196 protein-coding genes, 5 tRNA genes and 2 pseudogenes (1 of these 203 running past the window's edge) are annotated in these 230,686 nt (G+C 48.0%); 94 read left to right on the top strand and 109 right to left on the bottom strand.

The window, feature by feature from the left end; all coding sequences use genetic code 11:
• Positions 1 to 820, bottom strand: the 5' portion of a protein-coding gene (locus B5M13_RS11150; RefSeq protein ID WP_080055743.1) for a pectate lyase family protein. It extends 824 nt beyond the left edge of the window; only the first 820 of its 1,644 coding nucleotides appear in the window; it begins with the start codon at positions 818 to 820; its stop codon lies beyond the left edge, outside the window.
• A 360-nt stretch (positions 821 to 1,180) separates the two neighbouring features.
• Here B5M13_RS11150 and B5M13_RS11145 point away from each other — a divergent pair, with 360 nt between their 5' ends.
• Positions 1,181 to 2,329 (top strand): aldose epimerase family protein, encoded by a 1,149-nt coding sequence (locus B5M13_RS11145; protein WP_080055742.1) that lies wholly within the window; start codon positions 1,181 to 1,183, stop codon positions 2,327 to 2,329.
• A gap of 156 nt (positions 2,330 to 2,485) precedes the next feature.
• Here the strand turns inward: B5M13_RS11145 and mtgA are convergent, their stop codons facing one another.
• The 8 genes from mtgA to B5M13_RS34090 all read right to left on the bottom strand — a co-directional run bounded on the left by mtgA (position 2,486) and on the right by B5M13_RS34090 (position 8,066).
• On the bottom strand, positions 2,486 to 3,346 hold the full coding sequence (gene mtgA / locus B5M13_RS11140; protein ID WP_179950486.1) for a monofunctional biosynthetic peptidoglycan transglycosylase: 861 nt from the start codon (positions 3,344 to 3,346) through the stop codon (positions 2,486 to 2,488).
• Positions 3,347 to 3,459: 113 nt separating this feature from the next.
• Positions 3,460 to 4,596 carry a radical SAM family heme chaperone HemW gene (gene hemW, locus B5M13_RS11135; RefSeq protein WP_080055741.1) on the bottom strand — a complete coding sequence of 379 codons (1,137 nt, stop codon included), beginning with the start codon at positions 4,594 to 4,596 and terminating at the stop codon, positions 3,460 to 3,462.
• A 79-nt stretch (positions 4,597 to 4,675) separates the two neighbouring features.
• Entirely contained in the window at positions 4,676 to 5,128 is a 453-nt protein-coding gene (locus B5M13_RS11130) for a GNAT family N-acetyltransferase (protein ID WP_080055740.1), read from the bottom strand.
• 349 nt (positions 5,129 to 5,477) lie between these two features.
• Complete coding sequence (locus tag B5M13_RS11125; RefSeq protein WP_080055739.1) at positions 5,478 to 6,293, bottom strand: PhzF family phenazine biosynthesis protein; 816 nt, start codon at positions 6,291 to 6,293, stop codon at positions 5,478 to 5,480.
• Between the two features lie 35 nt (positions 6,294 to 6,328).
• Positions 6,329 to 6,994 (bottom strand): HAD-IA family hydrolase, encoded by a 666-nt coding sequence (locus B5M13_RS11120; RefSeq protein ID WP_245859943.1) that lies wholly within the window; start codon positions 6,992 to 6,994, stop codon positions 6,329 to 6,331.
• A gap of 123 nt (positions 6,995 to 7,117) precedes the next feature.
• Positions 7,118 to 7,405 (bottom strand): YciI family protein, encoded by a 288-nt coding sequence (locus tag B5M13_RS11115; RefSeq protein WP_080055737.1) that lies wholly within the window; start codon positions 7,403 to 7,405, stop codon positions 7,118 to 7,120.
• A gap of 97 nt (positions 7,406 to 7,502) precedes the next feature.
• Complete coding sequence (locus tag B5M13_RS11110; protein WP_245859941.1) at positions 7,503 to 7,829, bottom strand: HEPN domain-containing protein; 327 nt, start codon at positions 7,827 to 7,829, stop codon at positions 7,503 to 7,505.
• Between the two features lie 90 nt (positions 7,830 to 7,919).
• Positions 7,920 to 8,066, bottom strand: a complete 147-nt coding sequence (locus B5M13_RS34090; protein ID WP_245859940.1) for a nucleotidyltransferase domain-containing protein — start codon at positions 8,064 to 8,066, stop codon at positions 7,920 to 7,922.
• Between the two features lie 162 nt (positions 8,067 to 8,228).
• On the opposite strand from B5M13_RS34090, the gene B5M13_RS11100 reads away from it, so the two are divergent.
• Complete coding sequence (locus B5M13_RS11100) at positions 8,229 to 10,661, top strand: prolyl oligopeptidase family serine peptidase (RefSeq protein ID WP_080055736.1); 2,433 nt, start codon at positions 8,229 to 8,231, stop codon at positions 10,659 to 10,661.
• A gap of 82 nt (positions 10,662 to 10,743) precedes the next feature.
• On the opposite strand, the gene B5M13_RS11095 is transcribed toward B5M13_RS11100, so the two are convergent.
• Entirely contained in the window at positions 10,744 to 12,237 is a 1,494-nt protein-coding gene (locus B5M13_RS11095) for a serine hydrolase (RefSeq protein ID WP_080055735.1), read from the bottom strand.
• A 73-nt stretch (positions 12,238 to 12,310) separates the two neighbouring features.
• Positions 12,311 to 13,537 carry an ABC transporter permease gene (locus B5M13_RS11090; protein ID WP_080055734.1) on the bottom strand — a complete coding sequence of 409 codons (1,227 nt, stop codon included), beginning with the start codon at positions 13,535 to 13,537 and terminating at the stop codon, positions 12,311 to 12,313.
• A 160-nt stretch (positions 13,538 to 13,697) separates the two neighbouring features.
• Between B5M13_RS11090 and B5M13_RS11085 the strand changes: the two genes are divergently transcribed.
• The 3 genes from B5M13_RS11085 (at position 13,698) to B5M13_RS11075 (ending at position 18,356) form a co-directional block, all read left to right on the top strand.
• Complete coding sequence (locus B5M13_RS11085; RefSeq protein WP_080055733.1) at positions 13,698 to 15,905, top strand: ATP-binding protein; 2,208 nt, start codon at positions 13,698 to 13,700, stop codon at positions 15,903 to 15,905.
• Positions 15,906 to 16,099: 194 nt separating this feature from the next.
• Positions 16,100 to 17,632, top strand: coding sequence for a glutamine-hydrolyzing GMP synthase (guaA, locus tag B5M13_RS11080; protein ID WP_080055732.1), 1,533 nt, complete (start codon positions 16,100 to 16,102; stop codon positions 17,630 to 17,632).
• Between the two features lie 178 nt (positions 17,633 to 17,810).
• Complete coding sequence (locus B5M13_RS11075) at positions 17,811 to 18,356, top strand: DUF2911 domain-containing protein (RefSeq protein ID WP_080055731.1); 546 nt, start codon at positions 17,811 to 17,813, stop codon at positions 18,354 to 18,356.
• A gap of 82 nt (positions 18,357 to 18,438) precedes the next feature.
• Here the strand turns inward: B5M13_RS11075 and B5M13_RS11070 are convergent, their stop codons facing one another.
• From B5M13_RS11070 to B5M13_RS11055, 4 genes are all read right to left on the bottom strand, one after another.
• A complete protein-coding gene (locus tag B5M13_RS11070) occupies positions 18,439 to 18,801 on the bottom strand; it encodes a YtxH domain-containing protein (protein ID WP_080055730.1) in 363 nt (120 codons plus the stop codon).
• Between the two features lie 250 nt (positions 18,802 to 19,051).
• Positions 19,052 to 20,464 (bottom strand): phosphoglucosamine mutase, encoded by a 1,413-nt coding sequence (gene glmM, locus B5M13_RS11065; RefSeq protein ID WP_080055729.1) that lies wholly within the window; start codon positions 20,462 to 20,464, stop codon positions 19,052 to 19,054.
• A 175-nt stretch (positions 20,465 to 20,639) separates the two neighbouring features.
• Positions 20,640 to 21,470 carry a transglutaminase family protein gene (locus B5M13_RS11060; RefSeq protein ID WP_080055728.1) on the bottom strand — a complete coding sequence of 277 codons (831 nt, stop codon included), beginning with the start codon at positions 21,468 to 21,470 and terminating at the stop codon, positions 20,640 to 20,642.
• Positions 21,471 to 21,549: 79 nt separating this feature from the next.
• On the bottom strand, positions 21,550 to 22,290 hold the full coding sequence (locus tag B5M13_RS11055; protein ID WP_026262289.1) for a peptidase: 741 nt from the start codon (positions 22,288 to 22,290) through the stop codon (positions 21,550 to 21,552).
• Between the two features lie 336 nt (positions 22,291 to 22,626).
• On the opposite strand from B5M13_RS11055, the gene B5M13_RS11050 reads away from it, so the two are divergent.
• Positions 22,627 to 23,121 carry a hypothetical protein gene (locus tag B5M13_RS11050; protein ID WP_026262290.1) on the top strand — a complete coding sequence of 165 codons (495 nt, stop codon included), beginning with the start codon at positions 22,627 to 22,629 and terminating at the stop codon, positions 23,119 to 23,121.
• A 240-nt stretch (positions 23,122 to 23,361) separates the two neighbouring features.
• Positions 23,362 to 25,584, top strand: a complete 2,223-nt coding sequence (locus B5M13_RS11045) for a SprB repeat-containing protein (RefSeq protein ID WP_245859939.1) — start codon at positions 23,362 to 23,364, stop codon at positions 25,582 to 25,584.
• 65 nt (positions 25,585 to 25,649) lie between these two features.
• On the opposite strand, the gene B5M13_RS11040 is transcribed toward B5M13_RS11045, so the two are convergent.
• Positions 25,650 to 26,246 carry an NAD(P)H-dependent oxidoreductase gene (locus tag B5M13_RS11040; RefSeq protein WP_080055726.1) on the bottom strand — a complete coding sequence of 199 codons (597 nt, stop codon included), beginning with the start codon at positions 26,244 to 26,246 and terminating at the stop codon, positions 25,650 to 25,652.
• A gap of 137 nt (positions 26,247 to 26,383) precedes the next feature.
• On the opposite strand from B5M13_RS11040, the gene B5M13_RS11035 reads away from it, so the two are divergent.
• Entirely contained in the window at positions 26,384 to 26,695 is a 312-nt protein-coding gene (locus tag B5M13_RS11035; RefSeq protein ID WP_155297231.1) for a hypothetical protein, read from the top strand.
• 3 nt (positions 26,696 to 26,698) lie between these two features.
• Here the strand turns inward: B5M13_RS11035 and B5M13_RS11030 are convergent, their stop codons facing one another.
• Positions 26,699 to 27,817, bottom strand: a complete 1,119-nt coding sequence (locus B5M13_RS11030; RefSeq protein WP_080055724.1) for a trans-sulfuration enzyme family protein — start codon at positions 27,815 to 27,817, stop codon at positions 26,699 to 26,701.
• A 190-nt stretch (positions 27,818 to 28,007) separates the two neighbouring features.
• Between B5M13_RS11030 and B5M13_RS11025 the strand changes: the two genes are divergently transcribed.
• The 13 genes from B5M13_RS11025 to B5M13_RS10965 all read left to right on the top strand — a co-directional run bounded on the left by B5M13_RS11025 (position 28,008) and on the right by B5M13_RS10965 (position 42,881).
• Entirely contained in the window at positions 28,008 to 29,645 is a 1,638-nt protein-coding gene (locus tag B5M13_RS11025; protein ID WP_080055723.1) for a DUF1800 domain-containing protein, read from the top strand.
• 133 nt (positions 29,646 to 29,778) lie between these two features.
• A complete protein-coding gene (locus B5M13_RS11020) occupies positions 29,779 to 31,407 on the top strand; it encodes a DUF1800 domain-containing protein (RefSeq protein ID WP_080055722.1) in 1,629 nt (542 codons plus the stop codon).
• 67 nt (positions 31,408 to 31,474) lie between these two features.
• Complete coding sequence (locus B5M13_RS11015) at positions 31,475 to 32,983, top strand: DUF1501 domain-containing protein (RefSeq protein WP_080055721.1); 1,509 nt, start codon at positions 31,475 to 31,477, stop codon at positions 32,981 to 32,983.
• A 153-nt stretch (positions 32,984 to 33,136) separates the two neighbouring features.
• On the top strand, positions 33,137 to 33,976 hold the full coding sequence (locus B5M13_RS11010; protein WP_080055720.1) for a crotonase/enoyl-CoA hydratase family protein: 840 nt from the start codon (positions 33,137 to 33,139) through the stop codon (positions 33,974 to 33,976).
• A 92-nt stretch (positions 33,977 to 34,068) separates the two neighbouring features.
• Positions 34,069 to 34,956 (top strand): SDR family oxidoreductase, encoded by an 888-nt coding sequence (locus tag B5M13_RS11005; RefSeq protein WP_245859937.1) that lies wholly within the window; start codon positions 34,069 to 34,071, stop codon positions 34,954 to 34,956.
• Between the two features lie 119 nt (positions 34,957 to 35,075).
• A complete protein-coding gene (locus B5M13_RS11000; RefSeq protein WP_080055719.1) occupies positions 35,076 to 35,594 on the top strand; it encodes a DUF4494 domain-containing protein in 519 nt (172 codons plus the stop codon).
• 66 nt (positions 35,595 to 35,660) lie between these two features.
• Positions 35,661 to 36,494 (top strand): hypothetical protein, encoded by an 834-nt coding sequence (locus B5M13_RS10995; RefSeq protein ID WP_080055718.1) that lies wholly within the window; start codon positions 35,661 to 35,663, stop codon positions 36,492 to 36,494.
• A 114-nt stretch (positions 36,495 to 36,608) separates the two neighbouring features.
• A complete protein-coding gene (locus B5M13_RS10990) occupies positions 36,609 to 37,058 on the top strand; it encodes an HYC_CC_PP family protein (RefSeq protein ID WP_080055717.1) in 450 nt (149 codons plus the stop codon).
• A gap of 78 nt (positions 37,059 to 37,136) precedes the next feature.
• Entirely contained in the window at positions 37,137 to 39,497 is a 2,361-nt protein-coding gene (locus B5M13_RS10985) for a TonB-dependent receptor (RefSeq protein WP_080055716.1), read from the top strand.
• A 109-nt stretch (positions 39,498 to 39,606) separates the two neighbouring features.
• On the top strand, positions 39,607 to 40,173 hold the full coding sequence (locus B5M13_RS10980; protein WP_080055715.1) for an AraC family transcriptional regulator: 567 nt from the start codon (positions 39,607 to 39,609) through the stop codon (positions 40,171 to 40,173).
• 79 nt (positions 40,174 to 40,252) lie between these two features.
• Positions 40,253 to 41,386 (top strand): glycosyltransferase family 61 protein, encoded by a 1,134-nt coding sequence (locus tag B5M13_RS10975; protein WP_080055714.1) that lies wholly within the window; start codon positions 40,253 to 40,255, stop codon positions 41,384 to 41,386.
• 110 nt (positions 41,387 to 41,496) lie between these two features.
• A complete protein-coding gene (locus tag B5M13_RS10970) occupies positions 41,497 to 41,847 on the top strand; it encodes a four-helix bundle copper-binding protein (RefSeq protein ID WP_080055713.1) in 351 nt (116 codons plus the stop codon).
• 668 nt (positions 41,848 to 42,515) lie between these two features.
• Entirely contained in the window at positions 42,516 to 42,881 is a 366-nt protein-coding gene (locus tag B5M13_RS10965; protein WP_080055712.1) for a heavy-metal-associated domain-containing protein, read from the top strand.
• Between the two features lie 164 nt (positions 42,882 to 43,045).
• Here B5M13_RS10965 and B5M13_RS10960 read toward each other — a convergent pair whose 3' ends face one another.
• Positions 43,046 to 43,726: a response regulator transcription factor gene (locus B5M13_RS10960; RefSeq protein ID WP_080055711.1), complete on the bottom strand. Its 681-nt coding sequence runs from the start codon at positions 43,724 to 43,726 to the stop codon at positions 43,046 to 43,048.
• Between the two features lie 271 nt (positions 43,727 to 43,997).
• On the opposite strand from B5M13_RS10960, the gene B5M13_RS10955 reads away from it, so the two are divergent.
• The 5 genes from B5M13_RS10955 (at position 43,998) to B5M13_RS10935 (ending at position 50,733) form a co-directional block, all read left to right on the top strand.
• Positions 43,998 to 45,326 carry a TolC family protein gene (locus B5M13_RS10955; RefSeq protein ID WP_080055710.1) on the top strand — a complete coding sequence of 443 codons (1,329 nt, stop codon included), beginning with the start codon at positions 43,998 to 44,000 and terminating at the stop codon, positions 45,324 to 45,326.
• Between the two features lie 3 nt (positions 45,327 to 45,329).
• Positions 45,330 to 46,442 carry an efflux RND transporter periplasmic adaptor subunit gene (locus B5M13_RS10950; RefSeq protein ID WP_080055709.1) on the top strand — a complete coding sequence of 371 codons (1,113 nt, stop codon included), beginning with the start codon at positions 45,330 to 45,332 and terminating at the stop codon, positions 46,440 to 46,442.
• 113 nt (positions 46,443 to 46,555) lie between these two features.
• Complete coding sequence (locus B5M13_RS10945; protein WP_080055708.1) at positions 46,556 to 49,702, top strand: efflux RND transporter permease subunit; 3,147 nt, start codon at positions 46,556 to 46,558, stop codon at positions 49,700 to 49,702.
• Positions 49,703 to 49,738: 36 nt separating this feature from the next.
• A complete protein-coding gene (locus B5M13_RS10940; RefSeq protein WP_080055707.1) occupies positions 49,739 to 50,050 on the top strand; it encodes a hypothetical protein in 312 nt (103 codons plus the stop codon).
• Positions 50,047 to 50,733 carry a carboxylesterase family protein gene (locus B5M13_RS10935; RefSeq protein WP_080055706.1) on the top strand — a complete coding sequence of 229 codons (687 nt, stop codon included), beginning with the start codon at positions 50,047 to 50,049 and terminating at the stop codon, positions 50,731 to 50,733. The genes B5M13_RS10940 and B5M13_RS10935 overlap by 4 nt, the downstream gene beginning before the upstream one ends.
• 4 nt (positions 50,734 to 50,737) lie before the next feature.
• Here the strand turns inward: B5M13_RS10935 and B5M13_RS10930 are convergent, their stop codons facing one another.
• The gene (locus tag B5M13_RS10930) at positions 50,738 to 51,961 is read right to left on the bottom strand and encodes a sialidase family protein (RefSeq protein WP_245859935.1); all 1,224 of its coding nucleotides are present in this window, start codon (positions 51,959 to 51,961) and stop codon (positions 50,738 to 50,740) included.
• A gap of 185 nt (positions 51,962 to 52,146) precedes the next feature.
• On the opposite strand from B5M13_RS10930, the gene kynU reads away from it, so the two are divergent.
• Positions 52,147 to 53,415, top strand: a complete 1,269-nt coding sequence (gene kynU / locus B5M13_RS10925) for a kynureninase (RefSeq protein ID WP_080055705.1) — start codon at positions 52,147 to 52,149, stop codon at positions 53,413 to 53,415.
• Positions 53,416 to 53,503: 88 nt separating this feature from the next.
• Here kynU and queG read toward each other — a convergent pair whose 3' ends face one another.
• On the bottom strand, positions 53,504 to 54,439 hold the full coding sequence (gene queG, locus B5M13_RS10920; RefSeq protein WP_080055704.1) for a tRNA epoxyqueuosine(34) reductase QueG: 936 nt from the start codon (positions 54,437 to 54,439) through the stop codon (positions 53,504 to 53,506).
• Positions 54,440 to 54,674: 235 nt separating this feature from the next.
• Here queG and B5M13_RS10915 point away from each other — a divergent pair, with 235 nt between their 5' ends.
• Both B5M13_RS10915 and dnaJ read left to right on the top strand, forming a co-directional pair.
• Positions 54,675 to 55,265 (top strand): nucleotide exchange factor GrpE, encoded by a 591-nt coding sequence (locus B5M13_RS10915; RefSeq protein ID WP_080055703.1) that lies wholly within the window; start codon positions 54,675 to 54,677, stop codon positions 55,263 to 55,265.
• A 97-nt stretch (positions 55,266 to 55,362) separates the two neighbouring features.
• Positions 55,363 to 56,523 carry a molecular chaperone DnaJ gene (gene dnaJ / locus B5M13_RS10910; RefSeq protein WP_080055702.1) on the top strand — a complete coding sequence of 387 codons (1,161 nt, stop codon included), beginning with the start codon at positions 55,363 to 55,365 and terminating at the stop codon, positions 56,521 to 56,523.
• Between the two features lie 252 nt (positions 56,524 to 56,775).
• Here dnaJ and B5M13_RS10905 read toward each other — a convergent pair whose 3' ends face one another.
• A complete protein-coding gene (locus B5M13_RS10905; RefSeq protein WP_080055701.1) occupies positions 56,776 to 57,378 on the bottom strand; it encodes a hypothetical protein in 603 nt (200 codons plus the stop codon).
• Between the two features lie 293 nt (positions 57,379 to 57,671).
• Between B5M13_RS10905 and B5M13_RS33405 the strand changes: the two genes are divergently transcribed.
• Positions 57,672 to 57,848, top strand: a complete 177-nt coding sequence (locus tag B5M13_RS33405) for a hypothetical protein (protein WP_155297230.1) — start codon at positions 57,672 to 57,674, stop codon at positions 57,846 to 57,848.
• A 193-nt stretch (positions 57,849 to 58,041) separates the two neighbouring features.
• On the opposite strand, the gene B5M13_RS10900 is transcribed toward B5M13_RS33405, so the two are convergent.
• Entirely contained in the window at positions 58,042 to 58,653 is a 612-nt protein-coding gene (locus tag B5M13_RS10900; protein WP_080055700.1) for a hypothetical protein, read from the bottom strand.
• Between the two features lie 309 nt (positions 58,654 to 58,962).
• Between B5M13_RS10900 and B5M13_RS10895 the strand changes: the two are divergent.
• Positions 58,963 to 60,561 (top strand): annotated as a pseudogene (locus B5M13_RS10895) (Na+/H+ antiporter).
• A 20-nt stretch (positions 60,562 to 60,581) separates the two neighbouring features.
• Positions 60,582 to 61,679, top strand: a complete 1,098-nt coding sequence (locus B5M13_RS10890; RefSeq protein ID WP_080055699.1) for a winged helix DNA-binding domain-containing protein — start codon at positions 60,582 to 60,584, stop codon at positions 61,677 to 61,679.
• A 56-nt stretch (positions 61,680 to 61,735) separates the two neighbouring features.
• Here the strand turns inward: B5M13_RS10890 and B5M13_RS10885 are convergent, their stop codons facing one another.
• The 4 genes from B5M13_RS10885 to B5M13_RS10870 form a co-directional block, all read right to left on the bottom strand.
• A complete protein-coding gene (locus B5M13_RS10885) occupies positions 61,736 to 64,693 on the bottom strand; it encodes a DUF2723 domain-containing protein (protein ID WP_080055698.1) in 2,958 nt (985 codons plus the stop codon).
• 513 nt (positions 64,694 to 65,206) lie between these two features.
• A complete protein-coding gene (locus B5M13_RS10880) occupies positions 65,207 to 65,557 on the bottom strand; it encodes a hypothetical protein (protein WP_155297229.1) in 351 nt (116 codons plus the stop codon).
• A gap of 889 nt (positions 65,558 to 66,446) precedes the next feature.
• A complete protein-coding gene (locus B5M13_RS10875; RefSeq protein WP_080055696.1) occupies positions 66,447 to 67,325 on the bottom strand; it encodes a bifunctional 5,10-methylenetetrahydrofolate dehydrogenase/5,10-methenyltetrahydrofolate cyclohydrolase in 879 nt (292 codons plus the stop codon).
• Positions 67,326 to 67,481: 156 nt separating this feature from the next.
• The gene (locus B5M13_RS10870) at positions 67,482 to 68,315 is read right to left on the bottom strand and encodes an SdiA-regulated domain-containing protein (protein WP_080055695.1); all 834 of its coding nucleotides are present in this window, start codon (positions 68,313 to 68,315) and stop codon (positions 67,482 to 67,484) included.
• A 162-nt stretch (positions 68,316 to 68,477) separates the two neighbouring features.
• Here B5M13_RS10870 and B5M13_RS10865 point away from each other — a divergent pair, with 162 nt between their 5' ends.
• A complete protein-coding gene (locus B5M13_RS10865) occupies positions 68,478 to 69,239 on the top strand; it encodes a TssN family type VI secretion system protein (protein WP_080055694.1) in 762 nt (253 codons plus the stop codon).
• A 151-nt stretch (positions 69,240 to 69,390) separates the two neighbouring features.
• Positions 69,391 to 70,455 carry a DUF3500 domain-containing protein gene (locus B5M13_RS10860; protein ID WP_080055693.1) on the top strand — a complete coding sequence of 355 codons (1,065 nt, stop codon included), beginning with the start codon at positions 69,391 to 69,393 and terminating at the stop codon, positions 70,453 to 70,455.
• A 93-nt stretch (positions 70,456 to 70,548) separates the two neighbouring features.
• Here B5M13_RS10860 and B5M13_RS10855 read toward each other — a convergent pair whose 3' ends face one another.
• From B5M13_RS10855 to B5M13_RS10760, 21 genes are all read right to left on the bottom strand, one after another.
• On the bottom strand, positions 70,549 to 70,965 hold the full coding sequence (locus B5M13_RS10855) for a DUF3592 domain-containing protein (RefSeq protein WP_080055692.1): 417 nt from the start codon (positions 70,963 to 70,965) through the stop codon (positions 70,549 to 70,551).
• A 49-nt stretch (positions 70,966 to 71,014) separates the two neighbouring features.
• The gene (locus tag B5M13_RS10850) at positions 71,015 to 72,811 is read right to left on the bottom strand and encodes a type VI secretion system Vgr family protein (RefSeq protein ID WP_080055691.1); all 1,797 of its coding nucleotides are present in this window, start codon (positions 72,809 to 72,811) and stop codon (positions 71,015 to 71,017) included.
• A gap of 3 nt (positions 72,812 to 72,814) precedes the next feature.
• Entirely contained in the window at positions 72,815 to 73,321 is a 507-nt protein-coding gene (tssD, locus tag B5M13_RS10845) for a type VI secretion system tube protein TssD (protein ID WP_080055690.1), read from the bottom strand.
• Between the two features lie 16 nt (positions 73,322 to 73,337).
• Positions 73,338 to 73,712 carry a type VI secretion system tube protein TssD gene (gene tssD, locus B5M13_RS10840; protein ID WP_080055689.1) on the bottom strand — a complete coding sequence of 125 codons (375 nt, stop codon included), beginning with the start codon at positions 73,710 to 73,712 and terminating at the stop codon, positions 73,338 to 73,340.
• A 62-nt stretch (positions 73,713 to 73,774) separates the two neighbouring features.
• A complete protein-coding gene (gene tssD / locus B5M13_RS10835) occupies positions 73,775 to 74,320 on the bottom strand; it encodes a type VI secretion system tube protein TssD (RefSeq protein WP_080055688.1) in 546 nt (181 codons plus the stop codon).
• A 19-nt stretch (positions 74,321 to 74,339) separates the two neighbouring features.
• The gene (tssD, locus tag B5M13_RS10830) at positions 74,340 to 74,732 is read right to left on the bottom strand and encodes a type VI secretion system tube protein TssD (protein ID WP_080055687.1); all 393 of its coding nucleotides are present in this window, start codon (positions 74,730 to 74,732) and stop codon (positions 74,340 to 74,342) included.
• Positions 74,733 to 74,765: 33 nt separating this feature from the next.
• A complete protein-coding gene (locus B5M13_RS10825) occupies positions 74,766 to 76,127 on the bottom strand; it encodes a DUF5458 family protein (protein WP_080055686.1) in 1,362 nt (453 codons plus the stop codon).
• 103 nt (positions 76,128 to 76,230) lie between these two features.
• A complete protein-coding gene (locus B5M13_RS10820; protein WP_080055685.1) occupies positions 76,231 to 76,677 on the bottom strand; it encodes a hypothetical protein in 447 nt (148 codons plus the stop codon).
• Between the two features lie 49 nt (positions 76,678 to 76,726).
• Positions 76,727 to 77,029 (bottom strand): PAAR domain-containing protein, encoded by a 303-nt coding sequence (locus tag B5M13_RS10815; protein ID WP_080055684.1) that lies wholly within the window; start codon positions 77,027 to 77,029, stop codon positions 76,727 to 76,729.
• 3 nt (positions 77,030 to 77,032) lie between these two features.
• Positions 77,033 to 79,591 (bottom strand): ATP-dependent Clp protease ATP-binding subunit, encoded by a 2,559-nt coding sequence (locus B5M13_RS10810; protein ID WP_080055683.1) that lies wholly within the window; start codon positions 79,589 to 79,591, stop codon positions 77,033 to 77,035.
• 119 nt (positions 79,592 to 79,710) lie between these two features.
• On the bottom strand, positions 79,711 to 80,634 hold the full coding sequence (locus B5M13_RS10805) for a hypothetical protein (RefSeq protein ID WP_080055682.1): 924 nt from the start codon (positions 80,632 to 80,634) through the stop codon (positions 79,711 to 79,713).
• A 111-nt stretch (positions 80,635 to 80,745) separates the two neighbouring features.
• Entirely contained in the window at positions 80,746 to 81,903 is a 1,158-nt protein-coding gene (locus B5M13_RS10800; RefSeq protein WP_080055681.1) for a hypothetical protein, read from the bottom strand.
• Between the two features lie 99 nt (positions 81,904 to 82,002).
• Entirely contained in the window at positions 82,003 to 82,938 is a 936-nt protein-coding gene (locus tag B5M13_RS10795; RefSeq protein WP_080055680.1) for a hypothetical protein, read from the bottom strand.
• Positions 82,939 to 83,006: 68 nt separating this feature from the next.
• A complete protein-coding gene (locus B5M13_RS10790) occupies positions 83,007 to 84,869 on the bottom strand; it encodes a type VI secretion system baseplate subunit TssF (protein ID WP_080055679.1) in 1,863 nt (620 codons plus the stop codon).
• A gap of 96 nt (positions 84,870 to 84,965) precedes the next feature.
• Entirely contained in the window at positions 84,966 to 85,397 is a 432-nt protein-coding gene (locus B5M13_RS10785) for a GPW/gp25 family protein (protein WP_080055678.1), read from the bottom strand.
• Positions 85,398 to 85,409: 12 nt separating this feature from the next.
• Positions 85,410 to 85,796, bottom strand: coding sequence for a hypothetical protein (locus B5M13_RS34085; protein WP_245859933.1), 387 nt, complete (start codon positions 85,794 to 85,796; stop codon positions 85,410 to 85,412).
• Entirely contained in the window at positions 85,796 to 86,335 is a 540-nt protein-coding gene (locus tag B5M13_RS34080) for a hypothetical protein (RefSeq protein ID WP_245859931.1), read from the bottom strand. Before B5M13_RS34080 ends, B5M13_RS34085 begins: the two co-directional genes overlap by 1 nt.
• Before the next feature lie 450 nt (positions 86,336 to 86,785).
• A complete protein-coding gene (locus tag B5M13_RS10775) occupies positions 86,786 to 88,105 on the bottom strand; it encodes an MFS transporter (protein ID WP_080055677.1) in 1,320 nt (439 codons plus the stop codon).
• Positions 88,106 to 88,149: 44 nt separating this feature from the next.
• The gene (locus B5M13_RS10770) at positions 88,150 to 88,935 is read right to left on the bottom strand and encodes an SDR family NAD(P)-dependent oxidoreductase (protein WP_080055676.1); all 786 of its coding nucleotides are present in this window, start codon (positions 88,933 to 88,935) and stop codon (positions 88,150 to 88,152) included.
• 40 nt (positions 88,936 to 88,975) lie between these two features.
• Positions 88,976 to 90,034, bottom strand: a complete 1,059-nt coding sequence (locus tag B5M13_RS10765) for a sugar phosphate isomerase/epimerase family protein (protein WP_080055675.1) — start codon at positions 90,032 to 90,034, stop codon at positions 88,976 to 88,978.
• A gap of 95 nt (positions 90,035 to 90,129) precedes the next feature.
• Positions 90,130 to 92,691 (bottom strand): DUF7133 domain-containing protein, encoded by a 2,562-nt coding sequence (locus B5M13_RS10760; RefSeq protein WP_080055674.1) that lies wholly within the window; start codon positions 92,689 to 92,691, stop codon positions 90,130 to 90,132.
• A 179-nt stretch (positions 92,692 to 92,870) separates the two neighbouring features.
• Between B5M13_RS10760 and B5M13_RS10755 the strand changes: the two genes are divergently transcribed.
• Entirely contained in the window at positions 92,871 to 93,452 is a 582-nt protein-coding gene (locus B5M13_RS10755) for a Uma2 family endonuclease (protein ID WP_080055673.1), read from the top strand.
• A gap of 110 nt (positions 93,453 to 93,562) precedes the next feature.
• On the opposite strand, the gene B5M13_RS10750 is transcribed toward B5M13_RS10755, so the two are convergent.
• Positions 93,563 to 94,018, bottom strand: a complete 456-nt coding sequence (locus B5M13_RS10750) for a hypothetical protein (RefSeq protein ID WP_080055672.1) — start codon at positions 94,016 to 94,018, stop codon at positions 93,563 to 93,565.
• 313 nt (positions 94,019 to 94,331) lie between these two features.
• Positions 94,332 to 96,104, bottom strand: coding sequence for an ABC transporter ATP-binding protein (locus B5M13_RS10745; protein ID WP_080055671.1), 1,773 nt, complete (start codon positions 96,102 to 96,104; stop codon positions 94,332 to 94,334).
• A 163-nt stretch (positions 96,105 to 96,267) separates the two neighbouring features.
• On the opposite strand from B5M13_RS10745, the gene B5M13_RS10740 reads away from it, so the two are divergent.
• Complete coding sequence (locus B5M13_RS10740) at positions 96,268 to 96,795, top strand: hypothetical protein (RefSeq protein ID WP_170061118.1); 528 nt, start codon at positions 96,268 to 96,270, stop codon at positions 96,793 to 96,795.
• A gap of 13 nt (positions 96,796 to 96,808) precedes the next feature.
• On the opposite strand, the gene B5M13_RS10735 is transcribed toward B5M13_RS10740, so the two are convergent.
• The 4 genes from B5M13_RS10735 to pdxH all read right to left on the bottom strand — a co-directional run bounded on the left by B5M13_RS10735 (position 96,809) and on the right by pdxH (position 102,368).
• Positions 96,809 to 97,789 carry an ADP-ribosylglycohydrolase family protein gene (locus tag B5M13_RS10735; protein WP_080055669.1) on the bottom strand — a complete coding sequence of 327 codons (981 nt, stop codon included), beginning with the start codon at positions 97,787 to 97,789 and terminating at the stop codon, positions 96,809 to 96,811.
• A 140-nt stretch (positions 97,790 to 97,929) separates the two neighbouring features.
• Complete coding sequence (acs, locus tag B5M13_RS10730; RefSeq protein WP_080055668.1) at positions 97,930 to 99,825, bottom strand: acetate--CoA ligase; 1,896 nt, start codon at positions 99,823 to 99,825, stop codon at positions 97,930 to 97,932.
• Positions 99,826 to 100,024: 199 nt separating this feature from the next.
• The gene (locus B5M13_RS10725) at positions 100,025 to 101,587 is read right to left on the bottom strand and encodes an MFS transporter (protein WP_080055667.1); all 1,563 of its coding nucleotides are present in this window, start codon (positions 101,585 to 101,587) and stop codon (positions 100,025 to 100,027) included.
• A 139-nt stretch (positions 101,588 to 101,726) separates the two neighbouring features.
• The gene (gene pdxH / locus B5M13_RS10720) at positions 101,727 to 102,368 is read right to left on the bottom strand and encodes a pyridoxamine 5'-phosphate oxidase (RefSeq protein WP_080055666.1); all 642 of its coding nucleotides are present in this window, start codon (positions 102,366 to 102,368) and stop codon (positions 101,727 to 101,729) included.
• 94 nt (positions 102,369 to 102,462) lie between these two features.
• Here pdxH and B5M13_RS10715 point away from each other — a divergent pair, with 94 nt between their 5' ends.
• From B5M13_RS10715 to B5M13_RS33790, 6 genes are all read left to right on the top strand, one after another.
• Positions 102,463 to 104,748 carry a DUF349 domain-containing protein gene (locus B5M13_RS10715; protein ID WP_080055665.1) on the top strand — a complete coding sequence of 762 codons (2,286 nt, stop codon included), beginning with the start codon at positions 102,463 to 102,465 and terminating at the stop codon, positions 104,746 to 104,748.
• Positions 104,749 to 104,854: 106 nt separating this feature from the next.
• Positions 104,855 to 104,938: transfer RNA gene (locus B5M13_RS10710), tRNA-Thr, on the top strand.
• A 126-nt stretch (positions 104,939 to 105,064) separates the two neighbouring features.
• Positions 105,065 to 105,538, top strand: coding sequence for a winged helix-turn-helix domain-containing protein (locus B5M13_RS34075; RefSeq protein ID WP_245859354.1), 474 nt, complete (start codon positions 105,065 to 105,067; stop codon positions 105,536 to 105,538).
• Between the two features lie 19 nt (positions 105,539 to 105,557).
• On the top strand, positions 105,558 to 106,073 hold the full coding sequence (locus tag B5M13_RS34070; RefSeq protein WP_245860049.1) for an IS630 family transposase: 516 nt from the start codon (positions 105,558 to 105,560) through the stop codon (positions 106,071 to 106,073).
• 28 nt (positions 106,074 to 106,101) lie between these two features.
• Positions 106,102 to 106,881 carry an abortive infection system antitoxin AbiGi family protein gene (locus B5M13_RS10700; RefSeq protein WP_080055664.1) on the top strand — a complete coding sequence of 260 codons (780 nt, stop codon included), beginning with the start codon at positions 106,102 to 106,104 and terminating at the stop codon, positions 106,879 to 106,881.
• A 49-nt stretch (positions 106,882 to 106,930) separates the two neighbouring features.
• On the top strand, positions 106,931 to 107,218 hold the full coding sequence (locus B5M13_RS33790; protein ID WP_179950485.1) for a hypothetical protein: 288 nt from the start codon (positions 106,931 to 106,933) through the stop codon (positions 107,216 to 107,218).
• 97 nt (positions 107,219 to 107,315) lie between these two features.
• Here the strand turns inward: B5M13_RS33790 and B5M13_RS10695 are convergent, their stop codons facing one another.
• The 6 genes from B5M13_RS10695 to B5M13_RS10670 all read right to left on the bottom strand — a co-directional run bounded on the left by B5M13_RS10695 (position 107,316) and on the right by B5M13_RS10670 (position 111,075).
• Positions 107,316 to 107,774, bottom strand: coding sequence for a hypothetical protein (locus B5M13_RS10695; protein WP_080055663.1), 459 nt, complete (start codon positions 107,772 to 107,774; stop codon positions 107,316 to 107,318).
• 1 nt (position 107,775) lies between these two features.
• A complete protein-coding gene (locus B5M13_RS10690) occupies positions 107,776 to 108,309 on the bottom strand; it encodes a hypothetical protein (protein ID WP_080055662.1) in 534 nt (177 codons plus the stop codon).
• Positions 108,310 to 108,664: 355 nt separating this feature from the next.
• Positions 108,665 to 108,958 carry a helix-turn-helix domain-containing protein gene (locus B5M13_RS10685; RefSeq protein ID WP_080055661.1) on the bottom strand — a complete coding sequence of 98 codons (294 nt, stop codon included), beginning with the start codon at positions 108,956 to 108,958 and terminating at the stop codon, positions 108,665 to 108,667.
• Between the two features lie 13 nt (positions 108,959 to 108,971).
• Positions 108,972 to 109,283 carry a hypothetical protein gene (locus B5M13_RS10680; RefSeq protein ID WP_080055660.1) on the bottom strand — a complete coding sequence of 104 codons (312 nt, stop codon included), beginning with the start codon at positions 109,281 to 109,283 and terminating at the stop codon, positions 108,972 to 108,974.
• Between the two features lie 190 nt (positions 109,284 to 109,473).
• On the bottom strand, positions 109,474 to 109,848 hold the full coding sequence (locus B5M13_RS10675) for a hypothetical protein (protein WP_080055659.1): 375 nt from the start codon (positions 109,846 to 109,848) through the stop codon (positions 109,474 to 109,476).
• Positions 109,849 to 110,232: 384 nt separating this feature from the next.
• Positions 110,233 to 111,075: an IS982 family transposase gene (locus tag B5M13_RS10670; protein WP_080054324.1), complete on the bottom strand. Its 843-nt coding sequence runs from the start codon at positions 111,073 to 111,075 to the stop codon at positions 110,233 to 110,235.
• 616 nt (positions 111,076 to 111,691) lie between these two features.
• Between B5M13_RS10670 and B5M13_RS10665 the strand changes: the two genes are divergently transcribed.
• From B5M13_RS10665 to B5M13_RS10650, 4 genes are all read left to right on the top strand, one after another.
• Entirely contained in the window at positions 111,692 to 112,561 is an 870-nt protein-coding gene (locus B5M13_RS10665; protein WP_080055658.1) for a hypothetical protein, read from the top strand.
• A gap of 488 nt (positions 112,562 to 113,049) precedes the next feature.
• Positions 113,050 to 113,772, top strand: a complete 723-nt coding sequence (locus B5M13_RS10660) for a hypothetical protein (RefSeq protein ID WP_080055657.1) — start codon at positions 113,050 to 113,052, stop codon at positions 113,770 to 113,772.
• 1 nt (position 113,773) lies between these two features.
• A complete protein-coding gene (locus B5M13_RS10655; RefSeq protein WP_080055656.1) occupies positions 113,774 to 114,682 on the top strand; it encodes a hypothetical protein in 909 nt (302 codons plus the stop codon).
• Complete coding sequence (locus B5M13_RS10650) at positions 114,679 to 116,571, top strand: formylglycine-generating enzyme family protein (RefSeq protein ID WP_080055655.1); 1,893 nt, start codon at positions 114,679 to 114,681, stop codon at positions 116,569 to 116,571. The genes B5M13_RS10655 and B5M13_RS10650 overlap by 4 nt, the downstream gene beginning before the upstream one ends.
• A 325-nt stretch (positions 116,572 to 116,896) precedes the next feature.
• Here B5M13_RS10650 and B5M13_RS10645 read toward each other — a convergent pair whose 3' ends face one another.
• The 9 genes from B5M13_RS10645 to B5M13_RS10600 form a co-directional block, all read right to left on the bottom strand.
• Complete coding sequence (locus tag B5M13_RS10645) at positions 116,897 to 118,933, bottom strand: hypothetical protein (protein WP_080055654.1); 2,037 nt, start codon at positions 118,931 to 118,933, stop codon at positions 116,897 to 116,899.
• Between the two features lie 26 nt (positions 118,934 to 118,959).
• Positions 118,960 to 120,435, bottom strand: coding sequence for a terminase large subunit (locus tag B5M13_RS10640; RefSeq protein WP_080055653.1), 1,476 nt, complete (start codon positions 120,433 to 120,435; stop codon positions 118,960 to 118,962).
• The gene (locus tag B5M13_RS10635) at positions 120,416 to 120,919 is read right to left on the bottom strand and encodes a terminase (RefSeq protein WP_080055652.1); all 504 of its coding nucleotides are present in this window, start codon (positions 120,917 to 120,919) and stop codon (positions 120,416 to 120,418) included. The genes B5M13_RS10640 and B5M13_RS10635 overlap by 20 nt, the downstream gene beginning before the upstream one ends.
• A 27-nt stretch (positions 120,920 to 120,946) precedes the next feature.
• On the bottom strand, positions 120,947 to 121,675 hold the full coding sequence (locus tag B5M13_RS10630) for a hypothetical protein (RefSeq protein ID WP_080055651.1): 729 nt from the start codon (positions 121,673 to 121,675) through the stop codon (positions 120,947 to 120,949).
• Positions 121,676 to 122,153: 478 nt separating this feature from the next.
• A complete protein-coding gene (locus B5M13_RS10620) occupies positions 122,154 to 123,368 on the bottom strand; it encodes a DUF6371 domain-containing protein (protein ID WP_155297228.1) in 1,215 nt (404 codons plus the stop codon).
• A 137-nt stretch (positions 123,369 to 123,505) separates the two neighbouring features.
• The gene (locus B5M13_RS10615; RefSeq protein WP_080055648.1) at positions 123,506 to 124,735 is read right to left on the bottom strand and encodes an AAA family ATPase; all 1,230 of its coding nucleotides are present in this window, start codon (positions 124,733 to 124,735) and stop codon (positions 123,506 to 123,508) included.
• A 109-nt stretch (positions 124,736 to 124,844) separates the two neighbouring features.
• On the bottom strand, positions 124,845 to 125,120 hold the full coding sequence (locus B5M13_RS10610) for a helix-turn-helix domain-containing protein (protein WP_080055647.1): 276 nt from the start codon (positions 125,118 to 125,120) through the stop codon (positions 124,845 to 124,847).
• Between the two features lie 88 nt (positions 125,121 to 125,208).
• Positions 125,209 to 126,072, bottom strand: a complete 864-nt coding sequence (locus B5M13_RS10605) for a hypothetical protein (RefSeq protein WP_080055646.1) — start codon at positions 126,070 to 126,072, stop codon at positions 125,209 to 125,211.
• Between the two features lie 15 nt (positions 126,073 to 126,087).
• A complete protein-coding gene (locus B5M13_RS10600) occupies positions 126,088 to 127,485 on the bottom strand; it encodes a tyrosine-type recombinase/integrase (RefSeq protein WP_080055645.1) in 1,398 nt (465 codons plus the stop codon).
• Positions 127,486 to 127,867: 382 nt separating this feature from the next.
• Between B5M13_RS10600 and B5M13_RS10595 the strand changes: the two genes are divergently transcribed.
• The 17 genes and pseudogenes from B5M13_RS10595 to B5M13_RS10530 all read left to right on the top strand — a co-directional run bounded on the left by B5M13_RS10595 (position 127,868) and on the right by B5M13_RS10530 (position 147,091).
• Positions 127,868 to 128,230: an ISAon1 family transposase N-terminal region protein gene (locus B5M13_RS10595; protein WP_080055644.1), complete on the top strand. Its 363-nt coding sequence runs from the start codon at positions 127,868 to 127,870 to the stop codon at positions 128,228 to 128,230.
• 115 nt (positions 128,231 to 128,345) lie between these two features.
• Complete coding sequence (locus B5M13_RS34530) at positions 128,346 to 128,606, top strand: transposase (protein WP_245859929.1); 261 nt, start codon at positions 128,346 to 128,348, stop codon at positions 128,604 to 128,606.
• Positions 128,582 to 129,157: pseudogene (locus B5M13_RS34520) on the top strand (ISAon1 family transposase). Before B5M13_RS34530 ends, B5M13_RS34520 begins: the two are co-directional and overlap by 25 nt.
• Before the next feature lie 230 nt (positions 129,158 to 129,387).
• Complete coding sequence (locus tag B5M13_RS10585) at positions 129,388 to 133,338, top strand: hybrid sensor histidine kinase/response regulator transcription factor (RefSeq protein WP_080055643.1); 3,951 nt, start codon at positions 129,388 to 129,390, stop codon at positions 133,336 to 133,338.
• A gap of 291 nt (positions 133,339 to 133,629) precedes the next feature.
• Complete coding sequence (locus B5M13_RS10580) at positions 133,630 to 135,207, top strand: insecticidal delta-endotoxin Cry8Ea1 family protein (protein WP_080055642.1); 1,578 nt, start codon at positions 133,630 to 133,632, stop codon at positions 135,205 to 135,207.
• 249 nt (positions 135,208 to 135,456) lie between these two features.
• On the top strand, positions 135,457 to 135,828 hold the full coding sequence (locus B5M13_RS10575) for a bestrophin family protein (RefSeq protein WP_080055641.1): 372 nt from the start codon (positions 135,457 to 135,459) through the stop codon (positions 135,826 to 135,828).
• 151 nt (positions 135,829 to 135,979) lie between these two features.
• Positions 135,980 to 136,480, top strand: a complete 501-nt coding sequence (locus B5M13_RS10570) for a DUF2165 family protein (RefSeq protein WP_080055640.1) — start codon at positions 135,980 to 135,982, stop codon at positions 136,478 to 136,480.
• A gap of 776 nt (positions 136,481 to 137,256) precedes the next feature.
• Positions 137,257 to 137,445 (top strand): Sec-independent protein translocase subunit TatA/TatB, encoded by a 189-nt coding sequence (locus tag B5M13_RS10565; RefSeq protein ID WP_080055639.1) that lies wholly within the window; start codon positions 137,257 to 137,259, stop codon positions 137,443 to 137,445.
• Positions 137,446 to 138,006: 561 nt separating this feature from the next.
• Complete coding sequence (locus B5M13_RS10560) at positions 138,007 to 138,357, top strand: MliC family protein (RefSeq protein ID WP_080055638.1); 351 nt, start codon at positions 138,007 to 138,009, stop codon at positions 138,355 to 138,357.
• A 1,034-nt stretch (positions 138,358 to 139,391) separates the two neighbouring features.
• Positions 139,392 to 140,531 (top strand): insecticidal delta-endotoxin Cry8Ea1 family protein, encoded by a 1,140-nt coding sequence (locus B5M13_RS10555; protein ID WP_170061117.1) that lies wholly within the window; start codon positions 139,392 to 139,394, stop codon positions 140,529 to 140,531.
• Between the two features lie 489 nt (positions 140,532 to 141,020).
• Entirely contained in the window at positions 141,021 to 141,677 is a 657-nt protein-coding gene (locus B5M13_RS10550) for a hemerythrin domain-containing protein (protein WP_080055636.1), read from the top strand.
• 124 nt (positions 141,678 to 141,801) lie between these two features.
• Complete coding sequence (locus B5M13_RS10545; RefSeq protein ID WP_080055635.1) at positions 141,802 to 142,974, top strand: lipase family protein; 1,173 nt, start codon at positions 141,802 to 141,804, stop codon at positions 142,972 to 142,974.
• 281 nt (positions 142,975 to 143,255) lie between these two features.
• Positions 143,256 to 143,381: a hypothetical protein gene (locus B5M13_RS34410; protein WP_262508076.1), complete on the top strand. Its 126-nt coding sequence runs from the start codon at positions 143,256 to 143,258 to the stop codon at positions 143,379 to 143,381.
• 64 nt (positions 143,382 to 143,445) lie between these two features.
• Entirely contained in the window at positions 143,446 to 144,669 is a 1,224-nt protein-coding gene (locus B5M13_RS33395) for a DUF418 domain-containing protein (protein ID WP_155297227.1), read from the top strand.
• 66 nt (positions 144,670 to 144,735) lie between these two features.
• Entirely contained in the window at positions 144,736 to 145,209 is a 474-nt protein-coding gene (locus B5M13_RS10535; RefSeq protein ID WP_170061116.1) for an HXXEE domain-containing protein, read from the top strand.
• Positions 145,210 to 145,282: 73 nt separating this feature from the next.
• The gene (locus B5M13_RS34405) at positions 145,283 to 145,408 is read left to right on the top strand and encodes an alpha/beta fold hydrolase (protein ID WP_262508075.1); all 126 of its coding nucleotides are present in this window, start codon (positions 145,283 to 145,285) and stop codon (positions 145,406 to 145,408) included.
• Positions 145,409 to 145,609: 201 nt separating this feature from the next.
• The gene (locus B5M13_RS10530; RefSeq protein WP_080055632.1) at positions 145,610 to 147,091 is read left to right on the top strand and encodes a capsule assembly Wzi family protein; all 1,482 of its coding nucleotides are present in this window, start codon (positions 145,610 to 145,612) and stop codon (positions 147,089 to 147,091) included.
• Between the two features lie 498 nt (positions 147,092 to 147,589).
• Here the strand turns inward: B5M13_RS10530 and B5M13_RS10525 are convergent.
• Positions 147,590 to 147,673, bottom strand: a tRNA-Leu gene (locus tag B5M13_RS10525).
• 178 nt (positions 147,674 to 147,851) lie between these two features.
• Between B5M13_RS10525 and B5M13_RS10520 the strand changes: the two genes are divergently transcribed.
• Positions 147,852 to 150,560 carry an ATP-binding protein gene (locus tag B5M13_RS10520; RefSeq protein ID WP_080055631.1) on the top strand — a complete coding sequence of 903 codons (2,709 nt, stop codon included), beginning with the start codon at positions 147,852 to 147,854 and terminating at the stop codon, positions 150,558 to 150,560.
• Positions 150,561 to 150,590: 30 nt separating this feature from the next.
• On the opposite strand, the gene B5M13_RS10515 is transcribed toward B5M13_RS10520, so the two are convergent.
• Positions 150,591 to 151,829, bottom strand: a complete 1,239-nt coding sequence (locus B5M13_RS10515; protein ID WP_080055630.1) for an ABC transporter permease — start codon at positions 151,827 to 151,829, stop codon at positions 150,591 to 150,593.
• A 148-nt stretch (positions 151,830 to 151,977) separates the two neighbouring features.
• On the opposite strand from B5M13_RS10515, the gene B5M13_RS10510 reads away from it, so the two are divergent.
• The 3 genes from B5M13_RS10510 (at position 151,978) to B5M13_RS10500 (ending at position 154,546) form a co-directional block, all read left to right on the top strand.
• Entirely contained in the window at positions 151,978 to 153,240 is a 1,263-nt protein-coding gene (locus B5M13_RS10510; RefSeq protein WP_080055629.1) for an asparagine synthetase B, read from the top strand.
• 1 nt (position 153,241) lies between these two features.
• Complete coding sequence (locus B5M13_RS10505; RefSeq protein WP_080055628.1) at positions 153,242 to 153,700, top strand: hypothetical protein; 459 nt, start codon at positions 153,242 to 153,244, stop codon at positions 153,698 to 153,700.
• A gap of 69 nt (positions 153,701 to 153,769) precedes the next feature.
• A complete protein-coding gene (locus tag B5M13_RS10500) occupies positions 153,770 to 154,546 on the top strand; it encodes a prohibitin family protein (protein ID WP_080055627.1) in 777 nt (258 codons plus the stop codon).
• Between the two features lie 6 nt (positions 154,547 to 154,552).
• Here B5M13_RS10500 and B5M13_RS10495 read toward each other — a convergent pair whose 3' ends face one another.
• Entirely contained in the window at positions 154,553 to 155,611 is a 1,059-nt protein-coding gene (locus B5M13_RS10495) for a DNA/RNA non-specific endonuclease (protein WP_080055626.1), read from the bottom strand.
• Between the two features lie 125 nt (positions 155,612 to 155,736).
• Between B5M13_RS10495 and B5M13_RS10490 the strand changes: the two genes are divergently transcribed.
• Positions 155,737 to 156,993: a BaiN/RdsA family NAD(P)/FAD-dependent oxidoreductase gene (locus B5M13_RS10490; protein WP_080055625.1), complete on the top strand. Its 1,257-nt coding sequence runs from the start codon at positions 155,737 to 155,739 to the stop codon at positions 156,991 to 156,993.
• 20 nt (positions 156,994 to 157,013) lie between these two features.
• Here the strand turns inward: B5M13_RS10490 and B5M13_RS10485 are convergent, their stop codons facing one another.
• From B5M13_RS10485 to corA, 9 genes are all read right to left on the bottom strand, one after another.
• On the bottom strand, positions 157,014 to 157,946 hold the full coding sequence (locus B5M13_RS10485) for a bifunctional riboflavin kinase/FAD synthetase (RefSeq protein ID WP_080055624.1): 933 nt from the start codon (positions 157,944 to 157,946) through the stop codon (positions 157,014 to 157,016).
• A gap of 64 nt (positions 157,947 to 158,010) precedes the next feature.
• Positions 158,011 to 158,721, bottom strand: a complete 711-nt coding sequence (gene truB, locus B5M13_RS10480; protein WP_080059878.1) for a tRNA pseudouridine(55) synthase TruB — start codon at positions 158,719 to 158,721, stop codon at positions 158,011 to 158,013.
• Positions 158,722 to 158,809: 88 nt separating this feature from the next.
• Positions 158,810 to 159,655 (bottom strand): undecaprenyl-diphosphate phosphatase, encoded by an 846-nt coding sequence (locus B5M13_RS10475; protein WP_080055623.1) that lies wholly within the window; start codon positions 159,653 to 159,655, stop codon positions 158,810 to 158,812.
• A 119-nt stretch (positions 159,656 to 159,774) separates the two neighbouring features.
• Complete coding sequence (locus B5M13_RS10470) at positions 159,775 to 160,113, bottom strand: DUF3098 domain-containing protein (RefSeq protein ID WP_080055622.1); 339 nt, start codon at positions 160,111 to 160,113, stop codon at positions 159,775 to 159,777.
• A gap of 108 nt (positions 160,114 to 160,221) precedes the next feature.
• Complete coding sequence (locus tag B5M13_RS10465; protein ID WP_080055621.1) at positions 160,222 to 161,103, bottom strand: cell division protein FtsX; 882 nt, start codon at positions 161,101 to 161,103, stop codon at positions 160,222 to 160,224.
• Between the two features lie 110 nt (positions 161,104 to 161,213).
• Positions 161,214 to 161,987: a tRNA pseudouridine(38-40) synthase TruA gene (truA, locus tag B5M13_RS10460; RefSeq protein WP_080055620.1), complete on the bottom strand. Its 774-nt coding sequence runs from the start codon at positions 161,985 to 161,987 to the stop codon at positions 161,214 to 161,216.
• A gap of 96 nt (positions 161,988 to 162,083) precedes the next feature.
• Positions 162,084 to 163,451: a DUF6600 domain-containing protein gene (locus tag B5M13_RS10455; RefSeq protein WP_317046997.1), complete on the bottom strand. Its 1,368-nt coding sequence runs from the start codon at positions 163,449 to 163,451 to the stop codon at positions 162,084 to 162,086.
• A gap of 164 nt (positions 163,452 to 163,615) precedes the next feature.
• Positions 163,616 to 164,440, bottom strand: coding sequence for a mechanosensitive ion channel family protein (locus B5M13_RS10450; protein ID WP_080055618.1), 825 nt, complete (start codon positions 164,438 to 164,440; stop codon positions 163,616 to 163,618).
• A 115-nt stretch (positions 164,441 to 164,555) separates the two neighbouring features.
• Positions 164,556 to 165,506: a magnesium/cobalt transporter CorA gene (gene corA / locus B5M13_RS10445; RefSeq protein WP_080055617.1), complete on the bottom strand. Its 951-nt coding sequence runs from the start codon at positions 165,504 to 165,506 to the stop codon at positions 164,556 to 164,558.
• Positions 165,507 to 165,618: 112 nt separating this feature from the next.
• On the opposite strand from corA, the gene B5M13_RS10440 reads away from it, so the two are divergent.
• Positions 165,619 to 166,947 (top strand): chorismate-binding protein, encoded by a 1,329-nt coding sequence (locus B5M13_RS10440; RefSeq protein WP_080055616.1) that lies wholly within the window; start codon positions 165,619 to 165,621, stop codon positions 166,945 to 166,947.
• Positions 166,948 to 167,027: 80 nt separating this feature from the next.
• On the opposite strand, the gene B5M13_RS33700 is transcribed toward B5M13_RS10440, so the two are convergent.
• Both B5M13_RS33700 and B5M13_RS10435 read right to left on the bottom strand, forming a co-directional pair.
• Positions 167,028 to 167,192 carry a hypothetical protein gene (locus tag B5M13_RS33700; RefSeq protein WP_170061115.1) on the bottom strand — a complete coding sequence of 55 codons (165 nt, stop codon included), beginning with the start codon at positions 167,190 to 167,192 and terminating at the stop codon, positions 167,028 to 167,030.
• 68 nt (positions 167,193 to 167,260) lie between these two features.
• Complete coding sequence (locus B5M13_RS10435) at positions 167,261 to 167,503, bottom strand: adhesin (protein ID WP_080055615.1); 243 nt, start codon at positions 167,501 to 167,503, stop codon at positions 167,261 to 167,263.
• 179 nt (positions 167,504 to 167,682) lie between these two features.
• Here B5M13_RS10435 and B5M13_RS10430 point away from each other — a divergent pair, with 179 nt between their 5' ends.
• Complete coding sequence (locus tag B5M13_RS10430) at positions 167,683 to 168,744, top strand: glycoside hydrolase family 130 protein (RefSeq protein WP_080059877.1); 1,062 nt, start codon at positions 167,683 to 167,685, stop codon at positions 168,742 to 168,744.
• A gap of 96 nt (positions 168,745 to 168,840) precedes the next feature.
• Here B5M13_RS10430 and B5M13_RS10425 read toward each other — a convergent pair whose 3' ends face one another.
• Positions 168,841 to 169,923: a hypothetical protein gene (locus B5M13_RS10425; RefSeq protein ID WP_179950484.1), complete on the bottom strand. Its 1,083-nt coding sequence runs from the start codon at positions 169,921 to 169,923 to the stop codon at positions 168,841 to 168,843.
• 203 nt (positions 169,924 to 170,126) lie between these two features.
• Here B5M13_RS10425 and B5M13_RS10420 point away from each other — a divergent pair, with 203 nt between their 5' ends.
• Complete coding sequence (locus tag B5M13_RS10420) at positions 170,127 to 170,744, top strand: carboxypeptidase-like regulatory domain-containing protein (protein WP_245859923.1); 618 nt, start codon at positions 170,127 to 170,129, stop codon at positions 170,742 to 170,744.
• On the top strand, positions 170,711 to 171,070 hold the full coding sequence (locus B5M13_RS34050) for an OmpA family protein (protein ID WP_317047015.1): 360 nt from the start codon (positions 170,711 to 170,713) through the stop codon (positions 171,068 to 171,070). The genes B5M13_RS10420 and B5M13_RS34050 overlap by 34 nt, the downstream gene beginning before the upstream one ends.
• A gap of 71 nt (positions 171,071 to 171,141) precedes the next feature.
• Here the strand turns inward: B5M13_RS34050 and B5M13_RS10415 are convergent, their stop codons facing one another.
• From B5M13_RS10415 to B5M13_RS10350, 14 genes are all read right to left on the bottom strand, one after another.
• On the bottom strand, positions 171,142 to 171,999 hold the full coding sequence (locus tag B5M13_RS10415; RefSeq protein WP_080055614.1) for a DMT family transporter: 858 nt from the start codon (positions 171,997 to 171,999) through the stop codon (positions 171,142 to 171,144).
• Positions 172,000 to 172,068: 69 nt separating this feature from the next.
• Complete coding sequence (nadE, locus tag B5M13_RS10410; protein ID WP_080055613.1) at positions 172,069 to 174,153, bottom strand: NAD(+) synthase; 2,085 nt, start codon at positions 174,151 to 174,153, stop codon at positions 172,069 to 172,071.
• 207 nt (positions 174,154 to 174,360) lie between these two features.
• A complete protein-coding gene (locus B5M13_RS10405) occupies positions 174,361 to 175,647 on the bottom strand; it encodes a DUF5690 family protein (protein ID WP_080055612.1) in 1,287 nt (428 codons plus the stop codon).
• Between the two features lie 51 nt (positions 175,648 to 175,698).
• Entirely contained in the window at positions 175,699 to 176,067 is a 369-nt protein-coding gene (locus tag B5M13_RS10400; protein ID WP_080055611.1) for a nuclear transport factor 2 family protein, read from the bottom strand.
• A 108-nt stretch (positions 176,068 to 176,175) separates the two neighbouring features.
• Complete coding sequence (locus B5M13_RS10395) at positions 176,176 to 178,968, bottom strand: bifunctional YncE family protein/alkaline phosphatase family protein (protein ID WP_080055610.1); 2,793 nt, start codon at positions 178,966 to 178,968, stop codon at positions 176,176 to 176,178.
• A gap of 2 nt (positions 178,969 to 178,970) precedes the next feature.
• Entirely contained in the window at positions 178,971 to 179,519 is a 549-nt protein-coding gene (locus B5M13_RS10390; protein ID WP_080055609.1) for an HD domain-containing protein, read from the bottom strand.
• 3 nt (positions 179,520 to 179,522) lie between these two features.
• Entirely contained in the window at positions 179,523 to 180,443 is a 921-nt protein-coding gene (locus tag B5M13_RS10385; RefSeq protein WP_080055608.1) for a metallophosphoesterase family protein, read from the bottom strand.
• Between the two features lie 219 nt (positions 180,444 to 180,662).
• Positions 180,663 to 182,234, bottom strand: coding sequence for a SusD/RagB family nutrient-binding outer membrane lipoprotein (locus tag B5M13_RS10380; protein WP_080055607.1), 1,572 nt, complete (start codon positions 182,232 to 182,234; stop codon positions 180,663 to 180,665).
• Between the two features lie 101 nt (positions 182,235 to 182,335).
• Positions 182,336 to 185,641, bottom strand: coding sequence for a SusC/RagA family TonB-linked outer membrane protein (locus B5M13_RS10375; protein WP_245859921.1), 3,306 nt, complete (start codon positions 185,639 to 185,641; stop codon positions 182,336 to 182,338).
• A gap of 164 nt (positions 185,642 to 185,805) precedes the next feature.
• Positions 185,806 to 186,957 (bottom strand): TIGR03364 family FAD-dependent oxidoreductase, encoded by a 1,152-nt coding sequence (locus B5M13_RS10370; protein ID WP_080055606.1) that lies wholly within the window; start codon positions 186,955 to 186,957, stop codon positions 185,806 to 185,808.
• Between the two features lie 21 nt (positions 186,958 to 186,978).
• The gene (locus B5M13_RS10365) at positions 186,979 to 187,716 is read right to left on the bottom strand and encodes an HAD family hydrolase (protein ID WP_080055605.1); all 738 of its coding nucleotides are present in this window, start codon (positions 187,714 to 187,716) and stop codon (positions 186,979 to 186,981) included.
• Positions 187,717 to 187,869: 153 nt separating this feature from the next.
• On the bottom strand, positions 187,870 to 188,607 hold the full coding sequence (locus B5M13_RS10360) for a response regulator (protein ID WP_080055604.1): 738 nt from the start codon (positions 188,605 to 188,607) through the stop codon (positions 187,870 to 187,872).
• 13 nt (positions 188,608 to 188,620) lie between these two features.
• The gene (locus B5M13_RS10355; RefSeq protein WP_080055603.1) at positions 188,621 to 190,372 is read right to left on the bottom strand and encodes a histidine kinase dimerization/phosphoacceptor domain -containing protein; all 1,752 of its coding nucleotides are present in this window, start codon (positions 190,370 to 190,372) and stop codon (positions 188,621 to 188,623) included.
• A gap of 348 nt (positions 190,373 to 190,720) precedes the next feature.
• Complete coding sequence (locus B5M13_RS10350) at positions 190,721 to 192,199, bottom strand: nicotinate phosphoribosyltransferase (protein ID WP_080055602.1); 1,479 nt, start codon at positions 192,197 to 192,199, stop codon at positions 190,721 to 190,723.
• Positions 192,200 to 192,354: 155 nt separating this feature from the next.
• Between B5M13_RS10350 and rpoN the strand changes: the two genes are divergently transcribed.
• The 5 genes from rpoN (at position 192,355) to B5M13_RS10325 (ending at position 196,789) form a co-directional block, all read left to right on the top strand.
• On the top strand, positions 192,355 to 193,803 hold the full coding sequence (rpoN, locus tag B5M13_RS10345; RefSeq protein WP_080055601.1) for an RNA polymerase factor sigma-54: 1,449 nt from the start codon (positions 192,355 to 192,357) through the stop codon (positions 193,801 to 193,803).
• Positions 193,804 to 193,857: 54 nt separating this feature from the next.
• Positions 193,858 to 194,547: a hypothetical protein gene (locus tag B5M13_RS10340; protein WP_317046996.1), complete on the top strand. Its 690-nt coding sequence runs from the start codon at positions 193,858 to 193,860 to the stop codon at positions 194,545 to 194,547.
• Positions 194,548 to 194,647: 100 nt separating this feature from the next.
• Positions 194,648 to 195,445 carry an enoyl-CoA hydratase/isomerase family protein gene (locus B5M13_RS10335; RefSeq protein ID WP_080055600.1) on the top strand — a complete coding sequence of 266 codons (798 nt, stop codon included), beginning with the start codon at positions 194,648 to 194,650 and terminating at the stop codon, positions 195,443 to 195,445.
• A gap of 53 nt (positions 195,446 to 195,498) precedes the next feature.
• Positions 195,499 to 195,572, top strand: a tRNA-Arg gene (locus B5M13_RS10330).
• 293 nt (positions 195,573 to 195,865) lie between these two features.
• Positions 195,866 to 196,789, top strand: coding sequence for an RluA family pseudouridine synthase (locus B5M13_RS10325; RefSeq protein ID WP_080055599.1), 924 nt, complete (start codon positions 195,866 to 195,868; stop codon positions 196,787 to 196,789).
• A gap of 105 nt (positions 196,790 to 196,894) precedes the next feature.
• Here B5M13_RS10325 and B5M13_RS10320 read toward each other — a convergent pair whose 3' ends face one another.
• Positions 196,895 to 197,578 (bottom strand): glycosyltransferase family 2 protein, encoded by a 684-nt coding sequence (locus tag B5M13_RS10320; RefSeq protein WP_080055598.1) that lies wholly within the window; start codon positions 197,576 to 197,578, stop codon positions 196,895 to 196,897.
• 39 nt (positions 197,579 to 197,617) lie between these two features.
• Positions 197,618 to 199,078 (bottom strand): glycosyltransferase family 39 protein, encoded by a 1,461-nt coding sequence (locus tag B5M13_RS10315; protein ID WP_080055597.1) that lies wholly within the window; start codon positions 199,076 to 199,078, stop codon positions 197,618 to 197,620.
• Positions 199,079 to 199,483: 405 nt separating this feature from the next.
• Here B5M13_RS10315 and B5M13_RS10310 point away from each other — a divergent pair, with 405 nt between their 5' ends.
• The gene (locus B5M13_RS10310) at positions 199,484 to 202,312 is read left to right on the top strand and encodes a TonB-dependent receptor domain-containing protein (protein WP_080055596.1); all 2,829 of its coding nucleotides are present in this window, start codon (positions 199,484 to 199,486) and stop codon (positions 202,310 to 202,312) included.
• Positions 202,313 to 202,658: 346 nt separating this feature from the next.
• Positions 202,659 to 203,243 carry a TlpA family protein disulfide reductase gene (locus B5M13_RS10305; RefSeq protein WP_080055595.1) on the top strand — a complete coding sequence of 195 codons (585 nt, stop codon included), beginning with the start codon at positions 202,659 to 202,661 and terminating at the stop codon, positions 203,241 to 203,243.
• Between the two features lie 246 nt (positions 203,244 to 203,489).
• Here the strand turns inward: B5M13_RS10305 and B5M13_RS10300 are convergent, their stop codons facing one another.
• Positions 203,490 to 203,873 (bottom strand): hypothetical protein, encoded by a 384-nt coding sequence (locus B5M13_RS10300; protein ID WP_080055594.1) that lies wholly within the window; start codon positions 203,871 to 203,873, stop codon positions 203,490 to 203,492.
• A gap of 474 nt (positions 203,874 to 204,347) precedes the next feature.
• Between B5M13_RS10300 and B5M13_RS10290 the strand changes: the two genes are divergently transcribed.
• Together B5M13_RS10290 and B5M13_RS10285 are read left to right on the top strand one after the other, a co-directional pair.
• Entirely contained in the window at positions 204,348 to 205,058 is a 711-nt protein-coding gene (locus B5M13_RS10290) for a DUF4405 domain-containing protein (protein ID WP_080055592.1), read from the top strand.
• A gap of 288 nt (positions 205,059 to 205,346) precedes the next feature.
• Complete coding sequence (locus B5M13_RS10285; RefSeq protein ID WP_080055591.1) at positions 205,347 to 207,881, top strand: DUF5686 and carboxypeptidase-like regulatory domain-containing protein; 2,535 nt, start codon at positions 205,347 to 205,349, stop codon at positions 207,879 to 207,881.
• 165 nt (positions 207,882 to 208,046) lie between these two features.
• Here the strand turns inward: B5M13_RS10285 and pgmB are convergent, their stop codons facing one another.
• Positions 208,047 to 208,700 (bottom strand): beta-phosphoglucomutase, encoded by a 654-nt coding sequence (gene pgmB / locus B5M13_RS10280; protein WP_080055590.1) that lies wholly within the window; start codon positions 208,698 to 208,700, stop codon positions 208,047 to 208,049.
• Positions 208,701 to 208,841: 141 nt separating this feature from the next.
• On the opposite strand from pgmB, the gene creD reads away from it, so the two are divergent.
• Entirely contained in the window at positions 208,842 to 210,221 is a 1,380-nt protein-coding gene (gene creD / locus B5M13_RS10275) for a cell envelope integrity protein CreD (RefSeq protein WP_080059873.1), read from the top strand.
• A 67-nt stretch (positions 210,222 to 210,288) separates the two neighbouring features.
• Here the strand turns inward: creD and B5M13_RS10270 are convergent, their stop codons facing one another.
• From B5M13_RS10270 to B5M13_RS10260, 3 genes are all read right to left on the bottom strand, one after another.
• A complete protein-coding gene (locus B5M13_RS10270) occupies positions 210,289 to 210,699 on the bottom strand; it encodes a hypothetical protein (RefSeq protein WP_080055589.1) in 411 nt (136 codons plus the stop codon).
• Positions 210,700 to 210,812: 113 nt separating this feature from the next.
• Entirely contained in the window at positions 210,813 to 212,396 is a 1,584-nt protein-coding gene (locus B5M13_RS10265) for a sensor histidine kinase (protein WP_080055588.1), read from the bottom strand.
• An 89-nt stretch (positions 212,397 to 212,485) separates the two neighbouring features.
• Positions 212,486 to 214,360, bottom strand: coding sequence for a glycoside hydrolase family 13 protein (locus B5M13_RS10260; RefSeq protein WP_080055587.1), 1,875 nt, complete (start codon positions 214,358 to 214,360; stop codon positions 212,486 to 212,488).
• Between the two features lie 129 nt (positions 214,361 to 214,489).
• Here B5M13_RS10260 and B5M13_RS10255 point away from each other — a divergent pair, with 129 nt between their 5' ends.
• Positions 214,490 to 216,199 carry an alpha-amylase family glycosyl hydrolase gene (locus B5M13_RS10255; protein ID WP_170061114.1) on the top strand — a complete coding sequence of 570 codons (1,710 nt, stop codon included), beginning with the start codon at positions 214,490 to 214,492 and terminating at the stop codon, positions 216,197 to 216,199.
• Positions 216,200 to 216,257: 58 nt separating this feature from the next.
• Positions 216,258 to 217,145 (top strand): N-acetylmuramoyl-L-alanine amidase-like domain-containing protein, encoded by an 888-nt coding sequence (locus tag B5M13_RS10250; RefSeq protein WP_080055586.1) that lies wholly within the window; start codon positions 216,258 to 216,260, stop codon positions 217,143 to 217,145.
• 14 nt (positions 217,146 to 217,159) lie between these two features.
• Here the strand turns inward: B5M13_RS10250 and B5M13_RS10245 are convergent, their stop codons facing one another.
• The gene (locus B5M13_RS10245; protein ID WP_080055585.1) at positions 217,160 to 217,750 is read right to left on the bottom strand and encodes a hypothetical protein; all 591 of its coding nucleotides are present in this window, start codon (positions 217,748 to 217,750) and stop codon (positions 217,160 to 217,162) included.
• Between the two features lie 828 nt (positions 217,751 to 218,578).
• The gene (locus B5M13_RS10230; protein ID WP_080055582.1) at positions 218,579 to 218,923 is read right to left on the bottom strand and encodes a carboxymuconolactone decarboxylase family protein; all 345 of its coding nucleotides are present in this window, start codon (positions 218,921 to 218,923) and stop codon (positions 218,579 to 218,581) included.
• 234 nt (positions 218,924 to 219,157) lie between these two features.
• On the opposite strand from B5M13_RS10230, the gene deoC reads away from it, so the two are divergent.
• The 5 genes from deoC to B5M13_RS10205 all read left to right on the top strand — a co-directional run bounded on the left by deoC (position 219,158) and on the right by B5M13_RS10205 (position 223,325).
• Positions 219,158 to 219,925: a deoxyribose-phosphate aldolase gene (deoC, locus tag B5M13_RS10225; protein ID WP_080055581.1), complete on the top strand. Its 768-nt coding sequence runs from the start codon at positions 219,158 to 219,160 to the stop codon at positions 219,923 to 219,925.
• A gap of 80 nt (positions 219,926 to 220,005) precedes the next feature.
• Positions 220,006 to 220,920 (top strand): sugar phosphate isomerase/epimerase family protein, encoded by a 915-nt coding sequence (locus B5M13_RS10220; protein WP_080055580.1) that lies wholly within the window; start codon positions 220,006 to 220,008, stop codon positions 220,918 to 220,920.
• A gap of 105 nt (positions 220,921 to 221,025) precedes the next feature.
• Positions 221,026 to 221,691 (top strand): Uma2 family endonuclease, encoded by a 666-nt coding sequence (locus B5M13_RS10215; RefSeq protein ID WP_080055579.1) that lies wholly within the window; start codon positions 221,026 to 221,028, stop codon positions 221,689 to 221,691.
• Positions 221,675 to 222,259 carry a phosphatase PAP2 family protein gene (locus B5M13_RS10210; protein WP_080055578.1) on the top strand — a complete coding sequence of 195 codons (585 nt, stop codon included), beginning with the start codon at positions 221,675 to 221,677 and terminating at the stop codon, positions 222,257 to 222,259. The genes B5M13_RS10215 and B5M13_RS10210 overlap by 17 nt, the downstream gene beginning before the upstream one ends.
• A gap of 412 nt (positions 222,260 to 222,671) precedes the next feature.
• Positions 222,672 to 223,325 carry a ComEA family DNA-binding protein gene (locus B5M13_RS10205; protein WP_245859918.1) on the top strand — a complete coding sequence of 218 codons (654 nt, stop codon included), beginning with the start codon at positions 222,672 to 222,674 and terminating at the stop codon, positions 223,323 to 223,325.
• 272 nt (positions 223,326 to 223,597) lie between these two features.
• Here the strand turns inward: B5M13_RS10205 and rlmD are convergent, their stop codons facing one another.
• Entirely contained in the window at positions 223,598 to 225,043 is a 1,446-nt protein-coding gene (gene rlmD / locus B5M13_RS10200) for a 23S rRNA (uracil(1939)-C(5))-methyltransferase RlmD (protein ID WP_080055577.1), read from the bottom strand.
• Positions 225,044 to 225,112: 69 nt separating this feature from the next.
• Between rlmD and B5M13_RS10195 the strand changes: the two genes are divergently transcribed.
• Together B5M13_RS10195 and B5M13_RS10190 are read left to right on the top strand one after the other, a co-directional pair.
• A complete protein-coding gene (locus B5M13_RS10195) occupies positions 225,113 to 227,356 on the top strand; it encodes a T9SS type B sorting domain-containing protein (RefSeq protein WP_080055576.1) in 2,244 nt (747 codons plus the stop codon).
• Between the two features lie 77 nt (positions 227,357 to 227,433).
• On the top strand, positions 227,434 to 228,243 hold the full coding sequence (locus B5M13_RS10190) for an SDR family oxidoreductase (protein WP_080055575.1): 810 nt from the start codon (positions 227,434 to 227,436) through the stop codon (positions 228,241 to 228,243).
• A gap of 64 nt (positions 228,244 to 228,307) precedes the next feature.
• Here B5M13_RS10190 and B5M13_RS10185 read toward each other — a convergent pair whose 3' ends face one another.
• A complete protein-coding gene (locus B5M13_RS10185) occupies positions 228,308 to 229,051 on the bottom strand; it encodes a tetratricopeptide repeat protein (RefSeq protein WP_080055574.1) in 744 nt (247 codons plus the stop codon).
• A 56-nt stretch (positions 229,052 to 229,107) separates the two neighbouring features.
• On the opposite strand from B5M13_RS10185, the gene B5M13_RS10180 reads away from it, so the two are divergent.
• Positions 229,108 to 229,180: transfer RNA gene (locus B5M13_RS10180), tRNA-Lys, on the top strand.
• A gap of 87 nt (positions 229,181 to 229,267) precedes the next feature.
• Here B5M13_RS10180 and B5M13_RS10175 read toward each other — a convergent pair.
• The gene (locus tag B5M13_RS10175; RefSeq protein WP_080055573.1) at positions 229,268 to 229,681 is read right to left on the bottom strand and encodes a DUF3127 domain-containing protein; all 414 of its coding nucleotides are present in this window, start codon (positions 229,679 to 229,681) and stop codon (positions 229,268 to 229,270) included.
• A gap of 152 nt (positions 229,682 to 229,833) precedes the next feature.
• Here B5M13_RS10175 and B5M13_RS10170 point away from each other — a divergent pair.
• A tRNA-Leu gene (locus tag B5M13_RS10170) sits at positions 229,834 to 229,915 on the top strand.
• Positions 229,916 to 229,999: 84 nt separating this feature from the next.
• Positions 230,000 to 230,335 (top strand): hypothetical protein, encoded by a 336-nt coding sequence (locus tag B5M13_RS10165; protein WP_080055572.1) that lies wholly within the window; start codon positions 230,000 to 230,002, stop codon positions 230,333 to 230,335.
• The last annotated feature ends 351 nt before the right edge of the window (positions 230,336 to 230,686 follow it).

Below are 230,686 nucleotides of genomic sequence, written 5' to 3'. Positions count from 1 at the left end.
ACGTACAGTTTTCACCGCCCAGCGTGCTGCCAAAGGCGTGATTCCAGGTATCGAGCGCTTCCGAGAAAATGGAGTTCTGAATCGTGATGTTAACCGTCGGGAGTTTTTCTTCTACGGTTTTGCCGGTACTATCGTTGTACATGTGCCGGTACATCGACATGTTTTCGTCCAGCCCCCAGCTCGCCGATACGTGGTCGATCATGATGTTACCAATTGGGTTCCCGCCAATCGAATCGTCGCGACGGCCCACGTTGGTCTCGCCCCGACGGAACCGCATGTACCGAATCAGCACATCGTGCGTATTGATCCAAACCGACTCACCCGCCACGCAAACGCCATCGCCCGGTGCTGTCTGACCAGCAATCGTAATGTATGGCGCTCTGATAATCAGCGGGCTTTTGAGCTTGATAATACCGGCCACATTGAACACAATGGTACGAGCGCCACCCTGTTCGCAGGCTTCGCGCAGCGTACCGGGTCCACTATCGGCCAGACTCGTTACGACAATAACTTTACCACCCCGTCCCCCGAAAGTGTAAGCGCCCCCCCCTTCAGCACCCGGAAACGCCGGAATACTAGCCTGTGGTAAATCGACCGGACGGGCCGCCCAGGGGATATACGGTTTCCCTTCCTTCGCTTCCTTTTCGATGATTGGTTTCGCCTTTTCCCAGGCAATATTCGATTTTCGCCAGGTCTCTGTGAGCAATTCATCGCTTTCTTTCTGAACGTCCGCCGGAATGGTCGGATACTGAGCGAAAGCGGGTGTCTGACTCAACATCAGGGTAACAGCAAGGGAAACAGGGATAAGTAGCTTTTTCATTGGTGACTTTGTCAGTTAGTCTATCCTCCTCAAAAACAGAATTTTAAACAATCTGAACATTACCAGCGCCAGGCAAATAGTCATATTGCATATTAATCTCAAAATAAGGCTAAAAACGACCCCAATGTCTATATCATTTTTTCGGCAATGTATAGGATATTATCATCCCCCATTAAATTCACCTAAACTCCCTGCTTAAATGCTACAATTGTGTTGTCAGTATGTTCAACAAGTAACGTTTCCTGAACTTAAAAACTCCTATCCTGTATCCAACACTTTATCGGGTAAAACCAACGCTTTCCCGGCTTATTGGCGTAAGGCCAGTATCTTTACACCAACCTGCCTAAACCGCTCGTTCGAATGAAACGTATTATCTCATTTTTAGCTGGATCGCTTTTTTTAAGCAGCATGACGCCTGAATCGCCCAACGCCACCAACACCCTCCCGCCCAAAGCCAGTATTGAAAAAACTCTTTTTGGTACGTTCCCCGACGGGCGCGAAGCCGACCTGTTTACGCTCCGAAATGCCGCCGGGATGGTCGTAAAAATCACCAACTATGGCGGTTATATCGTTTCTATTGCTACGCCTGATAAATCGGGGAAACTGGATGATGTGACGCTGGGCGTACCGACCTTCGCCGATTATATAAAAGGAACCCCTAGTCTGGGACCTATCATTGGCCGATACGGCAACCGGATTGCGAATGGGAAATTTACGCTGGATGGACAGGAATATACGCTTGCCCAGAACAACAATGGCAACCACATTCATGGTGGTCCTACTGGTTTCGATAAGCGGCTCTGGCAAGCGACGCCTAAAGATGGGGCCGAACCTGCCGTTGTACTGGAATATACCGCAAAGGATGGTGAAGAAGGGTATCCGGGTAATCTGGCCGTTACGGTTACGTATACGCTTCAAAAGGACAATGGACTACGTATCGACTACAAAGCCACTACCGACAAACCCACGGTTTTTAACCCGACCAACCACACGTATTTCAACCTTAGTGGCATGAAACACGATGTAATGAATCATGTATTGATGGTAGCGGCCAATAAGGTGCTGGCGACCGACCCTAAACAGATTCCTACAGGCGAAATTTTACCCGTAGCCGGTACTCCGTTCGACTTTACAAAGCCAACTCCCCTGGGCGACCGGATCAATGACACCACCAACGTTCAGATCAAATATGGCAAAGGCTATGACCATTGCTGGGTATTCACCGATCAATCGAAGAAATTGAAGTTGGGCGCTACGCTATATGATCCAACTACCGGGCGATTTATGGAAACCTTTACGACCGAACCCGCCGTACAGGTGTATACTGCTAACAACCTGAACGGCAAACTGCAAAACAAAGATGGAGTGCCGCTCAGCCGTCGATTTGGGGTATGTCTGGAAACCCAGCATTTCCCTGATTCGCCTAACCATTCGAATTTCCCCAGTACCGTTCTGCGCCCAGGCGAAACGTTTAACAGCACAACCGTGTATCGATTTTCGGTAAAATGACCTCAAACGTCACGCTATTCCCTTTTCTAAAACCCCTATTTGAAGCTCGTGAGGGCCGGTCGTAAGAACCTGCCCTCACCCTACCTGAGCAAAACGCTGTAAGTTGACTAACGCAAAGAACTTCTTAGGTTTTAGAAAGGGGGATGGCTGAGAAAATTACAAATTCCGAATATACTTCTGCCCACCCAGGTAGCGCATCTGACGGGCAATCTGACGGGTTCTTCGCTGAACGTAATTAGAAGGGTGAGCAATCGAAAACTTACGCGGATTGGGTAATACGGCCGCTATCCGGGCGGCTTCATCACGCGAAAGCGATGCCGCTGAATGATGGTAAAAGCGTTCTGAAGCAGCTTCAACTCCAAATGTCATAGGTCCGGTTTCGGCCACATTCAGGTACACTTCCAGAATCCGCTTTTTACCCCAGATCAGCTCAATCAGCACCGTAAAATAGACTTCCAATCCTTTTCGGATATAGCTGCGGCCGTTCCAGAGAAATACATTTTTGGCGACCTGCTGCGAAATGGTACTGGCTCCCCGTGGACGTTTGCGGGTTTTATTTTCTTTAATCGCATCCTGGATTTCATCGAAATCGAAGCCCCAATGGGTCGGAAACGCCTGATCTTCCGACGATACAACCGCCAATGCCGCTTCTTTACTGATTTCGTCGTAGGAACGCCATTTTTTGTAAATATGACTACTATGCGTGGTACTATCTCCCTCCATCCAACGCGAAACCATCAGGGGGGTTACCACAACCGGCACGTATTTCAACGCAATAACATACCCCAGCGAACCAAAGAAAATCCAGAGGAACGCTTTCAGGCAAAACCAGTACACACGTTCCAGAAAAGGCCGTTCGCGGATAAACTGGCGGGTTTTTCCCAAACGGGACGAATCCTGCTGATTCGACCGGCGGAAACGGCGGGTTTCCGGTTGAGGATTGGGTTGATTGACTTTAGGGCGTGGTATTCGGGGACCACTATCACGGAATCTATTGACAGGTTGCTGAGGATTCATAGGTGTAGGCGCATTCCGCGAAAATACTAGTAAGGCTGGTGGAAACCCGTTCTTTTTAGCGAATAAAACCAAAATCCCCGAAAAAGCGAGGCCCTACGGCAGAGCACACTCCCCTACTCCACAAATAAAGTTGCAGCAACCCGATCGGCAAACAACTTGCCCGCCTGGGTCAGACGCAGCCAATCGCCCTCGCGTATAAGCCAGCCCGATGCGTACATGGCCGACAGCTCATCAGCCTGTTGACAGGTAAAATCCATTGCCAGTAATTTGTTCAATTCAGTTAGTGAGCAGCCCCACTGAGTCCGTAATCCAGTCAGCAGATAGTCGTTTACCTGATCGGCGATGGTTAGTTCTTCGCGTTCAGCAGGTACGCGTCCCTGTTGAATGACAGCGATATAACGTGCATTGTTGGCAATATTGTATTGCCGCGAAAAACCATTGTAGGAATGGGCACTGGGGCCGACACCCAAATAGGGTTTGCGCTGCCAGTAGGCGGTATTATGCCGGGCATATTGAACAGCACCTTTCTGATCGGCACGGGCAAAATTCGAGATTTCATAATGTTCGTAACCAGCCAGAATCAATGCCTGGGTCAACTCCTCAAACTGGTCGGCAGCCAGCGCTTCATCGGCCGGGGGTAGCTTTCCTTTTTGTTGCCAGCGCCCAAAAGCGGTATCAGGTTCAATGGTCAGGGCATAGGCCGAGAGGTGTGGTATGTTCAAAGCCAGCATCTTCTCCAGATCCTGTTGCCAGCACGACTCATGGCGGTTCGGGATTCCATAAATCAAATCGACGCTCAGATTTTCAAACCCCGCTTCCCGGGCCAGACCAACGCAATTTTCCGCTTCCGTAGCCGAATGGGCGCGGTTCATCCAGCGAAGTGTTTTCTCGTCAAATGTCTGAATACCAATACTCAACCGATTTACGTATCGACGAAGCATCGTTAGTTTTTCACGACTCAGATCGTCCGGGTTAGCCTCCAGTGTTATTTCCACGTTGGGTGCTATGACAAACTGATTATTGATCGTCTCAAAAAGCTGAGCCACTTCATTCTCCGTCAGGATTGAGGGTGTTCCGCCACCCAAATAAACTGTTTCCAGAACCGAGGTTGGCAAATATTCTTTCTGTAGGCGGATTTCCGTGCAAATGGCCTCAACCAAAGCTGGTTTCAGGCGCATGCTCGTACTAAAATGGAAGTCGCAGTAGTGGCAGGCCTGTTTACAAAACGGTATGTGCAAATAAAGGTGCATCTCTGCTTAGAGACAAGAAAACAGGAAGTTGGGTTCAAAACAGATGAGTACAATCAGAAAACGCCCCCCTCTCCTCCGTTTATAACTTTTTCTCCAGCACAATAGCCAGTCCACGTTTTCCCTGCGTGACGCCAATGATGTCGAAGCCAACGTGTATATTCAGACTAAGCATGGAACGCCACTGATTGTAGGTCTGCGTTCGGATGGTATGGTATTTCTGGGTTCGGCACCACTCGTGTTGTCGGCGCATCAGTTCTGACGCAATTCCGTGACCTCTGAAATCGGAATGAACCCCACCGAGCCAGCTATAATAATGGCCCTTCTTCCGTTCATAGCCCAGTTTACAACCAACAACCCGACCATCGGCCAGTGCCAGTTGCATTTGCAACCCTGTTCGGGATTGCTGATCAATGAGTTCAGCGAGTAGTTTGGAACGAGATCGATTAGAAAAAACAGCGATAAGCAGATCGATCAGTGAAGAAAGGAGAGGCTCCTGGGGAAGCTCAGAAACGGATGTATACTGTATTTCCATCCAGCGAAGATGGACAAAAGGCCCTATCGGGCAAAATAAGCCGGATCAATCCGGACACTTTTTACAGCGTTTGCCCTTCTTATATTTCTTGCAGCATTTTTTCAACACGCACTCATAGCCCACGAAAGGGTTGCTCTGAATCAGGGTCTTAGCATCGTTTGGAGCAAGGGTATAATCAGTAGTCAGCAAATCCGTACTCATGAATCGTTGTTGTTTTCTGCCACAAAGGTAAGCTTGTTTAGATTTATTACAAATTAAAATAATTGATTTCTTTTAAAAGAAATAGCCCGAAGGCGTTGATGCTTTCGGGCTATGACTTCGTGATTGATGAATTGAATAGCAAGCTACTTCAGTGATGAATTTCTCCGGTCATATACAACTGCACCTGCCCTGAAATATCGACCCGGATGGGGTTGGTTCCATCATCATTGAGTTTACACCGAATATAACCTCCTCGTTTTGACAACTGGCGGGCCGACAGTTCCGTTTTCCCTAACCGCTCGGCCCAGTACGGCATAAGCGTCGTATACGCAGAACCCGTTACCGGGTCTTCATCGATACCTGCCTGCGGACCGAAAAAGCGGGCTACAAAATCAATCCCTGAATCCGGATTGGCGGGTGCGGTCACAATGACTCCCCGCGCGGGTACGGTATTCATTTCCCGAAAATCAGGTTCCAGCGCTTCGATCTGGTCCTGCGATTTGTAAACCAGCATGTAATCGGTTTTACCCTTGTAAATTTCCAGGGGTCTTTCCTTTACACTACTGATCAAGGCAGGCGGTTGGAGGTTAGCTTTGTGAACTATATCAGCCGGAAAATCAAGCGTTAACCAGCCATCCTGGCTTCGGCACACTTTCAGCAAACCCGATCGGGACGTAAAAAATACCTGATCGCCCAGTTCAGTATTTTCCAGGAAAAACAGCACGTATCCTGTAGCGAGGGTAGCGTGCCCGCATAGGTCGACTTCGATAGTAGGCGTAAACCAGCGAATATGATACGTGTCTTTCTGATCGGTTTTTACATAAAATGCCGTTTCTGCCAGGTTGTTTTCTGCCGCGATTTGCTGTAGCCGTTCATCAGGAAGCCAATTGGTCAACGGTATAACTGCCGCCGGATTACCGGCAAACAATTGATCGGTAAACGCGTCAAGTTGATAAATACGCATGAGGGTTTAGGGATGTGCCAAGCACTATTAACACGTTAGGAATAGTTTTCTGTGGTTTGTAGGGTATCAAATAGGGTTGCCGAAAATTCCGTTAGTGAAGGTAGAATCACATCGGCTATAGCAAATTTCGGGTCATTCAATTCAAAGGCACCAGGCACTGCCACCGTTCGCATACCCGCACTGTGAGCCGATTTCAGTCCATTGCCTGAATCTTCAAATGCCAGACAGTCGGCAGGTAATACCCCCAGTTTCCGGGCCGTGCCCAAATATACATCAGGAGCCGGTTTATTACGCGCTTCCAATGTAGCCGAATGCCAGAGAGTGAGCGATTGGCGGATACCAAGCCGATCGACAACCACTTCAATCAAACTCATGGGCGACGCCGAAGCAATGGCCGTTGGCATGCCCTGCTGAGCGAAAAAATTCAGTGTTTCAACAGCCCCCGGCATCGGTTCTGCCATGTGCGCGATTCGCTCATGAACCCCTTCGGTAATGGCGTCGGCCAGTTCCTGAAACCCTCGCCCTATTGCTGTTGGGTCAGCCCACGGACGGCGGGCAAACCAGTAATGTACCACATCCAGAATGGGCAATCCCGTCGTCTGTTTGCACTCTTCGTCAGTCAGGTATAGCCCAACCGTGGCAAATACCTCACGTTCCATAGCTCGCCAGTGGGGTTCCGAATCCACCAGAAGGCCATCCATATCAAATATTGCTGCTTGTATCAAAATAGGTTGTAGGTCATTAAGTTGATGAATAATGCAAAACGAACAATGAATAATTGAACATCAATCGAAGAATTACATTATCCATTGTTCATTATTCATTTACACACTCGCCTGACGGAAGGGTTTTACATCGATGGTTTCCCAAACGCCCTGCACAATATACGGGTCATTTTGCAAGTAATCATCCAATCGGTCCTTCGATTCGAGATTTAGTAAAAGCATCGAACCAATCATTTTCCCATCGGGATCGAGCAGGGCACCGCCCAAAATAAACTCTCCTTTTTCTTTCAGTTGACGGACGTACTCAAAATGAGCCGGACGGGCGGCCATCCGCCGATCCAGCGCATCGGGGTCGGTATGGTCGTATGCGTGAACAACGTATTGCATAAGTATTATGAGTGTATTGACCAGCTAGGACTGGATTAAGCTAGTGGGTTTGCTGTAAAACAAGCGATCATTCATTCGTAGAAGGTCCGGGCATCATCTAACAGAGTTTTGCTTCTTCATCGCTTAGAAAAGCTTCCATATCGTAGTCTGCTGACTGACGGGCAGCGAAATTCCGTTCCAGAATTTTACCAGCGTCACGAGAAAAGCGACCAGTTTTTATGAATAGCTCATGAAATTTAACCCGTGCTCCCTCGTGTTTTTTTGTGGTGATGCCTTCTGTCAATAGTAAAGCGCAGACACAATAAAAGATTGCATAATATGCTCTATTTACCAGCGCTAAAACACGGCCATTCTGATGCAGAAACTGGGCATCGTCCAGAGTATCAGAAGCATGTTCTAAAAAGCGATCAATCTGTTCTTTCATACCAATACTCCTTCTCTTCGAGCATTTTGATAAACAGGCCTAAACGATTGTTGATACCGCTTAACGGAAGCGGGTAAAACCGATACTGCCTTACCGAAGAATAAAATCCATTGTAATATCACTTAATCGGAATAGCTCGGCATAGGTATTTACGTTTTCGTCGTTCAGTAGTACCATCAGGTCAATGTCCGACTCCTCGTCGTAATCTCCCCTGGCATACGAACCATACAGCACCACATCGTGCAGACGGTCGCCGTAAAGCGTCTGTAGGCTGGTTTTAACTCCCTCACGATGGGTTCGATGGCCGGATTAATGCGCGTTTTCACGCCGAAAAGTAAGCGATTCGCCCTTTTCTTCCTAATTTCAGGCTTTCCCTTCATCTGCTTACGCTATTTTTTCATGAAACACCTCTTTTACTGGCCACTCACACTTCTTACGGCATCGGTGCTTGCCCAATCAGCGCCCAAATCGTCGGGAACGCCGGAGCTTCCGCAACTCACCGTCGAAACGATTATGCAAGACCCTAAAAATTGGGTCGGCACGTCCCCTTCCAACCCATTCTGGTCCGAAGATTCACAGACGCTTTATTTTAACTGGAACCCCGAAAAAGCGAAAAGTGATTCGCTTTATAAGGTAACGTTCGTACCAACTGCTAAAGGCAAACCTCTGACGGCATCAAAACCTGTAAAGGTTAGCCCCGCCGAGCGTCGGGCATTGCCCACGCCACCTGTAGCCGCCTACAACCGGGCGTATACCCAACGGCTGTTCGAACGGCAGGGTGATTTGTATTTGCTCGACGTAAAAACGGGTGCTATCCGGCAACTGACGAATACGGTTGAGGTTGAAAATGATCCAAATTTTTCGGGCGATGAGCAACGGGTAGTCTTCCGGCGCAGTAACAACCTGTTCAGTATCGATCTGAAAACGGGCCAACTGGACCAGCTAACCGACTTCCGGCCCGGCTCGAAAAAGCCCGATCCCAAACCCTCCGATGAGGAGAAATTTCTGAAACAGGATGCGTTACGGCTTTCGACGGTGCTGACGGAACGAAAAGAGAAAAAGGACGAAGGCGAACGTATCAGCAAAGCCGACCGTCCCAAACGCCCGAAGGAAGTTTACCTGGAAGAACGGCAATTGCTCGGCCCACAACTTAGTCCTGATGGCCGGTTCATTACGTATCGACTGTCAAAAAGTGCGTCGAATGTTAAAACAGCCCAGGTCCCCAATTATGTTACCGAATCGGGCTATACCGAAGAAATTGCGGCTCGTACTAAAGTAGGGGTGCCAGCCGCTACGCAGGAGTTTTTTGTATACGATCGGGTAAAAGATACCGTGCGAACCGTTAGCCTGAAAGCTATTCCCGGAATTTATGACCAACCCGCCTATCTGAAAACGACGGCCAAAGCAAAAGCCGACACCAGCAAGAAAATGCGTCCAGTGACCATGACCAGTGTGCTTTGGTCGGACGATGGCAAACTGGCCGTGGTAACCGCCCGGTCGTTCGATAATAAAGATCGCTGGATTATGCGGCTCGACTTGGAAACCCAGAAACTCACCGTTCTGGATCGGCAGCACGACGATGCCTGGATTGGCGGGCCGGGTATTCAGGGCTTCGGCCCATCGGCTGGTAACATGAACTTTCTGGCCGACAATCAAACGATCTGGTTCCAGTCGGAAGCAGACGGCTATTCGCACATCTACACGGTTAATGTGCTGACGGGCGAGAAAAAACAACTGACATCGGGAAAGTTTGAAGTACAACAGGTGCAGTTATCGAGAGATAAAAAATACTTTTTCCTGCAAACCAACGAAGTCCATCCCGGCGAACAGCACTATTACCGGATGGCCGTTACGGGCGGTGAACGAGTAAAGCTCACCACTATGCCGGGAGCCAACGATGTAACCCTGGCCCCTAACGAAACACGGATGGCCATTCGCTACTCGTCGAGCAACCAGCCCTGGGAGCTTTACGTTACCGACATCAAGGCTGATGCGAAAAAGGGGGATATTGGGAAAGACGCGCTCAAACTGACCGACTCGCCTACCGCCGAATTCAAAAAATATCCCTGGCGCGAACCGGCTTTGGTAACCATTCCCGCCCGCGATGGCCAAACGATTTATGCCCGGCTATATAAACCGACAAAAGCAAGTGGAAAAGCGGTTGTGTTCGTTCATGGCGCAGGTTATTTACAGAATGCACACAAATGGTGGAGCCAGTACTTTCGCGAGTATATGTTCCATAACTTACTCACCGACAAGGGGTATACGGTACTGGACATTGACTATCGGGCCAGTGCTGGCTACGGTCGTGACTGGCGAACGGGCATCTATCGGCACATGGGTGGTAAGGATTTAGATGACCATGTCGATGCGGCCAAATGGCTGGTGCAGAACCATGGTGTAGATGCGAACCGGATTGGCATTTATGGCGGATCGTATGGTGGGTTTATTACGCTGATGGCGATGTTTACCACACCAGATGTATTCAAAGCCGGTGCCGCGCTTCGTCCTGTAACCGACTGGGCGGCCTACAACCACGGCTATACGGCTAACATCCTGAACGAGCCCCAGTTAGATTCGCTATCGTACCGTTTGTCGTCGCCCATCAACTTTGCTGAAGGGCTGAAAAATTATCTCCTCATCTGCCACGGTATGGTCGATGTAAACGTTCATTTTCAGGATACGGTCCGGCTCATTCAGCGACTAATCGAGCTTCGAAAAGAGAACTGGGAAGTAGCCGCCTATCCTGTCGAAGATCATGGGTTTGTGGAGCCTACCAGTTGGATGGACGAATACAAGCGTATTCTGAAATTGTTCGAAGAGCGATTATAGATTAAACACGGAGCCGCAGAGCGCACAGAGAATTTATATTTCCTCTGTGCGCTCTGCGGCTCCGTGTTTAATCTAATCTCTATTACTTCGCAATCCACTCCAGCATCTTTTTCCCGTTCTGATTATCAGGATTGAGAGTAACGGATTTCTGGTACATGCTGATGGCTTCTTCTTTTCTCCCGTTCTTCAATAACGCTTCGCCAAGACTATCGTAGGCATTCCAGCTATCAGGGTATTGTTTTACGATCAGTTTAAATACTGCCAATGCTTCCTTCGGTTTTCCCTGTCCATTCAGGAGTCGATATCCCCAATCGTTCAGATCAGTCTCGGTTGGTTGAAAACCCGGGTTTGTTCGTTTCAGCTCAGCAAAGATGGCTGATGCCTGATCGAAGCCCTGCTTCTCCAGTTGCATACGTAAAGCCGTAATCGGATCCGACAAAGGGATTGCCGGATTAAAGAAACCAGCCAGTTCATCCACAAACTCCTCGGGATACGAGCCTGCCAGATTCGTCAGAACAACTATGGCCAGTTCATCCTCGGGGTACACACACATAGCCGAACGACCTCCTCCTGTAATCAAAATAGCGTCATGTTTAGGGCGTGGCTTCACCGTCCAGCCAAGCGCCCACTGCGTAGGACTTCCGTTATTGTAAGAGCCTGGTGTCCAGAGCGTTTTTAAAGCTTCTTTTGTTTTCAGCAATTTGCCCTGTTGCAATGCTATAATCCAACGGGCCATATCTTCAGCCGTACTGTTCATACCCGAAGCCGTTCGGCGCATGGGCGGAAACTCGGCGTAATTGGTAATCAGCTTTTCTTCGCCCAGCGGTTTACCATCCAGACGGGTCACATACCGATACGATTGTACCATACCCGGAATCACATCGCGTGAATCGCCAAAGACCGTACCAGGCATGCCGACCACATCGAACTGACGTTCTTTGAATACCTGTGCAAAGGGTTTACCTCGAAATTTGTCGATGATTTTACCGAGCAGCAGATAATTGGTCTGATTGTAGCTGAACTGCGTTCCGGTTGGAAAATCCATCGGAAACGTCTGAATTTTAGCAAAAGCCGCTTCTTCGGTGCCAACGCCTTCCAGCCCGTATGTACCAGGATTGAGTAGTTGATTGATGTCGGGCAGCCCCGAAACGTGAGTCAATAACTGGCGGATCGTGACGGGCCGCCAGGCCTGAGGAAGGCTATCCAGATACCGGGATACCGGGGCCGAAAGGTCTATTTTCCCTTCTTCCACAAGTTGCATGATCGCCACGCCTGTAAACGCTTTGGTGCAGGAGTTGATCGGGAAAATACTCCGATTGGTAACGGGTACTCCATCCTGCACATTCGCCATACCGTACGACTTCGACAGGACAATCTTCCCCTGCTGAACCACCGTTACCTGTAACCCGGTAATCCGACGTTCACTTAGCTTTTTCCGAAGAAAGGCATCGACCTCACTGGGTGTTTGGTGAGTTCCTTCCTTCGCTGGCCTCTGTTGACCGAAGCCCAATGAATTTACCAATACAATAAAATAAGCTGCCAATACAGCCCAGGTCTGACCTCTTTGTACGCGCATAAACGTTCCGTTTCGCTGGAAACTTCAAGGAGCCGCGAAGGTTACAGCTGATAGGGAAAACCCGTAAACAGGCTTACTTTTTAAAGGCCAGCGCTTTTACCGGCTGAATCCGGTTAATGATGAATGTTGGAAACCAAAGCACCAGCGCAATTAGCAAAACGGCCCCTCCATTTAAGGCCAGAATAGTCGGCCAGTCCCACACAATGGGTACATAGTTCATAAAGTAATTTTTGGGATCGAGCGGAATCAGTTTGAAACGGTCCTGTATATAGCAAAGCCCCAACCCGACTACGTTGCCAATCAGTAGTCCCCAACTAACCATATTGAGCCCGACAAATACAAACATGCGCCGTATGAGCGGATTAGCGGCTCCCAGTGCTTTCAACAAACCAACCATAGGTGTTCGCTCCATCATCAGCACCAGCAACACCGAAATCATATTGAACGAAGCAATAAACGTAATCAGGCTCAGTAGGATAACCATATTTCGGTCGAGCAGAAGCATCCAGTCGAACAAGGGTCGATACTGATCCGTTACGCGCGTCAGGCGCATATCGGGCGACAGGGCCTGAAAAACGTTGGCGGCTGTCTGGTCGAGTCGGGCAAAATCATTGACAAAAATCTCGTAGCTTCCTACTGAATCAGGCCCCCAGCGATTCAGCCGTTGAATGAGTCGAATATCACCCAGGGCAATGGTTTTATCGACTTCTTCCAGCCCGGTGTCATAAATACCAACAACGGTCATCTTACGAGCCCGCGGGGCATTCCCCAGGAAATACAAAGGCACACTTTCGCCCACGTTTACCCCCAGTTGGTTTGCCATGTACTGACTCAGCAACAGTTGGGTCGATCCGGAACCTGTATCGGCTCCAACAACGGGGACTTTTCCGGCTACCAGCGATCCCTGAAACAGATTCCAGTCATAATCGCGGCCCACACCTTTCAGAATCACCCCACTCAGTTCCTCTTTGGTTTTGAGGATACCCGCCTTTAGCGCTACCGCCTGAATATGCCGAATGCCCGGAATTTTCGTACTGTCGTCGTACAGGTTGGAATGCAGAGGCAGGGCCGTTTCTTCATACGACATATTGTTGGTAAACTTGCTCACGCCCAGATGCGCCCCAAACAGAAAAATCTTCTGCTGAATCGTATGTTTAAACCCATAAAGGACCGCAAAGGCTACAATCAGAATGGCTAAACCCAGCGCAATACTGCCAATGCCGATTCGAGTAACCGTAGCCGAAAAACTGCCCTCTGGCGCGTGGCGAACCTTACGGGCTAAAAAAACAGGGACGTTCAAGTTGAGTGGTTCGTCGTTTGTCGATAATTGTCCATTGTAGGTCGTATAAAAAAGATGTTTTTAGCCGTGAATCCTACCGATAAACTGACTACTATTGACTAGCGACTGTTATTTTGTTCTACAACGTAAAAGTAAGAGTTTTACAGTGATTAACTGGCCAATGATTACAATCGATACGACACATCAGCCAATTTGGACAACGAATCGACTACGTACCCATATTCTATCTCTGCTGTTGGCGCTGTCTATGTTGAGGGCACTGACCACGTATGCTCAATCGGTAACCCGAATCGACAGCCTGCCCGCTGATGGATTGTCGCTAGTAAAGGGCTGGCGCTGGCATACCGGCGATAACCCGGCCTGGGCTAATCCCTCGTTCGATGATAGCCGATGGGATACCATCCGGCCAGGCCGTCCAATAACGCGTCTGGACAACGTCAAAAACCATCCCCTTGGCTGGCTGCGCTATACCTTCACGCTTAATACAGATACGCTGCCTGTTTCTCTGGCAGCTACGCTCAATCAGGCCGGGGCTTCGGACATTTATATAGACGGGTCACGATGGCAACAACTGGGACGAGTCGGGTCAACCTACCAGACTCAGCGATCTTATACGCCATCCGATCATGCGATCTACCTTCTGCCCCCCTTAGCTCCCGGTCGTCATGTACTGGCTATACGGCTTTCGCAGCAACTGCCCCCCTGGTATTCGCCTAAGTTCCTTTATTTTACCCTGCCTGTTTTCCAAATTACGTTGTTCGAAGCGCAGCACTTAGCCACGAGTCAGTTTAACCGACTGTATACCCAGGCGCTTGGCAATTACCTGCTGGTCGGTATCTTCTTCATGCTGGGGGTTATCCACTTTCTTTATTATTACTACCGCCGAAAGCGGGTCAATCTGGTATTCGGACTAACCATGCTTTCGGGGGCTTTCTGCATTACACTGGTCGAATTGCTGGGCCTCATCACCGATCCATCAATTGGCGAATGGCTTATCGTAAGCCAGGGATTACTCGTATCGCTCTTTATGCTGATGCTCCTGGTCACCTATTACGTCTACCTGGATCAGCCCTTACCCTGGTTTTTAGTCATAGAGGGTATTTTGCTGATTATCCCCCGGTGTATAATGTCCTTATCGTCATCCTGGCAAGTCGCCAGCATTATATCCATTCTGGCCATTACCGGGCTATTTGCCGATGGCATACGGGTCAGCATCAATGCCATTCGGGCCAAACAAATAAATGCCCGGTTCATGCTCAGTAGTATTCTTGTCATGCTGGTCATCCTGCTGCTGGGTGGCTTTATGAGCTGGTGGTTATCAATCCACTTCCCGGCTTATAATGCAATTTTGTCAGCCATGACGAATCTGCTTTTCTTCCTGACACTACCGATCACATTTGCTATCATACTAGCCCGTGAACATGCCCAGACGAACAAAACGCTGGAAGAACGACTGGTACAGGTGCAACAGCTATCTGCCGAAAAAGAAAATATTCTGACCCAGCAAAACGAAACCCTCGAACAACAGGTGACCCAGCGCACATCTGAACTGACGCAATCGCTGACCGAACTTCGCGAGACACAGCAACAGCTAATTCAACGCGAAAAAATGGCTAGCCTGGGCGAGCTTACAGCGGGTATAGCCCACGAAATACAAAACCCACTCAACTTCGTCAATAACTTTGCCGAGGTATCGGGCGAGTTACTGGTCGAACTTCGGGACGAACAACAAAAAGGGACGAACCGCGACCTAACACTCGAAGAAGAACTGCTGGACGATCTGACGGGTAATCTGCAAAAGATTCGGCAACACGGTAGTCGGGCAGCAAGTATTATCAAAGGCATGCTGGGTCATGCCCGCACCAGTACTGGTCAGCGGGAGCCAACCGACCTGAATACCCTCTGTAACGAATACCTTCGGTTGGCCTATCATGGCCTCCTGGCAACAGACAAGCAGTTTAACGCCCAACTGGAAACTCATTTCGACCCCAATCTGAAAGAGGTAACTGTAGTGCCTCAGGATATGGGGCGCGTACTACTCAATTTATTCAGCAATGCGTTCCATGCCGTTCGCGAAAAAGCGACTAAGGCTACTGGAGCATACCAGCCAATCGTCGTTGTACGTACGTATCAGGAAGATACTGGGATCAGAATCACAATTCATGACAATGGTACGGGCATCGCCGATCAGGTCCGGGCCAAAGTGTTCAATCCTTTTTTTACGACCAAGCCTACCGGGCAGGGAACCGGCTTAGGCTTATCACTCAGTTACGACATCGTCACCAAAGGGCATGCTGGCTCCCTAACCTTCGATACGGTCCCCGATCAGGGAACAACATTTACCATTTGGCTACCCATCAAACAGTAGCTGGCCGGTTAGTAGCTCCAAGGGCCGCAGAAGATCTAAACATCCTATTTCACGGTGTCGGTTATTAGTAACCGACACCACTGCCAAACCATAGTGCCGACACTACAGTATCTAAAGCCTTAATCGCTTTTTGTGGTGAAAATTGAGTTGGTCAAACGAAAAATGCTCTAACTTTGCATTTTAGAGACCAATTCATGGCCACCGAACAAATTCTGATTCTGGATTTTGGTTCGCAATACACCCAACTCATTGCCCGCCGGGTGCGCGAACTGAACGTTTACTGCGAAATCCATCCGTATAATCACATTCCCACAATCACGGCTGACGTCAAGGGCATTATTCTTTCAGGTAGTCCATCATCCGTTCGTGATACTGATGCCCCTGAAGTTCATCTGGCAGCTTTTCGGCATAAACTCCCCATTTTAGGGGTATGCTATGGCGCTCAGTTACTGGCGCACACCAGCGGGGGCGACGTACAGCCTTCTTCCATTCGTGAATACGGCCGGGCCAAACTTGGCACAGTCGATACCGAAAGTCCGCTTCTGAAAGGTATTGACCAGCATTCGCAGGTCTGGATGTCGCATGCCGACACCATTACCAGCGTTCCCGATAATTTCACAGTCATTGCCTCCACCGATACCGTTCGGGTAGCCGCTTTCCACATTGAGGGCGAGCCTACCTATGGGATTCAGTTCCATCCCGAAGTGACGCACTCACTCCAGGGTAAAACTCTGCTTCACAATTTCGTTGTCGACATTTGCGGCTGTGCGCAGAACTGGACATCCGAATCGTTTGTCGAAAGTACCGTAACCCAATTGAAGCAAAAACTAAAGAACGACAAAGTCGTGCTGGGCTTATCGGGCGGTGTCGACTCATCGGTTGCCGCCATGCTGATTCACCAGGCCATCGGCAGCAACCTCTATTGCATTTTTGTCGATAACGGTGTGCTGCGGAAAGACGAATTCGAATCGGTACTCGAATCGTACAAAACACTGGGGCTCAACGTTAAAGGCGTCGATGCCAAAGACCGATTCTATAGCGCATTAGCAGGTCTGACCGATCCCGAAGCCAAGCGGAAAGCCATCGGTAAAACCTTTATCGATGTATTCGACCATGAAGCGCACCTGATCGAAGGAGTTTCGTGGCTGGGGCAGGGCACTATTTACCCGGACGTGATCGAATCCGTATCCGTAAAAGGCCCTTCGGCTACTATCAAATCGCACCATAACGTGGGTGGTCTCCCCGATTTCATGAAGCTTAAAGTCGTAGAGCCACTGAATACCCTCTTCAAAGATGAAGTGCGGGCCGTCGGTCGTACACTCGGTCTTCCCGATTTCATCCTGGGACGCCACCCGTTCCCCGGCCCAGGGTTAGCGATTCGGATTCTGGGCGATATTACGCCCGAAAAAGTAGCGATTCTGCAACAGGTCGATGCCCTGTTTATTGACGGGCTGAAGCGCGAAGGACTTTATGATAAAGTATGGCAGGCGGGTGCTATGCTGCTGCCGGTTCAATCGGTTGGCGTTATGGGCGATGAGCGTACATATGAGCGTGTAGTTGCCTTACGGGCCGTAACCTCTGTGGACGGGATGACCGCCGACTGGGCACATCTGCCTTACGAATTCCTGGCTGATGTATCGAACGAAATCATTAACCGGGTAAAGGGGGTCAACCGCGTGGTGTATGACATTTCGTCGAAGCCACCTGCTACCATCGAATGGGAATAAATTGACCAACTACCAGGACACTACCAATAAATTAATGGCTTTTTGCGCCTTAACGTCCCTGCAGTTTACGATCAGGTTTAGAGTTAACAATTTTTACAAACGCCCGACTTAGTAATCGGGCGTTTTATTTTGGAAAAAATGCATACTTTCGCCCGCAATTCTAACCTTTTGTTTCTGTATGAAAACCTTACAAATGACTCGGATTCTGGCTCTCACGTTAGCTGGTGTATGTATGACTATGATCAGTTTCGCACAAGGCGACAAAGCCAGCCGCCCCAGTCCTCCCGCTACAGCTAGCGGTAAAATTGGTGGAGCCACCATCACCATCAACTACAGCAGTCCATCTGTAAAAGGTCGGAACGTATGGGACCCCGCTGGAACGCTGGCTCCTTACGGCAAAGTATGGCGGGCTGGTGCCAATGAAGCCACCATCTTTGAAACCGACAAAGACATCAAAGTAGAAGGTAAAACCTTACCGGCCGGTAAATACAGCCTGTTTGCTACACCTGGCGAAAAAGACTGGAAAATCATTTTCAATTCACAAACCGGCCAGTGGGGCATTAAGCGGGGTGGCGAAGCCAACCGTGACCCAGCCAACGACGTGCTGACCGTAGAGGTTAAACCCAAGAAAACGGCCATGACCGAAAAACTCGTGTATGAGGTCAACAGCAAAGGCGTAGACCTGAAATGGGATACCGTCGATGTTCCCATCTCGATTAAGTAGGTTTAATGTCGATCAACAAGCCGAAAGGTCCTGAACACATGTTCAGGACCTTTCGGCTTGTTGATCGACATTAGTTTGGCTATTAGTCGATCTTCAATGCTTCCTGAGCCCGATCGATTCCTTCTTCGGCTGAGTTGGCAGCATTATCAACAGTATTGTTATAAGCTCTTTTCGCCTGACCTAGCTTCTGATCAGCTTTGGCCTGTCCTTCCTCCTTGTATTTATCAAATATCTGTTCGGCCTCATTGGCATACTGATTGGCGGAATTGCTTGCTTTCCCAACCACTCGGTCGACCTGAGATTTTACCTGGTCAACACCGTCTTCCCATTGGCGTTGCAAATCGTCCATTCCCTGCGATAGTTTTTCGCGTGTTTCTTTCCCGCTACGGGGAGCTGTCAGATAACCAATGGCCAGACCAGCTAATACTCCTCTTAGAAAGCTCATAATCGTGTTTGTTTTCAGTTTTGATTTACGATTAAAGAATCTGTAAAAAAAAGTATGCCATTTCGCCTGAGCAATCGCTAACCAATTGTTTATCAGACACAAAATTCTATTTTTTGTTTATTAGTATCGACTGTATCTACAAGTTCTGAGTATTTTTTTCTACAGGATAGGGCAAACAAAGGGCCACTACACCTGTAGCAGCCCGGTAATGTAAAGTCTAGAAAATCTGTTTTACTGATGGGTCGGGCGGTTACCGCTTCTCAGCGATAACTTCCCGAATGTCGCTGATGATCTTCCCAGCCAGATAATCGGCCGTAGCCAGTGTATCCGATTCGGAGTAGATTCGGATAATAGGCTCGGTGTTGGATTTGCGCAGATGAACCCACTCTTTATTAAACTCGATTTTTACCCCATCGAGGGTATTAATCGGATTTCGGGCATATTTGGCCTGTATTCGATCAAGCACGGCATCGACGTTAATATCGGGGGTGAGCTCTATTTTATTTTTCGAGATGTAATAGTTGGGGTACGTCCGTCGAAGTATGGAAGCCAACTTACCCGACTTGGCCAGATGAGTCAGGAACAGCGCAATACCTACCAGTGCATCACGCCCATAATGGAGGTCAGGGTAAATAATTCCCCCATTACCTTCACCCCCAATCACAGCGTCGTTTTCCTTCATCATATCCACCACGTTCACCTCCCCAACGGCCGATGCAAAATGTTGCCCACTGTATTTCTGAGTTACATCCCGCAAAGCGACTGTACTCGACATATTCGACACGGTATTGCTCGATCGGGGGCTTCCAACTGGATTATTTTTCAGAACATAATCCGCAACAGCTACCAGCGTGTATTCTTCGCCAAAGGGAGAACCGTCTTCGCAAATCAGGGCCAGCCGATCAACGTCAGGATCGACAACAATGCCGAGATCCGCTTTGCCTTTCTGCATTTCTTTAATGATATCCCGAAGGTTCTCTGGTAATGGTTCAGGATTATGGGCAAAGTTTCCGGTCGGTTCGCAGTGCAGTTTAGTCACCTGTTCAACACCCAGTGCTTCCAGCAACATCGGCACGGCCAGACCACCCGTTGAGTTAACAGCATCTACCACTATACGGAAGTTTCGGGCGGCAATCGCTTCTTTATCAACCAGAGGCAGAGCCAGAATCTGGTCGATATGTTTCTGAAGCCAGGTCGAGTCGGCCCGGTATTGGCCTAACTTTCGCACCTCGGCAAAATCGAACGACTCAGCTTCGGCAATGGACAATACCTCGGCTCCATCCTGTGCTGAAATAAACTCACCCGCTTCATTGAGTAGTTTAAGGGCATTCCACTGGATTGGGTTATGGCTGGCGGTTAAGATAATGCCTCCGGAAGCCCCTTCGCCGGGAACAGCCAGTTCGACAGTAGGGGTTGTGGACAGGCCCAGATCAATCACGTTGAGGCCAAGCCCCTGCAACGTAGCTGCCACTAATTTAGAAATCATTTCGCCCGACAGTCGACCATCCCGGCCAATGACCACCGTCTGACGATCGGGGTTACGCTGTCGCAGCCATTGCCCAAAGGCGGCTGTAAATTTAACGACATCTAAAGGTGTCAGGCCTTCTCCACTCTGTCCTCCAATCGTTCCTCGAATGCCGGAAATAGACTTTATTAATGCCACGTGACGGGTTGGATAATTGTTTCGGTTAAATTGTAAAAATAGTTGATCGTTGTCAGTCGTTGGTTAATTACCATTACTTATTTAATGGTAAGTTGTCAATTTCCGGTATAGAGACGGGTTCAGTAGCGACCACGTGTCTGTATAAACGATAAACGAGCGAGCCTTCGTAGCTAGTTTAGATGAATGTCAATTCTGATCGTAAGGTAGAATTGGCCCGCCCCATAAACGTGCCACTGATTGGCGCTGCCAGCTCTGGTTTGGCCGTCGATGTCAGAAAAACATGCCGATTTACCACCAGCGTGCCTTCGGTAGGGTCGAAACCGCGCCAGCCTGCTCCGGGCAAATACACCTCTGCCCAGGCATGAAGCTGATGCTCCTGCTGAGGATTACCCAGCAAATAACCACTCACAAATCGGGAGGCAATCCCTAAGCTCCGGCAGGCCGCCATAAATAGGGTTGTATAATCGCGGCAGGAGCCTTTCCGTTGACGCAGCGTTTGCTCGGGGGGTAACGGAAGACCTTCCTCACGAACTTCATACGTAAATTTCCAGATAGCCTGGTTCAGTGCCATCAGAAACGCTGTTGTCTGCCAATCGGCCTGAGCCGCTAACTCTCTGGCCCAGCTTTCGACCTGCTCTGTTACACTCAGTTCGTCCAGGTACGGACGCAGCAGTTCGTCTTCTGCTTTAGGATACCGAAAAGGAACCTGCTGGGTATCAAAGGGAAACAAAACAAAATCGAACGAGTTGAATTCGTCAGATTCCAGTTCCATTTCAACAGTTACCCGCAAATGTGAAGTCAGATGACTGAAGTACACGACCTGCTGTACATTCCCTTCTACATCAACATTACGCACAATGCGTGCTGGTTCGGGATCAATCTGCAACGTGTACGATAGTAGCCGCTGATACGGGTACATACGCGGATACAGGTACAGCGTTTGTGGCCCTAAAGCGACAGGTGCATCGTATGTGTACTCAGATTCATGCCGAACGTGCAGACGCATGTGAAGATAGATATACTGTATGATATAGGTTGTTTGATTCTATCGGAGAACGTTTACCTCCTTTAGTATACTACCTGCCTCATACATTTTTTACGGCGCGAACTTTTTCAAAGATGGGGTCCATCCAGTAGGAAGGCAGTTTCCGAACGGAGTTGCTCAGCAGGGCACTCCATTGGTGCGATATTTCGTCCATATCTTCCTTATCGAGTCGGTATTCCGTCATATGGAAGCTGTTTTTTGGATAGATCACCACATCGAGTGGGTAATCAACATCGTTGGCGCTAACCCGCGTGGCATCGAAGGCCAAAAAACCAATTTTAAGCGCATCCTGCATACTGGATTCGTACGACAGGTTTCGGAATAACAAAGGCTTTCCGTAGCCCGAATTACCAATAATTTTAAACGGCGACCCCTGATCTACCTCTACCCAGTTCCCTTCGGGATAAAGTAAAAACAACTTGTGTTCCGTATCGTCTTCAAGTTGACCACCCACAATGGCGTTCAGATTGAAATTCAGCCCATTGGCAATAATCGACGCTTTATCCTCCTGGGCTACGCGCTTAACCTGCTCACCGAATGCGTTAACAGCTTTGTAGAGTTTATTGAATGATCGATCCTGTTCGGTAAGCACTTCACTAAAATAGGTAATGGCTTTATCACGGACAGACCGTAGTCCTGAAGTCATGATAAACAGGGAGTGATTCTCAACTTCATGAACGGAGATTTTTCGGTTCGAAGAGACCTCCGTACCCGAAGTCAATCGTCTGTCGGCAATGGCAACTAGGCCCGACGCCACCTTAACACCTAAGCAATACGTCATTCTATACAGTGGGAAAAGCAAATCGTAAACCCGACAAATATACAGGTTACCCCAATTTTTGTTCGATTTACCTGTTGGTTTTTCTTCAAAATTAAGGTAGGATGCCAACAGACACTGATGTTTGGCCATAATCGTTTGATGCGCTATGCTTTACATTTCCTAGAAGCTCAACTGTTACAGCTAAAATTCATGGAATCCGCCCAATACATATAGAGCAGAAAAGTTGACAACTATTGGCCGCTATACAGAGGGTTTTTAGGAAAAAAGGTTTGTTTTTGGGAAACGTTTGTGTTACTTTGGCAAGCGGAAGGTGATATTCCCTTTGCCCATTTTGCAATGAACTTTGACGACGAAGACGACGACGATAGCTTTCTGGACTGGGATGGCTTCGATGAGGATTATGACCCGGAAGAGGCTCGTGCCGAAATGGAAGCCGAAAACCGACGCATCAAGAATCTGCCTATTCTGCGGAAAGCCAACGAATTGATGGAACTTACACAGGCTATTGTGGAAACCATCAATAAGGAAGACGATGTGCTGATGATGCATGAACAGATGCTGGCCAATGCAATGATGCTGGCCCCTAAAATCGTTGGAGCAGAAGGGGGCGATTTGTACACCCTGCGCATGGAAAATGCCGTCATCATCAAAATGCATGCCCGCGAGCTTTTGGCGCAAACCTCCTACTGCAAAGCCGAAAAATTAGCCGCAACCGCTTATTTGAACCTACTTCGGGATGAAATCGAACAGTTTCGCATCCTGTTCGTAGAATGGGTAAACAGCTTCGATAAGGACAATGACGCCCCGGATGACTGGGGACTCTTTTACTAGCGCTCGTTTAGTGCCAGAAGTCTTATTCGAATAGCTTCGTCTTCACACTCTAATCGGTTTCGACTGGAAGCTTCCACAGAATAAATGCTTCTGATCCCATCTGAATACTTTACCCCATCGTATCGGTTTCGTGACTGAACAGACTATCTTTGTTTGTCAGGCTATGAATACCTAGTTATGATCGGTTCTATACATCCTTTTTCCTTGTTTCCAGCACGATCAGGCCAATCAATCCTATGTATGCTCATAGGACTTATTCTCTGGTTACCTGCCTGGGCCGATGATCTGACCACGGCAACTGCCCCAACGGATCTGGTTGTGACGGTAAGCGGAACAGTATCGGTTTGCGCTGGCACCAGCACAACCCTCACTGCATCAGGCTGCCCTACAGGGGGTACTGTCCGCTGGTCAACAACGCAAACGGGGGGGACTATCGTCGTTACTCCCCAACAGACAACTTCCTATACCGCCATTTGTCAGGTAGCGGGCTCAGGCAGTACCACCGCCATAACCACAACCACTGCCGTAGGTACCGTTCGGGTTTACCGCCCTATCGTCATTTCATTTGACTACCGCCCCCCTTCCTGCTACAATCTGCTGGACGGAGGTATAGTGATCAATGGCAGCGGTGGTGTTGGTCTATTGCAGTATCAACTTGGTGATTTTCCTTTCCAGACGTTCAATGCCTTTGGCCCCTTCAAAGCAGGTAGTTATCCGGTTGTGGTTAAGGATTCGGCAGGTTGTATGCTAAAAACGACTGCCGAGCTACCGCAGCCCCCTCCCATAACGGCAAACGTCATGGTCGTCAACGCCAAATGTGTGGGTAGTCGGGATGGTCAACTGGTAGCAGTAGCGGCAGGGGGCGTTGGCGATTATCGCTACGCACTTCAGGGAACTCCCCCGCAGGAAAGCAATGCCTTTTATGGACTTAAAGCTGACTCAACCTATACACTGATTGTATCGGATAAAAATAACTGTGTGTTATATAAACCGGTTTATATTGGCCAGCCTGCCCCTTTTTCCATCAAACTAACCCCCGTACCAACACGCTGCACGGGCTCGGTCGATGGAAGCATCAGCGTTTCGGCTACAGGTGGCTTGTCTCCTTATCAATATCAGCTTGGTAATGGAACGTTTCAAGCAGGCACCCAATTTACCGGGTTAGCGGCTACCAGCTATGAAATAACCGTGATGGATGCCAATGGCTGTAGAGGCAAGCAAAGTGTAGCTGTGCCACAACCGGCTCCCCTGGCTCTTAACGCAACAGCGAGACCTGTGCTCTGCTCAGGCCCCAATACCGGAGCCATCACCATCACACCGTCTGGAGGAACCGGAACCGTTCTTTATCAGGCTACCAGTAGTTCTACCCCTCAAAGTACCAGCGTCCTGAACGGGCTTACGGCGGGTACCTATACCGTGGTAGGTACCGATGCGAATGGCTGCACCGGTATCGTATCCGTAACGATTGGGAACATTACTCCTGTAAAAATACAGGCCACGCCCATACCGGCTACATGCTGTACATGTCCAACCGGGGCGATTAAACTGGCGGCTACCGGTGGCACAGGTACAGGGCTTCGTTTTCAGATACTTGGACAGGCCTTACAAATCAGTAGCCAGATTAATAACCTAACACCCAGCCCCTATCGGGTTCGGGTAGTCGATGATGGTGGATGTAGTGATACAACAACAGCGATTGTCACGGATGGAGGAGCGCTGACCTTATCGACGGGTACGGTTAAAAATGCAAGTTGCCCGGGTAGTCGAAATGGCGAAGCGACCGTGCAGGTGGCCGGGGGCACCAAACCATTTACCTATTTCTGGACAACGGAACGCCTGGACACATTAAAGCCCTATACAGCCACTCAGATCAATTTACTGGAGGGAACCTACACGGTCAGCGTTCGGGACAGCAACCGTTGCACAACGTCCACTTTATTTGTCACGATTAAAGCGCAGAATCCGACACCTGCCAAACCGATTATTAGTCAGATTTCTACTAGTAGTCTGGTTGTCAATCAAACGAGTGGCGTCCAATGGTATTTGCAAACCGGAACGAATTCGGCTACGGCTGTTTCAAATGCGACTAGTGCCACGCTGGTTCCCTACGCGAGTGGCTTATACACCGTGATTGTAACGGTCAATGGCTGTGCCTCTCCCCCTTCCGATGCCTTCAACTTTGTACTGACGGCTCTGGAAGAACCTAAGTCTACTTTAACGGTACGCATAGTGCCTAATCCTGTAGTCAATCTTCTGCGTCTGGAGATTGAGCAGTTGGAACGATCGGCTATACAGGTTCACCTGCTTGATGCAGCAGGGCGAGCGATTCGAATCTACCAGATACCAGCTTTCAGTGGTAAAAAACTGGTCGAATGGCCGATCGATGGTATCTCTGCGGGTACGTATATGCTAAAGGCAAGTACCGAATCACGCCAGTCGCTGATGCGGGTAGCCGTAGAGTGAAGTAGTCACAAAAAGCGGGAATCTAGCAAACGAGCCGCTGAGATTTTCTCAGCGGCTCGTCGTTTTTATTTCTCAATTAAACTGGGGCTCGTCCATCGCTGCGCTACATTCAGCGTATAGTCGACAAAAGACCTCACAGTTCGCTCATAAACTTCATGCCCGACAAAATGACCGTGCTCGTCCAGATTAATCGCCGTTTCGTGCGACTCGTACAACTTGGGCGATACAATCGAATAGCTGTTGGTAAAGCTGATAATTTTGTTCACTACTGTAGTCATATCGAGAGCAGGCTGTCGGCCTCCGCGTCCGTTCGAAACGCCCACCATTGCAAACACTTTATTATCGAATAAGTGCTTGAAGGCAGGGCCACCCAACTGGTGAATCGTGTTGGTTGCCTGTGGAGGAGCGGTCCAGTTATACTCAGGCATGGCAAAAATTACCAGGTCGGCAGTCTCCCAGTTACGGATGAGTTCTTCCTGAAACGGTGTCAGGCCATCTTTTTTGACAGCCCCCTGACCAACAAACGGTATATCGTACTCCTCAAAATCTATGATCGAAACCTCATGGTCGCCTTCTTCGGCCAACAGACGGCGAAGGTAGGTCACAAAGCGCAACGAATTGCTGTTCTTGCGCGACGAGGTGGCTATAAGCGCAATTTTCATTGTAGTAAGCTAATTCAATTCGCTTAGAGAACCCCGACGCTGTTGCTTTAGTTCGTACTCTTTTTTGTCGTATGTTGCAACCCTATTGGTACGAACGGAGTCTTTTCAATAGCTTATTAATCAAATTACTAGCTACCATGAGACTCGTCTGCATCCTCACCCTGTTCAGCATAACCTGTGCGATGGCTCAGGCACCAGCCACTCGAATCCGGAAAGATTCGCTGCCTTCTGTTTTCCCACCCGACCTTATGCCAAACGTGCAGCCGAATAATTCATTTTACCGGCATCCTATGGACCCCAAAACCGTTGTGCGAGCCACCCTGGATAATATGCCGATAAAAGTGCCCGACTCGTCTACATCCTACACAATCCAGCTTAAGAACCTGGACTCTAAAAAGCTGTATTACTGGAATCCAGGTACCCAACCCATTCCGAAAAAACGGCGGTAGTCATTAGTCCAGAGCCTGGGCCAAATCAGCCAGCAAATCGTCGGCATGTTCAAGACCAACTGATATACGCAACAGATTTTTCGGCGTTATCGAGTTTGGTCCTTCTGCCGTGGCCCGATGCTCGATCAGCGATTCAACGCCACCCAGGCTCGTAGCTCGTGTAAACAGCGTTAGCTTCCCAATAAAGCGAAGCGCTTCGTCGGCTCCCCCTTTTACCTGCACCGATAGCATGGCTCCAGGCCCTTTCATCTGTTGCTGAATAATTGACCGTTGTGGGTGGTTTTCCAGGCCGGGGTAATGTACGCTCTCAACCGCCAAATGATTGGTCAGGAACTCCGCAATGCGCTGCGCGGTATCACTTTGGGCACGTACTCGCACACCCAATGTTTTGATTCCCCGACTAACCAGCCAGCAATCGAACGGGGATGGAACAGCTCCCGATAATCCCTGTAACAACCGCACTCGTTGGGTAAATTCGGCCTCTTCCTTAAAAATCAGCGCTCCACCCAGCACATCGCTGTGTCCACTCAAATATTTTGTGGTGGAATGCATCACCACATCACAACCTAGCTCGATAGGCCGTTGCAGAACGGGTGTCGCCCACGTATTGTCGCATACGCAGATCGCTCCAGCGTCGTGAGCCAGTTGACTGATCGACCGTAAATCGGCAATATCGAGCATGGGATTGGAAGGCGTTTCGCACCAGAGTACGCGGGTATTCTCGTGGATCGACGCGCGTACGGCTTCCAGATCGCGCATATCTACCCGTGTATAGGTAAGCCCCCACGGATGAAACACCTGTTCGAGCAGAGCGGGAGTACCATAATACGCGTCGGTCGATAGCAACACATGGTCACCGGGGCTGAGCGCCTGAAATAAAGTCATTGTGGCTGCCTGACCCGATCCAAACGCCATCCCGACAGCCCCTCCTTCGAGCATTGCAAGGGTTTTTTCCAGAGCCTCCCGCGTCGGGTTGTTCGGGCGGGTATAGATGTAAGGACCCGGTAGCTCATTGGCTTCGTTTCGGGCATAGGTGGTCGACAAATGAATAGGAGGCACAACTACCCCAGTGATCGGGTCGGGCTGATGGGTAGCGCGGAGGGCAAGTGTATCGAAGTGCATAACCGAGAATTTTAAGGCAAACGGTCAACAGTAAACCAAATACAGTTGACTAAGCCTACCAAACCGTAAAAACGGCTCATTTTTTGTTATCGAAATTGCAGGATTCTGCTGGTTCTTTTGCCATCAGGGCTTAAATTGTTTACCCCTCCTAACCCACTATGCTAGCTTTTCACTGGAACAGACGGATTAAATGCCTTCTCTGGCGACCTACACCACTCCGCTTACGGCTAAAACAGCCGCGCATTTGCTCCGACGGGCAACCTTCGGACCAACCCAGACCGAGATTACCAGCTTTACCGGCCTGACTGCTACGCAGGCGGTTCAGTTGCTTATTGCCAATGCCAATTATTCGCCCACCCCGCCTGTTGACCTGGACGAAAATCAGCCAACAGCCGGGCAGACGTATCTGGATAAGCCGTTCAATCACAACCGAAATTTCGATTTTGGCCACTACCTGAGCTGTTGGTGGCTGGGCCTGATGGCCTCCCAAACAACCCCGCTCAGCCTGCTCGATAAGTTGACCCTGTTCTGGCAAAATCATTTCGTAACGACCCGATCAACTGTTGGCGATTATCGGTTTCTGAATCAGTATCTGCTGTTGCTGCGCAATAATGCACTGGGCAACTTTCGGAATCTGGTTATTCAGGTTACCAAAGATCCGGCCATGCTGCGCTACCTGAACGGGAATGAGAACATTGTAGGACACCCCAACGAGAATTATGCCCGGGAGCTTCAGGAGCTGTTTACCGTTGGCGTTTTTGATTTCGCCGGGAATAAGAACTATACCGAAGATGACGTAAAGGCAGCCGCTAAAGTGCTGACTGGCTGGGAGTATACGAACTACGAAGTTGACAATTCGACCAGTTTTACAACCATCTTTAATCTGGCCAACCACGATACTACGGACAAAACCTTTTCGGCTAGTTATAACAATACGGTGATTATAGGTCGATCAACGAACCCATCGCCTACCGTCACGGCAGGCGATGCCGAACTCAGCGATCTGGTTAATATGCTACTGAGCCACCCAGCGTCGGCCCGGTTCATTTGCCGGAAACTATATCGGTGGTACGTCAACCCCAACGTTACACAAGCGATTGAAGACGACATTATTATTCCGCTCGCGCAGCTTTTCGTCACCAATAATTTTGCCATTCAACCAGTTATCGAAAAACTGCTGACGAGTCAGGTATTTTTCGATACGGCAAACATCGGTGCACTGGTAAAGTCGCCGGTCGATCTGGCCGTGGGGGCCATGCGGTTCTTCAACCAGCCTGTGCCAGTATTGCCAACGCATTATGTCGGTTTTCGGAATTATACCGATTTTATGTTCTATCGCATGCAGGACATGCTCATGCCTTTGTTGGATCAACCCTCGGTGTTTGGCTATGAACCTTATTACGATACTGGCTACACCAAAATCTGGATCAACACCACTACCATTGGTTACCGCTATGAGTATACCGATGCCTATGTGTTAAGGTATCTTCAGATTGACCCCACGTATCTGATGGGGATTGATGTACTGGCTTGGGCTACGTCGCTCCAACCGAACTTTTCGGATGTCGCTGGAACCCCTGCCATTTCCTGTGCCGATGTGCAGACAGGCTTTTCTAAAAATCTGTTTGCCATTGACTTACAACAATCACAAAAAGACTTTCTGATCGATACAATTATGATGCAGGGCCTGCCGCGTACATCCTGGACATTCCAATGGAATGCGTACCGAACCAATACAAACGACGGAGGAGCCCGGTATGAGGTTCGCTCTCGCTTAGAGAACCTAATGAAATATATGCTTCGGATGGCCGAGTATCATATCTGTTAAAGCAGACCTCGTTTTAAACCGCTGATTTATTGTATATTTTTCAACAAATCAGTAAACTTGTTATTTATCAGACGATTAAAAACTAGTTCACAATCCGTTCAGATCGTCTTTAACCGTAACGTAATCGTAGTGAATGCCTTATCTGGAGCCGTATACCACCCTGCTTACGGCCAAGACGGCTGCCCATTTGCTTCGGCGGGCAACCTTCGGGCCCACCCAGACCGAAATCACCAGTTTCACGGGCTTAACGGCTACACAGGCAGTTCAGCAGCTTATCAGCAATGCTGACTACTCGCCACCGCCACCCGTTGACCTGGATAGTAACCAACCAACGGCCGGGCAAACGTACCTCGATAAACCGTTCAACGGCGACCGAAATTTTGATTTTGGCCATTATTTACGGTATTGGTGGTTGGGCCTGATGGCCTCCCAAACAACCCCACCGAGCCTGCTTGATAAACTAACCCTATTCTGGCAAAATCATTTTGTAACGACCCGCGAAGTCGTCGATGACTATCGCTTTGTCAATCAGTATATGCAGTTGTTGCGCAACAATGCTTTGGGAAATTTCCGTACGCTGGTCACTCAGATCAGTAAAGACCCGGCTATGCTGCGTTACCTGAACGGCAACGAAAATGAGGTCGGCAAGCCCAACGAGAATTATGCTCGTGAACTTCAGGAATTGTTTACAGTAGGCGCATTTGATTTTGTCGGAAATAAAAATTATACCGAAGACGATGTAAAAGCAGCAGCCCGGGTGCTCACAGGTTGGAAGTACACCAATTATTGGGTAGTTGGCTCGACCAGTTTCAGCAGTACTTTTTCACTGTCGAAACACGACAAAACCAACAAAACCTTTTCGGCACAGTATAACAATACCACCATTACAGGTCGATCGACAACAACGGCAGGTGACGATGAACTAGCCGACCTGGTGACTATGCTGCTGAATCACCCACAAACGTCACGGTTTATCTGTCGGAAACTGTATCGGTGGTACGTAAATCCTAACGTTACCCAGACAATCGAGGATAACGTCATTGTTCCACTAGCCCAGTTTTTTGCCAGTCCATCAAATAACTACGCCATTCAGCCGGTCATTGTCAAATTACTAACCAGCCAGATTTTTTTCGATGACACCAATCGCGGGTCTCTGGTAAAATCACCGGTCGATCTGGCCGTGGGGGCTATGCGGTTCTTCAATCAGCCTGTACCGGATATGACTACCGACTATGCTGCGTTTAAGGTGTACTGCGATTTCATGTTCTGGCGTATGCGTGACATGCAGATGGCGCTGATCGATCAGCCGTCCGTTTTTGGGTATGACGCCTACTATCAGACCGGTTATTCGAGAATCTGGATCAATACGACTACGCTGGCGCTTCGGAGCGATTATACCGATGCCTATATCTGGCGCTGGCTTCAGGTAAAACCAACCTATAAAATGGGCATCGACCTACTGGGCTGGGTCACATCGCTTCAACCCAACTTTTCGGATGTAGCCGGAACGCCTGCGATTTCATGCGTTGATGTTCAGGCTGCCTTTTCTAAAAATCTGTTTGCCCTCGATCTGTTTCCGTCGCAGACCAACTTTTTGATCGACACGATTATGATGCAAGGTATTCCGCGTTCGTCTTGGACAGTTGAGTGGAACAATTATCGCTCAAACCCAACGAACATGAACCGAAAAAATGCAGTGCTGTACCGATTACAGAATTTAATGAAATACATGCTCCGCATGGCTGAATATCAACTTTTTTAAAGAGTGAATGAGTGAACAAAACGCGTCAGCCACTCTTTCACTCATTCGCTCTTTCACTCTTTGACCAATGAAACGTAGAGACTTTTTGGCAGCAGCCTCCGCGAGCCTGGTGCCTGTAATGCTGGATGGATTTGGGCTGAAAGCCATGACGAGCCAATCCGCTCTGGTTCGATCCCTGTTGCAAACGGGAGCCCTGGCTACCGATCGGGTCCTGGTAATCGTGTATCTCAATGGCGGGAATGACGGCCTGAACACCGTAATTCCACGGGATCAATACTCGCTCTATACAGGATTACGAAGCAACATCGCCATTCCCGAAAACGCAGTCTTGGCGCTGGATGGCAATCCGGCAACTGGCCTCCATCCGGCCATGACCGGCATGCGCGATCTGTACAATACCGGTAAACTCTCAATCATTCACTCGGTTTCGTACCCCAACCCTGATCAGTCGCATTACCGGGCTACCGACATCTGGATGACCGCCGTCGATGCCAACGTTACATCGGATTCGGGCTGGGCGGGCCGTTATCTCGAAAATCGATTCCCTGGCTATCCAGTTGGCTATCCGAATCCGCAGATGGAAGACCCACTGGCGATTCAGATCGGCTATCTGACCTCAACAGCCCTATTGGGGAGTCAGCAATCCATGGGCATTGCTCTCAGTGACCCCGATAGTTTTTACCAGTTGGTCGGATCGGGGGGCACTACATCGCCGGGCGATGTGCCCTGTTGCGATGCAGGCGAACTGATTGCATTTATCCGGCAGCAACAGGTTCTGTCGGTTGGCTATGCGACCGAGATTAAGGCAGCTGCCGATGCGGGTCAGAACATGGCCACTTATCCCGATGCATCGGCCAAGAACTCACTGGCCGACCAGTTGAAAATCGTAGCCCGGTTGATCCACGGAGGACTGAAAACGAAAATCTATTTTGTCTCGCTCAGTGGGTTCGATACCCATTCAACCCAGGTCGATCCAACCAACGTGCTGATTGGAGCCCATGCCGACTTACTGGGCAAAGTATCGACGGCCATCAGTGCCTTTCAGCAGGATTTAAAGTTGCAGGGCACCGAAGACAAAGTGGTTGGCATGACGTTCTCCGAGTTTGGACGACGGGCCAACTCCAACAATTCGCGAGGCACCGATCACGGTGTTGCGGCTCCCATGTTCGTTTTCGGCAGTAATTTAAAGCACCGCACCTTTGGTCAGAACCCCGATCTTGCCAATCTGACGGGTCAGACTGGCAACAAAGATATCACGATGCAGATCGACTTCCGGCGGGTTTATACCGACATCCTCAACGACTGGTTTGGCACCGCTTCCACAACGACAAACTCATTACTTTTTCATCCTTTCCCCACCATATCGCTTTTCTCAGATACCGTCGAAACGGTGGCATCGGGCAACTGGCAGGACAAATCGATATGGACTGTTGGGCGCGTTCCGTTTGCCAACGAATATGTAAAAGTAAACGCCGGGCATACGGTCACCATCAGCCAAAATACGTCCGTCAAAAATATTCGTCTGGATGGTAAATTAGTGTACACTGGGTCTTATTCCGTTCAGGTTACCGGCTGAGAATTTGTTCGTCAACCCAAAGGGCTGTTGCGTTTCATGGTGCAATTCTGCTACCTTTACATCAATCGTATGCTTGCATACTAATTAGATTATTGCCTAATCCGTTCTTTTATTAGTACAGGAAAGAACGACTAGCCACTTAGCCTAAGCTCGATGGAACAAACCTATCAGTCACTATCCTTCGCACAGACCGATGGGGTGATGACCATTTCTTTACTTGGCCCTGGCAAAGGCAATGCGATGGGCCCTGAGTTTTGGGAAGAACTTCCCAGAGCCATGGACGAACTGAACCAAAAGCCCGACGTTCGCTGCCTGGTGTTTCGGGGAAGTGGTGATCATTTCAGCTATGGCCTCAATGTGATGCAAATGCTTCCGCGCCTTGGAACAATGACTACGGGCACCGTACTGGCCCACCAACGAGTCGACCTGATGGCGCAGATTCGGCAAATGCAGTCGGGGTTTCAAAAAATGCATGAGTCGCCCAAACCCGTTATTGCGGCTGTGCATGGCTGGTGTATAGGTGGAGGCTTAAATATGATCGCAGCGGCCGATATCCGGCTATGCTCTCGCGATGCTAAATTCAGCCTCCGGGAAGTGAAGCTGGCCATTACGCCCGATATTGGCGGTCTACAGTTTCTACCCCAGATCATCGGTCAGGGCTTTACCCGCGAAATGGCCTTTACCGGGGCCGACTACGACTCCGCCTTTGCCGAGCGGACTGGCCTGGTCAATCATGTTTACGATACGCCCGATCAGCTCTTCGAAGCCGCCGACAAACTAGCCCATCAAATAGCCGACAATCCGGCAACAGCCGTACAGGGAGCCAAACGAGTCTTGAACTACAGCCTCAACAAATCCATCGAAGACGGTTTGCAGTATGTGGCCGTCTGGAACTCCAGCCAACTCCAGTCAGCCGATTTTTCGGAAGCCATGCAAGCCACGCAGGAAAAACGTAAAGCCGAATTCAACAAGAAAATAGACAGAGGATACTAAATGAGTGAATGATTGAATTGTTGAATGATTGAATGGGGTTCCTTCGATTATTCAATTATTCAATCATTCAATCATTCAACAATTCAATCATTATGACAACAGGCATGCTGCGCGATGATGCGCTTAAGGGGAAAACGATTATTGTCACCGGGGGAGGAACGGGACTGGGTAAGTCTATCAGTCGCTATCTGCTTCAGCTTGGGGCAAACATCACCATTTGTAGCCGTCGCCAGTCGGTGATCGATGAAACGGCGAAGGAATTAATGGACGAGACTGGCGGGCAAGTTCTGGCAGTTCCCTGCGATGTTCGTAATACAGCCGACATTGAAGCCGTCCTCGCGCAAACGATTGAGAAGTTTGGTAAAGTTGATGGATTACTGAACAATTCGGCCGGTAATTTCATTAGTCCGACTGAGCGCCTGTCGTACAAAGCCTTCGATACCATTGTCGATATTGTGCTGCGCGGAACATATTATTTTACCCTGGCCGTGGGCAAATACTGGATTGAAAACAAGATTCCAGGAACGGTGCTGAACATCTCAACAACTTACGCAACAACAGGTTCGGGCTATGTCGTTCCTTCGGCGGTAGCCAAGGGTGGAGCGCTCATCATGACCAGATCGCTGGCCGCCGAATGGGGGAAATACGGTATTCGCCTAAACGCCATTGCCCCTGGTCCATTCCCGACCAAAGGTGCCTGGGATCGGCTTTTCCCGGAACCGTTGATGAAAATGATGGACCCTGTCAGCCGCATTCCCCTCAAACGCGTGGGCGAACATGGCGAACTGGCGAATCTGGCGGCCTACCTGTTGTCCGACTATTCGGGCTTTATCACCGGCGAGTGCATCACCATCGATGGAGGGGAAGTACTGGCAGCCGGGGAGTTCAATCACCTCGAAGCCGTCTCGTCGGAACAGTGGGATATGATCGAGCAATCCATCAAACAGGCCAATCGAGATAGTAAACGGGCGAAAGAGTGAGCTGAAGAAAAGGCGGCTGATACCAGAGAATTCACTCGTTCATTCTTTCACGCTTTCGCCATTTTTCGGCACTTTTGCGGCCTCAAAATCGTTATCCTTATAGATCAAAATCTTAAAAAATGCCTAACTGGTTTCTAGGAAAAATCCGCTATCAGCAGCCCATCGACGACTCGAACGTCGGAAGCCGAAACGAAGAATTTATCAAGCAAAAGACGGTTACCGAAGCCTATCTGGTCGATGCCGTTAGCTACACGGATGCCGAAACCCGGCTTTATCAGGAAATTGCGGCCAACACTCCTGAGTTTGATATTACCAATATCTCGCGCATGAAACTGGCCGATGTATTTCACCACGACGATGGTAGTGAAACCTGGTACAAAGTGAAAGCGATGTTCATCACCGACGACGAAAAAACGGGCAAACAGAAGAAAACACCGAGTGTGATGCTTGTCAATGCCGACACACCCAAACAGGCCTATGAACGGGTTGAACAAAGCCTGAAAACAGCGCTTGACCCATTCGAAATTACGGACGTAAACATTACCAAAATCCTGGAAATTTTCCCCTATAACGAAGAGGAAAAGCGTAACCTGCGTCCCTTAAGTGACTTCATGAGCCCTGAGCCAGAAACGGTTTAGAGCTATCGATTACAACCCCATATCGGCCAGTAGGGTCTTAGCAATAAAGAACGTTATACTATACTGATGAAACGACCTTTATTGCTAGTAACCTTATTGGCCGGTATTGTTTTTGGGTGCAAGGAAGACACCAATATTGCGGCTGTTACCAACGACGGCCTGAGCCTATATTGGGACCATGAAATCTTTGGTGAAGAGGGCCGCCGGTTTCGATTTGAATTTTCCAGCCAGAAAGCCCTCTCTGAACAATACCAGTTGGTTTTTCAAAAAGCAATTACAGCTAACATCATCACAGTCAGACTAGCCAGTACAACCAGTCAGGGGCCATGTCAGTCCTTTCCGGGAGCCAAACCAGGGTGTCTTTCTAAAGGTGGATTTTCTATTCCAGAAAAAGACCTTCCTCCCGGCACGTACACGATCAATCTGATTACGCCCTCCTTTACGGAAAGTGGTCGACTAACCATTACCTCCGAAAAAGCAGTACTGGACCTGGGAGCGAACAACCAATTTACGAGTTCAGTTGAACAGGTTTTTCCAATACCCCGTCAACTACTTTTTGGATCAATCGTTTACACGGGTTCCGATAAAACACAGGCTGCCAACGATCTCATCGCCTACTTATCGACCCTTGGCGTAACCCCGGCTACGGTACCGGACCATCCCTACCGACACCTCAGCAGTGAGGCTTCACATTTAGCTACCAAAAACTGGCCTGAAGATAATCACATGATATCGCTGCTCTATTCGATGAAGCGAAGTTTCCGGGACATCATTGGTGACCTGAAACGGTACGTCGATCAAACAGGCCAGCCTTTGTCCATCTATCTGTATTCCAGTTTGGGCGGAGAAGTCCGATTGGGTACGACAGATCCGCTTTTCATCTATGGAGCTGACCAATAGAATAGGCCTTTCAGGTATTATTTTATAGAATAAAGACTAAGAATTACAGAATTTCGACCGTTGACAGATAATCACTTGCCTTGAATAGCTTCTATTGTAGATATTTGTGTCACGATGAAACGCACTCTGTTCAAATGGTTCAACTTACTAATGGCCTGCATCGTGCTGCTGAGCAGTACGGGGTTTGGGCTGGTTGAACATTCGTGCCAGATGCGTGGCAAGAAAAAAACAATGGTGGTTGCCTTTAGTGAGGTAAAAGCCAAACAGGGTTGTTCAGCCGATCAGCAGTTGGTATCGACCGACGAACCGACTGTCAAAAAAATGGAATGCTGCCAGGACGATCAGCATTATGAAAATGTAGACATTTCGTCGTCGTTAAGCCAACTGGTTGCCAAGTTCGTTAAAACCCTCACCGAAACGATTTTTCACGGTGTAGCTACCGTTCTGGCCTGGCTTTTCAATTGGGTATTTGCGGGCAATTCGTCGTCGGTTTCGGCATTCCCCTCTCCTCCTTCTCTTTCCGGACGCGATATCCTCACGCTCGTTCGTTGCCTGCTTATTTGAGCTTGTTGATGCATGAACCATGGCTCGTGTCTTTTTGGCATTGGCCTGTTGTCCTGTTTTCAATAAATCAACGAACGCATGAAAGCCTTGTCCACCGGAATGATGCTGGTTATTAATGGGTTAATACTCTCTTATCAGACGGAGGCCCAGACCGTACCTTCCCAATCGTCAACTATAGATTCGTCAAAAACACTTCTTCTTCGGGGGCGCGTTAGTGAGCTCGTCAATAACAAAACCATACCGCTGGTAGGGGCTACTGCCGTATGGGCAGGCACCTCTTGGGGTACTGTGACCGATACCGATGGTCATTTCCAACTCCCAATTCATACCAATTCGAAGCAATTGGTTATCAGCTATGTCGGTTACCGTTCTGATACGCTTCTGATAACCAATCCAACGACTCATCTGAACGTAACCCTTCGCAGCGAACGTACCTTGCAGGAAGTAACGGTATCCGGCGCACCGGGTCAAATTGATCGCATCAATCCGATTCAGACGGAGTTTATCAACCAGCGGGCGCTGGCGAAAGCTGCCTGCTGCAATCTGTCGGAAAGTTTCGAAACCAACGCATCGGTAAGCGTGTCGTACAGTGATGCCGTTACCGGTGCGAAACAGATTCAGTTTCTGGGATTGGGTGGCCAGTATGTGCAAACCAATGTCGAAAATATTCCGAACATTCGGGGACTGGCAACCACCTTCGGGCTCAACTACATTCCGGGTACCTGGATTACGAGCATTGACGTGGGTAAAGGCGCCGGGTCGGTAGTCAATGGCTACGAGTCGATGAGCGGGCAAATGAACGTTGAACTTCAGAAACCTGACCGGAATGCCGGACCGGATAACCAGAAGCTTTTCCTCAACGGCTATGTCAATAGTTTTGGCCGGGTCGAAGGAAACATCAACTGGTCGAAACCGCTGGCCAACAAACGAAATAACTATAACGATCTCAGGCCAGGTCAAAAAGACCGGAGCATCTCTGACCCAAAATGGAGTATGGGCGTGCTGGGACACGTGAGCACGCTCCGTACTGAAATTGACCAGAACAAGGATGGTTTCCGCGATTTACCGCTCTACACCCAGGTCAACGTCATTAACCGTTATAAATACAACGGGGAAAAATATATGGCCCAGTTTGGGGTAAAGGCCCTTTACGAAGACCGCGATGGTGGACAGTTATCGTCAGTTGGCAATGCCCGTTATCGTTTTTTGAACACAACCAAACGGCTGGAATTATTCTCAAAAACGGCAAAGCTATACCTCGACAAGCCGTATAAAGGGTTAGGTCTTATTCTGAATGGGGTGCATCATGAGCAATCGGCCCGGTTTGGTTTCGCACCTTACGAGGGTCGCCAGCAAACGTTTTATGCCAACCTGATTTATCAGAGTATCATCGGAAATACCAACAATGCGTTCAAAGCGGGATTAAGCTACCTGCTCGATGATTATTCCGAACACTATAAAACCATTCAGACAGCCCGAACCGAGTCGGTGCCGGGGGCTTTTGTCGAGTACACGTATACGTATCCCGAAAAACTAACGCTGGTATTGGGCGGTCGACTCGACTTTCATAACCTGTTTGGCACCCAGCTTACACCACGCGCCCATCTGAAATATAATCCTAGCCAGCACATCACCCTGCGGGCATCGGCGGGTCGGGGATTTCGGGCGGCTAATCCATTTGCCGAAAATTTTGGGTATCTGGTTAGTTCACGGGCTGTGTATCTGAACCAGCCTTTACAGTTTGAATCGTCGTGGAATTATGGTATTAGTCTGACGAATGATTTTCAGGTGCTTGGCAAAAAAGCATCGCTGGTGCTGGATTACCACCGGACCGATTTCCAGAACCAGCTTATTGTCGACATTGAACACCCCGGAGAACTTTATTTTTACAACCTTGCCGAAGCCGGAGGCAAAGCCCGTTCGTTTGCCAACAGTTTTCAGGCCGAGTTGAATGTACAACCTGCCAGGCGGTTTGAGGTAAAAGCAGCCTACCGCCTGTTTGATGTGGAGCAAAGCATGGGTAGTCCTTTTGGTGAAGAGCGACTGTTACCCAAAATGATGATCAGCCGTGAGCGAGTTTTGCTCAATGCGGGGTATGCACTGCCGTTCGACAAATGGAAATTCGACGCTACGCTCCAATGGAACGGCCCACGTCGGATACCCTATCTGCGCGAAGGTTATGTTCATACCAGCTATCAGAATATGCCGGTCGATATGGCACCCAGCTTTTATAACCTCAATGCCCAGCTTAGCCGCGCTTTTCGCAGCGGCTGGGAAATCTACCTGGGTGGCGAAAACCTGACGGGCTTCCGGCAACTCAATCCGATTGTGGCTGCGAATGATCCTTTCGGGCCTCGTTTCGATGCAGGCTCGCAGGTGTGGGGGCCTATCACGGGCCGTATGGTGTACGCAGGTTTCCGTTTTAAACCTCAACCCTGACTGGGATTTATGTGTTTCGGCTGACCGACTTTGATGATTGCCTTCGGAGAAGGCTGGGAATACTAGCCATGATCGGTCAGTTAAATCCCATAAATCCAGGTTCTGAACTATGACACTAATCATCCGAAATATGGTGTGCGACCGTTGTAAGCGGGTTGTACGCGAAGAACTAGAAGCCCTGGGCGTGAGGGTGGGTCGGGTAGAGCTGGGAGAAGTTGACGTAGCAGAACTCCCTCCTACGCTTACCCTGAATACTGTCCGCCAGACGTTGCAGGCTAACGGCTTCGATCTGGTCGACGATAAAAAACAGTCGCTGGTGGAGCATATCAAGATTCTGCTGATCAACGAAATTCAGCACCTCAAAAACGAGCGGCTGGCCTCAGAGAATTATTCGACGTTTCTGGAACGCAAGATAGGCTATGAATACTCGTACCTGAGCGGCCTGTTTTCTACCAGCGAAGGACACACCCTCGAAAAGTACATCATTGCCCTCAAAATCGAGAAAGTTAAAGAATGGCTTCGCTATGACGAACTAACACTCAGTGAAATAGCCTGGCGACTAGGGTATAGCAGCGTTCAGCATCTTTCGAATCAATTCAGGCAGGTAACCGGGCAAACACCAGGCCAGTTTAGGAAAGCAACCCACGTAGAACGACGTAACCTGGATTCAATTTGAAAGTCAAAACAACAACAGAGGTATTCTGTGTTTTGCATCGCCCCTAGTAGTCATAGCCTCTGCGCCCAAACACACCGTTATGAAGAGCCGAGTTAAAGCCCTGATCAGCCAGTTGATTGAGCGGGTGCTACGCATACGTGGAATCCGGATTCTAACCAAGGAGCAAACCGAAGATTTTCTAAAGCCATATCGAATTGCCAATCATCCATCTGATCACATTCGTCTAACCGATGTTCCTAACGGGAGCAATCCAACGCAATTAATTTTCCATCAAGCTGATGCGATCACGGAATCAGCCCAGGTCTGGGATTACAACCAGCTCGACCAGAAAGTCAGGCTACTCCCATATGGAAGTGCTTTAATCAACCGTAACCTGCTCTGTACTAATTTTGGGAATCACCACCTGTTGGAAAATCTCCTTGGCTGGCGGAATCGGAAACCATATTCCGCCAAAACGGTCATCACTCCCTGGAGCCATTATCTGGACGGTATTGCGTATGGGGGCTATTACGATTTTGTGGTACTAGTAGCTGCTCAACTGTGCCGGATCAAAGACGCGCTGCCTGAGCCAGTATTTTCAGAAGCCATCGTTTCGTATCCCCTATTCAACACGCCGTATGAATGGGAATACCTAAGCCTGATCGGTGTCAGGAACAATCAGATTATCGACAGTAGCCACTTTGCAGTTGAAGCGGATCGGTTTATTAGCGGCAATAACGGCCACTGGTTTTACCCGAATGTAGCTGACATTTCAGCCCTAAAAAAACAGGTCGAAGCCCAGCTAAAACCTGTTCGAAACAAACGAAACCGCATTTACATCAGCCGTTCGGGCAGACGTCGGATTGTTAATGAGTCCGACCTGATTCGTATGCTCAAAGGCTATGGATTTGTCATTATTGACGACCAGCCCCGATCCGTAACCGAACAGGTAGATCTTTATAAGAACGCATCCTTTATTATAGGTCCTCATGGGGCTTCGTTCACCAATATTATCTGGTGCGAACCCGGTACCCATCTCTTTGAATTGTTTTCGCCCAGTTATGCCCCACCGCACTTCCAGTATCTGGCATCTGTACTTAAGATTAACTATTCAGCTTATTACCAGGGCACTTCAGGAGAAAACCAACATGCAGAGCTTGAAGGAAATATCAAGGTATCGGTCGATGAAGTAGAACGTTGCCTGAGCCAATTGCTCAATAGCGAATATGCCTGATCTGATAATTTCTGTACATCTTACCTGGAATTTTGTAAAAACTCTATCGATTGTCCGTAGTTATTTTGACAGACCAATGGTGGTCGACCAGCATATAACTCAACATGACTATGGAAATGATGCAACACGCTCACGAAGATACCTGTTTCGACTGCGCCCAAGCCTGCGAACGCTGTGCCACTGCCTGCCTGGAAATGGGCGACAAAGATGGGCGCGGCCACGATATGACCGCCTGCATTAAACTCTGCCGGGATTGTGCCGATATTTGTACGCTTTGCGGTCGACTGGATGCCCGTGGCTCTGATTTCTCACGCGATTTCATGGTACTCTGCGCTGAAGTATGCGACGCCTGTGCCGACGAGTGTGAAAAACATGCCAATCACGTTGCCCATTGCAAAGCCTGTGCTGAAGCCTGCCGCAAATGCGCCGAAGAGTGTCGGTCAATGTCGGCCAGTGCATAAACGCTATTTTCACCGCGAGGATGCCAAGGCGCAGCGCAGAAGCTAGGTTGCCCAGGTTCTTTCCTATACGTTCTCGCGGTGAATCTGATAGAATAGATCAATCATACAATCCTGACTTTCCAGTTACCTATACTGCAAAGGGGCACTCTCACTACGCACAACAGTTGCATTTGCAAATGGAGCATGTGATTCATAAGAAAGCAATGAACAAGTTTATTTCCTGGTTCTGACAGGCTTTCTCGTAGCGTACACGTTTCTGAAGGTATGGCTAACAAATCGAAAACTGCCTTGTATGGCCGATACGAAAATGTTGGAAAAATACCAGAGGAGTTAGGCAATATTGATCCAGGTTTCAGTGGCATACGTGTTCACACAGCACTGGTGATAAACAACTTAACGCTCTACTTGAACTAGCGAATAGCCCGGCAACTCAATTCCGATCTGGTTCTGGGTGCGCAGGTAACCGGCAGTGTACCCGACAAATGGCTTCGACCTTTATACGGTAAAACCAAATCTCCGGTGAAATTTACCTTCGTTTATCACCAGCCTGATGGCCATGCAGGGGATGATCAGGATGCGTCACCGACAAATGCACAGAATGTAAGCTATTTTTGGCACCAAAGCCGTTAAATTTTCGTTTTCAATTCACTATAAACCAATTAAATACCATGATTCGTAGCCTGTTTCTAGCCGCTCTGACCTCACTTCTGCTCGTAGGCAATTCCTTTGTTAGCTCGCCTACCCGCGACGATAAGGAGAAAGAAGTAAAAATTAAAACCTCTGCCATTTGCGGTATGTGCAAAGCCCGTATCGAACGAAATCTATCATTCGAGAAAGGCGTTAAAGAAGCGGATCTGGATGTTAAAACGAAAGTGGTTACGATCAAATACAATCCCGCCAAAACGGATGTTACCAAACTCAAATCGGTGATTAGCAAAACCGGTTACGATGCCGATGAAGTCGTAGCCGATCAAGCCGGGTATAACAAACTGCCAAGCTGCTGCAAAAAAGGTGGTGGTATGGATCATCAGTAACTGTAAGGTGGGCGGAAGTCCGCCATTCTCAGGTCTAGCGCGGGTTTCCACCCGTCAGTTTGTACCCAACTAAAAAGCTCGGAATGTCTGATTCCGAGCTTTTTAGTTGGGTACAAACTGACGGGTGTTGATTAAACCATGTTGGCTGGGCTTTTCAATCAGGATTATATATCTGGCTTTAATAAATAGCCCAGCCCTATGAAGGTGTGAATCAGTTTGTGATCGAACTCCCGATCAACCTTATTCCGCAAATAATTAATATATACTTCTACCTTATTGGAATTATGTCGTTCGGTCATATTCCAGGCTTTCTCCAGAATCTGTGTCTTCGTCACCACGCGCCCAGCATTTTCAATTAAATATTCCAGAAGCTGGAACTCGCGTACGGTTAGCCTAATTCGTTTATTACCCCGATAGGCCGCTTTTTCGGCAATATTCAATTCAAGATTATCAACGCGAAGAATCCTGGGCCCTGAGAAGCCACCTGTCCGTCGTCGGTATAAAGCAAAAATGCGGGCCTGAAGTTCGGAAGCATCTACCGACTTGATTACATAATCATCAGCCCCGGCATTAAGTCCTCTCACCTTAGTGGCCGTATCGTTTTGAGTAGACAGGAGCAATACAGGCGTAGAATCATTCTCCTGACGCAACCGTCTGACCAGTTCAATACCATCCATTCCAGCGGTCTGTGTATCGAGCAAAATCAGATCGAAGTGGGCATGTAACGCCTGCGCAAATCCGAGTAAGCCATTGCGGGCCTGTTGAATCGTATGCTGGTGATTGGGTAAGATCCGGGTCAGAAATTCAAGATAAGCAGGATCATCCTGGATGAGTAAAATAGTCATAAGTCATATAGCCTTACCGTACGTTTTAGGCCCGTACGCTTCTTGATTCGGCTACAAAAGACTCCGTTCGGCTTTAAATCGATTTTAAAAGGCTATTAAATCTTCTTTAAAAATTAAGTAGTATTACAACAGTTGCCTGGACAGTATCTTTTAAGTAAAGCCGTTCTTTTTTAATCAGATATTAATAAGCCCTTAAGCACTCCTTAACTGAGCCAGTGGTATTTGCAGCCAAAATCAGCCGGTTCCCTGGCTCTACTTTCCGTTTTATTCTATGCCGAGTCCTCGATCTATCCGCTTTTTCTACCATCTGGCCTTACTAGCCTGTATAAGTATATTTTCGCACACAAAGGCTCAGACACTGAGCACTCCACCAGCCACTGATACTACCCGGCAAAGCCTTCCACAACTGGAACAACAATTTCTGGAACGCAATTTTCAACTGCTTGCCCAGCGGTATCAGATCGATATGGCCGATGCCGCTATTACCCAGGCTGGCCTTCGCCCCAACCCAAACCTGTGGTTTCAGGGAAATCTGTATAATCCACAAACCCATAAAGTACTGCCATTCGGTCGACCTTCGCAGGCCGATATTGATGCCGGGGTTTTTAACAGCGGTTACTACGCGGTGCAGCTACAGCAGGTGATTTTATTGGCAGGTAAACGTAGCAAACTGGTTGCGCTGGCCGAGAGCAACAAAGCATTAACGAAGCTGGCTTTCCGTGATCTGATGCGGACACTTCATTACCAGTTGTATACCACCTATGCCAATCTGTATTATGATTTACAAACACTGCGGCTGTTCGACGATGAGGTAACAAGGCAACAGCGGCTGCTCGAATCGTATCGGATTGCCCTTCAGTCGGGTGGAGTAGCTCCTTATGAAGTGACTCGGCTGGAAGTTGCCATCCGGGATTTGCAAGCCAATATTGCTACCTATCGGACACAGATTGCTGACGAACAGGCCACTTTACGGATTCTGCTTCGGCAACCTGCCAATACGTTTATACTGCCAACGGAACTACCCGAACGAAAACTGACCCTACCTCCACTGGCCACAGCCCTGGACTCGGCACAAACCAACCGCCCCGACATTGGCCTTTCGCAGGAGCAGATCAACAATGCCCAGCGCAGCCTGGCGCTGGAAAAGGCCCGCCGAACCCCCGACCTCACTACCGGAGTCCTGTTTGAGAAATACGGAAACGCGTATGTTAATTTCCTAGGCTTTCAGGCATCGATGGACTTACCCCTTCTGAACCGCAATCAGGGTGCTATTCGGTCGGCCGAAACAACGTTGAAAGCAGTTTCCAGCGGCCTGGAGAACCAGCAGGTCGTAGTGCAGAGCGATGTACTAAATGCCTACGACAAGCTGAGTACGTATTATCAGCAGTTCACCACCCGCCCAGCCGGGTATCTGGAGCGAATTCAGAACATTTCTGTCGAAGCCACCAAAGCCTACAATGCCCGGACCATTGGTCTGCTGGATTATCTGGATAAAATCCGAACCTATCAACAGGCGCAACTCAACAACATTAATCTCCTGAATAATCTGTTCAATACGCAGCAATTGCTCAACTACACTACCAATACCCGGTTCTTTTAAGCTATGAAAACATTCATTCCAGTCGTGGCGCTTGGGCTGTTCGTCGCGGCCTGCAGTCATAAAAACAAAGAAGACGAAAAACTGCCTACCTCCAGTGCCGATTCATCCACTAGTTACCTGACCGATTCGGTTCGCCAAATGAGCCCGGAAGATGAACTGACGCTAAATGGTACGGTTACGTTTGATCAGGATAATGTGGTACGCGTATTCCCGCTGGTGAGTGGAAATGTCGAAAAAACAAATGCATCGCTGGGAGCCTATGTACAAAAAGGGCAGGATCTAGCCTTGATTCGCTCAGGTGATATTTCGACGTATACAAATAACTATCAGGCCGACAAGTCGGATCTGGAAGTTGCACAGCAGCAGTTGAAAAATGTGTCTGCCCAGTTCAAATCAGGCTTTGCCTCGGAAACCGATCTTCTAACGGCCAAAAACAATGTCAAAAAAGCAGAAGACGAGTTGAGCAAATCGGCCAACATTTTACGGGTCTATGGCGGAACGTCCGGGAACACTAACGGAGCCAGTCAGCCCTATTTCACCGTTAAATCCCCAATTGCCGGGTATATAGTCGAAAAGAACGTCAACACAGGCCAGGATTTACGATCCGATAACCAGAACCCGCTCTATACCATCTCCAGCCTTCAGCAGATCTGGGTACTGGCCAATGTGTATGAGCAGGATATTCCCGAAATAAAGCAGGGCCAACCCGTCGATATTCAGGTACTGGCGTATCCCGACAAAGTATTCAAAGGCGTTATCAGCAACGTGAGCAGCGTACTCGACGAGCAGGCGCGGGTACTGAAAGTCCGTATTGTTCTGCCCAATAAAGATGGGATGCTCAAACCCGACATGTTTGCCACGATCCACGTCCATCTACCCAATTCGAGTGGTGTAAACGGAGGAAAATCGCTGGCTGTTCCGCAAAAAGCCGTCGTCTTCGACCGAGATCATTATTACGTGATTGTACAGACCGGCAAAGACAAATATGAAGCTCGTGAAGTAACAGTGCTGAAAAATACCACCCGCTACGCGTTCATTGAAGGCGGCAACTTAAAACCGGGCGACATCGTCGTCACCGAAGGCAGCTTACTCCTCTACAACGATTTAACGGACTAAATCCAATGAGCGAAAGAGCGAAAGAGTGAAAGAGCGATTAGCTGGCGCATGCATATTTCACCAATCCGGCGACCGCTCTTTCGCTCTTTCACTCTTTTACTCTTTTACTCACCATGAACAAGTTCATTCGTAGTATCATCACGTTCGCGCTAACCAATCGGTTTGCTATCTTTTTTGGGATTGCCCTGATTATTGTAGGTGGCGTTGTTTCGTTTTTGAATACCCCCGTCGAGACGTTTCCCGACGTGACCAATACCAACGTCATTGTCATTACCCAATGGCCGGGGCGCTCGGCCGAAGAGGTGGAGCGCTTTGTCACACTGCCACTCGAAACCGAACTAAACTCGGTTCCCCGGAAGAGCACGCTTCGGTCAGTATCTCTATTCGGCCTGTCGGTTGTAACGATGATTTTCGAAGATGGCGTCGACAATTTTACGGCGCAGACCAACGTAGCCAACCGAATTGCCGATGTGGATTTGCCCGATGGCGTTTCGGCTGAGATCGAGCCGCCTTATGGACCAACCGGCGAAATTTATCGGTTCACACTGGAAAGCAAAACCAAAGACGTTACCGAACTCAAAACCATACAGGACTGGGTCATCGAACGGCAGATCAAAAGCGTACCAGGTATTGCCGATGTAGTGAGTTTTGGGGGCAAGGTTAAAACGATTGAGGTGAGCCTGAACCCTACCCTGCTGGCGAATTATGGGTTTACCGCCCTCGACGTGGATGATGCCATCAAATCCAGCAACATCAACGTAGGTGGCGATGTGATCAAACAGGGAAATCAGTCGCTGGTGGTTCGGGGCATTGGCTTGCTGACCAAACCCGAAGATGTGGCCGGCATTATTATCGACAACGTAAACGGCGTACCGATAAAAGTTCGGGATGTGGCCACGGTGAAAGAAGGTTTTCAGCCCCGACTGGGTATTGTGGGGCGGGATAAACAGGACGATGTGGTGGAGTGTATCGTTGTGATGCGCAAAGGCGAGAACCCCAACGATGTGATCCCAGCTCTGAAGGCAAAGATTGACGAGCTGAACACGAAAATTCTGCCGAAAGATGTCAGAATCAAGACCTTCTACGACCGCACTACGCTCAACAATTATACACTGCATACCGTCGGTGAAAATGTGCTGACGGGTATTTTCCTGGTAACGCTCATCCTGCTGATCTTCCTGGCCGACTGGCGAACAACACTCACCGTAGCCATTGTGATTCCGCTAGCCCTGCTGTTTGCGTTCATCTGCCTGCGAGCCCGTGGCATGACCGCTAACCTACTCAGTATCGGTGCCCTGGACTTTGGCATCATCATCGACGGGGCCGTCGTGATGGTTGAAGGGCTCTTTGTCATGCTGGCTCATAATGCCGAAAAAATGGGCATGATGAAATTTAATAAGCGAGCAAAACTGAGCTGGATCACCCAAAATGCAACGGAACTGGGCAAATCCATTTTCACGTCCAAAATCATCATCATTACGGCCCTGCTTCCCATTTTCACCTTCCAGAAAGTAGAAGGCAAGCTGTTTAGCCCATTAGCCTGGACCATTGGTTTTGCCCTGACCGGATCGCTGATTGTGAGTCTTACCCTGATTCCTCTACTCTGTAGCCTGTTGTTGAACAAGAACGTTCGCGAACGGCACAATCCTGTCGTAATGGGTCTAGAGAAAGCGTATGTTCCGGCCCTGAACTGGGCCATTCAAAAACCCGCAGCGATTATTTCGATTGCTATTGGCGCACTCGCTTTTTCGCTGTACCTGTTCCTGTTTCACATTGGCTCGGAGTTTTTGCCGCAGTTGAATGAAGGGTCGATTTATGTGCGGGCCAGCCTCCCCTATTCGGTTGCGCTGGACGAAAGCTATGCGTACACCCGTAAGTTCCGGGCCATTTTTGAGGAGTTTCCTGAGGTTCGGGGCGTCATTTCGCAAACAGGCCGCCCCAACGACGGCACCGATCCCACCGGATTTTTCAATAATGAATTTTTCGTTGATCTCTATCCGAAAGAAGAATGGAAACGGGACATTACCAAAGATGAACTTATCGCTCAGATGCAACAGAAACTGGCTCGCTTCCGAGGTATTTCGTTCAACTTCTCGCAGCCCATTTCCGACAACGTAGAAGAAGCGGTATCGGGTGTGAAAGGATCGATGGCGATCAAGATTATCGGCCAGGATTTAGATGTGCTTGATAAAGAAGCCACTAAAGTGTTCAACGTGATGAAGACCGTGCGGGGTGTCAGTGATTTGGGTGTATTTCGGAATCTAGGGCAGCCGGAGTTTCGCATTCTGCTCGATCCACAGAAACTGGCGTTGTACAACGTACCTACCGATGTGGCCCAGTCCGTCATTGAAACCGCTATCGGCGGCAAAACCGTGACCCAGTTCTATGAGGGCGAACGTCATTTCGACATAAAAGTGCGCTACGACGAACGATTTCGGTATTCGCCCGAACTGATCGAGAATTTGCTGGTACCAACCCGGTCGGGCAGTAAGATTCCCCTGAAAGAACTTGCCGATATTGGCACCCGGTCGGGTCCTGCTTTTGTCTATCGCGAAAACAACGCCCGGTTCATTGCCATCAAGTTTTCGGTGCGGGATCGTGATCTGGGAAGTACCATTGCCGAAGCGCAGAAGAAAGTGGGCCAGCAGGTAAAACTCCCTGAAGGTTTTCAGATGCGCTGGGCGGGCGAATTCGAGAACCAGACGCGGGCCGAGCGCCAGTTGGCCATTGTAGTGCCGATTAGTATCACCATCATTTTTCTAATCCTGCTATTCACCTTTGGTAGCGCGCTGGATGCGGCCCTGATTATTCTGAACGTACCCTTTGCCCTGATTGGCGGTATGCTCGCCCTTTGGCTGACGGGAATTAATTTCAGCATTTCGGCCGGGGTTGGTTTCATCTGTCTGTTTGGCGTATCGGTGCAGGATGGGGTTATTCTGATTAACCGCTTCAAGGAAAACTTACACAACAAACTGCCCATCAGTGAGGCCATTCGGGAGGGAGCCTTGACGCGGGTGCGCCCGGTGGTCATGACAGCCCTCATGGCGTCGCTCGGCCTGTTGCCAGCCGCCCTTTCGACCGGCATTGGCTCCGAAACGCAGAAACCACTAGCGACCGTTATGATAGGCGGACTGATTACCTGTACAATTTTATCGCTACTGATTCTACCGGTTACCTATGAGCTGATCCATAGCCGTCGTGCCCGGAAAGAACTGGCTCGCCATGAGTCGAAAAAGGTCCAAATACCTCATCACCCGTAAGAGCTACCCCACCTCGATTTCGTTATGGTTTATCCAATGCGCCTTATCAGACTGATCGGGTACGCCCTTGTTTGCGGTGTGGTCGCCTGCCGGGGAACAGAAACCCTGAACTCCACCAATCCGAACCAAACGGCATCAAATCCGCTGATAATCGGCGATTGGGGCGTTCAGGGGCAATTACATCAGCAAGCAGTAGCCGACCAGAACGTGGGTGTAAATGGCTTTGCAGATGCTAAAAAAGCACACCAAATCAACCATCTTTGTGGATTGGCGATTGATGTAGACGATGTTTGCGTTAGTGCCGACAGATTTATTCGTGTAGGCACTAACGCAAACATCGTCTTATGAAATTATTCCTGCTCTCTCTATGGTTTTGCCTGTCGGGTCTCTGTTTTCAAACGCAAAGTCTTGCCCAAACCAAATCCCGAGAACACTATAAGTACCTACTCTACGTACCGAAAACTTACGCCACCGATCAGGCAGCGTATCCGTTGGTGATTTATCTGCATGGTGGTTCACACCGGGGAGAGGACCCGGCCAAATTGAAAGCCTATGGCTTACCCTACCAGGTTGAAAAGGGTCAGGATTTTCCGTTCATCATTGCTTCGCCCCAATGCCCGGATGGTAAATTCTGGTCGACCGACAACTGGTTTGAGCCACTGTATGACGAACTAAAAGCGAAATACCGCATCGACCCTAAACGGGTGTACCTTACGGGTATCAGCATGGGAGGGTATGGAACCTGGCAAACCGCCGTAGCCTATCCCGACCGATTTGCGGCTATTGTCCCCTTTTGCGGTGGTTGCGACGACTCGACCCAGATTTGCCGTATCAAACAGGTTCCGGTCTGGACATTTCATGGTACAGCCGATGACATCATTCCTATCAACGAGACCGAACGTCTGGTAAAGCGGCTAGAGCAATGTGGCGGGCAGGTAAAGTTTACTCGATTAGAAGCCGAAGGGCATGGTATTCAGTATCTCTATGGCGACAAAACAATTTATGAGTGGCTGCTGAAACAGCACAAATAGCCGGTCATTTCAACACCGTAAAATCGATAGTCCCCTCCAGTAGCGGCTTCCACTCAGCAGGCGTACGGTATGTTCTGAAATTTTCGACTCGGTGGAAGGTCAGGAAGTTGGAATTATGTTGATTATCAGCCCCGCCCATGCCATCGTCAAAGGCCGTCCGTGATGCAACGATAATATCGTTCCCATCGAATTGCCAGTCCAGGTACTGAAAACCAGCCGTCTCAATATCAGGATGGTATAGGATAATGCCGTGAATGGTCCAGGTTTCCAGATCGGGCGACGACAGCATTACCTGCGCATTACGGGCTCTTTCCCGCTTATATGTCCGATGTTTGGGAAGTGCATAGTTTGTAAACGTAAAATACCGTTTAGTTTTCGGGTCGAACCGAATATTGAATTTTTTGCAGGCGCCGGGTAGCTTAATAAAGGTCACAGTACTGGAATCAGCCGTTTGTCCATCGTCGCTCGTGCGGTACATAGCTGCCTGATCGTCTTGCAGATTATTGACCCGCAGCAAATTCCAGATTTCGCCTTTGGGGTTCATCACTACGTTGCCCTCCAGCCAGGCATTACCCGGTCCCCAGGCCGATTTATTGTAGATTAGTCGGGGGGTAAATGTCCAGCTTTTCGGATCGAGCAGATCGGCATCTACGGGTGCAGAGGCCACGAAACTCTGAAAATTTCCCCAGCTCGTTACGGGCACGTTTCGCTCCATCCCTTTCCAGACACGGCCCTTAAACACCTGAACCGGCACCGACGCACAGTGATACCCATCCTCTTCTTTCAAAATCCCTTCGTCAACACGGCTCCAGTTCCGTCCGCCATCCATCGAGCGCCGAATCGACATCCTGCCGTATTCTCGGGTGGTGCCGAAAAGGTACAAGGCACCTTTGTTGATAAACAAGCTTGCCCACCATAGGCTGTCCAATTCAGCAATTTTTTGCCAGCTTTTACCCCGATCTTTCGACTCAAATACATGCGTATGCTGAGGAGTAGGCCCTTTGCCAAAAATATCGTGCGATGCGATGTAGTTTCCATTCGGTAAAATAATGAGGCTAGGCGAGCCAATAAAATTACGGGTCGATTTGGGCAAATGATCGATGACAACGCCCGGCACTTGCGAAAAATCCTGTGCCCAGGCGCTCATTACAATCCCTGTCCACAACAGCCAGATACCCACTAACTGCTTTGGCCAGGATAGTCGAAATACAACTCCTTGATCGTTCATGTTTACCTTACCTGGTCTCTGTTCATTCAATCTGGACTTACTTACTGCTTTACGCATCAAAAAGCTTCCTTTTGGAAAGAAATACCCGAATTAACGCTGACCCTATGTTCAGTTGATTGTAGATGGCGGTAAAACAACAGACGTGAGTTAGCGATTAATTAATTTCGCACGACATCTCCGACCTCATGAACTACGACAACTCGCTCACTTTTGCCCAACAACTCGATCAGAATGACCCACTGCGTCACTTCCGGGAGCGCTTTCATATACCACAACGGGATGGTAAGCCTTTGACTTATCTGTGCGGTAACTCATTAGGCCTACAGCCCAAAAGCGCCAGAGCCACCCTGAAACAGGAATTAACTACCTGGCAACATCTCGGTGTTGAAGGCTGGTTTGATAAACCGGAAAGTGGGGAACAGCCGTGGCTTGGCTACCATATAACCTGCAAAGAAGCACTGTCAGAAATAGTTGGTGCCGAGCCTTCAGAGGTTTGTCCCATGAACGCCCTGACCGTCAACTTACATCTGTTACTGGCATCCTTTTATCGCCCAGCCGGAAAGAAAATCAAAATCCTGACCATCAAAGGTGATTTTCCATCCGATCAATATGCCCTTGAAACACACATTAAGCACCGAGGGCTTTCGGTTGATGATGTTCTGGTTGAAATCGCTCCACACCCCGACGACAACCTCATCCATACGACCGATATTCAGAGAGCCATCATTGAACAGGCCGATTCGCTGGCCCTGATCTGGCTGAGTGGCCTGAATTATTATACAGGTCAGGTCTACAACATGGCAACTCTAGCCGAAACGGCCCAAAGACATTGTATCCCCATTGGGTTCGACTTGGCCCATGCCATTGGCAACATCTCGCTCCGTATGCACGACTGGGGTGTTGATTTTGCCACCTGGTGTTCTTACAAATACCTGAATGGAGGCCCCGGTGCGGTATCCGGCGTATTTATTCACCAGAAACACCACGAGCAGAACTTACCCCGACTGGCGGGTTGGTGGGGCTACCGGGAAGATCGACGGTTTGACATGACACCGGGTTTTCTGCCAGCGCCCGGTGCTGATGGCTGGCAGGTAAGTACGCCGAATATTCTGGCACTGGCGCTGCATCGGGCGGCTATTTCCATCACGGCAGAAGCAGGCATGACAGCCCTGCGGCAAAAAAGCGAACACCTGACAGGTTATCTCGAATATTTATTAACACCCTTCAACGACATCCTGATTCTTACCCCCGACGATCCGAATCAACGCGGCTGTCAGCTTTCTCTACTTGTCCGTAAACAGGGAAAAAGTCTATTCAACTATCTAACCGAGCAGGGCATTATCGGCGACTGGCGTGAACCCGATTGCATTCGGCTGGCCCCTACTCCTTTGTACAACACCTTCGAAGATGTCTGGCGGGTCGGGGCTGTATTGGCTCGCTTCTTCCAACAATAGCCCCGCCCAGGCGGTCCCGACGGATTGTTATGATTCTTATGATTTACACAGATCTTAATGAATCATAACAATCATAAAGATCTCTATTTTATTCACCTTGATTGAAGGCCATATTCCGTTTCAGCCCTTCTAGTTTTGTACGCTTCACAGCCGACCGGCGAAAGACTTCCCGGAACACGTCTTCCGTGATTTCTTCCCAATCGGACTTGGTGAAGGCGGCCAATTCAGGATGTAGCTCAAAGGCGGGGGTCTGGTGCGGCCGGGCAAATCGATTCCAGGGGCAGACATCCTGGCAGATGTCACAGCCGAAAATCCAGTTGTCAAATTTCCCGCGCACCTCTTCGGGGATGGCCTCTTTCAGTTCGATCGTAAAGTAGGAAATGCACTTGCTTCCGTCTACCACATAGGGTGCCACGATAGCATCCGTCGGGCAAGCATCAATGCAACGCGTGCAGGTACCGCAATAATCAGTAATAGGGCCGTCGGGCTCCAGTTCGAGGTCCAGAATCAGTTCACCAATAAAAAAGAACGAGCCAATCTCCCGATTAATCAGGTTCGTGTGCTTGCCAACCCAGCCTAACCCCGCACGTTTAGCCCAGGCCTTGTCCATCACTGGTGCCGAATCGACAAAAACACGGCCATTTACTGCACCGATTTCCTCATCAATAAAAGCTAGCAAGTCTTTCAGTTTGTCTTTAATAACGAAATGATAATCGGTACCATACGCATATTTCGACAGCTTGAAATCGTCGTCACCTTCGGGCAGGCGCTGTTCGGGATAATAGTTGAGCAGTACCGTGATGACTGACTTAGCCCCATCGACTAGTAATCGCGGGTCAAGTCGTTTATCGAAATGGTTGGCCATGTAATTCATCTGGCCATGCATCCCGTTTTTAAGCCAGGCTTCCAGCCGGGGCGCTTCATCTTCCAGAAAGTCTGCTTTAGACACTCCACAAAAGTCAAAGCCTACTTCGGCCGCTTTCGCTTTAATGCGTTGCGTATAGGCACGGGAGGGAGAATGCATTGAAATTGTTGTATGAAGACAGAAAATGGACTGTTGGCGCTTACACGGTAAAACGATATTCGACGCTTTTTAAATCCTGCGAACCGTCCAAAACTTGAAAATCCTGGCCTAAAATCCTGACAGATTATAAAATCCTGGTTCAGAAATTGTGTCAACTTGGCAGAAAACACCGTTTTGGCCGGGCTTTTGCACATCTTTGCATATGAATTTCTGGAAGCGAAATAGAAGCTCATCAATGGAAAATAAAGACATTTTGGACGAACAAGCGTCTATGGATACCCCACAGCCTGACAACCTGACAAACGAAGAAGCGGTAACGGTCAATGGTGGAGAAACTGAAGAACCCACACAGACGGCTCCAGCCGACGATTTTATTGCCGAAACCAACCGAATTGGCAGCGAATTAGCCGAACTGAAAGATAAATACCTGCGTTTATACGCTGATTTCGAGAACTTCCGCCGTCGTACAGCTAAAGAAAAACTCGATCTGATCGGTAACGCCAATGAAGGTGTATTGCAGGCGCTGATTCCTGTTGTCGATGATTTCGAACGGGCTTTGCAATCGATCGACAAAACCGACGATGTTGCTGCTGTCAAAGAAGGCGTCTCGTTGATTTATAACAAGTTATTCAAGACCCTTGAAAGCAAAGGCCTGAAACCGATGGTCTCAAAAGGCGAGCCATTCAATGCCGACCTGCACGAGTCCGTTACGCAATTTCCTGCCCCGAGCGAAGACCTTAAAGGTAAAGTGATCGACGAAATCGAAAAAGGATATTACCTGAATGACAAAGTCATCCGGTTCGCAAAAGTGATTGTAGGCAGTTAAAATCAATGATTGAATGACTGAATGATTGAATGATTGAATAGTTAATCTATACTCTATTCAATCATTCAATCATTCAGTCATTCAATCATTCAAAGATATGGCAACGAAGCGCGATTATTACGAAATTCTGGGCGTCGATAAGAACGTCTCATCGGAAGACCTTAAGAAGGCCTATCGGAAAATGGCTATCAAATATCATCCCGATAAAAATCCCGATGATCCCACCGCTGAAGAGAAATTTAAGGAAGCCGCCGAGGCCTACGATGTGCTGAACGACCCCCAGAAGCGGGCTCGTTATGACCAGTTCGGGCACGCGGGCATGGGCGGTGCGGCCGGTGGATATGGCGCTGGCGGGCCAACAATGGAAGATATTTTCAGTCAGTTTGGTGATGTTTTCGGCGATGACTCTCCGTTTGGCAGCTTTTTCCGTGGGGCCAACGGTGGAGGAGGCCGTCAACGCGTTCGTCGTGGTTCCGACCTTCGCATCAAACTAAAACTGAACCTGCAGGAAGTTGCCAATGGCGTTGAAAAGAAAATTAAGGTAAAACGGCATGTGACCTGTAACACTTGCGGAGGCAACGGCTCAAAAAACGGTACGGCGGTTCAAACCTGTTCGACCTGCCAGGGCACCGGTCAAATTCGCAAAGTGGTCAACACGATGCTGGGTCAGATGGTGTCGACCAGTACCTGCCCCACCTGTAATGGCGAAGGTAAAATTGTAACTGACCGCTGTGAAGTCTGTTTTGGCGAAGGGCGCGTGTTGCAGGAAGACGTTATCCCGATCAAAATTCCAGCGGGTGTTGCCGAAGGTATTCAGCTATCGGTGGGCGGCAAAGGTAACGTCCCGCCACGCGGTGGTGTTGCCGGCGATTTGCTGATCGTGATTGAGGAGGAAGAAGATGCAGACCTGAAACGCGATGGCAACAACGTTGTGTTCGACCTATATGTCAGCTTCATCGATGCAGCCATTGGTACCAGCGTGGAAGTGCCGACGATCGATGGCAAGGCACGCATTACCCTCGATCCGGGTACACAAAGTGGTAAAATTCTCCGCCTGAAAGGAAAGGGTATTAAAGAACTCAATGGCTATGGCCGGGGTGATGAGCTGGTTCATGTAAATGTCTGGACACCCAAGGCTCTTTCGTCAGAAGAACGGTCGATTCTGGAGAAGTTGCGCAACTCGCCCAATTTCCAGCCGAAACCCAACAAAAATGAAAAAGGCTTCTTCGATAAGATGAAAGACTTTTTTCATGGTTGATTATCGGCCAATCTGACACCCAACAAAGGATCAACCTAGCCCCGAAAGGGGCTTTTTTATTGCCTTTGTTACTCTACTCCATCACGATACGCGAGTAAGTTCTCAGTTGGCGCTTAACGCCAATTTCACACGAGATCGGCTCTTACGCAATGGGGGTGTATTTTCAGGAAACACGATTCCCATTTTCCAGAGCGCACAGGCTGGACTGGGGCTGAGTTATCTCTTTTAACACGATGTCAGCATTTAATGAGGTCACTTTACTATCGATACAGAAGGCAATCTAAACTGGGCGACATCGGTTGATAAGGCTGTTCGGTTTTGTTTTAGGGAAGCAACAAACAGACTGGTATCAGAGCCATAACTACGTTGACAAACACCGAATAAAAGAACCCCCTGCTGGCCCGAGGCACTCGTAAACGGTTTATACCGATACACATTTCGTTCAACAATCTGCAGCGATCGGCCGTCGGGAGCGGGTTGGCTCATGACAAAGTCGAGCAGGATCTCTCCTGTTGATGGATGTTTGCTGAGTTGGTATTTCACCAGGGGACTAGGGCCATTTTGTTGGTTAATTTCGGCTATTTTCGACGCTACCACCTGGTTGAGGTCAACATGGCCGGTCACAACATCCAGCATCAGCATTGTTTTGAATGCGTTCGGATTGTCTCCTTTGCCGATATATTCCTGCTTGTAGAAAGTCGGGTTTGGGTGCGAACTCCATGTCAAATGATAAGGAACCCCTTTAAACAGAATGGGGCCAGGCACCTGTAAGTAATTAGCAGGCTCCGGCTGCGCTTGTGCCGATGACGCCAGCATGATCAGGCTAACAGCCAGCAGAGAAAGATACGTGTTCATGTGTATGTCGTATAGCCGACCGTATGTATGGCCGTTTTAATGGCCTAAAAGTGGCAGTCTGGCTATTGGTGAACAAGCCAGAGTTTGTAACGAGTCTCAAAATGCCAACGATAGGCTGTTCGACGGCAATAACATGTAACTTGTTTCGTAAGGCTAAATTATCCTATTCAATTCCCTAAGACACCATTTAGTAAATTTACGATAAAACAGATAGGCACAAGAGTGACATCGACAAAACAGAATAGTCTAATTCAGTAACATATACAATTGGATACTAGAAGACCTATCAGCTTATGAATTACCATAATAAACCCACTATTCAGGAAGTAATTGATCAGGCTAAATACTATTTTGACCAGGGGATTAGCCAGTCTGAAGCCATCCGGCTAGCCATTGCCGCCAGCAAGCCCGGTTACTATGCCAAACCTACTTCGAAGCTAGTGTTAGGCTACGTAGCTCGACCCAATTAACAAGTAAGGTGTTCCGGATTTCTGTAAGCAGGCTCCTGACCTCATTCGGCAGGTAAATCAACACGGTGTGCAGTTCTTTACGCTGGGGTACTGTAGCATGCCTAGGTATTTGCCGCAGAAATCCCCTATCTTCTATTTATCCATCTTCTGGCATACCTGTCCAATCTTGCCATCCCAAAGGCAATCGTCAAAATTAGAAGTGCCAGATTAGTTGGGTTTGTAAACCAAAGCTGTAAGACGTATACTGAGAGAAGGTATAGAAAGCGTCACTGGCTGGTCGATAAAACGAGTAGCTGGCAGTGGGTTGAAGCAAGATCGATAAACCTGAATTAATTCGGTAATTTATTCCTATACCGACTACCCCATCCGTGGTGATAGGGCGTTCCGTGAACGTTTTACTCTTCGCCAAAATAGCTCCAACTGAAAAATAGGGCGATAATCGAGAGTCGGTTAACCGATGATTCACCAGAATCGGGAATAGCCAACCCTTACTGATGAAGGGAGTATACTCGCCATAGGGTCCTTGTGGGCTTTTAATATGGTCGGCATTTCGGTAGTAAAAAACACCTGCCGATATATCCCATTGCGGAGTAAAATAATATCTTGCCATTAATCCAACTGATGAAACGATACCATGACCAGAAGCTAAAGTCTGTGTTGTCGACCCGTTGAAAGTCTGACTAATCTGATACGAATACGGATTGTAAGTAAACCAGTACGAAGGGGCTATCGACATCCGGCTTTGCGCCAGTAAGGAACTTGTCACAGCTAAAAACAGGCCTGCAGAGAGTAGAAAATTTTTCATAGGTTGAGATCATTAGTACTTGAATTTGGCTTGCTAATAAATGGTTGTTGGCGAAAGAAAGATAAAAATGATCATTATTTCAGTATTCAATTCGGAAGCACACAATTTTCAAGGTCTTTTTATGCGTAAACTTTATTAAATACACAATTTTGAATTATTGTTGGTGCAGTTTGGGATTTCTCATACATCAAGTTTTCGTACGAAGGAATCGGTTAATTGTAAAGCCGTTTCGGATTTGCTTTCTTTACTGGTCAAGTTGAATCGGCATGCACTCGGGTTCAGTCAACTCCGTTATGTACGTATAGGCTTATGCACCAAACACTATTTCTTTGCATCTCTCTACTTCTCGCGGTTTCGCTGCTGGTTATGATTGGCCAGCGATTGCACATCCCTACTCCTATTTTCCTGGTAATCAGCGGCCTGATCGTCAGCCTGATTCCCGGTATTCCACGCATTGAGATCAACCCTGAGCTTATTTTTATGATCTTCCTGCCGCCTTTGCTTTACGAAGCGGCCTGGTTCACATCGTGGAAAGAGTTCTGGCGATGGCGACGGATCATTATTGTACTGGCGTTTGGGCTGGTTATCGTTACGGCTTTCGCTGTGGCTTATGTTTCGAGTGCTACGATGCCCGGTTTTACGCTGGCGATGGGCTTTCTGCTGGGCGGTATCATCTCTCCCCCTGATGCCGTTGCGGCTACTTAGGTTTTAAAGAATATCAAGGTATCCAAAGCCACTATCAGCATTCTGGAGGGCGAAAGTCTGGTTAACGATGCGGCCAGCCTGGTTGTATTCCGATTTGCGCTGGCTGCGGTTTTATCAGGCACCTTCGTATGGCAGAGTGCCTCCGTCGATTTTGTGCTGGTAACCATATTGGGTATTGCTGTTGGGCTAGGCGTGGCCTGCGTTTTCTACGCCATTCATCGCTGGTTACCAACTACTACCCGAATCAGTATCTTGCTCACCTTCATGGCTCCCTATATAATGTACCTTGTTGCCGAAGAGTTTCACGTTTCGGGGGTCATGGCAGTTGTGAGCGGAGGATTATTTCTATCCAATCAGAGTCATGTCATTCTCAATCACAGCTCACGCATTCAGGGTACGGGTATGTGGGCCACTGTAGTTTTTGCCCTGAACGGTATCGTGTTTATTCTAATTGGCCTTGAGTTGCCGGTGATTATCAACGGACTTGACGGCTATTCGAAAACCGAAGCGATTTTATATGCCCTGATGATTACCGGAGTCATCATTGTTACGCGAATGGTATTCACAATTGCGTCCTCCTACTTCACCCAGTTTATTGGCCGATACATAACTGTGGCCCGGCGTAATCCTGGCTTGCGTGGGCCTATTGTTCTGGGCTGGGCAGGTATGCGCGGGGTTGTATCCTTAGCCTCTGCCCTATCCATACCGTTAACATTGCCCGACAACACACCATTTCCCCATCGGAATCTGATTCTGTTCATTACGTTCGTCGTCATTCTGGTAACCCTTGTCTTTCAGGGCTTAACCTTACCAATGGTTATTCGCCTGGTAAAGCTTACAGACACCGACGAGGGTTTATCGGAAGATATGCAGGAATCAAAAATTCGCCTGAAAGTATTGAAAGTTGCCTTAAACCATCTTCGTGAAAATTATGCCGGTCAGCTAACAACCAATGAGTTGGTAGAAAATCTTAAGAACAGTATTGAAAGCGAACTTCACCAGACCAAACGGCATCTGGACTCAGTGGAAAACGATGGGGAGTCTCTAACCGAATATAACCAGATCATGGCCGATATTATCAGCGTAAAACGTGATGAACTCCACCGATTGCGTAATGTTCAGGAGTTCGACGATGAGGTTATTCGTAAAGAAGAGGCCCGGATTGATCTGGACGAAGAAAAAATCAATCATCCTATTCATTAATCCTTCTGCTCAATCCTCACATGCAGTTGTCCGACGTAGCCCACTACCGATTACATAACCAGCAGATCGCCCAACCAACTCATACAACGATCAACGAACTGGTTCGCTGGATGGGTGCTATGCAGGCGCAGGATGCTCACATGGTGAAATGGGCCATTGGTGTCAGGTCTCCCGGTATGACCGAGAGTCAGGTTGCAGCCGCATTGGATGCAGGAGAATTGATTCGAACTCACTTACTTCGGCCGACCTGGCATATTGTAGCCGCCGAAGATATTCACTGGTTACTGGCTCTGTCTGCTCCGCATGTGAAAGCGTCTATCCGATCAAGGCTTAAGGAACTGGAAATCACAACCGACGTTTTGACGACATGCTATACCATTCTTGAAAAAGCCTTATCGAAGCAGGTTCATCTGACTCGCCCGGAGTTGATGCTTGAATTCCAACAGGCAGGTATACCAACCGATAATAACCGATCGTCACATCTGATGCTACTCGCCGAACTCGATGGCATCGTTTGCAATGGAATGACCAGAGGAAGTCAGCTAACCTATACGCTACTTCAGGAGCGTGTGCCCAGGCCCCAGCCCCTACAACGGGAAGAAGCGCTGGCAAAGCTGGCTCGCACCTACTTCTCCAGCCATGGGCCAGCTACGTTGTCCGATTTTGTCTGGTGGTCGGGCCTACCCATTACAGACGCCCGGCGTGCCCTGATGGCAATTCAATCGGACGTTGTTTCGGAAAACGTCGGCCCTCAAACCTACTGGTTCGATGCCTCACGATATGTCCTGCCATCTATTGACGATTCCCTGTATTTATTGCCCGCTTTCGATGAATACACGATCAGCTATAAAGACCGAAGTGCTGCTCTTTCTGCCGATGCTCATCAGATGGCGATTTCAGCCAATGGGATATTCAGCCCAATTATTGTTTATAATGGGGCGGTCATTGGCCTTTGGAAACGAACCTTAAAAAAGGACAAAGTGATTCTTGAACCCAGCTTTTTTGAAAAGCCAACATCGTCGATTCTGAACCTGTTTGAAAAAGCCTGTGTCGATTTTGGCCGGTTCCTTATTCGAAAGCCTGAACTAGCCTACGAACAAAACAGCCCGGAAGTGTGACACTTCCGGGCTGTTGATAATAAGCCAGACTCAGTAAGTTTATGGCTGAAGCCGGATCAACCGAAGGCGTTGATATGCTTCTGGAAGATCGCTTCGTATTTGTTGGCCGCAGCCGTTTGTTTGGCATCCTTACAGGCTTCGACAATCGTTTGCAGAATATACAGATCGGAGTCAGGACTACCAAAGCGGTTTCCGTTACCACTCTTATCGTAAGTCAGATTCTGGTCGGCACGAACAGCCATTGTTTCGGCAATGTCAAGGGCTTTCTTGGTATCTCCTACTTCAAACAGGAATCGCACATAGTTTGACGAAATCTGGTCGTACGGGATACTCTTATCCGGAATCACCCGTAGCGAATAGTCGAGCACTTCACGAGCCTTGTCTTTTTTGCCTTCGCGCATCAGTTGATCAGCCAGTCGGAAGAAGGCAATCCGGGCCGAGATAACCGGCGGTCCTTTATACGTTTCGTCGTAATACGTGTTCGGATTATCAAAATCACGCCAGAAGGTTTTCTTCAGCATGTTGGTGTACATGATATCGGAGTTCACATACCCATCCGTTGCACCCGGAATAGCTACCGGCATCAGTCGATAGGCATAGCCTTCCAATTGCATGTAATTTTTCAGGCTCAGGTAGTTATCACTGGCCAACGTGCTAGAGAAATAGATAGGTCGTTTCCAGTTGTTGGTCGCAATCATATCGAGCATGATCAGATCTGGCTTGTATAGATCCTTTTTACCGATGGTCCACTGCAAGGTATCTTTCATCAACGGACGGAGATTGGCTGGAACGAAATTAGCCTGATCAACAGCCGCTTTGTCGATGGGCAGGAATAACACCGACGACGGCAGAATGCTGGTCATGTCGCCACTGGTTAGCGGCACCTGGATGGCAGGATTGTTCGTTTTGATCAGGCTGATATATTGCTTCAGATCAATACCATTTTTCACACCCGCCATTTCATAGAAGGGCACAATGTCGTTTTTGCCCTTATTGAAGTTATCGAACTCCAGGGAAATCGGTAACGCATCTGACTCATACGTTTTGCGTTTCATTTGCTGGATATACCATTCCGTGCCCAATAAACTCAGGTTACACACCCGTACATCACGCCGGAAGCCTTCTACCTCCTGAACGTACCAGAGCGGGAAGGTATCGTTATCGCCACCTGTAAACAGAATAGCATTGGGCGCACATGAATTCAGCAGATTTTTAGCGAAATCGACCGACTGGTACCGGTGATCACGGTTATGGTTATCCCAGCTTTTAGCCCCCATCATAACAGGCACCAACAAACATAGGCCAACAACCAGACCATTTCGGGCCATATCGGATTTCAGTGTATTGCGTATACCTTCAGCTATCGCCATTACGCCCAGGCCGAGCCAGATCGCAAAGAAATAGAACGACCCTACATAGATGTAATCGCGCTCGCGAGGCTCAGTGGGTGGCGAGTTCAGGAAGACCTGTAGGGCAATACCCGTAAACAGAAACAGCAAGCCGACAATCAGGAAATCACGACGCCGACGGAAATATTGGAACGCAATGCCAAACAAACCCAAAGCAAACGGTAACATGTAGAAATTATCGCGGGCTTTATTGGTCTTCAACAGATCAGGAGCACCGTTGTCCGACGACCAGGGTAGCAGATAACCAGCCCCTTCTTCATCGCTCTCCCGCCCAGCAAAGTTCCACATCAGGTAACGCCACCACATGTGTCCCAACTGATAGCTAAACAGAAACTTCAGGTTGTCGCCCATAGTCGGCTTCTGTCCTTCGGCCAACCCCAGCATCTGGCGATAGAGAGCCGGGTGGTTCTGCTGACTGCTATATACCCGTGGGAACAGCATTTCGTCGCCCGGAGCATATACGTATTCAGGCTGATAGTCGAAAATAACGTACTTATTTGCTTCTTTTTTCCACATCGGTGCGCCACGCTTCTGATCAATAGGACGCGATGTGAAGACGGGTCCATACAGAAGCGACCGACTGCCGTACTGCTCCCGTTTCAGGTACGAAAGGAAGTTCAGGGCATCATCGGGGTTGTTTTCGTTGATAGGTGGGTTAAAATCGGCCCGCACCAGCACCTGCATGTACGATGCATAACCAATCAGTACGAACGCCAGTGCCAACAGAGAGGTATTCAAGACAGCGCGACGCTGCCGTACTGACCAGATGATTCCATACGTAATAGTGCCTAGGAATATCACGGTAAAGAAAATAACCCCTGAGTTGAAGGGGAGGCCAAACGAGTTGACAAATAGCCGCTCTACGGCAAACGCCATACTGGGCAGGCCAGGAATAATACCGGCATTTATAATCCCCAGTATAACCAACCCAATACCGGCCGCAATTACGCCACCCCAGAATGTTGGTTTCGGTTGTTTTTTGAAGTAATAAATCAACGCCAGAGCAGGCAACGTTACCAGGTTCAATAAGTGGACCCCGATCGATAAGCCCGTCAGATAGGCGATAAGAATAAGCCAGCGATTAGCGGCTGCTTCATCGTCGATACGCTCCCATTTGAACGCAGCCCATACAACAATGGCCGTAAAAAACGACGACATCCCGTATACCTCCGCTTCAACCGCCGAGAACCAGAACGTGTCGGAAAAAGTATAGGCCAGCGCCCCAATGGCACCTGCACCCAGAACCAACAGCGTGTCGCTTGTGGTGTATTCACTTTCAGCCTTCCCAAATATTTTCTGGGCCAGCATCGTAATGGTCCAGAACAGAAAAGCGATGGTAAATGCACTGGCCAGTACCGACGCCATATTGACCCAATAGGCCACATTAGTCAGGTTGCCAAACGACAACATTGAAAACAACCGTCCTAACAACAGGAAAAACGGAGCGCCAGGTGGGTGAGGTACCTGAAGCTTAAATGAACACGCAATGAATTCGCCACAATCCCAGAAACTAGCTGTTCGCTCAACTGTCATTGCATAGGTAATCAGGGCAACAACAAATACGAACCAGCCTGTCAGGGTGTTCAGGCGTTTAAATGATTGCATACAAATGAAGATTAACGAATTACTTTTTGTGTAAGCAGGGTCTTCCAGACCGGACCAAAATTACACAAAAAGCGGCCGGGCCGGGTCATGAAGGGCTGTTAAAGTTTGTTAATGCACTTGTAATTAAAATCACTATCACAAGCTATAGAAAAGGAGAAATTACCACGTCGACATATAACCGTAATTCTGAACTACATCTTTTTTTATCAGCACAATTGCCTGAAAGATAAAATTTATAGCAGGACGTCACCGATAATCATTGAAATAAAACCATTATTATCCAAACCTATTCATAGTATGACAAAAAATAAATTTTTAACAAGGTGTTCAATATTTAATTATAGTAATTACAGAACAACATTAACTTTTCAATTAAAATCAATTTATCATACAGTTATCAACTATCCAGGTAAACTATTTTCGAAAAATACGCAATTAGACTTCACAATAACAAATACTTTTTAAAGCATAAAAAGCCGAAAGATCGGCTTTTTATGCTTTAAAAAGTATTTGTTATTCAACTAAAACTCTCAAATCAATTTTTTTCTGTAACAAAGCATCTTTTAACTCTACATAATATTTCGGATACGACCTTCCGAACGAGTGCCAATAGTCTGGAGGTAGTTGATATAATAAATGTTGTATTGTAATATTTTCAACAGATACGGCTGTATCGATATGCCTTTTTATATCTAGAAGAAGTGTAGACCTTGTTACCGCTCTAAGTGGTAAATCGCGGATTTTCAGACGTTCATCGATAGCTAGTGTACGCTGCTGCCTACGGATTAGCTCCTGATGGATAAGTTCCTGCATGATTAATAAGTTAGCCGTTGAGCTTGATTTTAATTGTTGATTTGTTTTCATAAATAGTGAGGGTGCGAAGGTTTTTTCTTTAATTAACTATACAAATAAAATCAATTTTTCCGTAAAAAAATCCCTACTATTTCAAGTGTTATTTAGTTTTTTATTAAGCGTTATTTTTAAAATACAACAAAATTATAAATTAAAAATATTGCCGATTAATAATACATATAAAATATAGATTTCAATAATTATAAATTATCATTTTACAAAACTATAATTCAATATATATAGTATAATATTTGTAAAGTTTACGCTAAAAAAATCTCAATTTATTATCAAGTGTTTTACACATTTTTCATTCAATTATTTACGCATTTCTAAATAAAATTCATTCAATTTTTTGCATTATATACCATACACTGTTTAAAATATGAAGAATTAAAAATTAAATAAATCTATTTCCAAAATTGAGAAAGTGGATTCTGAGGCAATACTGGTGAACGCGCAGTATGAACAATGGGGTGCGCATGCTTAGGCGCAAACCCTATCAGGAAAGAAGGGGAGCAACTTCGTGGAGGATACTCAACGATGAACTATGTAATGCTATACAGGGCAGGACACTAACCACGGTGACACGTCTAAAGTATGCCAGCACCTGTCTAAGGGCATTTTTACAAAAGCCTAAGAAGCCAACTAGCTAAAAATCAAAAACTTAACCAAAAGAACACTTTTCTACGCTTATTTGGACTAATCAGGCTAAGTCGGATAAAGCGAGTCTGAAAGATCGAGTTAACGTAATGTCTAGCTTTTCTTGGATTGTTGCCTGGGGATCAACAATTGGCTTCTGGCAGTGTAAAAAAACCCGACGGGATACTATCCCGTCGGGTTTAACTGGCTTAATGCATGAATTTCTTCTAAGAGACGCAGATAGAATTCTGTCTGATCTATCTTAATAGATTTCTCCTCGCGCAGCTTTCAATGTGTTTTGCATCAGCGAACATATCGTCATCAAACCGACTCCACCCGGAACGGGCGTGATGAAGCTTGTTTTCGGAGCGACTTCGTCAAATTTCACGTCGCCTTTCAGAGCAAAACCGCTTTTCTTACTAGCGTCTGGCACACGCTCCAGGCCTACATCGATCACCACAGCACCTTCTTTAACCATGTCGGCCGTCACAAACTCGGGTTTACCGAGGGCAGCTACCAGAATGTCGGCCGAGCGGCAGATTTCGGCCAGATTTTTAGTACGGCTATGTGTAAGCGTAACGGTACAGTTGCCAGGGTAGGTGTTTCGTTGCATCAGAATCGACATGGGAAGCCCTACAATCTGACTTCGCCCAACCACAACACAATGTTTGCCCGACGTTTCAATGTTATAGCGTTTGATCATCTCCAGAACACCCTGTGGAGTCGCTGAAATATAAGCGGGTAAGCCCTTCGCCATACGCCCAATATTGATGGGGTGAAAACCATCTACATCTTTGGCCGGACTAATGGTTTCCATAACCCGGTCGGGATTGATGTGATCGGGAAGGGGGAGTTGCACGATCAGGCCATCCATATCCGGGTTTTCATTCACCTCGCGAACTTTATCCAGCAATTCGGCTTCTGAAACCGAAGGATCGAACCGAATCAGCGTTGAGTGCATCCCAACTTCCTCGCAGTTTTTCATCTTCGAGGCTACGTAGGTTTCTGAAGCGCCGTTGTTGCCAACCAAAATAGCTACCAGATGAGGAATTTTGCCCCCCTGCTCGCGAATCTGCGCGACCTCAGCCGCAATTTCCTTCTTTATTTGAGCAGACAGGAGCTTACCGTCTAACAGTTGCATAGGAATTAGTAATATCTGAAAATCTGGTGCGAAAGTACCACCTTATCCAGTATTCACCAGCACAAAGATTGAATAGTTTGTCGTTGATAATCTACAGTTTTCGGTATACGGTTTTCAGTACGCGAAGGGGTTATGGGCAGCCTAGCGAAAACCGAATCACCGACTGTAAGCAAATTTGAGGATATAGCCTTTCTTGCCATCGCCTTCGCTGGCAATATACAGATCGCCATTGGGCGCAAAACAGATGCCTTCGGGCTGACGAAACAATTTGGGATCAAGCGGCTCGGAGTATTTGATTTTTGCCTGACGGCTGGTAATGACCAATCGTTTGCCAGCCGACGTAAGAATATACCAGTCGCCCGTCACAGGGTGAACGGCAATACCGGATGGTTTGTAGGTTTCAGGATCGATGCCAGCTGCTTTAAGCTGTTCATCATTGAGGCTCATATCCCTAAATACCGCTTTATTCAATAGGTCGAACGAATAGACAGCTTTATCGGCAGATCCTTTTCCCTGTTTAACCGCAATCAGCAAGCGTTTCGTTTTAGGGTCATAGCCAAGACCTTCAACTTCAGTTTTTTCGGGCAAATCCGTTTTTGTCCGGCCTATTTGCGTCGATTCTGGTTTGAAGCGAAACAGATTGCCGTTGCTCTCAAGGACATACACTTCATCGTTCACGTATTCGATGCCCTCAAAATCACCGTATCCACCGAAACCATAGTCGCTGGCTATCTTACCTTTCTTCGTATCGAACACGTATACGACCGCTTCTTCATCCTGTACACACAGCAATTTATCGTCTTTAAAATACGTCAGTCCCGATATTTCCTTTAGTTCTTTAGGAAGCGTGTAATTTTCAACAGGTTTGCCGAGTTCATAGGGGAGTTTGAAAGGCGCTTCGAGCGTTTCAGCCTCAGGTTTATCAGTCTTTTTTGAGGAGGGGCCGCAACTAGCCAGCAGAAGCAACAGTCCGATAATCAGACGATTCATAGTTTATCAGAATTTGAGAAGTGACAAAAATGCGCCATTTCCGACAATACCCTACAGTTTTACGACCCATTGCTGAAATTTTTGTGTGATCTTTCAAATTTTCGACCATATTGCAAGTACGAACCAAAACCGCTCTACCACGATTAATACCATTTACCTGTAATGCCCAATTTAGCTTCCGTAAAACGATTTCCAGGAATTCTTTACGGCATAGTGATTGGCCTGCTGCTGGGGGCAATTAGTTATGCCGGTACGCTAGAGAGTGCTAATTTTCAGCAATATTACATTCTGGTCCAGGCGCTTGCACTGGGCATTGGTATCCTGCATGTGTGGTTAAGCCCCCGCTTTGCGCCCAATCTGGTTAGGACGTTTGGACTCGGGTTCATGACAACCCTGTTCATTCTGCTGGCAGGTATCGGTTTTGCCCTCCTACTCTATGCGCAAACGGGCTATCTGGGCAGCCGTTGGCCATTCGTTTCCAGTCTGTTACCATTTCTTATTCCATTTTTAGTCGTTCAGGCCTATCAGTATTTCATTCAGATACCTCCTGCCGATTACAAAAAATGGTACTATCCGATCAATGGCGATATGCCCGATCTGGATCTGCTTGACCTGTCGAAGATTTTAGTGATTCAGTTTGAGTTCTTTAAAACTCCAGCCGATACGAACTACACTAATTTTAAAGCCAAAGCCCCGGTAGCCATGTCGCTGGGCGATTTGTTTCTGGTGTTTATCAACGATTATAACGAACGCACACCCAACAGTCCTATTCAGTATACCGATGCATCTGGTCGGCCTTATGGGTGGGTATTTACGAAAAAAACAGCCTGGTGGCAACGTCCGGTCTATTTCGACCCGGCACTCGATTTTTCGCAGAACCAGTTGGTTGATAATGCCACGATTATTGCCCTGCGAGCAGCCTGATATACAGAGCTTTTACCGATTAAAAAGAGTATCTCGTTTGCGTTACGGCTCCCAGATAGAAGGTAGATTTTTATGATGATTATGATTCATTAATACAATCGCAGCTGAACAAGAGCAATACGTTTTCAAACCTAAATCGTACTGACCATTCATGAAACGCTTACTTCTCCTGACCTGCTGGCTGTTGCTGGGGAGGATCAGCTTCGCTCAATCCAGCAGTATACTCATTGACGCTACAAATCGGTTTCTGGCTACACTCAGCACCGACGAACTAGCCAAAACTCAATACGCCTTCAACGACAGTCTTCGGTTCAAATGGACCAACCTGCCCGTAGGTCTGGTGCCCCGGCCAGGTATTCAATACGGCTCTCTATCCGACAAAAGCCGCATGGCGTTTCACCGGGTACTATCAGCGATATTGAGTTCGCAGGGCTATCTGAAAACGACCAGCATCATGCAACTGGACGATATTCTGAATACGCTTTACCAACAGGCGTTTGATAGTGGCCAAATCGACCAGAAAATGCTTAAAATGATGCAGGACCTCAAATGGTCGCATGGCAACTACTATATTTCTGTATGGGGTAAACCGCAAGCCAGCGAACCGTGGGGATTAAACTTTGGCGGCCATCATATAGCTCTGAATCTCACCTGCGACGGTCGCCATGTGTCGATGTCGCCCTATTTCATTGGCACCGATCCCTCAGAAGTCAAATCAGCGAAGTATGCCGGATGGCGGGTGCTCAGTAAGGAAGAAGATTACGGCTTTATGCTGATCAATGCGCTGAACGACACGCAGAAGAAAGTGGCGATTCTCCAACAGAAAATACCGGGCGATATTATTACCAGCCCGCAGAGTAACCAGCGCATTACCAGTTATTATGGCATTGCTGCCAGCCAGTTTACCAATGACCAGAAAGATTTACTGAAACTGCTCATTCAGGAATATACCCATAACTTCGAGCATCAGAAAGCCCATCAGCTTTTCAATAAAATTCTCAAATCGGGCATCGACAAGGTCTACTTTGCCTGGATCGGTAATCAGGAAGCTAACAAACCGCATTACTACATTATCAACGGCCCTGATTTTCTAATCGAATATGACAATGTGGGTTTTCAGAACGATGGCAACCATATTCACGCTATTCTGCGCGAAAAAGGCAGCGAATTCGGCGAAGATTTATTGAAGCAGCACTATTTGCAGAGTCATAAGTAATTGGTATACCGCAAGGACGCTAAGGCGCAAAGAATAGGTTTATATGTCTTTGCGCCTTGGCGTCCTCGCGGTGTCATTCAATGACAGCTAAACTTACAGAAAATACGATTTCAGATACAGCTGCGCTAAGAAATAACCACCACCAACAATCAGGAGCGGTACCGCTACAGCCAACCAGATAACCGCCCAGCCGAAGGCGCCAAAATACGTTAGAACAACCGGATTTTCGGGATCACTGGCCTGATAAACAATCGTTGCTTTTTCGCCTACATCCCAATCGGGGGGCGAAGCAGCAAACATATAGGAATGCAAAACTTCCTGACCATTCATGGTTTGGTATTTAAAAATGGGCCGGTAGGTGTATCCTTTTTTTGATTTTTCTTTTTCAAGCCTGTCCACAACAGCCATAACCCGATGGCCCGACTGAATGAGGTTAATTGCTTTGGAAAACTTTGATACAGAGAGGATGAGCAGGCCAGCGCCAACCAAAAATGTGATTAAATAACCCATATCGTTTTCGTGTTGAGATCCGTTTGGCGGCTTATTTTTCCCAAAATCATTAGTTCAGCATGATAACACCGCCCTTTACCTCAACCATCGCATCGCCTTTGAGTGAGGTTTGCGTTCCCTGAAGCGAGAGTTGACCGTTGGCCTTGACTTCGGCCGTAGCATCGGCTTCGGCACTAACCTGAGCGCCTTTGACCCCGACCTTAGCCGTCCCCTCAATCTTGACTTCGTTGGTGGCTTTCAGTTCGATATTGTTCTGCGCTTCGAGGGTAATATTGTTCTGCGCTTTTACTTCAATGTCTTTTCCCTCAATATGAACAACGCCCTGCGTTTCGATAGTAATTTTTCCGTCATCGGCGAAGGAGAGCAGAATACGGGTGTCGCTCTTGTTAACGTTGGTCAGTTCAATTTTTTCTTCGCCACCCTTATCGTAAAGGCTAATCTTGTTGCCAGCCTTCGTTTGTATAGTTTTCTGAATATTGTCGCGGTACGTATAGTCTACCCCATCTTTTTTCGGATACAGACTAGTCATTACGTAGGGATACTCGGCCAGGTTCGACTCATACCCAATCATAACCTGTGCATCGATTTCCGGCACGAACAACATGCCTTCGCCATCGGATGTGTAGGGGTGTGCTACCCGAATCCAGTCTGATTCCTTACTATCGCCTGGCCACATGAACTCCACCTTTACCCGGCCCAGCTTTTCAGGGTCTTCATTATCAACAACTTTGGCCAGTTCGGGCTGTCCGATGGGTAACCGAAACGATGGGTTGGGTGGTGGATACGCCACTGAATCGGGAACGGCCCGAAATGTATTGGAATAGTTGCCGCTACTGTCCAGAGTATGCGATACGTACGTAACCCGATAACTACCAAAGTTTTCTTCCGACGAACCTCGTTCGGTTATGCGCGTGCCTTTTACCGAAATAACCGTACCGACCGACACATCAGGATTCTCGCCAAATCCCTGAAAATCGACCAGTCGGCTAGCTTCCATCGCCTTTTGCGTTTTGGTCACATCGTCCAGTTCTTTTTGGGCATACACGAGTTTGGGCAGCGGCACCTGCGATTCCTCGCTGAAAATCTTCTCCGATTCATCAAGGGTAAAGTCGCCCCACTGCCCCAGCCCATCCACCTTCTGATCTTTGGAATGGCTCTGGTAGGTTTCGTCGGCCAGATAGTCGTAGCGGTTGAAAAGGAATTTGGCGGGTTTCACACGCAGGCTCATGGCAAACGTCTGCATACCGTCGACGTTAAAATCCACTTTCTGATCGTTGGGTTTGCCAAAAATCAACTGCTGACCGTCGTAGAAACACCACTCACCATACTCAGCCGCCAGCCGCGCCAGAAACTCAAACGCGGTTTCATCGTACTGAACCACGTACCGTAGCGAGTCGGAGTGCTTCGGTTTGATTGATCGTTTGAGTAGGTTACTGGGGTATGGACTCAGCACTTTATCGACAATATCGGATAAGCCACATTCCAGAAATGACCGACGTAACCGACTATCTTCCAGCAGAATAGTTAAGCCATAGCCCGTCAGAACAAATACATTGGACGTATCGCTGGTATTCTTTAGCGCGAGTTCGGTAATGATTCCCTTAAACTTGAAATCGAAGGAGCCTTGTTCGAGCAGTGGTTCAAACGAGAACTGAATCGTTTTGCCGATGACATTTTTGTGCGACTCATGAAAAAACAGTTCGTTGGCATCTTCCAGGTCCTCGAATGGCACTGACAGGCTAAACTGATGATGGCCAAACAAGTCCTGCTCAATGCTCAGCGATCGAACGTTTTTCAGTTCTTTACCGCCTTCGAGTTCAATATGCGGGACAACCTGTTTCGCCATAGACTAGGTGTTTTGATGGTCGATACCATCCAGCTTAATTTTCTCCGCCGACAATCGGATCAATGTACAGTAGCTGCTCCCTGTTCGTTCCACGAAGTGTAACAACCGTCTACGATTTGTAATTAATCGCGCCTTAAAATCATCATCATGCGGCCCAATATCCGTATTGACGATGTCCTCCACATCGGCCGATATACTGGCATGATCAAGGGTAGCTGCTGACATAAATTCACTATACATCGTAGCATAGGCATCCTCAAACTCAAGTTTTTGCAAGGTTGATTGCTGGTCGGTGCGGTTAAAGGTGATATCACCATTCTTTTTTGTGGTTGCCCCCGTCGCCCAGTCACCCAGCAGGTCTTCGTCGGAGCCATCCAGAATCAGTAAAATTGATCCCCCACGTACCCCCGAAGTCGGACGACCACGATCATATTTTTGGGAAAGCGTATGCTGGCACTGCAACACATTGAAGGTTTTTCCTTCAACCGTTAATGTAGCTAGAAATGACATATCGTTTGGGATAAAATCAGGTAACGCGCAGGGTCGCTTTATTAATAACCAGTTCTCCGCCCGTTATCAATATTCGGGTATTCATGTAGTTCATATCGGCCATAAAAAAATCTGAATAGCTGACACAAACAGACTGCTTGAATTCAATTTCCTTGAATGTGGCCGATTCATCAATTCGGCTCAGGATAACCTTTCCATCTTTCTGCATGTGCGGATCAATCATCCAGTTTTTAATGGTTTTATCATCCATCACATCCAGGCAAATCACCATTGCCCAGGAAGGTCGGGAAGCTGGTTTACCCCGCTGATCCTCCTTCCTGCCAATTTCCAGCATCATCCAGTTGATGTTGTAGGGATTACCGTCAATATTTAATGTTGCTTCAAAAGCCATAACGTACTCATTAGTAAAATTTGTGTCTGGAAATCAATGCATTCCAGACACAATCTGATTAGCTACTTTTTCCCCCACTGGTTATCATGTTCCACATCCCGTACCCGGATCTTTTCGCAGGATAACGAGAAATAAGTAACGTAGGCATTACCCGTACGACGTTGAAAGCCGCGAGCCTGATCAAAAGCACTTAGCAGAGGGCGGAAATTATCGTCTTTACCACGAATTTGATTGTACACCCGGTGCGCAATATTGGTATTATCGTCTTCTTCAGCCGATATTAAATTGAACTCATTGCGGATACCCATACTATCGTCAATAAAGTTCTCATTAACATCGGTGATAAAAGCGCTTTCGAAGGCATACTCAACCAGGGTACTTCCCGAATCGTCGATGGTCTTGATTTTACCACTTTCGGTGCGGGTAGCCTCGCAAAGCCATTCGAAGAAGATGTCGTTTCCTCCTTCTACAAGTAAAAAAATATCGCCTGTGAATACGCCGGAAGCCGGTCGCCCCCGGTTATCCATCGCCTGATGCAACGAAATGGCGAATTCATAGATTGGTAAGTCTTCGAGGCCGGCAACGGTTAAATTTGCTTTGTAAGCCATAGTTATATAAGGTTAGAGGTTAGCTCCAGACATGGGGTAAGGAGGCATTGCCATTGCTGATCTCATCTCCCGAAATAACCAGTGTGGTCATTAGAATGGAAGAGTCAGCCACAAAGCCTTCCGTCATTCCATAACAGTGAGCATCTTTCATGGTCCACTGCTTCAGCACAGAGCCTTCTTCATCAATCTTATAATATTTGATCGTGACATTTTTGGCCATGGTTGGGCTAACCATCCATTCGGTAAACGTACCGTCCTCATCCGTATCAATCGCTACGGCAATAACCCACCTGGCAGCCGACGAAGGCCGCCCTTTTGTATCGCGCTTCCGGTGACAGGTCACATAAACTTTTCTCAGCTCAATTGGATCGCTAACGCCATCGATCTCTAACTTGGCATTAAATGAAGCCATACTAACTAGTGTTAAAAGGGTGAATAAAAGACCTTACTGTTGATCATAATCTGCTTTCCACTCAGCCGAATCGGGGTCGTCGCCCTTCTGTCCGTCGAGTTTGAGCAGGAACGTTTTAGCGGGAAAATAAGGAACCATGTGAATGTCGAGGTAAATCCGATCTTTTTGCTTAGGGTCCTGCTCAAAGCGCAACAGCTTGAACTTTTCGATGAGCTTACCCGGCCCCGTTACGTTGTCCAGAAACTTTACGATCTGCTTCTGGATATCGGCTTTCGTGTTGTAGTTGAAATTCTCAAACGCCCGGCGGTTCAGGAAATCAATCAGCACTTTGGTGATGTAGTCGAATACACGGACTACGGAGTAGGTCTGCAACCCGAGGTTATCGCCATTGAAAAGCGTTTTGGCCGAGAAGGGCATCACCTTGCCGTATTCGTTGACCATCGGAATCAGGCCCATTTTTTCGAGTGTCGATATTTCGCTTTTCTTCAACGGGAACCGCACGCCGTCGGCTCCATTCAGCGAACCGTGTTTCCGCCCAGCCGACACCTGCGACATGACCGTTGCGTATAGCTTACCCGCCAAGGCACTTGACCCTGGCACATACAGGTCTTCTTCCTCCCCAACGTCCTGGTGCCGCCCACGTCCGGCCAGCCAGTTGCAGGTCATCATCACGTTGGAAAGATAAGCATCCCCACCTGTCAGATCAGCCGATTCAAAGAGATCAACCACGTCGTCGGGGGCGTCGAGGTGTTGGAAGTCCGTCACCATCATGACCTTGTTTTTATGCGCAATCTGCGCCCACGTATCCACCACTTTCTTTGACCCCAGATAACCGGGCAGCACCATCAGGGCATAGCTATCACGGAGGTCAAGCCGGTCGTAATTACGAGCAAACTCTTCGGCAACCGCATCGATAAACGTAGTATTATCGAGGTCGGTGAGCTGCTCCGGCTCGGCGTTCATAATGTTGACATTCTTTACCTTGTCCTGTTCGGTATTGGCGTAAAAGCTGGCAACTGACCGATAGGCCTGTTCCAGTCCACGGCTGGCTTCGAAGGCTCGGCGTAAGTTTTCGCTCAGCAGCGTCTGTGCCGCTTCGGCCTTCGACTGGGCAGTTTCGGCCAGCTCAGCTACTGAATCGGCACTGGTGAGCAGGTCAAGCATGAGTTGAAGTCGTTTGCTCAACTGCGCCCGTTCCTGCTGCTTCGACTGCTCGGTAAGGAAGATTTTCTTACGGGCCTTTTTTTCGGGATTCAGATTCTGAACGCCCTCCAGGGTCGTTTCCAGAATAGAAAATCCACCGTATTTGGCTAGTTTGGCCGAACTGGCTTCAAGGGAGGGTATATCTTCAGCGAGCTTTTCGCTGGTTTTGAGCGGTTTATCCTGTGCTTCCATGTTGTGTGTTTCTGTTTACTGTTTATAGTTTCCTGTTGGCTGTTGCGGGCATGATGGATGCGTCAACCGACGGAAAACTATAAACTGAAGACTGTAAACTAGTTTATTGGGCTTCTTCCAGTTCACGAATCATAGCCTGAATAGCTGCTATATAGGCGGCTTTCCCATCGGGGTTTTCGAGCATTGTTTTTAGGATTTTGTTCGATTTCAACTGCTTCACATAGCGCTGAAAATCTTCAAAAGTCATGCTCAGCTCCTGGAGGTATTCGCTCTGGGCGATAATACCTTTTCGGCCAAAATCGGCTAATGACATAAACTGGAGGGTTTCGCTGGTGCTGCCTCCTTCGTCCGTTTCAAACTCGACCTCTACTTCGGGTCGGAAATGGGCAAACACCTCTCCTACTGTTTTCAGTCCTTCGACCACTTCCGGGCGAACAGGCGGGTCGGATGTCAACTTCTCAATGAGGAGGGTTTTATTTTGTGGGATATCGACGATGCTTTCGCTGACATTGAGCTTCCGCTCCTGCCCACCAATTCCGTAATCGAACATAATGTATACTCAGTTAAACGGTTAGAAATCAATCTTTGCAACCTTCATCTCACCCACCAATCAGCACGGTTGGGCAACCCGCTACGATGCTTCCGCCATGAGCGGTGGTATCTCCCATGCGAGCAGCAGGCTTTCCGCCAATCAGCACCGATGTGGAGCCCATCGCAATCACATCAGGAGGGCCTACGCAGGTACACAGATCACCAACTACGGAAGCCGGTTGACCACCGATCAGCACAGTCGGCATTCCAGGCCCCATTATGGGGCCGCCCACATGCGGAATCGGTACTACGGCCGGTGTTTGCATGGGGCAAACGTGCATATCGGCTAAGCGTGCGGCAGGCTGTCCCATTGGTTAAGCGGTTTGCGCTTGGCTATCAGCAGGTTGTTCAACAGAAGTGGTTAAGGCCGTTTCTTCATGGGCTATCGTCCATTGAAGCTCTTCATTGTTTACATCGACGCGAATGGTAGACCCTTTCATTACGTCTCCGGCAATGATCATTCGAGAAATGGGCCGCCGAAGTTGGTTCCGAATTACCCCTTTCAGTTGCCGGGCTCCATACTGCGGTGTAAAGCCCGAAAGAGCCAGGTGCCGACGAGCCTCGGTTGTGAGATCGAGCGTAATACCTTGCTTCGTCAATTGATCGGTCAGGCTGCGCAGATGGAGGTTGAAAATCCGAATCGCGTTCTCTTCCGAGATCGGGGCGAAGGGTACGATCTCGGTCAACCGAGCCAGAAATTCGGGGCGAAAATGGCGGCTCATGGTTTCCATCAGCTCCGTATTGGTCGGAATCTGGCCTTCGCCAAATCGCTGAATAACCAACTGGCTTCCAATATTTGAAGTAAATAGCACAACCGCATCCGAGAAATCGCCTTCCTTCCCTAATCGGTCGTGCAGACGACCTTCGTCCAGAATTTGCAGGAAGATGTCGAACACAGATGGGTGCGCTTTCTCAATTTCATCGAACAGAACGACTGAGTAGGGTTTCTCACGGATTTTATTCACCAGCAAGCCCCCTTCTTCGTAGCCGACATAGCCCGGAGGAGCCCCGTACAGCAAAGCCGCTGAATGTTCTTCCTTGAACTCCGACATATCGAACCGAATCAGGAACGACTCATCGTTGAACAGGAAATCGGCCAGCGATTTGGCTAGTTCCGTTTTACCCGTACCAGTCGGTCCAAGCAAAAAGAAGGAGCCGATGGGTTGACCGGCTTTGGTGAGGCCGGAGCGAGACTCCAGAATAGCGTCGGCGACGGCTTTCACGGCATGATCCTGCCCGATAACGCGCTGTTTCAAGACTTCATCCATTGCCAGCAGTTTGTCTCGCTCTTTGCTTTGGATTTTCCCCAGCGGAATACCCGTTTTGTGCGAAATCACGGCCGCTACATCATGCCGATCGACGGTTGTTTTTTGCGCATCGGTCAAGGCCGAAAGCCGGGTTAGTTTCTGCTGAATATATTCGGTCAGTGTCGAAACCGATTCAAAAGGATCATCCGTCGATTCGTCATCGCTCTCACGTTCCGCAGCCAGATTCGCTAATAGAATGGGGCTTATTTTGGCTTCCAGTTCCTGATGGAGGTAACGTAGATTGCTTAATGAGCCACTTCCATCAAATGAATTGGTCAGTTTGTTCAGTTGTTCCGTCAGTTGAGCCACTTCTGCGGGGGTTCGTTCGCTGATCATACGAACAGCCGACAACGTGCGGTCGAGGAGGTCAACGGCAGCATCGGGCAACCGACGATTTCGGCTATAACGCTTGGCAAGGGTGACGGCTTCCGAAACCGCATCGGCCCCAACGGTGAGCTGATGATGACTTTCGTAAAAAGGAACCAGCCGTTGTACCATCCGAATAGCCATATCGACCGAAGGCTCTTCTACCCGCAACACATCGAATCGGCGGCTAAAAGCTTCATCGGTTTCAATATATTTCCGGTATTCATCGAGCGTCGTAGCGCCAATCACGGTCAGATTCCCTTTGGCCAGTTCAGGCTTGAGCAAGTTGGCAACGCCCGTTCCAAGCGGCCCCCGGCTGTCCAGCAGTTGGTGGATTTCGTCAATGAACAAAATGATTTTGGCATCTTGTTTTAGCTCTTTGAGAATGCTTTTCAGCCGATCTTCGACCTCACCTTTGTAAGAAGCACCAGCCACCAATGCCCCCAGATCGAGTTCGAGGAGCCGGGCATTTTTCAGATGGCCGGGCACATCGCCCGCCACGATATTAAGCGCAAAGCCATCGGCCAGGGCCGTTTTCCCGACACCCGGTTCACCAACCAGAATCACATTGGGTTTGGTCCGACGTCCCAGGGTTTCGGTCATCATTCTGACTTCCCTGTCGCGGCCCAAAATCGGGTCCAGACGTCCTTCTGTAGCCATAGCGGTTTTATCTACACAATACCGCAGCAACGCCTGCTCCGACGTCGGTTTACCAGCTCCGGCTGCTTTTGTCCCGCCCTCCGAACCAGCCGCTGGCGCAACCGCTGTCTGAACATCGGCATCAGCCAGTGCCGCCCGCATCAGTTCGACCTGTGTCAGAGGAAAGCTCTTCAACTGCTCTGGCGTAAACGCAATCCCTGGCTTGAGCAAAGCCGCCAGCACACAAACAGGGTCGGTCTGTGCTTTTCCTAACTGCATGGCAACCAGATCGGCCAGTTCCATGGTAGCTTTCACTTGTTCATCGCCCGGTGGGTTGGTCGATAATCGGCTAGCTTTAGGGCTGGCTTCAATCCGTACCTCGGCCCACTCGCGCAGGTAAGGCACATCCTGACCCATCACACCTAGCCAAGAAGCCAGTCCTACCTCATTATGAAGCAGGCCCATGAGCAGATGCGCCGGAGCGAACAGCTCATTCTGATACTCCTTCGAAAGAGCCTGGGCAATCTGTATCGCCCGTTTTACTTCTTCAGTGTATGCCATCAGAATCGGAGTTTAACTAGTGGAGGTCATTAGGTAGCCATTGCTTGTCATTCGTCGTTGTCGAGGGCTATACACCGAGTAGCTCAGCTACCATCCATGCCAACGAATGCCCATAACAATCAATCAGAACCTAATCGGCGTAACTTGGCATTGATAGCCGTGATACGCTGCTGGGCATCGGGACGGGTATTTTTTTCCAGCGTTTCTACGGCAAATTCATACAACGGACGACGCCAGAGCGGGGGGCGGTTTGTGGCATCGGCTTTTTTCTCACATCGGTCCACAATCTCCATTTCCACATCCGCTCGTGATACCCCTGCTGAGGTAGGCGCAGAAACGGTCGGAGCGGGATTGCTACCAGCCACTTTCAACTGGGCTGTTAAATCATTGATACGTCGTTGGGCATCGACCAGTTTGCCCGTGCATTCCTGAAACTGCGACAGGTAATTGGGTCCGCCACCGCCCGATGGAGCCGGAGCAGCCGCTGGCGCTGCGGATTTGGCCGCCAGCAGTTTCAGCATTTCGTTCTCCTGTCGTGCCTGAGTCAGTGCTGCCGTCAGTTTGTCGATCTGGCTGGCATCGATTCCCTCTTTCTCCAGCAATTCGCGCAAGTAACTGATGCTGTTGCGGTAGGTAAGCACGGCATCGTAGGCATTGATAATCCGATTCGACAGTTGCTTATTCATGGGCTGCAATTGCACGGTATCGGCTTTCAACATGTTTACCTGCTGTTGAATCCCACTTTCCAGTCCCGAGAGCTGGGTCTTTAAACTTCCCTTTTCAATATCGGTCGCTTTTAAATACGCCTGATCGGTGGTCTGGAGCGTTTTCAGGTTCGCCGTTACGCCCTCCATCGGCTTCATCAGCTTTTGCGTTTGCTCATTTAGCGTTTCGGTCAGCCGAGCATTTTCCTGCTTCAGCACATAATTTGGCGCGCTAAATAACAGATATACGGCTAGTAAAGGAATACTAAGCGAAAGGCAATACACACCCAGAAATCGGCTGAAGGCTTGCTGGCGTTCCGGTTTATTGAGAGGTTCCATCGATTATATAGAGAGTTTTTTTCAGTGGTTAAGGAAGACCGTCAAAACGGCTGATGCAATCAATGTTAACTTATTTTCAGACAGCCACTTAGAATGACTTATTTAGCGGTTCTACCCAAGTGGACTCCAACGCGAACGGGGCTTTTCGGGCGGGGTTTCCTTTACTTCGTGTTCGATGATGAATACGTTTTGCCCTTTGCGTTTGCCGATAAAATCCAACTGAGCCAGCTTATAAAACACATTCGAAACGGTTCGATAAAACGTATCCAGCTCCGCCAGCAGTTGGGTCAGTTCCGTATGTTCATACGGTAATTGCAGAACTGCATTGAGCTGCGCTTCCAGAGCGCCTGGCGTCAGATCAGCCCATTCGCTGATATAGCCAATAAACTCTTCCCGTTCGCGGCCGCTAAGCATAGTCATAACCACACGCATTGCCTGAATGGGCCGTAAAAGTGTTTCAGCCATATACACGGGTGGCTCGTAAGGAACAATCCAACTATAGCGCGTACTGATGTCGCCCAAGGTAAAGGCAATGCGTTCGGCCATCAGTAAGGTACTGGTTTGCAGGGCGTTTTTTGAATCCCGCTCCTTAGTACGCTGCAGGATTTTGTACGCATTCGTTTCCAGCGATTCGAGGTGTTTGCCAAATTGCTGGTGCCATTGCTGGAGCCGGGGCAGGCTGTAGACCGATGTACAGGCTGGAATATAATCGGGGTCCTGCTGAACTTCGCCATTCCCATATCGAATCCGGCCAACAATCAACTGATAGCTTAATTCCCCTGCCCGTACCTGCGCCGATGGCACCACATCGAGCCGATATTCGGGACGGGTGTGCGGATGTCGTGGGGGTGTTTCGGTCAGGATTGGCTCGCCTGTGGGTACGCGTTTGAACGGATCGACTGTCAGCAGTACATCGAAGGTTTGTGGTTTACCCGTTTGCAGGCCATAGGTAGCTGCCAGTGTTGCAAACGAGGTCGTACAGGTTAGCGAATCAGTCGGATTATGGTAATCAATCCGTCCCCCATGCGGACTGACCGCCCGACAGGTGCGAAGCTGGACTTTTATATTTTGGTTGTAATCGCATTGAACCTGCATGTCGAGGGCATTCGAAGCAGGCAAGATGCCATAGCGAAACCGCGACAAACCCATGGCATGGCTATCACGCAATTGATCGTGCATGAAATTTTCCCACTCCGTAAAATGGCGTCGGGCGATCTTCATGCCATCCACCCAGTTGACGGGAAGATAGGAGAGTTCTGGTATTGTCATAGTAGAGAGGGCCAATTATTGATGTATAATATAGGATGTATGATGGCTACATGAATCTGTACATTAAAATACATCCTACATCATATACCATACATCCAATTATACGTTTGTTGTAAAATCCAATCGTCCAAATACCTCGTTTTCGGCCAGTAGAAACGTATCGTTCAGAGCTGACGTATCCAGTTCAATACCTACAGCAGCATCCAGGGGAGCCAGATAACCCGCAAGCCACTCAATCATTCGACGCCCATCACTACCAGGCAGGTAGTTGGCCACCCGTTCGGTTCGGTCGATATGCACGATTATTCGCAGCAACGGTTCTTCGTCGCGTAACCAACCATCAACTACCGAGCTTTCGCCCAACTGCCACTCCCCCAGTGGTGCAGTATCAGTCTCGACCAGCGTCATGCCCCCTGGTTCAAGCTGTAGGCTTACACGCTCTTCCATCAATTGTTCGTAGCAGGCTTTCATCGCTGTTGGATCGCCTACCATATGATGGATCACGGGCAGGATGTACAGCAAACGTTTTACCTGCTCCGATGTCAGGAAATTGGGAAGGTTCCAGAACCAGCTCAGTAACTCATTAGGTTGCTCGGTATCGCTATGAACCGGGTACGCACGCTGTTCCTGCTCAAGTCGAATACGCTGCCGAAAAAACTCCTGCTCAAACGGCAGAAAAAACGTACGGGCCGCTTTTTCCCGTTCGCGTTGAATGCTCATTTCGCGCAGGATAGCTTCTTTGGACGTTGCCACCTCATTTGCCGTTGGCTGATGAAAAACCCCTTCCGGCAGCAGATCATACAAACCACTTCGGTTCAGGTCAATCTGCAACCACCGCTTCGACGTATGCTGAGCTTCCTTCCATTCCGTTTGGCTGATATCGCGCCCAAAAGTCCGTTTGCCCAGGCCTTCCGGGTTGAGTACCAGTTCATCGAGCGAAACCCCATCTTCGAGCATATCCGCCAGCACTACCTCGGCTTTCAAGTCGATGGGCAGGTGCTTAAGTCGTTCGGCGTAGACGGATAGCATATCCATAAGTTACTGAATTAAAGGCAATTCAATCAATCTATATACTGGATACTAAGTGAATAACTGGGTATGTTTTAACCTGACAACACAACGACCTCAAATGGCAATGCCGACACCGACTGCGTTTCCAGACTACGTTGTAACAAAATGGCCTGCTGCTGCCAATCGGCCGGAGAAAAGCTACTTCTGGCCGAGGGCTGTAAGCTGACTCGAATACACCGCTGGAAGCCATTGGTTGGTAATGGATCAATCCGAAATGATCGCTCGACAAGAACCGACTGGAGGTGATGGCCCAGTTCGGCCTGGCAGGCAATCCGGACATCTTCCAGCGTTACGATACGATTACGGGTCAGCAAGGCCCGTTTATACTGGGTAATTTTCTCCGATTCTTTTGGTCGCTCACGCCCACCCGCAGTGGTCGTAATTAGAAATCCACCATCTTTCCGAAGATTGTTGTCGGCGTATGGTGTCAGGCGGCTTCCAGCCGGAAGGCGATTGGCAGCCTCCCCATCGCAAGTCCAGTACTCGATATAAACCGTATCACCTGGTTGCTTTGGTTTGATAATCAGGTATGGAATCGTATCGCGTTTCTGCGTTTTCTGATCTACTTTTGCTTCAAGCCGAGCCAATGCCTGATTCAGTTCCCGAATGACTGACGTCAGAAAATCTTCGCCCAGGGCCGCAAAGGAAGCGCTTTCGTCGCGCAGTAAATCCTGTAAATTCGTCAATGCCTGACGGGCATCCCGTTCATCGAATCGACTGACACCGTATTGGATCGTATAGGTTTCAGTTTCCACACCAGACATAGTTCCTAGTGGAATGGCCGTTAACGAGCGGTTTTGACTGGTTCGTATATCACGTACCGCCAGGAAGCATCGATCGGTTTCGAGTGGGATAATATTGAGGTTCTGCTGAAGTCGGTACGTAATCCGGTGAAGCCGTCGGTTAATCACTGGAAAGCAATTGACTCCACAGATTACACCTGCCAGCGTTTGTACACTGACGGTATGGGGCAACCGCACCTCGATCCACCAGCATGATTCCCGAATGGTCCTTAATTCCCGGTCTGAAAACCACTGAGCTATACCCGACGGATAGGGCTGGCGATGCTCGGACATCGATTTGAACAATGGAGCCGACTCAACCGTCACAAAATGGCGTTCGTAACCAGAAACGGCCTGTTTTTCTACTTTGTGCATGACGTTGAATTCCCGCTCGAGCAACGAACCTGATGAAGTATCTGTAGCATCGGTTGGTAAACCTGCCCGTACCTGTACAGTTTGTCCGGCCAGCCACCAGGAACTCATTGTTAATGCAGCCAAATTCTCCTGCCGATCAGGTTCCGTTGGCCAGTCAAAAAAGAATGAGACCCCCTCCAGCGAAGTAACGTCCTCGTCCAATTCCAACCCCAGCCAGAGCGATTGATAGGGCAACACAGCCGCTGCACCCTGATGCTGAGCAATTGGTAGTTTCTGAATGGCTTCATCGACCCGGAACAGCGTTTCGGTAGTCGCTATATACCGTACAGCACCGTCGACAATGGGAAAGGTGCCGACGGGTGAAAAAAAGGCTTCGAGTGCATTACCCGCATCGGTACGGGCGGCTCCGGTGCGCTTAAAACTGAGCTGGGTTGCAGCCGATAAACGAGTCTTAGGCTCCACCGGACGCGCCTGCGCGATGGCAAAAGCCGGCCGGGCGACATCCGGTTCAGGGTGCAACACCTGAGCCAGCCGATCAAGCAGGCGGGTTTGGGTATTGCCAATCTCGACCGATACCCGTTCGAATTCCATGGCGCAGGCTTCGATCAGCAACGCTACCAGAGGGTCGAAACTATCCAGATCTGTTTCGGCATACCCCCATAGCTCAGCCGCCCGGCGTAACATCCGGGCTTTGACTCGCTCGCGGGAAAAACCTTCTGCAACAAGATCGGTAGCCATTTGATACGGGTTAGTTAGTCGTTGGCATTCTCTTCACAGGAGTCAGTTTCGGGGGCGAATGCAACCATCACCCCCTAAACTGACTTCCACAAATCGTTACTCGGTTGACAATGGAGCCAGAAACAGGCTCCGCTGAAACGAAAATTGTTCATTAGTACGAACTAGCTGACCATCGATCCATACTGTTAGCCGCCGTTTTACTCGTTTGCTTACCCGTCCAAGCAGCATCTCCTGATCGTTCAAATCCACACGTACCCGCACTTGAGTAAGTCGCTTTTCATGTTCAGCAATCGACGCTTCGATGGATTGGCGAACCTCTTCTTTCCATCGGCTATTGGCCTGATTAGAAAAATCTTCGTCCCACAGGCTACAGCCAAACGATTCGTCGAAACGTGACTCGGCAAAGTGCGTTGTCAGCATCAGGTATAAATTCTGGGCAATAGACTGCGGCAACGAACAGGTTGGATGCGGTTTATGTTGCAATACCTCATCGAAACGCAACGGCAACGCATAATAGGGTTGAGACATACCAGCCGTAGCTTAAAACCGGAATAAAATACCAGCGCCAACGCCAACGCTGTTCATGACCACATTCGAACTGGCAGACTGATAAACATCCACCCCGTCCTGCTTGGTATTGGTGTACTCGCCCTCCGTTTTGTATTGGTAGATGTACGTAGACTTGGTTGTTGATCCAGACTTTGTACTGGTCGAGGTATATAGAGACTCCTTTGGCCGGAACGACTGGTTGTAGGCAACTATCTCGGCAAACCCACGCAAACTCTCTCCCAAACGGAACTGAATGCCTAAAGCTGCCTGATAGCCGATTGCCAGCGAATTTTCACGATAATTGGTTTCACTACTGGTGGTTGTGCTGGCCCCGGTTGTTGGCGCATATAGGCTATTCGATGTAGTTTTATAATCCATCACAATCCCCCTACCAGGCCCAATCGATTATATATGTAGTAGGCAGGGCGTGATAGCGCTTTAAAAGTAATGTTGGGTGTGATGGATAATACCCGCAGGGTTGTCGAAGTTGTACCTGTAGATGTATAATTGGAGCCTTTGTAGTTGTTCTCCGTCGTTAGGGTAGACCCGAATAGCATATCGGCATCAATACCTAAATTAATAAATTCACTGACAATTACGCCGACACCAATGCCAGCCCGAGGCCCTGCCCCTAATCCTGTAGCATTATTTTTGAAGCCTGTGTTCGTCATACCAGACTGGCCTGACGTATAACTGGTAGTTACCTGGGAGCCCGGCGTTAACAGCCCATAAAACCCATAAAGCTTGATATAAAACGGTGCTTCAATAGTTGCCTTGGGTTTATGTGGGGCTTTTCCGGTGCTTACCGACTCCGACGACCGACTCGTAGTGTTTAAGGATGCTATTGTTTGGGCATGGGCAATACCCATACTAACAGCCAGACAGGTTAGTAAAAGAAGATGGCGATGAGTAGTCATTGGTCATGTTATTTAACGAGGTAAAACGTACACACAATGAGCCATTTAGACGGCTCAGCAACGAACTGTTCACCGATGAAGTGAGAGGCAAAATAAATCGTTAAAGAGACAGCGTCATAGCGTATAACTACGCGTCTCACCGGGCAAAAATCCGGGTTTTATGGGGATCTATTTCGCCCACCGAATAAGCTCAGCCATCCAGACTTGACCTGATTATCTTCCTATGCCCTGATTAATGACCAGACTACCTATGAAAAAAAAGCATAACACCCTGATTTACAGGAAGTATCAAACAATTTTATTACTAAATATACGATTTAAAATACTATATATAATTAAAAATATACACTCCTCGCTATTTCTCAACAAAATTTTACTTTAGTGTTCAAAGCTATTCGTAAATGACTTGATGGTCAGTCTGCTTAACCAAATTCCCAATAGAGAACAACCTTATAAGACCACTTCCTGTTTCGCGTCGGTAGTGGTAATTCGTTCGGCTTTGCCGACCATAAATATGTAGGCACAAGCCCCGATAAACTCAACAATACCAATAAATACGATGGCGGGTTTAAAATCAGTGCCCGTTATCAGATGCCCAATGGTAATGGGCACCACAATAGAAGCCAGATTTCCCATGAAATTAAATACGCCACCCGTTAGGCCAATCAAGTGCTTCGGCGATAAAATGGAGACGAATACCCAGGAGATCAACGCCATACCAACGCCGAAAAAGGCTAACGACATGAAGAAAATAATCATGGCGACATCATCGGTATAATTGGCCCCGATAATCACTACCGACAACAGTAATCCTGCAATAATTGGTGTTTTGCGGGCCATACTTACGGATTTCCCCTGCCTTACCAGCCGATCTGATACAAAGCCCGACAGCAGCAGCCCTGCGCAAGCCGCCAGAAACGGAATAGACCCCAGATAGCCCGACTGCCTGAAATCGATTCCCCGGTATTTGACCAGATAGGTTGGAAACCAGGTTAGAAAGAACCAGAGTGTGGCATTGACCGAAAACTGACCGATGTAAACACCCCACAAGGTCCGTTTCGAAAAGATCAGTTTGAAATTCTCCCAGCGCCATAACGACGGGGTATCCGTCCCCGATTTTTTGCCATGAAACAACCCTCCCCCTTCTTCAATATAATCTAATTCGCTCTGATTCACACGCGGATGATCCAATGGATCACGGTAGAACAGATACCAGACAACACCCCATACCAGCCCTACCAGGCCCGTAACGATAAACAGCCCTTTCCAACCTGCATAATACTGAACCGTCACTAAAACCGGCGTCAGGAAAGCCAATCCAATGAACTGTCCGGACACATACATGGAAATAGCCGAAGCTCGTTCGTTGTCAGGAAACCAACTGGTGACAACTCGGTTATTGATCGGATACGATGGTGCCTCGAACGTACCTGTTGCCAGTCGAAGCGAAAATAGGCTCAGAAACCCACTGGCAACTGACTGGGCCATGGTAGCGATTGACCAGGTAACCAGGCAAAACGCATATAAAATTCGTGGACCAAACCGATCGGCAATAATCCCACCTGGAATCTGTAAAGCAGCATAAGCCCAGCCAAAGGCCGAAAATATATTCCCTAACTCAACAGTCGATAGCTCCAAATCTTTTCCCAGCTCGGTAGCGGCTACCGACAGGTTAGCGCGGTCCAGGTAGTTAATCGCTACGTTCACAAAGACGAGTGCTAACATGCCATAGCGCACCCGGGTCGGCTTTTTATCAGTTGAGAGGTTCATTCGTTCGGTTAAGGTTTCAGTTTATACGTTATCGGTTTACAGCCTTAACGGGCCGTCCAGCCGCCATCGACGGTAAGCATCGAGCCAACCATATACGTACCGGCATCGCTCGCCAGAAAAATAGCGGCCCCCTGAATTTCTCGTAATTCTCCCCAGCGTCCCAGGGCCGTTGCTCCCACGACAAACTTTTTCCCTTCCTCCGTATCAGCAATCGGCACATTCATGGCCGTTAAAAATGGGCCTGGGCAAATGGCATTCACGTTGATGTTAAAAGGAGCTAATTCAAGCGCCAGCGCACGCGTCATCTGCACGACAGCCCCTTTGCTGGCCGTGTACGGCGTACGATTCGATAAACCAACTAACCCGAGCGTACTGGCCAGATTGATGATGCTGCCCCGACCGGCTTTTTTCATATAAGGCGTCACCGCTTTAGAACTCAGCCAGGTACCCGTTACATTGATGTCCATCACGGCGGTAAAATCATCAAGCGTGAGTTCATCAATAGGGCCCCGAATGTTGATACCTGCACTGTTGATCAGAATATCGATTTGGCCGAACGCGTCTATGGCGGCTGTTGCCATCGCTTCGGTTTGTTCCTGTTTCGTAATGTCGGCGGCAAAAGCGATGGCTTTTACACCAAAATCCTGGGTCAACTCCTGAGCGGCTTTTTCGCATTCATCGGCATTTCGGCTCACCAGCATGAGGTTGGCTCCCGCCGACGCTAATCCGGCGGCCATCGCCAGCCCTAATCCTTTCGACCCACCCGTCACGATGGCGACCTTCCCTGTAAGATCAAATTGTTTTATTCCCGGTAATACGTCTTTTGTCATACGGTTGTAATGGTTCTCGATTCAGATGTATTCTATCTAGCTATACCATTCCTAATTTTCCTTTACTGTAATTGATACAGGCAACAATGTTTTCTTCTTCAAGCGCCAGTTTCTCGTCGGCGCTCAACTGAGATACGCGGGGTAATCCTCCGGGATATTTGTGCTGCCGAACTGTCCGAAGCGAACGGGCCAGATCGGAACCAGGTAAAGCAGGAAACGTTTCCCAATAGGCTTCCGTCAGACAGGGGATTTCCAGCGGATCGCGGGTAATCATTTCCAGGCTGAACGTGCCCGATGGATTGTATTTCCGGCAGAGGTCGACCATTTTTGGCAGGTCCAGAATCCCTTTACCCATAGGCACTTCCGACAGAAGGAAACCGTTCGGATACTCTTCAACAGCCATGTCTTTTACGTGAGTGCTGAATGTGTAGGGCGCTAACGTCTGCACCACTTCCATGGGGTCTTCGAGTAGGGCCATGCTGTTGCCAAAATCCAGCGTTACGCCTATCCATTCGCTATTAACCTGTTTCAACAAATTGACCAGATCTGGTGCCCGCCAATCTTTATGATTCTCGACGCCCAGTTTGACTTTGTGTTTACGAAGTACAGGTTCCGCCAATTGTAGGGAAGCCAGCGCGTTTTTTTTGAGCTCCTCAAAAGCTGCAACGGAGTGATAGGTTTCGTATCGGCGTCCACTCGAACAGACCGTCCGAAGTACCTGCGCGCCAGCCTCGCGTGCCCCGATTACATCCTGCTCAAACTTAGGCACATCCTCTGCTTTTTTGGGCAACCCGATAGAACCTTCCAGATAGAGGCCCAGTTTCTCCCGTTTTTCGCGTACTTGTTTGGCAAAATCGCTCGACCAGCCATTGACGATTACCTGCACCCCACCGGCCCCTAGCTGATGGCAGTGATCCAGCAATTGAAGCGCGTTGGTAAAGGGTGGATATTTTTTACTATCCACTTTCGAGTTCCACCGACTCCAGTACGAGTGTACAACAATACCCATGCGTTTGTCGGCCAGAAAGTTGGGCAACTCAGGCAATGAAAATGCCACTGCCCCTACCGAAGCCCGCTGTAAAAAATCTCGTCTATCCATTTGGTTAAGGAGTTTAATGCACAATGAATAATGGACAATGGATAATGAATAATGGGCAGCTCATCCTCTAAAGACACACATTATGCATTATCATATCAATTCCCATTTGCCGGAGCTTTGGCTTCAAGTACATACTTATTTAGCTCTTTAGCGGTCCAGGGCACTACCCTACCCTGCGACGTCACACGGGTCATGCCTACGGTTCGTCGTCCCATTGGCCCTGCGTTGTTTCCCCATTCGTTTCGGATATAGGTCAGAATGGCGGTAATGACGCCATCGTCCATGGTTGAGTGCGAAGGCATAACAGGCAGAATATCAGGCGCATCGTACATTTTCTTATTCACTTCGATGGGCCCCTCAATACCGTGGAGAACAATGAGTGCCAGCCGTTTTTCGTCGCCCAGTACCCAGTCAGAGCCAATGAGCGGTGGAGCAAATCGGGCTAGTCCAGCACCATCGGTTCCGTGACAACCCGAGCAGGTACTTAGGTAGTGCTGACGACCTAACACAAACAGTTTTTGTTCCTCATCGTTCAGCAGGCTTTTGGTCTGCGCAACGGCCTTACTGGCGGCATGTCCGGGCCATTCAAACATCGTATTCAATGTAGCCAATCGCGCCGGGTCGACTTTCGCGGCTGAGCGGGTGAGCAGACTAGGCGCCGATACCAGTTTAACCGGTTTCATTTTAGTGTTGCTTCCACCCATCGACAAGCCCGTAAGAACGGCTTTCTGCTGCCAACCCAACGGTTCTTTTCCCGTATCGAGTTTCGCCAGAAGCGCACTGAGCTGAGCTGGATTTCGGTTACGAGCGATCGATGTTGCCAACATTTCGATGAAAATTTCTTTCGTAGGCTCATGAGTCTGCCACTGCGGAGAAGCCAGTAACCGCTGCAAAAACGCGGCTTCCTGGTTCGACAGACTACTCATTACCGCATCGCGAATGAGTGCCGAATCACCATAGCGTTGTGTAATATTGGCCAATAAGGGTTGGGCGTCGGCAGGGTCAAGTGCACTGGCAGAAAGTGCCATCTGAAGAATTTGTTCGATGGGGGCCTGTTCCCAAATACCTAATAATTGCTTGCCTAATTCTGCCCGAACGGTTTTATCCGCTTTGGCGAACGGTTCCAGCAATCGGATGGCGGTGGATTTGACAAGTGTATTCTGATCGGCTAATACACTCAGCAACAAATCAGGCTTGCTCAGCTTTAACCCATCCAGTGTCCATAAAGCATGAAAACGACCTAGCGGCTGTGTTCCTTTCAAAACAACATTGGTCAAGGCAGCCTCCACTCGCTTATCAGCCCGGTCTATCAGCAATGCCTGCGCCATATCCCGATGCCAGCCGTCTGGGTTCGATAACTCGGCCACTAACTCATCACCCGAAGCCTGCGACAACTTCCTGGCTTTCTGCGCTTTCCAGTTTTGGGGCACTACCCGCCAGATACGGCCCCGGTTAATGGGTTGGACCAAATCGCGCGATAGGGATTGTTCTCGCAAGTATGGCGTCACATACGCCTTATGCTGAATTACACCCCGGTACATATCGGCGATGTATAAAGCGCCATCGGGACCTGTTGCCATATGAACCGGCCGGAACCGCTCATCCGTCGAAGCCAGAAATTCTTTTCCGGGATGTGGGTCGTGAGCCGTCAGGGATAGCCCTTTCGATTCGGTTACATTGCGTTTAACCAGATTACCAGCGGGTTCACAAACGAACACATTGCCATAGTAGGAAGATGGGAATGCCGTTCCCCGGTAAAACAGGGGTGAACAAGCAGCTGTAAACTCCTGCAGACGCCCTTCCTTATCCAATGTACCGGGAATATAGCCCCGGTTAACGGCGGGGTTTGGTCGGATCGGGTACACGCGTCGGTCGATGGTCAGCCCATGGTCGATACCCGTTGTTGGCTTATGGTTTTTATTGCGTGACAGGTAGTTGGGCGGAACCAGATCGGCGTGGAGTTGCGACCAGTTGTAGTTGTAGTACAGGCGTCCCTGGTCATCATGACTGATGCCCCACTGCCCACGGAACTCGGTACTATCGCGAAGCCATTTTCCATTGGCTAGTTTGTAGCGCACCCGCGCTTTGGCATTGTAATACCAGTTGTCCATGCTACGCCAGAGACCATTTGGTGCGTGTTCGGGAAGCCCTGTAGCGGCATACTGATCGTCGATGAGGGTTTTCGTATCAGCCTTCAGATCACCATTGGTGTCTTTGGTGAGCCAGAGTGCTCCATTTTCGGCAATCAGTGCTCCATTGGGTATCAGGGCAATAGCGCGGGGCATAACCAGACTATCCAGATAAACTTTGCTAACATCCATCCGGCCATCGCCATCGGTATCCTCCAGAATCGACACTCGACCAACCTTTTTCTCCTCGCCCGCACCGTCGATGTTCATCATGAATCCGCGCATTTCGACTACCCACAGCCGACCATCTTCATCGAAGGTGATCGCAACGGGATCTTCGACCATAGGCTCAGCCGCTACCAACTGAATATCTAGCCCGGGTTCAAGCTGAAACGTACTGAGTTCTTCGGTGGGTGTTTTGGCAGGCGACGGCCCTTCCCCTGGCTCCGTTCGGATGTTTGTTTTAAAACTCAGCAGGCAGAAAAGTCCAACACAAATCAGGCAGAGATAATAAGCAGGCTTACCCATGATACATAACGTAGCATTATTACCAGAAAAAGCATTATTAGCCGGATACTACTTGTGTACCAATCGAGTTTTAACACCGTCTTATTAATTAAGCCAGTAGTATCACCGGTATAAATCAACGGTTTTGATTCGTTGGTATCGTTTTGTAGATTTGTTCCTAACGAACAACATACTCAATCATGCAATTGCCCCTCAACATTCCCCAAATCGACCGCTTCACCGATGAAGAGTTAGTCCAGTTCTGTCTGGCTAATCCCAACCTTCGTGTTGAGCGCGATGACAATGGCACTGTATATATTGATATGTCTCCTACCCATTTATTAACCAGCGCGAATAACAGTGAGTTAAACGGTGAGTTTGTCATCTGGAACCGTAAGACGAAAGCTGGTAAAGTTATTGACTCGAACGGCGGTTTTTTTCTGAGCGACCAATCGATGAAAGCACCGGATGTGGCCTGGATTCGGCGCGAACGCTGGGATGCGCTGAGTAAAAAGGACAAGCACTCATTTCCGTACCTGGCTCCCGATTTTGTGCTCGAACTCGTCAGTGATTCCGATCACCTCGACGCGGTTAAAGCGAAAATGGAGAAGTGGCTGGCCAACGGTGTTCGCCTTGCCTGGCTGGTTTCGCCCAACGAGAAACTCACCTACATTTACCGCCCCAATCAACCCGTCGACACTAAAACCTTTTCAGAAACACTATCAGGCGACGATGTGCTGATTGGCTTTGAAACCGTGTTAGCCGATATTCTGGAAGATTGATGGAATAGGCAAATCATTGCTTCGCGCTCTACCAGTCCATTAGCCCAGTTAAAACAAAACCGCCAGCCTCTACTGACTAGCGGTTCATTCACTTTGTTCCAAAGTTTAGCTTAGTTAGCGCAAACGTAGGTTTCGGCCACGGCATTACTGCTTGCGTCGGTATAGGTTATTAAGAAAGACGAAGTGCTGAGAAAAGTTAATGTCTGACTAATGGGACCAATCGGGTTAAAACCGCCGAAGGTAACCGTTTTTGAAAGTGTTACCGTACCATTGTTGCACGTATAGGTTCCCCCTCCTGCGCCACCCGTGCCGCAATATTCAGGGTCTTTCAGCAAAACAAATTGTCCCGTCAGCTTTCCGCCCGGAAATGTAAGTATCAAACCTTGCTGGCATGGTGTGATCGCTTCAACGCTATTAACGGTTCGACTCGTCAATCGCCAGTTTGCACAACCAGCGACTCGGGTTGCGACATCATCGCAGGAAATGGATGGGGGAAGGCGGTGGTCGGCGCACGACCAGATAATGGCTAAAAAGCCGTACAGAAAAAAGCGTAATAGGTTTTTCATACTATGTAAGTGTTAAGTGGTTTAACCTATTCATATGTAGGCACTTACAAAGCTAATCATATGTTTTAAAGTTTCAACAAATTGTACTACTATAAAAAATGAAGTTATTTCAACACCAGAAATAGTCAGATATAACTATAAAAAAGACAGTACTATAAACTACAGTAGCTATACGTTCCAGCCAGTTTGTCAGCACGATCTGGATGTCCATTTAACTTCTGGCTAAACAAAAAACGCCAGGTTAAACGTCCTGGCGTTTTTTAGACATTTTTCGCAGAGAACTTTATTCGCTATGCCTCTGCCTTTAATCCATTTACGCGGTAGCCAGAGCTTTGCGCTCACCGATTTGCTGACGCCACATAGCGTAATACAGTCCTTTCTGTACAAGCAATTCCTCATGACGGCCCTGTTCAACAATGTGCCCCTGCTCCAGCACAAAAATGCGGTCGGCATGCAGGATCGTACTCAGACGGTGGGCAATCAGAATAGTAATCTGCTGGTTCATAGCCGATACGGTGCGCACGGTATCCGTAATTTCCTCTTCGGTGAGCGAATCCAGGGCCGATGTCGCTTCATCAAATACGAGCAACGAAGGTTTACGAAGTAACGCACGGGCAATGCTAAGCCGTTGCTTTTCGCCACCCGACACTTTTACTCCCCCTTCCCCTATAACGGTATCAAGTCCCTGCGGGGCACGGGCCAGCAGCGAGTCGGCAGCTGCCTGATGCAACGCCGTTAGGCATTCTTCGTCCGTTGCGTGGGGCGCTACAAAACGAAGGTTTTCCCGAATGGTTCCGGCAAATAACTGCGTATCCTGCGTGACGAAGCCAATTTGCTCCCGAAGCTCATCCAGATTCACATCTGCCCCCGGAATACCATTGTACAAAATCTGTCCACTTAATGGCCGGTATAAACCAACCAATAGCTTAACAAGTGTCGTTTTACCAGACCCACTCGGCCCGACAAAGGCCAGTGTTTCACCCACCTGTGCATCAAACGAAATACCATCGAGAGCTGGTTTGTTAGCCGTCAGATGTTTGAAATGAACATCGTCAAAGGCCAGTGTCTTGAGCGAATGAACCGGCTGTGGAAGCGCAGGCTGCACATCGCGGGGCGTGTTCAGAATCTGCTGGAAATTGGCCAGCGACGCTTCCGTCTCCCGATATACGTTGATAATATTACCCAACTCTTGCAACGGCCCGAAGATGGCGAAAGAGTAGATGAACAGCGAGAAAAATTCACCCACCGTAATGCGTTCCTGCACCACCAGAAACAGCATAAACAGCATGATGGCGTTACGGAGCAGGTTTACAAACGTGCCCTGGATAAACGACAGCGACCGGATATAGCGAACCTTTTTAAGTTCGAGCTTCAGGATTTTTTCGGTTGTGGCATTCAATCGTTCGGTTTCCTGTTGTGCCAGTCCGAGGCTTTTCACCAGTTCGATATTACGTAAACTCTCTGTTGTTGAACCCGCCAGAGCCGTTGTTTCGGCAACAATCGTTTTCTGAACGACCTTAATTTTTTTGCTCAGCAACGAACTCAGAATACCCAGCAGCGGAATAGTCAGGAAGTAAACCGGAGCAATTGGCCAGTAGACTGTTGAGGCATACCACATCACGAACACGATACCGACAATGGAGGTAAAGAGCACATTCACAAACGATTGAATCAGCTTTTCAACATCGGCTCGCACTTTCTGTAACTTACCCAATGTCTCTCCCGAACGTTGATCTTCAAAGACTTGATAGGGCAATTCGAGCGAATGCCGAAGCCCATCGGTATAGAGCTTAGCGCCCAACCGCTGGGTAATTACGTTAACGTAGTAGTCCTGAAAGTTTTTGGCAATTCGGCTCACCATTGCTACACCAAGCGCTTGTAAAATCAGCAGGCCAGCTCCGTTTTTCAGGAAGCTCCAGAAACTAATCGGCCGAAGGGCTCCACCGGGTTTAACAACATACTGGTCAATAATTTTTCGAAAAATGTACGGATCAAGTAACGAGAAAATCTGGTTGATGGCGGCTAGGACAAGAGCGAGTGCCAACAGGCTCCAATAACGCCGTAAATAGCTGTAAAGAAGTTGCATAGGTATTTGTGTAGGAGGTATATGAGCAGCGTAGAAATGCAGGGCTGCCCTGCTATACAACACAAAAACAATCAATTTAGGTCGCTAACTCTGCGCAAAGCCTATCGATTTGTAAACTTTACGAACGCTTGGCACCTTGGCGTTTAAGCCCGAACTTTACTCCATGAAAAATACATTTCTACTCCTCCTGACAATTGGTTTATTAGCTGCCTGTGGACGCTCTGAAAAAACGCAGGAAGCACAAACTCCATCAAAAGCCGACTCAGTAGCGACCGCAACCCCCAAACCCAAAGATTGTAAAACCGTTGTCGATGCTGACAAGCTGGGAAAATCCGATGTGTATCAGGAATCTGGTAAGTCAATCAAGGTGACCTTAACGCTGGCGCAGGATACCAGTTCAACCGAGACGTCGGGCGGCTGTTATTTCAATAACACGATCACGGTACTGGCAACAAAAAAATCAGGCAGTCAGCTATTCAAACGTACATTGCTCAAAGATGATCTGCTGTATTTTATCAAAAGCGATGAGGTAGTAGAACGCTCAGTCCTGAAAACCGTCACCTACAAACCAACCTTCAACGGCCAGCGCTACATTAATCTTGTCATGCGTGTAGTTGACCCCATCAGCCAGAAAACAGCCGACTACACCCTGTTCATGAATTACTTCGGGGAGATTGTAAAGGTAAAGTAGTACACCCCTCAACTTAATGAAGTGACGTAAACAATCTAGTAGCAAGGTCAAAAATGTCCTGCTTTCGGGCAATAGCGTCCACCCAGGATTCTGGTATAGCTTCCAAGCCATAATATAACCCGGCAAGTCCTCCCGTTACACAGCCAGTAGTATCTGTATCATTACCAAGATTTACTGCTTTCAATACGGCATCAACATAACTATTTGTTGTAAGGAAAGACCACATACTAGCTTCCAGGGTGTGTATGACATAGCCTGACGACGCAATTTCAGCTTCGGTATATTGATCGATAGGCCTTATCTCATAGTCGCCAATTGGATTTTCCAATAATCTGTGGAAGTGATTCAGTTCCTTTTCTGCAAGGGCTGCATGCTTCTTAACAAAATCGTTTACTTCTGCCTGCATGGCTTTGAAGGCCTGGCGCTTTTCAAATCCTTTGATTAGTAGTAACGCATATTCACAATAAATAAAACAAGCAAAAACTGATCGAATATGAGCATGAGTCATCCCGGACACCTGTGCAATAATCCGAAAACGCTCATGAATAGCTTTGTCTTTAAGATAAAATACGATCGGCAAAATACGCATCAATGACCCGTTACCATTATCCTCCTCTCCAGCACCCCCAGAAACTAATCGATCAACACCACTCGCTACCCTATGCAAAGCTCTCGACGTAGCTATACCTATATCAAACACAGAGCCATGTGGGGTCCAGAGTGTCCCTTCGTACCACTGCACAGATTTCACTGCAATATCATTGAGACTATACCCGCCACATAAGCTTTCCGCTAAGCAAAAAGCCAATGAACTATCATCTGACCAAGTTCCTGGCGGCTGATTGTGTGTGCCATAACCCATCATGTCAGTAACAGTATGGTCTCTTAAATAACTACGAGTCAAAAATTCAACTGGTACTCCCAGAGCATCGCCAACACAAAGCCCTACAAGCGCATCTAGTACATAATTTGATGAAACGACAACGCTATTCATTGATTCTGCAAGTCTGTTAAAGGGTTGATCGTACTATAATAATTCATTGAATTCAGGTCAATCAATAACAATATAAAAGCGGGTTACAACTATCGATCAATGGTTGTAACCCGCTTTTATATGCGAAACTCAGAACAGATTTACAAAGCTCCCGCTTTAATCTCTTCTACAACCGCCGGATCGAGCAAGGTAGTCGTGTCGCCGAGATTACTGGTATCGCCTTCGGCAATTTTGCGCAGGATTCGACGCATGATTTTCCCCGAACGGGTTTTAGGAAGCCCCGTCACAAATTGAATTTTATCGGGCTTGGCAATCGGACCGATTACCCGGCTTACCGTTGCCAGAATATCACGCTTGGTCAGGTCAGCGTCATGTCCATTCGGTTCCTGATCGGTAATCACATAGGCATATATGCCCTGCCCTTTGATGTCGTGCGGATAGCCGACTACCGCACTTTCCACTACCCCTGTGTGCATGTTGATGGCATTTTCGACCTCGGCCGTCCCAATCCGATGACCCGATACGTTCAGCACATCATCGACCCGACCTGTGATGCGGTAATAGCCGTCTTCATCACGGAGGCAACCGTCGCCAGTGAAATATAAACCCGGATAGGTAGCGAAATAGGTTTGGCGGCAGCGTTCGTGATCGCCATAGGTTGTCCGTAAAATACCCGGCCACGGAAATTTCATGCACAAATTGCCACTCACGCCATTGCCTTCGATTTCTTTACCCGTTTCATCCACCAGTATCGGCTGAACACCCGGCAAGGGTAGTGTGGCATAGGTTGGTTTGGTTTTGGTAATACCCGCCAGTGGGGAGATCAAAATACCACCCGTTTCGGTCTGCCACCAGGTATCGACAATCGGACAGCGGCCCTTACCGATGTGCTCGTCGTACCAATGCCAGGCTTCCTCATTGATCGGTTCGCCAACGGAGCCAAGCACCTGTAAGCTGCTCAAATCGTGGTTTTCGACTTTTTCCAGTCCAAATCCCATCAGCGACCGAATTGCCGTAGGAGCCGTATACAGAATATCAACGTTGTATTTATCGACAATATCCCAGAATCGGCCCGCATCAGGATAGGTTGGAACGCCTTCAAAAATAATCGACGTGGCACCACAAGCTAGCGGCCCATATACAATGTAGCTATGCCCGGTAATCCAGCCAATATCAGCTGTACAGAAGTGGGTCTGCCCTGCCTCATACTGAAACACATTCTGGAACGTATAGGCCGCATATACCATGTAGCCCCCGCAGGTATGAACCACGCCTTTGGGTTTCCCGGTTGAGCCAGAGGTGTATAGAATGAACAGCATATCTTCAGCGTCCATTTCTTCAGCCGGGCATTCGGCCGTTACCTGCTTCAATTCCTGCTCCCACCATACATCCCGTCCTTTCAGCATCGAAACAGGCGTTCGGGTACGGGTTAGCACAATCACTTTCTCAACACTTGGGCAACCAATGAGTGCATCATCGACTGTACTCTTCAGTGGAATTTCTTTATTGCCCCGGTAGGCCCCATCGGCCGTTACTACAACTTTACACTGTGCATCATTGATCCGGTCAGCGATACTTTGTGCCGAAAATCCACCAAACACTACGGAGTGAATAGCACCAATTCGGGCACAGGCCAGTACAGCGATGGCTAGTTCGGGCACCATGGGCATATAAATACAAACCCGGTCACCTTTTTGTACACCATTACGTCTTAACACATTGGCAAATCGGCATACCTGGTCGAACAGCATCTTATAAGTTAGTGTAACGCCCGCTTCAGCCGGATCGTTAGGCTCCCAGATAATGGCCGGTTGATCACCCCGGTCAGCCAGGTGCCGGTCAAGACAGTTTTCCGTAATATTGAGTTTACCTCCTATAAACCACTTTACATTGGGTTCCGTAAAATTCCATTGCAGGGTTTTGGTCCAGGGTTTACGCCAGTGAAAATTCTGGGCAATTTCGGCCCAGAATTCTTCCGGGTCTTCTACGCTTTTCTGATAAGCGGCCTGGTACTCGTCAAAGGTTCGGATACGCATAATCAAATGAGTGATTGAGCGAATGAGTGATTGAGTGAAAAAATTCGCCGACAAAGCTATTTACTCATTTACGCATTCACTAATTCATACGCTAGATTTAATGACTGACGGAAGCTATGGTTCCACACGGCATCCGGATTGCTCGGCTACGATTTAATCGCGGATGAGCAGGTAAATACTAGTAAGTCAGATTACTCTTTTACTCTTTAGCTCTTTCAGTCTTTAAATAAATTACCCCTATAATTAGACAAACGCTGGCTACCAGAATTGGGTACCAGAGTCCTTGCAGATACGGTTTGGAGATAGAGCCCGGAACAGCTTCATTGGCTTTAGTGGCCGATGCCACCAGGGCCGTTGCAATAAACGGGGTTAAGCCCCCGAAAATCCCATTGCCGACGTGGTAAGGCAACGACATAGATGTGTAGCGAATACGCGTCGGGAAAAGCTCGACCAGGAAAGCAGCAATGGGTCCATAGACCATCGTCACGTACAACACCTGCACAAATACCAGAAGAATCATCAACCAGAAACTATTGTTCGGTAATACAACGGCTTTGGTAAGCTCAGGCTTTATCGCTGGAGAGGCCGAATCAGGTCGGGTAACGGTCCGCTCAATGTCTTTGGCAACGAGCCCATCCGAATAAAAATGGGTAGTTGTCATGGTCGTTACCAGGTTGCCGTTATCCTGTTTACTTAATTTCCGATCAATGGTACGAGCATCGCTAAACTCCTCCCGCTGGCTCAGATCGGCCAGATTGTACATTTTGTCATAGATGGGCCGGTACGTCAGAACGCCCAGCGCCATACCCACCAGCATAATCGCCTTCCGGCCAATCCGATCTGACAGTCGCCCAAAAATGACGAAGAAAGGTGTAGCGCCTAACAGGGCAATGGCCACAATCACATTCGACTGAACGAACTCGACATTGCAGGCTTTTTGCAGAAACGACAGCGCGTAAAATTGCCCTGTATACCAAATTACGCCCTGACCAGCCGTAGCCCCGAACAAGGCCAGCAAAACCATTTTCAGGTTCTGCTTCTTACCGAAACTTTCAGCCAGCGGATTTTTCGAGATTTTACCTTCGGTTTTAAGTTTGGCAAACAGGGGGGATTCGGCCATGCGCATCCGAATAAGTATAGATATGCCTACCAGTACGATAGACAGCAAAAACGGCACACGCCAACCCCAGTCCGAAAATGTATCCACTCCTAGCGACTCACGGGTAAGCAGAATTACCCCCAGCGACACAAACAGGCCCAATGTAGCTGTCGTCTGAATAAAACTAGTGTAATAACCACGTCGTCCTTCGGGGGCATACTCTGCCACATACGTAGCCGCTCCCCCATACTCCCCTCCCAGCGCCAGCCCTTGTACCAGCCGTAATAAAAGGACCAACAACGGAGCCCAGAAACCAATGGTTGCATAGCCGGGAATTAGCCCAATGGCAAACGTAGAACCACCCATCAGCACCAGCGTAACCAAAAACGTATATTTACGTCCTACCAAATCCCCAAGTCGCCCAAATACCAGGGCTCCAAACGGGCGAACCACAAATCCAGCAGCAAACGTCGCCAGTGTCGATAGCAGCGCAGCCGTCGGATTATCAGTTGGAAAAAATTGAGTGGAAAGAATGGCGGCTAAACTGCCAAAAATGTAAAAATCGTACCATTCGATCAGCGTTCCGACCGACGAGGCCGAAATAACGCTGAATAAGGTACGATTATCAACCGCCTTTTTGGCGCTGGCTTTCTTGGAAGGCATGAAACGAGTCTTTTGCCAATAAGCAACCCAACTATAAATTTTACCGTACTACTAATTGAATGATCGAATTGTTGAATGATTGAATTGTACCCTCGCCAGGTATTTATTCAATCATTCAACAATTCGATCATTCAACAATTTATGGTGAAAGCCGCTCGATGATCCATGCTTCTTCTACCTTTCGATAGCGGATTCGGTCGTGTAATCGGCTGGGGCGTCCCTGCCAGAATTCGATGGCATCGGGCACCACCCGAAAGCCACCCCAGTAGGGTGGTCGCGGAACGGATTGACCCGCAAACTGCATGTCCAGTTCACGCTGCCGGGCTTCCAACACCTCGCGACTGTCGATCACCTCCGACTGGTGTGACACCCATGCCCCGATCTGACTACCGCGAGGGCGGCTGTTAAAATACGCGTCCGAATCCTCATTACTTACTTTTTCTACCCGTCCTTCAATCCGAATCTGGCGTTCGAGTTCAGGGTAAAAAAAGGTCAGATTGGCAAACGGGCGATTGGTGAGTTCACGCCCTTTTCGGCTTTCGTAGTTTGTGTAAAATGTAAACCCGTCGTCCGAAATATCCTTTAAGAGCACAATTCGTCCGTCGGGTCTACCTTCGTCTGTCACCGTACTAATATGCATGGCGTTCGGTTCAGGGACCTTAGCTTGTAAGGCGGCATCGAACCAAAGCCGAAACTGAGCGACCGGATCCGGTAAAACATCTGCTCTGTCCAACCCGTTCAGAGTGTATTCATTTCGTAACTCACTAATTGCTGAGGGCATTATATTAAGGCCTTTAACGGCTTTTCAATTTCTGTACTACAAGAAAATCCGTATATTATCGTACTTTTGCAAAAGTAATCGGTACGTTCCCAACATGGCAAACCAAGAACAGGAAATTAACCAGCAACCAGAAACCACCCATCAGGCCACTGAGTCGCTGGAAGTGAATACCCCCGAAGATACCAATACCCCCCCCGAAACCACCGTCGAGGGCCAAGAAACTACGCCCGAACAGGCAGAATCGTCAACCACACCAACCGCTGAAAGCCAATCAGAAACTGGGGTTGATAGTGCTCCTATCACTGAACCGACTGCTTCGGCTACTCCCGAAGACGCTACAGTAAATTCGGAAGAAACTCCATCAGGTTCGGCATCAGTTGATGAACAATCGGCTGCGGAATCTCCTGTGGTAGAATCGGCAGATGAACCCATGGTAGAAACTCCTGAAGCGACACCCAGTGACGCATCAACGGCCGATGTAGTACTAGAAGTCCCCGTAGCAGAGACGACGGAAAACCCGGTCGACCATGAGCAACTCCCAACCGAGTATGCCGATTTAACGGAAGTTGAAGAAGAAGCCGCTGCCCCAGAAGCCGATTACAGCCATTTTTCGAAACAGGATTTTGTTAATCTGCTTGAAACCCAACTGGCCTCCGTTAGTCTGGCGACCGTAACGCCTGGTGATTTCAAGAAGGCCGATCAGGTTCTTAAAGAGGTAAAACCTCTGTTCGACCAAATGAAGCGGGCCGAGCGCGAAGCAGCTTTGCAGGCTTACATGGCAGAAACAGGTGCCGATGAAGGATTTGAGTATAAGTTTGACGATACAGTTTTGCGGTTCGAAGAACTATACAAGCAAATCAAAAGTCTGAAAAATACCTATTTCCAGAACCTCGATAAAGCTAAGGAAACAAACTTCGCGTCGAAAACAGACTTACTTACCCGGTTGCGTGAACTGGTCGAAAACGACGAAAACAACGCGGGAGACCCCAAAGCTAGCTGGAATGAGTTCAAGAAAATCCAGGACGAATGGAAAGCGGCTGGGAATATGAACTCGCCACACAATGCAACCCTCTGGGCTACCTACCATGCTCTGGTTGATCGGTATTACAGCAATCGAAATATCTATTTCGAGCTGAAAGAGCTGGATCGTAAACGAAATGCAAGCCTGAAAACGGAGGTTATTGAGAAGGTTGAAGCCATGGCGAAAGCCTCGGAAGGGACGCCGGTTACCCGACAAACCATCGACGAAGCCAATGCCTTGTTTGAAGAATACAAGCACATAGGTCCGGCTCCAAAAGCCGAGCAGGAAGTGCTGTGGGGCCGGATGAAGGCTGCTCTCGACGTTCTCTATGATAAACGCCGGGATCAGACCAACGAGCAACGCAAAGAGTCGGCACAACTGTACGAAGAGAAGTCAGCTATCTACGAAGAGCTGGTTCCCATAACTTCCTTCACCTCCAACAGCATTAACGACTGGAACGACAAAACGAAAGTTGTTATGACGTTGCAGGATCGCTGGAATGCCATCAAAGGGCCCATGCCCCGCGAAGAAGGCAAGGAACTGAGCAAGAAGTTCTGGGCAGCGTTGAAAACCTTCTTCCATAACAAGGGCGAATTTTTCCGGCAACTTGAAAGCAAACGGGAGGAAAATCTTCGCGCTAAAACACAGCTTTGTGAGCAGGTAGAAGCCATTCTGGCTTCAGGTGAAGAGTCGCCTGAAACCACGCAAACTGTTATCGAACTGCAACGTCAATGGAAAGCCATTGGCCAGGTGCCCGAGAAGCAAAAAAATACTATTTTTGACCGATTCAAAGCGGCTTGTGATGCATTCTTCAATAAGAAACGGTCGAAAAATCAAGAGACTGAGCGGGAATTTGAAGAGAATTTAGCGCAGAAAACTGCCCTGATCGAACGAATTGAAGCAGCCGCCAGCGCAAATGCTGACCTCTCAGAATTGAACGAATTCAAAAAAGAGTGGAACGCGATTGGTTTTGTTCCGAAAAAGGACATGCAGGCTACTCAAAAACGCTACATCAACGCCATTAACGCGCTGGTTGGTGCAACTGGTAAGATTCCGGCCAAAGATAAAGAGCGCATCATGCTCCAGAGTGAAGCGGAAGCGACTCGTTCAGGAAGCTCACGGGGTGGACGTGATTTCAACCGAGGAGATCGCGATGGAGGAGGCAACAAGCGTGAAAACGACATTCGCCGGAAGATTACGGCTATCGAGAATGACATTGCTACCTATCGGAACAACATCGAGTTTTTTGCTCGTTCGAAGAATGCCGATAAACTCCGCGCCGACATCGACAAGAAAATTGCCGAAGCCGAAAAGCAACTAGACGAATTACGTCATCAGTTACGCGTAGCCCAGGCCTAGAAGTCGGTTTTAGTTTTGATCGGTCATTGGCGCAGTTGAAACTAAAAAAAGATTTGGCTTGCATGGAATAGAAAATAACTCTATTTTTGCACCACAATTCAGGATCGCCAGTGTCGGATAGCGGTCGATTCCGCCTGATTTGTAATCAGGATGCGCAAGCGCGTCGGGGGTTCGAATCCCTCCACTGGCTCACTCAAAATCAAGCACTTACGTTTTTAGCGTGAGTGCTTTTTTGCTTTGGTTGCAATACAACTTGCAATACATTTTTATTATTGATCCGTGAATAGGTTTGTAATGTTCGTATCTTGCCTTCATTATGGCAAGCTATCAACAGACCCAATATGAAGTCCTGCGCCGACGATGTGCCACTCTCCATCAAGAAGGCTGGAAACAGGCCGATATCGCTCAGGCCTTAGGGCTAACTCAAGGCTGGGTCAGTCGCACTATAACTAAATATCGTCAGCAAGGTCAAGATGCACTGACTTGGCGCAAACCTGCCGGGGCTACAGCTAAGCTGACTAATACGCAACTGGCTCAACTAGTTGAGGAATTGAATAAAGGAGCTGAGCATCATGGCTTTCCGGGCCAGATATGGACCCGTCCTCGCGTCAATGAGGTGATCAAAAAGTTATTTGCTGTCAGTTATGACCCCTCACAAGTAGGCCGGATTTTAAAAAAGGTGGGCTGGAGCAGACAGAAGCCGCAGCGCAAAGCCTATCAACAAGATCCTCAAGCGGTTGCCCAATGGAAAGAAGAACGCTTACCCGAACTCAAAAAAAGCCCAAATTGAAGGGCGCGTCATTTTATATGTGGATGAATCGGCTTGTTATTTGTTACCCATGCTGGCTAACACATGGGCCCCTCGGGGGCAAACACCGATATTAGTTGAGCAAGCGGGACGGGCTCATCTAAGTTTGATCGCTGCTATTGCGCCTAACGGTCGTATCTATGTAGCGGGGCAAGACCAGCCGTTTACGGGTGAAGATATTGTCTGGTTCCTCACTATGCTGTGCGGGCGTTATCGCAAACGAAATATGCTGGTGATCTGGGATGGGGCTGCCATCCACCGCAGCGAGGCCGTCAAAGCTTTTTTGAAAGCACGTCCAAACCGAGTTCATTTAGAGCGTTTACCGGCTTACAGCCCAGAGCTGAATCCAGTAGAACTGATCTGGAGCTACCTGAAAGGTCAGTTAAAGAATCAGGTGTTCACTAATTTAGATGAGCTAACAATTGCGATTCGTGAACAAATTAAACATCTACAAGCCAATCATGAGTTAGTTAAGGCTTTTTTCAACAAAGAGGAAATAGCCTTCATTACAAACTAATTCACGCATCAATAATACCTGTTTACGTATGGATTATTCGATTGATAATAGAGTATACGAGCCTTCTAAATTAGAATATCCCATTATTCATATTACTCAAAGTTGGACAATCTTACAAAAGATTGTTTTAGAAGGGTTTAAGCCAAGTTATTGCACTGAATCCTTATCTAATAATGATAAAGAAATCACTGCCGCTTTCCCAATGATCTCATTCACGAATATGAGTGTAGAAGATGCCAAGAATTTGCTGAAATCTTATGGCACATTAGCTATTGCTATGAAAAAGTCATGGGGAGCAGAGCATAAACTTAACCCAGTTTTATATTTAGATAGGTCATCTGAGCTTACAAATCATATCATAAATGCTTTCAATTTTATCAACCATTCACCCTCATGGCGGATCGAACCAGCGGTTTTTGGGAGACATGTCGATCATAAAGGTTATTTAATCAAAACGTTAATTGATTTATTCTCATATTCTAAGAATTATGACGGAAAGTTAATCCGGAGTGATACACGTATTAGGGAAGACTATCGATTTGGATTAGAAAGAGAATGGAGATATATAGTTAGGGATGAAAGATACCCGCCATTCTTAATAGGGGAAAAGATTGATCAAAAGCAAGTCTACAATGACATGATTAGCCACATAAGAGTTGACTTTGAGATTAAAGATATAGATACAATTGTTGTTGAGACAAATTATGAGGTCGAGGAAATCAAAAAAATTTTATATACAAAATATGGTCCTCAAATTGAATTACCCCCAATAGAAATTAATCCAAGAAGACACATATATGAGGAATAAACCACACATATGTGTCTTCTCTTTCGGAGGGATCAAATCAAATACCTCTATGAACTACTCTGTTCGGCTAATCGTTAGCTTCGCCCTATTACTTTCACTCAGCCAGTGTAAGGAGCCATCCGAAACAACTCCTAGCGACTCCACGCCTACCCGTGACGACAACATGGCGCTAGGAAATCCTGACGGCGCTAAATCATCTGGATCTAGTCCCAATGCATATCTGATTACTCGCTCTACTTATTCGCTTTCCTACAACGACTCCACCGGTATAGCTATACCGGTGGAGCTGGCATCTGTCAGTGACCTGGAAAGGATCGGCTTCACGCTACGCAGGTAATTCTATTCCTGACTCAAGTAAATCACCCATTATAAAGAGTCTGACAGTGGTTCATGGATAGTTCACTAATTATGTATGTGCCTAAATTCCATCACTATTATTCTTTTGGAATGACATTTTGGAGTATATCATTAAAAATACTTGCCGCCCTTTCATTAATAAAATTTTCAACAGTTCTATAAAGTTTCTCTAAAAGCTTCTCCACTTCAACTGTATATGGATCAGGCTTGACAGCTTTAGCGGATTCAATCTTTTGAAGTGTTTCTAATATTGATGTAGCTGAATGATATAAGCTAGATGAGCCTTGCTCGTTTGTCTTAGCCGTTAATTTAAGAATACTATCTTTTGTCCTTTCATCAATGATTTGAAATACATATTCACGTGCAGACAAGACTTTCTGTATAGAGGTTATGTATTTATTATCATCTGTCAATTTTGATTCATAAAAATATGTGGACGGGTTTTGCTGTTTCCAGTTTACCTTGCCAGAAGCAGTCATAGTAACTAGCGTATCGATATTATATAATATCTGTTTTTTCGAATTTACAGTAGCCATATTATTGTGGGTTTACGGTGCGCCGTTCGAACGTTCCAATTAATTCTCCTATCTGGCCATTTAAAACAGCAAAAGGGCCTTCTACTGCATTGTAAACAGCGTTACTTACTCCATCAGTTTCATCGCTGTAAGGCCTTACATCGTCCAATATTGCTCGGATTGCATCAAGCATCTGTTCTACCTGTTGTATAATTGTTTGTAGGTCTTGCTCATTCCGATAGGGGGAAATTAATCGTCTGATTTTACGATTGTATTCGGCTAGGATATCTCGGCAAGTAGTGTATCGAATATTGACTTCAAATTTGTCATGTTTTTGAACCAACTCTTGCAATTCCATGGCAATTGCCTGACTTTTCACTGACTTGGCTGCCTGTTCTGCAGCTTCCTTAGCGCGTTCTGCTTCTTTATATGCTAGCCAAGTTAACCATAAACCAAGACCTGAAAACGCTGTGGATATTAAGAAGTCCGGTTTTCTATAGAAGGGTTCGGCAACGACCAGACTGATGTCTTTTATCAGCTTTAAAATTTCCTCCATGAACAGGTTGACGGTAGATGTAATTAATTCACTAGTCCAGTAAAGTTATAAAAAGCTAGGAATTCACTACTAATAACCCAACGAACAGTTTGTTATTATAAATCGATGGCTTCTACCTTTCAGTAGATTAATCCTTTATCAAAATTTGAAAAGACCGATGGTATATCAAGGTGATATTGATAAGTGGCTAGCAGTGGGATATGTTAGCCTTAAGAACCGTAATAAATAAATCCCTCGAAATGCATAAGGCGACTTACTGGCAAAAAGGTAATTACCGGCTTTTGTCGGTTCTGTCAGTAAGTCGGGCTATACGTCTCAGAAATAATAGTATATGGCTGGCAAAGCTCTTGTCTTATCACTTACATCGGTTAACTCTGCCAGTCGATAGCCATTCATTTATTATGGCCTTAGTATACCATACATCTTTGCCTTTTTTATAAGGCGTTAAGCCGAAACGCCGGTAATATAATAGGGAATCATATGAGCATTTCAGGTAATCTTGCGCTTCTTTGGTAGTCATAAGCTGACTTTCATCTAATTCTTTAGTCAAAGCAGTTATCTTTTCCTGGGCTTTCTGGAATGCGTCTACTGCTTTTAAAAGGGCATTCTTGTAGCCTTCGACTATCTCATGATCAATGACTATATTCATTTGTACAGTAATTTTATAGGTATTGCCACTGCTGTACGAACTGTATTTCTCTTTCTGTAACCGGATTTTCACCTCGTCTTTTCTTTCGGAAAGTACCAGGTGTTACATTGTGAAAGACGCAAAAGTCAGCTGTAAGAAATGATCGAAGGCTTGGACTTACATCCTTATAAGCTTGTCTCAACCGTTCAAATGGTTTTTGGGGCTTCTTATTGACCTTATCAAGCATATTAATAGCAGCTTGTAAAGCTTCTCGTAGAGATTTAATTAACTCTGTATCAATAATTTCCACAGCCGGTTCAACCTGTGGTCTTTCGTTTGTATTCATTTTCGTATTACAGTTTATTTGTTACATACATTATAAGTGAATTATTGAAATTATATAAGAAAAAATTACCTAACAAACATCTGATTATTAACTATTTAACAAAAAAAGCCCGACTCAAAATCGGGCTATACATTGAATGGCAGTTAACTATATTAGTAATGTGCAGTTATTATACAGTTGCCGATTCTAATTACTCAATTCGCGTACTGGCTTGATCTAAAACCAACACCGTTTCATTTGCCTCTTTCAAAGCAACCAGAAAATTAACCAGGTCCAACATTAAGTCTAAATGACGTTTGTTTTTGGGATTTTCCAAGTCAACAGAAGGGTTAGTGCTAGTAAGCCACACTCTTAGTAGCTCGTTAATCGACTCAATAGGACTTATACAATCCGTATAGTCTTTGACTAACTCAAGTAATGTTGTTTGAGCGTCTAAAAGTGCTTGGTTTACTTCCGAGCTTTGCCGATTGTCAACTATAGATAATGTTTGGCCTTCATTTTGGGCCATTTGTGGAATGGTAGTTGCAGATTCTGCCTTACCGACGTAGTTTTGCTCCGTGTTCATTTGATTTCAATAAGTTAGGTGAAACACTTGCCCTTCTGCTACGGTCGCCAAACTCAAGCATAAGGGCTTTTTTGTTGAGTACAAATGTAAGCTTTATTTGTATATATACAAATAAAGCTTACATTATTTTTTTAGTTGCCTTATCCTTTCTGGGGGGAATTTATCTATATCTATATAGTCTTTCAAACTCCCCGTTGGATCTGGTATTTGCACCTTTTCCAACAATCCTTTTGAAATTCTACTATAAATAGCTTGAGAAGAAACTCCACAAAGCTTTGCGTATTGATAGGGTGTGACGTATTTCATTGATATTTTTTATAATAAAGTTAAGTCTTTAATTGTATATATACAAGCAAGAGTATTCTGTTTAATTTATTAGCTAATCTAAGTTGTATGATACAAGTTTGATTCTAGAGCGTATGCAAGTAGAAATAAGACAAGCTTGATCAGGAAACCCGCTTCGGTAACGGCATGAATCTTTTGAGGAAATCGCAACTTGACTTGACTAAAAGCTTGTTCGATTGCCTGACGACGCATCTTCTTGTAAGCGGCTATCCAAATCGGGTCAGCCCGATGACTATTACTCTTGCGTTGAATCTGTAAGGAAATCTGTTCACAATCAGCGTACAGTTCCTCTTGTTCGTAGTCGGTGTAGGCAGCATCACCAAACACCTCGCTACCTGCGGGCAAATGCAAATGCATCATCTGAAGAGCTGTTATATCCGCGTACGAACCCGGAAGAATAAAAAATTGCACGGGCTGCTTAGTACTGGTGGTCACTACTTGCACCCGATACCCAAAGAAGAACCGTCGTTTGGAAGCAATTTTGCCTCGATACTCTTCCCCCTTGACCAACCGTGAACGGCTGATGCGAATATTATCGCAAACCGATACAGGAAATGAATCAATTAGATACTGACTGCTCACATTCAAGGCTTTAAAGAAGTCGGCCAAATAATAAAATAAGACACTCAAGGTATGAGCGAGTCGATGCAACCGGCGATTAAAGGCCGACTTTTCCAGCATAAGGACACCCTGCTTGTCCGCCATATAGAGCATGGCTGAAGCTTGGTTGCCCCCAAAGAAACGAGCCGATATGATGGCGGTAGTCAACACAATGCTGTCTGTTACTTTAGGTTTAGCTTGTGGTTTGGTCGATCTAGGGTGATTGGTTTCTAGAAAGAAATCATCTAGAAAGCAGTAAATTGCCACTACTTTTTCAGACATAGTCAGAGCGGGTTACTGATGTTTTCGCACCTCAAAGGTACTCTTGCTCTTGGCTATGTCTTTTTTCTTGGTGTCCCATCAAGCTATTTTCATACAACTTAGATTAGCTAGTGAAGAAATTATGGAAAGATTTTACGAGAATACATGTCTTTCACAAAAAAGGGTATTTTTCCCGTAGAAAAATGATCGCTAAAAACAGTAATTGCAAACTTCTGTTATGGCTTCAGACCATATTGCCAATAGGTATGTAAGTAAATTTTTCGGAGCTAAAAGTATTTGATAGTCAACTACTAAGAGGTAGATGGTTCTGTAAATTCGTGTACAATAGTATGTTGGGTGATATGTCGATACCTAGCTTCTATTTCCAGCATTCGGTCGACATGCCGCACTCGTCTGACAGGCACGCTTTTACGTTTCAGTTCGAGCTTCGGTCGACAGGATGCACTTGGGGATAGGGACAGCTTAACAAGCGGGGGGGGGGTGCGGTCGACAAGTTGCACTCTTCAGACAGCCGACAGGTCAGGTACGTTTCCGCTGACAGATTAGCCAATCAATAAGGACAGTTGGTAGAAACTCGAAGACGATATTTCACAGTAATATTTCATTAAGAAACCTAATGACAGACAAAAAATCAGTAGACAAGAAGCCAACTTGCGGTATAATAATGCCAATAAGTTTGATTGATAATTGTCCACCAGAGCACTGGTCAGATGTACTTGGAATTATAAAAGACGTCTGTATAACTAATGACTTCTTCCCTAATCTAGTAAGTGACGCAGATGATATTGGAGTAATTCATAACAGAATAATTGAAAATATTTACTCTAGCGATATTGTCATATGTGATGTGAGTTGCAAGAATGCTAACGTCATGTTTGAATTAGGAATGCGTTTAGCTTTTGACAAACCCACGATTATTATAAAGGATGATTTGACGGGGTACTCTTTCGACACTTCACTTATCGAACATTTAGAATATCCAAGAGACTTAAGATTTACATCAATTATTAAATTTAAAGAGAACCTTGGTAATAAACTTAAAGCGACTCACGAAAAAGCAACGAAGGATCCAAATTATTCAACATTTTTAAAAAACTTTGGCAAATACAAGATTGCTCATTTGGAAGACAGAGAAGTATCCTCTGACACTTATATTCTTAATGCCATAGAAGAGTTACGAAGAGACGTTAGAGTTATTAAAAACTATTCTATAAACGATAAAAGTGATGAAGTTTCAAGACTAATAAGAAGTAGGTCGATTATGGAAAGAGAAATGCTAGAAAAAGAAATTTCTGATGTGGACAGGCTTAAATTTAGAAAAGCTGTTCAGGAATACTTAAAAGCAAACAATATCAATGGTAAGCCGAAAGAATTAGACATGGAAATTGGGGCAATAATTGACGAGTTAGAGAAAAATAATGACCTGAAGCGAATTGCTGGTAATTCTTCAACTTTCAGACAATTAGTACGAGATAATATTTACTAAATTTCTTTAGAAGGTGGCTTTCGGGTGACAGGAGGCAGGCCGCAAAGTCAAGCCAAGCAGCCCAACCGGCAGGGGGTGTAAAGGCAGGCGAGTTGTTCGCCCGTTTCAGCTATCTTGCAGGGCCATCAACCCCCTGGGTCGTTGGGTGGTGCCAGACAGGTATAAAAATGAGTGTGCTCCATCGCTCCGGCGACAGGATGCACGTTTCGGACAGGCAGGCTTGTGAGTCTCCATTTCCGGCTCCGTGCGACAAAGGAAACTCCCCAGTCTGGCAGGTTTAAGCTTCCATTTCCAGGTTTCGGGCGACAATGCAAATGCCCCGGTTGGGAAGGTTGGGGTTTGTATTTCAAGGTTCTGGCTGACAAGCCAACCGCTCCAAAAAGGCAAGCAGTAGGCTTCCCGCTCAGTTTTATCGGCTAGTAAGTTTTAAATATAAAGCTCTATATTTGAGTTAATTACTATCCTTATTCTGTTTAATCTTGTAATCAATGAACAGCTATAGCGGGGCAGTGCTTTATATCGTACTCCTACTTCTTTCAACCTGTGCATTTAGTCAGACCACATTAAAAAAGCTGGACCCGGACACGCATTCTATGCCGAAGGAATGGGAGGTTTATTATACTAAGATTCCAGTCAGTGGTGGAGTAAGGGTGGGGGTCATGGCCTTCGAAACCAGCGAAAAGATAGCACCTACTTCTTTCTTCATTAGGATGCCACAACACACCCAATCTAAATTGTGCGTAGAGATTAGTTCTCGAGATGGTAGATACCAAGCTAAGGTACCTTATGAGATCCGTGGTTTTGAACCTGGCTTATATGAACTTAATCTACCTACTAAATATCGAAATGAACTCAAAAATTATACAATTAGAGATATAACCATCATAGCTAAAATTGTTAAGAATTGTGATCTAGAAGCGGAGTGTTATGTGCTGTCGGCTTGGAATAAACCTAACTTCAGTAGTCAACAAGTTTACATTTATTTAAATTCTGAACAGTATACAGAGCTAGTCCTGACTAATCCACGTAATTCGACTGAGCATATCCTTGAATGCGAAACGATTAATGAACCAATCAAAACTGCCTATAATTGTGTATGTAAAGTGGCTGGTTATAACCTCAATGAATTCTCCGAGATTCGAATTAGACGAACTATTCGTAAGATTACAACAAGATATTTTGACTTTTTAGATTTGCCAATTCGATTTTGAAATGGGTAAAAAAAATCTACGTAAAGTTGTAAGAATCGGTATTGGATTGATAATTTTAGTATTCTTTATCTATTCCCTTTTACTTTTATCCGATCCTATTACAACAATATTCAATATAAACGCTATAACCGAGCGGATATCAATCAGTTCGATTGACGAAAATGGTAGTGAGTTAAACTTAGACGGAGTAGACATTTACGGAACAGGTTTAAAGCCATTATACAAAGGATTTATCGGCCAGTTTAAACTCAACAAAGATGTATCGGTCACAGTAGAGCGAGTTGCTTATGGATCAGCTACACTGACTTTTCGTGCTCCAAAGGGACAGAAGTCAGGAACTTTGTATGATAGGCAAGAAAAATTGATAGACACTACAGGACATTACTTAGAAATAGCGATTAACAATCTAAGGATGAAAGCCGATAGTGGTCAAACATTTATTTTTTCATTCGATGGCAAGGTAAGTCTTGGGCGCTCGGTGGATCATGAAGTTGGTTACGAGAGTACTGCATTGCTTCGAAGCGGTAATATTAATATGACTGGAACCTCGACTTGGTCTGATAACTTCGACGCTGGTACTATTCAGCTTTACTTAGGTGACGAAATACAATTTCATGACCAGAGTGAAAATGCGATAGGTTTCATCACCTTAAATGAAAATCCTGGTATGCAGGTAGCCTACCGAGTAGTCGCCAAACAGGCCACTATTTTAAAACCAGGGCCCAAAATGGAAAAGTTGGAAGTGAGTGGAGTCAATGTCTCTGCAACGTCATTAGACCGCATTTCGAAAGCTTCCCTGTTCCAAATTATATCGCTGTTCTTCAGCATATTGCTCATTGCTACTAATCTAATTGCTTTTTTAATTGATGTTTATACTAACAAAAAAAATCTTTCCACCCTATTCAAATGAAATCTTGGCTTAATTACTTTACTGGACTTCTAATTCTTGTCTCGCATAACGTGTTTGGACAACAAGCAGTATACATAAATGCTCGTGAAAAGGGCACAGGTATACTAAAATCGCGGACGAGTGAATGCTTTGTTATTACACCTGCCCATGTGGTTAAAGCTGAAAATCGTCCATTTATGATCTTAGGCGCTCGAAATACTCTTTCTAGAGGTGAAAAAGTGCGGGAATATGAATCAGATCTCGCCATTACTAGAATTATAGACGGCGGAACTCTGAACTGTGAGGACTGGAACGTGGATCCGAATTACGAGGAGATATTAGCTAAAACCAATGAGGGATTTCTCGAAACTGCTCAGACAAATGGGGGTGTAAAATCAATGCAAGTATTTATATCAGAGAAAGACGAAACCACTATAACTGTACGTTCCCGCTTTTCTAATGATAAGATTATTAAAGGGATGAGTGGTTCTTTACTTTTTACATCCAAAAATGGAGATAAAGTTTATTTAGGAATGCTACTTGAGGTTAGTGGAGACGACGAAGGGATCGTCCTTCAGGCTAGCAAAATAGACAAAGTAATAAGTAGCTTTTTTGAAATAAAACCTGCCGCTAAAGGCAAGGCAATAAATCCAACTGTTAGTCAAGCCAATCGATATAAATCGATGATAAGTACTATTGACGAATTACTTCCTAACGCAACAAAAGCTTATGATTTATTTACTGATGTTATTTGGAAGCATCATGATTGTGACGTAGTAGAACAAGCAGTGAAAATCAATAAAATTATTGGCTTATCCCTAAAATCTTTAACGACAAAAATATACGAAGATGAAGCATTAGTTAAAGAATCAAACTTCAACATCCGCCCTATAAAAGACCTAATTTTAGAAATAGATCAATGGGATAAGGATTATAACCAACTAGCTGATAAACGTAAGTCTCCTTGTAAAATGCCAATGTTTGCTGCCATGCAGTACCTAATGTTACGAGGAGATTTAATAGAATTAAAAGCTGAACTTAATCAAAGATTGAATATTAAGGATCTTTCTTCTAAACCTAATGAACCAGTCAATAACCAACCCACTTCTATTAAATCCAATCCAACTAAATCCGATCTGGCTAAACCTAAGGCTAAACCTTCTCAAATAGTTAGCACCACTCGGCGATTCTTGAATTTACCCTTTGCCGATATGGTTTATGTTCCTGGCGGTACCTTTAGAATGGGTGATGATGAAGGTGAAAGCGACGAAAAACCGGCTCATAATGTGACTCTTAATTCATTCTTTATGGGCAAGTATGAGGTTACTCAAGGACAGTGGGAAAAGATAATGGGTAATAATCCATCACATCAGAAAGAGCCAAAGGCCTTTAGTAAAGAAGATTGTTCAGAATGCCCTGTTGAACAAGTTTCGTGGAAGGACACGCAGGAGTTTCTTAAAAAATTAAATGCTCTTACAGGGGAAAACTACCGTTTGCCAACCGAAGCCGAATGGGAATATGCCGCAGGAGGAGGAGCAGGCAAACGTACCCGATTTGGCAATGGTCAGGATGTGTTAACACAGAAGCAAGCTAATTACGATCAGTTAGCTAACCAACGAACTGATGATTACTTTATGAGGACGATGAAAGTAGGAAGTTTTCCACCCAATAGGTTAGGTTTACATGATATGGCGGGTAACGTGTGGGAATGGTGCAATGATTGGTCAGGAGACTACCCTGATTTTGATAAAGTTAATCCGACTGGCCCCTCTACAGGCACACGCCGAACATTGCGTGGAGGAAGTTATAGCTACCCTCCAAAATATTGCGAAATAACACATCGGACTACTCAAAGCCCATCGCACACTTTTATTGATATCGGCTTTCGGATTGTATTATCCGCTCCTTGAGTCAATGGTGATCGACACGATGTATTAGTCAGCGTCAAAAGACTCCCGTCAACAAGCCGCATTTGGGCGTCAGGCTAGCCCAAAAAAAATGGGTTCTGCCGATACGAAGTACTTGGGTATTAGGCGGCTTTGACAGATCGAAACATGGTCGGTCAAGCATTGCGCTCGGTCTTATAATTATGTGCGTTGTTGTCCGCTCCGCGTGGGGCGGCTCTCGGTCGACAGGATGCTGGCCGCAAGGTCAACGTTTGGCAGCCCAACCGGCAGGGGTTGTAAGGATTCAGTAGATAAGGCCAATAACTATACAAATCATTGGCCTTATCATTTACAGGGCTATTAAAGCTGCATTACAGACCTTTCCCGAACGATACGGGCCTAATTTGTTGAGGTAAAAAACATTGTCGTTTATCTCCAGGCTACCAGCCCGTACACCCTTTAGCCGAATAGGTACGCTTAAATCCAGCGTAGCCACTTCAGACGGTTCCAGGTAGACCGAAACGGTTAACATTCGCGGTCTGCGTAGTACCCGTTTTAGGGCTTTGAAATAGCGATCTAAAAGCGGTTGTTCAGTCTGGCCGAATACAGGCGAAAAAGCCAGGCTAAAACTATTTTGGTCGGTCCTTACACCTTCAGGACGAATAGCCCACCAGCAGCCCGTAAGTGTCACAGGCACCGTAACAATGTCGCCAGCAGGTGTAAGCGTTTTGGTCTGGACCGTTACGGTTTTGGTCGGATCAATCAGCACAATACGTGCCCCCGCGTCGTTCTTTTCTACGCTGGTTGTATCGCCTGATTTTTGAATTGTGCGCGTTTTAATCAGGATCGGTGCCCCGTAGCCGCCTATAACGTTTTGAGACTGTACAGCCGCCATAAATGGCAGTTCAAACAAAGGTTCCGTTCGCACATCCGGTAAGATGCTGGACAAGTACCCATCACCGTAACCGATGTTTGCCTTATCTTCGTTTTCTTTCCACTTGCACCAGTTTTTGGCCCCGTACCCCTCAATCTTTGGATCAAATTGCGGTTCTACCGATTCGTCTACGCTGGTTGACCAATCCCGCGCAATGGGAATTTTCGTAACGGTATCATCCAACGGCACCAGCCGAACTGTTTTCTTTAGTTCATCGACAACGTAAGTGCCCTGCATAGCTTTTGCAATGGTTAGCACCAGGTCAGAACACGAAATATCTGAAGGCAGATTCGGTGCCACGGGCCACATATCGCCCAAATGAACCGAAGCGTCAGGCGTGAAACTTACCCACATATCCCCCGAAGCCAGGCTAAAAAAGTACTGGTAGTCGGAAATTTCGGTTCGGCTGCTTCCTTTTAGTTTGATTCTGATTTCGTCGTCTTTTAGACAGTCTACTGACTCATTCAGCGTAAGCGTTTCGGGAATGTCTAACCCATCATAATAGCCACCCTTCGTATAGTAGCTGGTTGCTATCTCCTGGCCGTTCCTAAGTAGGATTAAGTTTATGTCAGCAGCCCCATATTTTACGATACTGATAAACTGAATTTGAACCTGAACCTTTAAACGCATCCGGTCTGGACAGATGTAAGTATAACGGTCTGTTTTGAATGGCTGTAACTTCCCTTGCTTATAGCCGTCCAAGATAAGATTGTCAACTGAAAAAGGTAATACCATATCTACAGGGCTGCCATTTTCTAGCACAATACTAGCTGTCCCTCCATTGGTTGTAATCCAGGCTGAACGGTCGTCTATCCATTGCTGATCGTGACTTTTTGGGTCGGCACCGACAAACGGCAAAGCCATTGCCAAAAATAACGGATCATTCAACCAGCCACCTACGGGTTTGTAACCCGCTTCTTTGCATATCTGGCCGAAAATAGTTTTCACAAATACACCAGGGTAAATAGTATCGTAAGGCACAATACCTGCATCTATGCCGCCGTAGTCGATCATAGGGTAAACAACACCGTCCGACGATCCCGCCACACTGGAAATGTGTTCGAGCGTCCAGGGATGATCTAAACCCGAAAGGTCCAGGGCTGTTAGGGCCTTGTCTTTGATGGCATCCCAAAAACTAAGCAGACTGTCAAATAAATTGGCCTTCCAGCCAGCTTGAAAGCTGTCAAACTCAATAAAGCCTTTAAAAATTTGCTCGCCTTCGTCAATTACGCTGGCTGGTAATTGGCGATAAGGCAAAGGTCCACCCGCGTCTACTTGTTCGCCCCCTTGCATAATGTCACGCATGGCCAGACTATCGGGTAGCGTAAAGGTGTTTGAGAAAGAAGCGGTACGTGTGTCAGGTTTTGATAAATCGTTACCCTGAAAGGTTAGGGTAAAATCGACTTCAGAAACCCACTGTCCATTGATATACAATCCATTATTACTTGTCATGATTTTAGCTGTCTAATGAGTACTATTTATTGGTTGAAATAGCTGGTTTTCTTACGCATTGGAATGCTCACTTTAGCCCGTCCTACTGGCACCTTGTATTTGGTATAGACCGCGCTGCGAACCGCATCTAGGGCATGGTTATAAGCATCTATTGGTGTGTTCGTAGCCACACCACCAGCCATGATCCATTGATAGTTTCGCACTTCTCGCCGTAGGTTTAAGCTCCGTTTGGTATAATGAACCTGATATTCTTTGAGCTTTTGAATGCCTGCATTTATGGAACCTGGCCCTTTCGTACACGCCTTTATATTCAGCCCTGCTAAGCGTTGCCCACTGGCCAGGGTAGTCCCTCTTTTGATTTCTTCAATGCTTTTCGGTTCTGCATTATCGGCAATCAGCTCTTCACGAGGGTTGACCTTAGCCAGATGAGCCCGTTCGATAATGTCAGGATTGGTTAGCCCTGTTTCGTAGATCAACTCATCGAGGTACAGTTTTCGGCCAGAAATGCCAATTCGGATCAGCGTAGTCGGGTCGTTGGAGTAGCCAAAATCCATCCCTAAGAATTGACTATCACAGGCCGGGAACTCATCCACTTCAATCCAATCAGGGAATACCATGGCTTCCGTAGAAGGTCTGGGATCTTGCTGGTAAAGGCTATTGAAGGTTAACGGGCTATTTTGTCGAATGGCTTCTAATCGTTGCTGTGAATGGCGTTCAGGCCATAAAGCCGTTCCTACAGGCCTTTGGTCATAGGGTACGATGTCAGCCGTTTTTAGAGCTGCAAAGCTGACCACTTCCCAACCTGTGGGATTGGCGTCAGACCGATACCCATCCCGTTCCAAAAAGCGGCCTGCTGGATCATCTTCATCCCATCTGGTAGTGACGTAGAGAATTTGGCTATCGTTGTGAAAACGGGTTTCGACCACATCAACAATCCAGTTCCAGGTATTTTCTCGAATCGTTAACGACTGAGCTTCTAAGCGGTCTTTTAACAGATCATCTAAGATCGCTATGTCGACTGGATCACCTGTCAGTGGTCCTTGTCGGCCTACTGACTTCAGTGAGCCATTATAGCCTACTAAATCAAATTGCTCAGTCGTTCTGGAAACGGCTTCATCTTTAGCACTCGCTAGGCGAACCGACGGAAACAAAATCTGATAACGAGGACTGGTTAACCGCTGCTGAATTTCGCGGTTAAACTTCTTGGCCTTAGAAGCGGCATAACTCAGTACCGCAATCCGTAGGTTCGGATTCAGGCCGAACAGGTAGGGCGGAAACGAACGAGTAGCTACTTCGCTTTTGCCATTTTGTGGAGGCATAAACACCATTAGCTTTTTGATTTCCTTTCTGGCTAAGGCTTGTAGCTGGTTACAGATCACAGCATGAAACCAGGTCATTTGGTAGTCAGGTTTAATCTGCTGGACAAATCGAGCGAAGTCACGCCGGGCTAATTCCCGGCGTACTTGCTCTAAGCGGACTAAATCAGGATTGATCGGCTGCATGGCTTACTTTGGTTTGTAGGTCAGTCAGCAGCTGGTTTAGCTGCTCGTCGGTCAGGCTGCTTAGATCGTTGGTTTCGATTTTGCCTGAATGAGCTACTTCTACCTTATCTCGCCAATCATCAGGCTGTCGGTTCTTCAGCCAGTTCAAAGCGGCACCTGCATCGGGGGGAATCAACTTCGTTACTTCTTTGGTGACGGTTAATTCTGCTCCGATCAGTTCACGGGTCACTTCGGTAAATTCAATGCCTGTTGCGCGTTTAAAAAAGCCTTCGGCTACGTTCATATCCGCTCCTACTTTTCCGGCTTTAACTGAGGCCGAAAATTCAGGGTGTTTCTTATACCACTCTTTAATGGTGGATTCAGCTACCTCGAAATGACTCGCTAAATCGGCATCCGTAGCCCCTTTTAGCAGGCAGAACTTACGGGCTTCTTCAACATATTCAGGCTTGTATTTAGTGGGGGCACCTCGCTTACTTTCTTTCATATCCTTTAGCTGTCTGTCATTAGTAGGCTATGCCTGTTGTGGAGATAAAAATTTAGTTGTGAAGCTTAGTTTACCCGCTTCATTGGCATAATGCTCATTGTAGTTGCCAATTAGACTAATCGCATAGGGTAAGGCATCTTGGATTAAATAGAAGGAACTATAGGGCTTAGGTTGTCGAAGTTTATCTATACGCTCCCGGATCTCTTCATCCGACAAGGTAGAAAGATCACTGACTTCCGGTAACCGAATATGTGGCCCTTCCAGATTGATTAACACGTAGCCAAAGCCAGGGTCATAGCCATATTCGTAGTAGTATTCTCGCTCACATGTGAGTTCGCCTAGGCTATTCCAAATCGCTTTTGGGGAGTTAAACGCTTCGTCGTTTTGGGCTGGATCAATTGTGACGTCCACCGATTCTGTCAAGGAACTGTCTGCATCCACCGTTATGGCTATGCGTTTAGTTCTACCTTGTGGAGTTCTGAAGTTCGGCTGAAACTGCTGACTGAAGACCGTGAAAAGAATTTCTTGTCGATTAGGGATTACAGTCCGTTCAATTTCAATGAGGGATATGGTTATTTCCAGCACATGATTTCGAAGCGGTTTGGCCTGCAAGTCTTGAGCATATTGAAAAGCGGCAAGTCTGGCGGATAATAAATTGGGGAGTTGAAATGTACGGGAATTACGGCGGCTCTTATCTGAAGGGTCAAAGGCTTCAACAAGGTAGCCAGGCACTGAGGGGTTTTCTTGGGGATTCATACTAAATTAGTTTATGAGATATGAGTTTGTAAAATGCGTTTTGCCTGGTTAATCAGTCGTTCTATGGCTAACCCTACTGGTAGGCCGTTTTGGTTTTGATAGTCCTCCCAGGGCGGTATTTGCTGGCCTGCTTTTGCCTTTTTGTCTAAGACGTCGACTACCACTAGGGCCAGGCTGATTAATGCGTCGTTTGGGTGTTTCATTATTTGTGTCTGATCTGGTTCGGATGATGTAGCCATTGGCACGTTTAAGAATTGTACCGTCTGAAGCGATAATTTCATCAGGGGTTAGTTTAACTTCCTGATAACCCCAACGGGTACGTTTAAACGTTACGTTATCACCACAGTGGTCATTCCTATGCCCATCAGGGTAGCCGTGCTTATGGCGTTGAGCGCAAAAAGGGCAAGGCTCTGTTTGGCTGGTGTTATCTTTTCGGAACAGGACTGCTACCGGATTGCCTAGGTACGTTTCATAGTTCTCACAAATGGGTAATTTGGGGGCTCTTCTCATGATTGATTATTGGTTTAAGTGTAGCATCCCATTCAGCGGGATAAGTATTATTGGGTTCGTTCGCTAAGACTTCACCGTAAATAATTTGATCGCTATCAGCAGGGAAGTAGCACGGACGGGTTAGTAGATCGCGCAGATCAATGTTCGTCATACTTGCTGGTGCATTCTTTTCGACATAATCCGTCACATGTAGTGATTGGACCAATGGCCGTAAAGCTTCAGCTTTTTGACACCAGTCATCATACTTTCCCGTGTCAGGCCATAAGGTCACATTGCGACCACGTAGTACACGGAATCGTTCAGGGGAATACCAGCTACCACCCGTGCTACCGCCTGTTGCTAACCAGATGTATTGCGGCCATATAATCGAACACACAATAGCCGTTGATTCGCCTTCTACGATAGCCACTGCTTTGTTAGGGTATTCCGTTAGTAGGTGTTCACCAAAGAAGCATTGCTGAAGGTTAGGCCGATTAGCTTTTGAATAGCAGGGTAGGAAACGGCCAACAATTTTACTCTTGTCTGTAAAGGGTTCTGTTGGTTTATAGCGTTTGGCTTTAACATCCCATTCTAAGGCTTGCTGATGGTTCTTTACCCGCCTTCCGCTCATGGCATCAAAGACAATAATCTTGATCTGGCAGAGCCGGTAAGCATAATCAAATTGAGGTAAGCAAGTCGCTTGATACCCGTAATACTGCCAGCGTCTTGAAGTACCTAATCGGTAGCGGGAAAAAACTTCCTGTGCTGCCTGTAGGCCATAGGTGAAGCTTAAGTACTCGTACAGCCCATTGTGCTCAAAGTGGGTTTGGCAACGCTGGTAGTATTCGATAGGAATATAATCAACGGGCTGAGGGGCTATAGCTACTTGAACAGGTCGTGGCTTAGGCTTATCAACTGCTGTGTCACCATAATACTCTTGAATCAGTTGGGCTTTGGCCGTATTGAAATCAAGATTATAGAACAGGCTGTAAGCTGTAACCGGGTAATACCGTTTGCCATTCTGAAAATCCTGAATGTAGGGTTTGCCTTGTTGATCAGCAGAAAAGTAAACTTCAGCACTATGTTTCGTTTGGTCGAGCAATCGTACTGATTGTTGATTTCTGGTCAATGGCTCTCCACACAATTCGGAAAGAATGGCTGTACCATGTTGTTGTTCTAAGGTGTCAATTGAGGTATTATACATGGTCTATCGTATTTGTTGACCTTAAGTGTGTTACCTATGTTACCTGTGTGTGTTGACACGCTTGACATACTGTGTTACCTATGTGTGTTAGCGCCTATATATAATAGGCGCTAACACACATAGGTAACACACATAGATTATAAGGCTGATTGAGGATTAGAATCTGGGGTAATTTTGTAGAAATCCCACTTGGCTTTTTCAGGACGAAACTTGGTTATCATACTATTCAAGACAATTCGCTGAATGAATTCCCGGGCACGTAATTGAGACAACGAGACGCCTATATGTTTGGAAGCTTCAATGATGTTCGTACTCAGTTGGCCATAAGCTAATTTATCCTCCTGGCTGAAAGCCCGTTCGACAATCGCTTTTAGGTTTTCAGGGGTCATGCTGTCTGCTGTTGCTGGACTGACTTTTCTTAGCCCCTGATTTCCATATCGTGCATTTGTATTGTCAGGGACATCATCAATTAAATAAGGCAAGCCTGTTTCATCGACAGCGAAGCAGAATGGTTCAAATTCCTGATTCCGGCAATACTCAGCTTTGACATGGGATATATCACGGTTTTTTTCATCTCTGGTTACGGTGATAACCGTTTCCGATTTGTTGACTAATTCGGTGCCTAGATGACCGCGAAGGTTTGTATCCGACTTATTTTGATGCAGTACACACATAATATGGATATTTAAGCGGTCGGTCCACTGTAGTAAGTGGGTCATAATTTCACTGGCTTGTTCAGCGTCTAAAACCGGATCGATCGCTAGGTCTCGGACTCCATCAATGACGACTAATCCGAGGCCAGGAGTATTGTTGATCGCATAATCAATGGCCTTTAGGCGAACGTCAGGTGCAAATGGGCGTAAAGAGTAGACCAGTAGATTAGGCGGATCATTGATCCCACATAGCCGACAAATCCGTTTTACGACCTTTAATACATGCTGCTTACTTTGCTCAGTATCGAAGAGTAGGACCGTACATTTATTGTTTGGCAGAGCACCCATTACTCTGTTTAGAACTAATGTACTGGACACAGCAGCAGCGATGGCGAAACTAACAGCGAATGTCTTTTTGGCTTTTGCTCTACCCGAAACGGTTGTAATGTTCCCTAACGTACCTACTATATACGTTTTTTCTTCTCGTTGAATCGTTAGACAGGCTGTATCTTCTTCAATTGTATCGGTAGGCCTTACCCTTGCCCCAGCTAATATGCTGGCAAAGTCAGTCTCAGACGATTTAGATTCAGGAGGCTTTAACTCCATTTCCTTGACTATATCCTCACGTGGTATCGACGTCTTTTTGCCGTTCGGATTATGCGTAAATTTGTCCCGATCTTCTAGTAAAGGGACCGTTGATTGTGGCGCACTCATTCGGTTCCTTTATTTTTTTCGGTAAAACAAGTTCGAATGCTGTAGATCGGATTCGGAGAATGATAATGGCATGTCTACTGTCGTATAAGGGCGTATGAAATTACTCATATTATCTCCCTCCCGCATTTAGATATGCCTGTAAATCAGATGGGTAGAAGTAAAGTCTACCAAACCGCTTGGTATGTTTAATTTTCTTAGCATTCTGATAAAGGGTCTGTTTGGCAATTCCAAAGCGTTTAGCCGCTTCATCTGTACTAACGGGCCTTTCGTCAGCTGTAGATGTGCTGATAGTTGTGCTACGTAGAAGTTGTAGGGTTTCTACCTGTTGTGCTTTAACTATGGCTAACTCTCGCGCCAGTTCTGCAATTGAAGTTTCTAGAAACATAAAAGCCTGTCGATTTGATGACAGGCCAAAATTGGGCAATCTATTAGTTGCGTTTTTTGCGGCAAATAATTAGCAAAGAAGTAGCAAATTAGGGTTGATTTAACCATTCTTTTATTCGTTGCTTATGAATAGCAATCTGACGCTTATCTTCATCATTAAATTCAGGGTTTAAACGGTTCAGAGCAGCATTAAGGCCCTGTGGAGAAGATTTAAACATAAAAGAAACTTGCAAGGCTCTCCACAAAGCAGTTTTATTGTTTTGTGTTGCTGTTGCTGTAATATGCCCCATCTGAATCAATGCCTCAAGCATGTATGCATAGAATCTTGGTTCCAAACCTATATATTCTTTCTTAAGAATAGACATAAGTTCAGTTTTATTATCTCCTATCAGATAGGTTTCAAATCCAAGTTGACTATTGTCAGCACCAGAGGCATTATTAGAAGGTTGGGCAGCTACTTTTGATTTACTTACTTTTTTACCTTCTATTGAGTCTGGCAATAATTCTGATGAATTTTTTAAACTTTGAATCTGCTCTTCTGTTGATCGAATTTCATCAAGTACATAGTCTTTATACTTCTGTTTTTCGATAATATCCGAAGTGCGAAAAATGCGTTTTGGCTTACCATTGGGGTAGGTTGGAGATAACCAAGACTCAACATTACGTGTCAATTCGTCTTTTAACCACAGCAGACGAAAGTGAGCAATATCGGTAGAAGTGTTAACAAAGTCATTATTGACCCGTTCACTTATAAATGCTTTCAAGTCTTGGTTGTACTTCTTTTGTCTGTGTTCTTTAAGCAATTGGTAATCATGCGTGGGTACTGGTATGGGTTTTCCCTGCCGTTCTAGGTACTCATTATAAGGTTTCATTATCCCTTCATGGAAGGCCTTGCTTCCTGTATACTTTAAAGGCTTTCCGCCTTGTTCAGGATCTCCGTCGTAAATAGTCATAGATGTTATAATAAATTAAAGAGCCTCTAAGAAAGATTTCGCTTCCTCATCATCAAACGAACCTAAATAACTCTCAGTAGTCTTTAGATTAGTATGCCCTAATGACTTACTGATAAAGGCAAGAGAAGCCTTGGACTTAAGTAATACAGTCGCAAAACTGTGCCTAGCTGAATACGTGGTTGTATCTGCTTCGATTCCGAGTGAGTTTGCTATTTTGCGTGTCCAGCGGTTTGTAATGAGCGTTATTTGCTTGACAATATCTTTACGCCTTCTGGCATCCATATCAGACGTTAGAAAGGGAAACACGTAGCTATTGGGGCTTTTATCAGCAATTGCCCATCGGTCAATAATAGCGAGTGTTTCAGGCCGCAAATGGGCTATAATCTGTGTCTGGTTCTGCTTACGACTTCGGCTAGTTTTTTGCCGCACAAATGATAACTTCCCTCCCTTCAAGTCTACCTGGCTCCATGTTAGATGGCAAATGTCAGTCAGATTAATGCCATTACAGTAATAGGTGAATAGCCATAGATCATGGCTGCGTTGCTCCATTGTACCAGGTAATGGCTGATAGGCTTTGAATTTGTCAATGTCGGCCTTAGCCAATGCTTTCTTTGGGTTCGAACCAGCCGGTATAACATAGCCATTAGGCCCGAATGGGTAAGCATTACGAGGCACAATATCCGCTTCTATAGCATCATTGACAACAGCACGAAGATGGCGTAGGTATATCCCTATGGTAGTCAGACTTGCACCTACACCTGGTTTACGAACATTTCCATGTTTCTGCATCCACTGCTCATAGGTGGTCAGAAAATTAGGTGTTAAATGCTCAAACCGTAATATATCGGGCTGGCGAGGCTCAGTTATTTTTCGGTGTGATAGTGGTATACCAAGAAATTCCTTACGCTCTTCATCGCTGAACGAGTCTACAAATCGACGTAGAGACTTGGCTGACAAGTCAAAAAGCTCAGCGTTCCCTATCCGATCTGCTTTTTTCATCTTGGCTGACTGAGCCTGTAAAGCAGCTATAACATCAGCTTGTTCAACTGGCACTTCTTTATCTTTACCATAGTTGACTATATCATTGGCAAAAGCATCAAAGCTAAACTGACTGCCTAACTGGTCTACAATGTCCTGAGCACGTTTGAAATAGCCAGTCTGCTTTTTGCCGGATTCATCCGTGAACTGATCGCCGTAAATACGGTGCCATAGAGCGCGCTTTTCTTCGTCTTTAATGCGGTTGTCCAGCTTATTTTTGCTGGCTTGCAAAAATGCCCATTCATCAGTGGTAACCCTTTGGCCAGTAGTAAATAGTCGCTGCTTTCTATCAAGGCAAACCAACCACTTTATAACTCCCTCCCCTGCCTTACTTGCCCGTTTATCGAAGAATAAATTAACTGTCGCTTTGCTCATGCTGTATTGCAAGTTGCTAGAAGTTGCAATACAACTTGCAATACAAAATTAACAATTTAGCACATAATACAAATAAATATAAATAAAGCTTTTAACACTAATATCTTGTAAATCAGTAGTATAATATTCAACAAATAAATATACGATTAATAGAAAAAACAATCTTATCATGATTTGTAATCAGGATGCGCAAGCGCGTCGGGGGTTCGAATCCCTCCACTGGCTCTCTCAACATCAAGCACTTACGTTTTCAGCGTGAGTGCTTTTTTATTTTATGGGCAATTCGTTTGAGCAATTTGTTCTGAAATTGTGGATCAAAACCAAAAGTTGTGGAGTGCGTTGCATTTTTCTAGGTTTGTGCGTTTAATCAAACCGAGTTGTTTTGGAAAGCTTCTTACCCATCATTCAGTTTCTATTGCCTGAGTTTATTCTGCAAAATTTTGAACTGACTTCTATCGACCGTCAGGACGGTGTTTTCCACGTTCATATCGAGGAGAAAATGCCGACCAGAATGCCCCCCCAACGCCGAAACCTACTTTCCAAAGGCTTCTTCTCCACCATCACCCTTCAGGACTTTCCTATCGTTGGTCACCAGGTGTTCCTCCATATCAAGCGTCGTCGCTGGCTCAATACCAAAACCGGCAAAGGCGTGTATCGAGACTGGACTCAGGTGGCTGATGGCACGCGGATGACGAGTGAGTTCGCGGCTTTTTTAAAAGGCATCAGTCAATATCAACCCGACTAACATCAGCGCCATCGGGGGATTTTATGGCGTTGGCGGCAAAATTCTATTACGCCAATACCTTGATTATCAGAGTGGTTTTACCAATTGAAATCAAAAGCAACATGCCAAAGCCTGGTTGCTTTATCCCCAAAACCTGGGTACGCATCTGTCACTGGATGAAACGAGTCTGTCACAGGGAGAACTCTATACCACCCTCACCAACAAGGCAGCCAACGGCCACAAAGGCAGTATGGTGGCCATTGTGGCGGGCACTAAAGCCGATACTGTCATTGAGGTGTTGCGAAAGTCACCTAAAAATCAGCGCAAAAAGATCAAAGAGCTTACGGTTAACATGGGGCTGATTGTCAAGAAATGCTTTCCAAAGCCACTCAGGTAACTGACCGATTTCATGTGCTACAATTAGCGTTGGAGGCCGTTCAAGAGATGCGCATTGCCTATCGCTGGCAAGCCCTGGAAGCCGAAAATCAGGCTCTGTAGCAGGCCAAGCTTAACCAGATCGACTATCAAGCGGAACTACTTTCTAATGGGGATACGGCGAAACACTTGCTGGCTCGCAGTCGCTATGTGCTCTATAAAAAGCCAGAGGATTGGACGATTAGCCAACAAGAACGAGCCACACTACTGTTTGATCGGTATCCCGATTTGAAGATAACTTATGAATTGAGTCAGTCCCTAAGCCACATCTTTGAAAACACCACCGATAAACTTTACGGCTTAGCCCTCTTGGCTAAATGGCATGAAAAGGTACGCCAAACCGGGTTTAAAGCCTTAAACCCAGTAGCCCGTTCCATTCAGAATCAAACGATTTTGAACTACTTTGACAACCGCCGTACCAATGCCTCGGCCGAGTCGTTCAATCCCAAGATCAAAGCGTTCGAAGTCAGCTTCGAGGGGTTGGAAACGTGGAGTTCTTTCTGCATCGGCTAACTCAGTTATATACTTAATCCAAGATGCTCCACAACTTTATAACTTGATCCTTGTTTAGGAACGCGACCTGATATTATTCTCCAATTACCAGGGAACCATCAAACGCCTAAGTGATTTTCTCTCGTAAGATACCAGTCGACGCATTGAATTCGAGTTGATCGAAAAACCCTTTTGATTTGACTAATTGGGTCTGCAGACGTATTTTTAAACGTCTTTCCTCTCTCCAATCCGTGAAATTCTGTTATTGGCTCTTTGTAGTTGGGTTGTTATGGAGCGGCCGCTTGTCCGCCCAACCTTTTACAATCCATAACCTGGGCCTCCAGCAAGGCTTACCTGAATATTACGTCTCGGGGCTGGTTCAGGACAAAGCCGGTTTTATCTGGGTGGCCACCCGCGACGGGCTTGCCCGCTATGACGGGCGACAATTTAAGGTGTTTCGCAAACAGCCCTTTAATCCCCATTCACTGGCCAGCAATGTCATCTTATCGCTTCAAACGGTTTCGGACACTACCCTATTAATTCAATTTGAAAATTGGCATATCCAGTTATTTAACCCATTTACCGAACGGTTTACCGACCTGACTATTCCGAAGCCACTGGAAAAAAGCCCCAGAACGATTTTGACCGGGCAGGAAGACCAACTTTGGGGCCGGTTACCCTACCAGTTGGTGGGCTTCAATCGGAAAACCAAGCAGTTGCAATCACACCCCTTTCCGCAATCGGCCAGGACAACTATCTACTTCTCGCAAAAATCGCTATTACAGACTACGCAACAGCATCTTTTTGCCGTCACAACGGGCCATTTGCTTGAATTTGTACCCCAAACTGGTCAATTTCAGGATTGGCCGCATCCTGGCCTGGGGCAGGTCAATAAAACGTTAGAAACCTACTATGATACCCACCTGATCCAGCGGAGCAATGGTGAAATTATCATAACAGGCCTTCAACAACTCATTTTCTTCAACCCCAAAACCCACCAGTTTCGCTCTATTCCGATTCCGGGATCAATTCATGTCCATGCCGGACTGATTTATGAGGCTGCCGATAAAAACATTTACTTTACATATGGGATGACTGTCTACCGTCTAACGACGGACGACCATATCCAACCCATCTGGACGGCTTCCCGGATCGACTACCGGAATTATTTTCATGCCCTGCTCCTCGATCGGTCGGGCGTATTGTGGATCGGCACGAATGGCGATGGCATCTACCAGATCGATCTGAGCGCGCTGCCCATCAAAACGTATCCCCAAAAAACCTCATTTATCCAAGATGTACTCACCACCGAACTGGGTGTATCGGTGCCAGATTGGGCAAAAACCAATCGATATGATTATGGATTGCGCTGGGGAGGAAGGGCTCCCTACGTGAGCATAGGGATTGATACGCGCTATGAACTCTTCCGGGCTGACCGCAGAACACGATCGCTACGCTCCCTGCTTAAGCTACCTGAGACCCAACCAAACCCAAACAGTCATGGGGGAAATGGTATTCGGGTCCTACCCAATGGGACAATCTGGCTCTATAACCAGCACTGGGGTCTATTGAAAGCTGACACCACAGGACGATTATTGGAGCATGTGGCCTCCCCCCTGCCTATTGACCGGATCACCGCCATTCAACCAATGGACCACTGGATTTGGCTGGCCTCCGAAGAGAGTGGGCTGTACGCCTATGATCTAAAGACCCACCAAATCGTTCATCATCTTCACAACCAACCCACAGATTCTACCTCGCTGCTCTCCAATCAGGTACTTGGGCTAGTTGCCGATCCCGGCCATGCGGCACTACTATGGGTCGGCACCCAGGCTGGGCTTAGCTGCCTGAACACCCACACCCTACGGTTACAAAACTGGACGGAAAAGCAGGGACTACCCAGTACCAGCATTCAAACGCTGTTAGCTGATCGGCAGGGGTACCTCTGGTTCAGTACGACCAAAGGCATCAGCCGAATGGATACCCGAACGGGTAAGATGCGACATTTCAGTATTTCCGACGGGCTATTAGATATTGAATACCGGCCAAACCACGCCGTGGAATTACCGGATGGTCGATTGGCGTTTGGTGGCCCGACGGGTATAACCGTGTTTGATCCACAGCGTCTGCTGGAGAGTTCCCAACCCATCCCCACGGTCCTCACCGGGCTTAAAATTGACAACCGAGTGATGGAGCCTGGTCAGGCCGACTCACCGCTTCGATTGCCGCTGAACGCCATTCAGACTTTGCAGCTCGGGCCCACACAAAACTTTTTGAGCCTGGAGTTTGCCGGTTTACACTATAACAAACCCACCACGCTACAGTATCGCTATCAGCTAACCGGCGTGAATGATGATTGGGTCTATGTTGGCAACCAAAACGTAGCTAATTACACGCAGCTGGCACCCGGCGCCTATGAGTTTCGGGTGAATGCAGCCGATGCCCTGGGCAACTGGAGCCACGTCGTTAAAACCATCCGCATCATCATTGCCCCCCCCTGGTGGCGGACCTGGTGGGCTTACGGCCTATACGGACTGCTGATGATCGTGTTGGTTCGGGCTTACATTCAATACCGAATCAATCAGACGCAGCTTCAAAAGGAGGTCGCTCTCAAAGAGCAGGAGGCTCGCCTGGTCCAGGAGAACGCCGACTGGCAGACCCGCTTTTTTACCAACATCACCCACGAATTCAGAACCCCCCTGACGCTGATCATCAATCCGCTGGAGCGACTCATGGAAACAGCCGCTCCAGCGCTGCAGCAGCCGTTAGGGGTCATGCATCGCAATGCGCAGCGGCTGTTACGCTTAATCAATCAACTCCTGGACATCGCCAAGCTGGAAGCGGGGCAGTTAACCATCACCCAATCTCAGGGAAATCTACCTGCTTTCGTTGCCGGGCTGGTGGATGCGTTCCGACCTCGGGCCGATAAAAAAGGGGTTGAACTCACCTACGAATCATCGGGGCTGACGGCGGATTACCGATTTGATGCCCACAAGCTGGAGTCGATCGGCTATAATCTGCTTTCCAACGCGCTCAAATTCACCCCATCCGGTGGGCAGATTGGGGTCCGTCTGATCGAAGAACGTTCCGTGGATGCGCCGAGCGGGTTTCAACTTCAGGTCTCGGATACGGGAGTCGGCATTGCGCCAGAGCAACTGAACCACATTTTTGATCGGTTTTATCAAGGCCGTCAGGTGGAAGGCAGCCTGGGGACTGGAACCGGGATCGGCTTGTTCCTGGTGGCTGAATTTAGTCGGCTATTGGGTGGAACGGTAACGGTTGAGAGTCAGCTGGGGCAAGGGACTCGTTTCACCGTGACCTTACCACTGGAGCAGGCCGACCCAGCAGCCCCCCTCGTCGAAACCATTCCCGCCCCACCTGTTTTGTATGCCGAAGAAGCACCCAAGCCGTTCGTTGCCCCCGATACGGCTCCGCTGGTGCTACTGGTGGAAGATAATGATGAACTGCGGGAGTTTATCGCCGGGCAACTGGTCGGCACCTACCGCATAATCACGGCAACCAATGGACAGGACGGCTGGGAAATTTGTCTGAGTGAACTGCCCGAACTGGTCATTTCGGATGTGATGATGCCCATCATGGATGGCTTTACGCTGGTGGAGCGGATCAAAACAACCCCGCTCACGGCCCACATGGCCGTTATCCTGCTGACGGCCAAAACCATGACTGAATCCCGCATTCAGGGCTTATCGGTGGGGGCCAATGATTACCTGACCAAACCCTTCAACGTTCAGGAACTACAACTGCGCATCAGCAACCTGCTCCGCCATCAGCAGCAGCTTCGCCAGCACTGGCAGCAGCGCATGAGCCAGATCGATGAAGGTGAGCACCCAACCCCGCTGACCCCACCTCCCATCGCTGATCCCTTCCTGGACAAACTCTACCAGTTGCTGGACAAGCAAGTCGCCAATCCAGCCTTTACCATCGACCAATTGGCCGATGATCTGGCCGTCAGTCCCCGCACCCTTCGCCGGAAGGTAGCGACCGTAACGGGCAGCAATGCGGTTGAGTTACTGCGGTCCTACCGACTCCAGAAGGCCGCCACCTTGTTACGGGAAGGTGTGTCGGTGTCGGATGCCGCCGAACAAACCGGCTTTGAAAGCGTTCCTTATTTCTCCCGCTCCTTCAAAGTGCAGTTCGCCGTATCACCTTCGGCCTATGGTCCCACCCGCCCTCGGGCTTAAGCCAATCTCCTTCTCATCCATATTTTTCATCTAATTGTACCAATCAATCCCCTTTGGTGCGCCTGATAACGGCTCATTGGGCAAAATTGGCCGATATGATCAACTGAATTGGCCGTTTTGGGCAACCAGCCCAGGACGGTGCTGGGGTAGTTTTGTCCCGGCAAGTAAGCACCGCCCGCTGGCCTCGAAGGGGCATTTATTCCCTGCCCTGAGGTCAGTCAACCTGCGCCAAACAGCCTGTTTCCCTGTAGTTAGTCAAAGGTAATTTTTCACCAAAAATCAAAACCTACCATGTTTTTACACTCGAATTTAACGACGCGCCGAAAATTTCTGGAACGCTCCTTGTGGGGCTTTGGCAGTGCCTTTGTAGTACCCAGCCTACTGGCCAGCTGCACCGACCACATTATTGACCCTACCAACCCCAATCCGCCAGACGTTAATCCACCTTTAGTAGGCGCTGATGATTATGATTGGAATGACCAAATAAAATCACTCATCCTCCTTGGACTTACCACAGCGGTCCCCGAAGGCGGTGAAATCCTTGGCTTTTTTGTTGAAACCTTTTGGCCCAGCTCAGGCGATGACGTATGGAGCCAAGTCAGGGAACAGGTAGAAGCATTAATCGACGAAAAAATCGCTGATGATGTCTACGGCAGGGTATCAGCAAATCTGGATGGCTTGAAAAACGTTATTATCAATTATACGAATGCAATTAATAACCAGGGTGATATCAAAACGAATTGGGTCGATTTAAGAAATGATTTTTCTCTATATCAGCCTAATTTTCAACAAACAGGGGACGAGGTGCTGCTATTGCCTTTGTTTGCTCATTTTGCCAACATGTACCTGGCCACATTACGTGATGCAGTAATACATGGGAGTGAGTGGGGTATGGCTCCTGGAGACGTGGCGCAAGCACAGTCAGACTTGACTCAGAAGATCACTGAGTTTACTACCTACACCGCAAATTGGTATTCGAGCCATGCATCTGACCTGTTGTCAAAGACACCGGAAAATAACAATACAAACCAGCCTTTTTTTGCAGTTAATACGTATGAACGCCAGATGACGTTATCGGTACTGCACTTTATGGATACCTGGCAGTATTATGATATCAGCCGATTCCCGAATGGAGCGGTAGACTCTTCTGGAACGCCGATAAACCTGTTTTACCGTGAAATTTACTCGGACCCGTATGGCAATACCCGTAATGGTAATGGTGGACCCACCGGTCACCCCCTAACTTTACCGCAACAGGCGGCTACCCAGCGCCCTACTCAAATAACCGTATGGAGTGGCAGTCGAATTGATGCGGTTCAGCTCACCTATCCAGCGAATGGTGGACCCGGGGGGGTTACCCAAACGCCCCGAATGGGTGATCCAATTGGGGGCTCTAATGCGGGCAACACCTTTACTAATTCGCCCGACAATCCGATCATCCAGGCTCAGGTATCCTATGACTATTATGAAAAAAATGTTAATAACCAGAGCCAGGCCATTGGTACAATGTTCTTCACGTTTAGCGATAAGACAAATACACATCAGATGGGCTCATCCGTGGGATATTACAAATCGGGTGTGGTCGGTTATACGAATCATGCTTTGTCTAGTATTTACAGTCCCGGCTACAATACTCAATATGGTAATAGTGCAAATTGCATCGTGTTTGGTTTTATGTACTGGCTATCGCCAACCGCCACGTTGGGCGCGCTTCGTTCCAATTATGTAACAAACCCTATAGAACGTTCGTTGGCTGATTTTGCCAAAGCCTTCCCCAAACTGGCTATTCCGGCGGGTCTGATCTCAGAAGAATTAAAGGCGGCTCGCAAGGCGCACTGGGCGTCGATCAAAGCGCGCGCCAAAAAATAGCTGGCATCGTCTTCGCCAAGCGATTGCTTGATCAATGGTCCGGGTAGGGGCCGCTGGAGTAGGTATGTTGGCAATGGATGCAGGGTAGGTGGGGCTGTCGAATGCCCTAACCGCGGCCAAGCTGTAACGCGGAACCGTTTTAACAGGCCATTTTTTATCACGCCAACAGCGGATAATAAGCGGGTGACAAGAGAAAAAAAGCATTGATCCTGATGTAGCTCGATGTATATTCACTAATACACTACACGCATGAATCAATCTATATTCTGGATAGCCCTGGCGGCTTACGGCTTACACATTCTGGCGGAGTTTTTTTATGATTGGCGCAATTGGTCTACGCTATTTCCGGTGACGTATCTGGATTTTACCCGGGTGTTCATCTGGCTGATAATTTTTATGCTGACCATCGATATTGTCGAAGAAGCAGGCATTTGGTCGATTGGGCTAGGTTGTTTGATTGGGTTTGTCTTCCACGTCACGCATTTGAACGGGCTGAACCGGGTGAACCCCTTCGATGGCAATCCGGCCAGTGTCCCACTGGGTTCGATGGTGCGCACCATCAAAATTAACGTCTTGCAAACCTTCATTCATCCTCGATTCCATCCCTTTTCGAAGCAATAGACGGTGAGTATATCTTATAAACTCCATTCAGCCAGCCTGTTGCTTGCCCGATCTAAGGCCGGAGCGGAGACATGCGTCGTCCCAGGCTGTAGTTGCAAAAGTCTACCAGGGTACTAAATAACTAAGCAATTTATACTTTAACCTGTGTACAATGTATTCGACCAATCGTTTACTCCGTATTACCAAAACGGTTTCGGTAAGCGCCATCGGAATCCAATCGTTCTTCATTGTGTTGGGCAACATAACCGATTATGACACAAATTATCTGTTCGTTGAACACGTTCTAAAAATGGACACCACCTTTTCCAATAGTCGGATTCATTATCGCAGCCTTGACAATCCAATTATTTTTCATGCCTGTTACGTGCTGATCATCGGGCTGGAGATATTGATGAGTGTTTGTTGTCTGCGGGGAGGCTGGTTGTTGATTAAGCATTTAAAGAGCGATCCCATTACATTTCATGCGGCTAAGAACTGGGCCGTGTTAGGCCTTACCATCGGGATACTGATTTGGTTTCTGGGCTTCGAAGTAGTGGGTGGAGAATGGTTTGCCATGTGGCAAAGCACGAGCTGGAACGGCCTGAACAGTGCGGAACGAATGGTCAGTTTTCAAGTTCTGACCCTGCTTTTATTGCACCACCGCGATGCGTAAAACGAGGAAATTACTCTTTAGAAGATAACCCATCCATACTGGTATTGCCCTAAAATTGCTGGATTGTGCGGGTATCATTGTCTTTTCCTGATATAGGTTGTCAGATTTTCACCAAAAATCGACCGCAACGGCAGACCGTAACCATACAAGACCACATGCGAGACCTTTTGATCGGCCCGACGAAGCGGTCGTTTCCAGTATAGCGAACAACTTAGCGAAACCGCCGTTTTCCGAATTCACTTCGGCGGAGAAGATGTGAATCAGGTGATGACGGATTTAGGTGTTCACATTGGATACACAATTCGCAGCTGGGTCTAACTTTACCGCCAGACGATGCAAAGGGGTCTGCTAACTTTGCCGCCATGAAGCAAGCGCAAAAGTGGGATCAATCGGAGCGCCGAAGCGATTAGGTCGCGATAAATTGCACAAGATCTTATACAATCACGCTATGGTCATCCGTCAGGGTCGAAAGACGCCCCAGACCACCGATTCTAATCATCGCTTACAAAGATATCCTAACCTAGTTGGACGGTTTCGAGCGAGTTACAGAGTAGGAACAAATTTGGCCGTTTTGGGCTACTAAATTGGCCGATTTGGGCTACCGGTGCTGGGCCACGCCCCCTACCTTTGTCCCACAATCGGATCAAGTCAGCCAAAATAATGTGCTCAATAAGAACCAGCTGGCATAGTCGCTCTGGCATGGCAACTAGCTGATTCTTTGACAAATAACACATGTTGCGTTTTCTTTTTTTTCATACATATAAATTTCAAGAATCATGATTTCAAGCATTTTTGCCATTATGGGTTTAGGCGGTCAGGAAATGATCTTTATTATGCTGGCATTAATCCTGCTGTTTGGTGCCAAAAAGATTCCCGAACTGGCCAGGGGCCTGGGTACGGGCATCAAAGAGTTTAAAAACGCCACCAAAGACGTTCGCGAGCATATTGAAGACGGCCTGAAATAGGTCAATCCGAGTGAATCGAGTTTGTTTATCGACAACCAATCAGCCAGTCATTTAGAGAGCCAGTTGATCAGTTGTTAGCATTGGTTTGTATTTCGGTAATAGGCCTGCCCTGTCGGAAAACAAGAACTGTTCTCTTTGTTGACTCTCTGCCGTATTTTTCTTCCGTATAAGCTGGCAGGTATGCGACTGATTGGCGTTTACCGTTAATAAAATTTTCCGCATCGGGCCGTACCGTTAAGCTGGTTCCCCGCAACGGCGGACCGCGCCGGGACCAGTGGCTGAACCGGCTAACCTCCGATCGGGCGAATGAGGATCACCACCAGGATAGGCTGATTCAATCGTTTCAGTCATGTACAACCCCATTTTTAAACAGAATCTTAGCTTGACTTTAGCCGTTTGTCAACCATCTAGTAGTTACTAAGGCTATAAACTCGGACAAATACACCTAATGAAGGTATTACTCACGGCGAATCGTCTTAGCGTTAAACAAGTCAACATGGTTACCCCTAGACTTACTTCTGGCTGTTGAGCCAAAACCAACACTACTCCCATTCATCCATTATGAAATCAATCATATTCCTCCTGAGTATAGCGCTTAGTGGAGGGCTTTATGCCTGCCAATCCTCTCAGAAAACGGTCAAGCAATCGTCAACGCAGACCACTGCTAAGCAGCCGATTGCCGATTCGATTGTCCGAGACACCGTCACCAATAGCCAGGGTGTCAAACTGGCGATGGCTTACGACAACGCCAAACACACCGCTACGTTTGTACTGAATGGTACAGAAATTAAGCTAAAGCAGGACACCACGGCTTCAGGCATAAAATACAGCAATTCTGAGTACGAATACACCGAACATCAGGGTAAAATGACGCTCAAAAAAGGGAATGAAATCCTCTTTCATAATCAATAGTACTCAGCTTTATGTCTAGTACTTGTCCAATTTAATAGTTAGACATCTTAGAGTACTAGCCTCTATTTTGGAAGAGCACTAGCCTATATAATGCCGCTGAAACAGCTATTGTAACGAAACTTCAGGTAAGCTTTGCTTCTTTAGCTGTGGTATTGTAGCAGGATTGTCACGCCACCTATCCCTGGATCCAGGCCAACGGCAGTCGTTATTCACCGGATCAACTACTGATATACCTCAATGACTTTGCCGATAATGCCTTAAGCGATTAGTGTTACGCGCTCAGTCAGCAACGCGCTACGCTTTAAAGGTTGCTACCCCAAACTCGTCTAGTCTACCCCCCGCGCCAGCGAGCTGTCAACGGCGGTAATAACGCCTTATTTCAGCGACGGACTCTGGTAGGCTACTATGTGCCCCCTCGTCAAAACAACCCCGCTCACGGCCCACATGGCCGTTATCCTGCTGACGGCCAAAACCATGACTGAATCCCGCATCCAGGGCTTAAATCAATTCTCTTTTTCATCCATATTTTTCGGCTAATTGTACCAATCGGCCCCCTTTAGTGCGCCTGATAACGGCTCATGGGGCAAAATTGGCCGCTAAGGTCAACTGAATTGGCCGTTTTGGGCAACCAGCCCAGGACGGTGCTGGGGTAGTTTTGTCCCGGCAAGTAAGCACCGCCTGATGGCCTCGAAGGGGCATTTATTCCTAACCTGAGGTCAGTCAACCTGCGCCAAACAGCCTGTTTCCCTGTAGTTAGTCAAAGGTAATTTTTTCACCAAAAATCAAAACCTACCATGTTTTTACAATCAAATTTGACGAATCGCCGAAAATTTCTCCAACGCTCAGTGCTGGGAGCCGGGAGTCTCTTTCTCTCCTCATCGCTCCTGCAAAGCTGTACTTTACAGGACCACAACATTCCTCCGATTCAACCGCCTTTAACCGTAGATTCGTCCGATTGGAATGAATTAGCCAAAGATGCCATCACCGACGCGATTAGCGCTGCAGTCCCCGAAGGCGGGGAAATCATTAGCGGTGTGATTAGCGTCTTATGGCCCAACTCAGGATCCGGCCCATGGGACCAGGTTAAAGCCCAGGTACAAGCATTAGTCGACCAAAAATTCGATGACTATACGTATACGCAGGCAAAAGGCGCACTGGATTCCCTGAATTTACTTATAGTGGATTATTTGAATGCCATCAAAGACAACGGTGATGTAAGTGATAGATGGATAAGTGTACACGAAGTATTTGTTGGTTCTCGCTATCTTTTCACGACAGCTGGTTACGAGGTGTCGCTGTTGCCCTTGTATGCCCAGTATACCAACATGTTCCTGGCTCTATTACGCGATGCGGTACTTCATGGGAATGATTGGGCGATGAAACCTGGAGACGTGCAGCAAGCTCAGACCGACTTGACAAGTTTTATCGCAGAAGCGGTCAATTATGTCTCTGGCTGGTATACGAGCAGCCGAGCTAAGTTAGTCGGTAAAACGAAGCGAAATGATGTGACGTGCGAGCCATTTTTAACCGTTAACACCTTTGACCGCCAGATGACCATGCTGGTTCTTGACTATATGGATTCATGGCCCTACTATGATCCTAGCATCTACCCCAATGGTCCGAAAAATCCGGATAATACGCCGATCTATTTATTTACCCGCGAGATTTACTCGGATCCGTATGGTAACATCTCAACTGTCGATAACCCTAACCAACCCCCCATCGCATTACCGACACCGGCAACCCAGTTTCCGCTTTGGTTTGAGGTATGGGGTGGCCATCGAATTGATGCGGTTGACCTAACCTATCCAGCCGGTGGCGGACCGGGTGGGGTGGAATATACGGAACGAATGGGCGATCAAAATGGGGGTACGAATGCGTTCCCACTGGGCGGTGTATTTAACTTATCACCCGACGCACCGATGGTCCGGGCGCTGGTAACCTATGGCATTCCAGATGCTGGTGCCATGGCTATCTACACGCTTCAATTCATAGATGCTAACGGCACCTTTACCCAGCAGATGGGCGGACAAAAGGGAGCTGGAGGATATAAAGCGCAAGTCGGGTATGATAATTATGCGCTGTCAAGTATGTACATTCACGGCATCTGTGACTCTTTAGGGGACAGTGCCGATTGCATCATCTTTGGTTTTATGCGCTGGCCGCGAAAGTAAACCGCATTCGCGCCCGCCATGTAAAAAGCGTCACAGAACATTCGGTGGCTGCTTATGCCAACGCTTTCCCCAACCTGGCATGTTGGCAGGTCTGAGCATCGACGAAAGACAGTCCGCAAGGTGTTCTGGGATTTGCTTAAAGCACTCAGCTGATATTTTCAACGAATTGGTATCAGCTGAGCTAAGAGGCCGGTTGAATAGCCCTGGCATACTGCCAGGGCTATTCCAGAATGGTGATTCGGATCCAGTAGTTGATCGACTCTAGTACCATAAATGGCCTATAACAAGGCTTATGCAGCGGCTACACAAAGGAACATGTACCGCTAACGAACCGCTTCAAATCCTGCTTTCGGACGAATAGCCTTCTGGCTCTCAGAATGTTCAACTTGGCCATTCCAGTTTATAAATAAATTCATATATCGATAAAACCTCCTTGAAGAGGTTATTGGTAAAAAGTCTCTTTTTCGAATTCAACACGCATATAAGTCTATGACCCGCGTAAAATCATTTGCCACCCCGCACAAAGGGCTTCGAAGCCTAATGAGCCGATTTTCCTATACCTTAGGTTTTATCGACGTTGACGATCCCACTCAACTGAGCCAGCTCAAAGACTTGGGACAGGAGCTGTTTACCCTACTTACGCATCATGCTCACACCGAGAATGAGCATACCCTGACGCTTTTGGAAGAGCGGGCCAAAGGGGCATCTGAACATGACCGGCACGACCACCAACAACTCGAAGGGGTTCAACTAGCGCTTGAACAGCAACTTGCAGGTTTGACGGGCAACGAATCCCAGGATGAGTTGCACTCGTTTTACCTAGCCTTCTCCCGGTTTCAAAGTCAATACCTGGAACACATTTTTGAAGAAGAAACGGTAACCGAACTGTTGTTGCAGCAATATTTTACTGATGAGGAACTCATCCAGCAACGCAATTCAGTAATGCAAAGTTTTGACTTTCCGATGCTGCTGCTTTGGCTGAAATATATAATTCCCGCCCAGCGTGAAGCTGAGAATGTCGGGATGCTGTCGGGCTTAAAAGCAACGGTTCCCAAACACGCCTTTGAGCAGATTATGACGACTATACAAGGTGAGATGGAAGCCGAGCGCTTTGACGCTTTACGGTCAAAAGTAAATGAAGTCTGAAACGACCGCCAGAGAGGGCACCATGATTGCCAGCATTAGCGGATAGCCATTTAGAGGTTACCAGGCTTAGCTGGGCGACCGAAGGGCTATCGTTTTTATCCTATAACCACGTTGAGTCAAAATTATGGAAAAGAACTATCAGTTTGTCGTCCTAATTCTTCTGGGCGTCCTCACCCTGGCGGCCTGTAGCGACCATCTGCTGCCACAACCGGGCCTTGGTGAGCCGGCATTACCAACCGATACCCACAAACGCATTGCCCTGCTGGCGATGCTGGCCGATATCAACTACGATCTGGTGGCCGCATCCGAAGAAGAGCTACAACAGAACACCGTAAAGATTAATGCGCTTTTGCAAACCAACGCCGACGTACGTGCCTATCTGGGTACCGACTGGCAAGTGGTTTGGGGCCCCGCCATTGCCAATAGCCGAAAGAAATCCACCACCAGCAAAGTCGACAGCTTCGTCACCGACAATACCATGTATGTGGCCCGAGGCACCGACCTGGCCACGGGTAAAACCATCCATGTGGTGGCCATCGCCGGTACGAATGCTGTATCGCGAAAAGGCGCGCTACTAGAGGATTTCAATGTATTCAACCAAAAGCAATGGGACGGGGAAACCGACTGGGGCACACCGGGTAGTGGTAAAATCACCGCAGGCAGCGCGGTGGGGGTCAACCTCCTGGGCTCGATGAGAGATCCATCCACCGGAAAAACGCTGCTCCAGTTTCTGAGTACGCTGCATGGTGCCGGTCCTACCGAGGTGGCCTTCACGGGCCATAGCCTGGGCGGAGCGCTCTGTCCCCTGATGGCTCTCCAATGCATGGAGTGGAAGCAGCAGATGGGCTATACTAATCTGACGGTGAGTGTATACCCCATTGCCGGGCCGACCCCCGGCAATAGTGAATTTGCCAACTATGCCGCCCAGAAATTTGGCGATAATTATCACTCGGTCATCAACGCTAATGACATAGTCCCACATGCCTGGCAGAAGGACATGTTCGCGAAAATTCCGTCGCTCTACAAAAACGCTCCTCCGTTTAACCCAGGTGGCAAAAAAGGGTTTACCTTATCCTTCGACGATCAGGTAGCCTTCGATGCGATCAAATTGGCGATCGATCTAAAAAGCTACCAGCGGATTGCGCCCGACCGGGAGTTTGTCTTCCAGGGCACACCGAATGTGTATTCCGATGGGTCGGGTACTTTTTTTAAAGAGGCTAAGTATCAACATACGATTGCGTATTACAAGGACGCCTTCGGGTTTCCTCAACCCATTATTGATGCCCTGTCCAACTAATGCGGACTAAAAAATCGCTGCTTAGCCTACTCCCTATTTTCAGTCTTGGTCATACGATTGTATAGTTGGTCGGCTTTGCGCATCCATAAATCAAATTGCTATGTCGTTTGCTAAATCCAGTAGGAAGCTCCCGTTAATTAGTCCCGGCAACATCAAAAGAGGAGGCTATGTTCTTGGCTAAGAAACAAAGCTATCAACAAGCCAATCCTGTTTGTTTAGACCCACCATTTCTGTTCAACGTGTTGGTGAACCGTTAATTGATTAGCGAAGTCAATTCACCCATGGAGAAAATGGTTGCAACGGGCATTATGGCTTATCTGGAAGCCATTCGTCGGGTTCTTCGGCAAAATGGCACCGGCTTTCTTTCATATTATCAGCAGACCGGACAGTTAGTCATTGGGCAGTAATCGGGCCGATTACTGCCCATCTGGCCAGTGAATCCTGGAATTATTTCTTTTTTCCTATTAACCTATGGTGCATGCCATTTCTCGTCCCGCAGGACGGATCACCACCCTGGATGTGCTCCAAGGAGTTGTGCTGCTGGCCCTATTAATCGCTCAGGGATATGGTCATTTTGCCAGCCCATATCCCGGTCATTCGTTACGGCTGGATGAGCACCATCCCGATCTGCCGGTTCATTTTATCCTGCAGTTGCTGGTGAGTGGCCAATTTGACCGGTTGGGCAGCTTTTTGTTCGGACTGGGCTTTTATCAATGCTGGCAACATGCCGGACTGGATGGTCCCGGACTGGATGGTCCCGGACTGGATGGTCCCGGACTAGATGGCCCGCGCATAGCTCAACGGTTACTACTGCTGCTGCTGGTCATTGGCCTTTGCCTCAGTCTATTGATAAGGTCGGCTGATCTGCTTTTTCAGTACGCGCTGCTAGGGTTTACCTTGCCTTACTTTTGCCGCCATTCGGTGTCAAGCCTGCTTGGCTGGATGGTGGGCCTGGCCGGGCTAGGTATCCTGGTGCCCAGCCTCCTGAGTTTACTGCCTGCTTTTCATCTTCCTATGACGAGCTTTAGAACCGGATCAGTCGGAGAATTCCTTAACTGGCAGTGCCTGCGGGAGTGGCTGGTGCCTGGCCGCTCGGTGAGTAAGGGTTTTACACCTTTCATCTCCTACGAACTGATGATGCTGGGTGGCATGCTGATAGGTAAGCTAGGGATATTACCCCGCGATATCAGGCTTAGAATGCATTTATCGTTGCTGCAACTACTACTATTGCCGGTAGCTTTTATCGTCAAAGGGGCTTGGGTGGTCCTGGCCTTTGGCCTGGTGGTACTGCCCGAGTGGGTTGTAGCGTACCAACCCGTGTTATTGATACTCAGTGGCTTTGTGGGCCCTTTGCTGTTGACCGGGGTTTATTTACTGGATATGGGCTTAAATACCCGATTGATTCCCTGGGGAAAGGCAAGTTGGCTGGGCCAGGTGGGCCAGATGGGCCTAACGAATTATGTCCTCCAGTTGGTCCTCTGTCCACTGCTGCTGTACGGGTATGGGGTAGCGGTTTCGGGTCCGATACCGCTTTGGGGAAGGGCAGGCATCGTTGTTGGCATTTACACTTTTCTGATCGGTTTCAGCCGGGTATGGCGTAAGCATTACCGGCAGGGGCCAATCGAATGGGTGTGTCGCCAATGGATTTATAATAAATGGGGTCAGTCGAATTCGGTAACCATGGCTAAGCGTTAGTGTGGATACGTTTTGATCAGTTAATAGACTCTGCCGGGTATGGTTTCATCTCACTTAACGAAAAACATGACGAATTCTATTTTCTGGGTAGCTCTGGCGGCCTATGCGTTACAAATTCTGGAAGAGTTTTTTTATGATTGGCGCAGTTGGGCTCAGCATACCCTGAAGCTACCCGTTGACTGGACCGGTTTCTATCTAACCAATTGTGCCGTCCTGTTTCTGGGCGTAGCTTGCGGAGGTATTGGTTGGACTAATCCCATTCTCGCCCTAGCCTATCCGGGACTCATGCTGATCAATGGCCTATTCTTTCACGTTTTACCGACCCTGTTAACCAAACGATTTTCACCGGGACTCCTCACCGCTTGCGGGCTATTTTTCCCCACCTGCTTTTTCGCCTTTCAGGAGGCCCTCGATCGGAACGTATCGGTTGGTACCATCGCGGTGGCCATCGGCCTTGGCGCTATGATCATGGCCTTCCCGATCGTCCTGCTAAAAACGAAAGGCCTTCCGATATTTGACCAAAAAGCCTACGGCAAGTAGGCTAGTCGAAACTAGATTTTCAGGAAACTACCGGGCGATCATTAGCCCGGTAGTATATAAGGTACCAATTCACATGGCAACTCAACCGATCAATGGTATTTCGCTGTATTATGAAGTGCACGGAACAGGCGAACCCCTTATTTTAATCAGTGGACTGGGCGGTGATCATACCTTCTGGCAACCAAGTCTACCACTCTGACCATTGCGCAATGGTCAAGCCACCCTAACCTGAGGCAAAAACGCTACTGGGATGATTAGTGGATACCTGCAGGGTTGCTAGACAGTGGCTATCAACAACTGAGAATTATAAACAATCCCTACTAGTACTATAAAAACTAGGTAATGAGCATTGCCTTCATTGGTTACCCACTCACTGTTGCAATTTTTCTTCTTCTCGCACATGCCTGGATTACGCCCTTTGGTTATCGCTGCACTACTCACGGTAGGCGTTCACACCGTTTCGTTTAGTCAGCAACGGGCTGGTTTACAGGGTGAGGTAGAAATCGGCAGCTTTCTCTCGTCCTCATCCGCCACCCCTTTCTGGCTACGGACCAATCAATATGGCATCGTTCCCCTGCAATCGACAGCGGGTCTTGTGCAGGCCGCCATCTGGAAACCCTACCGGCTACCCGACTCCACCCATACCCAACCCGTTGATTGGGGATTTGGCCTAAATCCGGCCCTGACCTATGATCAGGCCGATAAACAGAAACTACTCCTGGCCGAAGCCTATACGAAAATCAGGTTCAGAGCCATCGAATTTTACGTGGGTCGCTGGCGAGGAGTCACCGGATTGGGGGACACGACCTTATCATCTGGCTTTTATGCGGTTTCGGGAAACGCCCTGCCGATTCCCAAACTACAAATCGGCACGGTAGGCTATGCGCCCCTTCATTTCACGAACGATTTCCTGGCCATCAACGCAGCCTTTTCGCACGGCTGGTTTAACGTGCCCTATATTCAGGGCGTTCGGTTCCATCAAAAGCACCTGTATCTACGGCTGGGAAAACCGGCAGCCACGGTAAAATTCTACGCGGGCGTCAATCACCAGGTGCAATGGGCGGGCCACGCGGAATATTTAAAACAACGACCTGACTTGGCGGATGCCAATGGATACTTCCCTTCAGACTGGCGTTTTTACAAATACGTTGTGCTCTCGTACACCCCCAGCGACTGGAAAAATGTGTCGGGCTACACTGATTTTGACAGTTATCGGGTGGGCAATAGTGTTGGCAGTATTGATGTTGGTCTGGAGTTTACCACCAGGAATGCTCACCTACTGGCTTACTATCAGCATGCGTACGAAGACGTATCAGGGATTGCCTTCCTCAATATGCCCGACGGACTTTGGGGGCTCAGTTATACCCCTACCCCAGCGCACCGGGCTTCGTTCCACGTCAATCGGCTGACGCTGGAGTTTCTGACAACGAAAGATCAAACGGCTCCTACCTTTATTATACCGGGCAGTCGCTATCAGGGGGGCGATAATTACTACAATCACAGTCAGTACTGGCAGGGCTGGTCCTATTGGGGGCGAACGATTGGCACGCCGTTCATCGCCCCTGGGCAAGATTTTGACAAGGCGTATAACTTAAAAAATGGTCAATTTTTCCCTAACAACCGGCTGAATATGTGGCATGTAGGGTTACGGGCAACGTATCGAAAAACAAGTTTTACGGTACGTACTTCGTATAGCCAGAACTATGGTACGTTTAATGAGCCTTTTGGCTCCATTGTGGGACAGTTTTCGGGTTTACTGTCAGCTCAACTTCCAATGCCAAGATGGTTTCATACCGATCTCATCGCGAAAATTGCGGTGGATACTGGGGGATTGTATACCCAAACGGTTGGCGGTTATATCGGTCTAAAGAAGAGCTGGTAAGACGCTGATCGACTCGGGTAAATTCATTGACAAGCCGTTGAGCAAACAATTTTTTGAATAGGAAGCTGTTTAAAAAATTGTTTGCTCAACGGCTTTACCCCTAAATCCCCTAAAGGGAACTTTTTGCAGCTGCGAGCAAAGTCCCCTTTAGGGGATTTAGGGGTAAAGCAGGTTCAAATAAGTACCGTGTCTATCTGGCAGAAGAAAAGTTTAAACAGCTTCTAGATTTGAGGCCAAACAATTAAATTAATATTGGCTTGTATTTTTTCGAGCTATCTTCTAGTAAAGCCGTTTCTGCAATCAAAGGCTCAAGATATTTCTTGAAGTAATGTATTTTTCCAGCCCCCAAGGACATTAATCAAGATAGCATAATCTGTTCTATTGATCAGATAGTAACTTATCGTTTCTTCAAGGTTTTCCATAATTATGATTTGTTTCGGCAGAAAACCAAAAACCCTTACAAAGTACTGATATACAGGCACTTGTAAGGGTCAATTGTACCGGGAGCCGGACTCGAACCGGCATGTCCTTGCAGACAATGGTGTTTGAGACCATCGCGTCTACCGATTCCGCCATCCCGGCATCTGGAACCGTTCGCCGTTACCGACGATGCGTTTGTCAAACGTGGGTGCAAAAATAGATGGCTGACTCGTGTTTTGCAAATAAAAATTAAAAGATACTTTATTTATCACACCCCCAGTCACTTAGCAGAAATCAAACGAAACCTGTAGATTTACAATTGTACAGATTTGCATTTATTATGCCTTCGTCATTGCCGACTCTTCCTGTAACGCCTTCTCTACCCCTGCTCACAACTTTACTCGACCATTCCCCGTATGGTGTAATCGCCTATCAGGCTATTCGAGACACAAACGGTACGGTTGTAGACTATCAAACGCGGTTTTATAACCAGCAGGTGCTCGTCATTACAGGCCATACCGAAGAGCAAATGACTCAACAGACACTGTTTGAACGGGCACCCTATATGCGAGAACATGCCGAAGACCTGCGCCGGGTGGTTGACAAGCAGATTCCATACGAAGTTGATGAGCTGTTGCCAAGCAACAACCGATGGTTCCTTTTCGATAACCGCCCACTTGAAGACGGCTTTTTTACTACATTTATTGACATTGACGATAATAAACGGGCTCAACAACAACTTAATCAGCAGCAACAGTTGTTGCAGGGAGTCATTAATGCGACCGACAACTTTATTGCTTATTGCGAAGCCGTTCGCGATCAGACTGGCGAAATCGTTGATTTTGTGTATCGTCTGACCAATCGTTTCTTAACCCAACGGTCCGATGTAGCCGCCGACCAGATTATCGGTCATCGCATGACTACCTACTTTCCGAGTGTCAAACAATTGGGTTTGTTCCAGCGATTTGCGGAGGTAGTCAGAACGGGCAAACCGGAAAGTTTTGAATTCCAGTATCAGGCCGACGGCTACGATGCCTGGTATCTGATTTCGACAGCTCCTTTAAAAGAGGGGATCGTTTTATCATTCAAAAATATTTCAGCCCTGAAACAAGCGTCGGTACAGCTTCAGCAACAAAATGAACTGGTCGAAGGGGTACTGAGTGCGTCAGACAATGGTGTTATTGTGTATAAAGCCATGCATAATGACACATCTGACCAAGTTGATTTTCAGGTTGTACTGATCAATGATGCAGCCCTTCGCTTTACAGGCTATCCACGAGAGCAGGTGGTTGGGAGCTTAGTCACTGACTTGTTCCCTCACACGAAACAGATCGGTATGTGGCACCAATATGAGCAGGTCTATAAGACGGGCGAAACATTCCGGGGTCGACACTACTATGCCAATTTGAACAAGTGGTTCGATGTAACGATCAGCAAACTGGAGGATCGACTGGTTGCTACCTTCAACGATATAAGCCAACTGTACCTGGCCACCCAACAGCTTCAGGAGCAGGCCCGTCTGTTTGACGGCGTTCTGGACAATATCACCAATGGCTTGTCGGTACTGGAAGCCGTACGGGACGAGTCAGGCGCGATTATAGATGTTCGGTATGTTCGTGTTAGCCAGGCCATTTTGAACGACACAGGTTTACGAGCCGATCAACTCTTGAGTAGAACAATGAGCACTGTGTTTCCGGGCGTTAAAAATACCACTTATTGGACAGCTTTTCTTCGGGCCTTTGATACCGGCGAACCCCAGCACTTTGAGGTTAAATACGCATTCGACGGGTTCGATAACTATACCGACAACTGGGTTACTCGCCTGGATGACAACCGAATTATTTCAGTTTATTCCATCATCAATGAGCAGAAACAAGCTGAAGCTCAAGCTCGTCAGCAGGCGGCTCTACTCCAAACTGTACTCAATAGCTGTCCGATTCCCATTGCCTTGTTTGAAGCCATCCGAAATTCATCGGGTCAAATTGTCGATTTCCGGTATCTACTTCAGAATGATACCAATGCCCGGCTGGTCGGTTTGCCCAATGTTAACGCTACCAACAAAACGATGCTTGAGGTGCTGCCGATTCTGAAACCATTAGGCATTTTTGATGAGTATGTCCGCGTGGTCGAAACAGGGCAGTCCAAACGGCTGGAACAACAGTTTACGGATAGCCTTATTGATGGCTGGTTCGATATTTCTGTCGTGAAGCAGGAAGATGGTATTGTGATAACGACCAACGATCTGACACTACTGCATGAAACCCTACAACGAGCCGAGCAACTGGTCAACGAGCTGAAACTATCGAACCGAAACCTGGAGCAGTTTGCCTACATTGCCAGCCATGATATGCAGGAACCCCTGCGAAAAATTCAGTCGTTTGGTAATTTATTATTGGATTATTACAGCAGTTCGATTCCTGAAGATGGCCAGAATATGCTGCGCCGAATGCAGTCGGCTGCCGATCGAATGAGCCAGTTGATCCGGGATTTGCTGGCCTATTCGCGCCTATCGATCGATTTAGAGCCGTCTAAACCGGTTAGCCTGCAACAGATTTTATTGGAAATAAAAAGTGATCTGGAGATTATCATCCGGGAAAAAAATGCGCAGATTACCCTTGCCCATAGTTCGAATACCAACTTGCCGACATTGGCCGGAAACGCCAGTCAATTGCGGCAACTGTTTCAGAACCTGTTGAGCAATGCGCTGAAATTTGTGTCGCCCAGTACAACGCCCATTATATCGGTGCAGGCTCGTTCGGTTAGTAGCTACGATCTTCCCACTACGATTGTCAATCGGACAAAGCGTTCCTGGGTCGCTATTGATATAACTGACAATGGGATTGGTTTCGACGAAAAATACCAGGATCAGATTTTCCAATTATTCGAACGACTACACGGCCGAAACGAATACAATGGCACAGGGATCGGGCTGGCGGTTTGCCGAAAAGTAGCTGAAAATCACGGCGGAACGATAACCGTACGCAGTCAGCCTGGTCAGGGCACTACTTTCACAGTATATTTGCCAGAGAGTGAACGAGCGAAAGCATGAAGGCGTGCCGCAAACCCATTCGTTCATGTTTTATTCATACCGCAATGCTTCGATCGGGTCGAGTTTGGAAGCCCTTACGGCCGGATAAATACCGGCAAACAAGCCTACCGACACGCAAACAACGATGCCTAACCCCATCCAGCCCCAGGGCACCACAAAACTACCATTGCCCTGACTGATCAAACTAGCAATAAGGTTACCTACGCCCAGGCCCAGAACAATACCGCCCAAACCACCCAGTATACAAATAACAATCGCTTCGATCAGGAATTGCTCACGAATGCGTTTGGGCGTTGCACCCAGCGATTTACGGATACCAATTTCGCGGGTTCGTTCCGTAACCGACACCAGCATGATGTTCAGTAAAGCAATCGACGCACCCAGCAAGGTTATAAACCCAATCCCAAAGCCACCAATTCGCAGATAGCCACTGATGGTTTCAGTCTCTTTGGCCAGGTCATCAGCCCGCTCAATTTCAAACGAATCGGGCTGACCAAGTTGATCCCGACGAACTAGTCGCATGGTTCCGCGAGCTTCTTCTACGGCCTCGTCCTGACTAGCGACTGATGGTGCAGAAGCCGTTATATCAAATGAGAGTTGTCGGTTACCTGCCAGTGCCCGTGCGTTATCCAGCGGAATCAGAATCATTCGGTCCTCGCCACCACCCGAAAATCCACCTTTCTTATTGAGCACACCAATTACTTTGTATTGCGCTCCCAGCACCCGAATCGATTGATTCAGCGGGTTGATCTTTTTTTCAAATAACGTATTCGCCGTTTCGCTCCCTATGATGGCGACATTCAGCGAGTTTTCCAGATCATTTTGCGTCAGATTACGGCCGCTTTGCAGTGTAAATGCCTTGACGGTCAAAAAATTATCATCACCTCCAATAAGCTGTACATTAGGATTTGTTTTCCGGGAGCCAAACTTGGCCTGAGCAGCTCCAGCTATCACCGACGACACCGAAATAGTGGCTCCATATGGAAACCGGCGCTTAAACTGGATAGCGTCGAAATAATCGATAGGTGCATCCTGCCGCAGTACACGCCCGCCCCTCCGGAAGGCATCCTGTCGGGCAACAATGCTGAATGTATTGGCTCCCAAACCCGCAAAGCTATCGTTTACAGAGTTCTGGAGCCCATCGATAGCGGTCAGGATACCTACCAGCGAGGTAATACCAATGGCTATGATCAGCGACGTCAGTATCGTTCGAAGCCGATTACCCGCAATCGAACGAAGGCCTTCCCGTATGTTCTCAATCAGATTCATTTTTGAATGAGTGATTGAGTAATTGAGTGATTGAGTGAATAGTTTGTCTCAATCATTCAATCGCTCATTCACAATTAAATTCTTGCACAATATTTGTGTATATTTCGTTATAGCAAAACTACCAAGCGCATCTTTAACGGGGAAACCAATGAAACGGCTGCTATTACCGCTTATCCTAATTCTGAGTCTGGCTGGTCAGGTCTGGGCCTCTAAAATCCTGATTCCGATGGACGATGCCCAGAAGAATCATCTTAAAGCCTATGGCATTGCCTATTGGGTTCTTAAAGTACATGATACCGAAATCGACTGGTTGCTTAACTACCGGGGTGGCTCGTTCATGATGCCGCAATCGCAGGCCTTCATCAATGAAATGGTGATTCGGGGCGTCAGTTACGAGGTTATTTCTGATGCGCAATCGGCTCAGATATTGTCCGAAATCGCAGCGGCCGATGCCAATATGGATGCCGTTAAGCTCCAGAAACCACCCAAAGTAGCCGTCTATTCGCCCAAGACCAAGCAGCCGTGGGACGATGCCGTAACGATGGTGATGACCTACGCCGAAATTCCCTACGATGTGATTTTTGACGAAGAGGTGATGAATGGCAAAATGCCTGAATACGACTGGCTACACCTTCATCATGAGGACTTTACGGGACAATATGGAAAGTTCTTCCACTTTAAAGACCAGCCGTGGTACATCGCCCAAAAACGGGAAGCGGAAACCATCGCCCGAAAATATGGCTTTACCAAAGTACCTCAGCTTAAGTTGGCCGTAAGCCAAAAAATCCGTGAATTTGTGCTCGGTGGTGGATACCTCTTCGCGATGTGCAACGCAACCGATACCTACGACATCGCACTGTCGGCTCATAACACGGATATTGTCGATTCTTTCTACGATGGTGACCCTGCCGACCCAAACGCGAATAGCAAGCTGGACTACAGCCAGACATTTGCCTTCCGTAATTTTCAGGTCTATACCAATCCGTACCTAATCGAGTTTTCTAACATCGACAATCAACCTGAGGAACGTGGCCTGAGCGAGCATAATGATTACTTTACGCTGTTTCAGTTCTCGGCCAAATACGACCCCATCCCAACCATGCTGACTCAAAATCACCAGAACGTCATCAAAGGATTTATGGGGCAAACGACGGCGTTTAAGAAAGCCTATATCAAACCGGAAGTAGTCATTATGGCTGAAAACCGCTCGGTAGGCGAAGCCCGATATATTCATTCGCCTTATGGCCGGGGATTTTTCACGTTCTACGGAGGCCATGACCCGGAAGATTACCGTCATGAAATTGGCGAGGAGCCAACCGATCTTAACCTGCATCCTAACTCAGCCGGTTATCGCCTGATTCTGAACAATATCCTGTTCCCAGCAGCCAAGAAGAAGAAACAGAAAACCTAGGATGAATGCCTTTACCGAATCCCAGCGCTTTCATCAATGGTGGATCTGGACACTATTGGTGGCTGCCCTGTTAATCACCACAGTGCCTTTACTACTTACAGATGCTGGTAAAGAGCCTTTTGCCTGGGGTGGTCCTATTGTAACCCTATTGGTTATACTCCTAATCTACGTCTGGCGGCTAGACACCAAGATTGATGAACAAGGGATTCATTACCAGGTTTTTCCCGTTTTCACCTGGCGTACCATTCCCTGGACATCAATCCAATCAGCTACCGTAACGCACTACGGCTGGGTTGGCTATGGCATCCGTCTGGGTTTCGATGGCTGGGTGTATAATATTGCGGGCAGTAAAGGACTGCGTATTACCAAAAAAGGGAATACGATCATCACGATTGGCACCCAGCGGCCTGATGAGCTACAGGCGTTTTTAATTTCCCAACAAAGTTTAATAACAACTTAATTCGGTTTCAATAAGGGGTTAATGCACCGGTGAGTAGTTAGCGTAACAATTCATTTTTCGCTAACAATCATGAAAAATCTAATACTCTGCGCATTAGCTATCTACCTGGTAAGTAGTTGTACCACGATCCGTCAGGGAGAAGTAGGGGTAAAACGTCGATTCGGAAAGCTGGACCCATCGGTAAAAGGGGCGGGCATTCACGGGTATAACCCGTTCACGACGACCATAATCCGGGTACCCACACGGACCATTAATTTACCGCTAGCCCTGGAAAATATCCCATCTAAAGAAGGGCTCAACATCAGTGCCGAAATGGCTGTTCTTTACCGAATTGTGCCCGAAAAGGCCCCTCAGGTACTGACTACCATTGGCGAAAAATATGAAAGCGTTGTTATTGTGAGTGTATTCCGATCGGCAGCAGCGGATGTCTGTGCCCGTTTTTATGCGAAAGATATGTACACCGGTCAGCGCGAAGAGATCGAAAAGGAAATCGCGGCCGAAATGCATAAGGTACTGGAACCAAGAGGCATTGTCGTGGAAAGCGTACTCATGAAAAGCATCGAGTTACCTAAAGGGCTGGCTCAGTCCATTGAACAAAAGCTCGAAGCCGAACAACAGGCTCAGCAGATGGAGTTTATTCTGCAAAAAGAGCACAAAGAAGCCGATCGGAAAGTGATTGAAGCCAAAGGCATCGCGGATTCCCAAAAAATTATTTCGGAAGCCCTCAACAAGCAGATTATCGAATATAAAACCATCGAAGCCTTCCGGCAGCTAGCCACTTCGCCCAATGCCAAAATCATCGTTACCGACGGCAAAACCCCCATGCTCATCAATCCGAATCAGTAGCCTGGTTCAATTGCTAAACCACTCATCCACCATTTCTTCACGGCTTTTGCTTTCCAGTTTACGTTCCAGGTCGTCGGGGATTTTGGGAAAGAAATCAATGCCCGTTAGCTGCTCGATTAAATCAACCGGTACCACGAATGATTTCAGCGATTCCGTTGAGCCTTCGTTGTCGAGCAGGAAGCCAATCATCCGGATTTCAGGCTTATTGCAATACAGGATGACTTTGTAAAATTTTTGGGGTACACTCACCTCCGTACTTTTTCCGATGGTAGGCAAACCAGGTTTCAGTACGGGTCCTGTAATGACATACAAGCCATTATCCCGACGGGCCCAGGTACGCACCAGACTTTCCAGATCACTCCAGATACCCCGGTTAAAATCCGGGGCCTGTGGGGTGATGTTGCTCATAAAAAACGTTTCGCGCATGATTCGCTGCGAAAATTTAAAATCGCCAGCCGGGGCCAGGTGGCCCCGGTCGTAACCTGATCGGGTATAGTCGGATGGTAAGGCTGTTCCATTTTCGACAGATGGGTCCGGTTTGAACTGTTCGTTTTTACGATCGGCATCTCCTCGGGTTTCATACGAAAGCAAGGGATAAGCCACCCATTCGGCGTCTTTATATTGATCGCGATAGCTAAGGGTATAGCCTTCGTGGCGGATCAAATCGCCATTCCATTTGGACTGGGGCAGCAGGAAATCGGCCTGTTTTTCGAAATCGAACCGTTGATTACCCGAGGAAGCTTCCGATGGCGAATTTCGATCGCCATCGGAAGCCTCGCTTTCATCCGACCGTGATTTGTTTCGATTGTCGGTAGCCACATCCGACGATTGGTCAGGTTCGGGCGCTTTGTATGGGTTATCTCGCTCCCGGTCTGGTCGGGAACGGCCCAGGCCAATGATCTCCCGAACATCGTTCCAAAAGGCAACTACTGGCTTCGTTTTGCCGCCGTAATGCAGAAATAACCCGATCAGGAAAAAGATAAACAGCGTTACGAGTGTATTTCCCCGTAGACGGAAGCCCCGGCGGGTTGTATTTTTTGGTGAAAAGCGAGGTTTCAGATGCATAGGCCAAAGTTAAGTTTTTGTTTGATGTTATAGGCTGGTCGTTACAAAAGAGGTACTGCCGCCGTCGATCTGATCTATTCACTTATCTCCCGGAACATGAAATTCAAAATGACTGTTACCCCTCCATGTCATCTTTACGCATTATTGTCATTGGTGGTGGAGCAGCCGGTTTTTTCGGGGCCATCACAGCTGCCGAAACCTTTCCTGACGCCACAATCACAATTTTAGAGAAGAGCCGAACGGTCTTGAATAAAGTCCGTATTTCGGGCGGGGGGCGCTGCAATGTTACCCATGCCTGTTTCGACAATAAAAAACTGGTTAAATATTACCCCCGTGGTGAGAAACCATTACGCAATCTATTGAATCAGTTCGATGCTACGGCCACCGTACGCTGGTTCGAAGCGCACGGGGTTGCGTTGAAAACAGAAGCGGATGGCCGCATGTTTCCATCGACGAACACCTCCGAAACCATCGTAACCTGCCTGATGGGCACCGCCCGTCGACTGGGTATTCAGGTGCAGACCAGTTGTGGGGTATCGACACTTACCCCTACGAAAACGGATGATGGACAAACAATCTGGCACCTAACCCTGCTGAACGACGAGGTTATTCAGGCCGATCGGGTCTTGATTGCTACTGGTGGCTATCCACAAGCGTCCTCTTATCATTGGCTGCCTCAACAAGCCGAAGCCCTGGTATCGCCCGTTCCTTCATTGTTCACGTTTAATGTACCCGAGAGTTATTTATTACCCTTAGCAGGTGTATCGGTTGTTGATGCGGCCGTTTCCATAAAAGGAACCAAACAGGAACAACGTGGCCCATTGCTGCTGACGCATTGGGGGTTTAGTGGCCCGGCTATTCTGCGTCTGTCGGCCTGGGCGGCTCGTGAACTGGCCGCTATGGACTACCGATTTGTCCTTCGAATCAACTGGACTCCTACGCTCAACGAGCATCAACTTCGCAACCTGCTCCAGGACTTCCGCCAGCAAAATGGACGGAAACAGGTATCTTCACAAAATCCGTTCGGTTTACCGAATCGGTTATGGCAGATTTTTGTGTCGGAGTCAGGCATGACCGACGCACAACGCTGGGCCGACTTACCTGCCAAATTGCTGAATCGATTAATTGAGCGACTGACCAACAGCCAGTTTCAGGTTGTTGGGAAAACGACCTTTAAAGACGAGTTCGTTACCTGCGGAGGCATTGCCGTTGACAGTCTGAATCCGCAAACACTCGAAAGCAAAGCCCAACCCGGTCTATTTTTCGCGGGCGAAGTCCTGGATATTGACGGGATTACCGGGGGGTTCAACTTTCAAAATGCCTGGACTACGGGGTATGTAGCCGGAAAACATATTGGCCAGGGATTGGCGAGCGTAGCCTGACAATCCTTGACCATCTTTAATTACTTCTGACTAAGCACTACCCGCGCCGTTTCCTCGTCTCGTTTCAATTGAGCTACGAGTGCAGGAAGGCCGTCGAATTTTTGCTCCGGGCGCAGAAACTCCCGAAATTTCAGGGTCATGTGTTCGCCGTAGATGTCCTTGTCAAAATCGAAAATATACGTCTCGATGGTTTGGTGCGTCCCCGCCACAGTCGGGCGGAATCCGATGTTAAGCATTCCACCCAGCGTTTGTCCACCGTACGCCACCTCAACCGCATACACCCCATTGGCAGGAATTAATTTTGTTGGATCATCGACCTGCATGTTGGCCGTAGGGAAGCCAATCGTACGGCCCAACTGACGGCCTTTTACAATCGTACCTGTCAGGTTGTAAGCACGTCCCAGCAAGCGATTTGCGGTGTGAACATTGCCTTCGTTCAGGGCCGCCCGAATTTTAGACGAACTAACCCCTACTGCATCCACATCCTGACGGGGTATTTCTTCCACCTCAAATCCATACTCATTCTGATGAGCACGAATATATTCAAACCCGCCTTCGCGATCGCGGCCAAAACGGTGGTCGTAGCCAATAACCAGCTTCTTAGTACCAATTTTATCGATCAGAATCTGGCGGATATATTGCTCGGATGTCAGTTCAGAAAACGAACGCGTGAACGGAATAACCACCAGATGATCGACACCTGCCTGATCGATCAGTTCAATTTTTTCGTCGAGCGAGGTCAGCAATCGTAGATTCTGACTATCGTTTGATACGACCGTTCGCGGATGCGGCCAATAGGTAATCAGCACCGACTCGCCCCCATTCGTTTGGGCTATCTCAGTTAGCCGCGCCAGAATCGTCTGATGGCCTAAATGAACCCCATCAAATGTACCGCTGGTAACTACCGCATTGACTAAAGGTTGTATGTCGTTGAGACCGTTGTAAATAATCATGTTCAGTCGCTAATCGTGAGTCATCAGTTTGAAAAAGTCGGCAACGTTACTATTGCTGACTTTTTCAAACTGATGACTCACGACTTATCTTTATAAACTCGTCGATGGTATGGGCTTCTTCGATACGAAAATGACCAATCCGCGTTCGACGCAGGCTACTCATATAGGCACCATTGTTGAGTAACATCCCCAAATCGCGTACGAGACTGCGAATATAGGTGCCTTTCGAACATACGATGCGAAAATCTACTTCAGGGAAACGGCTGGCATCAACCTCAAAAGCAGAAACCGTCACCTGCCGAGCCTTAATACCTCCCTCCACACGGTCAGCGGTTTCGCCACGTCGGGCTTTTTCATAGAGCCGTTCTCCATTGACCCGCACAGCTGAGTAAATGGGGGGCACCTGCAAGATGTCGCCCGTCAACTGTTGAGCTGCTGCCTGAATCTGATCGGCTGTAATACCCGTTGTGTTGAATTCAGCATCGAATCCCGTTTCCAGGTCGACCGAAGGGGTTGTTTTACCGAGCACTAACGTACCCGTATATTCTTTTTCCTGCGCCTGATACTGGTCAATTTGTTTGGTCATCTTGCCCGTACAAAGAATGAGCAGGCCAGTTGCCAACGGATCGAGCGTACCGGCATGGCCGATTTTCTTGAATTTACAGGCGTATTTTAACTTATTGGCGACATCGAACGATGTCCACGTAAGCGGTTTATCGATCAGGATAACCTGACCGGGATCAGAAGCAGGGCTTATTTCAGTTTGTTGTGACACAGCAATACACGGAGAAACCGCAAAGATACACAGAGTAAAGCCCAATGCGTGTCTTTGTGGTTCCTCGTATATTGTTGCACTCTACTTTTTAGAGAACATCCAGCTTTACACCAGCTGCCAGCAAACCCAGCAACACCAGCCCAAGCACGATCCGGTAGTACCCAAAAACTTTAAAACCATAACGGGTCAGGAAACTAACGAAGCCCCGAATTGCCAGCATGCCAACTACAAAAGCGATGGCATTCCCGATCAGCAGCGTTTGATAATCGTCGGGTTGAAGCAGTTTATAGGTTTTCAGCAGTTTATAACCCGAAGCCGCAGCCATAGTCGGCACCGCCAAAAAAAAGGAGAATTCGGCCGCCTGAGCCCGAGTTAATCCCTGGAACATACCACCGATGATGGTTGCCGCCGACCGCGAAACCCCCGGAATCATAGCAATACACTGAAAAAAGCCGATTCGGAGCGCATCAGGCACGGTAACGTCGCCATCTTTTGGCTCCCGATTCACAATTCGATCAATGAACAGCAGGATGATACCACCCACCAGCAACATGATGGCCACGACCGTAACATTCTCCAGCAGTGAATCGATGAAGTCGTTCAGTGCAAAGCCGATAACAGCAGCGGGAAGAAAGGCAATCAGAATTTTACTATAAAAATCGAGCAGAGGCTGCAAACGGGGAGGAAATGATTTCAGGTAACTGGGTATGGTAAAATTACCCGTACGAGGATCGGTCAGAAAACGACGATGGTACAACACCAGTACCGACAGAATACAACCGAATTGAATATCGACCGTGTAGAGTTTGGTAAATTCATCACTGGCAATGCCAGCCAGCGATGAGTAGATAATCATGTGCCCGGTTGAGGAGACGGGCAGAAACTCGGTTAAGCCCTCAATAATCGCCAGTACAATTGCGTGAATCAGCTCCATTAACTAGTATAAAAAAGGTATAGCGTTGTAAAATTGTCGAGTTACCGTCAGAAAATCGTTTCGGCAAAACTACTTTACAACGCTATAACTTTATAGCACTTCAACTTTATAACTTTCCGCTACGCCTTGGGTCGGGTCAGGATGGCAACGAATTCCAGAACAAAACCGCTCATTACCACAATCGGGCCGAGGGTCAGTCCTAAAAAGCCAAAACCAAACTCTTCCTTATCGAGGCTCATAATGAAAAACCCGGCCAGAATAACCCCTATTCCAATTAGCATGAATAGGTAGTTCTGTTTCCCGAACGGAAGTGCCGCAGCTGCCGATGGTCGCAACGGTTCGCTACTTACGGGCCGAATAGGCGTACTTTTTGGAGCAGTCGTCGGCGTGACTGTCGTTTTTTTTGCTGGTTCTTCGCGAGAGAGCGTAGCTGAGCCAGTCTGCTTATCTTTTGCCATCGTTTCGTCTATTTAATGGAGAATGAACATTAGCGAGTAAAAATGACTGAACAAACCCTCAGCTGTCCATTACTCTTTACGCATTATTCCGTTTAAACTATTCACTACTTAGTAAAGCTCATCCAGTGTTAAGCCGAGGTAACGATTTACGGCCTGAAACGTACTCAAAAAGCCAATCAATATACCTAATCCAACCACACCCGCCATCAGAAAAATGGTCTTTTCAGTATCCTGAAACATCCCCACTTCGGGTAGGTTATGGATGGCAATCTGTAAACAAATCAACAACAGGGCGACCGCAATCAATCCAGCCAGAAATCCCTGCCACATACCCCGGCCCAAAAAGGGTCGGGTAATAAATCCATTCGTCGCTCCTACCAGTTGCATACTCCGGATGAGCATACGCTGTGAATGAAGCGCCAGCCGGATCGTATTATTCATCAGCACCACAATGATCACTAACAAAATCACGGCAAATGCCGACATGACGGCGTAAATCTTGGTGATATTCCGGTTGATGTTATCGACCAGATTCTCCTGATAAACTACTTCAAATACCCCATCGATCTGCTCTAAATCCTGCTTTACCTGCTGCAATTTCGCTTCTTCAAAATACCCTTCGTTGAGTTTGATGCGGTAGCTGTCATGTAAGGGGTTTTCTCCTAAAAACTTCGAAAAATCCTCTTTGGTTTCGGCAATAAATGCTTTGGCCGCTTCGTCTTTCGTTACCAGAACTACCTGCGGCTTTCCATCTGTTCTCAAAACGTAAGGGCGTTCGGCAATGGTCTGAAAAAGTTTTTCTATTTTTTTCTCGTCCAGGTCTTTATCCAGAAACGCCCGGATTTCGTAATTTTCACGAATATAGGTAACCAGTTTTTTCGACTGAATAGCCAGTAAACCGCAAAAACCAATTAAAAACAACGCCAGCGTCAGACTAAACAAAATCATACCGCTGGGATAGGCACCAACTTTCTTTTTTATACGAGCCATTCAGGGGTTCGTGTTATGTGACAAAAATAATGGATTCAACTGCTAAGCGGTCGAATTTAAGAAAATTTAAGTGAAGCACAGAGGGAAGGCGATCAGTAGTGCCAATTAGCCTATGGCCTTGGCCCACTATTCCTGCTCATTATCACCTCTTCTGGGTAGCCCACCTCAACCAGATATAAGCCATTTGCCGGAACAGCTCTTCCAGCCTCATTCCGGTCTTTCGCCTGTATAATCTGCTCAAACTGATGGATATCCATCCGCTCCTGTCCTATCTCAAGCATCGTGCCGACAATTGTACGTACCATGCCCCACAGGAAGCGGTCGGCCCGAATATGAAACGTCAGGCAATCCTCGTTTATGCGCTCCCAATAGGCAAAATCGAGACGGCAATGAAAATGATTGACATTGGCCCGCGCCTTACTGAAACTTTGAAAATTTGTGTAATTCAGCATACACTGGCAGGCTTCGTTCATTAATTTCTCGTTGAGTAGTGGCCGGAAATGATACGTCAGTCCATACACAAAGACGTCCTTTTGCCGGGTAATGTGATACTGGTAATATCTGAAAGTGGCCGAAAATCGTGCATGATCTGTTTTCCGAACCGGAAAGATAGCCCGAATGGCAATATCCTCCGGCAGAAGGCAATTCAACGAATAGATAAATGCTTCCGATAAACTAAGCTGCTCATCGGTATCAAAATGGGCAAATTGCTGCCGGGCATGTACTCCCGCATCTGTGCGCCCGCTGCCCACTACATAAACGCGTTGACCCAGACGTTGGCTGAGCGCAGCTTCCAGCGTAACCTGAATACTAACACCGACCGTCTGTGATTGCCAGCCGCAGTAAGCCGTTCCCCGATACGACAATTCAATAAAATAGCGCATAGGGAGCAAAAATAGTCAAGGATGGTCAGGTGATAACGAAAACGCCACATACCCTGTAGGCATATGGCGTTTTCTGAAACGATTGATTCACGTAACTTATCGGGGGCCTCGCTGATGGCGCTCGCCAAAACCACCCCCGCCCTGTTGCGGCTGTCCCGGGTTATGCTGAGGTAACGACTGAGGTCGGCTTTCCTGCATCCGCTGGAAACCACCGCCACTTTGACCGCCCTGCATAGGTTGGCTATTCATTTGTGGCTGCCGCTCAACCCGGTCAAACGACCGATTCGGTTGTTGCTGAAAACCACCCTGCGGGAAGTTTCTTGGCTCATTCCCTCCCATTCGTCCGCCATTTTGAAAACCATTGTCGCCCTGTGACGCGTTACCGGGTGAATAATTCCCACGGCTTGGGGCTGGTACTGGCGAAGGCATTGTACTATTACCAGCATTAGGCGATGGTGCGTTATTAAAACCGCCACTATTACCCCCACCATTGCGCTCCATTGGGAATCCATTGCCCCGACTCATGCCCCCATTGTACTCACGGCTGGGCACGTTGCTGCCCCCATCGTAGTTCGGGCGATTATCATAGCCTGGGCGACTATCGTAATTCGGGCGATTGTTGTTAAAGTCACCATTATACCGTCCGCCCCGATTATAGGTCGCGTTACCACCATCATAATCCCGACGGGGTGCGTTATTGAAGCGATCATTATTATCACGACCGGGATTATGGGCAATTGCAGAACCAGGACGATAAAAACCGACGGATCCGTTGCCAACTACCGACCGACCAGGCCGATCCATATGTTCGACACGATACACCGGAACGTTTTGACGGGTTGCCCGTTCAATATCAGTTCTCGGCGGCCCATAGGCATACGCTCGTCCACCGCCCCGATAATAGTTATTGATAATCGTTGTTTGCTGATAGACATTCACTACGCGTGGGCGTGGCACACAATAGCTATACAGATTCGGGCTGGTTATGTAAATCTGGGGGACAAAATTCCAGTAAAACGAAGGGATATTGATGTTGACATTAATATCCCAGCCAGGTGCCAGTGGTGCCCATCCATAATACCCTCCACCCGACCGCCATGATACCCACGCAGGAGCCCAGTCGCTACCTGGCACCCAAAGCCACCCACCGTAGGCAGGGTCGTAAATCCAGCGACCATAGTGAAACGGCGCCCAGCCCCAGGCATAATCGGATACCCAGGTATTGCCATATTCGGTCATGACCCAGTGACCTGCACTGGCATACGGCTGAAAATTAGGTCCGGCATTGGGTAGCCACACATTTCCGTAGCCAGGGTACTGCATCCATTGCCCATATGGAGACAGTTCGTTATAAAACGACTCAACAGGCACCGTAACACCGGGTTGAGCAGCGGCTTCCTGCACCAACGATGGACTCAATGCCAGTAAAGTCATCAGTGCGAGCCGTTTTATTGTGTTTAGCATGTTCATGGCGATTCATTCGTAAGCGGTGAGTACTGACACTCATCATGAGTTAGACTCATTTGCCGTAAAAACGTTTAACGAATCAGCAAAAAAACTGGTATAAAAACGCCCACCTGAACAACCAAAGTCCAGGTGGGCGTTTTTGTTAGGTTCCGAACGAATGGCTATTCTTCGTTTGTAATAAACATTTTCGGCTTGGGAGCTTCGATACCGTCTTTACCAAACTGCCGGGCAATATGCTCGAGCATGTAATAGTACGTATCCCAATAGGTGTCGCTCTTGGTCCACACACGCACATCGTAGTCACGTGAGTTAGCCCCCAGTTTTGCAATCAGCACATCATGCTCCCGATCCTGAAGCGCATATGGGCAGGCTGCAATGACTTTCTGAATCGACACCTTGGTAGCGTCCAGATCATTTTGACTGCCTACCGTATACACCTGATCAACACGAATAACTCCCTTTGTGCTGATATTCGTAATAGCAGCAGTCGACAATGATCCGTTGGGCAGAATGATCGTTTTGTTATCCAGGGTTACCAGCGTTGTATCGAAAATTCGGATCGCTTCAACATTTCCCGTAAAACCTTGTGCCGTAATCAGGTCGCCTACCCGAAACGGCTTAAAAATTAAGATTAATACGCCCCCGGCAAAATTGGATAAACTACCCTGTAAGGCTAGTCCTACGGCCAGACCAGCCGCTCCAATGATAGCCACGAACGAGGTCGTCTGAACACCCAGCGTGCTGGCAATACTAAGGAGTAATAAGACCCTCAACAAACCATTGACCAACGATAGCAGAAAGGGTTGTACATCCCGATCGACATGCCGTTTGGTCATAGTAGTAGCCAGAATTCGGGTAATCCAGCCTATAGCCCAAAGGCCAACGATAAGTGTCAGGATCGCCAGCAGCACACGGCCACCATAAAGCGTAACAAAGGTGACTACCTGCGTGTAAAAAAGTTCCAGTCGGGTTTGCGCCTGTTCCATAGTGAAGGGGAATTTGTTTGACAATCAGACGCTAACCCCTTAAAAAGGTAACTCGCTGACATCCCCCTTTTCATCTATAATTTTGATAGCCTACATCGTACAGGCCCGTCAGGCTTCACAACCAGTTTTTCCGACGGAATATCCAAACGGTCAGGGCCGACGAAAGCACCATCATAGCCAGCGCAAATACATACCCATATTTCCAGTGAACTTCGGGCATCTCATCGAAGTTCATACCCCAGATGCTGGCCAGCAAGGTTGGCGGCAGAAAGACCAGCGACACAACGGTAAAGATTTTGACGACCCGGTTCTGCTCCAGGTCAATCAGACCGAGGTAGGTATTTTGCAGGAACTCCAGTCGCTCGAAAATGAAATTTGTGTGTTCGATCAGCGAGTTAATATCCTTGATGAGGGTTCGTAACCGTTGCTGCTCCAGTTCATTGAACCAGCCATCAGAGCGAATCATGGATGAAATAACTCGCTGTTTATCAACCACATTTTCCCGAATCAACATGGTTAGCTCCTGATAATCGTTGATATTCAGGAGCATCTCGCGGTCCAGATTGGCATCCAGATCGAGCATCCGGTTGATGGCTTTGATTTCGTTCGATACTAACTCGATCAAATCAGCATCGTAATCGATCCGTGACTCAAAGATGGAAATCATGATCTGGGCCCCATCGCTGAAAACTGCCCGGCGCGACTTAATCCGCTTTACCGTATCGGCAAACGATTTCAGATCAGCATTACGGTAGGTGAACAACGTGTCATCTTTCAGGATAAAACTCACCGGCACATTCACATACCGTTGTTCCTTATCAGGAATAAGAAAGTTGGAGTTGGCAATCATGAAATCATCTTCTTCGATGTACCGCGAACTACTTTCAATTTCCAACTGCTCCTGCTGACTCAGAAAATCGACATCGAATTTTTCTTCGACACTCTTTATTTCGGCTGGGGTTGGATTCTGCAGATCGACCCATAGGGTTCGTTCGGTGTCGGAGAAGGAATCAATGTCCCGAATTTTGCGGACGGCGGTTTCGTCCTGTTGAAAGATACGAATCATAAGCGTTGGCCGGACTGATAATCCAACCGCAAAGTTCGTAGAAAATGCAGCACAAATTCACCGTAAAATATGTTATCGTTGTAGCCGACCCCCAATTGGCTGGCTATCTATTATGCAACCTGAGTCTGTAAGTAAATTCGTTTCGAGTACTCCAACTACCAAACGTCGCCTGTTTGTACCGGCTCCTAGTGCTATTGATTATTGGGAAGCGGCACTCTCGGTAGGCTTTCCGGCTGCTCTCTGGCGATTACCGAATCAGCAGGATAAACACCTGATTGTATCGTTCGATGATGTACTACCACGGGTGTCGGCCGATCTGGAAGAGTTGCCCGCTGGTTTTGTAATCAGCCCTTTCGACAACCTCGCCCGGAGTATGCATGTTGAAGCACAGCCGGATGAACATTTAGATACGACCGACTACGTTCCGCAAACGCTCTTTTTGCGGGCCGATATTCAGGCAACATTTTCGGGCAATTCTTCCCTTGCCAATCAGCCCACTCATTCAGATAACTCGTCAGCGAAAGCTGAGCCGTTCTGGCAGGCGGTCCGAAAAGCCATCGCTACAGGCGACCAACCCATATTGAGTAACCCGGTAGCCCTTAACGAGCCGCATGCACAGGAACAATATGTTCAGAATGTAGCAGAAGCGGTTGAAGCGATGCAACGGGGCGAATTCCGCAAAGTGGTTTTATCACGCACAAAACAGGTACTGTTCGCTGAGGCTCCCAATGCGGTAGCGTTGTTCGATAAACTTTGCGAAAAATACCCGAATGCCTTTGTATCAGCGGTTTCGATACCAGAGAAAGGGCAAATCTGGATCAGCGCTACTCCCGAACGACTGGTCAGCCAAAATGCCGATGGTATTTTCCAGACAGCCGCCTTAGCCGGTACCCAATCGGCCTTCAATCCAGATGGCACTGCTAAGCGTCCAGCCGAGGCTATGTGGTCACAAAAAGAGATTGAAGAACAGGCGATTGTATGCCGCTACATCATCGAATGTTTCAAGAAGATCCGTCTGCGGGAATATATTGAAGAAGGGCCAAAGAGTGTTATAGCCGGGAATCTGATGCACCTGGGCACCTCGTTTACCGTCGATACGCAGGCAGTGCGGTATCCCCAGTTAGGAACCGTCATGCTTCGGTTGTTGCACCCAACGTCAGCCGTTTGCGGCACTCCCCGCGATGTAGCGTTCCGGTTTATCCAGCAACATGAAGCCCATAACCGCGAATTTTATAGTGGTTTTTTAGGCCCTGTCAATATCAATACGAATCAGGAGGGGCCGTCGAGTCATATTTTTGTACATATCCGCTGCATGAAACTCGAAGGCAAACAGGCAACACTTTACGCAGGGGCAGGTATCACCGAAGATTCAGTTCCCGAGCGCGAATGGCAGGAAACCGAGATGAAATGCCAGACGCTGCTTTCTGTAATAATTGAATGAGTGAGTGATAGAATGATTGAATAAAAAAGCTTGCGTCAGCCTATTCAATCATTCTATCACTCACTCATTCAATCATTGGATTAAGCTCCTTCGGCGGGGTCGTTGGGAGCGCGGGAGCCATCTTCGGTGGTGCGATCACCAGCTTCACTGGCAGCCGACGACTGGGTTTCAGAATCGGGAGCTGTGCCCTCCTCATCCGCATGTTTAGTAGTCACTAAGGGCTCTTCAGCCGGATCTGGTTTCATAACGGTGTATTTGGTTCGACAAGCGTATAACTCAGAAATCGATCTCTGAGTTATACATGCCGGGCTAATTATTCCATACTATCGTCGTCCAGATCGTCTTCGATGTCATCATCATCCAGTTCTTCCAGATCGTCTTCATCGAAATCCTCCAGATCATCGGCCCCAAACTCTGAATCGACACCGGGGTCGTCTATTTCATCAAAGTCAACGTCATCGTCGTCAAAATCATCATCATCATCAAAAGCAAATTTGGGATCAGGGTTCAACATCAGCACGTCTTCATCCTGATCAAACGTTGGCTGGTAAATCATGGTCAATAAAGGATAAATGTTGGTTCACTCGACATAACGCGGCTCTTTCCCGTAAGGTTTAGCCAGCGCTCAAACTTATTCAATAAAAGCTCAAAACTACAAGCCTGCTATCAAGTTTATGCATAATAGTGCCACAATTGTTGCATCAACTGGAAAAAAATAGCTTTTTGGCTCAGCTAATGAAGAATTACCAGCTCCGACGGTTGTCTGATCAACCTATTCTGCAAACCCATGATGTCAAACCGAGCGTTGAAGGATTTGACGTTCTGGGCGCCTTTAATCCGGCAGCCTGCCTCTTCAACGATGAAGTTATTCTTCTAGTACGCGTGGCCGAAGCCCCAAAAGCTGAACCAGGCTTTATTCGTATCCCACTCATCGACGTAGTAGATGGCATCCCTACGCTGTCGATCAAACAATTTCCGGAACCCAGCGAACCTTACGACCCCCGCTTGCTTTCGCTAAACGGAAAAGTTTATTTAACCTCGATGAGCCATTTGCGACTGGCCCGCAGTCGGGATGGTATTCACTTTCAGATTGAGAATAAACCTTTTTTATTCCCAGCCCGCCTTGATGAAGCCTTTGGTATTGAAGATGCCCGCATTACGTTTCTGGAGGGTAAATACTGGATCACCTATACAGCCGTATCCGAGCATGGGCCAGGTGTAGGCTTGGCCGTCACCACCGATTTTGTACACGTAGAACGCATCGGCATGATTCTCCCACCCCCTAACAAAGATGTGACCCTGTTCCCCCAACGGATCAACGGGAAGTACATGCTGCTGCACCGGCCCATGGTTTCGGAAATAGGTAAACCGTCAATTTGGCTGGCCGAATCGGACGATAGTATCCACTGGGGCAATCATCGCTTTCTGTTTGGCGGTCGGGGACATATTGACACCGACCCACTTGGTCATTCCTTTAGCTGGGAAGGCGGCAAAATCGGAGCCGGGCCTGAACCAATACTCACTGACGAGGGCTGGCTGGTGTGTTATCATGGAGCCGACGCAACCCACTCGTATTCGCTGGCACTTGCCCTACTGGATAAAGACGATCCCGCGCGGGTACTTGATCGCTCTAACCTCCCTTTGCTTACCCCCGAACATCTATGGGAGCGGGAAGGCTTCTTTCCGAATGTTGTATTCTCCAACGGCTGGATTCAATGGCCCGATTCCGGGCGTATCTGGATGTATTACGGAGCCGCCGACTCGGGCATAGGGTTGGCCGAACTGGTCCGGGTGTAAACAAAACCCCGGCCAACAAACTGTCGACCGGGGTTTCAATCCATGGATTGCCATGACTAAGCAATCCAGTCTATACCTGACTAGTGCTATTCTTTTTTAGGCGGCCATGCGCAGAAATGAATCGTGCTCCGAAGCTGGGGCACTAAGCATGGGCGCAATGATGGTATTCATTCGTTCGCGTACGAAACTCTCCTGCAAATAAGAAGGTAACTTAGCCACTAATTGGCGATACGCCTGCATACCCAACGCTTTCGCAATATACGCTTCGTGTACGGAGTTCACATGCGCAACGATATTGACCAGACTCTGATGAAACAGCTTCACATCGATTTCCGAATCGACAAACCGTTCAATTTCTCGGTTGGTCGACGAAATGCGTAGGCGGCTCAGCATGTCGAAATAGGTTGTGTAGCCGATCTGTTTGGCCAGTTGCTTGTATTGCTCCACACTGAACTTCTGTAAGATCTCACCCGTTTTTGGGCTTCGTAGCGCTGTTTTCGGGTTATTCTGAATGGCGTTGCGCAAGGCTTTCACCCGTTGATCCCGCGTGGTTTTCAGAAATTGTGCCAATTCGGCCTGAACAGACCCTTCGCGCGAAGGCAGCAACAGGTCTGATTTAGTCGCCACGCTAAACCGTTTGGCCATCGGCAACCGTTGAATCCGGTAATTATTGATAGGGCCAAGGGCATAATAACCAATCGAAGCGGGGTAATAGCCACGTACGACCATGTTTCCAATCCGCTTCCGAATTAACTCTTCGTTGCTCACATTCACGCCCTGAACTGCCAGAAATGCCCGTGCGCTGAACAACGCACTGTAATAGGCCTGTGGGAACGTCCAGTGCAGGGAGCTTTGCAGATACTGTTCGTCGTTGACGACCGGCGTAATCCGCAAGGCGTATTCGGCACTCCAGCTATTGAGTAATAGCTTTTCCAAAGCTTTCCGACTCTCGTCCGTCACGCGCCCATAGAACTGCTGAAAAATGGGAAATTTAGCGAGATCGAAGAGGTCGTTCTGGTGATGGATATGATAGTCCATCGAGAAAAAATGGTTCAGAAACACTTGCGCTGGAATAGATTTCCGCCAGCTATCGTCGAGCGGCAAATTGCCCGTTGAAGCGGGTGCAAGGGATGCCTGAGCGTTCGGGGAATGCATCGTTGCGTTGGTTTTCTGTGTCATACAATAGTAACGAAAAAAGGCTTTTTCCCGTTCATTTTTTCACAATTATTTACACAGCACAATACGCTGATAATCAACAAATTATACACTATTTTTCAACTCAAAAAAGAGCCCTTATAACAACCCATTAGAACATAGCCGATAGCCCATTTATAAGGCATTTAACGTACTTTTGAGGGACGTTTCAACGTTGCCTTTAAACTATGACGTGTATTCAATATATAGTAATTGCCGGGTGTATCTTCAGTAGCCATGTAGTATCTGTCGTATGGGCCCAGACCACACCTACCCATCAGGTCGCGCCAACCACCGGTACGGCTATTGTACAGGGATTCGTTCTGGATGGCCAGACAAAAGCGCCTATTGCCGGGGCTATTGTTATCGCCAAAAATCAGGCTGGAGCCATTCGTGATCAACAACCCACCAACGCCGAAGGGGTATATCAACTTAAGCTTGACCCAAAGCAGTCGTATATTTTTACAGCAAAAGCGGATGGCTATATTACGCTTGACGAACAGCTTTATTTCTCTTCGCCAACGGCGACCAGCATGGATCGATCCAGAAATCCAACGTTACTTTATCGTACAAGCTCAAACCCAGTCAGACCGAGCAATGCTGCTCCTGCTCATACTAGCACCTCAACGGTTACAGCACCTCCTGTAAAAACTCCAGCGACCACGCCCCCTATTTCGGAGCAACCGGCAGTTAGCAACAGTACAACCACTGGTCGTTCGCGTATAACACCCCCTAAAACGCTGGATGCCAAAGTAATCTATACCCCCCCCCACTGGTTGTTGCCGCTGGAACAACTACCCAACTGAAAGCCCTTCAATTTGTACAGAGCAAAGCCGAACTCCTGCCCGAAGCTCAGCCAACCTTAGATCAGCTTCTGGCCTTTATGCAGGAACATCCTACTGCCGAAATCGAACTGGCAGGTCATACCGACAATCAAGGGGATTTCGATGAAAACCTTCGCCTTTCCAAGCAACGTGTTGATGTGGTGAAGGAGTACCTAGTGAAGAACGGCGTTGCTGCCAATCGAATTAGCACCCGTGGCTTTGGGCCAACACGTCCTATTGCCAGCAACAATTCAGAAGCCACACGAAAGCTTAACCGCCGGGTTGAAATGACGGTATTAAAACCGTAGAGATGCATCCTTGCGTCTCCTATGCGTCAGCAGCAATTTAACCATCTGGTCAATAGACGCAAGATGCGTCTCTACGCTTTTCGGCCCAGCCACAAACCGGCGATTACGAGCGCTGTACCTGCCAGTGTGTACCCTGTGATGGGTTCGTCCATAAGTAGATACGAGTAAGCGAAACCGAAAATCGGACAAAGAAAAAGCCAGAGTGAGGCCCGGACTGGATCTTGCCGAACCAGATAAAACCACAATTGCAAAGCCGCTACAGATACGGGCAAAATGAGCCAAAACAGCGATGCCCAAAATCGCATGTCGTAATGAGATGACGAGAAATCGGCAAACAGCAGTGTAAAAGGTACCAATTGTAATCCACCCAGAAATACCTGCCATCCATTGATAACCAGGTTCGGTAGCCGCCATTCGAAACGCGCATAATAGACTGTTGCCGCCGATACCGAAATCATGCCTACCAGCAAAATTAATAACCCTTCGACCGTAGCATAGCTGTTTTGCAAAAGCGGATAGGTAGCAACCCCTACCCCAACCAAACCCAGCAACAGCCCGCCGATTTCGTTCCAGCCCGGTTTCCGGCGCAACCATAAGGCCGATAATAGGGCAATAAACAATGGATTCGTAGCAGTTGACAGGCTTCCGATCCCGGCTGATACCTGTTTTATAGCCAGTACAAAAGCGCCCAGGTAAATCGTGGTATTCAGGAGCGAGAAGACCATTAACCGCCCCCATTCGGTACGCGTAGGCCAGGCGTCTGGCATATGCTGTATACTATACGCAAACAGGAGCATTCCGCTACCCGCAATCAAAAACCGAATATTCGCCAGAATCAGTGGATGCGCCGACTGTACCCCAAACTTGGTAGCCACCGAAGCCGACGCCCATAGAGCCGCAAAGAGAAGACCGGGAAGAATTGTTTTCATTCGGCTCCTCTTAAATGACAATAAATTTCATTCCTTATTTACGATAGATTGTTCGATACTGCTTCTTAGCTAAAACCCAATCTTCCCCTTGCGGGTGTTGGGCTTCTGGTCGGCGGCCCAGTCGCGCATGTCGGCCAGCTCTTTTTCGAAACCTCCCGATAGAATGGGGAAGCGACACCACGAACGAGGATCGAGATTATGGTCGTCGAGGTGGAAAGAGGGCGCGTACCGCTCCCGTTTCCACTGATTCCGGCTCCAGAGTTTGAAGAACCGCTCGACCCAGAGCAACAACCGATCCCGGTCATAACTGCCTGCATAGCGCACTTCAATCATCTTCAGGACTTCTAAAGGCGGCTGCTTATCCCGAATGGCACATTCTTCAATCGAGTTCAGCACATCGTAGGGCATGAGATCGTCTTCGTCAGTTTGTTTTTTGTCCAGCGGGCGCAGTTCGGCCGTGGGTTGCAGGCTATTAACCACACTCAACCCTTTGACCTTGATCAACTCATCGGATGCTGATGGATCGCTGACGGTGCCCGTTCGGTCGGCGGGTGTCCATTCGTTTTTCACGTTCAGTCCCACCGTTTCGAGCCAGCGCAACCAGCCCCGCAGAAAATGCTTATCGATCCCCGTAATCGGCGATATACTACCGGCCGTGTCGCCATCCATGGTAGCATATCCCACAGCCGCTTCCGAACGGTTCGACGTACTGAGCAACAGCGCATTGTTCAGGTTCGCCAGCATCCAGATACTCGGAGCCCGCACCCGTGCCTGAATATTCTGCAACGCCAGATCATCGCTATCCCACGAGAGTTTACGACCCAGTTGTTCTTCGATCAGTCCCCGGTAGGTTTCAACCAGCCCGTTGATATTGATATTCATGAAAGTAGCCCCAATGTCGTCGGCCAGGGTTTTGGCTGAATTGAACGTATCGTCGGAAGAATTTTCGGTGCCCTGATACATGACCGTCAGGAGCTTACCGACCATTTCTTCAGGTGTTTTACAGGCCTGAATGGCCTTGATATAACCCAGCTTTTTTTTCACCCCATCCAGACCGATATTTTGAACGGCCATCCGAATCATCAGAAAGACCAGAGCGGCAATGGCCGACGAATCGGCTCCCCCACTCAGCGACAATACATACCCATGCGAGCGACTTTTCCGCAGGTAGTCGAACAGGCCAAGGGCAACGGCACGGGCAAATTCTTCTTCTTTCAGATAGCCTCCCCGCTCCCAGGCTTCAAGTTCAGCCTTCTGGATGACAGGAGCAATGTCAGGCCAGTCGAAGGTCGTCGTCACGCGTAGGTTCGGATAGGCCAGCGACAGGTTAGCTCGATTCTGCGTCTGATTCAGGCGGGTAGCTTCCACATCCACTACGGCCGAAACAATCAGAAAATCTTCGTAGCTCAACCGTGGCCCCGACACCAGTAATTCGCCGTTCGAGGCTACCATTGCATCGCCGTCGTAGATCATCCGGCCTGCTTCATTACCGAGCATATTACTGTACACGTAGCTCACCCCAAAGGCCCGCGATGCATCGACCACAAACCGTTCGCGCACCTGCGATTTCAGAAACGCAAAATGGCTAGCCGTTGGGTTCAGGATAATGTCGACACCACGCTCATACAGCAACCGCCCCGGCCGACTAGCTACCCACGCATCTTCGCAAATCTCGAAGCCAATACGAATACCCGACAAATCGAAAACGACATCGCCAAAGGGATACATAAAATCACCGATTTTGATCTCATCCCGAACGTAAGGCGGCCAGGGCTGGAACCATCGGGTTTCGTAATGAACGCCATTATTGGCCATAAACTGCTTGGCCGTAAAGCCCAGAATCCGTTTGTTCGCTATCAGGCAGGCTACATCGAAGGTTCGGTTATTATGTCGCAGGGGTAAGCCTACAGCCACGGCAATTCCACTCGTGTGTTCCACAATATCGAGCAGAGAAGCTACGGACTGATCGATAGTATTCTGGGCAAAAAAAGCATCCTCACACCCATAACCCGAAATACAAAGCTCTGTCAGGCACAGCAGACTCACATTCTGACGCTGTGCTTCTTCAATGGCGTTGATAATATTCTGTTTGTTATGCTCCCAGGCTAACGGGATTTGATTCAGGACTCCGGCGGCAATTTTCAGAAGTTTCATATTCAATGGCGAAAGAGCAAAAGAGCGAACGAGTGACAGAGCGAATAGCTGCCAATGGCAACTACGTACTCAAGGCTCGCTGCTCATGAAATAAGGTACTGCAAGAATAACAAAGATGGAGCGAAAATAGATTTTCGAAGGGCAAACAATAATATTTCGGCCGCTTTTGCGGAGTTACCGCTTACAGGAATACACGATTAGTTTCTTTCAGACAACACTTGCCCTTTCCCGTAGCAGGGTCTCTGCCTGAAAACGACCTTTAAAATAAAGGTAGGAGCCAATGACCAGCAGGATATACAGAACGGCCATGATGTAGGCGCCATAGATAAAAAATTCGCGGTAACTGATTGTCGCATGGCCGAAGTTCTTGTAGAGCAATACGCCTACACTGCCCAGATAGCCATACCAGTCGGCTAACGTGACGATAAAACCGACTGTACTGACGTAGCGAAAGGAGGCTATTAATCGCTCAAAATACAGGCCGTTACAAGGCACGTAGGCCATATACAACCCCAACCCCGTCAGCAGAAACCAGTTACCGGGCGACAAGGTCCCCGTTGCATACGCATACGTACTCAGGCCCACCAGCGCCCCACCCGCCAGCATCAGTCCATTCAGGAGCGTAAACGCCCGGAAGTTATTCGACACCCGCTGAAGCAAGGCCATAATGATCAGTACCCCTACAGCAACCAATGTTTCGGTTTTGGCGAAAATTCCCGGATTTTCGACACCCGCATCTTTTAGAATTTCGGGCCCAAAATTATCCCGAAAGTCGCGGAAGGCCGACAACAATACATAGGAAAGGATCAATAGAATCAGGCCGGGACGGAAATTGGCAACAAAAGCACGTCGCTCATCGGCATCCATCGGTTTGCGTAAGGTCCGCGAGGCCCGGTCTTCATCGGTTGGGGGTGGCAGTAAGGTAAGTCCGTAGATCGACAGCAGCATAGGGAGCACAAACAAACTGCCCGTGACAAAAGGTAGCCAGAACTCCGAGATACCCCACGCAGTTTTAATGGTCAAGGCCACAGTTTTTACGAAACCAGACGCGAAGATGAATGAAGCTGTCAGCCCAGCCACTAGTGCATCGGTCTGACGGCGACCTTCCAGAAAACCCAGCATGGTTCCATACACCAGTCCGAGTGGCAAACCATTCAGAAACAGAAAAACGATATTCCAGGGAGCGGGTACCAGCGCAAAGCCCAGCAACGCCAGCAAAGCCACGCCCACAAAAAAGAGAATATTGACCGCCCGGCGGCTGGGCGACATCTCCGACACGACCTTTACGCCAATCCCTTTCGACACGGCATAGCCAAACACCTGCGCCGTGACGAGCCAGATTTTGTAGCTGATTCCAGCAAACATCATTCCCTCAAACGTAACGGCTGTAATGCCCCGACGAAAGGCATACATGCAAGCATACGTACAGAATGCGACGGTAGCGCCATACAGAACGAATGCCGTAGGGTTACGAAGAAAAGCGGGAGATTTCACAAGGGGAAGTTTATGTTGATGAGTAAGGCGTCAGTCAGCCTTCGGCTGTTTCTAGTTGGCCTTGTCTAAAAATAAATATAAGGATTTAATCTGATCATTTTCAACAACGGCCACATCCATACCCGTGGCCACGGGCTGAACTCCCTGAGGACCAAGGTTCCAGAAAATCATTTGTATCGCATGGTTCACCTGAGACGGCTTGTTCAGTTCAAAATGAAATTCAACCGGCCATTCCGTCTGCAAATTTGTGATCAGTTCGTTGATAGCCTGGTGGCCAATGATAGCTTCCCCTGAGTTGCTTTCATAAAAATGAATGTCAGGCGCATATATTCTACTCATTGCCTCCAAACGCCGGTCAGCATCTCGATCATTCCAGACTACCAGTAAGCTATCTTCTAAAAGTTGGGCTGTACTCGCCATGAATCGATTAATTTTTATGTGCAAAGGTTGGTATACGTAATGTTAGTTTCAGGCTTATCATGAACTGCCACATTGATGCAAGATAAGACAAAATCATACGTTCGGGCATCAATAATCGCCGTTCTGCTGGCGGTAGTGTTCGGCACGCTGATCGGCCCGGTCGTCCATTTCGGGGCCTTTCTGGATTTTACGCCAGTCGAATGGTTTTTTGTAGGGTTTCATGGCTGCCTGTGGATCGAAAACGCGGGCATCGGGCAGTACCGCGTCGTAAGGGCGGAAATCGGGTTTGTCGGTAAAAAAATCCTGCAGAAGCGAAGCCGTCTGGTCGTACTGGTTCACATACGGAATGCCCAGGATATTGTACATCACTTTCAGGATCGAACCGAAATTGGCATGGGTGTGCGATACATAACCACGTTTTACATACGGCCCCGCCATCATCAGAATCGAGCGGTGGGCATCAATATGATCCACACCGCCCTGCGGATCATCTTCGGTAATGATGACCAGCATGTTTTTCCAGTACTTCGTACGCGACAGGAAATGGAGCACGCGCCCAACGGCCAGATCGTTATCGGCCATGTACGAATGCAGGTAAGGATAGCCAAAATCAGATCGGGGACCGGCACCATGATCGTTCGGTATCTGCATCGTTACGAGTTGCGGCATGGTTTGCTTACTCTTGCCTAACCATTTAGCCGTAAATTCCCGCTCGAACTGCTCCATCCGGTACTGATCGGGCACGTTGGTATTGTACCCGGCATAATCGCGGGAGGTGTGCGGATACACGGCTTTCGGCATGGGGAACACCACCGGCTGAGCCGCGCCAAACTGGGTAGTTGTCCACTCTTCGACCGATCCGGCATATTCATTCGCTTCTCCGAAATTATAGAACGGGATTTTATTACGTTCAAGCGCTTCCCAGAGTCCACCGATTTCGTTGTAATCTTCCGGGTCAATAGCGCCCGACGTCTTGGGAAATCGCCGACCCGGTGCTTTTGAATCGGCGTCGAACCGACCTTTTGAAGCCGCATTGGCCTCAACCCACTCATTCGGAATGGTACCCATCATCCAGTGATGACCATGAATACTGGCGTCCGAATCGCAGTAAAAATTATCTGAAAACGCAAACTGACGTGCCACCCCCAGGTGATTGGGCATAATATCGGCGGCTGTGACCCGAATGCTATCCAGGGCCGTATCGGTTGTTCGGCCGCTGTTCCCGCGACTAGTCGACACGCGGGTTTTGATGGTCACCCCCTGACCGAACCGGGCCAGCGTTGAATCTCCATCACCCGTTCGTAGTTGCCCTAGCACTTCGTCGTAAGTCCGGTTTTCTTTCGTGATGTAGACAATGTATTTGATGGGCGACTTACTGGCGGGTGTCTGGCGAATTTTCGGCAAAGCGGGTAAGGGATTTCGGCCATCGTCGGTAACGGTAACAGCCTGATAGGTATTTTCCAGAACCTGCTTTGTGTAGGTGGTTAGTTGAGTTTTCTCCGGCACGGGAATGGCCTGAAACGTACCGAGTTGAATATCGCCAATGTAGGTTCCCTGTGGTGGCTTCACGAAACTGGCCCCTCCATTGGGTCCGGCCCCATATCCTCTTGCGGAGATGGCATACAGCATTTTTTCATCCGGCGACAGTGCTACCCGCGTAGGGCCCCACCCCGTCGGGATTAGTCCGCGAACGGTGCGGGTTGGCACATCGACTACGGCTACGGCATTGAAGGCCAGGAGTGCCACGTACAGCGTTTTTTCGTCTTTGGTTAGCGCCATACCAAACGGCATCAATCCCCGGAACCGATCCAGTTTCGGGTCAATTTTCAGCGCAATGGTTCCGGCTAATCTGGGAACTGAACGACCACCGGGTTTATAGTCGATAATGGAAATATTGTCGTTGGTGGCATTGGAAACGTACGCGTATCGACTTCCAACCACCACCGAGTTTGGCGAAGCTCCACCAACCACTTCGGCCTCCTCGATCATTTCGCCAATCTGAACGCCGGTCTTGATTTTCCGAACGACCTTGTTGGTCCGCAAATTAACCGTCCAGACACTCATGGCTTCATCGACCAGGGGGCTTCCCAGGCCCGGTATCCGACGACCCTCCGCTTCAACCCCCTCCTCCGACTCTTTGGTATGAGCCGCATACGGCGGAAACTTCAGGGCCATTGTTTCCTGATTCTCTTTGGTTACACCGGGTACTTTGGGGTAGGCATACAGCCCAACGTTCGCCACGAACGCCAACTGCCGATCCGGGCTAATGGCCAGGCCGAAGGGTTGCCGTCCGGTCGGAATCGAAGCCGTGATTCGTTTGGTAGCCAGATCGATCCGTACCAACCGGAAATTGGCGCGATCAAGCGCAAGCAATTCATTGCCATTCAGGAGCAGGTCCGATGTAAAGCTATCGGTATAGCCATTGCCATCCAGATTGATGCTGTCGATGGTTTGGAACTGATCGGTATCAAAGATGAGTACCCGGCCTTTATCACCATTGCTCAGGTAGGCTATTTTGTTGTCGGCCGCAAAAGCAACGCCCAGAAACGAGCCTGCTTTTAACGCTTCAGGAATTTTACCGGCATAATCGGGAATACGGATAGCCGTAACCGACTCAGGCTGTGAGGTTCCGGCCCGAGACAAGTGCAGAACGGTCAACACGCCGTCGTGCAGCGAAACAGCCCGCTGCCCATTGGGCGATATAGCTAACCCAAACGGATCGTTCGTAATGCGAATGGTTCGCCCTGCAGGTGTCACATAGCGTCCACTTGGCAGGACAGATCGGCCAGCCGTATCAATTTTGCAGAACTCCGCCCGACCTGGCACCTGCAAGGTCGTATAGGTACGTTGGGCGAACGCAGATAGCGAAACAAGCAGAAGAAGAAATGGAGCGAATTTCATAGTTAATTACCAGAACTCTCTACCCGTTGAGCCATTGCCAGATAATAGGCCATATCCGGCGTAGGCAGACCGGGGATTTTCGCCTGTTCGTCCCAGCCACGTACCTGTAGAATTTCCCGAAAATAGGGATTGGTTTCAAAGGCCAGCGCTTCGCCCGGTTTCATGGGTCCGCCCTGAAACTCCAGCGTTTTCAGACTGGCCTCCGACAGCCGATCAAAGTAAGCCGCATTTTTATAGACCAGATACCGCTTGGCATTCACGTGATGCTCAATCAGTTGCGCGACTTTCTCCGAAAAGCCAAGTTCCCGCAGATAGTCGGCACCGAGTCGTTCATGGTCTACTGTACCGTACCCATCCATGTAGCCATTGGCTAAGTCGGGCGGAAGCAGGTGACCAATATCGTGCAGAAAAGCGGCTACAATGGTTTCTTCATCCGCCCCAGCCTTTTCGGCCAGATGGGCACATTGCAGTGCGTGTTCAATCTGGGTTACAGGCTCCCCAAAATAAGCATCCTGCCCACCTTGGGCGAAGAGATCAGCGATAACTTGCATAGATTATGTGTACTGAAGGTAAGTTCGTTCAATGCTTCCGTCGTCGAACAGGTCAAACAGGGCGTACCCCGCTTTCGTTTGCTGATAGGTATCGCTTTTCCACCAGTTGCCCGACACAGCCCCATTGCAGAAGTAGGACACGCCGTTGTAATCGACCCGGTCGAGCAGGTGCATGTGCCCACTCAGGGCCGCTTTCACGTTTGGGTATTGATAAAATAGCTTCAGCAACTCGGGCGTATTGGCTAATACCAGTCCGCCCGAAATAGCCCAGTTGCCATTTTTAACGTTCGCTTCACTAAAAAAGGCCGTAGGGCTGAAAATAGGAATGTGCGACAGAATTAGCACGGGCGTTTTCGGATTCGTTTTTGCCAGATCGTTCTTCAGCCATTCCAACTGCTGCGGGTCGATAAAGCCCGTATACCATTTGTTTTCGGGCGTTAGCTGAACACTGTCGAGCATGATAAAATGCCAGCCGTTTCGGTCAAAGCTACGGTATCGCTCGCCAATACGCATCAGATCGACGGCCCATTTTTTACCATACATAGGATCGCTCTTGGCCTCTTCATATCCCCATACGTCGTGGTTACCGATGCAATATTCGATGGGCAGCGAGTTCTCGGCTTTTACAACCGTATGCCAGGCATCCCACTGTTTCTGCACCTCGGCCCGATCCTGTTTCAGCGCATCCATGATTACGTCGCCCCCATGCAGCACAAACGCAGGCTTATCAGCCTGATTTTGTACGTGATGGAAACAATTGGCAACCCCTTTCATGGGCGTCGTTTCGGGTGTAATGTGCGTATCGCCCACGTAGGCGAATCGAACACTACGCTTGCGGGCCAGATTCTGTGACGACGATTCAGGTGTTAAACCAGGTACAAACGGTAGTAAGCTGGCAGATTTGAGAAGGGTTCGACGGTTCATAAGGTAAAAACGGATGGACGAAAATAGACCAGTTGGGGCGGCTTCAAGCAGGAATGCGTTAAAAATAAAGGAATCCCCTTAAACGCCCAATAACCGTTCTCGGTAAAAGCCAGGAACGGTTTCAATAGTTGGTCCAACCGGGGGATTGATGGTTGGTATCGAATTTTTCAATCATCGGGAATGCCTAGACAAATGATTGCCTGGGCATTCCCGATGGGTTTATTTCAAACTCCACATAGCGGCATTGATGTCGTCGTTACCGCCGTACTGGCCCTGAACAGCCGCTGTATTATTGGCCGCGTTATACGACCGTTCGGTTGCCGGATACTGCCAGCGGAGCGGGATTCGCTGGCTGTTGCCCGTTCCGGGACCAACCAAAAAGGTCGGTACGCCCGTCCGACGCTGATTATAAAACGCTTCCAGACCCGACTGTTGGGCAAAGGCCAGGTATTTCTGGGTCAGAATCTGCTTCAGCCCATCAGCCGAATTGCCCGCATACTTCACCGCCGACTGCGCGTAGTAATCGGCAAAGCTTACATTGACCGTATAGGTGTTGAACACTTTATACCCACCGTCGGCCGAGAAATACACCGTATTGGCCCCATCTTTCAGCCCATAAAATCCCCACGATGCCAGAATGCCGTTTTTGTAATACTCTTCCGCATTACCAGCCGCCCAACCCCGGTTGATCCCTTCGGCCAGAGAAAACTGTAGTTCAGGATAACCAACAAGGATGTAAGGCTCAGCCGTATAGGTGCTGTAGTAGTGTTTTCGGTTCTGGAACGAATAAAGCCCCTGATTGGCGTTCGATGACATGATCGCCAGATCTTCGCCCGACGATGCACCCACAAACGCGGCAAAATCAGTTGGTTTGACACCTGCTGCCACTTTGGCCGTAGCCGGTTCGGCTACGACAAACGTGCGCGGATCTTTCAACGTTGTCAGTGTCCCCAGATAGGTAGCGGCCATATTTTCGCGCGTGGCATTCTGACCAAAGTTATCGGGGTTCCGATTATACTTGTTATACTGGTTGTTGTAGATGTACTGCAGGTTATCGTCCATCGACGCCATCAGCGGATACTTGGTGGGGTTATTCACCACATCGGCAAAACGCGCTTTAACGTTCAGATCCGCATCTGATTCTTTTTTTGACAGACTGATCAGCACACGCAGTTTGTACGTGTTCACCACTTTTTGCCACTTGGCCAGGCTGTTATTCAGGTAAATATCACCTGCCAGATTATTGTCGTTTTTGGCAATCAACGAAGTCAGATCGCTATTGGCATCGTCGAGCCATTTCAGAATCTGCACATACACGTCCTTCTGCGAATCGTACTTCGGCGTTTGATTGTCGAGTCCCTGTAGTGCCTGTGTCATCGGAATATCGCCCAGGCGCTTGGTCATCTGCTCGAAAAAATAAGCCCGGAAAAATTTACCAAGAGCCGAATAGGCATTCATATCGGGAAGGCCCGCTTTTTTAGCCTCCTGCTCCATTTTTACCACATTTTTCAGCGTCGTGTAATACAGCCCGGTCGATGTCCAGGAGTATTCGTTGGTGGCGTAGTAGTTGTAGTTACTGGCGTAGAACTGGTTGTATCGCTGGGAGTCGTTCCAGGCACCACCACCCGCAATGCTGTACATGTCGTTCAGTACGCCATTGAATACCAGCGATGCGGGTGCGCTCGTAGGCCGGTTAGGGTCCTGTTCGAGTTGATCGAAAGGTTTCTCGCAACTGGTCAGCATCAAGCCCAGCGCCAAAACCGGAAGGAGTATGTGTTTATGAATTTTCATAATTGTAAAGTCGATAATCGGTTTACCCCTAAATCCCCTAAAGTGACTTAAATCCGAGTGGAAGCAGAGTCCCCTTTAAGGGATTTAGGGGTAAGACGTTTTTAAAATACCAGATTCAGATTGATACCATACCGCCGGGTGGTTGGGGTTTGCAGACCTGAGATACCACCTGTCAGATACTGGTCGAGGTCGATGTCTTTGTATTTGGCGAAATACAGCAGGTTACGACCAACCACCGACACACTCGCCTGTTTTACTCCCAGCCGACGCAGGGCAGTCTGTGGCAGCGTGTAACCAATGATTACCTCGCGCAATTTGGCATAACTCCGATCCATCAGGAAGGACTCCGCCTGCCCATATACCCGGGCGATGTAGTCCTGTGCATACGTTTTGGTCGTGTTGGGTGCGTATTTCAATTCGCCGTAGTTGAGGATGTTCCCGTTTACGTCGTAGTTTATTGAGCCACTCGTCAGCACTACACCTTCACCCACATACGATTTGACAGCCTGTACATCATTCTTACGGGCTTCGCCATAGGCTCCCTGAATGGTTTCGATGTTACGACCTCCCTGGAAGGTTTTCTGCCGGACATAATCGCCAATGATCCCCCCCACGCGACCATCGAACTGGAAGCTGAAGTTGATGTTTTTATAACTGAAGCGGTTATTGAGTCCCCACACAAACTTCGGATTCACATACCCCAGGAACTGAGCCACCGGATTGACGATCGGCCGTCCACCCGCATCGTTGATCAACTGCCCGTCGGGCGTACGGATGAACGAACCCGCATAGAACCCATCGGTCCGATCGCCAATGTTGATAAAGCGTGAACTACTGCTACTACCCACAAAATAGTTGGAAGCCAGGGTATTGATACCGCCTTCGGGATACACTTCCTTCAGCCGTTCGGTATAGGTCGAGTAGTTGGCAACCACGTCCCAGTTGAAGCCTTTAGGCGAACGAATCGCCTGGCCTGTCAGCGAGATTTCTCCGCCTTTTTTCTGCGTCATGATTCCATTCACCAGTCGGCCTGTGTATCCCGTTGATTCCGAAGAGGGTAGCGTGAAGATACGAGGCCCGTCGTTGCTGATGAAGTAAGCCGCATCCAGCGCCAGTCGGTTGTTCAGGAAGCGAATGTCCAGCCCTACCTCCGTTTGCGACGTGGAGTTCGGCTTCAGGTTCGGGTTGTTGAGCGTATTGGTATAATAGGCTGCCGGTTTGTTATTGTACACAAGGGGTAGCGAATACACCGCCGAGTTCTGGTAGGTTGGTCCACCATACGAGGAGCTGTAGTCAACCCCATAGCCCAGCGGATACGAAGCGCCCGGTGTTGTACCAATCGTCGACTGGGTCAGACCGTCTTTTACATTGGCATACGACGCCCGTAGTTTCAGGAATGAAATACCCAGGTTCGTTGGCAGATTGATATAGTCTGATAGAACTGTACTCAGCGCTACCGACGGATAGAAGTACGCATTGTTACCTTTAGGCAGGGTCGAAAGTTTATCCATCCGGCCCGTTGTGGTCAGCGTTACATAATCGCGGAACGTAAAGTCGGCTGAATAATAAGCAGACAACACCCGCATATCGGCCTGGAAGTTATTGGCGATTAGCGCATTCGATGAGTTGGCGAAGTTGTATACCCCCGGAACGTTCAGGTAGTTGGTGCTGGCAAAGTCAGAATTGTAGTTAAACACCCGAGCTTCGCCCCCTGCCAGTGCATTTACGGTCAGATCGGGCGTTACCTTTTTGTTGTACTGAAGCAACACCTGGTTGATGTTATCGAACAACGCCCGACGATCTTCACGATAGTCACCCCGAGCTTCTTCACGACCATAGGTGGTAGCCGAGTACGGGAATTTTTCGGTGCGAAGCAGGTTGTAGGTTGTCAACTGGGTTTTTGCCGTTAGTTGAAGCCCATCGGTAAGTTGATACCGTAGTGACGCATAACCATACACGTTGTTGTTGTAGTGACCGCGCAACCAGTATTTTGCCAGGAACCAAGGGTTATTGTAGCGCTGATACTCGGCATAAATCTGTTGCGTTCCTTCCTTACCCGGCTGCCAGATCTGCTTCATATCGTCGATGTTCCAGTCGGCACCGCCCCAGGCAATAATATTATAAATCAGCGAGTTCGGACCGTAGTTTACATCGGGGAAGTTGGGCGTAAACTGCCGATTGTAGTTCAGGCTGGTTTCAAAACGGAGCTTCGGCGAAAAGTTGTACCCACCCGTAATGTTAAAGTTAGCCACATTCAGTTTGGTATTCGGAACCAGACCACGCTGGTAATTATACGACAGCGAAAAGCGCATATCATATTTCTCGCCCGTTGCGGCTACCGCTACGTTATTGTTCGACAGGATACCCGTCTGGATGAACCGACGGAGGTTGTCTTTCCCGCGCGGAGTAAATGGCGTAGGCTGACGGTCGCTGGTAAACGTGGCTCCATTCGGGAACTTGGTCGTGAACGTTTGACCGGGTACTACCGGACTGTCATACTGTGGAATCAACTGACCATTCAGAGCAGGTCCCCAGATGTCGTAGTCGCCATCGTTCAAGCCATTTCCTTTGCCATCGCCGAAGGCATAAACCCCATGATCGCCAGGACCGTACTCATCCTGCACTTTCGGAATGGCAATGAATCCCTGATCGAACATCTGGCTCGTGTTCACTTCCACCGAAAAACCACGCTTATCTTTCGTACCACGTTTGGTGGTAATCAGAATGGCCCCGTTCTTACCCCGGAAACCATACAGGGCAGATGCCGAAGCCCCTTTCAGCACCGTGTAGGTATCAATATCGTCGGCACTGATGTTCCAGGTATCGGACGTAATGGGAATACCATCGACCACAAACAGGACATCGGAATTACCCCGCAACGAAATGTTTGGGCGGCCCAGCAGTTCCGACGAAGCACCGATGGTTAAACCCGCTACTTTTCCGGTCAGCGAGTTGATCGGGTTCGGTTCACGCGCTTTGAGCAGTTGTGCTCCATCGACCGACTGAATAGCTACTCCCGTCTGGCGTATATCTTTCTTAATACCCAGCGCCGTTACGACTATTTCGCTCAGGGTAGCCGTACCTACGGCCATAGCCACATCGATTGTGCTGCGGTTACCAACGGCAAGCTCCTGAGTTTGATAGCCAATGAATGAAAACGTCAGCGTACCGTTGACTGGTACGTTTAGCGAATAGGTTCCATCGGCGCGGGACGTAGTACCCGTGGAGGAGCCTTTAACCACAATCGACACACCCGGTAAGGGTTGATTATCGTCGGCCGAGGTAACTCGTCCCGAAACGGTTTGTGCCCAAACCGACAGGATTGGCACCGCACTAACTAAAAACGTCACCAGCAGGCGTCGCAATGAGCCGGTTAGTGACGTTGAAGACAGTAAAAGAAGCTTCATACGCTTTTGCAGGTTAGTATTGCTTAAGTACTTTTCCGCAAAAGTATGATCCGGCTATTACGCCAGTATTACCTCTATTTTACTTCATTATCAACAAGATAACGCGCTATAAGCCGAACATTAAGGCAACTTTACCAAATCGTTATGTTTCGATTTTACAGCCTCTATACGTATACACCTAACCACTGACGGATACTTTCTTCGGCATAACCCGCGCCCGAACTCATGCCTTTCCCTCCTATACCGGTCACGATCCGAATGGTAGGATCAACATCGTACTCAAAGATTTCGGCTGGAGTCTGGCTATAAAAACCGGCCCAGGTCTTTTTTATGGCGATTGGAAACGAAACAATCCGCCGGGCTTCGGCCAGCATAAGGTCGTTGATATAATCCTGCGTATGATACCCCAGATCTTCGGCCTGGGTAGCGTTGGCATATTCGTGCGAATCTCCCACAATAATCGAACCGTCGGCAGCCTGCTTGAACAGAATATGAATACCCCATTTTTTCAGTTCGGCCAGCGAATCGGGCGTCTTGATAGCCACATACGACGGACATTCCTGAAATGACTCATACCGGCGAATGGTCAATCCGGTCAGGATATTGCCAGGTAGTTGAAGACCAGCTACCGGTTCCGCCAGGAGCATTTGTAGCTTACTGACAACCAATCCGGCCTTAGCCAAAATTTCCGAATACAACAGACGAACTTCATGCCCTCCACAAATGAGTACTCGATTTCCCTGAAAACGCTGGCGGTTACTGAGGGTTACGGTAGCCCCTCCCCCATCTGGCTGCACATCAATAACTGCCGAACCCGGTCGGTAGTCTACACCGTGTTTCTCCTGGACATATGCAATGAGTCGGTGAATCATCTGTTCCGGCTCCACACTCATCTCACCGGGAAAAAATAACCCGCCCACTACATAGTCAGGCTGCAAGGTAGGGTATTTATCCAGGCACTCTGCTTTGGTCAGTAATGAACAAGGGTAACCAATCTGCTGGTATCGGCCACACAACTCATTTACCAATGTCCACTCATCGTTGTCTGACGCGATATAAATGGTACCATTGGCCCGAACAGTCAGGTCGGTTTCCTGCTGAATACGCTGGTAAATCTCCAGGCTCCGACGCCCGTAATCGAACCATCGGCCAGCCAGCCCGGAGGGAACCACCTGCCCAAAATTCCGCACAGTAGCCTGAATAGGATAACGATCTTTTTCGAGCAGTAAAACCCGCAGCCCGGATTTAGCCGCATGATAGGCATGAAATGTCCCGAGCGCTCCGGCTCCAACAATAATCAGGTCGTAAGTAGGCATATATCGACGTACGTTCCTCCGCTATACTTCAATCATTTCTTTTCGAGACTCAATCAGAGCAGGCAATTCGGCCAATGACCCAATCAGTAAATCGTGTGGGTGCGCTTCCAGTTGATCGCGGGAATGAGTGCCATTGATTACGCCCAGATTGAGGGCTACACCAGCCGCCCGGCCCGACAGCAGATCGGAAGGCGTATCGCCAACATTGATCACGGCTTTGGGGCTAGACACGTTTAGCCAGTTTATGGCCCGCTCAATCATGTATGGATAGGGCCGCCCACGCTCTACTTCATCGCTGGCGATGGAAAGCTGAATGATACTCTGCGGACTGCCCATGTAGCGTTTGTCCAGCCCATCGAGCCAGCCCAGTTTCTCCAGAATAATATCGGTTACAACCCGATAAAAACCCGTAGTAAGCGCAATAGCAATTCCCTGGCTTCGTAGGTAAGCAAATGTATCCAGGCACCCCTCGGTTGGTGTGGCACCATGAGTTCGGTAATGCGCTTCCAGAATATGCCGGAAGGTAGCATACGAAACATCGACCTGCCGCTGAATATCAGTATGCAACTCACCGAGTTGTTCTTTCCAGAGTGTCTCGAACACATACCGTTTGGCTAGGCCCTGCATAGCCAGAATGCGCTCATCGGTCACGAACAGGCCCGTTTGGGCAGCCGCTTCGGCAAAACACCGTTCCACCTCGTGATGGTCGGTTACGGTAGTGCCTGCCATATCAAAAACCACTAATTCAATGGGTTGCATGGATTGAATTTATCTGAGGAGAAGTAAAGCAACGGATTTTTTCAGTACAAGCGACCTGCTTCGTATTAAGAAATAGAGAATATTTTTAGTCGTTCTGCCCCAGTCGAGCCATAACGGTGGGTGTACGCCACTTTCCTGAAGCTAGTTGGATTCCTATTTGGTTCGTACGATGGTTAGTTTTTTCAGCAGTTCTTTCCGGCTGGTAGCTGGAATCTGGATAGCGGGCCGGTAGTCTGTTAAGAACAGGTAATTAGGTTCTACGCGCTCTACATGGTCGAGATTAATGAGTAATGAGCGGGAAAGGCGATAGAAATTAGCCGCCTGAAAATACTGAGCCAGATGGCTCAGGTTCGTGCTGATATGGTGCGTTTTGCCATTGTTCAGGTACAATTTCACATAAGCCCCGTCGGCTTCAACGTATAACACCGTATTGGGAGCCACCTTCTCATACCCTTTATCGACCGGCAGGTACAAATACCCCGACGAAGCAACGTCTTCCGACTCTTTGAGCATCGACTGGAAATAATAATAGGCCAGTTCGACCTGTAATTTCAATTCGTCGTGCCGAAAAGGTTTGAGCAAATACGCGGCCGGAAGTGTTTTCTTAGCTGCCTGAAATGTTGATGGCTCCGAATTGGCCGTCAGGTAAATAATCGGCATTCGATGAATTTCCAGCAGTTCCCGCGCTGTTGTTATTCCATCGGCACTGGATCCTTCCAGTTGTATGTCGATCAACGCCAGATCGGGCCGGTGCCGCTTAACAGCTTCCAGCGCCTGATCAAATGTACGCGCAATAGCCACTACCCTATGCCCCGCTTCCTGAAGCGTCTCGCGAAGGTCCATAGCCGTAATGGTTTCATCTTCAACAATCAGAATCGTTAACGGATTCATAATTCCTCACTAACTACAGTTTATAGACCATACTAAATAGCGTTCCCTTTCCGCCTTCGCCCGTGCTGAACGAATAGGTTCCCGATAACTGGGCTACCTGTGCATCGATTAGCGCCATGCCGAACGAGGTACGCTGAACCACTACATTATCATCCCAAAATGACGTTTCCGTATTATCGAAACCAGGCCCATTGTCAGCAACTGTGCATTCAAGCTGTACTCCCCGCTGGCGGCAGCTAATCCACAACTGAGGGGTATCATTAGCAGGAAACGCATATTTACAGGCATTAGTTATGAGCTCATTCAGAATCAACCCCATCGGCACGGCTTTATCGACCGTAAGCGGGATGGGCGCGATCGTAAAATGAGGCTCAAGCGCCGGATACCCAAAGGTTTTTAAAACCCCCTGCACCAGTTCCCGAACAAATTCGTCCAGATCAATCTGTGCCAGCTTTTCTCCATCATAGAGTCGTCGGTGGACAATCGCCATGGACTGAATCCGCAATCGACTTTCTTCAACAGCTTTCCTGGCCGATTCGTCCGACAATCGTTTAGCCTGAAGATTCAGCAGACTGGCTACCACCTGGAGGTTGTTCTTGACCCGGTGGTTCTGCTCTTTTACTAACGCTTCGTTCTGGCGGCTGATTCGCTGATTGCGTCGATTAAGTCGAAAAAACACCAGGCTCATAGCCGTTACCAGCACCAGCAGCAACGATAGGGTAATGGTAAATCGACGCTGGCTCTGCAGAGTTTCGGTACGCAACATCAATTCACGATTTTGGGCTTTCAGCAGGGCTTCTTTTTTTTCCGTTTCGTATTCCACATTGAGCCGGGTGATGGCTCCCTGGTGATCAGCCCGAAAGGCATAGTTCTGAAGGCGTTCCAACTGCCTTAGTCGTTCGTAGGCCAATTTCCACTGGTTTGTCTTTTCATAATAGCGAACAAGCTGAACATCAATACCGATCTGAGTATCGTAATCATTCAGATTTCGCGATTTATATTGTTTTTCGGCATCGCTCAGCAGCTGCCAGGCCTTGTCAAACTGTCCGTTATCAAGGTAGATTCCGGCCAGTTGCGGCATAACTTTCAATAGAATATCCGCCTTCTTCTTGAACTGAAATAACGTTAATGACTTCTCCAGATAGGTAGCGGCCTGTGGATGTCGAGCACTGGCCAGCAGTTCGCCCAGGGCGGCATATACATCGGCGACGCCAACGCTATCTTTCAACCGTCGACAGGCGGCTTCGGCTTCGCCATAGAAGAAAAGGCTACTGTCGTACGACGTTCGAGCCTGTGGGCGCTGGTTCGTCCAGATATTTGCATAGACCTGTCCCAACCCGATGCAGGCTCGTGAAAGGGCAGTATCTGACTTCAAGGACCGTGCAATGTGCATGGCATACCGGCCGTATCGTACTGCCTCTGTCAGATGCCCCTGCTTGATTTCGATGTTACTCAGCCGATAGTAGAGCCGACTGAGTTCTTCCGAGAAACCTTTGGGTTCAAGAATACGAAGTGATTTGATAAAATACCGATGTGCATTCTGATAGTCGCCTGTAAAGGAGTAGGTTTTCCCATACAGGTAGTAGGCTTCGGCCAGCAATGACGAATCCCGTTTTGCCAGGGCTTCCTGCTCGGCTTGCTGTGCCTTTTGCAGTCGATTGGTCTGTACCTTCAGATAGGAAGGCTCCTGCGCAATGCCTAGGCTGGACGCAATTAGCCATAACCCTCCAAGGCAAACGAAAAAGGCTCGCAAACAGCACGTCATGGTGTGAAATTCAATAGGTAGTCAACAACCTCTCTGCCAGCAAATCTACTCAACCCCTTGCTTTTCTAGACAATTATTTTTTCCACAAGAAAAAAATGAGGGTTGGCAAGAAAAAGCCTAGGGTTGACATAGCTTCCCTTGTTACTGATTTTACAATAAGGCTTATTTGTAAATATTTACCTATCAGTAGGTAGCCATTGTTTACTTCCGCTTTCCGTTTTTAGTCACACCTGCTCAATCAAAACGCTATGTTCAACCTCTACGATCACCCATCCATTCCTCACGACTAACCAACCTGCGCCTGGGCTGGTCCACGCCTTAGCAGAATCTACGATTCCGGTTAGTAACTTATTTTTTGGTCTGACCTTCCCGCAGCTTAAGGATAAGTTCTGTTTTATGATCATGCAGCCGCTTTTCTAACCCTACTGGATAAATGTGCGGGTTTACGAAACGCTTTACGCCAGGGTGCAGGCCTGCTAGTTGTTCCTGCACCCGCGCCCGTACGTCATGAATACCCGGCGAGGTATACACGCACTGACCGTCTTGAAATACAGGTACCAGCAAGTCTTCGTGGGGTTGGTTGGCGTCAAAACGACGGCGTTTTGTAAAGTCGAGAGGATCAATCATAGTGGCCATACCTGTTGATTCATGCATCACCTCCGTATCGTAAATCATGTCGGCCAGAAAGCCGCGTTCGTCCCGAAACCGGCGAACCTGCTGAATACCCGGCGTCGATATTTTAATAGCCTGTTCGGACAACTTCATTTTATAAGACCACTCGCCTGTATCGTTCCGCAAGGCAGCCAGTTTATAAACCCCACCCAGCGCCGGTTGGTCGAATGCGGTAACGAGCTTGGTGCCCACACCCCAAATATTGATTTTGGCCCCCTGCTGCTTCAAACTGTTGATGATTGTTTCGTCGAGGTCATTGCTGGCCACAATGTCGGTATTCTCAAACCCGGCGGCATCGAGCAGTTTACGGGCTTCGATACTTAAATAGGCTAAGTCGCCCGAATCGAGCCGGATACCCGCCAGCCGATGGCCCTGCTCCCGCAATTTTTTCCCGGTCTCTATGGCGTGGCGAACGCCCTGTAAGGTATCGTAGGTATCGACCAGCAGTGTAACGTTGTTGGGCAACACCTGGGAATAGGTGTCAAATGCCTGCTGTTCATCATCGAACGACATCACCCAGCTATGGGCGTGTGTTCCCCGAACGGGAATATCGTAAAGCTTACCGGCCAGTACGTTGGAGGTAGCATCACAGCCCCCAATATAAGCTGCCCGGCTGGCCGTCATTCCTCCATCGATCCCCTGTGCCCTGCGCAAACCAAATTCAAGCAGTTTATCGGTGTCAACCACCAGCCGCAATCGGGCGGCTTTGGTCGCAATCAACGATTCGAAATTGATCAGATTCAGCAGCGGTGTTTCGAGCAGTTGGCATTGCAAAATAGGCCCCTGCACCCGAATCATCGGCTCATTTGGAAAAACAACCGTACCTTCGGGAATGGCCGAAACGCTACAGGTCAGCTTCAAATTGGCCAGATACTCCAGAAAAGCCTCCTCAAACATCGGCTCTCCATCGTTTCCCCGGAGCGTTCGGAGGTACCGTAGATCTTTTTTTGAGAAGCCAAAGTTCTGAATATAGCCAATCACATTGGCCAGTCCACAGGCAATTGTAAAGCCCCCACCGAATGGGTTTTTGCGAAAGTACAGATTAAAAACAGCCTCTTTCTCAGCTGTTTTCGATTTCCAGTATCCATACGCCATGGTTACCTGATACAGATCTGTCAGCAGGCTTAAGGACGTATCGTAAAGCTTATTTGTCATGAGTGCGAAGGTAGTATCTAACAACTTCACAGAAAATTTATGTGCACAAAAACAAAAAACCGATTATTTTGGTCTGATAATTGTGAGGGGCAGTTTTGCGCTACCAACTTAACCGCTCAACATAACGGATCAACTCTACCGCTTATAGCATCAACATGCAGAAGTTAAGCCTATCCCAATCACTTCAGCAAAAGCTATCTCCACAGCAGATACAATTTATCAAGCTGCTGCAGATACCAACCGCTGAATTAGACACCCGAATTGAAGAAGAACTGGAAATTAATCCAGCCCTGGAAGAGGGTATGGATGAAGAATATGAGCAAAAAGAGGAAGACGATCCATACGATGAGGTAGACGATTACAAAGAACGCGACGACGATTTGGACATCGATAGTTACATTAAAGATGAAGATTATACGGGCTACAAAATGCAGGGCGACGGCAACTATGCCGAAGAGGAACGCGAAATGCCGTTAGCTACCAGTTCGAGCCTGACCGATGCCTTACTCCAGCAATTTGGGTACCTCAATCTGACCGAACAGCAGCGAATCGTAGGTCTTCAGCTTATTGGCAGTATCGAAGCCGATGGGTATATCCGTCGATCGTTGCAGGCAATTGTCAACGATCTGGCCTTTGGGCAGAATGTGTTTACCTCTACCGAGGAGGTCGAAGATATTCTGCATAAAATTCAGTCGTTCGATCCACCCGGCATTGGCGCCCGTACCCTACAGGAGTGCCTGATCCTGCAACTTCGCCGGAAAGACCAAAGCGACCCCTACAACGTACTGGCCATCCGTATTATCGAGGATTTCTTTGACGAATTCTCCAAAAAGCATTACGATAAGATCCAGCGACGACTCAACATCAGCGACGATTCGCTAAAAAAAGTCATCGACATCATCATCAAGCTCAACCCTAAACCCGGCTCGGTCGAGGATGAAGCCGGAGCCGCTCAGTACCTGGTCCCTGATTTTATTCTGACCAATAACAACGGCAAGCTCGAACTGACGCTGAACTCTAAAAATGCCCCTGAACTACGGATCAGCCGGTCGTTTGCCGATATGCTCGATACCTACGACAAGAGCAAAAAGCAGAACAAATCCCTTAAAGAAACGGTCACCTTTGTGAAGCAGAAGCTGGATGCAGCCAAATGGTTTATTGACGCCATTAAGCAACGCCAGCAAACCCTGCTCAAGACGATGAACGCTATTGTTCGTTTCCAGTACGACTTCTTCCTGACAGGCGACGAATCACGGCTTAAGCCCATGATTCTGAAAGATATTGCCACGCTGATCGACATGGACGTTTCGACGGTTTCGCGGGTAGCTAACAGCAAAGCCGTACAGACCGAGTTCGGGATCTATCCACTCAAATACTTCTTCTCGGAAGGTATTTCGACTGATACAGGCGAGGACGTCAGCAGCCGGGAAGTAAAGAATATTCTGAAAGACCTGATTGACGCCGAGCCTAAGCTTCATCCCCTTTCAGACGATAAGTTGGAAAAGATACTAAACGACCGGGGCTATAACATTGCCCGGCGTACGGTAGCCAAATATCGCGAGCAACTCAACATTCCGGTCGCCCGGTTACGAAAACAGCTTTAAATCTGAATAATGAATAATGTACAATGAATAGTGTATGAACTGTATACTCTACTTTTGCATCATCGTTCATCATCATTCGGTGCCGCCCGCGCGGTTCATTATCCATTGACCAACAGTTTTGCCCGCTTTCTTTCGGTTATTTTTCATCCGTTGCTGATGCCGACGCTGTTGTTTGGCATATTGCTGTTTCAGGTGCCCAGCGTATTGGGCATGGATGCTTTTTCCAGTTCATTACGGCTCAGCTTACTGGTTCTGATTTTTGTAGGGACGTTTGCGGTACCCTCCCTATTGATCTACTACCTCTTCCGCAGCGGTTACGTCAAAAGCCTGCAACTCAATACGCTGGCAGATCGACGATTGCCCTATTTTCTGACCGCCCTGATTTATTTATTCTTGGCTTATTTGTTCACCTTTCGGATGGAGCTGGTATCGACCGTTGCACCTGAAATCGGTGTTTTATTAGCCAGCACCGCTATCTCTATATTACTAGTAGGTTTGATTAGCCTGAGTTGGCAAATAAGCGCTCATAGTGTAGGGGTCGGCGGAGTTATAGGGGTAGTAGGTAGTATCATGCTTAAATTCAGCATTAACGATCTATTTTTCTCATTGCTCCTGCTCGTCCTTCTGGCAGGATTTGTGGCAAGTGCCCGGCTGAAGCTCAATGCCCACACGCTTTCACAAATTACAGTCGGTTTAGCACTTGGTTTTGGTGTAAGTTTACTAACAGTATTTTGGCTCATTTAAAGCCATTAGCTTTGCGTCATTTTATAGTCATTTATAGGTATAGACTGACAACCAATGACAGTTTATGACTATAAATGACCAACAGCGCCCCTTACCTTGTATGTACGAAAACTTACTTTACGAAGTCACGGACTCCGTTTGTCGGATTACCCTGAATCGCCCCCAGGTATACAATGCCCTGAGTCCGGGGTTGATTCAGGATATTACTTCAGCCATTGAAGCAGCTGGTGCCGATGACCAGGTACGCGTTGTGATCCTGACGGGTGCAGGCGACAAAGCTTTCTCGTCGGGTGCCGACCTGAAGGAAGGGTTTGCCAAAGCTGCCTCAGCGAGCAGTTCTTTACAACTAGGCGATTCATTGCGGAGCACCTATCACCCCATGATTCGGGCCATTCGGAACCTACCCAAACCCGTAATTGGGCGGATTAATGGCGTGGCGGCTGGCGCAGGTTGCTCATTAGCACTGGCCTGCGATCAGATTATATGTGCAGACGAAGCCTACTTTAGTCAGATCTTTATCAACATCGGCCTAATGCCCGATGCAGGTTCCACCTTTTTCTTACCCAGACTGATCGGCCCACAACGTGCGTTTGAGCTATGCAGTACAGGGCGCCGGGTATACGGCCCAGAAGCCGCTCAAATGGGTCTGGTAAGCCGTTCCGTCCCCACAGGTGACCTCGACGATACTATAAGCCAAGTAGTAGCCTATTATGCCTCAGCCCCCACTCGTGCTATAGGAGCCATGAAAAAAGTATTGAATCAATCACTGTACTCAGACCTTGACCACCAGCTTGAGCAAGAAGCTGACAATCAGGATACTTTAGGACAATCAGCAGATGCAATGGAAGGCATAAGCGCGTTTCTGATGAAAAGAAGACCAAATTTTTCGGGCAAATAGGTTGACAATAGAGCTTTTTCTTCCTACTTTTGCACTCCCAATCAACGGGAAATGCATTCGTAGCTCAATTGGATAGAGCACCTGACTACGGATCAGGAGGTTTGGGGTTCGAATCCCTACGAGTGCACATTGATTATCAGCCACTTAGCGTTAAATGTTAAGTGGCTTTTTATTTGCATACATTAATCATTATTTATATTTCAACTAATGCTTATTTCTCTTAGTTAATTCAAATAACAAATTCTAATCATTAGCCAATATCATTCTATGAATGAGATCTACGAAACTTTATAGCTTAGAATAAAAGTTCAAAACAGGTTCGTAATATATTTATAGAATTCGTCCCATAAATCAGAACACTTATGCATGCATTCATAGTGTTATTAGGTCAGTTCAGCTACGAAAGCGTACCTTTGTGGAATGGAGCATACCGAACAACCCCGTCGGCCACATGGTAAACGCGCCGATTTGCAGCTAACTGTGTCGGAACCGGCTGAGTTAATGGCGTTTCTAATCGCCAAACTGCCGCATAAAAACCGGAACAATATTAAATCGCTGCTTCGAAATAAACAGATTCTGATTGACGGCAAAGTCTATACGCAGTTTAACCATCCCCTTCAGCCTGAACAAGTTGTGACTGTGGCAGCCAATCGGGCGCCCGAAACCTCACAGTATCGAGGGTTAACCCTGCTGTACGAAGACCCGGATATTATTGTCATTAACAAACAGGCTGGACTGCTTTCGATGGCTACGGCCAAAGAACGTGACCGTACAGCTTATGGCATCCTGAGCGATTACGTCAAGAAAGAAAACCCAAAAAATAAAATCTTCATCATCCATCGACTCGACCGAGAAACATCGGGCGTAATGATGTTTGCCCGTAGTGAAAACGTGCAGCAGTTGATGCAGGAATCCTGGAACGCCACGACCAAACAGCGAACCTATGTCGCGCTGGTCGAGGGCGTACCCAAGCCGCCTGCAGGCACCATCACATCATACCTGCGGGAGAGCAAAGCGCTTATCGTGTATTCCAGCCAAAACCCTGACAACGGCCAACTGTCGGTTACCAACTACCGGGTGTCTAAAGCAGCAAATGGCTATGCACTGGTTGAACTCGAACTGGAAACGGGCCGAAAAAACCAGATACGGGTCCATATGAATGACATTGGCCATCCTATTGCTGGCGATGTCAAGTACGGCGCTCAAACCGACCCCATCGGGCGTCTGGGTTTACATGCCGAAACGCTGGCATTTACTCACCCCATCACGGGTGAAGTCATGCGTTTCGACGCGCCAATACCCAAGACATTTCTGAGTGTTGTAAAGGAACGGGGACAAGAGTAGTTAACCGTAGTCAGGAATGGTCAACAGTTGTTTTCGTGTGGTGTTAGATGCTTTCGTCTGGCACCAAAAAGTTAGTATTAACCAACGTTGACCTCTTGCTTATTTTTATTTCACAAATCGGTATTTAAGGAGGACCCAGATGGCTTCGATGCCATCGAACCAGGAAATTTTCTTGCCTTCGGCAATGGATCGGGGATAGTAACTGATCGGTAACTCTTTGATTTTTATACCCCGTTTGGCCACTTTGGCCGTTACTTCAGGGCAAAACTCGAAACGGGTACAGTCGAGCGGGATCGATCGCAGAAAATCAGCTTTGAACACTTTATAGCAGGTAGGTTCGTCGGTTAATCGCTGATTGTAAAGGATATTTGTGAGCATCGTTACGACTTGCCCGCCAATGTAAAAACTCATGTAGGAGTGGCGATTTTCGGGCTTCAGAAATCGCGACCCATATACAACCTGCTCTTTCCCGTCAACAATGGGCTGCACCAGTGCCAGATAATCCTGCGGTTCGTATTCCAGATCGGCATCCTGTACAATAGCAATATCACCCGTCATATGCTGGATAGCCGTACGGATCGCTGCCCCTTTTCCCTGATTGTGTTCATGAAAAACAATTGTCATGTTTGGCACAGAGCGATAGCTATTTAGCCGGTCGCGGGTGCCATCGGTAGAGCCGTCGTCGACAATAATTATTTCTTTCGTTAACGGAACAGCCTGAACTTTCTCAATGAGTATATCTATATTTTTAAACTCGTTGTAAGCAGGAATCAGAACGGATAGCAACATAAAACAAAGATAATCGAAAAGAAACCAACTGCGCAGTGTTTACTTCCGTACCCAGTAGGTTAGCGGAAATCGCGGGTCTTTCACCTTCACGAAATGTTGTTGTAAACCAGCCTGCAATTGGCGAATAGCATACGCATTAGTAGGTTTATTGATGGCCGTACTATCATCGATCAGACTGGATCGATTGCCAAAAATAACCAGTTTTAAACTCGTGTCGGCCAGCGCCTTCCCATACGTATCCGGATGTGATTCGATGTAATGGGTTGTCTGCATCTCGGTAAAAATGAACGGTACATTCGGCTCCCGGTCCGACAGATAGTATAAACTCATGGCGTTGTCGAAGAGTAACACATGACCATTACCTGCTCGTTCCCGAATAAACGCGCCCGCCTGTTCTTCACCCGCATAATCGGCGATAGACGTAAAGCGTTTGAGGGCATCGGGACGATACAGCAGTAAACTCACGAGTAGAAGCACACCTACCCCACCGATCCCTATAAAAATAAGTCGGTAGGGTATGTTACGATGACGGGCTTCGTACAACTCCAGCCATTGATCGGCCAGAAATCCCAGGTGCAGCGAAAAGAAAACAGCCGCCTGAAAAAAGTAATGACTGGCCTGCGTTTTCAGCATGGGGACACAGGCAAAAGCGGCTAATAGGAGTACCAGCCAGATAATCGGAGTTTTCTGATAAATGATCCGGTAGGGACGTTGTACAACCAATAGGGCTGAGATCAGCAAGAGCAGAATCAACCAACTCAGCTTAATAAAAAACTTAGTCAGAAATAAGGTATGGGCCGGGTAGCCACTGAACGGGTAAATATAGGTCCACTCCAGATGCGCATCCAGCCGATTAGTTGTGTAAAAGTAGAGGATGGAGAGTAGTAGCGGTAGTGCGAAACCCAGCAATACCAACATACCCCGAATGACCATCGGCCAGAAGGTGATTCGTCCTGTCAGACACAGGAGCAGGATATACGCGCCAAAACCAATTACATAAAAAGCAGCTACACTCTTGAAACACATACCGATCCCAAGTAAAAAGCCAGCGGCCAGCCAACGCCAGTTCGGTCTGCCGTTGTTGCCCACAGCCACCGTAAAAGCATTCAAGCCACAGATAGCCACCCAACTTTCGGGCTCCAGGAAATTCATTTCCATGAAAAAGCAGCCGATTGCAGTCAGCACCACGGTCAGTAAAGCGGTTCGTTCACCAAACAGCCGACCAGCTCGCCAGGCAGAAATCAATACACCAACTGCCAGTAGTGTAATCAGTGCAGAAACGGTAACGTGGTTATAGCCTCCCAATAGATTCAACAGTACGCTCGTAGACGAATACAGCAGGTAGGATTTCGACGGAATAAAGTCGTACAATTGATAGCCTTCGCTGAGCGAACGCGCAATCACCAGGTACTCATAAGCATCGTAGCCGTAACCGGAATTATACGTAAACAGGTAAAAAACAGGACAGAAAAAGGCTAAAACCAACAGAAGCCGCGTCATAAAACGTCGATAGCGCGTTAAGCAAGTTACTACTTTACCGACAAATGTACTGGTTTAGGGCCAAGCCATCACCTTATCCACCGCCTTTTTGTCGACCGTTTGCTCATTTCCTGACGCATCGACTTCCTGAAAATCAGATTTCATAAATCTCAATTACGGCAAAATCCGTTCATGCCCAAAGGTGCCTGTTCAGTAGCATCAGGCCGTCAAAACTCGAATCTCGAAACGGCTTAGGAACTGTTTTTCAAACGTTTTCCGAGAAATCGAGTTTTGACAGATGCAGGTGCATTCATATTCTTCACCCGGCTATTTATCCTCTTCGACAGCCAAAAACGGGCATTCCGCCAATTTGATTTCTCAGGACAATTTATCCATTGGACATTTGACGCGTCAATTTTAACCGTTATGAGAACGCTGATTCTTTCTATACTTATTGCTAGTGCGACAACTGCGTTTGGGCAGGTGACAACCGTACCGGGTAGCACCAACCCTACAACGCCACAAAGCACCCAGCCCAGCAACTTAACTGTTCCTGCGGCCACGCCCCCCGATCCATTTGGCGCAATGCCCAAATCAACAACTCCCGATAGTTTTACAGCTCCTCCAGATTCAGCACCGTCGACCATTTCGCCAGAGGGAATCCCTCCTCAACCCGGCGCTACTCCTTCGGAAGCTGACCCCATTGCCCGTGGCAACGGAAAAATTACGGGTGTTCTGATGGACTCGACGACCAATCAACCTGTTGAATTTGCTACCATTGCGTTGCTCAGTACATCGACCAATAAACCCATTGACGGAACAACGGCCGATGCCAAAGGCCAGTTTACGCTGAACCGGATAGCTCCCGGCAAATACCGGCTGCTCTACTCTTTCATCGGTTATAAAGACAAACGCAGTGCTGTACTGACCATTGCCAAAGGCGGCACCGTTAATGTAGGCACCATTAAACTTTCGGCCGATGTTAAAACGCTGGCCGAAGTAAACGTAGTTGGTCAGGCAGCGATGGTCGAGGAGAAAGTAGACCGGCTGGTGTACAACGCCGATAAAGACCTGGCTGCTAAAGGTGGCGATGCGACTGACATTATGCGTAAAGTACCGATGCTGTCGGTCGATCTGGATGGGAATGTCCAGTTGCGCGGAAGCAGCAACGTGCGGGTGTTAATCAACAACAAGCCCAGCACCATTGTTGCCAGCAGTGTAGCCGACGCGTTGAAGCAAATCCCGGCCGATCAGATCAAGACCGTTGAAGTAATTACTTCGCCATCCGCCAAATATGACGCGGAAGGATCGGCAGGTATCATCAACATTGTGACAAAGAAAAATACCCTACAGGGTATGACGCTGGATGCAAACGGTGGCGCTGGCAACCGGGGGAGTATGCTTGGCTTACACGGCAATTACCGGACCGGCAAAATGGGCTTCTCGCTGGGTGGTTTCGGCCGTGCAGAATACAATATCAAAGGATCGTTCCTGAACGACCAGACGACCCGTTCTTACGATCAAGCGACCAACACCTACTCAGAGCCTACCCGGACACTCCAAAGTGCCAATACCCTGAATCAGCGTCTGAACGGAAACTTCCAGCTGGGCTGGGATTACGATATCGACAAGAATACATCGCTGACGGCCAGTATCCGATACGGTGCCCGCAATGGTATTACCAACCAAACCAATCTGCTGACCCAAACAACGGCGCCGAGCAGTTATTTTCCCATCGTCACGAATCGAAACGTAAAAACAACGGATCTGTCGGGTACGGTCGATGCTAACGTTACGTATACCAAAATTTATAAGCCCCAGCAGGAATTCAGTATGCTGGCACTTTATAGCCGCAACAACCGGACCAACGATTTCGTGGCTGACCTGCTTGGTGGTACCGATTTCCATACCGTTACGGGCCGTCAAAAGAACGACAACACCAGCTACAATCAGGAATCGACGCTCCAGATCGACTACCAGACACCGATTAAAACCAATCAATTGCTCGAATTCGGTGGTAAAGGTATTTTCCGGCAGGCTAACAGCGACTATCAGTATTATTTCGCTACGGGCGAAACAGGTGGTTATCAACTCGACACGTCGCGCCCAGCCAATGCTCTGTTCTACAATCAGAACATAGCCGCTACCTATCTGTCATATACCCTGACGACCAAAAGCAAGTTTACCATCAAGGCGGGTGCCCGGTATGAGTACACGTTCATCAACGCCCGGTTCAGTAATGAAACAGCTACCCCGGCTGCCACTATCCCGAACTATGGCAACATTGTACCGAGCATTAACATCTCGAAAAGCCTGAAGGGTGGCAAAATTATCAAACTGGCCTACAATCGTCGGATTCAACGCCCTGGCATCCAGTTCCTAAACCCAAACATCAACGCGGCTAACCCAACTAATATCACGATTGGTAACCCCTACCTGTCTCCCGAGTTGACCGATAATGTGGAGTTCAGCACCAGTGCCAACATCAAAGGTTTATACCTGAATGCGTCGCTTTTTGCCCGTCGGACCAACAACGAAATCACAGCCGTTCGGGACGTATCAAAGCAATCGATTGGTGATCCGACCAATCCAGTATTGCAACAGGTGATCCGTACCAGCTACCAAAACGTTGGGCACGAAGATGCGGCTGGTCTGAACCTGTTTGGCAATGGCATGCTGTTTAAAAAGTTACAACTGGGTGGCGGCATCGATCTCTACCATGTAACTCTGACCAACAACAATGCTAACCCAATTTATTCGGCTTCGAACGCAGGCTGGGTGATTGGTGGCCGGATCATGAGCAGCATTTCGCTGGCCAATGGCTGGGGCTTCCAGCTCTTTGGTGGTGGCCGTGGCAAACAAATTCAGTTGCAGGGTTATCAGAGTCCCATGTATTTCTACAGCCTGGGTCTGCGGAAAGAATTCAATAACAAGAAAGCCAGCTTAGGCTTAGCAGCCGAAAATATTTTCAACCATCCGTTTACCCAGCGTGCCGAACTGTCGTCGCCAATTCTGACCCAGAGCTCGCAAACAAGCTTCTATAACGCTGGTGTTCGGATGACGTTTAGTTACAAGCTTGGCAAAATGAGCTTCGACCAACCACAGAAACGCCGGAAATCAATTGAAAACGACGACCTGAAAGGAAACGAAGGTGGAAACGATAACAATGAAGGTCAACAGCAGTCGTCGCCATCGGGCAACGGTGGTGGAAACCGGGGCGGTGGCAGTGGACGTGGAGGCCGTCCTCGCTCATAAGCTTTTGCGAAGAGGTATATCCGAAGGCATTGACAACCTTCGGGATTGACACTACTCAACGACAATTACACTTCATCAGATTAGATTAGGTTGAGAAAACTCCTCCTGCGTTGCGGGGGGAGTTTCTTTTTTTATAGAGTAAATCTAAAAACGGCCCGACCCGGCAAACCTGCAAATTTGTCACTTAGGTTAGTTTGGTTATTCTTTTCAAACGGGTACTGTAGTTTATCTCACTCTTTTTTTTAACCTTGCAAAAAGGAGCGTTTTGAAGAGACGTCAATCACAAGTAATTAGGCTGACGATTTGTGCTTTAGCTATCATAAACGCACTTATACAACAGGAAAATATGCTCAAGACTAAAGTGAGTCTGCTCTACTTTGTAACAACTGTACTCTTGGGATTTCATTCAGTTGTTGTGGCTCAGTCTGTCAGTTTTAAAGACAATGACCGAACTCAATTCTCATCAACGAAGATTATCAAAGAGTCTGAATTAGTGCTATTGGAAACTGAAACATACAGTTCATTCAAACAATTGATGGCCTTGTTTCCTGGTAAAATCGTCTATGTTGACGTTTGGGCCACTTGGTGCAAACCTTGTCTAATCGAGTTTGAAAAGCATCAAGCCTTGGAAGATGTTACTCAGAATAAGACGGTCGAGCTGCTTTACCTGTCCATCGATAGGACCAATTATAAAGGGAAGTGGCTAAAAACAATCAAGAAATACGGCTTATCTGGTCACCACATTATTGCAAGCCGGGAATTACAAAAAGACATGTGGAAAGTTGTTCATGATCAAGAAGACCGTCTATCTATACCCTACTACTTTATTAGCGATCAAACCGGCCGTATTTTATTGAGAGATGCCCCAAAGCCTAGTCAGGGAGATACTCTAAAAACGAAGTTGGAAGAGGTTATTTTGAAAGCGAAGTAAAATAAGACATTCCTAATTTTTCCGTACTAAAGTGTCAGATCGTTTTTCTCGCTTTATTCCCTTTACATAAAATCAGTTATTCAACAGGTCTAGGAAATGTACAAAATTTAGATTACTCTAAGCCTTGTACATTTTTCAGACCTATTTTATAACTAGACTTATGTTAGGGGAAATAAACAATAAAACCGGATCTATCTTGTTTCTAGCTAGACCCAGTTTTATCATATTTTAGTATTCATTCATAATTTATTCAAATGTCTTAAAATCAATCCGTGAAATATCGTATTTACCTGTTTTGCCGTATTCTTCCAGAATCTCTTTATGGCGTGTTTGAGCCTGCTCCAACGTATAATATCTATTCAAATCACTGGTGCATAATTCGTTAGTTGGCTTACAATTCTTATTGATAAAGGTGCCAAACTTCTGAATAACGTCGTGCATTTCTTTCTCTTCATTCCCGGATGCTGTTCTAATATCCGTATAAACCATTTTTAGTTTCTCGGGACTTTCAAGGCGCGGTACTTCTCTAGAAAAACAGAAATAGTACTTAGTAGTAGGCTCGACCTGTTTAGATCGAACGAACAGTAAGCATACAATACTTAGGGCGAGTAAGGCTACAAACTTTTTCATAGTAGAATAGAATAAAGGTTTGAGGTTCAATCATGTAACGATATATCTGTTTTTTGCTGTATAATCTCTTTTATGATAGCCAAAGTACGAAACAACAGGCTAATTACTGGTTCAGAAAACGCCCGTTTTCATGTAACGTTCATCGATCAACTGATTACACCAATCATAGCTAACCGCAGTCTCAAATTGTTATCCGCTCCGGTGGCCTAGTCACGAATTAAAATCAAAATCTCACATTTTAGTTGAGTTTGTTACCGGGCTACCGAAGCGGACTGATCGTCAAATGATAAATTTGCTGGGCCGTCGGTTGGTCAGTTTTTTTAGCTTTACCCTTTATCCCGATATTTTTACGTCATCAGGCCGCATACGAATCTTTACCCACATTCAACTTACCTTTGTATTTCATTTTTACCAATGCTGTTTTGAATGGCAGTCGGTTGATAACCCGGCTCCGCTTCCACGTAATCTTGTTGTATGAAATCAAAAAATTTAGTTAGTCTGTTTGTGGCTGCCATTTTCCTAGTATTGGCGGCTACGGGTCTCCTGATTTATTTCGGTCAGGGTTCGCACATTGTCGATCATACCCATGCCTGGTTTGGTATGCTGTTTGTCACAGCCGCTATCTTCCACATTGTCAATAACTGGTCGTCGCTGGTGGGCTACAGCCGAAATCGCCGGACGGGCAGTTTACAGAAAGAACTCATTCTGCCTATACTCGTCGCCATCGTTTTTGCGGCTGGTATTGGGTTCGATGTACCCGTTTTCAATAAGCTGGCCAATGCGGGTAAGAATTGGGTACGTGGCAACAAACCCCGGCCCGAATCGATGCCACAAACCAAAGTCGATTCTATTGCCTATGCCGTTGAAGTAGCCTACGCCAGCGCTTACAGCAAAGGGGATACAGCCGCTCTGGCTACCGTCATGAATTCTAAAACGGCCTTGCTGACCGAAGCCGGAACGCTTCTTCACGGTTCGGATGTCCAACAAAATCTGCTCAAACGCACAACCCCTGAAGTTGTCCAGACCAAAGTAACGAATGCCGAAGCCCTTGACGACCAGCTCATTGTTGTACGGGGTACGTTAACCGGCGCATCAACGCCCTCCGTCTATACCCATGTACTTCGGGAGCAGGATAAGAAGTGGCGTATCGTAGCTGCCCAGCAGGCCTATCCGTCCGTGCAATAGTCGAGTATAACAATAGCCTTTTCTTAGTAATGGGAATCTGGATACGCCGGGTTCCCATTGCGTTTTGTATTCCTATTGGTGCAACGGAAATGTACTACCTTACGTATTGATTACCAGACAGGGAGGTATCCTATTCAACAAAATAGTACAATACCTTTCTTTTTTAGAATATCCTGAAGGTTTTATCAGGTAAGCTGATTTTGAGGGCGCTTTTTTTAGTTTATAGTAAACTCTATTGACTATTTTTCGCTTACGTATAGGACAACAGTTCGCTGACATACTGTTTGAATGAATTCACTACTACGCACCTTAACGGCTATTATTCTTTTGCTGATGGGATGGTCTGTTGAGATCATAGCTCAGCCCAAAGTCTATACCATTAGCGGTCAGGTAACCGATGCTACTACGGGTGAAGGTATTCCCTTTGCCAGTATTGCGCTAAAAGGCAAAACGGCCGGTACAACTTCTGATGTCAATGGTCGCTATGTATTGCGAGTCAACGCGTTATCCGATTCCTTACAAGTCCTTAGCTTAGGTTATCGAACAGGTACCTATCCCGTTCTGGCTCAAGCTAATCAGGTCATCGATGCCCATTTATTGGCAGCCGCTACCAGCTTACAGGAAGTAAAAGTGTACGCCAAAGGGGGCGATCCGGCTTATCGGGTAATGCGGGAAGCCGTGCGCCGGGGCGACCAATACAACCCGGCCCAGTTACGGGCGTACCAATACGACAGTTATACTAAAATTGAAGCGTATATCAATAATTTCGCCCAGAAGCGAAAGAACAATAAGGGGCCGGGGCCAATTGGCAAGCTACTGGGAAAACTTCCAGCCATTACCGATCAAAACGGCCAGCCGGCTGTGCCCGTATTTATCTCCGAAACTCTTTCTAATTTTTACGCCCGTACCAATCCCGAAAAAACAAAAGAATATCTGCTCAAATCGCACGTAACGGGCGTGGGTGTATCAGATGGCGGGTTGATTGCGCAACTTACGGGAGCCTCATTCCAGCAATACAATTTCTACCGGAACGCGCTCATCGTACTCCGCAAAGACATCCCTTCGCCCATTGGCGCACAGTGGGAAACGATCTATACGTACCGCCTGAAAGACACGGTTCAGCTTAACAATTTAGTTTGTTACGCCATTGAGTTTACGCCCAAACGCCTGAGTGATCTGGCGTTTAATGGCACCATCTGGATCGACACAACGCACTTTGCTCTGGCACAAATTGATGCTCAGGTAGATAAGCGGGCAAACATCAACTTTGTGGACGAACTCCACATTGAGCAAATCTGGGAAACGACCCCGTCGGGTTTACGCTTTCCGGCCCAGACGCAGGTTACTATCGACAGTGACGAGCCAACTCCCCGATCACCGGGTGCTTTGGTCCGCTTTTTCACATCGGCACAGAATATTATCGAGAACAACCCGAAAGATATTACGTTTTACGATCCGGCTATCGAACTGGCCGATGATTACAAGGAAACCGACTCAGCCTTCTGGCAAAGTGTACGACCCAGTTCGATCTCAGCGAATGAACTTCGGGCCATGAGAGTGGTTGATTCAGTACGGAATGTGCCGATCATGAAAGTAGGCGGAGAGATTATCAAACTGGGCGTTATCGGCTATAAAGCATTGGGTAAATCGAATCTTGAACTGGGGCCCATTCTATACTCCTACGCCAACAATGATATAGAAGGTAGCCGGTTTCGGCTGGGGTTAAGAACGACGACGGGTTTCAGCAAAAAGTGGCTGCTGAGTGGTTATTTGGCCTACGGTACCCGCGATGAACAACTGAAGTACAGCGCCAATATCGAATACATTATCAGTCGAAAGCCCTGGACGGTGTTTGGTGTAAAACGTTCGTATGATCTGGAACGATTGGGCGTATCGGCCGACAACATTGGCAATAACTCGCTGTTTGCAGCTTACTCCCGATTTGGTACCATCCGACGGCCTTATTTTCAGGAGGAGAATCTGGTGTATTTCCGACGCGAAATGGGCCGGGGCTTTACGCAAACGCTGGCACTGCGCAATCGTAGCTTTGAGCCGCTGTTTCCGTTTGCCTTTACCCCCCAGAAACACGACGATGACCAGTCTATACGAAGCACCTACGAAACAACCGAGCTGATTTCGGAAACCCGTTTCGCTCCCGACGAGCTCATTCTCCAGAATGATAACGTTCGTGTCAGCACCGGAGCCATTCGCAAACCAATTCTGACATTACGCTACACGTTGGGTCTACGGAACGTCCTCGACGGCGACTTTGCCTATCATCGCATTGCGCTGACGATGAAACACTCATTCCGAATGGGTGTATTGGGTCGAACGTATTATACCATTGGGGCGGGTATCATTCCCTCTACGGTTCCCTACCCGTTGCTTTATATGCCGCTGGGCAACGAGTCTTCGTTCTATGTTGGCAATGCTTATAACCTGATGAATTATTTCGAGTTCGTCTGTGATCGCTGGGCTACCGTTCAATTTGAACACAACTTCAACGGACTGCTATTCAACCGATTGCCCCTCCTGCGTCGGCTCAAATGGCGGGAACTGGTAACCGCTAAAGTACTGGCTGGAAGTGTTTCGTCGCAGAATCTGGCTATGATTCCAGCCACCAACGCTACTGGACAAGCTGTTGAAGGATTCAGTTCACTGAGTGGCACACCATATGTGGAGGTGGGATACGGCATCGACAACATTTTCAAAGTTCTGCGTATCGACGCCGTACATCGGCTTACCTACCGAGATAATATTGGCCGAACGGGCATTCCCGTAACGCCTTTCGCCATCAAACTATCGGGCTGGCTGGCGTTTTGACATCCGTTTACGGTGGCTCATGCGTGAACACGGCGGTGTACGCCAACTGTACCAAACTTGTCATCCCGACGAAGGAGGTATCTTGAATTTCTAAGTATCCGAAGCTCCCTCCTTCGTCGGGATGACAGAAAAATCGGAATGACCCACACTAGTTCAGAGGGAAGCTTATACCGCTTTCGTCAAAACCTCCTCTACCGTTAACGCTTCGAGCGAGGGAACAACCAGGTCAGCCTGAGTCAGAATTTCGGGCGACCCAAGTCCGACAACAACCATACCACCTCGTTTACCAGCCTCTACCCCTGCAACGGCATCCTCAAATACGACACACTCCTCTGGACTGAAACCCAGTTCGGCGGCACCTTTGGTAAATACTTCAGGATCGGGCTTTCCTTTGCTGATTTTATTTCCATCAATGACGACATCAAAGGCCTCGGTCATGCCAATCCGGTCTAGAATCATACCCGCATTTTTACTGACCGACCCCAGCGCGGTTTTAAGACCCGCTTTACGCACCTGAGCGAAGAAACTTGCAACACCAGGCAGAATATCTTCGGGCGTCATCCGGCTGACCAGTTCCAGATACCAGGCATTTTTTTGGGCCGCCAGTTCTGCCTTTTTCTCATCGGGTAACGTAAGTCCACCATGTACCAGAATCAGGTCCAGCGATTCCATTCGGCTCACCCCTTTGAGACTTTCGTTAAACGCTTCCGAAATATCGAAGCCAAGCTCATTGGCCAATCGTTTCCAGGCCTGGTAGTGATAGATAGCAGTATCGACTATAACCCCGTCGAGATCGAACAGGAATGCTTTGATCGGCATAGTGATGCAGGTTGACAAACAGCAAAAGTAATGCATTCGCCAGTAGCTTACGGCCCGAATAAAAAAACTTGCCGGAAAAATTGGAAAAACAGTCTGTGCTTCATTTACTTTGTATTTCAAAGTACTTTTAAAATACAAACTATGGAACCCGTATCAACTCCCGATCAGCCTGTATCTTTATTTGACCGAGTAAACCATTGGATCCGTACCTCAACGATGCTGAAAATGGCCGCTATAGGTATACTTATTCTGGTTTTACTTATTCCAACGGAAATGCTCCAGGCGCTGATTCGAGAGCGCGAATCCACCCGCAACGAAGCCATAACAGAAGTTAGTGCTAAGTGGGGGGGCCAGCAGGTAATTGGGGGACCGGTCTTGTCGGTCCCTTACGAGGTAATCAATAAGGATGAGAAAGGTACCGAACAGCGGCAAACGCTGTTCGCCCATTTCCTGCCCGACGATTTGCAGATCACTGGCAAGGTGCAACCCGAACAACGTAATCGGGGCATTTTTGTGGTGATGCTGTACAATACCCGACTGACCATTCGGGGTAGCTTTCATAAACCGTCCATTGCATCGCTGGGTATATCGCCTGAGGCCATGCAGTGGGATAAGGCATTTTTATCGCTGGGTATCAGCGACATGAAAGGGATTCGGGATGCGATTACTTTCCGAGTAAATAAGGTGCCTCTATCGGCCGAGCCGGGTATTCCCAGTAATGACCTGCTGCCGTCGGGGGTAAGTGCCTCTATCCCAATCCAGCCTGAAACCGAAACCCTTCAGTTTGAGTCGGCTATTAATCTGAACGGTAGTACACAACTGAGTTTTTTACCGTTTGGCAAAGAAACACACGTGAGTCTACAATCGCCCTGGTCGACGCCAAGTTTTACAGGTTCGTTTTTACCCGACCAGCGCAGTATCGACGAAAAAGGCTTCCTGGCTTCGTGGAAAGTCCTGCAATTCAACCGCAATTTTCCGCAGCAGGGCGTTGGTAATTTCCTGGCGAAATCGATTTCGGGCTATGATGAATTACCAACCTTTGGGGTAAAGCTGCTGCTCCCGGTCGATGAGTATCAGAAAACGATGCGATCTGCCAAATACGGCATTCTATTCTTGATACTGACCTTTGTATCGTTCTTCTTCGTAGAAATTCTCGACCGCCGACGCATCCATCCGATTCAATACCTGCTGGTTGGGTTTGCGATCTGCCTGTTTTATCTGCTGTTGCTCTCCATTTCGGAGCATCTGTCGTTCGATGGAGCCTATCTGATTGGGAGCGGGATTATTCTGGCCCTAATCACCTTTTATGTCCGCTATGTATTTCAGAATCTGCGTCTGACGGCCTTATTCAGTGTAATTCTGGCTTTGCTTTACGGATTTTTCTATTCCCTGCTTCAGTTGGAAGATTATTCACTGCTACTGGGAAGCCTAGGCCTGCTGCTGATTCTAGGGGTTATCATGTACCTCACCCGAAACGTGAACTGGTACAAGGCGTACGATGCCGAAGGGGTAGCGGTTTAACCGGGAGCGGTCATTTCCCATCCCGAAAACCCAATGCTTTCGGGATGGGAAATGACCGCTCCGGCGCTTACTCTTTCATCCCCATAAATTCCAGGCCATCGGTCTCGCCCAAACGGTGGCGCACCATCAGTACCCATCCTTTCCGGGGTCCACGTAGTGTGCTAATTTCGTCAACGGCATACTGCCCAATGGACTGTCCATCAACGGATAATTCGTAGGCTGTCGAACTACTTTTTACGGCCTTTACCCCGGCAAGTTGATAGGTCCCCACACCAAAACGGTCGTAAGTAAAGCGGTAAGTGGACGAACCTGTCTGATCGACCAACAGCCGTTGGGTAGTGGGCATTGCACAGCGAATCGGATCAATTTCCAGTCGAAACTGGCCAGGCAACGTACCATCATCGGCAGAACTAACGCTGTCTTTCTGGCAGCCAGAAACGAACAGGATTACGGATAAAAGAAGGAAAAGTGATTTCATAGGCTTGGCGGTTTCCGATAGGACTCCAAACAGAATCAAACCGTTGGAATTGCTTCCGGCAGGATTTTATCATTCATTTCAATCCTGTTCATCCGGCAAATCCTGCCAAAAAGCTAAACCGGCAGGTAAACCGTAAACGTTGTTCCTTCGCCAATCTGACTCTGCACGTCAATAGCCCCATCGTGCTGTTCAATCACTTTTTTGACAATAGCCAGTCCAATCCCAGTGCCGGTGAACTCATGCCGGGTATGCAGCCGCTGAAAAACCTGAAAAATCTGATCGGCATATTTCGAGTCAAAACCGATGCCATTATCGGCAATAGCAATAGCCCAGTAAGCGCGTTTAGCCGACAAGACTGTCGTACTGATTGAGGGCAATGCTGAACCCGGCATTTTTTGAGCCGTAATCTGCACAACCGGCGCTATGAGTATACCATTGGCATCTTTTCGGCAAAATTTAAGGGCATTGGAAAGCAGGTTTTGAAATAACTGACGAAGTTGCAATCGGTCACCTACAATGTCAGGCAACTCCTCATGGGCTCCTAACTGAATGGTTGCCTTGGTCTGTTCAATGGGATGCCATAGGTCTTCGATAATATCCTCAATAAGCCTGCCTAACGAAAACGATCGGAACGTTTCGCGGTGAGTGCTGATTCGGGAATAATCCAGCAAATCCCGAATCAGCAATGACATCCGTTCGGCTGCAACCTGCATCCGTTCAACAATATCAATGCCTTCCTGATCGAGCTGACTAGCATACTGGCTACGAAGAATATCGCCGAACGACTGAATTTTTCGTAATGGTTCCTGCAAATCATGACTGGCAATGTACGCGAATGTTTGGAGGTTTTCGTTCGAACGTTTTAATTCCAGGTTAGTCGCTTCAACCTGGAGTCGATTGCGATGATTTTCTGTAATATCGACGTTTGAAATCACGACTCCATCACCCGAGCGGGTGGTCAGCCGTAACCACCACTGATCGCCAATACTGAATTCGCTCAGGTCGGGGTCGCCCGTTTCAACAACATGCACGTATTTGGCAAAATCGATCTGTTGCTGTTCGGGCGTAGCCACCTCAAAAAACCGTTTTGTCAGGATAGGCTCGGCCAGATCGCCCCACATCCGAATGGCCTGCTGATTGGCCAGAATCGTATGGAAATCAATAATTCTCCCGGTTTCGTCGCGAATGGCTTCGTGCAGTGAAATGGCCGCCTGGGTATGATCGAGCACAGCCTGTAACAAATCGGCCTGCTGCTTTATTTTCAGTTCGGCCTGCTTGCTATCGGTTATATTGATAAACGTGATAACCAGTTGATCCAACTCAGACCGCACGGCGGATACTTCGAACCAGCCCTGCAAACCATACACATCCGTGTAATGTTCAACGATTTGCTCGGCTTGCCCCGTTTCAACCACGCGTTCATACAGCGCAAACATCCCCGACTGAACATTGCCCGGAAACGTTTCCAGCATTCGCGTGCCAACGATCTTTTCGGGCGACATCTGCAAAATACGCTCCACAGCCCGATTGGCTGTCAGCATCAAAAAATCGACAACTTCTCCCTTCCGATTTCGAATGGCCTGCATCGATATAATGCCATTCAGCGAAGCATCATAGGCAGCCAGTGCCAACTGCACAGCCTCAGCCGACTGTAGTCGCTCAGTTGGTATATGATCGGATGCGTTTGACGAGTTCATAGGTCAAAACTATGTTACAGGTTGCTCAACTTCCTGTACCGTCGAAAGTTTCGAACAATTGACTTATAATCAGTCCATAAAGAAGCAAATTACTTCACCAATTCCAGTACCAGTGCTGATTTGGCGGGCAGTTTCAGCATGTTCAGACCGGTTAAGGTTTGATCGGTCAGCACATTGCGGGCTTTTGTAAAACCGTTCATTCGCTCAGCAAACCGAGCCGCGTCGAGGGTTATTTCTTTTTCATTAGTATTGGTAGCTACCATCACGGTCTTGCTACCATCGTAGCGAAAATACACATACGTACCATCCTGAGGCAAAAATTGCATGAGTTTTCCTGTATGCATTACTGGATTATCGCGTCGGTAGGTAGCCAGTTTACGCACGAATTGAAACGCTTCGTTTTCGCGGTCCGTACGGCCAGCGGCCTCAAACTTGTTTTGCTTGTCGCCCGGAAAGCCGCCGGGAAAATCGCGACGTACTTCGGCATCCGACGGATCTTTGAAATTCTTCATCAAGATTTCGGTTCCGTAATACATCGACGGAATTCCCCGCGTTGTCAGCAACCAGGTCAGGCCAATTTTATACTTGTCGAAATCATCACCAATGACCGATAGATAGCGGTCGGTATCGTGGTTATCCAGAAAGGTTACCAGCTTGTTCGGATCCACATAAACGGCATCCTGCGCCAGCGCCTGATAGAATCGATTTACGCCATCGTCCCAGCTAAAGTTCTGCTTCAGCGCATCGAGCATCGAGGAGTACAGCACGAAATCGAGCCCCCCTGGCTGATTCGATTTAAACGGAAAGTCAATTTTATTACGCGTATAGTACGCCTGGTCGACCACGTTATTCACCCACGATTCGCCGAAAATGTGAATCTTCGGATACTGATCCATAAGCGCCTGGTTGCATCGATTCATGAAGGGCTGGTCGTTGTACATATACGTATCGACCCGCCACGCATCGACACCAAAATTTTCGACCGTCCAGATGGCGTGTTGAATCAGGAAATTAGCCACGAGTGGATTGCTTTGATTCAGATCGGGCAGGAACGGTACAAACCAGCCATCGAGCGTAACCTTCCGGTCGCGTTCGGCTCCGTGTGGGTCGGTAATCGGCTGGTATTTGTAGGACGTATTGGTATAGGTGGGCCACTGGTGCAGCCAGTCTTTGCTGGGCATATCTTTCAGCAGCCAGTGATTGATACCGGCGTGGTTATAGACTGCATCCTGTACCACTTTGAGGCCCATAGCGTGGGCTTTTTTCACAAAAGATTTATAGGCTTCGTTGCCGCCAAGCCGTTTATCGACGGTATAATGATCAGTAAAGCCATAACCGTGATAGGCCGATCGCATCGCTCCTCCTTCGTTAGTTAGGGGCTGGTTATTTTCCAGAACGGGCGTAAACCAGATGGCTGTAACCCCCAGATCTTTCAGATAATCGAGCCGTTGAGCGGCCCCGGCCAAATCGCCCCCGTGCCGATAGAACGGGTTGGAACGGTCAGCGTTCGGGTCGGCCATATCGGCAAATTTATCGTTGCTCTCGTCACCATTGGCAAAGCGGTCGGGCATAGCCAGGTAAATAAAATCAGCGGCCGAAACGCCCTGTCCTTTCGGGCTGTTGTCACGTGCTTTTAACTCAAACGGCTGGGTTAATGTCTGGCTTCCCCGTTTGCCAATTAGCTTCATTGTACCCGGTTTAGCGGTAGGTCCAATGGTCAAATCCAGAAAGGCGTAGTTTGGATTTTCGACCGTATGCGTTTTCACCAACTTTACGCCTGGATAGTTCAGCGAGTAGGCCAGCGTTCCGGCATTAGGGCCGTAAATCAGCAATTGCAGGGATGGGTTTTTCATTCCGACCCACCAGTTGGTCGGATTAACGCGCTGGATAAGGGCATTCTGCGCTAACGCCGTTTGGCATAGAGTCAGGAGAACTAGAAGGCCCGTAAACGTGCTTCGTTTCATAGATATCATAGGTAGCAATGAGAATAATGCAACAAGAACGTAAAATTAGCCCAATATTTTAGCCAAAAAAGAGCCTAGTTTTGTAGTAGTAAACTTGAGTGGTTGCACCACCTGACTTATTCCGACCGTATGTACACCGCATCTGCTGTTCCCGTAATGGACAAACTGATCATTTACCAGATTTTCACCCGCCTGTTTGGCAATCAGAATACAACCAACCACTGGAATGGAACGCTACAGGAAAACGGGGTAGGAAAATTCAACGACATCAATAATACGGCCCTTCAGGCCATCAAGCAATTTGGTGCGACGCATATCTGGTTTACGGGTGTTATCGAACACGCTACCCAGACCGACTATTCAGCCTATGGCATCCGGCCCGATGATCCAGTCGTAGTAAAAGGGCGGGCGGGTTCACCGTATGCGGTTAAAGACTACTACGATGTCGATCCTGACCTGGCCGTCAGTGTTCCCGACCGAATGGCTGAGTTCGACGCGCTCATTCAACGGACGCACGCCCATAATCTGAAAGCCATCATCGATTTCGTACCCAATCATGTTGCGCGGCAATACCAATCGGATGCCAAACCTGCGGGGGTGGTCGATCTGGGACAGAACGACGATACGACGGTCGGCTTCTCGCCCAGCAATAATTTCTATTATTTGCCCGGTCAGCCGTTCAAAGCCCCTGAAGGAGCTACGACTACCCTTCAGGAGTTTCCGGCCAAAGTAACGGGAAGCGGTTCAATAACGGCCAGCCCCGACATAAACGACTGGTACGAAACCGTCAAACTCAACTATGGCATCAACGTTTTTGATGGTAGCCGCCACGTCGACCCCATTCCAGCTACCTGGCACCAGATGCTTGACATTCTGCTGTTCTGGTCGGCGAAGGGTGTAGATGGTTTCCGGTGCGATATGGCGCATCTGGTGCCTGTAGAGTTCTGGCAGTGGGCCATCAGCCGGGTAAAACGACGCTACCCACACATGATCTTCATCGCCGAGATTTACGATCCGGGTCTCTATAGGCCGTTTATTTTCGTAGGTGGGTTCGATTATCTCTACGATAAAGTGGGGCTTTACGATTCGGTCCGTCGGCTCATGGAAGGGCATGGTTCCTGTTATGACCTTACACGGGTATGGCAGCAGGAATCCGGCGATTTTGCCCAGCATATGCTTCGGTTTCTGGAAACCCATGACGAGCAGCGTATAGCCTCCCGTTTTTTTGCCAACGATCCCTGGGCGGCCGTTCCGGCTATGACGCTAACGGCTACCATGCACACGGGGCCGGTACTTATCTATTTTGGCCAGGAGGTGGGTGTAAAGGCCGAAGGTTCCGAAGGGTTTAGCGGGGATGATGGCCGGACCACGATTTTCGATTATTGGGGCATGCCGCGTTGGCAGGGTTGGCTCAACGGTGGTAACTACGATGGCGGACGACTTACCGACGATCAGCGAAATTTGCGGGCGTTTTATCAGCAGTTGAATTACCTGGTCATGGGTTCCGACGCCATTCAAAATGGCTATTTCTATGATCTTCAATACGTGAACGACAATGGGCAAAGCCCAGGATACGATGCCCACCAGATTTACAGCTACCTGCGCTACACCGACCGACAGAAACTACTGATTGTCTGCAACTTCTCGGCATATAATACCTATGACACAACGATTCGGATTCCTCAGGCGGCTTTTGGCACAATGGGCTTGACCGCTATGAATACGTATCGGTTTGTGGATATTTTTCTGACCGACACCGAACTCGAAGTTGTCGGTTCGGCGGGTGTGCCGGTACGACTTCCACCACGGAGTGTGCGCGTACTGGAAATAAAATCGTAACTTTTAGGTACTTTTTAGGGTTTGCTTCGTCAAGACAGAGCAACCGACCCAGACCACCATGATGAAACTGTTTACAGCATTCTTTTTCTTACTTATACCATTTAGCACACAGGCTCAGGAAATTACACTCTCGTCGAATCAGCAATCGCTGACCATCGTTGGTGGAAAAACAACACCTGAAACGATCCTGTCGATTGGCAGGCAGTTTATTGGTTGTCCGTATGTACCGCATACGCTCGACACCAATCCCACCGAACAGTTGGTGGTAAACCTGCGCGAATTCGATTGTACAACCTATCTGGAAACCGTGCTGGCCCTCTCCCTGGCGTGGCAGGATGTAAGCGCTAAACCGAATCAGACTGCTTTTGAACAGACTTTCCGAACCTATCTGACCAAACTTCGATACCGGGATGGGCGAATTGATGGCTACGCCAGCCGACTACACTACTTCTCCGACTGGCTTCGTGATAATGAACGTAAAGGCCTGGTAACCGATGTCACTCGTGAACTTCCGGGCAGTATGTCCGTTGCGAAACCCGTTTCGTATATGACCAACGCAACGTATAAGTACCCTCGTTTAACAGACCCCGCTATTCTTAAGCAAGTAGCCCAAACGGAAGCGGCTATCAGTCAGCAAACCTTCTCCTTCATCCCCAAAAAAGCCATTAAGCAAGCCGAGGCTTCTATACATGAAGGTGACATCGTGATGCTGATGGCAGCCCGACCCGGTCTGGATATGAAACATGTAGGCATTGCGGTTCGGCAACCCAACGGGCAATTATACCTGATGCATGCTTCATCTGAGCAGGGTGCAGTGGTTATTACGCCCTATCCTTTGAGCGATTATGTACTCTGGCACCGGGGTCTGTCGGGCATTCGAATTGCCCGTCTCCGCTCCGAAAGTGTCGCTCCCTCGATTATGGCTCGCGGGAAACAGGCGGAATAATGATTTTATAGTAATCATCTGTGGCCAGCAATTACCTGATCGAACGCTTCCAGAAACGGATTTATAGCCGATAGATCGCAAGCTGAACAGAGTGCCGAAACGCGTTGATCGCTAATGACCAGTCGCAGGGAAGCGATGGTCTGACAGTTGCTATCATATCCCCTGGCCTGGATGAGCCGCGCCCGTACATCGCCATCCTGCCAGCTTTCTCCCTCTATTGTCAGGAGTTTATTAGTTTGTGTGCCGCACAGATTCAGGCGTTTCGCTGATGCATGAATCCCTTGACGGTAGTTTAGGCGAAACATCTTCTGTAACTCATCATCAACATCACAGGAAATCTGGAACAGTCTGCCATCATAAAACACCAGCGACAGGTTTTTGACCGACAATCCGTTTATATCCACCGACTGAGCCGTAAATAAACGTACCTGATCGCAGGTCAGAGCCAGCGTTCCCTTAACCAGTACCGGTTCGACCTCAGTAAAGCTACTTCGGTTTATTGAGTCGAGCGTAGTCACTCCAATTCCATACCGACCTAGCCCTGCTATATGAGAATCTTCGGGGGTATGGCATAAAATAGACAGGAGTAAAATAGGCCAGATCATCGTTTAGGTTGGAGATAGTGCAAGATACCCGCTTATTGATCACCAAGGCACTCTTGCTCTATTTCTATTTAGCGGTATGCCGCTCTATCTAGGATTTAGCTTCAGCCTCTTTCAATGAATCGCCTTCCTCATCTCTGGTCTGGACGAACTCCGTTTTAATTCCGTTGTCAAGATAACGTTCTCGGCTTTGTGATCCTATTGGACCTGCTCCATTAATACCTATACCACATAGAGCTATCACGATAAGACATACCAGGCCAATAAGCCGGAATAGCTTTTTAATCCGTTTCACGAACATGTACTAATAAGTTGATACTACCTGCCAGTAGTAGTGAGAAGAAAAGGAAAATGAGAAGCCACAGCAGGGCTTTGATAAGAGGTATCAGCCTCTAAGTGAGCCAGAAAAGGCTCTCCGTCACTGGCAGGAATTGTCTTAATTGGAAGCAAACAAGCAAAGCGCTTAATGTTGAAACCAGTAAAGCGGACTAGCTTTAATTGAATACTAACCAAGGCGTTACATACCATTAAAGCCGTAAATTGACTGGCTCTAATCGGGGTGTAAAATGTGCCTGAGCCTTGGCTTGCTCGGACTGGCGGGGCCTGCTTAACTGTTGGCTTAGTAACCAGTGCCAGCTCCCTTTTAGCACTTATTGGCAGGCCGTCATGACTAGTAATATCCCCCCCTAAACAAGCCAAAAGACTACATAGCAGCGCTATAATTAGTAGCCACTTTGTGAGCCAGCATCGGTTGTCTAAGTAGAGAGCTTTCATGCCATTAAATTACAGCCACTGCCAATATAATAAGCTAGTCATTAGAAGCACTGATTTCTAATCGGTTGGTGTGCTGGCCTCTTCAAAAATACGCATAGCCATCAAACCAGTACCCACAGCACCACCAGCACGCAGGGCAGCCGCAATAAAAACGGTTTCAGCAATTTCTTCCCGAGTAGCACCTGCCTGTACCGCGTTATTAATATGGGATTCAATGCAGTAAGCGCATTGTGTGGTGAGGGCTACGGCCACGGACATCAGTTCACGATACTTAATTGGTATAACACCATCTTTACGTTCAGCGGTATGTTTAAGGTTCAGGAATGCCGCAGCTTCTTTGGGAGCTGACTTGATAAGTGTATCGGTATAAGCCCGGTCTTTAGGTGTTTGATATTCGGTCATGGTCTAAATGCGTAAACTAAAGATACTGCTGTATAATCTGACTTGTTAAGAAGGCTTGATTTGACAAAATATAACCAAAGCCATACTCTTTAAGATTTACTATTTCCGTGTCGCAGCGGCAACTGCTAGTAAAACACTCGCTATTCGTATCAGAAACCGCCTGTTCAATCGCTCGTTTTCCCATTACTTTTCCAGCCAATCCCGTAACTTAGCCGACCATTTTCCGATACGGCTATGAACCCTACCCTAATCCGCGAGCTGGCTAAAATGATTGACCACTCGCTCCTCCACCCTACCCTGACCGATGCCGAACTCCGCGAGGGCTGCGAACTGGCACTCAACTACGATGTTGCTTCAGTTTGCATCAAACCTTATGCCGTACGCATGGCGGCCGAATTACTCGCTGGTTCTGATGTGCTGGTGGGTACAGTCATCGGCTTTCCACATGGCAATAGTGCTACCAGCATTAAAGTAGCCGAAACCGAACAGGCCTGCCAGGATGGGGCTGTGGAGATCGACATGGTCGTCAATATCGGTAAAGTGCTGGGCAAGGACTGGCAGTATGTAAGCGACGAAATCTGGGTTGTTCATAAAGCCTGTCAGGCACATGGCGCTATTCTGAAAGTCATTTTTGAGAACGATTACCTTCCCGACGACTCGTACAAAATCAAGCTCTGCGAAATCTGTACAGAAGTCGGCGCTGAATTTGTTAAAACATCAACCGGATACGGTTTTGTGAAGGGTGCCGATGGTAAGTACAGTTACGAAGGGGCTACCGAACACGATCTGCAACTCATGCTCGACCATGTTGGGCCCGATGTACGCGTCAAAGCAGCTGGTGGTGTTCGTACGCTCGATGGGCTGTTGAAAGTCAAAGAGATGGGGGTTTCCCGGCTGGGTGCTTCGGCCACAGCAGCCATTATGGAAGAAGCCTACCGTCGTTTTGGTGCCGTTTCGGCCGATACTCCAGTAGGGCCAATAAGTGAATCAAAAGGCTATTAGTAAAGCGGGTTTCCATCCGCTACTCGCGTTCATACTTGCGGGCTTCCCCGCTTTACTCCCTATAATCTGTAAACCCGTCTATGCTTCATCTTGGTTTTGTTTCGGCTATTATGGCCGATTATGATCTGAATAGTGTATTAAAATTTGCGTCGGAACATCAGTTTTCCTGCGTTGAGGTGATGTGCTGGCCTACTAGCAATGCCGATACACGCCGATATGCCGGGGTAACGCACATTGATGTCGACAACCTGGATATTGACCAGATTCGGGCGTTGACACGGCTCTATAAGGTTTCGATTTCGGGACTAGGTTATTATCCAAATCCACTTGACCCAAACCCCGAACAGGCTGAATATTACCGGGAACATATTAAAAAAATAATCCGGGCGGCTGCCAAACTAGGCATCCCAGTCGTAAATACATTCATTGGTCGAAACCCTTCGCTGAGCATCACCGAAAACCTGAAACTCTATGCTGACCACTGGCCTGCCATTGTGAAAGAGGCCGAAGCCTGTAACGTTAAAATCGGCATTGAAAACTGTCCCATGTGGTTCACAGACGACGAATGGCCGGGTGGTAAGAATTTGGCAACAACACCTGCCATCTGGGATCGTATGTTCGAGATTATTCCTTCGCGCGCGCTGGGGCTGAATTACGACCCCAGCCACCTGATCTGGCAAATGATGGACGAGATACGACCAATCTACGACTATAAAGATCGGTTGCACCACATTCACCTGAAAGATGTGAAGCTGTATCCCGACAAGTTGAATCGGGTGGGTATCATGGCCAATCCACTCGAATATCATTCACCTAAATTACCGGGTCTGGGCGATGTACGCTGGCGTCATTTCTTTGCCGCACTCACCGACGTTCGCTACCGGGGCCCAGTCTGTATTGAAGTCGAAGACAAAGCCTTTGAAGGCAGTCCCGAAGATGTCAAAACCGCCATCCTGACCGCCCGGAATTATTTGAAGCAATTTTTGGTGCTATAGCCTATCGTTGCCCCTGTTTACAGTAGGCTAACGCATCAACGAATTTTGCATGAGCCTACTGTAAACTACAAACCTAAAATCGTATTTTTATTAAAAACTACGCATATGGTTGCCACGGCCTCACTTGTAACGCAAATTACCGAGCGACTCAAACAGGAGCCAGAAGTTTTCATTTCGGCCACACTGGATGAGTATTGGGCCTTGCTGGATGAGTTGCGCGACGAATCGTTTCCTCTTGATTATGAGATCGAATACATTAACGGACAGATCAGAGCACGAATCGGCATGGCCAGTGACAGACACGAAACGATTGTAGCCAACATTATCAGCGTATTACGAACAATTTATTACGAAAAGCCCGATATACGGGTGATGGGTAGCAATAAACTGGTTTTTGTTTCAGCCTGTGAATTGGCTGTAAAACCCGATGTTCTGGTCATGAAAGGCGAAAGTCAGCTTATTCTTCGGGAAGGGCAGGAAGCAGGCATCACCAACCCCTATCTGCTGGTCGAAGTACATTCCGATTCAACCTACCGCCAGGATTTATCGACCAAGTTACGTTGTTATAAGCAGCTCGAATCGGTGCAGCATATTGTCTACATCGATCAGGCAGTACATTTCGTGTCGGTGTATACCAAACAACAGGATAGTCGTCACTGGCTTAACGAGGATTATGATTCCCTTGATATGGCTATCCAACTTGGCGATTTCACCATTCCGATGCAGGATATTTACCACAAAGTGGCCATTGACAGTGCTCCAAACGCTTAATCAACTCGATACCGATCTTTTTCTGTGGCTCAACGGCCATTATACTTCCTGGCTCGATCCGATCATGATTTGGGTAACGGAGCGAAATAGCTGGTTTCCACTGTATGCCCTCCTGATTGGCTGGCTCATTTACCGCTACCGAAAACAGGCCATTGGCTTATTATTTACGCTCATTGCCGCCGTTGCAATTAGTGACCAGACGGCTTCGTCGGTCCTGAAACCGCTTACGCATCGGTTACGACCCTGCCATGTCGTTACGCTCCAGAAACTGATTCACCCCGTTATGGAATGCGGAGGTCCCTATGGCTTTGCGTCATCCCATGCCGCTAATACGTTCGCACTGGCCACCTGTCTCTGGCTATTGTTTGGAAAACGCTATCCCTGGCTAATTTTAGGCTATGTTTGGGCTATCGTTGTGTCGTACAGCCGGATTTATGTGGCTGCTCATTACCCGCTGGATGTATTGACAGGCGCTGGTATTGGCGTACTGGCGGCATGGCTCTGTGTGTATATATATCGTAGATGGCAAGCCCACGATTCTAGACATAACAAGCGTTTAGTCAACTAAAAACTACCAAAAGTTGTGCAGTATAACAATACGATTTAGTTTGCGGCAGTTACATACCACCGCAACAAATTGTATTCATGCTGAACCGTTTTCAAGCACTTATCCGCGACTATTTTGGCCTATCACATAAAGAAGCCCGAGGGTTTCTTGTTCTGCTTATCCTATCTGCCCTGCTTCTCCTGATTCCATTCGCATATCGTTTTTTTGCGGATCGGAAGCCTATAGATTCATCACCAGCCGATCAACGAAAGCTGGACAGTCTGGTGGCAATCATGCAGGCGGAAGAAGCGAAGCAACCCCGGTACGGCAGTCGTTCCGAAAAAGAAAAACCACTAGTGAATACTTCAGTGAACCCAAACTATTTCCCTTCGATCCAAATTCAGCGACCGTTGCTCAGTGGCAGCAGCTCGGTTTGCCCCGCTGGCTGGCCGAACGAATCGAGAAATTTCGGAGCAAAGGTGGGCAGTTTCGAAAGAAAGAAGATTTGCTGCGTATTTACGACTTTCCGCCGGAGCTTTACGATCAACTTGAGCCATATATTACCCTGAAAGAAGCTCCTCCCAATCAGCCGTTTGGCTCTAAGCCCTATTCTGCAGAAACACCCACGTCTACTGAGCGTCCCGCTTTGTCAAACCGATCTGCACCCACCGAACGGCCTGTCAAACCCGTACTGCAACCTTTTGATATTAACATGGCTGATACCTCGCAGTTGATAGCCCTGAAAGGCATTGGTGGCACACTAGCTGGTCGTATTATCAAATTTCGGGATGCACTCGGCGGGTTCGTTTCAACCGAACAATACCGTGACATTTACGGGCTCGACTCGCTGGCGCTAGAGGAGTTGCAGAAATTCGGTAAAATCCAGTCGGGCGTCCGTAAGATTCCCATCAATACAGCTACTGCCGACGAATTGGACCGTCACCCGTTTTTATCCCGTCGCCAAGCTCAGATTATTGTCAACTACCGCGAACAGCACGGTGCCTATACGTCTGCCGAATCGTTAAAACCCATTCGCGTTCTGGACGCCAAAACCATCGAAAAATTAGCACCCTATCTGGAATTTTAACGTAATGAATAATGAGGAATAGCCAGGCTTTGCATTGTAAGCAATCTCGCAGGATTAAATTGAATGAAATTTTGTGTGATTGCTTAAGTAGATTAGTGCAAATACATTAGGTTATTCCTGTCATCCCGAGGAACGAGGGATCTTCGGAGACTAGATAAAAGAGAATCTCCGAAGATCCCTCGTTCCTCGGGATGACAGAAACGTTCTTGTAGCATACTCTAAACTATTTTCGTTTGAGTAATTACATTATTCATTGTGCATTATACATTCGTTTACCGCTTCACCAAAAGCGCTATATTTTCGACGTGGTGTGTATGCGGAAACATATCCACGGGCTGCACATTGGCCACACGGTATCCCTCGTCCAGAATACCCAAGTCGCGGGCCTGCGTAGCGGTGTTACAGCTTACATACACAATCCGTTCGGGGGACGCTTTCAGCAATTGCCGCGTCACGGCCTCATCCATACCCGCACGAGGGGGATCAGTGATAACTACTTCCGGCCGACCATGCTGATCGAAAAAGCCATCTGTCAGAATATCCCGCATGTCGCCAGCAACAAATGTAGTGTTGGTAATACCATTGACCTGGGCGTTAATCCGCGCATCGGCTACCGAAGCCTCGACATATTCCACCCCAACAACCTGCTTCGCCCGACGGGCTACAAACAAGGCAATGGTGCCTGTTCCGGTATAGAGATCATACACACGCTCGCGCCCGGTAAGACCCGCCCATTCACGCGTGATCTTATACAAATTATGCGCTTGCTGGGCGTTGGTCTGGTAAAACGATTTGGGACCAATCCGAAACGTCAACGGTGGTCCGTCGGCTTCATCCATTTGCTCCTCAATGTAGGGTTTGCCCGCCCAGTTGATGACCTCCTGATCCTGATAGCTGTCGTTTTTCTTCGTGTTCAGGATATAATTCAACGACGTAATCTGAGGAAACGTTGTCTGAAGATAAGTGAGTAACTCATTGAGTATCTCAGGATTATCCTGAGCGACCTGCAACGTTACCATGACCTGCTGCGTAGTGGCAGCAGTACGGATGATCAATGTTCGCAGAAAACCCGTATGAGCTTTCAGGTTATACAACGTCAGGCCATGTGCAAAAACGTAGTCATTCACTGCCTGCCGAATCGCATTGGACGGATCAGGCTGCAGGTAACAATGATGAATCGGAAGCACTTTATCGAACCGACCCGGAACATGAAAGCCCACTGCACGCTGATCAATCAATTGATCAGTATTGACCTCACGCGTGGTCAGCCAACGCCCTTCAGCACAGGTGAACTCCAGTTTGTTTCGGTAGTATTGAGTGGGATGAGCAGGCAGGATAGGCCGTATTTCGGGCAGGGTTACTTTCCCGATGCGAGTCAGATGATCGACCACCTGCTGGTGTTTAAAGCCCAGTTGCTCGCTGTATTGAATATGCTGCCACTTGCAGCCGCCACAGGTACCAAAATGCTCACAAAACGGCTCGGCACGTACCGGCGACCATTCATGAATGTGTTCGGCTACCGCTTCACGATACTGTTTTTTTCGATTTGTAATGCGCAGATCGACCAGATCACCCGGAGCCACACCAGGGCCGCCCGTTGGATTATCCACGAAAATTACGCCCTCATCGGTACGTACAATACACTTCCCTTCGGCAGCCACCGCATCGATTCGGACGCTTGCCAACCGTTCGGGTGTTTTATGAATCCTTCTACGCATAAGTCCTAAAAAGTCGCTAATTTAAGCATCCATTTTCGGACGCTCTCCATTCCGAACAATTTCTACCCTATGCTCAACTTGTACCGTCTGGTAAAACTACCTTTTCTGCTAACCTCTTTACTACTGGTTATCAGCCATTTTAGCTCGGCAACGCACATCGTCGGAGGAGAACTTGAACTAAGGTATATGGGCACTCAGTCGGCTTATACCCATCGGGTCAACCTGAATCTGTATTTCGACCTGGTTAATGGCAGTCAAGGAGCCCGCGATAGCTACATACGTGTTGGAGTTTTTTCCAAGCGGACCAACCAGCTTATGGGCGATATTGCCCTTTTCTACGTCAGTGAGCAGCCCGTTGTATATACCAGACCGGCCTGTGCGACTTCCAGCCTGAGTACGTTATTGATCAAATACAGTAACGACGTAACGTTCGACCCCAATATCTTCAACGATCCGGGCGGCTATTACATTTCCTGGGATCGTTGTTGCCGAAATGGAGTCATCAATAATATTGTCAATCCCGGCGGGGCAGGCTCGACCTTTTACCTGGAATTCCCAGCTTTATCGACCAAAAACTCGTCACCAAATTTTACAATTCCTAAAGGCGATTATGCCTGTATTGGGCAACCCTTCACACTTGATTTCAGCGCCAAAGATACCGATGGTGATAGTCTGAGCTATACGCTGGTTACCCCTTACAATGGATTCAGCACGGCAGCAGTGCCCATTCCCAGTAATCCCAGCAATCCCTTTGATCAACCCGTCTTTTACTCAGGCCCGTATCCGACTATTCAATGGAATACTGGCATCTCTGTTGCGAATGAAATTCCGGGTTCGGTGCCCCTTCGCGTCAATGCCCGTACCGGTTTACTGAGCGTCACGCCCGACCGGGCAGGCTTATTCGTATTTTCAGTCGAAGTAGCCGAATTTCGGGCGGGTAAACGGATCGGGGTAGTTCGGCGTGATTTTCAGGTGCTGGTGATCGACTGTCCCCGCAACAACGCTCCCCAACTCCTTTTCAGGCCCGACGGTCAGAAAACCTTTTATAAAGAAGGAACCGTACTCAACATTGCCGAAAAGGATACGAACTGTTTAAGTCTGTATGTTACCGACATTGACCCGAACCAGCACATTACCATTATCAATATGAGTGGGTCACTGCCTGGCCTGACCATTGCCCCCGGTGATTTATTTACCCGGAGCAGCAAGGATACGCTCCAGGCGAAATTCTGCTTTGGTCGATGCGTTGGTGCCGATGGCAAACCTGTTACGCTCATGATTCGAGCTACCGACGATGGTTGTCCGCAAGGGCTTAGCGATACCATCAGCATCCAGCTATCAATAACTCCATCCCTAAACCATAAGCCTACAGCCAGTACCAACCTGCTGAACAATCTGGCCAAAATCAATGTAGGAACCTCGCTGACATTCACAGCTTTCGGCAATGATATTGACAACGACAATATTACCATTCAGGCCGTTGGTCGGGGATTTGCGCTGACTCAGGCAGGCATGACGTTCGGCTCAGCTTCGGGAGTAGGAAAGGTCTCCCAGCTCTTTACCTGGAAACCAACCTGTACGCAGGCAACCCAATCCAACTACATAGTCGATTTCATTGTGACCGACACCCGCTGTAATCAGAACCTGCGCGATACGGTTTCGGTCAATTTGTCGGCAGTAGGCAAACCCAGTCAGCCTCCCAGTATCCAGACCACACTCCCCCAGCCCGTGGTTGAACTCACTGTAAGTCCAAACGATTCGACAGGCCACACGGCTTTCGATGTGTTGGGTAACGACCCCGATCGGGATACGCTTCAACTCAGCGGTGTAGGGCGTGGTTTCAACGTGAAAGAGATCGGTATGAACTTCACAAATAAGTCAGGTTTACCTACGCTTCAGTCGGCTTTTGACTGGAAACCCACCTGCGAACTGATGGCAGGAAAGGCCGAAGCAACGTTTGTGGTGGATTTTGTGGTCGATGATCGATCCTGCCAGCCCAATCATACCGCTACTACGACCGTCACCTTCCATGTTACCAACCCGACATTCGCAGCCGACATCAAAGTGCCGAATGTATTTACCCCCAATGGTGACGGAATTAACGACTATTTTGCCGTTAAAGACCTACCCGAAAACTCCTGTAGTGAACAGTTCAGACGTATTGACATCACTAACCGCTGGGGCGCTACCATATTTTCATCGACCGACCCTAAATTCCGATGGTACGGCACGAACTCCCCTACCGGCACCTATTACTACTTACTTCTTACCACCCAACGAACCCTAAAAGGAACTATTACCCTGCTTCGCTAAGCTCAGTTGGCTGCCAATAAGTCGATTCAATTCATCCCTGCCGACTATCGACGAATTGCTCTATCTTTGCTGCCTCTATGAAAAACAAAGTTGTATTGATTACCGGTGCTTCGTCGGGTATCGGTCGGGCGCTCTCTTTCGCGTTTGGGCAGGAAGGAGCCCATATAGTCATCTGCGGACGCAAAGCCGACGCCCTACAGGCCGTAACCAGTGAACTCAAGCAGGCCGATATTGATGTACTTTCCATAACAGCTGATGTCAGTGTGGAAGCCGATGTCAAACGGCTCATCGAACAGACTATCGCTCAATACGGCCGCTTGGATGTTCTGATCAATAACGCGGGGATTTCCATGCGTTCCATGCTGATTGATACCGACCCGTCGGTTATTCAGAAAGTGATGGACATCAACTTCATGGGAACCGTCTACGCTACTCGATACGCCCTGCCCTACCTTATCGAATCCAAAGGCTCCATCGTCGGTATCTCCTCAATAGCCGGGTATCGTGGACTTCCTGTACGGTCAGGCTATTCGGCCTCCAAGTTTGCGATGAACGGGTTTCTGGAAGCTGTTCGCACCGAACTATTGCATACGGGCGTTCACGTATTGACGGCCTGCCCTGGATTTACAGCCTCAAATATTCGTTACTCCGCTCTGGATGCCCAGGGTAATGCCAAAGGTGAAACCATGCGCGACGAAAGCAATATGATGAGCGCCGAAGAATGCGCTGATCATATTCTAAAAGCCGTGAAATCCCGTAAGCGTGAACTTATTCTAACCACCCAGGGGAAGCTGACCGTATTCATCAATAAGTGGCTTCCCAACCTCGCCGACAAACTCGTCTACAACACGCTGGCCAAAGAAAAAGATTCGCCACTTAAGAAATGAGTGAATGAGTGAATGAGCGAAAGAGCGAAATGCTGACGCAAACCATTCTTCACTCTTTCATTCATTATATGATCCAAACGTTGTCACGTCGGATGAAGTAGAGTTCATTATGCCAGAGGATACGCAGGTAGATATCTTTTTTGCCCAGGATATTGAGCTTGTGTCCACGACCAATCACCTCCACTACGGGTGCGGCCGCAGAAGGGTCGGTGCGAAGCAGCACCCGATCATGGCTGGTAATACCCGACTGAACCCCTTCAGGCAAATTGGTAAAGATGAGTAACAGGAACAGATACAGAAAGACAATCCACTTCTGGCGGGTTGGGATCTCTTCTTTGCGGATCACCTTCAGGATAAGAACACTAAAGACATAGCCTGCCGGAATCAGCAAAAAGAGGAGAAAATAAATTCCGTATTTTCGATAAAACAGGTAGAAATAATTCAGGTCATCGGTCTCATAGCCGCTGAGATTATTGGCTCGGGCAATTTCATTCATTCGGCGCAGAACAGCATCGTCCGGGTGTCGATCAAAATAAACATCCAGATAATACAGCAATCGGGGAATGTCATTTTGCTGTTCATAAATGCTGGCAAGTTTTAACAATATTGGGTCAGTGGCGGTATGCCCTTCGGCCAACGCCATCTCAAATAAATAGGCAGCATGCGCATAATTTCCCCTGGCAAACAGCGAATCTGCTCGATGAAGAGAATCCGTTAAGGCCGTCTGTGCCAGCGCAGTAACTGACAGCAAACAAAAAAATAGGCTTATTTTAAGACGAATAGCTTGCAATGAACGAAATAAGGCCATAATTTTGCACCGCGATTAGGAACAAAGGCGCTCTCAAAAGCGAAATCTGTTCAACTGATTCGGTAGCTCAGCTGGTAGAGCAATACACTTTTAATGTATGGGTCCTGGGTTCGAATCCCAGCCGAATCACACCAGGTAGCTTAAACGAAGAAGGGTAAGAACAAGAGAAAACGGTACATCCATTCTCCTGTTCTTACCCTTCTTCGTTTGATGTCGTTAAAATGGAAGGTCGTTGCTTTCTTCATCAAAGGCTGCGTTGAACGACATAGCCGACGATTGAGCCGGCTGTGCTGAACGAGCTTGTGGTTGCTGCATCGTAGCAGGTTTTGCAGGTGCAGCCGGCGCACTATCGCCATCGGTCAGTTCGATTCGGAACGCACGCAGTTCCGTATACCAGCGATCGTTGTACTCGCGAGACTCGGCGCTAAAGGTGGCTTTCAGTGTATCGCCTTCGGCAAACTGCTTCAGGTCATTCGCTTTTTCACCCCAGGCGGTCATACATACTTTCTTAGGATATTGACTATCCAGTGTTTCAATAACAAACTCCTGTTTATTCCAGGCTCCATTCCGACCCTGACCCGTAACTTCGGGTAATACTTTTACAAGCTTTCCGACTAATTCAAGTGCCATGCTATATGGGCTTTAATCTGTTAATTTAGAAAGATAAAAGTACGAAATTTTCGTCGGTTTTTCCCCTGCCGCAAGGAAAAAAGCAAAAGATTTCCGGGCGTCTTTTGCAGAAAAACCTTAAAACGCTATATTTGCACCTCGATAACCGAATCGGCCACGTGGTGAAACTGGTAGACACGCCATCTTGAGGGGGTGGTGCTTCACGGCATGGGAGTTCGAGTCTCCCCGTGGTCACTTCAAAAAACGCTCAAATCAGCTTGATTTGGGCGTTTTTTGTTGTAGCGGGAGTTCTAATGGCAAAAAAAACGGCAGAAACTATTGCTTATCAAACAGGGTTTAGTACATCCTAAAAAACCGAAGAATTATCCCTATAAAGAACCCTTTTTATCGAAACCAATCGACAATAATTTAACAAAACAATGGGTTGTCGATTACAGCATCTGGTCGGAGCAAAGAGAGAAGCTGGTACGCAAACGAGTCGTCATAAAAGGAGCTACAATTGCAGCTCGATTAAAAGACGCAGAAGCGGTAATTTCCCTCCTATTATCTGAACTAAAAGCGGGTTCCTATATCGAACCATTAGAACAGCCCGAACCTTCTACAGCTAAGGTAGATTTGAAGCAGGAAATCGGCTGTAAAGAAGCAATCGACTAGTAGTATGGCTGAATAAAAGCCAGCGTCGGGAAAGGCGACCGAAGCAGAAGGCTGAACATTGGTGGCAAATCCGGCGGAGCCGATTCGTGTAACATTCATTAGAAGCGATGGTCGATAAGTTGGCCGTTATCAGATTGAAAAAGCGCATGTCTGAAGACTCTGAAGGCCCGATATTCAGTGATGACTTGAGAAATGTACATGCCAATTACTGCCGTTTGATGGGGCAATGGTCGACTTGGGGAAGAGAAGAGGGGGGTAGGGCAGACTTCTGAATGGATTGTCACCCACAAAACCACTAACTGAGTTTAACGGCAATCAGTATGGTTTATTTATATTTACGCACACTCAATC

Origin of the sequence: Spirosoma aerolatum (assembly GCF_002056795.1) — a bacterium.
In the GTDB taxonomy this organism is placed as follows: Bacteria; Bacteroidota; Bacteroidia; order Cytophagales; family Spirosomataceae; genus Spirosoma; species Spirosoma aerolatum.
This window is presented reverse-complemented; position numbering and strand designations above follow the sequence as displayed.

Excerpts from the sequence above, each read along its gene's own strand:
- B5M13_RS10485 (WP_080055624.1), bottom strand. The coding sequence starts at position 157,946 with ATGATTATTTACAACGGTCTCAACGACATACAACCTTTAGTCAATGCG.
- B5M13_RS10290 (WP_080055592.1), top strand. The coding sequence starts at position 204,348 with ATGAAATCAAAAAATTTAGTTAGTCTGTTTGTGGCTGCCATTTTCCTA.
- B5M13_RS10565 (WP_080055639.1), top strand. The coding sequence starts at position 137,257 with ATGATTTCAAGCATTTTTGCCATTATGGGTTTAGGCGGTCAGGAAATG.
- B5M13_RS10870 (WP_080055695.1), bottom strand. The coding sequence starts at position 68,315 with ATGAATCGTCTGATTATCGGACTGTTGCTTCTGCTGGCTAGTTGCGGC.
- B5M13_RS10865 (WP_080055694.1), top strand. The coding sequence starts at position 68,478 with ATGCCCAATTTAGCTTCCGTAAAACGATTTCCAGGAATTCTTTACGGC.
- B5M13_RS10400 (WP_080055611.1), bottom strand. The coding sequence starts at position 176,067 with ATGGCGAGTACAGCCCAACTTTTAGAAGATAGCTTACTGGTAGTCTGG.
- B5M13_RS10510 (WP_080055629.1), top strand. The coding sequence starts at position 151,978 with ATGAAACGGCTGCTATTACCGCTTATCCTAATTCTGAGTCTGGCTGGT.
- B5M13_RS11110 (WP_245859941.1), bottom strand. The coding sequence starts at position 7,829 with ATGAAAGAACAGATTGATCGCTTTTTAGAACATGCTTCTGATACTCTG.
- B5M13_RS10695 (WP_080055663.1), bottom strand. The coding sequence starts at position 107,774 with ATGGCTACTGTAAATTCGAAAAAACAGATATTATATAATATCGATACG.
- B5M13_RS10795 (WP_080055680.1), bottom strand. The coding sequence starts at position 82,938 with ATGGATATGCTATCCGTCTACGCCGAACGACTTAAGCACCTGCCCATC.
- B5M13_RS10365 (WP_080055605.1), bottom strand. The coding sequence starts at position 187,716 with ATGCAACCCATTGAATTAGTGGTTTTTGATATGGCAGGCACTACCGTA.
- B5M13_RS10255 (WP_170061114.1), top strand. The coding sequence starts at position 214,490 with ATGTACACCGCATCTGCTGTTCCCGTAATGGACAAACTGATCATTTAC.
- B5M13_RS34405 (WP_262508075.1), top strand. The coding sequence starts at position 145,283 with ATGGCAACTCAACCGATCAATGGTATTTCGCTGTATTATGAAGTGCAC.
- B5M13_RS10475 (WP_080055623.1), bottom strand. The coding sequence starts at position 159,655 with ATGGAGCTGATTCACGCAATTGTACTGGCGATTATTGAGGGCTTAACC.
- B5M13_RS11130 (WP_080055740.1), bottom strand. The coding sequence starts at position 5,128 with ATGGAAATACAGTATACATCCGTTTCTGAGCTTCCCCAGGAGCCTCTC.
- B5M13_RS10370 (WP_080055606.1), bottom strand. The coding sequence starts at position 186,957 with ATGCCTACTTACGACCTGATTATTGTTGGAGCCGGAGCGCTCGGGACA.
- B5M13_RS11040 (WP_080055726.1), bottom strand. The coding sequence starts at position 26,246 with ATGAAAATTGCGCTTATAGCCACCTCGTCGCGCAAGAACAGCAATTCG.
- B5M13_RS10580 (WP_080055642.1), top strand. The coding sequence starts at position 133,630 with ATGTTTTTACACTCGAATTTAACGACGCGCCGAAAATTTCTGGAACGC.
- B5M13_RS10960 (WP_080055711.1), bottom strand. The coding sequence starts at position 43,726 with ATGACTATTTTACTCATCCAGGATGATCCTGCTTATCTTGAATTTCTG.
- corA (WP_080055617.1), bottom strand. The coding sequence starts at position 165,506 with ATGATTCGTATCTTTCAACAGGACGAAACCGCCGTCCGCAAAATTCGG.
- B5M13_RS10750 (WP_080055672.1), bottom strand. The coding sequence starts at position 94,018 with ATGAAAAACCTATTACGCTTTTTTCTGTACGGCTTTTTAGCCATTATC.
- B5M13_RS11035 (WP_155297231.1), top strand. The coding sequence starts at position 26,384 with ATGAGACTCGTCTGCATCCTCACCCTGTTCAGCATAACCTGTGCGATG.
- B5M13_RS10245 (WP_080055585.1), bottom strand. The coding sequence starts at position 217,750 with ATGATCTGGCCTATTTTACTCCTGTCTATTTTATGCCATACCCCCGAA.
- pgmB (WP_080055590.1), bottom strand. The coding sequence starts at position 208,700 with ATGCCGATCAAAGCATTCCTGTTCGATCTCGACGGGGTTATAGTCGAT.
- B5M13_RS10310 (WP_080055596.1), top strand. The coding sequence starts at position 199,484 with ATGAGAACGCTGATTCTTTCTATACTTATTGCTAGTGCGACAACTGCG.
- B5M13_RS10415 (WP_080055614.1), bottom strand. The coding sequence starts at position 171,999 with ATGAAAACAATTCTTCCCGGTCTTCTCTTTGCGGCTCTATGGGCGTCG.
- B5M13_RS10975 (WP_080055714.1), top strand. The coding sequence starts at position 40,253 with ATGAAGAGCCGAGTTAAAGCCCTGATCAGCCAGTTGATTGAGCGGGTG.
- B5M13_RS10850 (WP_080055691.1), bottom strand. The coding sequence starts at position 72,811 with ATGGCGAAACAGGTTGTCCCGCATATTGAACTCGAAGGCGGTAAAGAA.
- B5M13_RS10700 (WP_080055664.1), top strand. The coding sequence starts at position 106,102 with ATGGATTATTCGATTGATAATAGAGTATACGAGCCTTCTAAATTAGAA.
- B5M13_RS10790 (WP_080055679.1), bottom strand. The coding sequence starts at position 84,869 with ATGGCTACCGATCTTGTTGCAGAAGGTTTTTCCCGCGAGCGAGTCAAA.
- B5M13_RS11045 (WP_245859939.1), top strand. The coding sequence starts at position 23,362 with ATGCTCATAGGACTTATTCTCTGGTTACCTGCCTGGGCCGATGATCTG.
- rlmD (WP_080055577.1), bottom strand. The coding sequence starts at position 225,043 with ATGCGTAGAAGGATTCATAAAACACCCGAACGGTTGGCAAGCGTCCGA.
- kynU (WP_080055705.1), top strand. The coding sequence starts at position 52,147 with ATGAACTACGACAACTCGCTCACTTTTGCCCAACAACTCGATCAGAAT.
- B5M13_RS10570 (WP_080055640.1), top strand. The coding sequence starts at position 135,980 with ATGTATTCGACCAATCGTTTACTCCGTATTACCAAAACGGTTTCGGTA.
- B5M13_RS10425 (WP_179950484.1), bottom strand. The coding sequence starts at position 169,923 with ATGACACAGAAAACCAACGCAACGATGCATTCCCCGAACGCTCAGGCA.
- B5M13_RS10955 (WP_080055710.1), top strand. The coding sequence starts at position 43,998 with ATGCCGAGTCCTCGATCTATCCGCTTTTTCTACCATCTGGCCTTACTA.
- B5M13_RS10530 (WP_080055632.1), top strand. The coding sequence starts at position 145,610 with ATGCCTGGATTACGCCCTTTGGTTATCGCTGCACTACTCACGGTAGGC.
- B5M13_RS11060 (WP_080055728.1), bottom strand. The coding sequence starts at position 21,470 with ATGCGTCTGCACGTTCGGCATGAATCTGAGTACACATACGATGCACCT.
- B5M13_RS10470 (WP_080055622.1), bottom strand. The coding sequence starts at position 160,113 with ATGGCAAAAGATAAGCAGACTGGCTCAGCTACGCTCTCTCGCGAAGAA.
- rpoN (WP_080055601.1), top strand. The coding sequence starts at position 192,355 with ATGCAGAAGTTAAGCCTATCCCAATCACTTCAGCAAAAGCTATCTCCA.
- B5M13_RS10995 (WP_080055718.1), top strand. The coding sequence starts at position 35,661 with ATGAAACGACCTTTATTGCTAGTAACCTTATTGGCCGGTATTGTTTTT.
- B5M13_RS10690 (WP_080055662.1), bottom strand. The coding sequence starts at position 108,309 with ATGGAGGAAATTTTAAAGCTGATAAAAGACATCAGTCTGGTCGTTGCC.
- B5M13_RS10905 (WP_080055701.1), bottom strand. The coding sequence starts at position 57,378 with ATGAACACGTATCTTTCTCTGCTGGCTGTTAGCCTGATCATGCTGGCG.
- B5M13_RS10915 (WP_080055703.1), top strand. The coding sequence starts at position 54,675 with ATGGAAAATAAAGACATTTTGGACGAACAAGCGTCTATGGATACCCCA.
- B5M13_RS10500 (WP_080055627.1), top strand. The coding sequence starts at position 153,770 with ATGAAAAATCTAATACTCTGCGCATTAGCTATCTACCTGGTAAGTAGT.
- B5M13_RS10765 (WP_080055675.1), bottom strand. The coding sequence starts at position 90,034 with ATGGATAGACGAGATTTTTTACAGCGGGCTTCGGTAGGGGCAGTGGCA.
- B5M13_RS10395 (WP_080055610.1), bottom strand. The coding sequence starts at position 178,968 with ATGAAATTCGCTCCATTTCTTCTTCTGCTTGTTTCGCTATCTGCGTTC.
- B5M13_RS10620 (WP_155297228.1), bottom strand. The coding sequence starts at position 123,368 with ATGTATAATACCTCAATTGACACCTTAGAACAACAACATGGTACAGCC.
- B5M13_RS10450 (WP_080055618.1), bottom strand. The coding sequence starts at position 164,440 with ATGGAACAGGCGCAAACCCGACTGGAACTTTTTTACACGCAGGTAGTC.
- B5M13_RS10900 (WP_080055700.1), bottom strand. The coding sequence starts at position 58,653 with ATGAAAAATTTTCTACTCTCTGCAGGCCTGTTTTTAGCTGTGACAAGT.
- B5M13_RS10670 (WP_080054324.1), bottom strand. The coding sequence starts at position 111,075 with ATGTCTGAAAAAGTAGTGGCAATTTACTGCTTTCTAGATGATTTCTTT.
- B5M13_RS10515 (WP_080055630.1), bottom strand. The coding sequence starts at position 151,829 with ATGAATCTGATTGAGAACATACGGGAAGGCCTTCGTTCGATTGCGGGT.
- queG (WP_080055704.1), bottom strand. The coding sequence starts at position 54,439 with ATGCATTCTCCCTCCCGTGCCTATACGCAACGCATTAAAGCGAAAGCG.
- B5M13_RS10935 (WP_080055706.1), top strand. The coding sequence starts at position 50,047 with ATGAAATTATTCCTGCTCTCTCTATGGTTTTGCCTGTCGGGTCTCTGT.
- B5M13_RS10685 (WP_080055661.1), bottom strand. The coding sequence starts at position 108,958 with ATGAATATAGTCATTGATCATGAGATAGTCGAAGGCTACAAGAATGCC.
- B5M13_RS11030 (WP_080055724.1), bottom strand. The coding sequence starts at position 27,817 with ATGCACTTCGATACACTTGCCCTCCGCGCTACCCATCAGCCCGACCCG.
- B5M13_RS10455 (WP_317046997.1), bottom strand. The coding sequence starts at position 163,451 with ATGCTAAACACAATAAAACGGCTCGCACTGATGACTTTACTGGCATTG.
- B5M13_RS11020 (WP_080055722.1), top strand. The coding sequence starts at position 29,779 with ATGCCTTATCTGGAGCCGTATACCACCCTGCTTACGGCCAAGACGGCT.
- creD (WP_080059873.1), top strand. The coding sequence starts at position 208,842 with ATGGAACCCGTATCAACTCCCGATCAGCCTGTATCTTTATTTGACCGA.
- B5M13_RS11085 (WP_080055733.1), top strand. The coding sequence starts at position 13,698 with ATGATTACAATCGATACGACACATCAGCCAATTTGGACAACGAATCGA.
- B5M13_RS10610 (WP_080055647.1), bottom strand. The coding sequence starts at position 125,120 with ATGTTTCTAGAAACTTCAATTGCAGAACTGGCGCGAGAGTTAGCCATA.
- B5M13_RS34080 (WP_245859931.1), bottom strand. The coding sequence starts at position 86,335 with ATGACTACTCATCGCCATCTTCTTTTACTAACCTGTCTGGCTGTTAGT.
- B5M13_RS10785 (WP_080055678.1), bottom strand. The coding sequence starts at position 85,397 with ATGTCTCAACCCTATTATGCGTTGCCGTTGCGTTTCGATGAGGTATTG.
- B5M13_RS33405 (WP_155297230.1), top strand. The coding sequence starts at position 57,672 with ATGAATTACCATAATAAACCCACTATTCAGGAAGTAATTGATCAGGCT.
- B5M13_RS10230 (WP_080055582.1), bottom strand. The coding sequence starts at position 218,923 with ATGACCGAATATCAAACACCTAAAGACCGGGCTTATACCGATACACTT.
- nadE (WP_080055613.1), bottom strand. The coding sequence starts at position 174,153 with ATGAAACTTCTGAAAATTGCCGCCGGAGTCCTGAATCAAATCCCGTTA.
- dnaJ (WP_080055702.1), top strand. The coding sequence starts at position 55,363 with ATGGCAACGAAGCGCGATTATTACGAAATTCTGGGCGTCGATAAGAAC.
- B5M13_RS11095 (WP_080055735.1), bottom strand. The coding sequence starts at position 12,237 with ATGCGCGTACAAAGAGGTCAGACCTGGGCTGTATTGGCAGCTTATTTT.
- B5M13_RS10430 (WP_080059877.1), top strand. The coding sequence starts at position 167,683 with ATGAAGAATTACCAGCTCCGACGGTTGTCTGATCAACCTATTCTGCAA.
- B5M13_RS10805 (WP_080055682.1), bottom strand. The coding sequence starts at position 80,634 with ATGGAACCTCTCAATAAACCGGAACGCCAGCAAGCCTTCAGCCGATTT.
- truA (WP_080055620.1), bottom strand. The coding sequence starts at position 161,987 with ATGCGCTATTTTATTGAATTGTCGTATCGGGGAACGGCTTACTGCGGC.
- B5M13_RS34085 (WP_245859933.1), bottom strand. The coding sequence starts at position 85,796 with ATGGATTATAAAACTACATCGAATAGCCTATATGCGCCAACAACCGGG.
- B5M13_RS10820 (WP_080055685.1), bottom strand. The coding sequence starts at position 76,677 with ATGTTCGATTACGGAATTGGTGGGCAGGAGCGGAAGCTCAATGTCAGC.
- B5M13_RS10440 (WP_080055616.1), top strand. The coding sequence starts at position 165,619 with ATGCAACCTGAGTCTGTAAGTAAATTCGTTTCGAGTACTCCAACTACC.
- B5M13_RS10725 (WP_080055667.1), bottom strand. The coding sequence starts at position 101,587 with ATGCCTTCCAAGAAAGCCAGCGCCAAAAAGGCGGTTGATAATCGTACC.
- B5M13_RS10755 (WP_080055673.1), top strand. The coding sequence starts at position 92,871 with ATGCAATTGCCCCTCAACATTCCCCAAATCGACCGCTTCACCGATGAA.
- B5M13_RS10320 (WP_080055598.1), bottom strand. The coding sequence starts at position 197,578 with ATGTTGCTATCCGTTCTGATTCCTGCTTACAACGAGTTTAAAAATATA.
- B5M13_RS11100 (WP_080055736.1), top strand. The coding sequence starts at position 8,229 with ATGAAACACCTCTTTTACTGGCCACTCACACTTCTTACGGCATCGGTG.
- tssD (WP_080055690.1), bottom strand. The coding sequence starts at position 73,321 with ATGTCATTTCTAGCTACATTAACGGTTGAAGGAAAAACCTTCAATGTG.
- B5M13_RS10465 (WP_080055621.1), bottom strand. The coding sequence starts at position 161,103 with ATGGCTCGTATAAAAAAGAAAGTTGGTGCCTATCCCAGCGGTATGATT.
- B5M13_RS10560 (WP_080055638.1), top strand. The coding sequence starts at position 138,007 with ATGAAATCAATCATATTCCTCCTGAGTATAGCGCTTAGTGGAGGGCTT.
- B5M13_RS11010 (WP_080055720.1), top strand. The coding sequence starts at position 33,137 with ATGGAACAAACCTATCAGTCACTATCCTTCGCACAGACCGATGGGGTG.
- B5M13_RS10875 (WP_080055696.1), bottom strand. The coding sequence starts at position 67,325 with ATGCAACTGTTAGACGGTAAGCTCCTGTCTGCTCAAATAAAGAAGGAA.
- B5M13_RS10545 (WP_080055635.1), top strand. The coding sequence starts at position 141,802 with ATGGAAAAGAACTATCAGTTTGTCGTCCTAATTCTTCTGGGCGTCCTC.
- B5M13_RS10990 (WP_080055717.1), top strand. The coding sequence starts at position 36,609 with ATGAAACGCACTCTGTTCAAATGGTTCAACTTACTAATGGCCTGCATC.
- B5M13_RS10880 (WP_155297229.1), bottom strand. The coding sequence starts at position 65,557 with ATGAAAACAAATCAACAATTAAAATCAAGCTCAACGGCTAACTTATTA.
- B5M13_RS33790 (WP_179950485.1), top strand. The coding sequence starts at position 106,931 with ATGAACTACTCTGTTCGGCTAATCGTTAGCTTCGCCCTATTACTTTCA.
- B5M13_RS10605 (WP_080055646.1), bottom strand. The coding sequence starts at position 126,072 with ATGACTATTTACGACGGAGATCCTGAACAAGGCGGAAAGCCTTTAAAG.
- B5M13_RS10645 (WP_080055654.1), bottom strand. The coding sequence starts at position 118,933 with ATGACAAGTAATAATGGATTGTATATCAATGGACAGTGGGTTTCTGAA.
- B5M13_RS10665 (WP_080055658.1), top strand. The coding sequence starts at position 111,692 with ATGACAGACAAAAAATCAGTAGACAAGAAGCCAACTTGCGGTATAATA.
- B5M13_RS10390 (WP_080055609.1), bottom strand. The coding sequence starts at position 179,519 with ATGCAAGTTATCGCTGATCTCTTCGCCCAAGGTGGGCAGGATGCTTAT.
- B5M13_RS10305 (WP_080055595.1), top strand. The coding sequence starts at position 202,659 with ATGCTCAAGACTAAAGTGAGTCTGCTCTACTTTGTAACAACTGTACTC.
- B5M13_RS10760 (WP_080055674.1), bottom strand. The coding sequence starts at position 92,691 with ATGGGTAAGCCTGCTTATTATCTCTGCCTGATTTGTGTTGGACTTTTC.
- B5M13_RS10800 (WP_080055681.1), bottom strand. The coding sequence starts at position 81,903 with ATGACAATACCAGAACTCTCCTATCTTCCCGTCAACTGGGTGGATGGC.
- B5M13_RS10435 (WP_080055615.1), bottom strand. The coding sequence starts at position 167,503 with ATGATTTACCAGCCAACGTTTGATCAGGATGAAGACGTGCTGATGTTG.
- B5M13_RS10185 (WP_080055574.1), bottom strand. The coding sequence starts at position 229,051 with ATGGCCTTATTTCGTTCATTGCAAGCTATTCGTCTTAAAATAAGCCTA.
- B5M13_RS10360 (WP_080055604.1), bottom strand. The coding sequence starts at position 188,607 with ATGAATCCGTTAACGATTCTGATTGTTGAAGATGAAACCATTACGGCT.
- B5M13_RS33395 (WP_155297227.1), top strand. The coding sequence starts at position 143,446 with ATGGTGCATGCCATTTCTCGTCCCGCAGGACGGATCACCACCCTGGAT.
- B5M13_RS10190 (WP_080055575.1), top strand. The coding sequence starts at position 227,434 with ATGAAAAACAAAGTTGTATTGATTACCGGTGCTTCGTCGGGTATCGGT.
- B5M13_RS10745 (WP_080055671.1), bottom strand. The coding sequence starts at position 96,104 with ATGCAACTTCTTTACAGCTATTTACGGCGTTATTGGAGCCTGTTGGCA.
- B5M13_RS10855 (WP_080055692.1), bottom strand. The coding sequence starts at position 70,965 with ATGGGTTATTTAATCACATTTTTGGTTGGCGCTGGCCTGCTCATCCTC.
- B5M13_RS10195 (WP_080055576.1), top strand. The coding sequence starts at position 225,113 with ATGCTCAACTTGTACCGTCTGGTAAAACTACCTTTTCTGCTAACCTCT.
- B5M13_RS10980 (WP_080055715.1), top strand. The coding sequence starts at position 39,607 with ATGACACTAATCATCCGAAATATGGTGTGCGACCGTTGTAAGCGGGTT.
- acs (WP_080055668.1), bottom strand. The coding sequence starts at position 99,825 with ATGCGTATCCGAACCTTTGACGAGTACCAGGCCGCTTATCAGAAAAGC.
- B5M13_RS11125 (WP_080055739.1), bottom strand. The coding sequence starts at position 6,293 with ATGCGTATTTATCAACTTGACGCGTTTACCGATCAATTGTTTGCCGGT.
- B5M13_RS10945 (WP_080055708.1), top strand. The coding sequence starts at position 46,556 with ATGAACAAGTTCATTCGTAGTATCATCACGTTCGCGCTAACCAATCGG.
- B5M13_RS11120 (WP_245859943.1), bottom strand. The coding sequence starts at position 6,994 with ATGGATGGCCTTCTGGTGGATTCGGAACCCCACTGGCGAGCTATGGAA.
- B5M13_RS34410 (WP_262508076.1), top strand. The coding sequence starts at position 143,256 with ATGGAGAAAATGGTTGCAACGGGCATTATGGCTTATCTGGAAGCCATT.
- B5M13_RS10885 (WP_080055698.1), bottom strand. The coding sequence starts at position 64,693 with ATGCAATCATTTAAACGCCTGAACACCCTGACAGGCTGGTTCGTATTT.
- B5M13_RS10490 (WP_080055625.1), top strand. The coding sequence starts at position 155,737 with ATGTCATCTTTACGCATTATTGTCATTGGTGGTGGAGCAGCCGGTTTT.
- B5M13_RS10770 (WP_080055676.1), bottom strand. The coding sequence starts at position 88,935 with ATGACAAAAGACGTATTACCGGGAATAAAACAATTTGATCTTACAGGG.
- B5M13_RS10350 (WP_080055602.1), bottom strand. The coding sequence starts at position 192,199 with ATGACAAATAAGCTTTACGATACGTCCTTAAGCCTGCTGACAGATCTG.
- B5M13_RS10660 (WP_080055657.1), top strand. The coding sequence starts at position 113,050 with ATGAACAGCTATAGCGGGGCAGTGCTTTATATCGTACTCCTACTTCTT.
- B5M13_RS10600 (WP_080055645.1), bottom strand. The coding sequence starts at position 127,485 with ATGAGCAAAGCGACAGTTAATTTATTCTTCGATAAACGGGCAAGTAAG.
- B5M13_RS10520 (WP_080055631.1), top strand. The coding sequence starts at position 147,852 with ATGCCTTCGTCATTGCCGACTCTTCCTGTAACGCCTTCTCTACCCCTG.
- B5M13_RS10775 (WP_080055677.1), bottom strand. The coding sequence starts at position 88,105 with ATGAACCTCTCAACTGATAAAAAGCCGACCCGGGTGCGCTATGGCATG.
- B5M13_RS11050 (WP_026262290.1), top strand. The coding sequence starts at position 22,627 with ATGAACTTTGACGACGAAGACGACGACGATAGCTTTCTGGACTGGGAT.
- B5M13_RS10860 (WP_080055693.1), top strand. The coding sequence starts at position 69,391 with ATGAAACGCTTACTTCTCCTGACCTGCTGGCTGTTGCTGGGGAGGATC.
- B5M13_RS33700 (WP_170061115.1), bottom strand. The coding sequence starts at position 167,192 with ATGAAACCAGATCCGGCTGAAGAGCCCTTAGTGACTACTAAACATGCG.
- pdxH (WP_080055666.1), bottom strand. The coding sequence starts at position 102,368 with ATGCCCTCAGCAATTAGTGAGTTACGAAATGAATACACTCTGAACGGG.
- mtgA (WP_179950486.1), bottom strand. The coding sequence starts at position 3,346 with ATGAATCCTCAGCAACCTGTCAATAGATTCCGTGATAGTGGTCCCCGA.
- B5M13_RS10575 (WP_080055641.1), top strand. The coding sequence starts at position 135,457 with ATGAATCAATCTATATTCTGGATAGCCCTGGCGGCTTACGGCTTACAC.
- B5M13_RS11075 (WP_080055731.1), top strand. The coding sequence starts at position 17,811 with ATGAAAACCTTACAAATGACTCGGATTCTGGCTCTCACGTTAGCTGGT.
- B5M13_RS10655 (WP_080055656.1), top strand. The coding sequence starts at position 113,774 with ATGGGTAAAAAAAATCTACGTAAAGTTGTAAGAATCGGTATTGGATTG.
- B5M13_RS10735 (WP_080055669.1), bottom strand. The coding sequence starts at position 97,789 with ATGAATAGCGTTGTCGTTTCATCAAATTATGTACTAGATGCGCTTGTA.
- B5M13_RS10825 (WP_080055686.1), bottom strand. The coding sequence starts at position 76,127 with ATGGAAGCACAGGATAAACCGCTCAAAACCAGCGAAAAGCTCGCTGAA.
- tssD (WP_080055688.1), bottom strand. The coding sequence starts at position 74,320 with ATGGCTTACAAAGCAAATTTAACCGTTGCCGGCCTCGAAGACTTACCA.
- B5M13_RS10930 (WP_245859935.1), bottom strand. The coding sequence starts at position 51,961 with ATGAACGATCAAGGAGTTGTATTTCGACTATCCTGGCCAAAGCAGTTA.
- tssD (WP_080055687.1), bottom strand. The coding sequence starts at position 74,732 with ATGGCTTCATTTAATGCCAAGTTAGAGATCGATGGCGTTAGCGATCCA.
- B5M13_RS10950 (WP_080055709.1), top strand. The coding sequence starts at position 45,330 with ATGAAAACATTCATTCCAGTCGTGGCGCTTGGGCTGTTCGTCGCGGCC.
- B5M13_RS10375 (WP_245859921.1), bottom strand. The coding sequence starts at position 185,641 with ATGAAGCTTCTTTTACTGTCTTCAACGTCACTAACCGGCTCATTGCGA.
- B5M13_RS11005 (WP_245859937.1), top strand. The coding sequence starts at position 34,069 with ATGACAACAGGCATGCTGCGCGATGATGCGCTTAAGGGGAAAACGATT.
- B5M13_RS11070 (WP_080055730.1), bottom strand. The coding sequence starts at position 18,801 with ATGAGCTTTCTAAGAGGAGTATTAGCTGGTCTGGCCATTGGTTATCTG.
- B5M13_RS10175 (WP_080055573.1), bottom strand. The coding sequence starts at position 229,681 with ATGGCACTTGAATTAGTCGGAAAGCTTGTAAAAGTATTACCCGAAGTT.
- B5M13_RS11025 (WP_080055723.1), top strand. The coding sequence starts at position 28,008 with ATGCCTTCTCTGGCGACCTACACCACTCCGCTTACGGCTAAAACAGCC.
- B5M13_RS10740 (WP_170061118.1), top strand. The coding sequence starts at position 96,268 with ATGAAAAATACATTTCTACTCCTCCTGACAATTGGTTTATTAGCTGCC.
- B5M13_RS10630 (WP_080055651.1), bottom strand. The coding sequence starts at position 121,675 with ATGAATCCCCAAGAAAACCCCTCAGTGCCTGGCTACCTTGTTGAAGCC.
- B5M13_RS11145 (WP_080055742.1), top strand. The coding sequence starts at position 1,181 with ATGAAACGTATTATCTCATTTTTAGCTGGATCGCTTTTTTTAAGCAGC.
- B5M13_RS10650 (WP_080055655.1), top strand. The coding sequence starts at position 114,679 with ATGAAATCTTGGCTTAATTACTTTACTGGACTTCTAATTCTTGTCTCG.
- B5M13_RS10940 (WP_080055707.1), top strand. The coding sequence starts at position 49,739 with ATGCGCCTTATCAGACTGATCGGGTACGCCCTTGTTTGCGGTGTGGTC.
- B5M13_RS11015 (WP_080055721.1), top strand. The coding sequence starts at position 31,475 with ATGAAACGTAGAGACTTTTTGGCAGCAGCCTCCGCGAGCCTGGTGCCT.
- B5M13_RS10300 (WP_080055594.1), bottom strand. The coding sequence starts at position 203,873 with ATGAAAAAGTTTGTAGCCTTACTCGCCCTAAGTATTGTATGCTTACTG.
- B5M13_RS10635 (WP_080055652.1), bottom strand. The coding sequence starts at position 120,919 with ATGAAAGAAAGTAAGCGAGGTGCCCCCACTAAATACAAGCCTGAATAT.
- B5M13_RS10265 (WP_080055588.1), bottom strand. The coding sequence starts at position 212,396 with ATGAACTCGTCAAACGCATCCGATCATATACCAACTGAGCGACTACAG.
- B5M13_RS34075 (WP_245859354.1), top strand. The coding sequence starts at position 105,065 with ATGGCAAGCTATCAACAGACCCAATATGAAGTCCTGCGCCGACGATGT.
- B5M13_RS10260 (WP_080055587.1), bottom strand. The coding sequence starts at position 214,360 with ATGAAACGAAGCACGTTTACGGGCCTTCTAGTTCTCCTGACTCTATGC.
- B5M13_RS10335 (WP_080055600.1), top strand. The coding sequence starts at position 194,648 with ATGTACGAAAACTTACTTTACGAAGTCACGGACTCCGTTTGTCGGATT.
- deoC (WP_080055581.1), top strand. The coding sequence starts at position 219,158 with ATGAACCCTACCCTAATCCGCGAGCTGGCTAAAATGATTGACCACTCG.
- hemW (WP_080055741.1), bottom strand. The coding sequence starts at position 4,596 with ATGCACCTTTATTTGCACATACCGTTTTGTAAACAGGCCTGCCACTAC.
- B5M13_RS10640 (WP_080055653.1), bottom strand. The coding sequence starts at position 120,435 with ATGCAGCCGATCAATCCTGATTTAGTCCGCTTAGAGCAAGTACGCCGG.
- B5M13_RS10380 (WP_080055607.1), bottom strand. The coding sequence starts at position 182,234 with ATGAAAATTCATAAACACATACTCCTTCCGGTTTTGGCGCTGGGCTTG.
- B5M13_RS10680 (WP_080055660.1), bottom strand. The coding sequence starts at position 109,283 with ATGAATACAAACGAAAGACCACAGGTTGAACCGGCTGTGGAAATTATT.
- B5M13_RS10285 (WP_080055591.1), top strand. The coding sequence starts at position 205,347 with ATGAATTCACTACTACGCACCTTAACGGCTATTATTCTTTTGCTGATG.
- B5M13_RS10505 (WP_080055628.1), top strand. The coding sequence starts at position 153,242 with ATGAATGCCTTTACCGAATCCCAGCGCTTTCATCAATGGTGGATCTGG.
- B5M13_RS10550 (WP_080055636.1), top strand. The coding sequence starts at position 141,021 with ATGACCCGCGTAAAATCATTTGCCACCCCGCACAAAGGGCTTCGAAGC.
- guaA (WP_080055732.1), top strand. The coding sequence starts at position 16,100 with ATGGCCACCGAACAAATTCTGATTCTGGATTTTGGTTCGCAATACACC.
- B5M13_RS11000 (WP_080055719.1), top strand. The coding sequence starts at position 35,076 with ATGCCTAACTGGTTTCTAGGAAAAATCCGCTATCAGCAGCCCATCGAC.
- B5M13_RS11055 (WP_026262289.1), bottom strand. The coding sequence starts at position 22,290 with ATGACGTATTGCTTAGGTGTTAAGGTGGCGTCGGGCCTAGTTGCCATT.
- B5M13_RS10215 (WP_080055579.1), top strand. The coding sequence starts at position 221,026 with ATGGTTGCCACGGCCTCACTTGTAACGCAAATTACCGAGCGACTCAAA.
- B5M13_RS10890 (WP_080055699.1), top strand. The coding sequence starts at position 60,582 with ATGCAGTTGTCCGACGTAGCCCACTACCGATTACATAACCAGCAGATC.
- B5M13_RS10810 (WP_080055683.1), bottom strand. The coding sequence starts at position 79,591 with ATGGCATACACTGAAGAAGTAAAACGGGCGATACAGATTGCCCAGGCT.
- B5M13_RS10315 (WP_080055597.1), bottom strand. The coding sequence starts at position 199,078 with ATGACGCGGCTTCTGTTGGTTTTAGCCTTTTTCTGTCCTGTTTTTTAC.
- B5M13_RS10270 (WP_080055589.1), bottom strand. The coding sequence starts at position 210,699 with ATGAAATCACTTTTCCTTCTTTTATCCGTAATCCTGTTCGTTTCTGGC.
- B5M13_RS10385 (WP_080055608.1), bottom strand. The coding sequence starts at position 180,443 with ATGAACCGTCGAACCCTTCTCAAATCTGCCAGCTTACTACCGTTTGTA.
- B5M13_RS10220 (WP_080055580.1), top strand. The coding sequence starts at position 220,006 with ATGCTTCATCTTGGTTTTGTTTCGGCTATTATGGCCGATTATGATCTG.
- B5M13_RS10495 (WP_080055626.1), bottom strand. The coding sequence starts at position 155,611 with ATGCATCTGAAACCTCGCTTTTCACCAAAAAATACAACCCGCCGGGGC.
- B5M13_RS10675 (WP_080055659.1), bottom strand. The coding sequence starts at position 109,848 with ATGAACACGGAGCAAAACTACGTCGGTAAGGCAGAATCTGCAACTACC.
- B5M13_RS11115 (WP_080055737.1), bottom strand. The coding sequence starts at position 7,405 with ATGCAATACGTTGTTCACGCATACGACCATACCGACCCCGATGCGCTG.
- tssD (WP_080055689.1), bottom strand. The coding sequence starts at position 73,712 with ATGGCTTTTGAAGCAACATTAAATATTGACGGTAATCCCTACAACATC.
- B5M13_RS10355 (WP_080055603.1), bottom strand. The coding sequence starts at position 190,372 with ATGACGTGCTGTTTGCGAGCCTTTTTCGTTTGCCTTGGAGGGTTATGG.
- B5M13_RS10715 (WP_080055665.1), top strand. The coding sequence starts at position 102,463 with ATGGCAAACCAAGAACAGGAAATTAACCAGCAACCAGAAACCACCCAT.
- B5M13_RS10250 (WP_080055586.1), top strand. The coding sequence starts at position 216,258 with ATGATGAAACTGTTTACAGCATTCTTTTTCTTACTTATACCATTTAGC.
- B5M13_RS10970 (WP_080055713.1), top strand. The coding sequence starts at position 41,497 with ATGGAAATGATGCAACACGCTCACGAAGATACCTGTTTCGACTGCGCC.
- B5M13_RS10815 (WP_080055684.1), bottom strand. The coding sequence starts at position 77,029 with ATGGGACAGCCTGCCGCACGCTTAGCCGATATGCACGTTTGCCCCATG.
- B5M13_RS10965 (WP_080055712.1), top strand. The coding sequence starts at position 42,516 with ATGATTCGTAGCCTGTTTCTAGCCGCTCTGACCTCACTTCTGCTCGTA.
- B5M13_RS10535 (WP_170061116.1), top strand. The coding sequence starts at position 144,736 with ATGACGAATTCTATTTTCTGGGTAGCTCTGGCGGCCTATGCGTTACAA.
- B5M13_RS10985 (WP_080055716.1), top strand. The coding sequence starts at position 37,137 with ATGAAAGCCTTGTCCACCGGAATGATGCTGGTTATTAATGGGTTAATA.
- B5M13_RS10420 (WP_245859923.1), top strand. The coding sequence starts at position 170,127 with ATGACGTGTATTCAATATATAGTAATTGCCGGGTGTATCTTCAGTAGC.
- B5M13_RS10615 (WP_080055648.1), bottom strand. The coding sequence starts at position 124,735 with ATGAGTGCGCCACAATCAACGGTCCCTTTACTAGAAGATCGGGACAAA.
- B5M13_RS10325 (WP_080055599.1), top strand. The coding sequence starts at position 195,866 with ATGGAGCATACCGAACAACCCCGTCGGCCACATGGTAAACGCGCCGAT.